This is a genomic window from Paenibacillus taichungensis (assembly GCF_050994985.1).
GTDB lineage: Bacteria > Bacillota > Bacilli > Paenibacillales > Paenibacillaceae > Paenibacillus > Paenibacillus taichungensis.
Genome location: NZ_CP194720.1, coordinates 5766611 through 5997296, shown reverse-complemented (window position 1 = coordinate 5997296; position 230686 = coordinate 5766611). Strand labels below are relative to the sequence as shown.

Sequence of the window (230686 nt, the reverse complement as noted above, 5' to 3'; positions counted from 1 at the left end):
TGATTCGAAATTAAAAATATTTACTTGCAATTCTAACCCCAAGCTTGCCCATCAAATTGCTGATTATATCGGAATTCCTATGGGTGAATCTCACACAACCAGCTTCAGTGATGGTGAGATCCAAGTGAAACTCTCTGAGAGTGTTCGGGGCTGCCACGTTTATATTGTGCAGTCTACTTGCTTGCCGGTTAATGACAACCTGATGGAAATGCTCGTTATGATTGATGCACTTAAACGGGCATCTGCCAAGACGATTAACGTCGTTATTCCGTACTATGGCTATGCTAGACAGGACCGTAAGGCCCGTTCGCGTGACCCGATTACAGCCAAACTGGTTGCCAATCTGATCGAAAAAGCGGGTGCAACCCGTGTAATTGCGATGGACTTGCATGCAATGCAGATTCAAGGATTCTTCGATATTCCGGTCGATCATCTACTCGGCGTGCCGATTTTGGCTCAATATTTCCGCTCGAAACAGATCGAAAATCCGGTTGTTGTATCGCCTGACCACGGCGGCGTAGTGCGCGCTCGGAAACTGGCGGACTTCCTGAATGCACCTCTCGCAATTATCGACAAACGTCGTCCAGAGCCGAACGTCAGCGAAGTGATGAACATTATCGGTAACATCGAAGGTAAAACAGCAATTCTGATCGATGACATCATTGATACAGCGGGAACGATTGTACTGGGAGCGAATGCTCTGATGGAAGGTGGCGTGAAGGAAGTATACGCTTGCTGTACTCATCCAGTATTGTCCGGACCTGCGATGGAACGCTTGGAGAATGCACCACTGAAGGAAGTCATCGTAACGGATACCATTCCGATTACGCATGCTAACCCGACAAGCAAACTTAAAGTGTTGTCTGTAGCACCTTTGCTCGGAGAAGCCATTATCCGGGTTCATGAGGAATTGTCAATCAGCAAGCTGTTTGAAATTGAATAAGGATGTCTGCATAAAGTAGTAGAGGGGTTACGTTTTCCGGATCAATGGAAAATGTAACCCCTGTCGGCGTGCCGTTATATTGGAAGTGAAACAGTGCCTGCCGAATTTCTAGTATCCGGGGCGGGAGATAAAACGGAACCGGCGCCGATGAAAAAGAGTGTCGGCAATTTCGACAAATTGATTATCGAAACGAGTGATTAGTCCGATCTCAATATGGGTGTCGCGGTCATATACCTGTACAGGTACGTGATATTCCAGATGATAGATAAAATCGCTATGTTGAGTCAGTTGTCCGTTGTCTTCGCGCAAAACCCGCTCACCTTCCTGGGTTGATGAAATAATAAATGTAAACACTATATAAGATCAACTAAACATTTACACGATAACGGAGAGGACAGAAAAAACTTGAAAGAAGCGAAGCGTGCGCCTGAAAGCTTTCTGCAAGAAAGCTACATCGGAAGCATAAGCTATCCCCGGATTTTCACCTTTTCATAAAGAAATCAAAAAAATCTGGGGATAACAGCGATCGGAAAGTTGTTCTGTCATCGGAGTGCCAGTGTAAATACTCTTTAGTTCAAATTATATAACCAATTCGAATCTCACTTTGTTGATATTATATGAAATATAACATTCGAAGTCTATGCTTCACCTTAGGCTGATCCGAAGGAGGGAACAAGATGAAGTGGATTGTCGGCCTCGGAAATCCAGGCCCGAACTACGCTAAAACCCGTCATAATATCGGTTTTATGGCACTTGATCGACTTGCAGAGCGGCATAATATCTCCATAACGCAGAGCAAATGCAAGGCGCTGATTGGAGAAGGTGTAATTGGTGGCGTCAAAACGGTGCTGATTAAACCAATGACGTTTATGAACCTGTCCGGTGAGTCGGTAAGGGCTTATATGGATTTTTATAAAGTTAGTCTGGAAGACCTGATTGTCGTCTATGACGACATGGACACGGAAACAGGCAAAGTCAGATTGCGTTACCAGGGCAGTGCAGGTGGTCACAATGGAATCAAATCCATTATCCAGCATACCGGTACACAGCAGTTTAACCGGGTGCGGATGGGAATATCCCGACCAGAACCGGGACATGCCATTGTAGACTACGTACTGTCCAAGTTTATGAAGAACGAAAAGGAAGCCCTCGATCAAACGATCGAACAGACCTGTGATGCATTGGAGTATAGTCTGGATCATACGTTTGAGCAGACAATGGCCAAGTTCAACGGGTGAACCGCTGCAACTGACACTGGAAAAATGATCAAGATTCGGGTTCGATTCAGTCTTAATGGGCATACTGGACGTATAAACCATGTTCAGGAGGCATAAACATGTCAGTGAATTATGTGTGTAGGCATTGCCGTACTTTTATTGGACGAATCGATTCTGCCCGGATAACGGAAGCGCAATTGGGCTTTCATTTCTTGACCCCCGACGAGCGGAGGGATATAATAGCGTATAATTCCGGTGGCGATATAACCGTTCGGATTACATGTGATTATTGCAAAGAAGCTCTGGAATTCAATCCTGAGCTGAGCCTGCTTGCGAGTCCGCTTCAGTAATTAACTCGCCCGCAGCTAGAACTTATGACAGATGATGGTGGCTGAGGAATACCGCTCCACCTTTATAGCCTTGGCAGCCTGCTGAGGCTTCTTTTCAGTTGGGATGAAACCAGACTATATGTGAAATTACCCTTCAGCTACATCAAACGGATGTGGCAAAGAAGCGACTTATCCTTTATGATGAAACAGGACAAAAAGGAATTTGTATCCAATTTCTAATGTGGTGAACCTGCGCGTAGGCGTGAGATACTCAAGTAAGTTATAAGAGAGGTGCCCCTTTTGTTACAAGCACTTATACAGGCTTTTTCCAAAGATCCGGACTTCGGATCCATTACGGCCGGGATTACATCCGGTATGAAGGAGCAATTGGTTTCGGGCTTATCCGGTTCGGCACGTCAGATTATGCTGGCTGCCTTACATCAGGAAATGAACAGACCCCTGCTCGTTGTGACACACAATATGTTTTCCGCTCAAAAAATCGCAGAAGATTTACAGGAAGCGCTTTCACCGGATCAGGTGCTGCTCTATCCTGCCAACGAACTTGTTGCCGCTGAAGCTGCTGTTTCCAGTCCGGAAACATTGGGTCAGCGTATTGACGTGTTGGTCCGTTGCGCCCAGGGATTCAGGGGCGTTGTTGTTATCCCGTTTTCCGGGGTACGGCGCTATGTTCCACTTCCAGAAGTGATGGCTAATGCTCAGATTACAATTAAACAAGGTAATACACTGGAGCTGGATTCATTCCTGCTGGAGATGGTGAAGCTCGGATATGAACGTGTAGAGCGTGTAGAATCACGTGGCGAGATGAGCGTGCGTGGTGGAATTATTGACTTCTACCCAGTCACATCGTCCATTGCGTATCGTGTGGAATTATTCGATGATGAGATCGATTCCATTCGTACATTTGATCCTGCAGACCAGCGTTCCATTGAACGAATTGATGAAGTGACGGTTCTGCCGTGCAAAGAGTTAATTGCAGATCGTGAACGTATGGAGAAGGCTGCCGATGCAGCCGTTATTTTGCTTGACCAACAGTTGGAGAAAATGACGGATCGGCAGGCTAAGCTGCGTCTGCGAGAAGAAATTCATCGCGAGATCGAACTTCTACGGGAGCATGTGTATTTCTCCGAAATGTATAAATATATTTCACCGCTCTATCCGGAAAACAAGACGATCTACGACTACATGCCAGAAGATACGTTACTTGTACTCGACGAGCCAGCAAGGCTCGCTGAGACGTCGAAACAGCTTGACCGGGATGAGTCGGAGTGGAATCTTCATTTGATGCAAAACGGGAAGACTCTTCCGGACCTGCATCTGTCGGCAGATGGGGATGATCTGATCTATGAACGTCCATTCCAGACGCTGTTTATGTCCATCTTTTTGCGTCAGGTTCCTCATACCCAACCGCAGAATATCCTTAACTTTATCAGCCGTGGAATGCAGGACTTCCATGGTCAGATGAATGTGCTCAAAGCAGAAATGGAGCGCTGGCAGAAAGCCGGAGTTCAAGTACTCATGCTGGCTAACGGTGAGGAAAGACTTGATCGGATGCGCCGGGTACTCATGGACTATGATATCCCTGAGCCGGAGATGCTTATTGGCAACTTGCAAACCGGATTTGAAATGCCTTCTATTCATCTGGCTGTCGTTACCGAAGGTGAGATGTTCTCACAGAAGCAGCGCAAAGTGCGCAAACCGATTCGCAATGTGGACAACGCTGAACGCATTAAATCCTATAGTGAGCTGAAAGTGGGCGATTATGTCGTTCACCAGAATCACGGGATTGGTAAGTATCTCGGGATCGGCACACTTGAGGTTGGCGGTATTCACAAGGATTACATGCATATTCTATATGCAGGTGGAGACAAACTGTCTGTACCGATTGAGCAGATTGATCTGATTCAGAAATATGTCGGTTCGGAAGAGAAAGAGCCGAAAATATATAAGCTGGGCGGTAATGAGTGGACACGGGTTAAGAACAAAGTCCGCACATCTGTACAGGATATTGCTGATGATCTAATCAAGCTTTATGCGGAACGCCAGACGTCAAAAGGCTTCGGCTTCGACAAAGACTCTGCGGAACAGCAGGAGTTCGAGGACATGTTCCCTTATGATGAGACACGTGATCAGGTGCGTGCAATTGAAGAAATCAAGAAGGATATGGAACAAAATCGTCCGATGGACCGTTTATTGTGTGGGGATGTCGGTTACGGCAAAACCGAGGTTGCGATCCGTGCTGCATTTAAGGCTGCCATTGAGGGGAAACAAGTTGCTGTATTGGTACCTACAACCATTTTGGCACAGCAGCATTATGAAACGTTCCGTGAGCGTTTCTCGGGTTATCCATTCAACATTCATGTACTTAGTCGATTCCGTTCACGTAAAGAACAGAATGAGACGGCCAAAGGCATCAAGGCAGGCACCGTCGATATCGTCATTGGTACTCATCGGTTATTGTCACAGGATCTAGTCTTCAAGGATCTTGGCCTGTTAATTGTAGATGAAGAGCAGCGCTTTGGTGTAACTCACAAGGAAAAACTGAAAAAGCTGAAAACAAACGTGGACGTGCTGACACTGACAGCGACGCCGATTCCGCGTACCCTTCACATGTCCATGCTGGGCGTTCGGGATCTGTCGGTTATCGAGACACCGCCGGAAAACCGTTTTCCGGTACAGACATATGTCGTTGAACACAGTCAGGCGCTTGTTCGTGAAGCGATTGAACGTGAGTTAGCTCGTGGTGGTCAGGTCTACTACTTGTATAACCGTGTGCAGGGAATTCAGGAGATGGCTGCCGAAATTTCCGAATTGGTCCCTGAAGCCAAGGTGGGTGTGGGGCATGGCCAGATGTCGGAAACGGAGCTGGAGAAAACTATTCTGGACTTCCTGGATGGTGAATATGACGTGCTCGTCAGCACAAGCATCATTGAGACCGGGGTGGATATTCCTAACGTAAATACGCTGATCGTGCATGACGCGGACAAAATGGGTCTCTCACAGCTTTACCAGCTGCGTGGACGGGTGGGACGTTCCAATCGGATTGCGTATGCCTATTTCACGTACCAACGGGACAAAGTGCTGACCGAAGTTGCTGAGAAACGTCTGCAATCGATCAAGGAATTCACCGAACTGGGTTCGGGATTCAAGATCGCGATGCGTGATTTGTCGATCCGCGGCGCGGGTAATCTGCTCGGAGCTGAACAGCACGGCTTTATTGCGTCTGTCGGATTCGATCTGTATTCTCAGATGCTGGCAGAGGAAATTAACAAACGCAAAGTTACGATGCTTGGCGAAGAGCCGGTGCCATCCGATCAGTGGAACACAACGCTGGATCTCAGTATCGATGCGTACTTGCCGTCGGATTATATTTATGACAGTATTCAGAAGATTGAAATTTATAAAAAAGTGGCGGTTATTGCCTCCTTCGACGATGCAATGGAACTGGAAGACGAATTGGTTGACCGATTCGGAGATCTGCCGGAAGCCGTGATCAATCTGCTGGCGGTGGCTAGAATGAAAGTCTATGGCAAGATCTACGGTATTGAATCCATCTCCCAACGCGGAGATGATCTTACAGTGAAGTTCTATGAAGGCCGAGAACATGCATTTGAGCTCTCAAAAATCGCACACATTGGAAATCAGTTCGAAAGACGTGTACAATTTGAACAAGGACCCCATATGCTTATTCATGTCAAGGGCAAAGGGCTTGGGGACAAGCAACTGATGGAGCTGGTAGAGAAATTTCTGGAGTCCATGAAAAGTGCTTTTAAATCAAAGGGGGAACTAAAGGATGTTAGCAAAGTATAAAAAAGTAGGGAAAGTACTGTCTGTGAGTATGGTAGCAGTACTGTCCCTATCACTGCTTGCTGCTTGTGGCAAGAAGGAAGAAGCGACAACGGAACCAAAGGATACAAGTGCAGTAGTCGCTACGTATGATGGCGGTACAATTACAGCCAATGAATTCGACATGGAGCAACGGGTCATGAAATTCCTCTATCCGGAATATGCACAAATGATGGATATGGATGATTTCAAGGAGTACCTGGTAAAACAGGAAGTTGCATATGAATATTTGAGTGGAAAAGCAAGTGATGCAGCCAAAACCGAAGGTGAAAAAACAGCGACAGAGCAATTCGACAAAATGAAAGCTTCTGTTCAAGCTGACCAATGGACTGAGATGCTGAAAGCTCAGAATCTGACAGACCAGAACATTAAGGATTACATGACTCGCATTATGACGGTAATTAAGGACAAAGAAACTGGCGTTACTGAAGATGCGATTAAAGCTGAATTTGAGAAAAATAAAGATCAGTTCACAACGGCGTCTGTTCGTCATGTACTGATTAACTTTACTGATCCAAAAACGCAAAAAGAGCGTAAAAAGGAAGATGCTCTGAAACTTGCAAAAGAAGTGAAAGCCAAATTGGACGGCGGAGCAGACTTTGCTGAAATTGCGAAGAAATACTCTGAAGACACAGGTTCTGCAGAAAAAGGCGGATTGTATGAAGATACACCTGTAGCTAGCTGGGTAGATGCGTTCAAGGAAGCAGCAAAAACGCTGCCATTGAACAAAATCAGTGATCCTGTAGAGACTGAATATGGTTATCACATCATGAAAGTAGAAAAACGTACAGAAGCGGACTACGCGAAATTGACTGCTGAACAAAAAGAAACACTCAAAAGCCAATTGGCCGCTGCTGAGATCGATACATTCATGACCAGCGAACTGGACAAAATCGTAAAAGAAGTAAAACTGCCGAAAACAGACAAGGCTGAAGAAGGTACGACTGAAGGTACTACCGAAGGCACAACCGGTACAGGAACTGGTACTGAGGGTGAAAAAACCGATGCGGGTACCGATACCAAAACGGATCAAGGAACAACTGGAACCGACAAGGATACAAAAACAGATGAAAGTACAGATACAAGCGGTAAGTAAGATAGCGAATGCGTACATCCAGCTAGTACGTTTGTCTGGGTGATACACTGAACGCTTCAAATATGGACAATCATACAGAAAAGCAAGAGGGGGACTTAAGGCCTCCCTCTTGCTTTTGCTTGTATCTATGGAGCAAAGTGGGTACATGGTCGCCTTCTGTGGAAGTTTACACAACTATATTCTCCAAAGTATGTATAAGGAAATGGGAACAGATGAATACTATGGTCAAGATATCACACTAAACGTTCTGGGACTTTCCTCTACCCATTAAGGAACAGTAGTTGAAAAATCTTCTCGAGAAAGTGGGGCAACATGTGAAATGAAAGCTACTGGTATTGTCCGCCGTATAGATGACCTCGGTCGAGTGGTCATTCCGAAAGAAATCCGCCGTACGTTACGTATCCGTGAAGGCGATCCACTTGAGATTTTTGTGGACCGCGATGGAGAAGTTATTCTTAAAAAATACTCGCCGATTGGCGAACTTGGTGATTTTGCCAAAGAATATGCAGAATCGCTGTATGAAAGTACAGGCCATGTAACGATGATCTCTGACCGCGATACGATTATTACGGTCGCAGGCGGTTCCAAGAAAGAGTATTTGGACAAGCAGGTAGGTCAACTGGTGGAGAGTTGTATGGAAAACCGGAAGACGATTTTGGAGACCAACAATGGTTCTTATGAGCTTAGCAAAGATCATGACGAGACGTTATCGTCTTTTGTTATCGCCCCAATCATTTCGGGTGGTGACCCCATCGGAACGGTTATCCTTTTCAACAAGGATGAGTCGGTGAAGATGTCTCAGATGGAAATCAAAATGTCTGAAACGGCTGCCGGGTTCCTTGGCAAACAGATGGAGCAATAAAAAAAGCAGATTAACTCCTGGTGCCCTGAGGGCAACCAGGAGTTTTTGCATTTTAGGGAAGCTGTAGACCGTGTGGATGATGTCCTGAAGGACAGGATACCTGGAAGGGTTAGTCTGTGCGCCTTTGGACAGGTATAATAACTAGGTATACTTTGGAGAAAGAACGCATGGACATACGCAGGAGGGACATATGAAACAGTTGTCTACAGGCTCAAGATTGCTTCAGGGCGCATTTGTACTTGGGCTTGCCGCCATTATATCCAAAATCATTGGTGCTTTTCAGAAGATTCCGCTACAGAATCTGGGGGGAGACGGTGTTTTTGGCATCTACAACACGGTGTACCCGTTCTATATGCTCATCATTACCATTGCTGCTGCAGGGCTGCCTGTGGCTGTATCCAAATTCGTAGCCGAGCAGAATGCACTTGGTCGACCGGAAGAAGGCAGGAGGGTTATACGCTTGTCCTCGATGCTGCTCGGTGGAATTGGACTGGCGCTGGCTTTGTTAATGTATATCGGTGCACCGCTTATTGGAGACCTGATTGGTAACGGAAGTGTCGTAGCGTCCATTCGGGCAGCTTCGATGGCATTGTTGTTTGTACCGGTGATGACAGGCTTGCGCGGATATTTCCAGGGGTTGCAGCAAATGGTGCCTACAGCGGTATCCCAGGTGGTAGAGCAGACTGTACGGGTCACGGTGATGATTGTTCTGTTGTTGTGGCTCATGGGACGGGACGCTTCATTGGAGACTATAGCAGCTGGAGCTATGATTGGCTCAGTGGCAGGAGGGCTTGCCGGGTTAGTTACGATGCTTGGATATGTGTACCATCATCGACGGAAAAATGGGGAAAGGCTCGCTGTTATGAAAAGTACTGAGGCAGCTGGGCAAATGGAGAAAAACAAAGAACACCGAAGCGTGGGGAGCAGCCTTCTGCCTGAGGAGCGGCGATCCAACGGTGAGTGGATGCGGACGCTACTGATCTATGCCATTCCGGTCTGTCTTGGATCATTGGCTGTGCCATTGATGAATCTGGTGGATACCTTTACGGTACCCCGCTTGTTAAGACGAGAAGGGCTGGATGAGCTTCAATCCATGGTGTCCTTCGGAATTTACAACCGGGGATTGCCGCTGGTTCAGTTAGTCACGATGCTTGCCACGTCACTGTCTGTGCTCTTTATTCCGGCGATGGCCGAAGCCCGACTGAAAGGCGGGCCAGAAGCCGTGAGGCAGCAAGCAGGCCTTGCGCTGCGCTGGTTCTGGTTAATTGGCCTGGCGGCATCCGCAGGTTTGGCGGTGCTGGCAGAGCCGATTAACCGCATGCTGTACGGGGATGCCGCAGGCACCGAAGCCCTGCGGTACATGGCGCTGACGGCTGCGGGCAGCACCGTCAGCATTATCGCGGCGGCGCTGCTGCAAGGCCTCGGCGCCGTGCGCGCTCCTGCGTTCAGCATGCTGGCCGCCGCAGGCGTCAAGGCGCTGCTGAACGTCATGCTTGTGCCGGCGCTGGGCATCAGCGGCGCGGCCCTGGCAGGCGCAGTCGCCTACATGCTGGCGGCTGGCCTGAATGTGGCGCTGCTGGCGCGACTTGTCGCCCTGCGCCCCGCTCCCGGCGCCGTCTTGGCGAAGCCGGCGCTGGTGATCGCCGCCATGAGCGTGGCGGCGGCAGGCACGGCCTGGGCCGCCGAAGCTCTGCTCGGCGGCATCGGTATCGCGGCCGACCGCAGGCTGGCCGCGATGGGCGTGAGCCTGCTTGGCATAGCTGCAGGCTCGGCCGTGTTCTTGCTGGCAGCGGCCCGAACGGGACTGCTGACCGCCGCAGAGCTGGCGGCCGTGCCCAAGCTGGGGCCGCTGCTAGCCAAGCTGCTGCGCAGACTGCGTGTGCTGCGCTAACCCTCACGTTGCGCTGCTACACTTAGCGCCACACCGTCCATTCACCCCGGCTCTCGCATTCTAAAGCGGAGCAGCGGATGTTGAATGAGTCACACCGTGTCATATGCAAATGCAATTATAGGATAACGTCTAATTCTGGTATAATACGTGTAATTATAGAGCCCTGTCCTGTACTATTATGACCCATCCTCGAGTTGGTTTTGATCAAGGATGGAAAGTCGGGACAGGATAGTTCGGATGGAGGCTTATAAAGATGAGTGCAGCTTTGACAGTAGTCGGTCTTGGATCTGGAGATGCAGATCAGCTGACGGTAGGAATCATCAAAAAAATGAAGCATGCAGCGATGCTGTATGTACGCACACTGGATCATCCCGTATTGAATGATCTCAAGCAGGAAGGATTGGAGATGACATCCTTTGATGCCATCTATGAGGCGAAGGATTCTTTTCCGGAAGTGTACGACGAAATTGCAGACCGGCTGATTGAGGCCGCACGTAAGGGCGAGCCGGGTACCGAGATCGTTTATGCCGTGCCAGGGCATCCCATGGTCGCTGAAGCGAGTGTACGCCTGTTGAAGGAGCGCTGCCCACAAATGGGCATTTCGCTGCGCGTTATGGGCGGGGAAAGCTTTCTGGATGAGGCGTTTATTCGTCTTGGATTCGATCCTATTGAAGGGTTTCAGCTTCTCGATGCCAGCAGTCTGAATACGGAACTGGTGCAGCCGCAGCTTCATACCTTGATTGGACAAGTATATGATGTGTTTACCGCTTCCGACGTTAAACTGTGCCTGATGGACGTTTATCCTGACGATTATCCGGTATTTGTCGGACATGCCTTGGGTGTACAGGGACAGGAAATCATACACAAGGTACCGCTGCATGATCTGGACCGGATTGAAGGGTACGGTAATCTCTCATTGATATATGTGCCCAAAAATACGGATGACGCGCTTCGTCGGCGCTCCTTCGCACGACTTCATGAAATCGTGAATATTCTTCGCAGTCCAGGCGGCTGTCCATGGGATCAGGAGCAGACCCACCAGTCGATCCGCAAAAACCTGATTGAGGAAACCTATGAAGTTATTGAAACGATTGATGAAGATGATCCTGATCACATGAAGGAAGAGCTAGGTGATCTCCTGTTGCAGATTTTGCTGCACTCCCAGATGGAAGAAGAGGTTGGCACGTTTAACGTGTACGATGTTATTGAAGGATTGAACGACAAGCTAATTTTCCGTCATCCGCACGTATTCGGTGAACAACAGGCAGGGAATGCGAATGAAGCGTTGCAAAACTGGGAACAGATGAAGGCAGAGGAGAAAAAGCGCAAGGGACAGGATCTACAGCAGACTTCTGTGCTGGAAGGCATTCCCCGTGACTTGCCCGCCTTGATGAAAGGGTACAAATTACAGAAAAAAGCGGCCAAAGTTGGCTTCGATTGGGATGACGTGGAAGGTGTCTTTGCCAAGATCGAGGAAGAACTGGCAGAGCTAAAAGAAGCGGTACAGCATAACCAATCTGCGGAAGAGCGGAAGTTGGAACTGGGCGATTTATTGTTTGCAGCGGCCAATGTTGCGAGATTTATTGATACAGATCCGGAGGAGGCGCTTGCCGCCACCAATCGGAAATTCATTCAGCGTTTCCAGTATATCGAGGAGCGTCTACGTGAACAGGGAAGAACTCCTTCAGACAGCAATGTCGATGAAATGGAGAAATACTGGCAGGCAGCGAAAAAGGCTGGATTGTAAAGGGTTCTGGCATTTTGGGCGCTGATCCGATATCATTAGTTGCATCATGCGTATCGTTGTCGAAGCATCTCGAGCGAATTGCACAAGAAAGCGTGTGATTAACGGAGAGGTGTTTCGGGTACTGGACTTAGACTGTTCTTGGGCAGGACCGACAAAAAGTGAAAAAAAGTCGAAGACCGAGGCAGGATTTCAGATGCCAAGCCAGAATACATGTGTAGTAACCTTGCGCGGAGCCAGCAGCAGCAGATCTGTTGTCACGGATTCGCAGATACTTTTTTTTCAATTTGGGAGGCTTTTAAAAATGAACAAAACAGATCTGATTAACAACATTTCCACCAAAAGCGGTTTGACTAAAAAAGACGTTGAGTCCGTATTGAACGGCTTTTTGGGAGAAATTACAGATGCACTTGCCAGCGGAGACAAAGTACAACTGATCGGCTTTGGCACTTTTGAGACCCGCAAACGTTCCGGTCGTACCGGACGTAACCCACAAACAGGGAATGAAATCGTGATTCCTGAGTCCACCGTTCCTGCGTTCAAAGCAGGCAACAAACTTAAAGAAGCCGTAAAATAATGCGTCTTGATAAATTCCTGAAGGTCTCTCGGCTGATCAAACGCCGCACCGTAGCCAAGGACGTTTCCGAACAGGGACGTGTGCTGGTGAACGGACGTGAAGCGAAGCCAAGCGCCGCTGTCAAAGTGGGCGATGAGCTTACGGTTCAGTTCGGTCAAAAGCTGGTCACCGTGAAGGTGGAGCGTCTTGCAGAGAGTACCAAGAAGGATGAGGCGAGCAGCCTCTACACCTTGGTTAAGGAAGAGCCGATCGCCAAGGATAACGGTCTGAACTGGTAACAGGGATGCCTGATATACTTTTCTACAACATTCATTGCAAAATGAAGAGAAACGCCTTTCCCGTGCAGGGAAGGGCGTTTTTGTGTTCCACTGTTATCCGGACAATTGCTTTCATCCAACCTTGGTTCTATTCTGCACTTCTGATCCATAAGCTAGGGTTAAGAAGGAGGGGTACATGCCATGGTTGAGCAAAGTAAGACGAAACAGCATCATCTGAGCATGCAGAATCGGAAACTGCTGGATCTGACGGGTGTCTCCAATGTGGAGAGCTTCGACAGTGAGGAATTTTTGCTGCAAACTGAACTTGGGCATCTGACCATCCGGGGGCACAATTTACATATCAAAAACCTGAGCCTGGAGGACGGTTTGTTATCCATCGAGGGCACTGTCAGTTCTCTTCAATATCTGGACCCCGGTTCTCAGTCCAAAAACGGTAAAGGCCTGTTCGGCAAGATGTTCCGATGAGTCCGGATACTCAATGGATCACATTGATGTGGATGCTGATGTCGGGAGCCGTGATGGGGATGGCCTACGACAGTTACCGGGTACTGTCCGGTCAGCTGCGGTTCCCGAGATGGAGCGTCCACACGCTAGATCTGTTGTATTGGGTCGCTTCCGCGCTGTTCGTCTTCCGGATGCTGTACGCCGGGAACCACGGACAGCTGCGGTTTTATGTCTTTTTGGGGCTGATTATAGGGGTTTGCTTCTATTTTTGGCTTTTAAGTGTTACAACCCAGCGTTTTGTGGTAATGTTAATTAAACTCGCAAGAACGCTGATTCATTGGTGTGGACATATCCTTAACATCCTGATCGTTATGCCCGCTAAAGGACTATACAAGCTAGTGCGCGTATTATTTGGTTTCGTACTCGCCATACTGTTATTCCTGGGTAAGCTGGTGCTGCAATGTTTGGTACCTTTCGGCAAGTTGTTCCGCTGGATGTTTAGGCCAATCCTGAAACATTGGGTTACGCCACGCTTCCTGATCCGTGCGGGTTCAAGTATCGCAGCGATGTGGAAACGCTGGTTTTAAGGAGGTCCGATAATGGGTAAAACACCTATGAACAAATCAAAAGCTCCAGCAGGCCAAGGAAAATCTGCAGGTGCCAAAAGGCGTCTCATGCTATGGATGACCTTTATGGTTGTGTTTATCATTTGGGCAGGATATACGTTCCTTGTGCAGACTGCGCAAATTTCGGACAAGAGTTCTCATCTGGCTGCCCAGCAATCTTCAAAGGAAGAGACGTTGAAGAAGCTGGCTCAATTGAAGTACGAAGTCAGTCGGTTGAAGGATCCCGAATACATAGGACAGCTGGCTCGGAAAAAAGGATACTATCTGCCTGAGGAAACACCAATTCAGGTTGAAGAGTCAGGGAACTGATGTAATTTGGCTCATTATTGAGCAAGGATTGTTATCTATATGTCTGAAGCCGTTATACCGGAAAAAATAGGCTACCTTAAGGGGTAGTGCTCAGTTGACCTTGGTTTGCGGCATAAGGTATAATTAAATTAGCACAGCATTGATTTTGGCATTCAAAAAATCGGGTTGTATATTTTTAAGGGAGGATCATTTTATTCTATGGCAATTGAAGTGGGCACCAAGTTAGAGGGCAAGGTGACAGGCATCACGCATTTTGGAGCATTTGTGGATCTGTCAGGAGGTGTCACGGGTCTCGTTCACATCTCGGAAATCGCCGACAATTATGTCAAAGATGTCAACGACCACCTGAAGCTTAATGACCTCGTTACCGTTAAGGTCATCAACGTTGACAAGGATGGCAAGATTGGGCTTTCCATTAAGCAAGCTGTTGACAAACCGGTTGAGCAACAAACACAGTCCAGACCCCCGAGAGCTCCTAGACCGGAACGCAGTGGAGGAGATCGCGAACGATTCAGCGGCGGAGGCCCAAGTGGTGGCCAAGGTCGTGGTGGCGGCGGTGGATTTAACCGTGGTGACCGCGGAGGCCGTTCTTTCAAGCCCGCAGCAGGCAAACCTTCATTTGAGGATAAAATGTCACGCTTCCTGAAAGATAGTGAAGAGCGGATCTCTTCGCTGAAAAAGAACACAGAAGGCAAACGTGGTGGCCGTGGAGCCAAACGCGTGTAATCTGGTTCAACCTGATTTAAAATATAAGAAGAACCGTTAGCCTTGGGGCTGACGGTTTTTTTGCGTTTGTTTTTAATGTTGGGGTTTAACTGTTCAGATATAGACATTTAACCGGATTCATAGCCGTTTTTGTAAAGTGAAGCTCCATATCCCCAGTTTTTCTGCGCAGGAAAAAAAGTACATAAGAACATTTGTCGTCTACCATTTTTTACCGACAGGTTTCCGTGGCATTCCACAGGTATCCTGCTCAAATCGTGGCGATGACGAACCGCGTCCGGTTCAAAATCAGACAAGTGCCTTGTCGGCAAGGGTCTGGGCAAATGGATGAAACCACAATAAGGCCGGGGGTTTCGCACCACCGCGCCGCGTCTGTTTCTTTTGTCGTAAAGTTTTTGGACCCTACCCACCAATTGTGACAAACTACGTCTTCTATTCTATCTATAATCAGAACCATCGAGAACGAAACACGAAAATTAAATTAATCGAATGGGGTGCCTTGAGGATGATGGAAAAGTGGAATGTCATTCAATTTCCGGGAATGAAAGCTGGTAAAGGAGGTACAGAAGCTCGGGAGGAGCTTTCGGTACGCCTAAAACAGTGGATTAGCTCCCGCAAGGCCGTCCAGATCGTTGCTGCACGTAAATGGGTGCTGCTTCTTACCTTTATGGGATTTTTGCTGGGCAAGGCCATGATTCTGAATGAATTATCGCCCTTTGCGATTGCTTACTTTGCGGTTATCGCCTTCATGCGTAGGGATTACATTATTCCGGTAGGGGCTGCGTTGCTGGCAGGAAGTCTCTTCGCTCCGTTTCCGGTACCTCTGATTGTTGCTTCGGAGCTCGCCATCTTCTATCTGTTGTTCAGAGGACTGGAGTCTTATGACCGCGCTGAATTATCTTATGCGCCAACGATGGTGTTTACGACTACTTTTATGGTCAAGTTATTCGCCGTCGTTATTGGGCCGTCTTTCAGCTGGTACGCCATGTTAATGCTCACGATGGATTCCGTACTCAGCTTTGTGCTTACCCTGGTTTTCATACAGGCCATACCGATCTTCACGTATCGCAAAAAAAAATTCAACCTAAAGAACGAGGAGATCCTCTGTCTGATCATCTTGCTGGCTTCCGTGATGACAGGGGCGGTGGGCTGGACGATCCAGTCCCTGTCTGTAGAGCATATGCTCTCCCGGTATCTCATTCTGATCTTCGCGCTGGTGGGCGGAGCCCCCCTCGGAGCCTCGGTTGGGGTTATTACTGGCCTCATTCTGAGTTTGGCCGATATGTCGGCGGTATATCAGATGAGTCTGCTTGCTTTTGCTGGCATGCTGGCAGGTATGCTCCGGGAAGGAAAACGTGCGGCTGTTGCTCTGGGCATGCTACTGGGTTCCTCTATTCTATCCATATATCTGGGTGGACCGGGAGATGTCATGAATTCTTTATGGGAGACATGTGCAGCTATTGTTCTGTTTATGTTAACGCCAAAAAGTATGCTGACGGCCATATCCAAATATGTTCCTGGCACGCAGGATCATACGAAGTCGCAGCATGAATATGCGAAGAGAATACGGGATGTCACCGCAGAACGGGTTACCCGCTTCTCGCAGGTATTCCGTCAGTTGTCACGCAGCTTCGATCAGATGTCTGGCGCGGGGGAGCCGGTACAGAACGAAGGCGGGATGGAGCACTTCATGAATGCCGTAGCCGAAGGCACATGTTCGGGTTGCTTTAAGAAGGCCCAATGCTGGGATGCGAAGTTTATTCAGACCTATAAATATATGACAGATGTGATGAGTTCCATTGAAGCCAACCCGGAGATGTCAGGCAAGCAAATTCCGGTGGAATGGAACAGGGTATGTGCGAAACCGGAGGAGGTACTTGAAGTGATGCGCGCCCAGTATGGTCTGCATCAACATAACATGCAATGGAAACGTCAGATTATAGATAGTCGACAGCTGGTTGCAGAGCAATTATCAGGGGTATCCCAGGTAATGGAGGACCTGGCGAAAGAAATTCAACGGGAAAGTGAGGAGATGGTACAACAAGAGGAGCAGATTCGAGATGCGCTTGAGTCGTTAGGTCTGTCCATACATTCTATTGAAATCATTAATCTGGAAGCGGGGAATGTGGAAATTGAGATTGTTCATGCCTATACACGCGGATTTGACGAGTGCCGGAAAATGATCGCTCCGCTGATCTCAGATGTACTGGACGAGCATATTGCCGTCTTGAATGAGACGATGCTTGACCCTCGCCAAGGGCTGGCGACAGTTACCTTTGGCTCTGCCAAAACTTTTGAGATAACAACGGGTGTTGCCGCCGCCGCCAAAGGGGGAGATGTGATGTCCGGGGACAGTTTCAGTACAGTTGAACTGGGTAACGGGACCTTTGCAGTTGCGCTTAGCGATGGCATGGGCAATGGGGAACGGGCACGCATGGAGAGCAGTGCAGCACTAAATATACTGGAGCAGTTGTTACAGTCGGGTATGGATGAGAAGTTGGCGATCAAATCGGTGAATTCCGTTCTGATGCTGCGTTCTCCTGAAGAAATGTATGCAACGGTGGATATGGCTCTGATCGATGAATATACGGCAGAGACCACGTTTATGAAAATCGGATCGACTCCAAGTTTTATTAAACGAGGGCAGGAGGTTATTCAGGTTTCGGCAAGCAATCTGCCGATTGGTATTATCAAAGATATTGAGGTGGATCTGGTAACCGTACAGCTTCAGCCAGGGGACGTTTTAATTATGATGACAGATGGTATCTATGATGCACCGGGGTATGCCGTCAACAAAGAACTATGGATGAAGCGGCTCATTCAGGAAATTGATAGTGACGATCCTCAGGAATTAGCAGATTGTCTGCTTGAAAGTGTTATTCGTTATCAGCAACATGAGATCTATGATGACATGACTGTAATTGTAGGCAAAATAGAACATTATCGCCCGGAGTGGGCGACATTAAGAGTCCCCGGAATAAGCCGGATGGAACGTCCACGTACCGTTAGTTAATTGCATATTCCTCTGTTTGAAGTCTCTTCATTCTGGCAATGCTAGTCATAGAGTTGGAGAGTAACCCAAAACGGAGGGATATCGGATGAAACAAATCTTGTTGATCACCGACGGTTGTTCCAATGTAGGTGCAAGCCCGGTGCTGGCTGCGGCGGAAGCACGGGAAGAGGGAATTACGGTCAACGTGGTCGGTGTTATTGATTATGGAACCATTGGTGAGTTAGGTAGTCGAGAGATCGAGGATATTGCCAAAGCCGGGGGTGGAATCAGTCAGATCGTAGGTACTAGGCAGCTTGCCCATACGATGCAAATGATGACAAGAAAAACAGTGGTTCAGACCATTCAACAGGCGGTTAATAGAGAGTTAACACAAATTTTGGGAGAGCAAGAGCCCAAAACGGTAACAGACCTTGAACCGGCTAAACGTGCACAGGTGGTTGAAGTGATGGAGGATATGGCGGAGACAACACCGCTTCAAGTCGTTCTTCTCATTGATGTAAGTGCCAGTATGAAGCCGAAGCTTGCTGCTGTGGAGGAAGGGATTCGGGATTTAATGCTTAGCTTGCAGGCACGTATGGGTCAGAGCCATCTTTCCGTCTTTCATTTTCCTGGACGACATAGCGGAGAAGAAGCTGTGATGGACATCGATTGGACAGTTGACCCGAGCCGTGTTCGTTCGCTGTTTGGACGTTTGCAAATGAAGGGAGCGACGCCGACAGGTCCTGCGATTCAAAGGGTGATTGATTTTTACCGTTATGGTACACTGGAGGGACAGCAGGAAATAGAAGGGAACTATCGCATTGAAAGAGAAGGGATGCTCGGTGACAACGTTGTCTGACGCCTCTTTCCCGCCAGGAACAGTCATCACAGGGAAATGGAATCGCAGCCGCTATACGATTCGGAAGCTGCTGGGCAAAGGAGCCAACGGCATCGTTTTTCTTGTCCAGCGGGGTGAGAATGGCAAACATTATGCGCTTAAAATGGGATTTGACCCTGTAGATCTGCAATCGGAAATTAATGTGCTCAAATCTTTTCAATTACAGCGTAATCATGAGGCCCTTCGGCAGAGTGGCATTCCTTCATATCTGAAAGATGTGGATGACTACGCCATTCGTGGTCGTGATATTCCCTTTTATGTGATGCGTTACGTTCGGGGGGAGTCTCTGCACCACTTCATTCGGCGACAGGGAACGGACTGGACACTTCTGGTTGGACTCAGACTATTGCAGAAGCTGGCTCAATTGCATCAGGCTGGATGGGTGTTTGGCGATCTCAAACCCCAAAATGTACTGGTATCGGATTATGGGCAGGTAGAACTTATCGACTATGGCGGAGTGACTTCTATCGGCCGGAGCGTCAAGCAGTTTACTGAATGGTATGATCGCGGATTCTGGAATGCGGGTAGCCGAACAGCAGATGGTACCTATGATGTGTTTGCTTTTGCGCTATTATTGATTCATGTACTTGAAGCTGATGCACTCAAAGCGCTGGCTGCAGAAGGATTACCCCAACTGCGAAGTGTAAACCAGCTTACAGCCCTTGTGGAGCGCAGCGAACGTCTTCGCCCCTTTCGAAACTGGACTATTCAGGCATTACGAGGTCAGTTTCAGGATGCCGGACACGCGGCTAAGGTCTGGAAAGAGATGATGGCACGCCCCTCTCCCCTTCGTCGTCGTTCCAAAAGTACAACACCGCGTTGGCTCAAAAATGCATTTGCTGTATCCGTTATATTACTTATTGGGGTACTCATCTATGCACTGCGATTCTGACCTGTGAGAGTGCATATACATAACGTAAGGAATGAGGAACAGGTATGGAGGCTTTACGCTGGAACGAGCTGGTGAATAATGTGCTGGATGCAGCGGAAGAGCATCAGTTATGGGTTCCCGGGGATCGGATTGTCGTCGCAGTATCGGGCGGACCGGACTCGGTAGCTTTTTTGCATATCATGCATGAGATCAGTACCAGGCATGTCCCGCTGGAGTTGATCTGTGCCCATGTACATCATGGTTTTCGGATTGAATCCGATCATGAAGCCGAGATGATGAAAGAACTTGCGTACCGGCTTGGCATAGCATTTGAATGGGTAAAGGCCGATGTACCTTCTTATATGAAGCTTACCGGTCAAGGTCCTCAGGAGGCGGCGCGCAACAAACGATATGAATTTCTGCATGAAGTGGCTGCCAAATACGATGCGGCGAGCATTGCACTGGCCCATCATGCCGACGATCAAGCAGAGACGGTTATGCTCCATTTGTTGCGTGGGAGTGGTCTTTCCGGACTCGCAGGAATGAAGTTTAAAAGACGAGAAAAAAATGTGGAACTTATTCGTCCATGCCTTCGTATAAACAAGACAGACCTTGTAGAAGCTTGTAATACCCAGGGTTTTCTGTATTTTAATGATGAAAGCAATTCCCTGCGTAAATATCGGCGTAATGCCATTCGCTTGGATGTGCTCCCATTTTTGGGGCAATATAATGGACAGTTGACGCCGTCTTTGAATCGACTTGCCGAAATCGTGGGCGATGAAGACGATTTCATGGAACAAGGTGCATATGACGCATACAGGTGTCTAGTGCAGGCGAACGGCGGAAGGCAAACCTTTGAGGTGCCTTCCTTTTTGAAGTTACATGTCGCTTTACAACGAAGGTTGATTAAACTAATATTGAATTATCTGCCTTTGGACAGTGATTTTGTCGACTTTACCCGTATTGAGACCATTCGCCGCAAGGTTATTCAGCCTGAAGCGACGACCTGGAGCCTGGATATAGGACAGACACTCGCCTGCACCCGGGAGTATGATCTGATCTCTTTCGGCGTACGGACTGACGTACAGGGTCAATCTTACGAATATCGTCTTGCTCAATCGAGCGGAACCTATGAGCTTTCTCTCACGGAAATTGACCGGCATGTTCAGATCGTTCCGATGAGTCCCGAGGACTATCATGTACCAGAATCGGCGGATCATGCCGCATTTGATGCAGATCAACTGCTTATGCCGCTGGTTGTGCGTTCACGGTTACCTGGAGATACCATGAAAGTGATGGGATTAAACGGAAGCAAAAAGGTGAAAAATATTTTCATCGATGAGAAAATTCCCCCTTCTGTCCGTTCACGGGTTCCCGTGGTATGTGATGGAGCAGGCAATATCATCTGGTTACCGGGTGTTCGCCGGTCTAGTGTAGCTCCTGTCAGGGAGGATACTTCCGCAATCCTGTACATGACTGTAGGCGATTCAGCGATTCAGGGGTAGTGGTTATGGTTCAGGTAAGGCTTTCATATGTATAACTTAGGAGGTTCGCACAGTTGCAGAACGACATTCAGGAAGTATTGATCAGTGAAGAAGAGATTCAGAGTAAAATCAAGGAATTAGGCGCAACAATAAGTGCCGAATATGCAAATCGCAATCCTTTGGTCATTTGTGTGCTTAAGGGTGCGTTTATATTTATGGCTGATTTGGTTAAGAACATTACGGTACCTGTTGAGATGGATTTCATGGCAGTATCGAGTTATGGCGCTTCCACCAAATCATCCGGCGTGGTTAAAATCATTAAGGATCTGGATGAATCCGTTGAGGGACGCGAGGTTCTGATTGTAGAGGACATTATTGATAGTGGACTCACGCTCAGTTATCTGATCGAACTCTTGCAGAACCGCGGTGCTGAATCCGTCCGCGTGGTTACGCTATTTGACAAGCCTTCAGGTCGCAAAGTCGAACTTGAAGCCCATTACACTGGCTTTGACATTCCGGACGCATTCATCGTTGGCTATGGCCTGGATTATGCCGAGAAGTACCGGAACCTCCCTTACATCGGGATTCTGAAACCGGAAGTTTACAGCAACTAATGCTTAAGCTAGTTCCAAGCCCATATCTGTTGGTGGCTTCTGTTGAGAAGCCATGTTGGGCTATGTTAAAATAATTAAAGTGTCTCGAGAGGAGGTAGGGGATGAATCGGTTCATCCGGAATTCTGCTTTTTATTTGATTCTTTTTTTAGTTGTGGTGGGGATAGTCCAGTTCGTCAGCAATGGCGGCGAAGCCACCGATAATCCTAGATATGATCAGTTGCGCGCGGCGATCAAGACCAATAATGTCTCTGAATTGACGGTTCAATTCAACGGTCAGACGTACCTCGTGACCGGTCAATACAGGAAGACGCCTGACGGAGCCAAATCAGAAAATTTCTCAACGTATATTCCTCCTACGGATGAGGCAATTAGTGAGCTTGTAGCTGCAAGCGAAACGAACAATTTCGAATATCATCAGGAACCTATGAAAGGTGACAGCATCTGGTTGACGTTGCTGACTTCCTTTATTCCTTTGATCATTATGTTCCTGCTGTTCTTCTTCCTGTTTAATCAGGCTCAAGGCGGCGGCGGTAAAGTAATGAACTTTGGTAAAAGCCGTGCTCGTCTCTACAACGAAGAGAAGAAACGGGTTACGTTTGAAGATGTTGCGGGTGCTGACGAAGAGAAACAGGAGCTTGTTGAAGTCGTGGACTTCCTCAAAGACCCTCGTAAATTCGCAGCAGTAGGTGCACGGATTCCTAAAGGCGTACTGCTTGTAGGTCCTCCGGGTACAGGTAAAACCTTGCTCGCTCGTGCTGTTGCCGGTGAAGCGGGTGTGCCATTCTTCAGTATTTCCGGTTCTGACTTCGTTGAAATGTTCGTCGGTGTCGGTGCATCTCGTGTACGTGACTTGTTTGAAAATGCGAAGAAAAACGCCCCATGTATCATCTTTATCGATGAGATTGATGCTGTAGGACGTCAGCGTGGTGCTGGTCTTGGTGGTGGTCACGACGAACGTGAACAAACACTCAACCAGTTGCTCGTTGAAATGGACGGATTCGGAGCCAATGAAGGTATTATCATCGTTGCTGCAACGAACCGTGCTGATATTCTGGACCCTGCCTTGCTGCGTCCAGGACGTTTTGACCGTCAAATCACGGTTGATCGCCCTGACGTGAGAGGTCGTGAAGCGGTTCTGAAAGTACACTCACGCAACAAACCACTCACCAAAGATGTGAAGCTGGACATTATTGCGAAGCGTACTACCGGATTCTCTGGTGCAGATTTGGAAAATCTCTTGAATGAAGCGGCATTGCTTGCGGCACGTCGTAATCGCAGAGATATCTCCATGCGTGAAGTAGACGAAGCGATTGACCGTGTCATTGTTGGTACGGAGAAGAAAAGCCGTGTTATCAGTGACCGTGAAAAACGTATTGTTGCTTATCACGAAGCAGGTCATACCATTGTAGGCTACTTCCTGGAACATGCCGATATGGTACATAAAGTTACCATTATTCCGCGCGGACGTGCGGGTGGATATGTAATCATGTTGCCAAAAGAAGATCGTATGCTTGTTACCAAGCAAGAATTGCTGGACAAAATTACTGGACTCCTTGGTGGCCGCGTTTCCGAAGAACTGTTTATCGGTGAAATCGGTACGGGTGCATACAGTGACTTCCAACAAGCGACGGGTATCGTCCGTAGCATGGTTATGGAGTACGGTATGAGCGAGAAGCTGGGACCTATGCAGTTCGGTAGTTCGCAGGGACAGGTATTCCTGGGTCGTGATATCGGTCACGAACAGAATTACTCAGATTCCATTGCTTACGAGATCGATCAGGAGATGCAACGCTTCATCAACGAATGCTATGAGAAGTGTAAAGACTTACTCGTTAAACATTCTAAAGAAGTGCATCTGATTGCGAACACGTTGCTGGAAGTGGAGACATTGGAAATGGATCAGATCAAGCAATTGATCGAGACAGGTGCCCTGACTCCAAAAGATGAGAACAGCAACGATGGAGAAGGTACGCCTAGCGAAGGCGGAGAAGCGATCATCGACAACATCGGTGATGTACGCGTCCGTATCCAAGGCAAAGATGAAACGCCTGAACCACCAGCCGGAGATATTCCTAACGAAGCTCCGAATCTGGACAAAGGAAACAGCAATGACCCGGATGATGGTGGAACGAAGCCAACGTCTTAATTTATAACACCATCTGTCTTATAGTGGCAGATGACAAGGAGAGCCTTCGGGCTCTCTTTTTTTATGTATTCCTTCAAATTGTATAGATAATGATAACCGGGAGCTATAGGGCGAACTACGTAGGAAATGGGTGGTTATGCCCTTGTTCTGGGGCGATTTCATTTATTGACAGAGTCGTGAACGTTGTGTACATTAGGTGTTAAACCGCTTGTGATTCGTTTCTCAAGCGAAAATAACGACTTGGATTTGCCATATGAAACAGCGTATAAGGCTGTCCCGATAAGGAGAGGATCACAGGTGGAAGCTCTGGCTTTAGAGCGCAAGGCTGAGATGAACCGGGAGCTGCGCGAGCGGCTGATGGAGTTGAAGAAGGAACGGAATGCCATTATTCTTGCCCATTATTATCAACGTGACGAGGTACAGGAAGTCGCTGATTTCCGGGGAGATTCGTTTTTGCTGGCTCAGAAGGCGGCACAAACCGATGCGGATGTTATCGTTTTCTGCGGAGTTCATTTTATGGGTGAAAGCGCTAAAATTCTTGCCCCTAACAAAACGGTTATCATCCCCGACGAGCGTGCAGGCTGCCCAATGGCGGACATGGTGAACGTTGAAGGCTTACGTAAATTGAAAGCACAGCACCCGAATGCCAAAGTTGTAACGTACATCAATTCCTCAGCTGAGATCAAGGCAGAGACCGACATCTGTTGTACATCGGCCAATGCTGTCAGAGTCATTCAATCTGTTGATTCCGATGAAATCATCTGGGTACCGGATAAAAATCTGGGACATTATGTGCAACAACATACAGACAAGAAAATGATTATCTGGGAAGGTTACTGCAATACCCATGATATGCTGACTGTCAAAGACGTGGTAGAGATGAGAGCGAAGCATCCAAATGCCGAGTTCGTTGTTCACCCGGAATGTCGTCCTGAGGTTGTAGAGATGGGTGATTTCGTAGGTAGCACAACCGCCATTCTGGAATATTGTAAGAATTCGTCCGCTAAAGAATTTATCGTAGGTACCGAGGACGGTACAGGATACCAACTGCGTCTCGATAGCCCGGACAAACAATTCCACTTTGCTACCAAGTTCCTCGTATGTCCGAACATGAAAGTCAATAACTTGAAAAAGCTGGTTAAATGCTTGGAAACGATGAAGCCGCAAATTTACGTGCCTCCAGCCGTTGCCGACAAAGCCAGAGAATCACTAGAGCGCATGTTACTGGTGAAGTAGCATGCGTTACTCTTGCTCCAAGACAGGTGAAATAACATGATACCGCAATATTTAGTGGATTTTGATCTGTCCGCGCTGCCGATGGTGGAGACGGATGTGCTGGTTATTGGTTCGGGCATTGCTGGTTTGTTTACTGCGATCAAGGCGAGTGAACAACGCAGTGTGTTGATGATCACGAAGAAGTCGTTACTGGAAAGTAACACCCGGTATGCGCAGGGGGGAATCGCTGCGGTTATCGCTGAGGATGATTCACCTGCCTACCATTTGCAGGATACACTTGTTGCAGGAGCGGGATTATGCCGCTCCGAAGCAGTAGAAGCATTGGTGAACGAGGGCCCGGATGGAGTAAAAGAACTGATTCGACTGGGTACTTTGTTTGATCTGGAGAACGGCGAGTTGGCGTTGACGCAGGAAGGTGCGCACAGCCACCGCCGTATTTTGCATGCCAATGGGGATGCAACGGGATATGAGATTGTGCGTGCACTGGCTGTACAGGCGAATGAACATCCGGGGATTAAAGTGTGGGATGAGCATTTTGTCATTGACCTGATTACAGAGCAGGGAGAATGTGTAGGTGCGCTAGTACAGAAGGCTGACGGTTCGCAAGTATTTGTGAAGGCAGAGGCAACCGTTCTCTGCTCTGGTGGGGCTGGACAGTTGTATCGATATACGACCAATCCGGAAGTGGCTACAGCAGATGGCGTGGCGATGGCCTATCGTGCCGGAGCAGTTGTCCGGGACATGGAGTTTATCCAATTCCACCCGACCTCCCTTTGTTATCCGGGAGCACCACGTTTCCTGGTGTCCGAGGCTGTACGTGGCGAAGGAGCTTATTTGCGCAATGTGAAAGGCGAGCGCTTCATGGAACGGTATCATGCACAACTTGAACTGGCACCACGGGATATCGTTGCGCGGGCCATTGTCAGTGAGATGGAATCGACAAACAGTACCTTTGTATATTTGGATATCACTCATGAACCAGCAGAGATGATTAAACATCGGTTTCCTACCATTTATGAGACCTGTATGCGATACGGACTGGATATGACCACAGACTGGATTCCAGTTGCTCCTGCTGCACATTACATGATGGGCGGAGTGAAGACGGATCTCAGTGGGGAGAGCAGCATTAGCCGGTTATTTGCCTGTGGTGAGGTATCTTCTACTGGAGTACACGGAGCCAATCGTCTGGCGAGCAACTCTCTGTCTGAAGCAATCGTATTTGGCCGGAGAATCGTGGATCGAATTCAATCCCTTCCTCCGCTTGCTTCACTCCAGACAAAGGTTTCCACATTAACAAGTATTCGCAGGATCATAAAGGAAGAGCAGAAGCCGGTGTCCGAAAGACGTTTGCGTCTGCAAAAAATGATGGTGCGTCAAGTGGGGCTGCGCCGGAATGGCGCTAACCTGCAAGCAGCAATAGAGAAACTGCAACATGAACTGCAATTTTTTGATCAGAAGTTTACTCACAAAGAAGAGATGGAATATGCCAACCTTTTGACCTGTGCCTGGTTGGTTACCACTGGAGCATTACACCGCGAGGAAAGTCGGGGAGCACACTACCGTGAGGATTTCCCGCAGCGTGACGATGCCGTATGGCAGAAGCATAGTCTGCAGCAGCGAGAACAAGCGATTGTGGAGGAATTGATGTCATGATACTGAACGGATATAATGAAGGACTCATCGAATCAATTAAAAACTGGCTTCGTGAGGATGTTGGTGCAGGGGATGTCACAACAACTGTGACGATTCCCGCCGGCAGTCAGTCCAAGGCCGTGATACATGCCAAAGACAATGGAATCATTGCAGGAATTACGGTAGCAGAACTCGTGTTTCAGGTAGTGGATCCTGGCCTTGCGTTCACACCGATGGTAAAAGACGGTGATGCAGTTACGCATGGTACGATTCTGGCTGAGGTAGAAGGAAGCACACATAGCTTGCTGACAGGAGAGCGTCTGGCCCTTAACCTGCTTCAGCGCATGTCTGGTATCGCTACCCGCACACGTACTTATGTTGATGCGTTGGAAGGCCTTTCTACACGTCTGGTCGATACTCGTAAAACAACACCGGGACACCGCTTGCTTGAAAAATATGCAGTGCGGGTTGGTGGCGGAGCAAATCATCGGTTCGGCCTCTATGATGCCGTCATGATTAAGGATAACCACATCAAGGGCGCAGGCGGGATTACTGAAGCTGTACAGCGTGCGCGATCTGTCATTCCGCATACAATGACCATTGAAGTAGAGACCGAAAACATGGAACAGGTCAGAGAAGCCTTGCAGGCTGGGGCAGATATCATTATGCTGGATAACATGCACCCAGACCGGATGCGTGAGGCCGTTGCTCTTATTCGTGAGCAGGCTCCGCATGTGAAGGTTGAGGCATCGGGCAACGTCTCGCTAAATACCATTCGTGGTATTGCAGAGAGCGGAGTGGATGTAATTTCAGTTGGCAGGTTAACCTACTCTTTTGAGAGCCTGGATATCAGCCTGGATTTAAACGAAAAGAAAGAGGGGTGAACCTCTTTGATTCTTGTGGTAGACGTGGGCAACAGTAATATCGTACTCGGCGTGTATCAAGGCCGGGAGTTGCTCCACCATTTTCGCCTGAGTACATCCCGGCAGTCGACAGTGGATGAATACGGCGTATTGATTTATAATTTATTTCATATGTCGGGTATTTCAACACGCGACATTGAAGGTGTGATCATCTCATCCGTGGTTCCACCGCTGGTGAATGTGATTGAAGCCATGTGTGAGAAATACGTAGGCAAAAAACCGTTACTTGTTGGGCCTGGTATCCGAACCGGCCTGAACCTGCGGTATGAGAATCCTCGTGAAGTTGGCGCGGATCGCATTGTTAATGCAGTAGCAGCCGTTGAGAAGTATGGCGGCCCTCTCGTTGTGGTCGATTTCGGTACAGCGACTACATTTGACTGTATTGACGAGAAAGGAAATTATCTGGGCGGGGCTATCGTACCCGGCATCCATATTGCAACCGAAGCACTCTATGAACGAGCGTCCAAGCTACCTCGTATTGAATTGGAGAAGCCCAAGAAAGTCATTGGTCGCAACACCATTCATGCGATGCAGGCCGGCATTATTTATGGTTATGCAGGACAGGTGGACGGTATCGTGGAGCGTATTCGCGAGGAAATGGGAGCCAAGCCTAGAGTTATTGCAACCGGAGGTCTTGCCAAGCTGATTGCAGAAGAAACACGCAGCATCGATGAAGTGGATCCGCTGCTTACGCTTGAAGGGCTGCGTATCGTTTATGAGCGGAACCGGGAAAGGTAAGAACAGAGACGGCAAACAGCGGGCTGAGATTACAGTCTTATATGTTATGCCGTTTTTTCTATAACTGGCGATTACGCCAAAGGAGGCTGAATGACTTGGAAAACAACAACAAACAAGACCGGTTAATTCGCGGTACAGCAATGAACGGACGGGTTAGGGCCTTTGCTGTTCAAACGACAGAACTGGTTGAGGAACTGCGCAGAAGACATGATACGTTTCCCACGGCTACAGCAGCTATGGGGCGTACGGTTACAGCAGCATCCATTATGGGTGCTATGCTTAAAGGAGAAGAGAAGCTCACAATTCAAGTCAAAGGTGACGGTCCCATTGGACAGATTGTTGCCGATGCTAATGCGAAGGGTGAAGTTCGTGGTTATGTAAGCAATCCGCATGTACATCTGCCGAGCAACAGTATGGGTAAACTGGACGTTGCTGGCGCAGTTGGAACCGAAGGATTCGTGAACGTAACGAAGGATTTGGGGCTGAAAGAGCCTTACCGCGGCAGTGTGCCAATTATTTCGGGAGAACTTGGTGAAGACTTTACGTACTATTTTGCCAAATCGGAGCAGACGCCTTCTGCTGTAGGCGTTGGTGTACTGGTGGATACCGACAATTCGGTTATTGTAGCCGGTGGATTCATTGTACAGTTGCTTCCAGGTTTGACGGATGATGAAATTACTGTGATTGAAAATGCCATTGGTACAATGCCGCCAGTGACATCACTGCTGGCTGAGGGGCTTGAACTAGAAGCGCTGCTTCGTCGTGTACTGCCTGATGTACAGGTCATGGACGAAATGGATATTCATTTCCACTGTGAGTGTTCACGTGAGCGGGTAGAGAAAACGTTGATCAGTCTGGGTCAATCCGAAATGGAACAATTGATTGAGGAAGAAGGCCAGGCTGAAGTGGTCTGCCAATTTTGCAATGAGGCTTACGATTTCAACAAGGAACAACTTGAGACCATCCTAGAGCAAGCCAAGAACTGATTTTATGCGGGGACGGGACGCGGAATGACAAGACAGGAAAAAGGGTTATGGACGGCTGTAATTGTCTTGACGCTTGGAATGCTGGTGATGGGTTCAGTTATGGTTGTGCAAGGCTTACGAAATGGACGTGAAGGAACAGATTCGCCTCAGGATACCAATCAGGAAGAGGGAAATGCCGTAGCAACGATCAATGGGGAGGTCATCACCAACAAGGAATGGACCGAGGCATTGAAACGGCGCTATGGCAGTGAATTGCTGCTCCAGATGCTCAATCGCAAAGCCGTATATGCGGAAGCACTCGATCGTAATCTGACGGTGACTCCCAAAGAAATTGCGAAGGAACTTGCCGCGGCCATGGATGGATATGATTCGGAGAAGGCTTATTTTGACGAAATGCAGTCTCAACTGGGTTTATCCAGGCAGGACCTTGAGTTGGAGGCGGGATACCGACTTCTGCTTGAGAAAATCGCAACGAGCGGTATACAGATCAAGGATGCAGATATCGAGCATTATTGGAACGAACACCATGAAGACTATGTATCCCCAGAGAAATATGATCTGTCTATTATTGTATTGAAGGAAGAGGACCAGGCAAAATCAGTTCTGGATGCGCTCGACAAGGGAGCAGACTTTGAAGAAACCGCACGTAATGAATCGACGGACAGTTACTCCCGTGATTCGGGCGGTCGTCTGGGATGGATTGAGCAGAACGATCCGTTTCAGTCCGAAGCAATTCTCAAACTTGCAGCTCAACTGGACGTTGGTGATATTGCGGGGCCAGTGAAGATGGAAGAAGGTTACGCCATCATTAAAATGAATGACAAACAAGAGCGTAAAGTGCAATCGGCAGAAGAGGTTCGTGAAGAAATTCGGATGCAGCTTGCTCTCAGCCAGGCTGATCCCCTGCCCCAGGTGGAGGAAAGGTTACGCAACAAGTATGAAGCTGTCATCATCGCTGAAATTCCGGCATCCTGATTATCCTGCAAACGAATGTCCTACTGCATCTTGATAAAAATACTCTGTCTACGGCCTTAGGGCCCAAGGCGGAGTATTTTTTTGAGTACTCATATTGACAATAGGGTGTAACGTTGATAAGATAAAAATAATCAAAAACCTACTCATTTACTCGGAATAAAACCATTTATATGAACAAAGAAATCTTCGGAAACCCAGTTTCTGTCCGGTTTATTGCAGACGGAATGAACTCAGACGGATTTCCGTAGTTCTTCTATAACATCTAGAGGCTGCTCGGCCACACATGTATATGGCAACAGGACTTAAGTAGTATTCATCCCACTAAGGAGGGCATTCATATGGCTAAAGTAGTTAATAACGTAACAGAACTTATCGGAGGTACTCCGCTTGTTCGTCTGAACCGTATCGTACCTGAAGGCAGTGCTGAAGTATTCGTGAAACTGGAATACCAGAATCCAGGTTCAAGCGTCAAAGACCGTATCGCGATTAGCATCGTGGAAGAAGCGGAAAAAGAAGGCAAGCTGAAACCGGGTGATACCATCATCGAAGCAACAAGTGGTAACACAGGAATTGGACTGGCTATGGTGGCTGCAGCCAAAGGCTATAAGTCTGTTATTGTTATGCCGGAAACGATGAGTATGGAGCGTCGTAACCTGCTTCGCGCCTACGGAGCTGAGCTTGTGCTCACACCGGGAGCCGAAGGTATGAATGGTGCAGTTAAAAAAGCTGAGGAATTGCTTAAGGAAAATCCATCTTATTTCATGGCTGAGCAATTTAAAAATAAAGCCAACGTGAAGATCCACCGTGAAACGACTGGCCCTGAGATTGTTGAAGCTATTCAATCTGTAGGCGGTACGTTGGATGCTTTCGTTGCAGGAATCGGTACAGGCGGAACGATTACAGGTACAGGCGAAGTGTTGAAGGAATCCTACCCTGGGATTAAAATCGTTGCCGTTGAACCAGCAGCTTCGCCAATCTTGGCAGGTGGCAAACCGGGTCCTCACAAAATTCAGGGGATCGGTGCTAACTTTATTCCTGAGATTCTTGATCAGGAAATCTATGACGAGATCATTCACATCGAGAACGATGATGCGTTCGAGACGGCTCGTCAGGTAGCGAAGGAAGAGGGCATTTTGTCCGGTATTTCTTCTGGTGCAGCCATCCGTGCAGGTCTGCAAGTGGCTAAACAGTTGGGTGCAGGCAAACGCGTTGTCGTGATCGTACCAAGTAACGGCGAACGTTACCTCAGTACGCCACTTTACAACTTCGAAGCTTAAGCCTAACAAGTGATGAAACAAATCCTCCTTGCCCGTATGCCGGGTGTGGAGGATTTTTTGCTGAATGCTTTTAAAAGCAGCGGCGCTTTAGTATACTATCAGACAATAGAACTAGCGACAGATGGAGGGCGGCAAACCGCAATGACACACCTGATGACAACATACGCCGACTGGACAGAGTGGGCCGGAGAAGGTTGGACCATGATGCCGTATATGATCAAGTCGGATAAGGGACCGTATCATGGCGGTTTACCGTTAACGTGGGAAGCAGCCTGGCAGCAGGCGTCACCCTATGCAATGGTGTTGGAGAATGGTAAAGGCGGAAGGTATACCTTTCTGGGATTAAACCCAGTATCCGTTATCTCCGGCAAGGGCAATGAAGCTGTTATTCATGATCTTATTCAAGGCAGTACCCGGACAGACTGTGGTAAACCGCTTGAAGTATTAAAAAGATGGGCTGCGCCGTACAGCGCACCAAAGGTGAGCGGGGCTCCAGACTTTGGTGGTGGATGTGCAGGTTATCTAAGCTATGACGTAGCCAGATCTTTGGAAAAGCTGCCAACCTTGGCAGAAGACAACCCGGCTCTCCCGGATTATTGGTGGATGCGGTTTGAAGAAATATGGGCGTATGACCATGAGCAGCAGGCACTGTTCTGCATGGTTCATCTGGCTGTACGGCCGAATCAGGATGAAGCTCAGCTCCGTATGCTGTACGCAGAAGCAGAAGAGCGGGCAGCAGCCATGCAGCAGCGATGGTTGCATATTCTGGGATTTGCCCAGGCGGAAGAGCAGCAGCAGGCATTGGAGCATCGCCATAGCCACATTCATCTCACTGCGCAATCAGCGGATGCGGAGCGGGAAACGGAAGGGTGGCATACCTCCTTTCCTCAAGAGGACTTTGAGCAGGCGGTACGCACAGTGCAGGAATATATCCGGCAAGGGGATGTGTTTCAAGTGAACCTATCCCTACGGCAAGAAAAACGTCTGAAGTCCAGTGCAGAGCACATCTACGAATGGCTTCGTCTCGTGAATCCCTCTCCTTACATGGGGATGCTGCGTAGTCCTGATTTCCAACTGGTGAGCGGATCACCTGAATTGCTCGTCAAAGTGGATCATGGCAAGGTGAGCGCTCGTCCGATCGCAGGAACACGGAGAAGAGGACGGGATGAAGCAGAAGATGAGTTGATGGCCGCTGAGCTGCTGAACAGTGAGAAGGAACGGGCAGAGCATATAATGCTGGTCGATCTGGAGCGGAATGATATCGGGCGAATTGCAGCTTATGGATCAGTGCATGTGCCTGAACTGATGACGATCGAGAAGTATTCGCATGTCATGCATCTGGTGTCTCAAGTCGAGGGGACGCTGGCAGACGGACTATCCGCATTTGATGTGATTGCAGCGACGTTCCCAGGTGGAACGATTACAGGTGCACCCAAAGTTCGCACCATGGAAATCATTGAAGAACTGGAGCCTGTGCGTCGTGGACCGTATACAGGTTCGATTGGGTGGATGGACTACAGTGGCAATATGGAGTTGAACATCGTCATTCGTACACTTTCCATTAAAGATGGAGTGGGATATGTGCAGGCAGGAGCGGGCATCGTAATCGACTCCGATCCATATCGGGAATACAAGGAGTGCCGCAACAAGGCAAGAGCCATGATGAGGGCTGTCAATTACAGTGAGGAAGCAGAAACCGTTAAATTAAAATAATTAAGCAGCCGTCCCTGTGTGGACGGAAGAATAGGAGGAACAGAGACATGATACTGGTTATCGACAATTATGATTCCTTCACATACAACCTGGTTCAATATCTGGGTGAACTGGGGGAGACGGTGGAAGTTCGCCGTAATGATGAAATTGATCTGGCAGGCATTGAGGCGTTGGCACCTGATCATATTTTGATCTCACCGGGTCCTTGTACTCCAAATGAGGCAGGTATTAGTCTGGCGGTCATTGATCACTTCAAGGGCAGTATTCCGATCTTCGGCGTTTGTCTGGGACATCAGGCGATTGGACAGGCTTTTGGAGGCAATGTTATTCGCGCGGACCGTATGATGCATGGCAAAACATCGGAGATGCATCATAACGGAACGTCCGTATTTACCGGATTGCCATCTCCCTTTACGGCAACGCGATATCACTCTTTGATCGTGGAGCGCAGCAGTCTGCCAGATTGTCTGGAGATTACGGCCGAGACGGCGGAAGGCGAGATTATGGGCTTGCGTCACAAGGAATATGCGATTGAAGGTGTTCAGTTCCATCCCGAATCCATCATTACGGATCACGGTCATCAAATGCTGCGTAACTTCCTGTCTCAGCAGGTAAAGGTATAGAGATGAAATATGCCGCGATAAACGGAGAATTGGTCAATATGGCGGCAGCCGTGGTTCCGGTGAGGGATCACGGCTTTTTGTACGGACTTGGATTGTTCGAGACGTTTCGGACGTATCAAGGAGTTCCTTTTCTGTTGGAGCGTCATTTGGAGCGGATGGCTTCAGGGTGTCGTGAACTAGGCATTCCTTTCACAGCAACAGCAGCGGAGGTAACGGGCTGGATCAAAAACCTGTTGCTTGCTAACGAACTTCAGGATGCCTATGTACGCTATACGGTATCCGCGGGCGAGGCTCCCCTCGGGCTACCTTCAGGAGATTATGTGAAACCCAATCATATCGTATTGGCAAAAGCACTACCTGAATCCTCTCCCTCACTATACGAAAATGGAAAAATGCTTCAACGACTGTCGACGCCCCGTAACACGCCTGAAGGAGAAGTGCGGTTCAAATCGCTGCATTACATGAACAGCATTCTGGCGAAACGTGAACTGAACGGATACGGGCAGCATGTACAAGGAGCGGAAGGTCTGCAACTCACCCGAGAGGGCTACATAGCTGAGGGAATTGTCAGCAATGTGTTCTGGGTGAGACAAGGCGTAGTCTATACGCCAGCACTTGCGACTGGCATCTTACCGGGAATCACCAGAGCCGTTGTACTGGAGCTTGCAGCTCACCGAGGAATACCTTGCGAGGAAGGATTCTTCCCTTGGGAGGAGCTGTTACAGGCAGATGAGATCTTTTTGACAGGCTCTGTTGCTGAACTTGCTCCAGTTACTACGTTGAGGGATCAGGATGGAACAGAAACAGTAATCAGCAGCGGACATATCGGCCCGGTTACAGAAGCGCTTCTGGGTATGTACCGGCAGAAAGCGGGGTATACTTCATGACACTTACACCAGTCATTTATGAACGGAATTATGCGTGGGGGCCAGCAGAGCTAAAACTTGGCACACGTACACTTATTATGGGCATTCTGAATGTCACACCGGACTCCTTCTCGGACGGGGGACGTTATACCAGTGTGGAGCGAGCGGTGGCTCACGCCATTCAGATGATGGAAGACGGCGCGGATCTCATTGATATTGGCGGGGAATCCACACGTCCGGGTTCAGATATCGTTGGCGCTGATGAAGAACTCAGCCGAATCATTCCGGTCATTGAAGCACTGCGGCAGCAGGCTCCGCATATTCCGATATCGGTAGATACCTATAAAGCGGATGTTGCTCGACAGGCCATTCAGGCTGGAGCGCACATCATCAATGATGTGTGGGGTGCCAAGGCTGACCCGGAAATGGCACGTACTGCGGCAGAACTGGGATGTCCTCTGATTCTAATGCACAACCGGCAAGAACGAGACTACACCAACTATTTGGTTGATGTAGTCAGTGATCTTCAAGAGAGTATACAGATTGCGTTAGAGGCTGGAGTACATCCCGATCAAATTATTCTGGACCCGGGCATTGGCTTTGTGAAGGATCTGAATGAAAATCTGGCGCTCATGTCATCGCTTGGGTTGCTCAATGAGATGGGGTATCCCGTTCTGCTTGCCACCTCGCGTAAAAGGTTTATTCAGAACACCTTACAGGTACAGGCGGATGATGCGCTGGAGGGTACAGCCGCTACGGTTGCTTTCGGCATAGCCCAAGGATGCCAGATGGTCCGGGTCCATGATGTGAAGCCGATTCGGCGCACAGTGGATATGTGTGATGCCATGTTCTATGCATCTTCAGGCTTGCGGAGGAAATGATACTTGCGGGTCCGGTGACCCGTTCAGTGGAAGCGTAGCGTTTGGCAATAGGAACAAACATCGAACCGTGAATTCATTATATATAGAGGGCAGGCGGAACTTATGGATAGAATGGTAATGCATCGAATGGAGTATTACGGATATCACGGCGTATTTGCCGAGGAGCGGAAGCTAGGGGCGCGTTATTATATTGATCTGGAGATCGATATGGATCTGGGTGAAGCTGGGCGTAACGATGATTTGACCAAAACTATCAATTATGCGGAGATCCATGAGCTGGTAAAACAGATCGTTGAAAATAAATCATTCCAGTTAATTGAAGCTTTGGGCGAACATATTGCATCTTCTTTACTAGACACTTATACTATTATCAATGCATTGACAGTCAAGGTGACGAAGCCACATCCGCCTTTCGATATTCATTTTGGGGGCGTAACTGTAGAGCTTCGCCGCACAAGAAAGTGAGAACCGATCATGATTGCACATTCGACCTCTGAATCTTCAGAGGCTTATATTGCTTTAGGGGCTAATTTGGGTGACCGGGAACAGACCCTGCTTGAAGCGTTAACGTTACTGGATGCACATCCTCATATATCCGTCCTGCGCTGTTCTGCGCTGTATGAGACGGAGCCGGTAGGTTATGTGGACCAGCCAGCGTTTCTGAATATGGCTACTGCGGTACAGACTACACTTTTGCCGGAGCAGCTGCTCACGGAACTGCTGGATATTGAAACACGGCTTGGGCGGGTTCGTGATATCCGTTGGGGCCCTCGTACAGTCGATTTGGATCTGCTTTGGATGGATGGAGAGACGAGTGATACCGAACGGCTGCAACTGCCGCATCCACGGATGGGTGAACGGGCGTTTGTATTGGTGCCACTGGCTGACATCGTAACCGAAGATGAGCATTCAGGTTTGTATACCTTTGTACAATCATCGTTGTCTGTACTGGATGGAAAGGATGGAATACAGCTTTGGAAAACGTGCAATTGGCCAATCGAATCCGGGCTTTCCGGAAGCTGAAAGGTTTAACACAACAGGAACTCGCTGCTGAGACGGGCATATCGCTGGCCATTCTGGGTATGATTGAACGAGGCAACCGCAAAGTCGCTGAACGGGAGCTGAATCTAATTGCCGGGGTACTTTCGATCAGCATTGAGGAGTTACAGGGGAACTAAGGTCGCTTTTTACTAACAAGAAGATATCGTCATTATTCGTTTATTTTATACAAACTAGAACACATCCAGGATTCATGCAAGAGTCGGATTTAAAAAGGAGTGGAACGACTACCATGCTTAAAATTGGTGACATTGAAATGAAAAACCAGGTTGTACTTGCGCCGATGGCTGGCGTGTGTAATCCGGCTTTTCGTCTGATCGCAAAAGAATTCGGAACAGGCCTCGTATGTGCGGAGATGGTGAGTGGCAAAGCCATCGTGCATGGTAATAAGCGCACACGTGAAATGTTGTTTGTAGATGAGCGTGAGAAACCGCTGAGCCTGCAAATTTGGGGGGGAGACCGTCAAGCCCTCGTAGAAGCAGCCAAAATTGTGGACAAAGAAACCAATGCTGACATCATCGACATCAACATGGGATGCCCTGTGCCAAAAGTAACGAGCTGTGATGCAGGTGCACGCTGGTTGCTTGATCCGAACAAAATTTATGAAATGGTATCCGCTGTTGTGGATGCGGTAGATAAGCCAGTTACAGTCAAGATGCGGATCGGTTGGGATAACGAGCATATCTACGTGGTTGAGAATGCACTTGCGGTTGAACGCGCTGGCGGACAGGCGGTAAGTGTACACGGTCGTACACGTGAGCAGCTCTACACAGGTACAGCGGACTGGTCACACATCAAAAATGTAAAAGAGGCTGTCTCCATCCCAGTTATCGGGAACGGAGATGTATCTTCACCAGAAGATGCCCGTCGCATGTTGGATGAAACGGGTTGTGACGGAGTTATGATTGGTCGTGCCGCCCTGGGTAACCCATGGATGTTGTATCGGACCATTCAATACTTGAGTTCTGGCGAACTGCTTCCTGACCCGAATGGGGAAGAGAAGATTCGGGTTGCCATTTTGCATATGGACCGTCTGATTGCACTGAAGGGTGAAGCTGTTGCTGTTCGCGAGATGCGTAAACACCTGGCTTGGTATCTGAAAGGTCTCAAAGGATCTGCCCGCATCAAGGACGTTATTATGGAAGAAACCAAACGTGATGAGATGGTGCACATTCTGGAGAACTTTGTAGGCCAGCTGCATATTGAAGGCAATCTGGAGTCAGAACCGGCAGTAGCCGAAAATGCATCCTGATCTGCTGCTGTAAAACGTTTACAGCTATAGGGGGCGTAACATTGACTTTTCGAGACCGTTACCCTATAATTTCACAGTATAAATTCGCCATGTGCGTCATAAGGCTAGTGCATCAGGAGGAACGTTCTGTTTCTCTGGAGAACTTCATATAGTTTTGAAGATGTATGCGGGCGGAGCTCTGTAAACAGCACTGGTTCCGTTGCCGTGCAATCAAATTATTCCCATGACAGGAGAATCGGTTGAGATGAGCGATAAGGAAGTTATCCTTACACCAGAGGGACTTAAGAAGCTTGAAGAAGAACTGGAAATGCTGAAATCAGTGAAGCGCCGCGAAGTGGCTGAACGGATTAAGGTAGCCATCGGGTATGGAGATATTAGTGAAAACTCCGAATACGAAGACGCGAAGAACGAACAGGCTTTCATTGAAGGCCGCGTTATTACCTTGGAGAAATTGCTTCGGAACGCACGGATTATCAACAGCGACGAGATCGATACCGAAGCTGTAAGTGTGGGTGCAACAGTCACTGTAGAAGATCTGGAATTCGGTGATATCACGGAATATACGATTGTAGGTACTGCGGAGTCCAATCCGCTGCAAAACAAAATATCGAACGAAAGCCCTGTTGGTAAAGCCATCCTGGGTAAGAAAAAAGGTACGGTTGTTGATGTAAGTGTGCCTGCTGGCGTAATTCAATATAAAATTGTAGACATCAAAAAGTAATTAAGCAATGAAGCAGTCGGGTACGGAGACAAAAGCTTCCTTAGGGAAGCTTTTTTCAACATTTGAGGCAGAACACCTCTGAAGATGCCTGCAATGTAAATAAGGAGATGAATATAGATCATGACGGATGAAGTCTTGAATCAGGAAACCGAAACCGAACTAAGTGAGCTTTTACAAATTCGCCGCGACAAATTGGACGAGCTCCGCAAATTGGGGATCGACCCTTTTGGCCAAAAATACGTACGTACGGAAGAAGCCGGCTCCATTCTGAAGAAGTATGAAGAACTGACCAAGGAAGAGCTGGAAGAGAAGCACATCGAAGTCAGTATTGCCGGACGGATTATGGCGAAGCGGGGAATGGGTAAAGCGAGCTTTGCACATATTCAGGACCTGAGCGGCAGAATCCAGATCTATGTTCGTCAGGATACTGTACCGGAAGACAAATATGCCGCGTTCAGCCTGCTCGATCTCGGCGATATTGTAGGTGTATCTGGAGTAATCTTCAAAACCAAGACAGGCGAAACTTCGGTTAAGGTTCAGAATCTCGAAGTATTGTCCAAGTCACTTTACCCACTTCCAGATAAATATCATGGACTCGCGGATGTAGAGCTGCGTTACCGCCAGCGCTATGTTGACCTGATTATGAATCGTGAAGTGCAACAGACCTTCATTACTCGTTCCAAAATCATTCAATCCATGCGTCGTTACCTGGATTCATTGGGTTATCTGGAAGTGGAAACACCGACGCTGCACACCATCGCTGGTGGAGCTGCTGCGCGTCCATTCATCACGCATCATAATGCGCTTGATATGGAATTGTACATGCGGATTGCGATCGAGCTTCACTTGAAACGTCTAATTGTAGGCGGTCTGGAGAAGGTATATGAGATCGGCCGTGTATACCGTAATGAAGGGATGTCGACACGTCATAACCCTGAGTTCACGATGATTGAACTTTATGAGGCATATGCCGATTATCAGGATATTATGCGTTTGACTGAGAATCTTGTTGCTCACATCGCACAGGAAGTGCTTGGTACGCAAGTTATCCAATATGCAGACTATCAAGTGGATCTTACACCACAATGGCGCCGTGTAACGATGGTAGACGCGGTTAAGGAAGTTGTAGGCGTGGACTTCTCCGTGCATATGACGGACGAGGAAGCTCATCGTTTGGCGAAAGAACATAAGGTTCCGGTTGAAAAGCATATGACATTTGGTCATATTCTGAATGCATTCTTCGAACATTTTGTAGAAGAGACGTTGATTCAACCAACCTTTATCATGGGGCATCCGGTTGAGATTTCTCCGTTAGCGAAGAAGAGCGATGTAGATCCACGTTTCACGGACCGCTTCGAGCTGTTTATCGTTGGACGTGAGCATGCAAATGCATTTACGGAGCTGAATGATCCAATTGATCAACGTCAGCGTTTTGAGGCACAATTGCTGGAGAAAGAACACGGGAACGACGAAGCGCACGAAATGGATGATGATTTCATCCGTGCGCTCGAATATGGTATGCCACCAACAGGTGGACTGGGGATCGGTATCGACCGTCTGATCATGTTGTTGACCAACTCGCCGTCCATTCGTGACGTACTTCTCTTCCCGCATATGCGTCCTCGTACACAGGATTAAATAAGGAACGTTTAACTCGTTCATAATAGAAGAGGAACCTGCCGTTCAGTATGATGCTGGTGGCAAGTTCCTCTTTAGGTTTACATAGGCATCGAAGTGACAAATTACTCGAAACAACATGCCTGCCATGAATATATGACAGATCTTCTTCGCCTACCTGTATGTATTATGTTAAAAGAGGTGCCCTTCATGAAGTTTAGGCTTCACATTGCTAAATTCCTATCACCCCCACTGATTCTGGTTGGTGGTTTTATGCTTATTATCACGATCGGTACGATTCTGCTCATGCTACCTATCTCCAATCAAAGCGGTGAACATTTGGCGTTCATTGATGCGCTATTTACGTCTACCTCTGCCGCATGTGTGACCGGGCTGGTTGTTGTGGATGTAGGGACGACCTTCAACCTGTTTGGTCAAATCGTGATTATGGTGCTTATGCAGCTAGGTGGACTTGGCTTCATGACCATCGCAACGTTGTTTGCGTTAGTATTGGGTAAGAGAATCTCGCTTAAGGACAGGCTGCTGCTGAAAGAGGCTATCAACGCTGACAGTATGGAAGGCATTGTTCGCATTATCCGCAAGGTGCTAATTTTTTCGTTTACCATTGAAGGAGTGGCTGCTGTTATATTGGCACTACGCTGGGCAACGGAGATGCCTTTTTGGCAGGCGGTATACTATGGTGCTTTTCACTCGGTTTCATTATTTAACAATGGTGGTTTCGATCTGTTCGGCAACAGTTTTCAGTATTATACAGGGGACTGGTTGTTTAACCTGACAGCTTCCGTGCTGGTTGTATCGGGTGGACTCGGCTTTGTGGTGCTGAATGATTTATTTGAGTTCCGCAAGCGCCGTCGCTTGTCGTTGCAGTCCAAACTGGTGTTGTCCGTATCGGGTGCACTGATTGGTATCGGTGCAATTGTACTGTTTGTATTTGAGTTCACCAATGGGCACACACTGGCGTCTCTCAGTTGGAGCGAAAAGATCTACGCCTCGTTCTTCCAATCGGTCTCTACACGTTCGTCGGGTACGAGCACCATTGATATCACCCAGATGAGGCAGGCTACCCAGTTCTTCTTCATTCTGTTGATGTTCATTGGGGCATCTCCGGGATCAACTGGGGGTGGGATCAAGACGACAACGTTCCTGATCATGATTGGAGCGGTGTATGCCATGATTCGTGGCAATAAAGATATTGTATTTTTCCGTCAGCGTGTTCCGAAAGATTTGCTGATGAGAGCATTGACGATTATTATGGTTTCCTTGATCATATTCATGGTTGTGGTAATGCTATTACTTACAACAGAGGATGCGCCGTTCCTTTCACTTATGTTTGAAGCGGCCTCGGCGATTGGGACAGTAGGTCTGTCGGTGGGAGTAACGCATGAATTAACGGTATGGGGAAAAGTGATTATCGCCTTCACGATGTTTATCGGACGTATTGGACCACTCACCATTGCATATGCGCTTCGTCCTCGTAAAGAGAAGAAGCTGTATCGCCATCCGGAGGGCCGGATTATTATTGGATAAAAAGAAAAACCGTCACGTATCTAGGATTAACCCTATTATGGAATAGGTTAGTCCCAATTGATGCATGACGGTTTTTTTGTTTCATAGAAGCAATTACTCGTCTCCTTCTGGTACGAAGGATAGAGCTGTATTTAATTTTGTGACCGAATGTTATTCTGCATCCCGGCATAACGTTGCAAGATGCGTGGTAAGGATATTCTCCATAATCTTGGTGTTCATCTGGTCAGGACGAAGAATCGCATGAATTCCCAAACCGTCGACCAGTGCGTATAGGCGTTCAATTTCCAACTCCTTATCGAGGTCTGTACGGGAGAGATTGAGCTCCATCAGATAGGTGATAACTGTAGCCATCGCGTGTCTGAGTTCATCATAGACTTTGTCGGCATGCACTTTGAGAACGGGCTCATTCTTGGACTTGGCTGTAAAAGCGTACCACACCTCCATTTCGGCCCTTTTTTCATCCGTACTTGGCAAGAGTTCTAACAACAGAAGCTTCATATTCTCCAAAGGGGACGCATCAAACGACATCTGTGTGATTCGATTCGATACCCGTTCGGACACCAGATTCATTGCGTATAGGAGTAGTTCTGATTGGGTTGAAAAGTAGTGGCGCATAGACCCGGCCGATATTCCTGCTTCTAACGCAATATTTCGAACGGAGGCCTGCTCCATGCCATCTCTTCGGATGACACGCCAAGCCGCTTCGGCTACGAGCAGACGTTGTTTATCATGATCAACTATTTTAGGCATAAAAGGATTATATCATTGTTGATTATTATAATACAAACGTGTTAAATTGAATTTAATACATTTGTGTTATAAAAGGAGTGGATCATTTGATTGCCTATTTTATTATTGGATGTGAGATTGCCTTTTGGGTATTTGTCGCTGCAGGTCTGAGTGTGCGTTATCTGCTTGGCATGAAACGGACAGGGATCGCGCTGTTAATGGCAACGCCCATTGTGGATGTTCTTCTTATGGTAGCGACGGTGATGGATCTTCAACGGGGTGCTACGGCAAGTATGGTTCATGGCATTGCAGCTATATATATAGGTGTAAGTATTGCCTATGGTCATCAGATGATCGCTTGGGCTGATCGTTATTTTCTGTATTGGTTTAAGGGTGGCGATAATCCTCGGAGCAGCAAGGTTTACGGCAGTGAGCATGCAAGTCGTGAAAGAGTGGGATGGCTTAGACATCTATTGGCTTGGGGCATAGGTAGCTTGTTCTTGCTCGCGATGATCTGGTGGATTGGGGATGCGGAGCGTACTGCGGCATTTTCTAATCTCATAAGAGTATGGGGAATCATACTGGGGATCGATTTTATAATCAGCTTCAGTTATAGCTTATGGCCGCGAAAGATGCCTGTGGAGAAAGTGAAGTAACATATAGTGGATAGGGCGGGAGGATCATGCGGATTATCTATGGAGGACAGGTGATCCGCATGTTCTGGGAAGAGAGTGGATAATAATTGATGCAACCTTAAATAAGCCAGGCTTTAGGTGAATAGCTATACGAGAGACAAAATATATATTATTGAAAATAAAGCTTGCAATCGAAATCTGTACATGGTATATTCTAATTCCGGCCAAGAAAACACGAGAAACACGGTGCGGCAAGCGAAACAAATAAGCTTCGAAAGAAACTTAAAAAAAGAGCTTGCAAAGTTGGTTCGGATGTGATAAGATATAAAAGTTGCTGAGGTGAACAACACGCGGCAATGAAACAAGTTTGATCTTTGAAAACTGAACAACGAGTGAGTAAACATTCTGCTTGCAGAATGAACGTGAAAGTTAGAGACAAGTCTTGGCTTGGATCGACTGGAGCAACAATGAGATTTTTAATCTCGTCAGTTTCAAAATGAGCTTATCGCTCTTTTCAATACTTTATTGGAGAGTTTGATCCTGGCTCAGGACGAACGCTGGCGGCATGCCTAATACATGCAAGTCGAGCGGACTTGAAGAGAAGCTTGCTTCTCTGATGGTTAGCGGCGGACGGGTGAGTAACACGTAGGCAACCTGCCCTCAAGCTTGGGACAACTACCGGAAACGGTAGCTAATACCGAATAGTTGTTTTCTTCTCCTGAAGAGAACTGGAAAGACGGAGCAATCTGTCACTTGGGGATGGGCCTGCGGCGCATTAGCTAGTTGGTGGGGTAACGGCTCACCAAGGCGACGATGCGTAGCCGACCTGAGAGGGTGATCGGCCACACTGGGACTGAGACACGGCCCAGACTCCTACGGGAGGCAGCAGTAGGGAATCTTCCGCAATGGGCGAAAGCCTGACGGAGCAATGCCGCGTGAGTGATGAAGGTTTTCGGATCGTAAAGCTCTGTTGCCAGGGAAGAACGCTTGGGAGAGTAACTGCTCTCAAGGTGACGGTACCTGAGAAGAAAGCCCCGGCTAACTACGTGCCAGCAGCCGCGGTAATACGTAGGGGGCAAGCGTTGTCCGGAATTATTGGGCGTAAAGCGCGCGCAGGCGGTCATTTAAGTCTGGTGTTTAATCCCGGGGCTCAACCCCGGATCGCACTGGAAACTGGGTGACTTGAGTGCAGAAGAGGAGAGTGGAATTCCACGTGTAGCGGTGAAATGCGTAGATATGTGGAGGAACACCAGTGGCGAAGGCGACTCTCTGGGCTGTAACTGACGCTGAGGCGCGAAAGCGTGGGGAGCAAACAGGATTAGATACCCTGGTAGTCCGCGCCGTAAACGATGAGTGCTAGGTGTTAGGGGTTTCGATACCCTTGGTGCCGAAGTTAACACATTAAGCACTCCGCCTGGGGAGTACGGTCGCAAGACTGAAACTCAAAGGAATTGACGGGGACCCGCACAAGCAGTGGAGTATGTGGTTTAATTCGAAGCAACGCGAAGAACCTTACCAGGTCTTGACATCCCTCTGATCGGTACAGAGATGTATCTTTCCTTCGGGACAGAGGAGACAGGTGGTGCATGGTTGTCGTCAGCTCGTGTCGTGAGATGTTGGGTTAAGTCCCGCAACGAGCGCAACCCTTGATCTTAGTTGCCAGCATTTCGGATGGGCACTCTAAGGTGACTGCCGGTGACAAACCGGAGGAAGGTGGGGATGACGTCAAATCATCATGCCCCTTATGACCTGGGCTACACACGTACTACAATGGCCGGTACAACGGGCTGTGAAGCCGCGAGGTGGAACGAATCCTAAAAAGCCGGTCTCAGTTCGGATTGCAGGCTGCAACTCGCCTGCATGAAGTCGGAATTGCTAGTAATCGCGGATCAGCATGCCGCGGTGAATACGTTCCCGGGTCTTGTACACACCGCCCGTCACACCACGAGAGTTTATAACACCCGAAGTCGGTGGGGTAACCGCAAGGAGCCAGCCGCCGAAGGTGGGATAGATGATTGGGGTGAAGTCGTAACAAGGTAGCCGTATCGGAAGGTGCGGCTGGATCACCTCCTTTCTATGGAGAATCGTTTCCCGAGTGGAAACATTCAAATACGCAGCTTAGCTGCAAAAACTACTCACTCGTTGCTCAGTTTTGAGAGCTCAAACTCTCAAAACAGCTTGCTTTTGCATGGAGCTTGTTCTTTGAAAACTAGATATCGAAACGAAAATTGCGAATTAGAACATTCCTTTTTAAGCTGAACTTGTGTAAACAAGTTTCAATAAAACGGTAGATTGCATTTGCTCCTTGGAGCAATTGGTTAAGCTACTAAGAGCACACGGAGGATGCCTAGGCGCTAGGAGCCGATGAAGGACGTGGCGAACAACGAAACTGCCTCGGGGAGCTGTAAGCAAGCTTTGATCCGGGGGTGTCCGAATGGGGAAACCCAGCTGGGGTAATTTCCAGTTACTCATAACTGAATACATAGGTTATGTAGAGGCATACCAGGGGAACTGAAACATCTAAGTACCTTGAGGAAGAGAAAACAATAGTGATTCCGTCAGTAGCGGCGAGCGAACGCGGAGAAGCCCAAACCAGAGAGCTTGCTCTTTGGGGTTGTGGGACATCTCACATGGAGTTACAAAGGAGCCGGTTAAACGAAGAGGTCTGGAAAGGCCCGCCAAAGAAGGTAAAAGCCCTGTACTTGAAAGTCTGCTCTCTCCGAGATGTATCCCGAGTAGTGCGGGGCACGTGAAACCCCGTATGAATCCGGCAGGACCATCTGCCAAGGCTAAATACTTCCTAGCGACCGATAGTGAAGCAGTACCGTGAGGGAAAGGTGAAAAGCACCCCGGAAGGGGAGTGAAATAGAACCTGAAACCGTGTGCTTACAAAAAGTCAGAGCCCGTTTTAGGGGTGATGGCGTGCCTTTTGTAGAATGAACCGGCGAGTTACGTTCCCGTGCAAGGTTAAGGTGAAGAGCCGGAGCCGCAGCGAAAGCGAGTCTGAATAGGGCGAATTAGTACGTGGACGTAGACCCGAAACCGGGTGATCTACCCCTGTCCAGGGTGAAGGTGCGGTAACACGCACTGGAGGCCCGAACCCACGCACGTTGAAAAGTGCGGGGATGAGGTGGGGGTAGCGGAGAAATTCCAATCGAACTCGGAGATAGCTGGTTCTCCCCGAAATAGCTTTAGGGCTAGCCTCGGAAAACAGAGTCGTGGAGGTAGAGCACTGATTGGGTGCGGGGCCCGCAAGGGTTACCAAGCTCAGTCAAACTCCGAATGCCATAGACTTACTTCCGGGAGTCAGACAGTGAGTGCTAAGATCCATTGTCAAAAGGGAAACAGCCCAGACCATCAGCTAAGGTCCCCAAGTGTGTGTTAAGTGGGAAAGGATGTGGAGTTGCACAGACAACCAGGATGTTGGCTTAGAAGCAGCCACCATTGAAAGAGTGCGTAATAGCTCACTGGTCGAGTGACTCTGCGCCGAAAATGTAACGGGGCTAAACACACCACCGAAGCTATGGCTTGATGCTTTGCATCAGGGGTAGGGGAGCGTTGTATAAGGGTTGAAGGTGTACCGTAAGGAGCGCTGGACATTATACAAGTGAGAATGCCGGTATGAGTAACGAAAAGATCAGTGAGAATCTGATCCGCCGAAAGCCTAAGGGTTCCTGAGGAAGGCTCGTCCGCTCAGGGTAAGTCGGGACCTAAGGCGAGGCCGAAAGGCGTAGTCGAAGGACAACAGGTCGAAATTCCTGTACCACCGTAAGCCGTTATGAGCAATGGGGGGACGCAGCAGGGTAGTGACGCGGACTGATGGATGTCCGTCTAAGCAGTGAGGCTGATGTGTAGGCAAATCCGCACATCGTAAGGCTGGACTGTGATGGGGAGCGAAAATTATAGTAGCGAAGGTCATGATCTCACACTGCCAAGAAAAGCCTCTAGCCAGGTGATGGTGCCCGTACCGCAAACCGACACAGGTAGGCGAGAAGAGAATTCTAAGGCGCGCGGAAGAACTCTCGTTAAGGAACTCGGCAAAATGACCCCGTAACTTCGGGAGAAGGGGTGCCCCGGTAGTGTGAATAGCACGAGGGGGCCGCAGTGAAAAGGCCCAAGCGACTGTTTAGCAAAAACACAGGTCTGTGCGAAGCCGTAAGGCGAAGTATACGGGCTGACGCCTGCCCGGTGCTGGAAGGTTAAGGGGAGCGGTTAGGAGCAATCCGAAGCTGTGAACCGAAGCCCCAGTAAACGGCGGCCGTAACTATAACGGTCCTAAGGTAGCGAAATTCCTTGTCAGGTAAATTCTGACCCGCACGAATGGCGTAACGACTTGGGCGCTGTCTCAACGAGAGATCCGGTGAAATTTTAATACCTGTGAAGATGCAGGTTACCCGCGACAAGACGGAAAGACCCCATGGAGCTTTACTGCAGCTTGATATTGAATTTGGGTACGATCTGTACAGGATAGGTGGGAGCCTTTGAAGCATGAGCGCCAGCTTGTGTGGAGGCACCGTTGGGATACCACCCTGATCGTATCTAGGTTCTAACCTGGTACCGTAATCCGGTGCGGGGACAGTGTCAGGTGGGCAGTTTGACTGGGGCGGTCGCCTCCTAAAGAGTAACGGAGGCGCCCAAAGGTTCCCTCAGAATGGTTGGAAATCATTCGAAGAGTGCAAAGGCATAAGGGAGCTTGACTGCGAGACCTACAAGTCGAGCAGGGACGAAAGTCGGGCTTAGTGATCCGGTGGTACCGCATGGAAGGGCCATCGCTCAACGGATAAAAGCTACCCTGGGGATAACAGGCTTATCTCCCCCAAGAGTCCACATCGACGGGGAGGTTTGGCACCTCGATGTCGGCTCATCGCATCCTGGGGCTGAAGTAGGTCCCAAGGGTTGGGCTGTTCGCCCATTAAAGCGGTACGCGAGCTGGGTTCAGAACGTCGTGAGACAGTTCGGTCCCTATCTGTCGTGGGCGTAGGAAATTTGAGAGGAGCTGTCCTTAGTACGAGAGGACCGGGATGGACGTACCGCTGGTGTACCAGTTGTTCCGCCAGGAGCACCGCTGGGTAGCTATGTACGGAAGGGATAAGCGCTGAAAGCATCTAAGCGTGAAGCCCCCCTCAAGATGAGATTTCCCAGTATGTAAGACCCCTTGAAGACGACGAGGTAGATAGGCTGGGGGTGGAAGTGCAGCAATGCATGGAGCTGACCAGTACTAATCGGTCGAGGGCTTATCCAATATGCACGTTGTAAATCGCACATTTCGTTTCGGATCTAGTTTTCAGAGAATAAACTCTGAATGTAAGCTAAGCTATGCGTTTGGTGGCGATGGCGGAGGGGTTCCACACGTACCCATCCCGAACACGACCGTTAAGCCCTCTAGCGCCGATGGTACTTGGACCGCAGGGTCCTGGGAGAGTAGGACGCCGCCAAGCAAAGAACCACTGCCGATGTTATTCGGTGGTGGTTTTTATTTGTTTATAAGCAAAAATGCAGGATTAGCTATTAGTTTAGAGACATTGCACTAAATGATTTAACATAGATAAGCGCCACTTGATATGAGTGGCGTTTTATATAAATAAAATGAACCTGTCCGTATGACAAATACAGTTGTATGCATCAGGCAATACACCTAATATAACCAGGGAGTTTCCCTTGACAGTCTAAATAACGCTTTGCTAAGATGGCAATAATAAATTTTTCAGAAAACGTATTTTCGGCATTAAATACAGCCTGAGATCTTCGGGTTTTGGACCGTAAAGCTGAGCAAACATAAGGAGGAACGCCCGCGTGTGGGAAGATAAATTTGGTAAGGAAGGTTTCACCTTCGACGATGTACTGCTGGTGCCACGGAAATCCGAGACACTGCCTAAAGAAGTGGACGTATCTGTTCGTTTGAGTGACAGCGTAAAACTGAATATTCCTTTGATTAGTGCTGGTATGGATACTGTTACTGAAGCGACATTGGCTATTGCCATTGCCCGTGAAGGTGGTATTGGTATCATCCATAAAAATATGTCTGTTGAGCAGCAAGCGGAGGAAGTGGATCGGGTTAAGCGCTCGGAGAGTGGTGTTATTACCAACCCGTTCTCACTGACAGCGGAACATCTGGTTTCTGATGCAGAGTCGGTTATGGCGAAATATCGCATTTCCGGTGTACCGATTGTTGAAGGAGATCAAAAGCTTGTTGGTATTCTGACAAACCGTGACTTGCGTTTCATCCACGACTTCTCCATTAAAATTAGCGAAGTTATGACTCGTGAGAATTTGGTTACTGCGCCTGTAGGTACTACGCTGCAAGAAGCAGAAGGCATTCTCCAGAAGCATAAAATTGAGAAACTTCCATTAGTAGATGAGTCCAACACACTGAAAGGTCTCATTACTATTAAAGATATCGAAAAAGCAATCCAATTCCCTAACGCAGCTAAAGATGCACAAGGACGTTTGCTGGTTGGAGCAGCGATTGGGATTTCCAAAGACACCTTTGAACGTGCTGATGCATTGGTTCAAGCTGGTGTGGATCTGATTACGGTAGACTCGGCACACGGACATCACATTAACATCATTGATGCGGTTCGTCAGCTGCGCGAACGTTTCCCGAATCTGACCATTGTTGCAGGTAACGTTGCTACTGGCGATGCGACCCGTGAATTGATCGAAGCTGGGGCGTCCGTTGTCAAAGTGGGAATTGGTCCAGGTTCCATCTGTACAACTCGTGTAATTGCTGGTATTGGTGTTCCTCAAGTTACAGCAGTATACGATTGTGCAAATGTAGCACGTGAATATGGCGTACCAATCATTGCTGACGGTGGTATCAAGTACTCTGGTGAGATTACTAAGGCTCTTGCTGCAGGTGCTCATGCAGTCATGCTGGGAAGCTTGTTTGCAGGTACGGCAGAAAGCCCGGGAGAAACGGAAATCTTCCAAGGACGTAGCTACAAAGTTTACCGCGGTATGGGTTCAATGGCTGCGATGAAACAAGGAAGTAAAGATCGTTACTTCCAGGATGATGACAAGAAACTGGTTCCGGAAGGAATTGAGGGACGTGTTGCTTACAAAGGTCCTTTGTCTGATACGATTCATCAGTTGATTGGTGGTCTACGCTCAGGTATGGGATACTGTGGTACAAGCAGTTTGGAGCAGCTTCGTAACAACACTCAGTTTATTCGTATTACAGGCGCGGGGCTTCGTGAAAGCCATCCGCATGATGTACAGATTACGAAAGAAGCTCCTAACTACTCGTTGTAATCTGAATTGTGTTAATTATTTCCAGGGCAGGCTTGGCGATTTTCGCCGGGCCTGTCTTTTTTTGCGGATACCCCTGTGATAGAATAGAACAAGCGGTGATGATCCTTTAATGGATTAGGGCGTTGCGGCGGTTTTTTGACGTGAGTCTATGAAACTGTTTCCGACAATGAATTTTAAGTGATAAAAAAGGTTGAAGGTTGCCCAGCGAAAAAGAAGCGCGGACGTCCTTTTACATAAGCATTTCATTTAATGCTAACTAAGTGACAATCGATTCGAACTTTAGGAGCAATGACATTGCTCTTTCGATACAGCGCATATACGACACACCTCACACATCATCTCCACTTGTTAGGGACTAAGAAAATATTGCAGCTCAAGCTGTACTGAAGCACACAATAGAAAGCTTCGGACCGAAGGGAGTATTCATAATTGAAAGCCAAACAAATGAATAAGAAAAAACGTCAAATGCTCAAAAAAAGCGTAGCCTCGGTTATGCTGATTAATATGCTCTGCATGTCTGCGGTAATGCCTGTTATGGCTGCTGCAAACGATTCAGGGCAGGTGTTGACCGCGGCAGCTACAACAACGAAGACAGAAAAAGCTGTGGACATTCCTTCGGCAGACTCACTGGGACTCGATGTTAAATCAGCCATACTGATGGAGGCTTCAACGGGTCAGATTCTACTCAATGTTAATGCAGATAAAGCTATGCCGCCTGCTAGTATGACTAAAATGATGACCGAGTACATTGTGGCTGAGCAGGTTAAACAAGGGAATTTTAGCTGGGATGATGTCGTTACAGTCAAAAAGAACGCAGCGCAAAGTGTTGGCTCTCGCATTTTCCTTGCAGAGGGTGATCAGCATACTATTAAGGAACTATACATCGCCATGGCTGTAGGATCAGCCAATGATGCTACAGTGGCTTTGGCTGAACACATCGCTGGTTCCGAGCAAGCTTTTGTGAAAATGATGAATGATGAAGCGAAGCGTATGGGAATGAAAGATAGCTATTTCATCAACTCCACAGGACTTGATCGTGCAGATATGCCTAAGGATTTCCGCCCAACCAAGGATGAAGAAATCGTTATGTCGGCGCGAGATGCGGCCATTTTGTGCAGATATATCATCATGGATCACCCGGACTACACAGATTTTACAACCATTCAGTCCTATAAATTCCGTCCCAATGACAAAGCTCCTATTGTTAACTATAACTGGATGCTGGAAGCGAATAAAAATATAACCAACTTCAAAAGCTATGCCTATGAGGGTCTGGACGGTATGAAAACGGGCCATACCACGAACGCAGGCAATAATTTTACAGGCACTGCTGAACGCAATGGCATGCGTCTGATCAGTGTAGTTATGGGTACCGATTCGGAGCCAGCGCGTTTCAGAGAAACGAAGAAAGTATTGGACTTCGGATTCAACAATTTTGAAGTGAAACAGGCGGTTGCTGCCAAAACTAAAGTCACAGGCTGGGAAGCTGTACCTTTAAAAAAAGGGAAGGAAACAACTGTACCTGTTGTGACAGATAATGCAGTAAGTTTCGTTGTACCTAAAGGTACTCAAAACCTGGACGTGACATTTAAAGCGAATGTAACTGAAGCTGATAAGCTGGTTGCTCCAATTAAGGCCGGAACCAAGGTTGGTACGGTTACTTATACGTACAAAGCAGAGGGAATTGAACCTCAAGAGAAGACAGTTAACCTCATCACCGCAGAAGAAGCGGAAAAAGGCGGTTGGTTCCGTCTCTTCTTCCGTGCAGTGAAAGATTTCTTCGTTGATCTGTTTGATGGCATCAAAAACCTGTTCTAATAGACATGGTGAAGGAAGACGGGATAATATGACATTTTCAATATAGTGTCGTTAGACCATTGACAAAATACAATTAATTCCGACTGGATGGATTGTATATTTACAATTTTTCCGGTAAAATATCAAGTTAGAATTCTACGTATAATTCAGTTGAAAAGTCTATTGTTCTTCTAACTGACATTGCATATTCCACATCCTTTTCATGGACAAGAACGATACATCCATAATGGTAGGGTTGGGGTATGGAAACGGGAATAGCACGCGTTAAAAGAGGGGCCAAAGTGCGGATCGGACATTGTGACGCCAAGGACTTGGGTGAAGCGTTGCGCCGGATTGGCGAAGGTGCTTCTATGATCGGTACCAATTCCAAACTTGCACCTTCCGAGCCCATGCAGGATAGCGGCTGGTAAGAGAAAGGTGGGTTTTAAATGAAGATCGGCGTTTTAGCACTTCAAGGGGCAGTCACCGAGCATATTCGTAGTGTTGAACGGGCCGGAGCAGAAGGATTGGCAATTAAACAGGTTCAGCAACTCGAGGAGCTGGATGGGTTGATTCTTCCTGGCGGTGAGAGTACCACGATTGGCAAACTGATGCGCAAATATGGTTTCATGGAGGCCATTCGGGCATTCGCTGCTGAGGGTAAACCGGTGTTCGGCACCTGTGCTGGTTTGATTGTTATGGCCAAACATATTGAAGGACAAGAGGAAGCTCATCTGGAGCTAATGGATATGACCGTTTCGAGAAATGCATTTGGACGGCAGAGGGAAAGCTTCGAAACGGATCTCCCGGTAAAAGGCATTGAGGAGACGGTAAGAGCTGTGTTTATACGGGCACCTCTAATTGAGAGTGTGGGGGAAGAGGTAGAAGTTCTCTCCACTTACAAGGATGAGATTGTTACTGCCCGCCAGGGGCATCTGCTGGCTTGCTCCTATCACCCTGAGCTGACAGATGATTATCGACTGCATGCTTACTTTGTGGACATGGCTAGGTCGTATAAACAGCCTGTACAGAACCAATAGTGATTGATATACAACCTATGACTGCCGGTGAACCGGATCAGTCCTCCAGAGGCTCACAAGGCTTGCTGGCAAGGTGCTGTCTGGTCAGATGCCTGATGTTGCCCGTATCTGCTTTCAAAGCGGGAATCGCAGCGTAGGGCAGCACCGGAGGCCATAGGTTGTTTTTACCATTAAGAAATGATGAAGTTATAAGGCTGCAAAGTTTTTACAGGAGTTAATATGGAAGATTTCTACTTTGTGGTGTTATTTAGGAGGGGTATTTAGTGCTTGATGTGAAAATATTGCGGAATGAGTACGCACGTGTTGAAGAAGCATTGACGAAACGTGGCAAATCACTGGATCTAATCGCCGGGTTTACGGACATGGATGCCAAGCGTCGTGAGTTGCTGCAAGAGAGTGAAAACCTGAAAAGTCGCCGGAATACAGTATCCGGAGAAGTGGCCAAGCTTAAAAAGAGTGGCGAAAATGCGGATGAGTTGATCCTTGAGATGCGCGAAGTCTCCGATCGAATCAAAGCAATGGATGAAGAAGTGCGTGAGTTGGAAGTGAAAATCAACGATCTGACTATGGCGATTCCAAACATCCCTAACGAGAGTGTACCTGTTGGTGCGTCCGAAGATGATAATGTGGAGATTCGTCGTTGGGAAGAGCCTAAGTCCTTTTCATTTACACCAAAAGCACACTGGGAAATTGCTCAGGATCTCGACATTCTTGATTTTGAAGCTGCTGCCAAAGTAACAGGCTCCCGTTTTACCTTTTATAAAGGATTGGGTGCACGTTTGGAACGTGCTTTGATCAACTTCATGATGGATCTGCACAGCGATCAGCATGGGTATGAAGAGATTCTGCCTCCATACATCGTTAACCGTGACAGCTTGTTTGGAACTGGCCAACTGCCGAAATTCGAGGAAGACCTGTTTAAGCTGAAAGATACCGAGTATTATTTGATCCCTACTGCTGAAGTTCCGGTAACGAACTATCATCGCGAAGAGATTTTGAATGCTGACCAGTTGCCTAAACACTTTGTAGCATACAGTTCGTGTTTCCGATCTGAAGCAGGTTCTGCTGGACGGGATACACGTGGCTTGATTCGTCAGCATCAGTTCAATAAAGTTGAGTTGTTGAAACTGTCTTCTCCTGAGACCTCTTATGAGGAATTGGAGAATATGACTCTAAATGCGGAACGTGTGCTTCAATTATTGGGGCTGCCTTACCGTGTTCTGACGTTGTGTACAGCAGATATGGGCTTTACGTCCGCCAAAACATATGACATTGAGGTTTGGTTACCGGAAAGCAATACGTATCGTGAAATCTCGTCTTGCTCCAACTGTGAAGACTTCCAAGCACGTCGAGCCAATATCCGTTTCCGCAGAGAGCCAAAAGCGAAACCGGAATTTGTCCATACTTTAAATGGTTCAGGACTGGCAGTGGGGCGTACTGTAGCTGCTATTCTGGAGAACTACCAACAAGAAGATGGAACAGTAGTTATTCCTGAAGCACTGCGTTCTTATATGGGCGGAGTCAGCGTAATTGCTCGTCGTTCCTAGGATGTTCAACTAAATGAATGAAATAAAAAACCGTCTCCTGACAAATGGAAGTTTAGAATGTTCCATTTTCACAGGGCGACGGTTTTTTGTAGTTTATTGTTTAAGAAGACGATACGTTAGCTATGATTATCACCTAAGCGAAAGCGTAATATTAGTTCACATACTCAATGGAGCGCAGGGTGCGCACCAAGATCATAAGAGCTTCATCTGTGGTTGCTGCTTTTTTCGGCTCGAAGGATGTCCCGAATGTATCTTGAAGCAAATTGAGTGATGTCAGGGCCTGGACTTGGGCTGTGGCCCAAGGAGAGATAGAGTCTTGGTCCGGATAGGATATCGCGGCAGGTGTATCAGTGCTGGAATCTCCTCCTGCATACTGAATTGCCCGATAGATCATGCTAGCCAGCTCTTCCCGGGTGATATGAGAATTAGCACGAAATGTTCCATCGGCATAGCCTTTAACAAGTCCAAGGTGTGCAGCAGTGGCCACATACGATTGTTCATCGGTTACATCCCGGAAAGGGGTATCCTTAGCTGAGATTCCATTTGCCCCTAAGGCAGAAACTAAAAATTGGGCGATCTCTCCCCGTGTGATGGGTTCACCGATCTCGAATTGATTCGAAGCAAGCAATTGTTTGTTCTGCAAGTATTCGATGTTGTTTATCGATGAATCATTGTCTGAAGTATCTCTCTGTTCATTCAAAGCGATCACATAAGTGCTGTGCTGCATGTCTCTTATTTTTGCCTCCCATTGCCCGTTATTTTGGACGAAATAGGCTGGCACGTAGGAATATGTCCGCGTTTCTTCATTAAAGCCGAGAACGGTTGCTGTTTGTGGGTCAAAATCGATAGTACCAAGGTGGATGACACGAGTCACATTTTTTAATTCTTCTTGATCCAACTTGAGCGTTTGGTCGCCAGCCACCCATAGTACATTGAAACGTAAAGGCTGTACCAACCATTTTAGGCCGGAGGGTAGTGATTCTTTTAAGTCAGACAATTCATCGTTGGACAGGACATCAATATTGATCTGGAGATCCAGCAGATCGGTTGGCACATGCATTAGAGAAGATGCGCGTTGAATATTTAATTTGTTCAAAGCTAACGCCATTTTGGACTGATTGCTGTACAAAGTGAATGAAGAAACTTTTTCCTGTGAGCGCAGGAAAGAAAGAACTTCCTTCGGTAGTGTCAAATGAATGTGTGAAGCTCTTGGCAATATAGTTACAGACAAGTCATCCAGATGATCAAGAGTAGATAATTTACGCACGACACTCGAATCCACGGATACGGAAACAGTGTCATTCTCCAATTTCCCATGTACCCATTGGTTTAGGCTATTGGCCGCAGAGCCCGTAGATGCGGAAGAATCAATAATCGAGTTGCTAACCGTGGTGGAATTGCTAGTTTGCGATGACGAGCTGCTTCTCTCAGGTGCGCTTCCTCCAGTCTGTGGCTCACTGCCGCCAGACTCAGGCTCACTGCCGCCAGACTCAGGGTCACCCCCGCCAGACTCAGGCTCACTGCCGCCAGACTCAGGGTCACCCCCGCCAGACTCGGGCTCGCCGCCGCCAGATTCAGGCTCGCTACTCCCCTCATCATCTCCATCAGGATCGGCTGATGCTTTTTCCATTCCGAAAAAATGCTGAAAATAGCTGATCGAATCTCCTTTGTATACGTCGTCAGTTTTATAATCAATGGAGTTACCCGCCAATACATGTGTCATTAGCCCGGCAGCCAATACGGTTGTCTTAACGGCACGTTTTCTAGCGTTTCCGGCTTTAAGCATTTGCTGATGAACATTCTTTCTTTTCTTTTTCATCTTCTTCACTCCTTATTAAATGTAAAACTAACGCAAAGAAAGAGTAAAAGGAATCATATGTTGTGCGACTTCAAACTCTCTATGCGTAGACCCGATTTTGTTCATATTAATTTCGAAAATCCAAATCTTATCCGACGAATCAATGCCTACATCAATGCCCAACTCGCAGATCCGCTCCTTCACATGGTCAGCTATATGATTGGCAGTCATTATCGCCATCTGTTCCAGTCTCTTCAGCATGACTTCTTCCTTTTGGGGAAACTCATACCGAGACAGCCAGTCCCATGTCGTGAATGCACGGAGCGAACCAGCGTTAACTACCTTATGCTCGCTTTGGGTAGAGAGAAAAGGAAATGCGGAAATGAAAGACCATTTCCCACTTCCGTTCCGGACCAAATGTAGTCTAATATGATAGGGAAGTCCGTTCCGAGTTTCGCTTCGGATAAACTTTTGAATAATAAACCCCTTTTTGGCCACAAGCATGGAGATCAATTGCCCGAATTCCTCATCTTTCATTATGTGAACATGCTCATCAGACTTTACGATGAAGCCTTCCTGTTCACGCTGAACAACGATGATTCCGATGCCGAACGAGCCTATAGAGGGCTTGATGATGGAAGTTCCGTAAGTATCGATGAAGGCTAAAATCTCTTGAACGCTCTCAACGGCAGCATACGGGATTAAATGGGAGGCAAGCTTTGCATTGTCCTTAAGCATTTCATAACTTTTTTTCTTGCTAAAGGAACCTCCGTTTCGTTCATCGCTGAAAGGCACATGTCTTAAAGCCTCGTACACATAACTGTAATTCGCATTACCACGTGCTTTCAATCGGTCATAGACCACATCGGGGAATGGACAATACCGTGCCTCCCACTGCCCGTCCTCCAGGACATATCCTTTGATATAGCGCAATTCCGCATGAACATCGTGTGGAGCAAAATAATAAAACGCTGCATCATTCCATTTTGCTGAGTAAGCACAGGCTGATGCGAGTTGTTTATCACTGGGGTCGTTGGTCAGCATGGCAATAACGGGATGGGGCACTATTTGCCCGGCTTTGGCTACATATTGTGCATATTCAATCGCACGTGCTGCCCGGGCCTGCTCATGAAACCGCGTTTGGGGGCTTATGTTGGCCTCCAGGAACAGGATTTGGCCTGACGGAGTCACAATAAAGTCCATGCCAAGCTCATCAATAAGAAAGGAATACGAACGGTTAATTGCCTCTGCCATACGAATAGCCAGCTGCTCCATTTCACTTCTGAGCTGGTCGGCCTGAGTCGGAAATAGACGATAGAGCATTTCAGCCGCATCCTCAATGTGACCACCTTTACTTATATTGCTGATGATGGAATCCGTAATCCCAGTGCGGGCATACATTTTGGTCAGGGCCCATCGTCCCGTTCCGTCGCGCTGAATATGTATTCGGAAATCAACAACTTCTCCCATCTCAGTAAGGCATGGAAGGTAGGGCTGAATAATATAGGAGCCTTGTGCGAGCTTTTCCTGCAAAACTTCCTGTAAACTAGAATAATCAAGCCAGATCGCTTCACTCTGCTGCCGCCATATATAGCGATCGTGTATCTTTGATACTGTGAAAATGGAATTGCCTCGGCGCCCTTGATCAGGTTTAACTAAAACTTCTTCATGAACATCCAAATAAGCAAGAAATTGATCCAAATCCTGCAAGCGTACCGTCGGAATGAGGTGATCTTTGAAGAGGGGGGCCAGCTTCTTCTGAATGTCGTATTTTCCGTGAATCAGAAATGTCGTAAAGGGAACCCTGCGGCGCAGCCAATTCTCACATTCCGGCCTGTTACTTACAGGCTCAGGCGCTTCATTAATTACCACGTCAGGGAGAGGTACTTTCCGTTGCACCCATACGTTATTCTCCTGGAAGATACCATGGATTAATTCCTGTTCCATATCGATGCTACTGGCATCAAAAAAGAATACATTCGCGCCTTTTTTCATTCCCTCCGAAATCAATTCGCTGATTCGTTCCTCAGGCAACGTGTTCAAAGGGTCATTTTTACGATACACACCTATAAACAATCAACCACCCCATAATGAAAAAGTCTAAATTCGATTATACAGAGCAGGGCTGAACCGATTCTGAACAATCATATCAATCGTTAGGTAGCGCTGGTTACGGTTACTTAGTAGGTGGAATTTCCCTTTTTGATGCATCGAATAATAAATCTTATAAAAAGGTTGCTTTCTGCTATACGATTATGGTATGATCTATTTCGTGGCAAGTTTATAAAAGTTAATGTCCTGGAGAGGTACCGAAGCGGTCATAACGGGGCGGTCTTGAAAACCGTTAGGGGGCAACTCCACGTGGGTTCGAATCCCACCCTCTCCGCCATACTACAATTATGATAAGGATTTGAGCGATAAGCTCAGGTCCTTTTTTTGCATTTATTTATACATTTAGCGCAGCCGCATACATGCTGTTTTTATAAAGAATTTTTACGACAAGAAATCAGTTTGTTTCAATATCTGTGTGATGCATAAAAACATCCGAATCGCCGCACTTTATATAAGAGTGGAGGTGGTTAGATGAACCGCGAATTAAACATAGATCAGACTGAGCTTGTAGGTGCTTGGCAGGAAAGATTGCCTGAGGTCCTAAATGTCGGAGATCGCGCTCAGGTTATGGCTGACGAGGCTGATCAACAGGCTATTCGAATTCACATCGCAACAGCGGGACACCAGATGTACTCTTTTGATTTCAAGTGTGCCTATGTGGATTCTCGTGAAGTCAGTGTGCAGCTAATTGATGTGGAGCGCGATGGAAGGACGACGGATGAGCGTACAGAACCCATTCAGGAATTGGCTCAGGATTACACGCGTCATATTCATGAATGTGCCCAGTCGTTGCAACCCAAAACCAGACATTAGGCAGACGTCAAAGGAGTGGTAATACGTGAGCAAAGCCAAAGCTGGAACAGATAAAAACCTGCAAAATGTAGTCGCAGATCTGGATCAGACACCTGTGAATAGTCACCATGCCCAACAAATTCAACAGGACTCGAATGACCGTCGGCATCAGGATTCCATGAATCATGACAAAACGGAAGATATGGACCCATCCCATTCCTAATCCAATGAAGAGGGGGGAACAACATGAGTAAACCCAAAACAACACCTGTGCCCGAAGCTCAGGCTAATGTGCAGCACCGAAAACCTGAAAAGCATTCTTCCATGCAGGAACCGTTGTCAGGCTCCAAAAAAGTGAAAAACCAGAATCATGTAGATCATCACAATCCCCAAGGCTAAGGTAAAGGAACATTCATTCCTTTCTATAGCACATATCAATGCATAACTATAACCTATAACTCCGGTTAACAAACCGGGGTTTTTGCGCGTTCATACATGATTTAGAGGAGGACATCATTGATATCTAAAGCTTACATAGGTCTTTGTAGCCAATTTAGAGAGTAAAGCTCACAAATTTCCCAAATCGTGTTTCCGTTTCAGAATAAATGGTATATCATTGATATTGAATTATTTTTTTTGGGGTTATCACGAGAGGAGAGAAACAAATGACTAAACGTATGGGGGCGCTTCTTCTTACGTTGCTGTTAACCGTATCCATGGCACTGACAGCATGTAGTAGCAAGCAAGAGCCAAAAGAGGCATTGAAGACGGCGGCAGCCAATGCTTCCAAATTGACTTCGTATGAGATGAGTTCTAACTTCACTATTAATGAATTGAGCTATAAAGCTGCAGACGAGTCACAACAGGATCCAACGATGTCTCAGTTTATGAGTATGCTGAAGGATGCTCAGTTGAATGTAACTGGCGTATACCAAAGCGAGCCAATGCAGACCGAAATGACGGTAGGTATTGAGCTTAAAGGCGATATGGGTATGACATTTACCATTCCAATGGTTATGACCGCTGAGAAGTTATATGTTAAGGTACCAAGTATTCCGTTCTTCCCGATTCCGGAAACGGTTGTTGGTAAATTCCTGGAGCTGGATCTGAAAGAACTGGCTGAGCAAGAAGGAACGGAATGGAATCCAAATGCTATGGATGCAGCGAAAACACAAAAGCTGAGCAATGAAGTTATGGATGCGGTCCTGAGCGAGTACGATCAGGATAAATTCTTTAAAAACCTGGACGTGAAGGATGCGCAGCTTCCAGAAGGTTTGGATGCCAAGCAAGTCGTTCAATTTTCAGTCAACAATGACAATGTGAAGGAAGCTGTTACTGTTCTGGTCACCAAAGCATTGCCAAAAGTATTGGATATCATTTCTAAAGAAGAGTATCGTGACATGTTGCAAATGAGTCAGGAAGATATCAACAAAGCTAAAGAGGATCTGAAAATTACTGAAGCAGATCAAGCTGAAATGGCTAAAGATCTGGATCAGTTGAAAGATACACTGACCATTAACCAGTTCCACATTGATTTTGCTTTGGACAAAAAAGATTTCCCGGTATATCAAAAATTGGTTGCTGATCTGTTGATTAAACAACCTGATACCAAGGATGAAGTTAAACTTGCTTTCACGGGTTCGAACACGTACACCAAAATTAACGAGAAGCCAGCATTCAAAATCAATATTCCTACTGGCGAAGACGTCATTACAATGGATCAGTTTGAAGAACTAATGAACGCATCTTACGGATACTAAGTTCTTAGATCCATTAGTTAAAGCAAAGAGCCGCTCGACCTTAGGGTCGAGCGGCTCTTTGTATGTTGTTCCATGTTTGTTCAATTACTGTAAAGATTCACCCAAGTCCTCGGCCAGCACAGCATAGATCTGATGATCCTGATACTCTCCGTTAATTTTGAGATATTTACGAGCAATGCCCTCAGCTTGAAAGCCATTCTTCTCCAAAACACGTTTTGAACCCGTATTGGATAATAGAATGGCCGCTTGAACACGATTTAACTTCAGAGCACGGAAAGCATAGGATACAGCGAGTTTCACGGCTGCGGTCATTCGTCCTCCGCCTTGGTAATCTGGATGGATGAAGTATCCCATGTCTGCATAATTGGCAACGCCCTGAACGACATTGTTCAAGCTAACCTGACCGATCAGAATACCATCGTCGATTGTAAAAATTCCGAATTGATAACCTGTTCCTTCCTCAGCCGCCTGCATTCTGTCCTGAATGCGTCTGGTTTGTGCATGCAGCGTATAGAACTCATCATCCCGGATAGGCTCTACAGCTTGGTAGGGTAGACGTGTGATTTGAATAAGAGCAAGATACGCCTCTGTATCTTGTGGAGTAAGTAAACGGAGACTTATTCCCTTTGGTGTGTCGTATAGTGTAAGCGGCATGGAATGCACTTCCTTTCCAGATGGATGTAAGATTCTATTTTTTGCGTAAACGCCGGAAAAATTGAGTCAGCATGGTGGAACACTCTGGTTGCAAGATGTCAGCTACTACTTCAGTTCGATGATTAAAACGAGGTTCCTGCAGCAGATTCATCAGCGTTCCTGCGCATCCGGCCTTGGGGTCTGCGGTACCATATATCACTCGAGGCACCCTGGATTGCACAATGGCACCTGCACACATGGGGCATGGCTCCAGTGTGACGTACAGACTGCAATCCAGCAGTCGCCATGCACCGATGGCTTCACTGGCCTGCCGGATGGCTACCATCTCCGCATGTGCTGTGGAATCAAGTGTCGTCTCACGCAAGTTATATCCACGACCGATAATGCGATTATGTTGAACAATTACAGCTCCGATCGGTACTTCCCCGAGTGCTTCTGCTTTGTACGCTTCAGCGATGGCTTCACGCATCCAGTGCTCATGCTGAGCCTCCTCCGAGAGATGTGTAAGATCAGATTGGAGAACGTCATCCTTCATTAAAATGTAAAACTCCTTCCAAAGAGCATTTTGTGCGGCGAACAAACATTCGTTTGTTAACATGTTGTGTATAAGTCTGTGGATAACCAACGAGTTGCTCACATAGTTATGAACATACTATCCACATGCCTGTGGATTTGTGTATAATTTTTAGAGGTTATTCCCATTGTAGGCATGGAAATGACAAAATACAATTGATTTCGCGTTTTTCAGCCAAGCGGTAACTTTTGGACAAGGGTCAATTATCCTTTTCAAATAGACATACAACAGTTATGATGGATATAGGTTTTGCCATATATCGCCAGAGGGTACAAGCCGAGAGGTGAACGAAAAAGTTGTCTATTAAAACGAAATTATCCATGATTATGTCGTGCTCAGTGCTCGTCATTTTAGTTTTAAATATAGCACTGAGTTATTATACTACAGAAGAGAATCTAAGGCAGGACAGCGAAACCAAGATGGTGCTTACTGCCAAACAGATTGCAATCGCTGTCGAACAGAGTCAGTCCAGTTCAGAATATGTAAAACGACAAATTGGGAACAATCTATGGCTGGCCTCAGTAATGGCAGCGGAAGAACTAGACCCGAATATTAATAATATCACAAATGAAGACCTGGTTCGCATGAGCGAAAAAGTTGGTGTTTCCCACATTTCATTGATGGAGCAAACGGCTGATGATATTGTGGTTACCCGATCTTCCGATCCCAAGGAGATTGGATTATCTACCAAATCCATGACGTACTGGTATCAGGCATTTAAACAGCTATTCGAAAACCATCAGGTTACGATTTCACAAGGACAGAAATTAGACCATTTTTGGTCGGATGGATTCGAATATTCTACATCCAATCCGTCAGATGTTGATATCTGGGGTTACTATCATGATGGGAAGAGGAATTACATAATCAATCCCTTCTATAATAATGCCGCTGTTGACGACTATGTGAAGATCTCTGGTCCAGACGAGATTTTGAATAAGATTCGTGAAGTGAATCCTTCAATTCTGGAGATTACAGGCATCAATCCATTGACCTTCGGTAGCTCGAGCATGAGCAATGACGGAAGGGATACGAACCACAACAAGTTGAATAACAGGCCAATTCGTTTCGGTACCTATCAATATGGTGCCGCAGAAGAGGATCACAAGGCAGTCGTACGGGCCATTCGTACTGGGCAGAATGTATCCTTTGTCAGTGAAACTCATGAACAGAAGGTGCTCAAAAGTTTCATTCCGATATTCACCCCCAATGAATCATCTTATGTGATTAGTATTGTCATGGACTATAAGCAAATATCCTCCATGGTATCGGAACAACTGGTTAGCCATGCCTCCATTTCACTTGTGTTGCTGGAGATTGTGATCTTTGGCAGCTATTTGCTCGCAGGTTACATTACACGTCCAATTCAATCTATTCTGGGCAAAGTGAATGATGTGGCAGATGGCCATTTTGATTTCCGTCTAAAAGTGAGAAGGAAAGACGAACTGGGCCAATTAGCGAATCGCATTAATGCCATGATTCGTAATTTGGGCCATTATACGAATCGTCTGAAACAGATGTATGAAGAAAATCGTGCGGTAAAAGAGCATTTGGAATCGATCATTAACCAAACCGCAGATGCGATTCATATTACGGATCTGGATGGAAATGTTCTGCGGGTAAACCGTGCCTTTGAGCAGTTGTACGGCTGGCGCAGTCGTGAAGTAGAAGGCCGTAAGTTGAAAATTATCCCTCCTGGTACTGAAGAGGAGATGGAAGAGCAGCATGCCCAGTTGATTGAGGGTATGTCAATTACGTCCAATGAAACGACATGGATGAAGAAGGATGGTAGCCGTGTCGAAGTCAGCGTGAGTACAGCACCAGTCCGGGATGAAGCAGGCGAGATCACAGCACTAATCAGCGTATCAAGAGATATTACCAGCCGTAACCGTATGGAGGAACTGCTCAGACGTTCCGAGAAACTGACGACGGTTGGTCAACTGGCAGCAGGGGTTGCGCATGAGATACGTAATCCGCTTACGACCCTACGTGGGTTTCTTCAGCTCCAACAAGAGACGAACAAGCTTAACCACCGGCACTTGGACTTGATGCTGTCCGAGTTGGATAGAATTAATCTTATTGTGGGTGAGTTTCTGATACTGGCCAAACCACAGGCGGTTCATTTTCAAGAACGGGATATTCGCTTCATTCTGGGAGATGTTATATCATTACTGGACAGTCAGGCGCATCTGCATGGTGTTGAATTTGTATTGAATGCTTCATCCGATTCAGCTATGGTACACTGTGAAGAGAACCAGTTGAAGCAGGTCTTCATTAACTTGCTGAAGAACGGCATGGAGGCCATGCCAGACGGAGGTAATATTCGAATTAAACTCAATCATGACGAAGAGAATAGTCGGGTTCGGATTGAAATTAAGGATGAAGGCACTGGAATTCCAGAAGAATTGATGCCTAAGCTGGGGGAACCATTCTTTACAAGCAAGGAATCGGGAACAGGGCTTGGCCTGATGGTCAGCCAGCGCATTATTCAATCACATAAGGGCATGATGGATATCAAAAGTGTCATGAACAAGGGAACGACCGTCATTATCGAGCTACCTGCTTCCCAACAGCAACCGGAGAGTATGGAGGAAGAGCATAAGACGGACAATGAACCTACAGACGAAGAGAACTAGATGAGGTGAGATTACCTTTTGCGTATTAATAAATTTATCAGTGAAACGGGTTTTTGTTCCCGTCGAGAAGCCGACAGATTGGTGGAAAGCGGGAAAGTAACGATTAATGGAGTCAAGGCCGAGCTGGGCAGTCAAGCAGAAGATGGCGATGATGTAAGAATTAATGGTCAACCTATTAAGGAAAAACGGAAACACGTATATATTGCACTCAATAAACCTGTCGGAATAACGAGTACAACCGAACAGCACATTCAAGGGAATATCGTTGATTTTGTAGGGCACAAAGAGCGTATTTTCCCCATTGGACGCCTGGATAAGGATTCGGAAGGTTTGATTCTGATGACCAATGACGGTGATATCGTCAATCGAATTTTGAGGGCAGAAGGACGTCATGAGAAAGAATATATTGTCACCGTGGATCGTGCGGTAACGCCGAGTTTCTTAAGAGGCATGAGCACAGGAGTCAAGATCCTTGGCGAAATGACGCTGCCTTGTACGGTGACTCGTATATCAGAGCGGGTGTTCCGCATTATTCTGACAGAGGGAAAAAACCGTCAAATTCGCCGGATGTGCAGCGCATTTGGCTATGAGGTTCGGAAGTTGAAGCGGATTCGTATTATGAACATTCATCTCGGTGAACAGGCCACAGGGACCTGGAGAGAACTAACGCCCGCTGAAAAGTCGGAACTAAGCAGTTTGCTAGATTATAATATGGAATAAATGATGATATCCAAAGCGCTGCTTTCCCTCAAGGGAAGCAGCGCTTTTTCATATCAGTGGATAGAAAAAAGTCACTCCCCTGTAATGAAGGAGAGTGACTTAAGCATTACTTTGCTACAACGAACAACTCTTTAGTTATCTTTTCCGACTGCTTTCACGGCCGTGTTGTTACTCTGATATTTCCGGATAATCGAAACTTCTACCCGACGGTTTTGAGCTCGTCCAGCATCTGTTTGGTTGCTAGCGACTGGGTGATACTCTCCATAACCGCTAGGTGTGAACTTCGAAGGGTCCAGCGCCTCATTCAATAACAGAATTTTGAGGAAATTCAGTGCTCGATCGGCACTCAAATCCCAGTTATCCTTATATTGGCTGTTCGAAATGGGAACATTATCAGTATGGCCAGACACTACGACTTCATATTCCGGAAACTCCTGCAGCATGCTTGAGATGGCTTTGGCCAGCGAGCGTGACTCTGGTTTAACATCAGCCCGGCCTGAGGAGAACAGGGCGTTATCACTGATCGTGATTTTGAGTTCAGACTGATTCAGCTTCGTATTCAGCTGATCGGAGAGACCGTTTTTCTGAATATATTGATCAAGCCGTTTCTTGAGTTTCTCCAGATCTTCCTGTTCTTTCTGAGCCATCTGCGCATCTGTAATCTGAGCGGCTGTCTTCTTGATATCTTCAGGCTGCTGTTTGTTCTTACCCAAATCTATAGTAGATTCTGTAGGGTTCATGGAGGTATGATCCAGTACACCCGAACCACCATTCAATGCGCTGCTCAGTGCGGAAGCCATCTGTTCAAACTTCGTTGCATCTATAGAGCTCATAGAGAATAATGTGATAAACAGAGCGAGCAGCAACGTCATCAAGTCAGAGTAGGGAAGCAACCAACTCTCGTCTATATGTTCTTCATGCGGTTCGTGTTTTTTAGCCTTTTTCACCTGATGAGCCCTCCTTCTCTTCCAACTGTCTACGTTCGGAAGGTGTCAGGAATACAGATAATTTTTGATTAATGGCAATGGTGGATACACCAGATTGTATGGATAACAAGCCTTCAACCATCATCAGCTTGATTTCCATCTCTTTTTTGGACATCCGCTTCAGTTTATTGGACATTGGATGCCACAACACGTAACCACTAAAGATACCGAGAAGTGTCGCGATAAACGCCGCTGCAATCGCATGCGAGAGCTTTTCCATATCACTGAGATCGGCAAGCGCTGCAATGAGACCTACAACGGCCCCGAGTACCCCGAGCGTTGGTGCATACATCCCCGCTTGGGCGAAGATCAAGGCACCGCCACGATGGCGCTCTTCTGTAGCATGAATATCTTCCATGAGTACATCACTTACAAATTCCTGATCATTTCCGTCAATAATCATACGCATACCGCCGCGCAGGAACTGATCATCAATATCTTCGACTTTCGATTCAAGTGCAAGCAAACCTTCACGACGGGTGGTGGAAGCCCAGTCCATAAATGTGCCGATTAGAGAAACACGGTCGATCAGTTGTTGCTTTTTGAACAGTACCCCAAATAGCTTGGGGATTTTTTTAACTTCAGACATGGGAAATGCCATGAAAATAGTTGCTGCCGTACCAACAAAAATAATAACGTAGGCTGCCGGGTTGTTAACCAGGTTGATAAGGGGCGCACCCTTCAGGAACATACCCACTACAAGTGAAACCAGCCCTAAAACTAGTCCGATAATCGTTGAAATTTCCATCATACACCTCATCCATGAGATAAAATTGAATCCTTTCAAGCGGCTTTATTCGGGCTTCCGGACGAACGTTACACCGCAATCCGTTTAATGTTAGGCATCCTTTAGGGTTGCAGAAACAGTTAAAACGGTCATGTATAGTATTTATCGACCAGATGGCCTTTTTTTTTAAGGGTTATTTTCAGGTATAATAAGATCAAATCTGCTCCTTAGGGGCTAAATAGGAGTGAAAAGCCAATGGGCGTAAAGCATGGACGAGATTATGAAGGAATATTGACAGATTTGACAGAGGCTATAGGACGAATACCGGACCGCTATGTTTTCTTTGAGATGGATGAGGAAGAATGGTCACGCCTTGGTGTAACAGAGCAACTTGAAGTAGATGAGGCGCTCGCTGAAGATCTGTTCTATGCACTGGGTGAGGAGTCGGTCATTCCGGTAGGAAGTGGAGTGGTCATTCATGACAAGGATCAGCACCGAATTCATATCTTAATTGGGGAAGAAGAGCTGACTTTTGTACCGCTCATTTAGTATGTACCCATAAGATATTTGGCATGGAAACCTGAGTTGGAGAATCTCCCTAAAGCCTTATGGTTAGTGGATCTAGCGCCATTTGTACTATTGGAATTTGAGGCTTGTCCGTGGTAAGATGATAGTCATGAAACGGGCGAACCGCAGGGCGGTGGACCTATGCGTTTGGGTTGCTATAGGTAGCACCAAAGGTTTCGGTGGCAGTATGGACAGTTGTCTATGATGAGCCATCATATGGGGAGGAAGATAACGTATGGTTTTTACGCAAGAGGAAGTCGAAGCTCATCTGGGAAGGCTGGAAGGCTGGGAACTGGAAGAGGGACGATGGATTGTCCGCAAGTTCGTATTTTCCAACTACATGAAAGGGATTGCATTTGTGGATGAGGTCGCAGCGATTTCGGAAGCATTCAATCATCATCCTTTCATTACAATTGACTATACAACGGTCACACTGCGTCTCACGTCATGGGATGAAGGTGGCATCACATCTGTAGATATTAAAGAAGCGCAACAATATAATGAGGCTTTTGAGAAAATGAGGTCGGAATAACCTGGGTCGGTTATTATCGCACTACCGGAAATGAGTGAAACATACATGTCAGACGATAATCAGAACAAACCTCTTATTGCTGTCGTAGGCAGCCTTAATATGGATCTGGTGGTAAAGACGGACATCATTCCTGAGGAAGGCGAGACGGTGAGCGGGGAGGAACTGCACTATTTGGCCGGGGGCAAAGGCGCCAATCAGGCGGTTGCTGCTGCACGACTGGGCGGACAGACAACGATGATTGGTGCGGTAGGTTCGGATGGTTTTGGTGAACGCCTGCTGCACAGTCTAATGGAAAGCGGGGCGGATGCCTCGCAAGTTCGCATTCTGGATGATACCGTTACAGGTACGGCCTCCATCTGGCTCTCCAAAGGAGATAACCGGATTATTGTCATTCCTGGAGCAAATGGGCAGGTTGTGCCTGCGATGCTGGAAGAGGCGGATACGTTAAAAAGCCTGACTGCAGCCGCAGCGGTGCTGCTGCAGCTAGAGATCCCGCTGCCCGCGGTCACCCGCGCCGCCCAACTGGCGGCTGAAGGCAGCGCATTGGTGGTGCTCAACCCGGCGCCTGCGGTGCCGGGTCTGCCCCAGGAGCTGCTGCGGTGCGTCGACGTTGTCACGCCGAACCGCAGCGAGCTCGCCGTGCTCACCGGCCGGGATGATCTCCGGCCGGAAGACGTGGATGCGGCGGTCGCAGAGCTCGCCGCATCCCTCGGGGCCGCTGTCGTCACGACGCTCGGCCCCGAGGGGGCTGTGTACGCGGCAGCGCCTGGCGGCCGCGTACAGGCAGGGCGTGCCGGCGCGTGCCGTGCGCTCGGCTACGCCGTAAGCGCCGTCGACACGACCGGCGCTGGCGATTGCTTCAACGGCGCGCTGGCAGTAGCCCTCGCGCGCGGAGAGACGCTGGACGCGGCGGTAAGCTTCGCCATGGGCGCAGCCGCGTTGTCCGTGACGAAGCTCGGCGCCCAGTCCGGGATGCCGTCCGCACGTGAAGTGCAGGCTTTCCTTGCCGAGCAGAAGGCAAAGAGCCAGTAATCGATGCTTGCTTTAGCTGAATCAGAGGCCGGAGGGCAGGCAGGATACGCTAATGTATCTAGATAGTCACAGCATGGTGGATATTATCATCGGAGCATCCCTGAAATGAGCAAGAGGCTCTTACTTCCCTGTACGGGAGAGTAAGAGCCTCTTCTCTGTATAACCATTGATAAATCCAGCAACCCTGCAATACGAATACGGGTTGCCTACGTTGTGCGTCTAGCGTCAGCATGGTTTAGAGCATGCATAAAGAGCAAGAGGTGACTAAGGCCACCCACACTCAATATACATGAACCGCCACAAACTAATCGCCTTGAAAGACTTCTTCGATTACTTCTTCTCCGCCAGCCACATCGCAATATTCGCGATTTCTTCATCCTTCAGCTTGTCTTTGAACGAAGGCATACCGCCACTTTTACCTTTGACAATCGTGGTATAAATCTTCTCCACATCGTCCTGGCTACCAATCTTCTGCAGACTAGGGCCCATACCCCCTTGAAGCTGATCACCGTGGCAGGTAATACAGTTTGCTTTGACCAGTGCCTCAGCCTGTCCTGCATCCATTGTAACTTGCGGCATCGTCGGTTTCGCTTCTTCTGCAACTTCCTCTTTCCCTGGAAGCGTAAACATTAGTACAATAGCTAAAGCGCACGCTGCAAAAAATACCCCGCTCATGATCCATTTGTGCATCCCTTATGTCCCCTCCAGAATGAAAGATCATCTAACTTGAAACTATCCATATCATTATAACGGAACCTGTAGTGACATCATAGCATTTTGTGGTAATTTTTTGAACTAATCACATAACCGGGGACTTTCTAGGGTGATTTTAAGCTCTTTTTATCCGCGTGGACCTTCATAGACCATACAGTAGAAGGGCTTCAAACCGCTTGGTGTCTGTCGTTCGTATGTATCCTGCGTAACAAATCCGGCTTTGAGATAGACGCGAATGGCCCGGTCATTCCAGGTCAGAACTTCCAGATCGATTTCGTTTGCAGGGTTCCGGCGAATGGCTTCCTGCACAATGGCGGAGACAAAAGCCGTTCCTTGACCATGACCACATCGTTCCGGATGCATGCCAAGCCCAATGCGGGTGACACCTTCAAGTGGGAAGTATTGAGCGAAGCCGCAAATTTGTTGATTCTCTCCCAGCACCACCACATATTGTTCCTTCCGTAGCTGGGGATCGCCGAATTCTACTTCGAGTGCTTTCATCTGCTCCCAGGGTAGCCAGCTATAAATATTATAAGGCGGGTCATACTGCCAATCGCAGATGAGCTCCGCATGTTCTTCTTGCATGGGCACAACGTGAAACGTCACAGGGGCTTCATCCATACAACTGCACGCTCCTCTCATTGTGAACAAGCTATAATGATTCTGATTTGTCCATATACATATGTCATTCCATATCTAAGCTTGTTTCCACTCTACAAAAGAGGCGTTCATTTGGCAAGTCCTCGTTTTTGAAAAAAAAGTGAAACAAAAGTTCCGGTAATTTCGTTTATATTATAGTGGGATGGGTAAAAACATTATAAGAGCACGGACAAAGCAACGAAAATTAGCTTTTTAAAAAAAAGTTAAAGTTAGGTTTGATAGCTGTCCCGAATACGTTAAAGGAAACGAAGCACAAAAAAACCGCCGGATACATTCCTGCGGAGAATGTACCAGACGGTTCTATTATGCTTCGTTACAGTAGTTTTATTGTTACAGCATGACGTTGCTCAGCTTGTCCCTAGTCGATGGCCAATGTCTCATATGCGTCCGTGCTCATAATGCGTTTAGCGCCAACATAGCGGTTAGCCCAGTAGCTTTCGCTTAATGCACTGATTGTAACTCCTTTGGAAGAAGAGGAGTGTGCAAACTTTCCATCCCCTACAAAGATCCCTACGTGTGAGACCCCTTTGCCCGTTGTATTGAAGAATACCAGATCACCTGGTCTCATTTCCATACGGGATACTGAATCACCCATGTCGAATTGCGAGCTCGATTGGCGAGCCAGATCAATACCCAGCTTGTCGAATACATAACTTGTGAACCCAGAGCAGTCAAAGCCGTTAAGCGTTGTTCCTCCGCTTTTGTATGTAGTTCCCATTGCTGAATCAATGACTTGGTCCATTTTTGAATCTGCGAATGCGCTGCCTGCTCCAAGCGATAATGCGAATGTGATGCTGAGTACAGCTGCGGTTAATTTCTTCTTAAACAAGAGATATACCCCTTCCAATGCCTGCGAGGTTAGCTTAAGGATTCGGTTGAAGGTCCCCTATGATCCCTCTGTTGCAAGATCAATTCACCCATAACTGGTTCCCCCGCTTCCCAGGTGCTAGGAATTTGGCTATGCTAGTTATGCACCTGCGAAATCAAGAAATGACGATTAAATTTTAAGTAGTTACAAATATGAAGGTAAAGATTACAAAGTTGTTACTAAAAACTCACTGCGATTATTGTAACAGAGGTATATCACTTTGGCAACGTTTAACAGCAAAATTAGCAAAAAAAACCTCGACCTTTGACGGGGAAAGGTCGAGGTTTGCTTGTTTAAAGGTGTTTGATGAAAACAACTTTACATATAGATGGTAACCATTTTTAACTGTGCACGTTAATCCTTGACCGAGTTGGACTGCCATAACCGGAAATGGGCGCATATCTTCCATAAGCTCAGCAAGCACCGGGCAAGTGGATACGTCTGTTGTAGTATAAGACCAGTTAAGCCCGTTAGTAACCATGAAGCTGAAGTGAAGGCGCCAAAGACCAGGAGATGAAGGCCACCCAGCAGTACGGCAATGCCAATTAGAGTGATGACCTGGCGTAGTGCAATCCATAGAGCTTGAAACGTACCACGTGCTCCGCCTTCCCCATCAGGAGCCGAGATACCAAACTGCATGTACAGCAGGACATGATGGATAACCCACCCGTATACAATCCAACCAGCAACATAGGGAATACCAGGCAGGAGCAGATGGAGGGAATGAAAACCTTCCATAAGGATGGAATAAAGTTTTGGTGCGATCCAATAAGCCGGTAGCAGCAGCAATAGGGTGCGAATAGTGTGGAGCAGAAGCATTGGTTTCCACAAATTTTTGATGCCGCGAATGAATGGAATGCGCTCTTCCGAATGATTATAATGCTGGAGCGAGTAGAGCAGCCCTGCCTGAATGAGAGGGCTAATTAGCATCCGTAGCAGCAGCATAGCCCCTAAAATCCATAAATAGCGATGGACCTCTGGATTAATTGTCAGGCCGAGTTGGCTCTCCATTTTGAATAAAATTGTACTGAGTTCCCCTGCATCAGGGTCGGGATAACGCAGGAGTAGCGGAACCACAGCTGATTGAACCATTCGATAAAGAAAGTATCCCCATACTAATTGATAGAGAAATAAGAGTGCTGCAATGAACATATGCTGACGGACGAGAAACCAGCCTTCACGTATTTTCGCTTTCACTGTATCCACCTCACCATGACAGACTTCCGAATATGGCTTCTATAAGTTTGGTTGCACTCATGCTCCAGCGGGATTTGGTTGGCTCATCCAGTCCGGCTTTCAGAAAATTGTTCATATGATGGTTCTCCAGCACAATCGTGTACAGCGGATCAGTCATGGCCCAGGAAACAGGGGAAGTATAGGTCAGTTTGTAGGTAATGCGCTCCTCGCTGCCATCCCATTCTTTCATCATGGTTTTCCCATCTTCGAACATAATTCGAACAGGCACCTTCTTATATTCACTGCCTTTTTTCTGGACTGTAATGGATGACTCGTACAACGTTTGACCGTCTTTCAGGATAGGATTGATTGTGATCTTCTCCACTGCAAAGTCAGCCATGCCGTCACCGTATACATATTGATTAAAATAATCGGTCCAGGAGGAACGGGTTACTTGCTCCACGACCTTTTGAAAATCAGACGAAGTAGGGTGTTTGAAACGGTATTTCTTTACATAGGTCGAGAGAATACGCTCCATCGTTTTGGCACCAACTTGTTGTTCTATCCCGAGTAATACAAGCTTGCCTCGTGTGTATACGTTGGCGGCATATTGATTCTGGGAATCGAACTTCCAGGAGTCCTGTGTCAGAGAAGCCGGAGAAGTAATGAGACCTGATTGTACAGGCAGATTCGGGATAAGTCCGTATTCCTGTTCCATCACTTTGTCTTCTGCATAGGAGGTGAACCCTTCGTCCAGCCAAGCCTCCTCAAATTCATTACTGGCGACCATGCCGTAAAAATACTGATGCCCAATCTCGTGCACAACCGTGCGTTCCAGATCGTAACCAGGTGTAGAATCATCCGCACCGAAAGCGGTGACCAAGGTAGGGTATTCCATTCCCCCTGCGCCATTCCCCGATTTGGGCGGGACAACGATGGACAGTGTGGAATACGGATAAGGGCCAAACCACTTGCTATAATTGGATAGCGCTGCTTTGGCGGCGTAGAAATAACGTTCCTTCAGGTCCTCATGAGCAGGGTCGAGATACAGCTTGATTCGGACGCCTGGCACATTGGGAGCAGAGAAGGGTTCTTCCGCATAAACAAAATCAGGAGAGGCTGACCAGGCAAAATCATGCACATCATCGGCATAGAACTGATATACTTTTTCGCCGTTCTTCACAACAGCTTGTTGGGTTGGGAATCCAGTAGCAGCTACTTTGTATGTTTCCGGTACCCGAATACGCACACTATAGATACCGAAATCGGCATAAAACTCTGAATTGCCGTGATACTGATGCAGATTCCAGCCTTCGGTCGTCCGACCTCGTGTGCCTACTGGCTCATATACGCTAAGTTTAGGGAACCATTGACCTGCCATAACAAAATGATCTGCCGTTCCCATGCGGGCAAAAATCTTCGGTAGCTTGACCTCAAATTGGGTGTGAAGCGTTATGCTTTCACCGCCTTTAACGGGTTTGGGCAGCCGTACCTTAATGAGGGTAGTATCTTTCATGTTTCCGTCATCCGGTTGCACATATTGCATCCGATGCAAGAGAGAAAGCCCGTCCTCTGTTTTCATTTCTGTAATATGCATAGAACCATAACCGTTCGTGGGCATGACATCACCGCGAAGTTTCCCCCCGGATTCTTTCATAAAAGTGGTGTCAGCAGAAGAGAAGGCATTGGGATACATGTGAAAATAAAGCTCGCTGACGGTTTTCTTACCTGGATGTGTCCAGGTTATCGTCTGAGTCCCTTGCAATACATTCCCGTCTACCAGCTTCACATCCATGTGATATTCCACTACGCGGTTGCTGAACACTTCAGCTGTAGGTGTCTGTATACTTTCCGGAGATGTTTGGGTTTTGACGGGTGCCGTAGGCTTGCCCGATTCCGGGGCGAGCGCAGGCAAGTCAGAATGAATGGAACGTGTGGAGCCCAGACCAAGCCATATCCCCCCGGCAACTACACACAGGGCTATAATTGCGGTGAGCCAGCTCTTGGCGCGTCGTGGAATCATCGTTAAATACCTCCCGTTGACAAGCATCTACAGCATGTATATGTTTGCATTGGAGCGATTATTAGTTAAAATATTTGTATCAACCCTTGGAGGCTATAAACATGGACCAAAACGAGCAAAACGGCAAAAAACAGATTGCCTTGAATATCGTTAGTGCAAAGAGCAAACACAAAGGCTTCGGTGCAGGTTCCATAGATCTGAACAACCTTTCTCCAGTTATTATTGATAACGGAGAAGCCAAGATCGATATTGGTGCGATGCATGCAAAGAGCAAAGTGGAGCGCAACATCAAGTTCTCAACCAACCGTGAGGACGTACCCAATGGACGCCAGGTATGGCTGGTATGGGTAGCTGTGGACCGTAATGAACAGGGGCAGTTCTATGGTGGAGCAACAGCGTGTGAGATGTGGATTGATACAGAAGCGCGTCGTGGATGGAAACTGCTGGCCGAACATGTGAACCGCATGGATTATGCCATGAAGCGCCGGTTCATGCTGGATGACCTTGGTCCTGAGGATCGCGCGGCACTCAAGACGTTATTGACTACGCATAACGAAGAATGGTGGAACGCTTCTCCGGATGAATTGAAAGAAGCGCTCGCCTAATTAATGAATGTTCAAAGTTGTTCAAAAAAAAGAAGCAAAAGCCCCGGAACCGAGATGATCGGTTCGGGGTTTTTGCTTCTATGCTAAAATTAAATTTTATAGAAGCTGACGCAATTACGTCATTACGCATTTGCGTCACTTTGGTTACTCCACCCACCAGCGTTTGAAATCCTTCCACCAAGAATGTTTCTCTTCCTGTATTCCCTGCTGGTTTTGCACTTCGCGACTATCTTTATCATTCTCTGAACCCGAGTCGTCTGAAGCGCTGCGACAGACCTCGGTCGGTTCCGTGCCATCAATAAAAACTTCCAGCCGTTTCTCGGCGCAGCCATTGCCAGCCAGTTTGCCGGATTCGGGATCGATATATACACTGACGACATTATCCGGTACGGTGAAAATCTTCGGTGGAACACTGGCGAGGGCCTGTTCCGTAAACTGGGCGAACATGGGTGCCGCCCGACGCCCGTCAGATGTGGAAATGGCTTTGCCTTGATCGTAACCGACCCAGACAGCCGTTGAGAGCTCTGGAGTAAAACCGACTAGCCAAGCATCCGTATTGGTTGTCCCCGTTTTGCCGGCGACAGGTCGCTTAATGGTTGCTGATACTCGATTACCCGTTCCACCATTTTCGAACACACTTTCCATCAACCGTGTTAATACATAAGCGGCAGCCGGTTCAACAACCCTCTCGGCCTTGGTCTGAGGTGCTTCATAGATGACTCGTCCTGCGGCATCCGTCACTTGCAGAATGGCTACAGGAGGTGTTCTTTGCCCACCTGCGGCGATAGCGGAGAATGCTGAAGCCATCTCCAGTGGACTAACGGGTGAGGTGCCAAGTGCAAGGGAAGGTACCGGGCTCATGTTGCTCGTAATCCCTAGGTTTTTGGCCATTTTCACCACTTGTTCAGGTCCAATCTGCATAATCGTATTTACCGCGTAGATGTTGTCCGAAGCGGCGATAGCCTGTCTCAGATCAATCTCACCTAAATACTTGTCTCCGAAGTTACCAGGCTTATAGGTCTTGCGATCATTGTCATAATGAAACAGGGTCGGCTCGCTTTTAAACATGGACGCACTGGTGAGCTGTTTCGATTCCAGGGCAGCCAGATACATAATTGGTTTAAAAGCAGATCCCGGCTGGCGTGTAGTCGCCAGTACATGGTTAATCTGATTGGTGCGGTAGTTTTTGCCGCCCACCATCGCTTTGATATAACCGGTTCGGGGATCGATTGATACCAGCGCGGTTTCGAGCTCGCTTTTGGCGTCCATACCTTTGGCTACGGCGTCTTCCGCCGCTTTTTGCACACGCAAATCCAGCGTGGTGTATATATTCAATCCTCCATGATCCAGCATCGCTTCGCTGATTCCCAACTCCTTGATGGCCAGATTACGGATATAATCGCGGAAATAAGGTGCACTTTCCACAGTTTTGCGTTCACTTTCCGGTTTAAACGAAAGCATTTCCTCATAAGCCTTGTCTGCTTCCGCTTGCGTAATTTTGCCGACGTCAGCCATGGCATTCAATACAACCTTCTGTCGGTCTTTGGCGTTCTTCATATGATTATATGGAGAATAGTAGGTCGGCCCCTTTGGAATCCCTGCAAGCATGGCACTTTCGGCAAGCGTCAACTGTTTGGCGGATTTGCCAAAATACATCCGTGAGGCTGCTTCGATCCCGTAGGCGCCGTGACCGTAATAAATTTCGTTCAGGTACATCTGCAGAATTTCATCCTTGCTGTATTTCATCTCCAATTGTGCCGTGTACATGGCTTCCTTGGCTTTGCGGGTCCATGTCTTTTCATGAGATAAATACAAGTTGCGTGCGAGCTGTTGGGTCAGTGTGCTTGCTCCTTGGGACATCTGCATATGTTCCAGGTTGACGAGTACAGCCCGTCCCATCCCTCGGATGTCGAAGCCGATATGATCATAGAACTTGCGGTCCTCTACAGCAAGTGTAGCGTTAACCAAATCAGGTGAAATATCTCCCAACTGTACGGGTACCGAGTCTTTGCCGCCTGCCGAGAAAGTGGCAATGACTTCCCCCTGGCTGTCCAGCAGCCTGGAATTGCGGTCGGAGTCGGCCAGTGGCAGGCTGGTGGCGTATAGATAGACCAATGCTGCTGCCGTGGCGATTAGGCCGAGAATAGCGAGCAAAGCTAGGCTTTTGATGACTTTCCATGTGCGGAACCCGCGTTTGCGGGTCTTTTGGCTTGATTGGGTCATGGAACGGGCTCCTTTCTTTTCTTTCCAGTATGGGAATTCAGTGACACGGATATTCAATTCGCCCGTTCAACGGTTTAAAATATAGCTTTTTTGCAGAAAAAAACCGTTTTGCAGTATAAACGTCAATCGCGTATAATGCAAAAGGGTAATGAAAAGTAACAGTTCGGCACAACATACAATAGGCAAGGAAGGTCGAACAGTACCCATTGTCAGCGCTTGGATTCTTTGATTAGTCAGACGCTATGTACGCTCTGGTCAATATAATCTATATAAACTTTACGGAAAGAAGGTAGAGATTATGGAATTGTGGTTTACGGAGAAACAGACCCCCGCATTCGGAATCACCGCGAAGATTAAACAGACCTATGTAAGCGAAAAGACGGATTTTCAAGATCTGGCTATGGTAGAGACCGAAGAATTCGGCAATATGTTGCTGCTTGACGGCATGGTGATGACGACGGTGAAAGACGAGTTTGTTTATCACGAAATGGCGGCTCACCCTGCGCTGAATACACATCCGAACCCGAAAAAGGTGCTGGTTGTCGGTGGCGGTGACGGCGGAGTTATCCGTGAAGTCATTAAGCATGCTGCTGTAGAAAAAGCAGTTCTCGTCGAAATCGATGGGAAAGTGATTGAATATTCCAAAAAGTATCTGCCTGAAATCGCCGGTAAGTTGGACGAGCCTAACGTTGAAGTGCTGGTGAACGACGGCTACATGCATATTATAGAGCATAAAAATGAATACGATGTAATCATCGTTGACTCCACAGAGCCTGTAGGTCCGGCTGCTCCGCTGTTTGAACGCGGTTTCTACCAAGGTATCTATGAAGCGCTGAGAGAAGACGGGATCTTCGTTGCTCAAACGGACAACCCGTGGTTTAAAGCGGATCTGATCCAAAAGGTAAACAAAGACGTTAAAGAAATCTTCCCGATCGTACATGTGTACGGCTGTAATATCCCTACGTATCCAAGTGGTCTGTGGACTTTTACAATGGGTAGCAAAAAACATAATCCGCTCGAGGTGGACGAGACGCAGATTCCAGAGATGGATACGAAATATTACTCTCCACGTCTGCACAAAGCGGCGTTCGTTCTTCCTAAATTCGTGGAAGACCTTACGAAATAAGGAGGAATAATTAGATGAAATTGGATCAAGCTTATTCAGGTAACGTGTTTATTTGCAGTTCAGAGGATTATGAGAACTCCAAAGCGGTCATTTATGGTATGCCGATGGATTACACCGTCAGCTTCCGTCCAGGGTCCCGTTTTGGTCCTTCTCATATCCGTCAGGCGTCGGTTGGACTTGAAGAGTACAGCCCTTACCTGGATAAAAGCATTGTGGATATGACTTACTTTGACGCTGGGGATCTGCTTTTGCCTTTCGGTAACGCAGGACGCAGTCTCGAAGTCATTGGAGAATACATCGGTGGCCTGCTGGCTGACGATAAATTCCCGATTGGTCTCGGCGGGGAACACCTCGTCACTTGGCCTGTCATTCAGCAAATGTACAAAAAATATCCCGACCTTATCCTGATCCATATTGATGCACATGCCGACCTTCGTGAAAACTATGAAGGCGAGCCATTGTCTCACTCAACGCCAGTGCGTAAAGCAGCTGAACTGATGGGTGGCAAAAATATTTATCAGTTCGGGATTCGTTCCGGCTCCCGTGAAGAGTTCCAATTCGGACGGGAGAACATCAACTTCTATCCGTTTGAAGTGGCAGCTCCGATGAAGGAAGCTCTTCCGAAAATGGGTAACCGTCCGGTGTACGTTACAATCGATATCGATGTACTTGATCCATCTGCGGCTCCGGGTACAGGAACGGCAGAAGCGGGCGGTATTACGTCCAAGGAACTGCTTGAAGCGATTCACATGATCGCAGGATCAGATGTAAATGTGGTTGGTTGTGACCTGGTTGAAGTAGCGCCGATTTACGATCCTACAGAACAGACACAAATTGTGGCTGCGAAGATGATCCGTGAAATGCTGCTTGGATTCGTGAAGTAATCGCAAAATAACAGCGTCCTCTGTCTGCGTCAGGTTGAAGCCTGCGTAGGAGAGGGCGTTTTTTTGTGATTGCCTCCTGATCTCATTCGTGAAGTATAGGGTGATTGGGTTCGACCATATACTAAAAAAGAGCCTTCACCGCGCCAACGGTAAAGACTCTTAGGACCGCGAAAGACTGTGGATTGCCCCGGCGTGCAAGAATTAAATATGGATATTCAAGCGAAACCCACGTCAGGCTTCTGACCCTATGAGGTGGGTTTTCGCTTGCAATTCAAAGTCCATAATATTAATTATAGCACGTACGTTCCCGTCTCTCTACCATTTGTGTTTATATGATTCCGTCCGGGTGTTAAGCGAAAACACGTATTTGGGATGACTCTATCTTAATATTTATGTATAATATGGAAATAGAGGAAAGGGGTTTTTGTTATGCATGCAATCCGGGCTCAATTGAGCATGTATCCCAAATGGTTCATAGCGGTACTTATGATATTTACCATCAATCTTATAATAACAATGACTTTGTTCATCAATTTAACGTTCATACTGGCTAATCTCACCATGTTATATGCTGCCTTTAGTATCAAGACACTTAAATACAATAAACTGCATTTTGTCCTGTGTCTTATTTTAAGTATCACTTTTGTGATCATTGCTTTTAAGGCATATCCCATTTAATTCAGCTCTTATCAGAGATTAATGATGAACCACTCATGCCCATGAGATAAAAAATGTGGGCATGAGTGGTTTTTTTTATTGCAATAATGTCATGCGCGATAAACAAATTGTTACGTTAAATCCTGCGAAATGGGGTAAAAACATAGAAGGAGGTGTCACAATGACAACAAAGAGCAGAACGACATGGAAACGGATTGGCGCACTCGCACTATCGGTAACATTGGCTTGGGGACTGGGACCGGTACATACTCTACCCGGCGCTAATGCTGCATCCTCCCCAACATGTGGAAGTGGAGATTACGGATTAACAGCTACGTTGAAAAAAGGCAGTGGTGTGGAAGACCAACGACTGCAATTTACGGATATCGATTTTCTAAACAGTACAACCGGACGGGCCGCTGGTGAGGGATTCCTCATTGGTACATCGAATTCAGGTTGTACTTGGCAGTCCATCTATACAGGCCAATGGCAGTTCACACAACTTGATTTCCCGAATAATGTGAATGGATTTGCTTTGGCACAGGTAAAGGATACTCCAACGACATATCTCATCCGCTCAACGGATGGTGGCGCGCACTGGACACGGATGGATACTAAAGGGGTACAATTTAAACGTATTGATTTTCGCAATAAAAACGAAGGCTTTGGATACACCTATAACGGAGCTTATTTGACGAAGGATGGCGGTGAAACATGGAATCGAATCTCCACACCAGCCAATACACGCGGAGCTGTGTTCACGACAGAGAAGCAAGGTTATGCCATTATAGTGGCTCCTGGTGCGGGTTACCGTATCATGCAGACAAGTAACGGCGGTAAGAACTGGACGCAATCGCTGAAGGTAGCCTCAACAACTTGGAGCGGTGGAGATTTATACGCAAGTGGTAACCAGGTATGGGCTCTTCTGTATGGCGACGCAGGGATGTCCCAGCAGTCGTATTCCCTCTACGCGAGCGGAAATGAGGGCAAGAATTGGAGACAGGTCTTTGCTCAATCGACAGCAGGTGGTGGCCCGGCTCCAGGTGCAAGCAGCACAGGGAATGGAAAAGGCCCCGCAGACCCAGGGGGTCACCCAGGGAACATGTCGTTGATCGGTAATCAGACGGCCTATCTCTCTGCAGGATCACCTGCAGCAGGCAAAGTGGGGATTGGGCGTTCTTATGATGCAGGTTCCACGTGGAAAAATATTGACCTGAAAGATCCAGGTTATAGCTCTCGCATTTCGTTTCCTTCTGCCAAAATAGGTTGGCTCGTCGTAACAAGCGACAATTCACCTGCGATTTATGAGACGACAGATGGTGGAACAACATGGAAGCAAAAAATGTTGTTGCCCGCTGAAAACGAGTAAATGGCGTCATGCCATGGAATAATTTTAAGGCGATTTCAATCTAAAAGAGTATAAATCTTAACTAATTTGGCCTGATGAGGCCAGAGCATACAAACAAGCCTTTTCCGGACGAATGAAGCTGGAATGGGCTTGTTTTTGTTTAAATAAAAACGGTTGAATCCTGTTCGGAAACACGTTATTGTAAGCGGTAACAATACTTTTGAGGAGGTTGAAATAATGGTTGATGTTATTCTAAAGGCGAATTCAGAACAAGGATTAATAAATCGCAATATATACGGTCATTTCTCAGAGCATCTGGGACGCTGTATCTATGAAGGCATTTGGGTGGGAGAGGACTCTCCTATCCCCAATACGGAAGGTATCCGAAATGATGTGCTTACTGCACTGCAAAAACTCCATATTCCCGTACTTCGTTGGCCTGGAGGTTGTTTTGCCGACGAATATCACTGGAAAGATGGTGTAGGTCCAAAAAGTGAGCGCGCCCGGATGATCAATACGCACTGGGGCGGGGTAGAAGAGAACAATCATTTTGGTACCCATGAATTCTTGAGACTATGTGAGCTACTTGATACGCAGCCATATATAAGTGGCAATCTGGGGAGCGGTACAGTGCAGGAGATGCAGGAATGGGTGGAGTACATCACGTTTGATGGGGAATCACCGATGGCGAACTGGCGGAAGAGCAACGGCCGAGAAGAGCCATGGAAGCTGAAATACTTTGGTGTGGGGAACGAGAACTGGGGTTGCGGCGGTAATATGCGTCCGGAATACTACGCAGATGAATATCGTCGTTATGCTACATATGTACGCAATTATTCTGGAAATGAAATTTATAAAATCGCCTGCGGGCCCAATGACAACAACTATCACTGGATGGAGGTGTTAATGCGGGAAGCCGGTCGTTTTATGGATGGAATCAGCCTGCATTATTATACCATTCCAACAGGTGAGTGGGCAGATAAAGGCCAGGCTACAGGTTTCGGAGAAGCTGAATGGTTCACCACCTTGAAAAAGACGCTATATATGGAAGAGTTACTTGTGAAGCACTCCGAGATTATGGACAAATATGATCCTGAGGGCAGAGTTGGTATTATCGTGGATGAGTGGGGAACGTGGTATAACGTTGAGCCAGGTACGAATCCAGGGTTCCTGTATCAACAAAATACGATGCGTGATGCCGTACTTGCCGGGATCAATCTGAATATTTTTAACCAACATAATAAAAGAGTGCATATGGCCAATCTTGCGCAGATCGTCAATGTTCTCCAGGCGTTGGTTTTGACAGAAGGAGAGAAGATGCTGCTTACGCCTACATATCATGTGTTTGATATGTATCAGGTGCACATGGACGCGCAGAGGTTGGAACTGAATTACGAGAGCCCTGGATACACTTTCGGAGAAGAGACCATTCCTCAACTGAGTTTGTCGGCTTCTCGCAGCAATGAAGGCGTTATTCATGTGACGGCGTGTAACCTTAGTCATACGGATGAGCTTGAAGTGGTTTGTCAGATTGAATCAACGGACGCTTCTGCTGTATCGGGAAGAATTCTGCATCAATCAGATTATAGTGCATTCAACACATTTGAACAGCCGGATCAGGTTCAACCTGCGGAATGGAAGGGTATTACACTCGAAAATAACAAAATGCGTTTTGTACTGCCTCCGGCCTCGGTTGGTGTGGTCGCTATAAAGGGATAATCAGATGGATTCATCTGTGCAGAGTAGAAGTGCTGGGAAACGGGAACCATGCAAGGGATGTAATGATCAATATGATGTGAAGATTAGTGAAGCCAAGATGGACCGGCTCGTGGAGCTGGCCTCACGCTCACGTCCGGCCGTTGATGATGCTGAATATGATCGTCGGTTATCCACCTGCTCTAATTGTCCAGGGTTACAATACGGTACAACCTGCCGTTATTGTGGTTGTCTCGTACAGGTGCGCGCCAAGCTGGTAGAGTCGACCTGTCCGTTTCCATATGAGCCGCGATGGACCTGATCCAGAATGTATTTCTTTATTAATGAAGCAAGGCAGAGCTGCACTTTACAGGTGTAGCTCTGCTTTTTTTGGTGCCGATGGGCAAAAACTCTGAATTTGGATTTGAATTGAGCGGGTGAACTGGATATAGTTATACAGTAGAGTGTAGGATAGCGAGCTATCCGGGAATATGAGCGCGTATAGCGGCACAACAATACAGGAAGGGCTGTTCTCACCGGCCGTGCCTGATTTTGCGTCGCCTCGAATATAATGGAGGTTAACATTCATGTCGAACATGCGACCGGTTCAGATCCGGCTGCACAGCCGTTATGAAGGTGAAGATGTACTGCAGGAAATGCAGGGTGAAGCCGTATTGAAGGGATCTGTGCTCTATGTTCGTTATGAAGAGCCACAGGCTGGCCCCGAGGGCGGAATTACCCGAACAACATTGAAGCTAGGCGGACAATCCATCAAGATTATACGTCACGGTGAGGTGGAATCGGAGCAAACATTTGAGTTAAACCGCAAGCTCCCTGGTTTTTACCGCTCGCCGTATATGTCGTTTGCCTTGTCTACGCATACACAGGAGCTGGAACTTTCCATTCAGGGATTGAGCGCACGCGCAGCGTGGAGCTACGACTTTTACCGCTTTGACGAAGAATCCGGACATTTCGCGATTAGTTTGCATATACAGGAGGAACCAATTTCATGACACGTAATCCATTAGATACGATTAACGAACGGGTAAGTACAGCCATCGGCAATGCCATTGTGACTGCTGGCATTGTTGCGCAGGAGGATCTACCAACCATCACCCTTGAAGTACCACGCGAGAAAACACACGGCGATTTGGCGACCAATGCCGCTATGCAACTGACCAAGATTGCCAAGCGCAATCCACGCCAGATTGCAGAAGAGATTATTGCCAATCTCAACCTGGCTGAAGCTGGAATCGAGAAAGCGGAAATTGCTGGACCGGGATTCATTAACTTTAAGTTGGACAAGAGTTATCTCTATCCTGTGCTAGGGCTTGTGCATGAGCAGGGTGAAAATTATGGAAGAATCAATGTTGGTGAAGGGCGCAAGGTCGAGATGGAGTTTGTCAGTGCCAACCCGACAGGCAGTCTGCATCTGGGCCATGCGCGTGGAGCGGCTGTGGGTGATGCGCTTTGCAACATCCTCGACTATGCCGGATATGATGTAACACGTGAATACTACATTAATGACGCGGGTAATCAGGTATTTAATCTGTCTCGTTCCATTGAAGCTCGCTATTTGCAAGAACTGGGCCAAGACGCAGAGATGCCGGAAGACGGTTATCACGGGGAGGATATCAAAGGGTTTGCCAAGGAGCTAGTGGCTGAGAAAGGCGATTCTTTGCTGTCCATGCATCCAGGTGACCGTGCAGCTTACTTCCGCGACTTCGGTTTGGAGAAAGAACTGGACAAGATCAAACGTGACTTGAATCGCTTCCGTGTCAATTTCGACATCTGGTTCAGCGAAACTTCACTGTATGATAACGGAGAAGTGTTGCGTGTACTTGACGAATTGCGTGATCGTAATGAAATCTATGAGCAAGACGGAGCAACTTGGTTGAAAACGATGCAGTATGGTGACGATAAAGAGCGTGTATTGATTAAGAACGATGGAACGTACACGTACCTGACGCCGGATATTGCTTATCACCGTGATAAATATGCGCGTGGATACGACACGATGATTAACATCTGGGGAGCAGACCACCATGGTTACATTCCACGGATGAAAGCGGCCATGCAAGCACTGGGCAACGATCCTGAGAAATTGGTCGTGCTGATTGCACAGATGGTGAGCTTGTTCCAGAACGGCGAGAAAGTGAAAATGTCCAAGCGTACCGGCAAGGCGGTAACGATGGAGGATCTGATGGACGAAGTAGGCATTGACGCCATTCGTTACTTCTTTACCATGCGCAGCATGGATTCTCATCTGGACTTCGACATGGACCTTGCGATTTCGACGTCCAATGAAAACCCTGTATTCTATGTACAATACGCTCACGCTCGGGTATGTAGCGTATACCGTCAGGCAGAAGAACAAGGCATTGAACTGTTGCCATTGTCACAGATCGACTTTTCGAAGCTGACCACGGAACATGAATATGACCTTCTTCGCAAAATGGGTGAACTGCCTGAAGAAATCGCGACTGCCGCTACGGGATATGCGCCGCATCGTATTGTTCGTTATGTATATGAACTGGCATCCCTGTTCCACAGTTACTATCGTGCAGAGCGCGTCATTACGGAAGACGCGGGACAAACCCAGGCGCGTCTGGCGCTGATCGGTGCTGTACGCACCGTCATCGCAACAGCGCTTCGTCTGGTGGGCGTATCCGCACCGGACAAAATGTAATTCAAGCCCTGGCGGTGTGCAACCGCCCTGTGGCTTTGACAAAAAGTCTCCATGCACCACGCTTGCAATGCAGCGTGGACATGGAGACTTTTTTGCTGTGCCCGCGGCCGAGTTCATACGGCCCCGAGGCACCTAGAGACAGCGCCGCCTGCCGCCGTGGGCAACCACCGTGAAGCATCACACCGCGCAGCAGTGCTGCGCTTAGCGATGCTTCACGGAACGGCTCCCCCGGCAGGTGGCGCACTTTACCCTCCGCCCTCCTGCATTAGCTTGAGGGCGTCAATCTCGCCACCGCGTATTTTGCTCTTCGCGGTGGTGGTCTTGCGTGCGCGCAGCGGAACGGTTGCGCGCTTCACGAGCGTTTTGATCTCGGCTGGCGACAGGCCGGGATGCTTTGCAAGCAAGAGCGCTATGGCGCCACTGACGTGCGATGTCGCCATGGAGGTGCCGCTCATCTCATGGTGCTTGCCGTGCACCCAGGATGAAACAATTTTGTCCCCTGGCGCATATACATCGACGTATGCACCTCGGTTACTGAACGAGGCAATACGCCGGTTTTTGTCAGTTGCCCCAACCGATATCGTTTGCGGATAACGTGCCGGATAATCAATGCTGCGGCGTTTGCCGTCATTTCCTGACGATGCAACTATGACAATCCCGGCCTGATAGGCACGGTTCACGACATCAAGCAATGCTTTGCTACGCGTTTTCATGCCAAAGCTCATATTGATAATATCGACCCGATTGCGAACACACCAATCGATGCCAAGCACAATGTCTGACACGAAAGCCGAACCATTATGGTCGAATGCCTTCACCGGATAGATCAGGGAGCGAGGAGCTACGCCAATCATACCTGCCGTACTATTGGCAGCGGCAATGGTTCCGGCAATATGAGTGCCATGACCGTTATCATCATGAGGAAGCAGACTGCGGTTTAACAGATTGATTCCGCGTGCCAGCGAATAGCGAAGATCGGGGTGTTGATAATCGGCACCTGTGTCGATCACGCCGATTTTGATTCGATGTCCTGTGGATACGGACCATACTTTGGGAGCATGAATCTGTTTAACGCCCCAAGGTATGCCTTGAGCACTGCTCGGTTTACTGTGAAGCGCGGTGGCATGCAGTGAGATGGATACATCTTCTTCTACCGTAATCTCATCGCTGTAGCGAGATAATTCTTCTGGGTCATGCACCGGGGCGATAATGGAGCGCGCCAGCCGGGAGGAGCGTACCATACCAAGATCCGTAAATTCATTCCTCATCCGCGACAGTTCCACGAGGCAGGCTTCATATTGCTTCGGTTTGGCGAACCGGATCAAGTACCGCCGCCCCTGTTCTGGTTCGGGACGTTGCATTCCTTCAACCAATTGATGTAGAAAACCAGTATAGTCCATAATGGGCAGCCCCCTTCGGGATGAACATGCTGAGGTATTCTATGAATGCATTGATCCCGCCGCATGGGGAACCTGCCCTTTTTTTACAAAAACACATTCTCTTCGTGTCAAAACGGGCGCAGGGACATATGATGGATGGAGGGCTAGAGGGCTCTTGCGGGGACCCTGGTGAGGAGCGATCCTTCAAGGGTATACAGTCAGAAGGCGGAGGGGACTCCGTCTTTTTTATATGATGATGCTTTTTTTGCACAAAGGACGATATGCCCGCGAGTTAGATGTCTCTTACGGATCTGTACATTGCTCGTTTGGAGTTGCTTCTTGGAATTATGAGACATCCATACATAAAAACTTGCTTTTTGAGGCTAAATAGGTTTTACTTAGGTTTGTTAATGGATATGTTATACGTAACGTTCCAGTTCGTAGGGATATAAAGTGAATTTTGTGTGAGAGGAAGTGTCTGTCAGTGAGTACCTCGCTCAATTTGAAAATTGATAAAGAAAAGGTCAGAGAGATTCCTTTGGTGGACCTCGCCTTTATGGTGCTGAAAGCGGCCAATACGCCGTATTACTACCGTGATTTGATGAATGAGGTAGCTAAACAGCGCGGAATGACTGATGAAGAAATCAACGAGTTTATCGCCCAGCTATATACCGAGATTAATATCGATGGCCGTTTTGCTTGCGTCGGTACAAGTCTGTGGGGCTTGAAGCGCTGGTATCCGGTAGCTGGATCGGAAGATACCATGACGGGTGCGAAGCGTCCGCGCATCATCAACGATGAAGACGATGATCTGGAAGATGAGGACTTCGGGGAAGAGGAAGACAGCTATAACAGCGACGAAGACTTTGATAATTCTGACGATGATCAGGACGAAGATGATGATGACGATGATGATGACGAAGACGACATCTTTGACGAAGAAGATGGCGATGAAGAAGTTCTAGTTGAAGATGACGATTTGGAAGAGGAAGACCTCGATGAAGACGATGAAGAAGAGTCCGAAGACGAGGGTGAATTTGACGACGATTCCGATAAGTAGCAGTCATTTTTGATGTCGATAGTTTACCCGTTTTCCCCGCATAGTCAGCCTTGACAGCAGACGGGGTAACGGGTAAACTATTGCATGGGCTTATGAATGAGCGACAAAATATTTATGTTTTTTATAAAAAGTGCCCCGTCCTGCGGGAGTACTTTTTTTGTATTTTTAGAGGCAGAATTTTGCAAAATGATTTGAATTCCGCATGCTCCCGGCCAACAATCCGTGGTCTATTTTTGTATATCCAAAACACCAAATGGATCGATGCAATGATATCTATTTAGGGACAGGCACGGTAGTTGGCTTCCGGAAGGTTTGCACCATTCTACGCTGTAGAACAACGTTGTTTACACACGGTCTTCGCATGAAAGAGCAGTTCGCAGATGCAGGGAATTTCTGCCATTGCTCTTTTTAACGATGATTACCTGGGAAACGGGTTACGATAATACCATATATCGCCTGAATTTCTGTACTTATATTAGGAGGGTAATAATAGTGACAAAGTATATTTTCGTGACGGGCGGAGTTGTGTCCTCCCTGGGCAAAGGGATAACGGCTGCCTCGCTGGGCAGATTGCTGAAAAACAGAGGGTTGAAGGTAACCATTCAAAAATTTGATCCATACATCAATATCGACCCGGGAACAATGAGTCCTTATCAGCATGGTGAGGTTTTTGTAACGGATGATGGCGCGGAAACGGATCTTGACCTTGGCCACTACGAACGTTTTATTGACATCAACCTCTCCAAAAACAGCAACGTCACGACTGGTAAAGTATACTCCTCCGTCATCAGCAAAGAGCGGCGCGGGGAATATCTGGGCGGAACGGTACAAGTCATTCCACACATTACGAACGAGATCAAAGAGCGCGTATTCCGCGCAGGACGTGAAGCGGGTTCGGATGTTGTTATTACGGAGATCGGCGGTACGGTGGGTGACATCGAGAGCTTGCCGTTCCTGGAAGCTATTCGTCAAATCAAGAGTGATGTAGGTCGTGACAACGTCATGTACATCCATGTAACACTTATTCCTTACATTAAGGCTGCCGGCGAAGTGAAAACTAAACCAACGCAGCACAGTGTGAAGGAATTGCGCAGTATCGGAATTCAACCGAACGTCATTGTATGTCGTACAGAGTATGAGTTGTCCAAAGACATGAAAGCTAAAATCGCTCTCTTCTGTGACATTGATGAAAATGCCGTGGTGGAATGCCGTGATGCAGACACATTGTATCAAGTGCCTTTGAACCTGCGTGAAGAAGGTTTGGATGAGATCGTGGTAAACCACCTCAAGCTGACTACTCCTGCACCGGATATGAGCGAGTGGGAAGGGCTGGTTGACCGTATCAACAAGCTGAAGCATACAGTGGAGATTGCCATTGTAGGTAAATATGTAGCTTTGCATGATGCTTATTTGAGTGTTGTTGAATCCTTGTCTCATGCAGGATTTGCATCCAATGCTGATGTGAAGATCCGCTGGATTCATTCCGAAGATATCACGGATGAGAATGTGGGCGATCTGCTGAACGGCGTAGGCGGAATCCTCGTACCAGGCGGATTTGGTGATCGGGGTATTGAAGGTAAAGTATCGGCGATTCGTTATGCCCGTGAGAAACAAATTCCGTTCTTCGGTATTTGCTTGGGTATGCAGGTTTCCGTTATTGAGTATGCACGTTCCATCGTTGGTTTGACTGGAGCGAACAGCTCCGAGATTAATCCAGCTACAGAGTTCCCGGTAATCGACCTGTTGCCTGAACAAAAAGATATTGAAAACCTGGGTGGTACAATGCGTCTGGGTCTGTATCCTTGTAAGCTTCAGGAAGGTTCCCTGGCAATGTCTTGTTATGATGATGAACTGGTCTATGAGAGACACCGTCACCGGTACGAGTTCAACAATGAATACCGTGAAGCAATTGAAAAAGCCGGTTTGGTTATCTCGGGTACATCCCCGGATGGACGTCTGGTTGAGATCGTGGAGCTTCCAGGACACCCATGGTTCTTGGCAGTACAATTCCACCCGGAATTCACTTCCCGTCCGAACCGTCCGCAGCCGTTGTTCCGTGAGTTTGTAAAAGCTTCTCTGGAGAGCGCTGGAAAATAAGTATTATCATTAAGTTATAAATAAATGGATGTTCTTGGCAGCCGATAAGGGTGCCGGGGGCATCCTTTTTTAGTGGGTAAAGTTAAGCGAAAATGGTTTTTGGCATTTTGGGATGTAAGCAGGATTTCAATGGGTAAGGTAGAATACTTATCATGACGACTATGGGATTGTTATCCAGATTCAGACGTACATGCTTTCCTAATTCTAGGAGGTTACTCAGTGGAAAATAAAAAAGTGTTGATTGTTGATGATCAAAACGGTATTCGAATCCTGTTAATGGAAGTGTTCAGCAGCGAAGGATATAATACGTTCCAAGCGCCTAATGGGAAGATCGCCCTGGAGATAGTAAATAATGACAAACCTGATCTTGTGCTGCTTGATATGAAGATTCCTGGCATGGATGGCCTGGAAATTCTGAAACATATTAAGGAAATTGATCCGGATATCAAAGTCATCATGATGACGGCCTATGGTGAACTGGACATGATCAAAGAAGCTACGGATCTTGGAGCGCTCATGCACTTTACGAAACCGTTTGATATCGATGAAATGCGTGTGGCAGTCAATATGCAGCTTCGAAATGATACCGCGAATAAGTGCAGCTGAATCCTGTAGATACAGGATTTTTTTGCGTGTGAAGCTGTGAGAGTTAACGGGTGGGTATGCAGGGTATTTCGGTCAAGCATCCGGGGAATATTGGAAATGGGGACGTCGTCATGCTGTGTCTATGAAAACTGTGCTGCAAAGCACAGCATTTTTGCAAATGCTTGTTTAGTATTTGACATGGGATGTGGTATAATAAGCCCGTATGTGATTTCGGCTAAAAACCATAGACACAACCCAACACCCCTAGGAGGATTGAAACCATGCCATTAGTATCTATGACAGACATGTTGAACAAAGCACTCGAAGGAAAATATGCAGTTGGTCAATACAACATCAATAACCTTGAGTGGACTCAAGCGATTCTTGCTGCTGCTGAAGAAGAGAAATCCCCAGTAATCTTGGGCGTATCCGAAGGCGCAGCGCGTCACATGAGCGGTTTCTACACAGTAGTTAAAATGGTAGAAGGACTCATTCACGACATGAAAATCACTGTTCCAGTTGCTATTCACCTGGATCACGGTTCCAGCTTTGATAAGTGTAAAGAAGCGATCGATGCTGGATTTACATCCGTAATGATCGACGGTTCCCACCACTCCATCGATGAAAACATCGAAATGACTAAAAAAGTTGTTGAATATGCACACGCTAAAGGCGTTTCTGTAGAAGCCGAAGTAGGTACTGTTGGTGGACAAGAAGACGACGTTATCGGTGGTATCATGTACGCTGACCTGAACGAGTGTGTACGTATCGTTAAAGAAACAGGTATCGACACATTGGCTCCAGCTCTTGGTTCCGTACATGGTCCTTACCATGGCGAGCCTAACTTGGGCTTCAAAGAAATGGAAGAAGTTCGCGATGCAGTTAACGTTCCATTGGTATTGCATGGTGGTACAGGTATCCCTAAACATGATATCGACAAAGCGATTTCTCTGGGAACTTCCAAAATCAACGTGAACACTGAGAACCAAATTTCGTTCTCCAAAGTGGTTCGCGAAGTGCTTGCAGCTAAACCAGATGCTTACGATCCACGTACATTCATCGTACCAGGCCGTGATGCAATCAAAGAAACCGTTAAAGGTAAAATTCGCGAGTTTGGTTCCAACAACAAAGCGTAATTTTTCTTTACCAGTTCCATACAGTGTAAGTGGAAAGAACACCGCCTAGCCGGTGTCTTTCCATTTTCACGCCTTATTTCTACATCGAAAGCCAACAGCACGTATTGCCGTTAACCGGCTGCAAAACACGTAGGGGGACATTAAGCTTTATGGAAAAATTGATGATTAGTGGCGGACGTCCGTTACAGGGAACTGTAACTATAAGCGGCGCCAAGAACAGCGCCATCGCGCTTATTCCTGCAGCATTGCTTGCCGAGTCAGAAGTCGTGCTGGACAACCTGCCGCTTTTGAGTGACGTGGCGGTTTATGCAGAAATTTTGGAGGAACTCGGAGCTCGTGTACACTGGGAAGGCAGTCAGATGAAGATCGATCCTTCCGATATTAAATCCATTCCCATGCCGAATGGTCCCGTGAAGAAGCTTCGGGCTTCGTATTATATGATGGGGGCACTGCTTGGGCGTTTTAAAGAAGCAACCATTGGTTTACCCGGGGGCTGCAACTTTGAGCCTCGTCCGATTGATCAACATATCAAAGGGTTTGAAGCGCTTGGCGCAACCGTAACGAACGAACATGGCTCCATTCATTTGCATGCCAAAGAGCTGCGCGGAGCAAAGATTTATCTTGATGTAAGCAGTGTAGGTGCAACCATTAACATCATGCTGGCGGCTACTCGTGCCAAAGGCTCTACAATTATCGAAAACGCGGCTAAAGAGCCTGAGATTATAGATGTAGCAACACTTTTGAACTCAATGGGTGCCAGCATTAAAGGTGCCGGTACCGAAACGATCCGTATTGAAGGTGTGTCGGAGCTTAAGGGTTGCCGTCATTCCATCATTCCTGACCGTATACAAGCAGGTACGTATATGATCGCTGCGGCGGCGACGCGTGGCGACGTTCTGATTGACAATGTCATTCCCAAACATCTGGAGGCTTTGACGGCAAAGTTACTGGAGATGGGCGTGGGCATTGAAGAACTGGATGAAAGTATTCGTGTCATTGGCAAACCAAGCTACAATCATGTAGACGTTAAGGCACTCGTATATCCCGGTTTTCCGACGGATTTGCAGTCCCCGATGACCAGTGTGTTGACACAGGCAACGGGTGTGAGTGTCCTGAGCGACTTTGTATATAGCAATCGATTCAAGCACGTTCCTGAGTTGGTACGCATGGGCGCAAAAATCCGTGTGGAAGGGCGTTCAGCTATTATTGAAGGCAGTGCATTGAATGCGGCCAAGGTAAAAGCATCCGATCTTCGCGCAGGTGCAGCCCTGGTGATCGCAGGTCTCACCGTCAGTGAAGGTGTGACCGAAGTGACAGGCGTGGAGTTTATCGATCGTGGGTACGATCATCTAGTAACCAATCTGCGTCTGCTAGGTGCAGATGTGTGGCGTGAAACCGATTAATTCTGTATTGTATGACCAGTTTTACGGTATTCAAGTGATTATTTTTACAGAATTGCATATCCTTTCAGTAATTGGGTAAACCTGTTTTAATAGAGTTCTCAGTCTCTCCGGGATAAGACGAAATGTTCCTGTTTCCTTTACCGGAGGGTCTTTTTTTGAGTCAGACTTCATATGGCTTTAAGAACATCATTTCCTTTTCCCCGAACCCCGGTTTTGTTTGAACTGCGCTCCATAGCCGGTCTGCCCGGATCGAACGCCTCACGTATTCGTGTTCACTCACTAGCGGATCTTGCCGAAAGTTGGCTATCCCGCCCGGAAACTTACACTCAAAGACAAGTATTTGCATTATAACGGTTACATTCCGTACAATGGACAGAAGAGAAATGCAGAACGATGCTGCTCTTATAGCCGGAACATCAAGCGAAACTATCCATTTCACGGACTTATTAATTGAATAGGTGGTTATTATATGGATCTACAAATTTCCGATTTGGAAGAAATGAAACTAACGGACCTTTACAAACTGGCCAAAAAATATCAAATTCCCTACTACGGCACTTTAAAAAAGAAAGAATTGATCTTCGCTATATTACGTGCACAAGCTGAACAGAGTGGATTGATGTTCATGCAGGGTGTGCTCGAAATTCTACCTGAAGGTTACGGATTCCTTCGTCCGATCAATTACCTGCCAAGTACGGAAGACATCTACATCTCAGCCTCACAGATTCGCAAGTTTGACCTAAGAACAGGTGACCTCGTATCAGGTAAGTGTAGAACACCTAAAGAAAACGAGCGATACTTCGGTTTGCTGCAAGTCAACGCTGTAAATGGTGAGAATCCATCGGCAGCTGCGGAAAGACTTCACTTCCCGGCATTAACCCCATTGTACCCGCAGAAGAAACTGGTTCTCGAAACATCCCCCAACCATTTGTCCACACGCATTATGGATGTGCTCGCCCCGGTAGGACTGGGACAGCGCGGATTGATCGTAGCACCTCCCAAAGCGGGTAAAACACTTCTCCTCAAAGAAATTGCCAACAGCATCTCAACCAACAACCCAGAAATTGAACTATTTGTCCTGTTGATTGATGAACGTCCGGAAGAAGTTACGGATATGTCGCGTTCGGTTAAAGGGGAAGTTGTGGCTTCTACGTTCGATGAGCTGCCAGAAAACCATATCAAAGTTGCGGAATTGGTGCTGGAACGTGCGCTCCGTCTGGTTGAGGCGAAAAAAGATGTTGTTATTTTGCTGGATAGCATTACGCGTCTTGCTCGTGCATACAACCTGGTCATCCCACCGTCCGGACGGACACTTAGTGGTGGTATTGACCCTGCAGCATTCCATCGTCCGAAACGTTTCTTCGGTTCTGCACGGAATGTAGAAGAGGGTGGAAGCCTGACGATCCTGGCTACAGCATTGATTGATACGGGATCACGTATGGATGATATCATTTATGAAGAGTTTAAAGGTACGGGCAATATGGAGCTTCATCTGGATCGTAAGCTGGCAGAGCGTCGTATTTTCCCAGCTATCGACATTCGTCGTTCCGGTACACGTCGCGAAGAAGTGTTGCTGAGCAAGGAAGAACTTGATACAATCTGGGCGATTCGTAAAAACATGAACGATTCCCACGACTTTGTCGAAGGTTTCTTGAAGAAGCTGCGTAATAGCAAAACGAATGCTGAGTTCCTAGCGGCGTTTGATACAGCTGGCAGCAGTCCGACCAGCAACTCCGGATCGACTACGACTCGGCGCTCGCCAAGACAGACTGCGGCGTCCGGTACAACCACCTAGATTTACGTCTTTGATTTAACTCAAATTTTGCAGCGTTGCTGCTGGATTAACAATATACTCGTCGTTTGGCTTTAACCCATTAGATGTGAGGAGAACATCATGTATTTAGTATACGCAGATGAAAAAGGTAATGTATTTGATCACCCATCCCTGTACGGGCTTGCCCGCAGTGGAGATATGATTGTTGAAATTATGGAGGATGAGCTGATTCCTTTACCGGAAGGTGCAACGCTGGTTGGACTGCCGAGTACACGTCCGATTGGTATGGACCCGGAGACTGGCGAAATGCTGCCAATGCCTAGTGATACACAGGCGGTTGGGGCTTTGCTTCCACAAGGATTCACTCGGTTGTGTCTGCCGGGGTATGTAAAAACCGATAAAGAGTACAAACTGCCTTTGTTCGGTTACTCGGCTGTTGTGTGGAAAGATGGTCAGTTTTACGTCACTGCCCGGATGTCGGATCATCCAGATCAATGGAATCCGCTGAACTGTGATCGGGATGACGTACGTGCGGGTGTTAAACGTTTAACGAAGCAATATCCCGAAAATCGTCTCTATACCCATTTGTCCAATTGTGCGCTCGGATATGAATGTCTGACTTCATCCAACACCTTCCTGAATCGTTGGGAAGGCGGAGTTCCAGTATCCTATTCCTGCAACGCAGGCTGTTTCGGATGTATTTCCGAGCAACCAGATGATAGTGGCTTCGTTTCCCCGCAGACCCGGATGAATTTCCGTCCACGTGTGGACGAAATCGTTGAAGTAATGCTGGAGCACTTGAAAACGCCGGAATCGATTATCAGCTTTGGCCAAGGTTGTGAAGGGGAGCCTTCCACACAGGCCAAATTGATTATTGAAGCTATCCGTGAAGTGCGTTCTATTACCGACATGGGATATATCAATATTAATACCAATGCCGGTTTGAATGATCACATGAGAGGTATTGTTGATGCAGGGCTTGATCTAATGCGTGTAAGTACAATCAGCGCACTGGATGACCACTATAATGCATACTACAAACCTCGCGGATATACACTGGCCAATGTAGAAAAATCGATGAAATACGCTGCTTCCCAGGGTGTGTATACATCAATTAACTATTTGATCTTCCCGGGAGTAACGGATCGTGAGGAAGAGATTGAAGCGATGATTGAGTTTGCTCGCAGAACCGATTTGCGTCTTATTCAAATGCGTAACCTTAATATAGACCCGGAGAGCTATCTGGAATTGATTCCTCCAGCTCAAGGTGATATTTTGGGTATGAAACAAATGATTGAGATCTTTGAGGAAGAGCTGCCAGATGTCGTTATAGGCTCCTATACGCACGTTCCCCCAGCTGGAATGGCACGTCCCAAACGTCTGATCACCTCATGACAATAATGGATTGCAACCGGCATTAGGCCGTGTTATAATCTTCGATGTTGTGCCATTTACTCTGGGTCCGCTTGAGGCTCAGGGCGGAAAGAGGTGAAAGGTAATGAAAGCAGCAATTCATCCTAAATACACGATTGGTCAAGTATCTTGCGCTTGCGGGAATACTTTTGAAACTGGTTCGGTTAAAGACGGACTTCGTGTAGAGATTTGCTCCGCGTGCCACCCGTTCTTCACAGGTAAACAGAAGTTTATCGATGCTGGCGGCCGTGTTGATCGTTTCAAGAAAAAATACGGAATCTAATTCAGCAATTCCTTGGGGATTGTCTGACTATTACATCCAAATCACCTCTGCCGTTCCGGCAGGGGTTTTTATATGTTTTTATATGATTATATTGCTGCTCATTTCGCTCTGGTTGCAATTTAGACAACCTTAAGTTATACTATTTCTTACCGTGCTAGATGGGGAGGTAGCGGTGCCCTGTAACTCGCAATCCGCTACAGCGAGGTTGAATTCCTGCTAGAGGTTTTGTCGATGTGAGGTTTGGTCCCTTAACGTGGTGTTGACGGTTGGGTCCTCCGCAATGAGTACTCATGAACCTGGTCAGGTCCGGAAGGAAGCAGCCATAAGTGAGATCACTCTTGTGCCGGAGGGTCGCCTAGCCCGAGCTGTTGTTAAGGGGTGCCGCTTGGATCGCAAATATCGATAGCAGGTGCACGGCTTACCATTTAAATGTAGAGACCTTTGCAGTTGTATGTATGCAGAGGTCTTTTTGATATGTCTAAAAAAACCACGTATGATGAGTCAGATAAAGTTTGGATTCACCCCGGAATATAGTATAATGGGGGAACGACAAAGGACTCGAATGCGAAGTGGAAGGAAGGTAACGCATCATGGAGCATATCGCGTTATACCGGGCTTGGCGTCCCCAGTCGTTTCAAGATATGGTGGGACAACAGCATATTATTCAGACCTTGCAGAACGCGATTCGTGAACAGCGGACTTCCCATGCCTACTTGTTTAGCGGGCCCAGAGGAACAGGGAAGACGAGTGCCGCCAAGATTTTGGCCAAAGCTGTAAACTGCGAGCGTGGGCCTGCGCCTGAGCCTTGTAACGAATGTGAAGCTTGCCGCAGGATTACGACTGGCGCTGTGATGGATGTGCAGGAAATTGATGCCGCATCCAACCGTGGCGTTGAAGAAATCCGCGATCTTCGGGAAAAGGTGAAATACGCCCCGACTGAAGTCCGGCAGAAAGTGTATATTATTGACGAAGTGCACATGCTGACGACAGAGGCATTTAATGCGCTGCTCAAAACATTGGAAGAGCCTCCGCCACATGTGATGTTTATTTTGGCAACAACAGAACCCCATCGTCTTCCGGCAACGATTATTTCTCGCTGTCAGCGATTTGATTTTCGCCGGGTGTCCCTGGAAGAACAGACAGCACGACTTACGCTGATTTGTGAACAGGAAGGCATGGAAGCCGATCAGGATGCGCTCCAGTATATCGCCCGCTTGTCTGACGGAGGGATGAGGGACGCACTTAGTGTCCTGGATCAGATCTCTTCCTTTACAGATGGAAAGGTAACCTATCAGAAGGTTATGGATATGACCGGAGGCATTCCTTCCGAACAGTTTGCAAAGTTGGCTGCTTCTCTGCTCAAAGGCGATGTAGGTCATATTTTGCAAATGATCGAAGGGTTCATGCATGAAGGTAAGAGTGCGGACAAGTGCATGGAAAATTTACTTTATTATTTCCGTGATTTGCTTATGATTAAGATGGTGCCGGATGCAGATAAACTGACGGATCGGGTGCTTAATCCCGAGTCTTTCCGTGATATGGCAGAATCATTCACCAAGGAACAGCTATTCCAGATGATTGATACTCTTAATCGGTACCAGAGTGAGATGAAATATGCGGTACAGCCGCAGACGCTATTTGAAGTAGCACTTCTTAAACTGTGCAGTATTCCTGCTCAAGGGGCGTCATCAGGTCAGATGGCGGGTTCGGTCGGTGCGGCTCCTGCTGTAACCACACCAGCGGATGGTGGGGAGATCAACCGACTGAAGCAACAGCTTGCTGAACTGGAGAAAAAGCTGGATCGCGCGCTTAAGGGCGGTTTGTCTGGTGGGGAGGCTGCATCAAGTGCTCCTTCACGCCCGGCAACACGAGCTCCGGTGTCGAGAGGCAATTCGCCAGCGAAGCTGCCTGCACAGCTTGATCAGTACGTTGCACGTAAGGGATCGCCTGAGTTTGCGGAGGTTAGCAAGAAGTGGGGGCAGATCCTGCAGCGCGTCAAAGAAGAGAAAGTAACTGTTCACGCCTGGTTTATGGATGGTGAACCGGTATCGCTGCTGGAAGACAATGTTCTGGTGGCGTTTAAGAACAACATCCACCGTGAAACTACGGAGAAGCAGGCTAATCGCGAAGTAATTGAACGGGTGCTGTCTGAACAGCTTGGACGTTCAGCACGTCTTGTGACGATGATGCTCAAAGATTGGACTGGAGCGATGGAAGGAGCTACTGAAACGCCAAAGGAGGACTTTAAGCTTGAACCTGAGCATGAAGACGGCAGTTCAGGCAACAAGCAGCCTTGGATTGATGAAGCCATCCAGCTCTTTGGTGAGGACCTTGTAGTGATCAAAGAATAGATATACATGCGCTTGGCGCGATAACTATACCAAAGGAGATGAATAATCATGAACAACATGAACCAAATGATGAAACAAGTGAAGAAAATGCAGGAGCAAATGCTGAAGGCACAGGAGGAACTGGCGGACAAAACAGTCCAAGGTACTTCCGGTGGCGGTGTTGTAACTGCTGAAGTTAACGGACATAAGAAATTGCTGGCTATCACTATCAAGCCAGAAGCGGTTGATCCAGAAGATGTAGAAATGCTGCAGGATCTGGTTATGACAGCAGTCAATGACGCAATGACCAAAGCTGATGAAATTGCGAACCAAGATATGGGTAAATTCACAGGCGGCATGAAAATTCCGGGATTATTTTAATTAAAATTGATCCTATCAAAGGAGACGCAATCGATTGTATTATCCCGAACCGATAGCGAAGCTGATTGACGCCTTCACCCGTTTGCCGGGTGTTGGCCCCAAGACTGCAGCGCGACTAGCTTTTCATGTGCTTAACATGAAGGAAGATGACGTTATTGATTTTGCCAAAGCACTTGTCAGTGTGAAGCGGAATCTTCATTACTGTTCGGTGTGTTGTAATATTACGGATACTGACCCGTGTCGGATCTGTCAGGATAAATCCAGGGATGTTTCGGTAATCTGTGTAGTTCAGGATTCCAAAGATTTGGTGGCTATGGAGCGTACCAAGGAATTTGATGGATACTATCATGTGCTGCAGGGTGCAATCTCTCCTATGGAGGGGATAGGTCCGGATGATATCCGTCTGAAGGAACTTTTGACCCGTTTGAGCGATGAGCGCGTTAAAGAACTGATTCTGGCTACAAATCCGAATATCGAAGGTGAGGCCACGGCAATGTATATTTCCCGTCTGGTCCGTCCGTTTGAGATCTCGGTGACTCGGATTGCCCATGGATTGCCTGTTGGAGGCGACCTAGAGTATGCGGATGAAGTGACTCTTTCCAAGGCGCTGGAAGGGCGCAGGGAGATGAGATAGCAATGCGTGTTTCTTAATAAGAACATGCGTTTATAATGATTGTTATCCTAAAAAGAAAAGAATAGATGAGTTTGGATTACTTAGAGAGCCTACTAGGCTCTCTTTTTTTTGTTTTAATTCCCTTTCTAACGTTGCTTAATGTGAAGTCTCTCGTTTCTACTGATGTATGGTAATAAATTCATAGAATGTCGTTGAGATTAAAATAACGATTCAATAAATTATTTAGCTCAGTTCTAAGTTTGTCCTTTCCCTGATATGTATGAGAATATGCTGTGCTGATCAGGAAGGGGATGGCTTATGTTTACATGGCGAAATGTAGGAAGATCGGTGGAGAGACGTGAAAGAATGCTCAAGGAGATGGAAGAGGACCAGATTTATTCAGATATACAGAAAGCCAAGGCAGAGTGGGAACGGGCTGTTAGACAGTTTGAAGAGGCACAGGGGCAGGATGAGATCGATTATGCGATCTATGTACTGGAGGCCGCGGAGCGTAAATATCAGATTCATTTGAAGCGCGCTAAACGTGTAGGGATTAATAAGGCAGTTATAGGTGATCGGGGAGTGAGTATGTAGGTGGGGGTGTGACATTCAATTATGGAGGTGTTGAGAGTATGAAGAGTCTTATATTAGGCAGTGTGCTTGTTGTGTCGTTACTAGGACTGATAATCATCTTATTTAGAAAAAGAATTGGGCTATCTTTTTTTACATCATTCGGGATTCATCTCGTACTGGCTGCAGTGGGGATATATGTTGTTAATTATTCAGGTTGGATCACCGGAACTTACATTCCGCTGAACCCTGCTACAATAGGTACTGTAAGCATTCTGGGATTGCCGGGTGTTGGTTTATTATTGGGTTTGAAAATTTCTTTGTTTGGGTAGTTGACTCCTTCAATGTTTATATGGTACATTATATCTCGTTGCTTTGCTTGCTTGGTTAAATGCTTTTGACGAAATGATTGAGTTCGATAAGAACTCGAAAAAAGAATTTCAAAAAAAGCTTGACTGAAACAAACGAAGTATGGTATATTATAAAAGTCGCCGCTGAGAGAAAATGGTGACGAAAAAGCAAGAAAATTATCAAGTTTGATCTTTGAAAACTGAACAACGAGTGAGTAAACATTCTGCTTGCAGAATGAACGCGAAAGTTTGAGACAAGCCTTGGCTTGGATCGACTGGAGCACAAATGAGATTTTTAATCTCGTCAGTTTCAAAATGAGCTTATCGCTCTTTTCAATACTTTATTGGAGAGTTTGATCCTGGCTCAGGACGAACGCTGGCGGCATGCCTAATACATGCAAGTCGAGCGGACTTGATGAGAAGCTTGCTTCTCTGATAGTTAGCGGCGGACGGGTGAGTAACACGTAGGCAACCTGCCCTCAAGCTTGGGACAACTACCGGAAACGGTAGCTAATACCGAATAGTTGTTTTCTTCTCCTGAAGAGAACTGGAAAGACGGAGCAATCTGTCACTTGGGGATGGGCCTGCGGCGCATTAGCTAGTTGGTGGGGTAACGGCTCACCAAGGCGACGATGCGTAGCCGACCTGAGAGGGTGATCGGCCACACTGGGACTGAGACACGGCCCAGACTCCTACGGGAGGCAGCAGTAGGGAATCTTCCGCAATGGGCGAAAGCCTGACGGAGCAATGCCGCGTGAGTGATGAAGGTTTTCGGATCGTAAAGCTCTGTTGCCAGGGAAGAACGCTTGGGAGAGTAACTGCTCTCAAGGTGACGGTACCTGAGAAGAAAGCCCCGGCTAACTACGTGCCAGCAGCCGCGGTAATACGTAGGGGGCAAGCGTTGTCCGGAATTATTGGGCGTAAAGCGCGCGCAGGCGGTCATTTAAGTCTGGTGTTTAATCCCGGGGCTCAACCCCGGATCGCACTGGAAACTGGGTGACTTGAGTGCAGAAGAGGAGAGTGGAATTCCACGTGTAGCGGTGAAATGCGTAGATATGTGGAGGAACACCAGTGGCGAAGGCGACTCTCTGGGCTGTAACTGACGCTGAGGCGCGAAAGCGTGGGGAGCAAACAGGATTAGATACCCTGGTAGTCCACGCCGTAAACGATGAGTGCTAGGTGTTAGGGGTTTCGATACCCTTGGTGCCGAAGTTAACACATTAAGCACTCCGCCTGGGGAGTACGGTCGCAAGACTGAAACTCAAAGGAATTGACGGGGACCCGCACAAGCAGTGGAGTATGTGGTTTAATTCGAAGCAACGCGAAGAACCTTACCAGGTCTTGACATCCCTCTGATCGGTACAGAGATGTATCTTTCCTTCGGGACAGAGGAGACAGGTGGTGCATGGTTGTCGTCAGCTCGTGTCGTGAGATGTTGGGTTAAGTCCCGCAACGAGCGCAACCCTTGATCTTAGTTGCCAGCATTTCGGATGGGCACTCTAAGGTGACTGCCGGTGACAAACCGGAGGAAGGTGGGGATGACGTCAAATCATCATGCCCCTTATGACCTGGGCTACACACGTACTACAATGGCCGGTACAACGGGCTGTGAAGCCGCGAGGTGGAACGAATCCTAAAAAGCCGGTCTCAGTTCGGATTGCAGGCTGCAACTCGCCTGCATGAAGTCGGAATTGCTAGTAATCGCGGATCAGCATGCCGCGGTGAATACGTTCCCGGGTCTTGTACACACCGCCCGTCACACCACGAGAGTTTATAACACCCGAAGTCGGTGGGGTAACCGCAAGGAGCCAGCCGCCGAAGGTGGGATAGATGATTGGGGTGAAGTCGTAACAAGGTAGCCGTATCGGAAGGTGCGGCTGGATCACCTCCTTTCTATGGAGAATCGTTTCCCGAGTGGAAACATTCAAATACAAAATCTAGCCAGGTCGGCTAGTTACTCACTCGTTGCTCAGTTTTGAGAGCTCAAACTCTCAAACAGCTTGCTTTTGCATGGAGCTTGTTCTTTGAAAACTAGATATCGAAACGAAAATTGCGAATTAGAACATTCCTTTTTAAGCTGAACTTGTGTAAACAAGTTTCAATAAAAACGGTAGATTGCATTTGCTCATCTGAGCAATTGGTTAAGCTACTAAGAGCACACGGAGGATGCCTAGGCGCTAGGAGCCGATGAAGGACGTGGCGAACAACGAAACTGCCTCGGGGAGCTGTAAGCAAGCTTTGATCCGGGGGTGTCCGAATGGGGAAACCCAGCTGGGGTAATTTCCAGTTACTCATAACTGAATACATAGGTTATGTAGAGGCATACCAGGGGAACTGAAACATCTAAGTACCTTGAGGAAGAGAAAACAATAGTGATTCCGTCAGTAGCGGCGAGCGAACGCGGAGAAGCCCAAACCAGAGAGCTTGCTCTTTGGGGTTGTGGGACATCTCACATGGAGTTACAAAGGAGCCGGTTAAACGAAGAGGTCTGGAAAGGCCCGCCAAAGAAGGTAAAAGCCCTGTACTTGAAAGTCTGGCTCTCTCCGAGATGTATCCCGAGTAGTGCGGGGCACGTGAAACCCCGTATGAATCCGGCAGGACCATCTGCCAAGGCTAAATACTTCCTAGCGACCGATAGTGAAGCAGTACCGTGAGGGAAAGGTGAAAAGCACCCCGGAAGGGGAGTGAAATAGAACCTGAAACCGTGTGCTTACAAAAAGTCAGAGCCCGTTTTAGGGGTGATGGCGTGCCTTTTGTAGAATGAACCGGCGAGTTACGTTCCCGTGCAAGGTTAAGGTGAAGAGCCGGAGCCGCAGCGAAAGCGAGTCTGAATAGGGCGATGTAGTACGTGGACGTAGACCCGAAACCGGGTGATCTACCCCTGTCCAGGGTGAAGGTGCGGTAACACGCACTGGAGGCCCGAACCCACGCACGTTGAAAAGTGCGGGGATGAGGTGGGGGTAGCGGAGAAATTCCAATCGAACTCGGAGATAGCTGGTTCTCCCCGAAATAGCTTTAGGGCTAGCCTCGGAAAACAGAGTCGTGGAGGTAGAGCACTGATTGGGTGCGGGGCCCGCAAGGGTTACCAAGCTCAGTCAAACTCCGAATGCCATAGACTTACTTCCGGGAGTCAGACAGTGAGTGCTAAGATCCATTGTCAAAAGGGAAACAGCCCAGACCATCAGCTAAGGTCCCCAAGTGTGTGTTAAGTGGGAAAGGATGTGGAGTTGCACAGACAACCAGGATGTTGGCTTAGAAGCAGCCACCATTGAAAGAGTGCGTAATAGCTCACTGGTCGAGTGACTCTGCGCCGAAAATGTAACGGGGCTAAACACACCACCGAAGCTATGGCTTGATGCTTTGCATCAGGGGTAGGGGAGCGTTGTATAAGGGTTGAAGGTGTACCGTAAGGAGCGCTGGACATTATACAAGTGAGAATGCCGGTATGAGTAACGAAAAGATCAGTGAGAATCTGATCCGCCGAAAGCCTAAGGGTTCCTGAGGAAGGCTCGTCCGCTCAGGGTAAGTCGGGACCTAAGGCGAGGCCGAAAGGCGTAGTCGAAGGACAACAGGTCGAAATTCCTGTACCACCGTAAGCCGTTATGAGCAATGGGGGGACGCAGCAGGGTAGTGACGCGGACTGATGGATGTCCGTCTAAGCAGTGAGGCTGATGTGTAGGCAAATCCGCACATCGTAAGGCTGGGCTGTGATGGGGAGCGAAAATTATAGTAGCGAAGGTCATGATCTCACACTGCCAAGAAAAGCCTCTAGCCAGGTGATGGTGCCCGTACCGCAAACCGACACAGGTAGGCGAGAAGAGAATTCTAAGGCGCGCGGAAGAACTCTCGTTAAGGAACTCGGCAAAATGACCCCGTAACTTCGGGAGAAGGGGTGCCCCGGTAGTGTGAATAGCACGAGGGGGCCGCAGTGAAAAGGCCCAAGCGACTGTTTAGCAAAAACACAGGTCTGTGCGAAGCCGTAAGGCGAAGTATACGGGCTGACGCCTGCCCGGTGCTGGAAGGTTAAGGGGAGCGGTTAGGAGCAATCCGAAGCTGTGAACCGAAGCCCCAGTAAACGGCGGCCGTAACTATAACGGTCCTAAGGTAGCGAAATTCCTTGTCAGGTAAATTCTGACCCGCACGAATGGCGTAACGACTTGGGCGCTGTCTCAACGAGAGATCCGGTGAAATTTTAATACCTGTGAAGATGCAGGTTACCCGCGACAAGACGGAAAGACCCCATGGAGCTTTACTGCAGCTTGATATTGAATTTGGGTACGATCTGTACAGGATAGGTGGGAGCCTTTGAAGCATGAGCGCCAGCTTGTGTGGAGGCACCGTTGGGATACCACCCTGATCGTATCTAGGTTCTAACCTGGTACCGTAATCCGGTGCGGGGACAGTGTCAGGTGGGCAGTTTGACTGGGGCGGTCGCCTCCTAAAGAGTAACGGAGGCGCCCAAAGGTTCCCTCAGAATGGTTGGAAATCATTCGAAGAGTGCAAAGGCATAAGGGAGCTTGACTGCGAGACCTACAAGTCGAGCAGGGACGAAAGTCGGGCTTAGTGATCCGGTGGTACCGCATGGAAGGGCCATCGCTCAACGGATAAAAGCTACCCTGGGGATAACAGGCTTATCTCCCCCAAGAGTCCACATCGACGGGGAGGTTTGGCACCTCGATGTCGGCTCATCGCATCCTGGGGCTGAAGTAGGTCCCAAGGGTTGGGCTGTTCGCCCATTAAAGCGGTACGCGAGCTGGGTTCAGAACGTCGTGAGACAGTTCGGTCCCTATCTGTCGTGGGCGTAGGAAATTTGAGAGGAGCTGTCCTTAGTACGAGAGGACCGGGATGGACGTACCGCTGGTGTACCAGTTGTTCCGCCAGGAGCACCGCTGGGTAGCTATGTACGGACGGGATAAGCGCTGAAAGCATCTAAGCGTGAAGCCCCCCTCAAGATGAGATTTCCCAGTATGTAAGACCCCTTGAAGACGACGAGGTAGATAGGCTGGGGGTGGAAGTGCAGCAATGCATGGAGCTGACCAGTACTAATCGGTCGAGGGCTTATCCAATATGCAAGTTGTAAATCGCACATTTCGTTTCGGATCTAGTTTTCAGGGAGCAATCCTTGTAAGCATTGTTCATGATTGTCTATTTGGAGAGATACCCAAGTGGCTATAAGGGGACCCTCTGCTAAGGGGTTAGACTGCGTAAGCGGTGCGAGGGTTCGAATCCCTCTCTCTCCGCCATCTTTACCTTAAGATGGACAAGCAATCAAGATCAATATTATTAATATGGCGGTGTAGCTCAGCTGGCTAGAGCGTACGGTTCATACCCGTGAGGTCGGGGGTTCGATCCCCTCCGCCGCTACCATATTACCCAGGAGGCTTAGCTCAGCTGGGAGAGCATCTGCCTTACAAGCAGAGGGTCGGGGGTTCGATCCCCTCAGCCTCCACCATATACGCCGGTGTAGCTCAACTGGTAGAGCAACTGACTTGTAATCAGTAGGTTGGGGGTTCAAGTCCTCTCGCCGGCACCATTAATGCCTGGAACCGTGGTGTAGTTGGCCTAACATGCCTGCCTGTCACGCAGGAGATCGCGGGTTCGAATCCCGTCGGTTCCGCCATTAATCTAAAAATTTAATAAGGCTCGGTAGCTCAGTCGGTAGAGCAGAGGACTGAAAATCCTCGTGTCGGCGGTTCGATTCCGTCCCGAGCCACCATGTAATCCTGGAGGATTAGCGAAGTGGCCAAACGCATCAGACTGTAAATCTGCTCCCGTACGGGTTCGGTGGTTCGAATCCATCATCCTCCACCAGTTTTTCGAGTCATTAGCTCAGTTGGTAGAGCACCTGACTTTTAATCAGGGTGTCGAAGGTTCGAGCCCTTCATGACTCATCTTTTAAAAAAGAGTGATTGATCATTAATTTGATTAATCACTCTTTTTTGTTGTAGATAAATAAATTAATAATGTGGAAACTCTAATAAAGACTGAAAAAGGCGATGCTGCGCAAGATATGATAAAATAATAGAAAAAAGCAGAGTGGTGGCGTTCATTATATGAAGCTCATACCTGATCTAAAACAACAAATCGAAGCAATTATAGGTACTACATTGGACGAATCCGTGATAACTATAGAAGAATGGAATCAATATGGATTAAGCTCAGCTTATCGTAGAACTGTTCCAGTGGCTCATAATACTCTTACAAAAGAGGCCGAAGGTTTCATAGGTGATGATAAGAAGATGGTTGGTTTGGCTAAGGATGTAAGCAGTTGGCGTACACAAGACCTTATATATTTTAAAGTCGGGATGAACGAGGAAGAAGGTACTCTTTTATATTGGGCATGTTCTGTTGATGCCGTTACGCTGGAAGTTCAGCGTTTAATTGAACTTCTCATTAGTAGTCATAAGGAATCTTTAGATGAAGAACAGCCTGTGATATATGAAAATGATAGAGAACAACAGCTTGCTGAATTGGGACAATGGCTTCGCAAACAGATTGAGCAAACAGTCCAGCAGGAGCCTATTCCAGATCGTTTTTCACTGGATGGAGAATTGAATACAGAGAAAATCCCATTTCTACTTCAATGTGAGACACCTGATGCCCATCGCATACGTTCGAAGGAATTGAATAAGTTGCTCGAAAGTTATTTCGGTGAAGAGATTATACTGATTCCTGTGGGAGCGCAGGAGTGGGTGTTTCTAGGTGATGAACAGATTGTCACTGGCGAAGCTGAAGAGGATACGACGGAAGCCAGAAAGGATTTACTGAATGCCTTTTGTCAGGGGCTCTATGAATTGGTGGCCAGTGAATGGGCGGGCGTATTTCATTTGTCTGCATCCTTACCATGTACCCCTGCAAAGCAGCTATCTCCTGTCACGGCACTTCTTCAAGAGAGTGTACACTTGGGCAGGGCTTTCCATGTCGCACAACACATCCATCTCCCTTGGGATCTGCAACTCGAACGTTTGGTAGATAGCATTCCTGTGCAACAACGTCTTCGTTTTATACAGGAAACGGGCAAAGGTACTGTGTTATTTAGTGATAGTGAGACACTGGCTACGCTGGAGACCTTCTTCAATCTCGATTGTAATGTGAGTGAGACGGCAAAGCGACTCTTTATTCATCGTAATACTTTGGTATATCGTTTGGATAAGATCAAACAGGAGATCGGATATGATGTCAGAAACTTCGAAAGTGCTGTTCTGGTAAGGCTTTTACTGCTTATGTACAAAGTGACGAAAAAGCTTTGATATTTTTGTGCAGTTTGCGAATAGTCAAACATCATGCAAATGGGTTAATATAAAACTACAAAATGTATTCGATTACAAAATGATCTCTGAGGAGGCAACAATCATGGCTGGTGTACGTTTAGAGCATATTTTCAAAAAATACCCGGGTTCTGATAAAGCAACAGTAGTTGATATTAACCTGGACATTAAAGATAAAGAGTTTCTGGTACTGGTAGGTCCGTCCGGTTGTGGTAAATCAACAACACTGCGTATGATCGCAGGCCTTGAGGAAATTTCTGAAGGTAAACTCTATATCGGTGACCGTGTCGTTAATGACGTTGCTCCTAAAGACCGCGATATCGCGATGGTATTCCAATCCTATGCCTTGTATCCGCATATGAGCGTATACCAAAACATGGCGTTTGGTCTGAAATTGCGTAAAGTGAAAAAAGATGAGATCGACAAACGTGTACGTGAAGCAGCTAAAATCCTGGATATCGAGCATTTGCTTGAGCGTAAACCTAAGGCATTGTCCGGTGGTCAACGTCAGCGTGTCGCTTTGGGACGTGCGATCGTCCGTGATCCACAAGTGTTCTTGATGGATGAGCCTCTCTCCAACTTGGATGCTAAACTTCGTGGTCAAATGCGTGCTGAGATCACTAAACTTGCGAAACGTTTGGAAACAACCGTTATCTACGTAACGCATGACCAAATCGAAGCAATGACAATGGGTGATCGGATCGTTGTTATGAAGGATGGTATCATCCAACAAGCAGCTTCTCCAGAAGAGCTTTACAACCACCCTGCTAACCTGTTCGTAGCTGGTTTCATCGGTTCCCCGACAATGAACTTTATCTCGGGTAAATTGGCTGAGCAAGGTGCTAGCCTGCATTTCGTAGCTCCTGGTGTGGACGTTGAAATCCCACAAGGTAAAGCACAAGTGCTGAAATCTAGAGGATACATTGGTAAAGAAGTCATTCTGGGTGTTCGTCCAGAAGACATTCACGAAGAGCCAGTATTCCTGGAAGCATCCCCGAACTCTGTATTCTCTACACACGTAGACGTAACAGAGAACTTGGGTCACGAAATGCTCCTCTACTTGAGCGGTGTAGGTAACGACACTACAATCGCACGTGTAGATGGACGTTCCAACACTCGTGATGGTTCCACAGTTAAAATGGCAATTGACATGAACAAAGTTCATATCTTTGACAAAGAGACTGAAGCAAACGTTCTTCTTCAAGACTAATAGTACTGAGATTCATCGGTAACGATGGAATCTATCAGTTAACGCAATTATACATTGTAATCTGAGCCCCTTCCGTTATTGCTGGAAGGGGCTTTTTTGATTAATGGGCGGCCATGGTTCACGATTGCATTCAACACTGAATTCATTTAAGATTATTTGAAGGCTGGTTTTGTTTTGTAAAATCTGTAACCTGAAACAAACAAAATGAATGCGCTAATAATGGAATGGAATTGACGCAAAAATGCTGATGTACATAGAGAGGCAGCGAATGCTGAAAGGAAGAGACAAATGGCGAAAAAAGTGAAAGTATCTGAATTGGTACAGCAGTTCCAGCTTGAGGTCGTTTCCGGATCTCAAGGTTTGAAGAGAGTCATTACTGTAGACGACTTAAACCGTCCTGGCCTCGAAATGGCCGGTTATTTTGAATACCATCCACAAGAACGGGTACAGCTGCTTGGGAGAACAGAGCTGGCCTTTTTTTCCATGTTGCCTGAGGCCGAGCGTCGTGATCGGATGCAGCGCCTATGCACGGAAGAAACACCTTGTATCTTGGTGACTCGTGGACTGGAAGTACCACAGGAACTGATCGAAATCAGTGAGGAGCAGAATCTGGCCGTGCTTCGCAGCAACATGGCTACAACCATTTTATCGAGCCGTATTACCGGATTCCTGGAGCGTAAGCTTGCGCCAACGGCAACGATTCATGGCGTACTGTGTGATGTGAATGGAGTCGGTATGCTAATTACGGGCAGTAGTGGTATTGGTAAGAGTGAAACGGCACTTGAATTGGTGAAGCGTGGACACCGTTTGATTGCGGATGATGCAGTTGAAATCCGGCAAACATCAGACTTCCAGCTGCACGGAACAGCACCAGAGCTCATCCGTCACCTACTTGAGATTCGGGGAGTCGGGATTATCAATGTGATGACATTATTTGGTGCAGGGGCTGTGCGTAATAATAAACGGATCACCCTGGTAGTGCGTCTAGAGGCTTGGCAGCAGGATAAGCAGTATGATCGCCTCGGTCTGGATGAGGAGACAACACGTATCATCGATACAGATGTACCTCTGGTAACCATTCCTGTTCGTCCGGGACGGAACTTGGCTGTAATTATTGAAGTTGCGGCGATGAACTATCGTCTTAAGCAAATGGGACTTAACGCTGCGCTGCAATTTACGAACAAGCTGACAGCAACGATCTCTGAAGATATGGAAGACATGGACTAAGAAGAGAAGGCTCTATTATATCATTAAAGGCCAATTGTTGATGTGTTCTACTCCTGTATAGCGTGTTGGAGACATGCAGCAGTTGGTCCTGCTTGTGAATGAGTCAATTTATAGGAGTGTGAATGAATGGATACATTATTACTGTTGAACCCCATTGCGTTCTCCATCGGAGCGTTAAAGGTTCACTGGTACGGGCTTATTCTCGGTACAGCGGCACTTGTAGGTTTGCTGCTCGTCATCCGGGAAGGCAAACGGTATAACATTCCGCAGGAAGTGTTTATGGACATGGTCCTGCTTGGTGTGCCTTCTGCCATTATCGGTGCCCGCATATACTACGTGGCATTTCGATGGGACGATTATAAGGATAATTTCTGGGATGTCTTTAAAATATGGAATGGTGGAATCGCGATATATGGCGCACTGATTGGTGCGATCATATGTGCAGTCATTTTCTTCCGTCGTAAAGGGTATAACTTCTGGCGTATGGCCGACATCTGTGCGCCTGGACTGATCGTTGGACAAATGATCGGACGCTGGGGTAACTTTGTAAACCAAGAGGCTTATGGTGGTCCAGTAGAAGAATCATTTTTGAGAGACAAGCTTCATTTGCCAGACTTTATCGTTAATCAGATGAATGTGGAAGGTGTATTCCATCATCCTGCATTTTTGTATGAATCGATGTGGAGTCTTGTTGGTCTGGTCATCTTGCTGGTGCTTCGTCGTCAGAAGTTCCTGCGTGCTGGTGAGCTGTTTATGTCCTATTTTATCTGGTACTCGATCGGTCGTTTCTTTATCGAAGCGCTTCGTACCGACAGTCTGGGATTCCAGGCTCCGCAATGGGTTGCCTCCATGGTTAATGGGTTATGGTCACCGATGACAGCTATGGGATTCGAGCAAGGATATCTTGATCCTGCCTACGGTAACGTAAGAATTTCGCAGTTGCTGGCTATTGGGATCATTATTGTTGCGGTAGTCTTCATCGTTGTGAGAAGAATGACAGGCAAGGCAGATGTAAGGTATAGCGATCCAATTGTATCTTCCAAAGTTCCTTCAGAATCATCGGATGATATGGTGCACACAGACCCGGTTGCAGGCAAAGAGGACACGGTAACTCCAGTCTCGACCAAAGAGGATCTGAAGCAAGCTGAAGAGAAAAAGGAGTAATGCAACATGATTGACACGGTTTTGTTTGATCTGGATGGAACGATTATTGATACGAATGAACTAATTATCAACTCTTTCCTTCATGTGATGAAGGATTTGCAGTTATCTACCCCTTGGACACGCGAACAGATCATTCCTCATATGGGGGGGACACTGGAGAATCAGATGCGTACGTTCTCTGGGAAAGAGGATGTTGCGGAGTATGTCAAAGGATATCGGGCGTATAACGACGTTCATCATGAGGCGATGGTTCAGCCGTTTCCTCACGTGATTGAGGTCGTTGAAGCTCTTCATGAGGCAGGAATCGTGATGGGTGTTGTCACAACGAAGATTCGTCCATCTACTCTTAAGGTGCTGGAGCGTTTCGACCTGTTGAAGTATATGAAATCGATTGTGACAGTTACGGATGTAACCAATCCCAAACCGCATGCTGAACCAGTCCTGAAGGCGATCGAAGAGTTGGGTGCAGATCCTTCCAAAACATTGATGGTGGGTGACAGCCCGGTCGATATTCAATCGGCACAGAACGCGGGTGCGCTTTCGGCAGGCGTAGCCTGGTCCCTTAAGGGAGAGGCCGTATTGAGCGGCTATAACCCGGATTACATTTTGCACGACATGAAGGACTTGCTTAAGCTGATTGAAACGGAACGTTCATGAGAAAAGTAACCCGCTATCCCGTAGAAGGCCATAACGCACTTTGGCATATCTATAAGACTGTGAGTCCGTGGAAAGGCGTGCGCAATTTTATCTGGATTCAGTTGTCACGGTACTGCCCGATTTTATCGGTCAAGAACTGGATCTATCGTCGCATGCTCGGCATGAAGGTGGGTAAACATACGGCTTTTGGATTGATGGTGATGGTTGATGTTTTCTTTCCGGAGAAAATTACGGTAGGCGAAAATTCCGTGATTGGCTACAATACCACGATCCTGGCTCACGAGTATCTTATTAAAGAGTACAGACTCGGTGAGGTGATTATCGGGGAAAATGTACTGATCGGTGCAAATTCAACCATCCTGCCAGGTGTGACCATCGGAGACGGTGCGGTTGTAGCTGCAGGAGCAGTTGTTCATAAGGATGTAGCTCCGGGAGCTTTTGTTGGAGGGAATCCACTTCGTGATCTGTCTCGCTCGAATGCATCAGCGGAGGAGATTGTCATAAAGGCTGATGAGTAATGATTTTGGTTGACGGCCGAGACGGCCCACGGATATATCTGCAAAAGATCATCACAAAGAATACACGGACGAAAATTAACCTGAATGGGTTCAGTCAAGGGAAGTGCAATAAGTCGAATTGACTGGAGTAAGGAAGCTGCTGATGGCAGCTTTTTTCGTATACAAATAGTTAGACTCATGTTCAGCAATGGGATCAAAATGGAGGATATAGTACAAGCACCCCAAAGGGGCTGTATTGTTGACGATGGATAGTCATTCATGTTATCATATCCCATATCCTTTAGTTTGTTAGCACTTTACCATGTTAAAGAAAGAAGATTGAAGTAAGTATAATTAAGAATATATGAACACGTACTAAACGTTTTCTGAAGGCTGCCTGGCAGCAACAATAAAAATTAGGTTACAAGATAGAATGGGGATTTACACTACATAAATCCTGTTGAAATAGAACGTCTACCAATCTTAAATTACTGACTCGGGGTGAATAATACCAATGTCCAAACCAAAAGGCTTTGAAAAACCGACAGGTTTTCGTGACTATACACCACATGTGGTGACCAAGCTGCGAACCATTGAGCGGAATGTATTGGAATGCATGGAACGCTGGGGTTACCGTCAAATCATTACGCCAACGATTGAATACTACGATACCGTAGGTGTAGCGAGTTCCACATCGGATCGCAAGTTGTTTAAATTATTGAACAGCCGCGGGACTACGCTCGTACTAAGATCAGATCTGACAGCTCCGATTGCACGGGTGGTCTCTTCTCTATTAAAGGATGAGGAGCTTCCTCTGCGTTTGTCCTATCATGCGAATGTGTTTCGTTCCATTGAAGAGGAAGCGGGGCGTGAGGCGGAATTTTTCCAAACAGGTGTAGAGCTTGTCGGTGATGATTCGCCAGAGGCAGATGCAGAAGTTGTAGCACTTGCGATCGCTTCTTTGCAGGCAGCGGGTGTGTCTTCCTTTAAAATTGCGATGGGTCATATGGGATTTCTGAACGGGTTACTGGAAGAAGTCATTCCGGGCCAAACGGTACAACAGGAGCAGTTGAAAGAAGGATTGCTGGGACGTGATTATGTCGGTTATCGCCAATCCATTGAAGCATTGAATCTGGAACCGAAACTGAAGGAGCAGCTTGAAGCCATTTTGCGTCTGCGTGGCGGTAAAGAAGTATGTACACACGCAGCAGAGCTGAGTTCAAGTACTGAAGCAGCACAGTCCATTGCACATCTCTGTGCAGTATTCGAAGTGTTGGAAGCGTACGGTGTTTCTGAGCATGTGCTGATTGATCTGACGATGATTGGTGATTTCTCCTATTATACAGGCATGACGTTTGAAGGGTATGCGGCAGAGCTCGGATCCCCGGTATGCAGTGGCGGACGATATGATAATCTGTTACAGCAGTTTGGCCGTTCCTTACCGGCTACAGGATTTGCACTCAAAACAAACCGTATTATCGATGGTGTTCATGGAATTACGATGGAAGAGAAGAAGCCTGTACTTATTCAATATACTTCGGAACACCGGGCTGAGGCTCTAACAGAGGCGGCGAGACTGCGCAGCATTGGTCAGAATGTAGTAACATGCCTCCTTCCTAAAGATGGAGCAGAAGCTCTAACAGGAAACAAATCAATTCAGGCTGAGCAGGTTATCACGTACGGATCTGAAAATGGAGGGGAACGCTAAGATGTCGGATATTTTGAAGGTAGCTATGCCGAAGGGCCGAATCTATAAGAAGGCCTCCAAACTGTTCCGTGAAGCAGGGCTTGATATTCCGGTAGACGTGGACGATACGCGCAAGCTGGTCATCGAAGTGCCGGAAGCGGGGATGGAGTTCATCATGGCGAAGCCCGTAGACGTGCCAACGTATGTGGAGTATGGGGTAGCGGATATAGGGATTGTGGGTAAAGACGTTCTGCTTGAGGAAAATCGGGACGTGTACGAATTGTTGAACCTGGGTATCGCACAGTGCCGCATGTCTGTTATTGGACTACCGGACTGGACACCTGGCATTCAGCAGCGAGTGGCAACAAAGTACCCGAGAATCGCTTCCCAATATTTCCGCGAGCAAGGACAGCAGGTGGAAGTTATCAAACTGAACGGTTCCATCGAGCTGGCGCCGCTGATCGGTTTGGCTGATCGAATCGTCGATCTGGTAGAGACGGGTCAGACGTTGCGTGAGAACGGACTCGTGGAGATGACGGGCATTCTGGATATCACAAGCCGCCTTATTGCCAATCGGGTCAGCTATCGGATGAAGAACGCACGAATTCAGGCATTATGCGATGCTCTCCAACAGGTCATTCCAGCCTCGAATGAGGTGTCGGCGGGGATTTTTCGAGGATAAATCAAGCATGTAAGATGGAACAGAAGTAACTAATCGATGATTGATTATATAGCATAAACGGGTATTGGACGCATCACAGGCACTACAGGGATAGGGAGGATGTACGCATGAAAATTGTACCTGCACGGGAATTTGATCTGAAGCGGGAAGTGGAATACGGTACACCGGAGCAAAATGAAACGGTACGGCGCATTGTCAGCGACATTCGCCGGGAAGGGGATGCTGCACTGCTGCGTTACACAGAGCAGCTGGATCGCACGAAGCTGACGGCTGCGGAGCTGCGCGTGCCGCAGGAAGAGCTGCAGGCAGCTTATGCAGCTGTGGAGCCTTCCTTCGTGACGGCGATCCGTCAGGCCGCCGCGAACATTCGTGCTTTTCATGAGAAGCAGAAGCGCAACTCATGGATGGATTGGCAGCCGGACGGCAGTCTGCTGGGCCAGGTGATCCGACCGCTGAAGCGGGTCGGCGTGTATGTACCTGGCGGCAAAGCAGCGTACCCTTCGTCGGTGCTGATGAATGTGATTCCGGCACAGGTGGCTGGCGTGCCAGAGATTGTGTTGGTGACGCCGCCGTCAACGAACGGCGGCGAAGGCATTAACCCGTACATTCTCGTGGCCGCTGCGGAAGCAGGCGTGAGCGAGATGTATCGGGTTGGCGGCGCTCAGGCGATCGCCGCCCTCGCTTACGGCACGGAGAGCATTGCCCCGGTCGACAAGATCTGTGGACCGGGCAATATATACGTGGCGCTCGCGAAGCGCGAAGTGTACGGCGCAGTCGATATCGATAGTATCGCCGGGCCGAGTGAGATTGTGGTGCTCGCCGATGATACGGCGAATCCGGTATATGTCGCCGCCGACCTGTTGTCGCAGGCGGAGCATGACGAGATGGCATCGGCCATTCTCGTCACAACCTCGGCTGTGCTGGCGGAAGCCGTGCAGGCCGAAGTGCGGCAGCAGCTAGAAGTGCTGCCGCGGCGTGATATCGCTGCTGCTTCCGTGGAGCAGTATGGCGCAATTATTGTGGTCGATTCCATCGATGAGGGAATCGATGTGGTGAACCGGCTCGCACCGGAGCATCTGGAGATCATGGTGCAGGAGCCTATGGCTTACGCTGGCCGAATCGAGAATGCCGGAGCGATCTTCCTCGGCCCGTATAGCTCGGAGCCGGTAGGGGATTATTTTGCGGGACCGAATCACATTATTCCGACAAATGGAACAGCCCGATTCAGTTCACCTGTGGACGTGGATGATTTTATCAAAAAATCGAGTTTGATCTATTACAGCAAGGAAGCATTACTCCAAAATGGAGCGGCTATTATAGAGCTGGCCCGGCATGAAGGGCTCGAAGGACACGCCCGTGCGATCTCTGTACGGTTAGAACAGGAAGGAAAGGCGGAATCGGATAATGGATAAGCAGAATAATGGTTTGGACCTTCAGAACAAGGGTGCTGTACGTCAGGCAGAGGTAGACCGCAAAACAAATGAAACGAACATTCAGCTTTCTTTTGCCGTAGATGGAACCGGGCAATCCGAGATTGAAACGGACGTACCTTTCCTGAATCATATGCTCGATCTGTTCACAAAGCATGGACAATTCGATCTGAACGTACAGGCGCGTGGCGATGTTGATATTGATGACCACCACACGGTGGAGGATATCGGGATCTGTCTGGGACAGACCCTTCGTGAAGCATTGGGTGACAAGCGGGGCATCAAACGTTATGCGAGTGTATTTGTACCGATGGATGAGGCCCTTGCTCAGGTAGTCATCGATGTCAGCAACCGCCCTCACTTTGAGTACCGCGCACAATACCCGTCTCAGCAAGTGGGCAGCTTCTCAACCGAGCTGGTACATGAGTTCCTGTGGAAACTGGCGCTGGAAGCGCGCATTACATTGCACGTTATCGTGCACTACGGACAAAATACGCACCACATGATCGAAGCGATCTTCAAAGCACTGGGCCGTGCACTGGATGAGGCGACAACGATTGATCCACGTGTAACGGGTGTGCCTTCCACGAAGGGAGTGCTGTAGACGATGGCGATTGCAATTGTCGATTACGGTATGGGGAACCTGCACAGCGTCGGCAAAGCGGTCGAACGTCTTGGCTACGAAGCGCTGGTGACAGGTGATCGGGATGCGATTCTAGGTGCAGATGGTGTGATTTTGCCAGGTGTAGGTGCGTTTGGCGATGCCATGGTTCACTTGAGAGAGAGTGGCTTGGACGCAGTGGTGAAGGAAGGGTCAGCTGGACCAACACCGCTACTCGGCATCTGTCTGGGCATGCAGCTGTTGTTCAGCTCAAGCGAGGAGCATGGCGAGCATGAAGGATTGAATATTTTGCCGGGTAATGTTGTGCGATTCGCACCGGGAGAATTAAAGGTTCCGCATATGGGCTGGAATCGATTGCAGTTCCTGCACCCGGAAAATCCGCTATTCGCGGGGCTTGAGGCAAGTCATGTCTATTTTGTCCATTCATATCATGCACGTACGGACGTAGAGAGCGATCTATTGGCAGTAACGGATTACGGACATCCGGTTACGGCGATTGTTGGCAGAGGCTCCAATTTCGGCATGCAGTTCCACCCTGAGAAGAGCGGAGAGCTGGGTATGAAGCTGCTTGGAAACTTCCTGGCGTTGACTGGACGACCTAATGCGTAACCATAATTCGCGATCCTATGATTTTTTTTTTAATTTCATCCTTATAAAATAATACGTAGCTAAACTTATATAAAATCTAATCTATATAAATTGAACTAATCATTTACACGATAACGGAGAGGACAGAAATAATCTGAAGAAGCGAGGCGTTCGCCTTTATCCCCGGATTTTCCCCTTTAAATAAGGGATTCAAAAAAAATCTGGGGATAACAGCGATCGGGAGGTTGTTCTGTCATCGGAGTGGCAAGTGTAAATATTCTCTAGTTTCAATTTATATAGAGCACAAATATGAATATATTCAGGAGGCCTTGTATGTCATCTTTTATCATATATCCGGCAATTGATATCCGGGACGGCAAATGTGTAAGACTGGTGCAGGGAGATTACAATCAGGAAACGGTATATAACGATGACCCGGTTCAAGTTGCTCTTTCCTGGGAGAAGCAAGGTGGTACATACGTTCATCTGGTAGATCTGGACGGTGCAAAAGCAGGTCATCCCGTGAATGATGAGCTGATCGGGCGTATCGCTTCGGCCGTAAACGTGCCTGTTCAGGTCGGTGGAGGCCTTCGTACAGTGGCTGATGTAGAACGCCTGCTGGGTCTCGGCGTGAGTCGCCTTATTATCGGAACAGCTGCGATTGAGGATCGTGCTTTTACAGAAGAAGTACTGGGACGATATGGAGACAAAGTAGCTATTGGTATCGATGCACGCAATGGCTATGTGGCGACACGTGGATGGCTGGAGACATCGGAGGTCCAGGCTGAGGCACTGGCAAAGGAGTTGGCGGCATTCGGTGCCGAAACCTTCATCTTCACAGACATCTCTCGTGATGGTATGATGCAGGGCCCTAACGTGGAGGCGATCGTATCTCTTGCGAAGGCAAGTGGCCGTACGGTGATTGCTTCCGGTGGAGTTAGTGTTATGGATGATCTGCTTCGTTTAAGCAAACATGCGGAAGATGGTGTCGGAGGAGCAATCGTAGGAAAAGCGCTGTATACTGGCAGTATTGATCTGTCTGAAGCGGTACGTGCGGTAAATAAATAATAGCGATACTATATAGGCTCAAATAACATTTGCACGATAACGATCATCAGGAGAGAGGAAGAGGAGCATGCTGGCAAAAAGAATCATTCCTTGTCTGGACGTGAAGGACGGCCGGGTTGTCAAAGGCGTTAACTTCGTCAATCTCCGCGATGCGGGTGATCCGGTGGAGCTGGCGGCGCTATATGACCGCGAGGGTGCGGACGAACTGGTGTTTCTCGATATCTCCGCTTCGGTGGAAGGCCGCGAAACGATGGAAGAAGTGGTGCGGCAAACCGCAGGCGAGATCGCCATTCCTTTTACCGTAGGCGGAGGGATCTCCAAGGTGGAAGACATGAAGCGCATTCTGCGTGCAGGAGCGGACAAGATTGCGATAAATACGGCAGCTGTGCTTAATCCTCAGCTGATTGCAGACGGAGCACGCCGCTTTGGTTCCCAGTGTATCGTCGTTGCAATAGACGCCAAGTATAATGAGGCTTGGGGCGAATGGGAAGTGTACACGCATGGTGGACGTAAACCTTCAGGAATTAAGGCGCTGGACTGGGTTAAACACGCGGAGACCTTAGGCGCTGGCGAAATTCTGCTGACAAGCATGGACGCGGACGGAACGAAGGACGGATTCGATCTGAAGCTGACTGCAGCGGTATCCGAATCGGTACGTATTCCGGTCATCGCTTCAGGCGGTGCAGGCAAGGAATCCCATTTCTATGATGTGTTTACGACAGGCAAAGCGGATGCAGGTCTAGCAGCAACGATATTCCATTACAAAGAAATCGCCGTTCCGGCGTTAAAACAACAATTGAGAGAGCAAGGGGTGGAGATCCGTGACTAATGTAAGCAATGAGATTAAGGAGCAGTTATCCTTGGAGCAGGTTGTGGAACACATTCGTTGGAGCGATGGTTTGGTACCTGCCATTGTGCAGGATGCAGAGACACGCCAAGTTCTGATGATGGCTTATATGAATCGTGAATCCCTAAAATTGTCGCTTGAATCCGGTGAAACGTGGTTCTGGTCACGCTCGCGTCAAGAGCTGTGGCACAAGGGCGCAACTTCAGGCAACGTACAGACGATTACTTCATTGAAATACGATTGTGATGGTGACACCTTGCTAGTTGAAGTAAAACCGAATGGACCTGCTTGCCACACCGGAGCGGTGACGTGTTTCCATAATGAAATCGTGGGCTTGCCAGAGCAATCAGCAGATCAGGCTTCAGGCGATTTTAGTGCAACTACTGCAAGTGCTAGCTCCGAAAGTCGTTTTGAAGTACTGGCTGAACTGGAGTCGGTCATTGCAGAGCGTGAACGTGAGCGTCCGGAAGGTGCATATACGACGTACCTGTTCGATAAAGGCGTTGATAAAATTCTGAAAAAAATCGGTGAAGAAGCGTCCGAGACGATCATTGCCGCCAAAAATAAAGACAATGACGAGCTTCGTCTTGAGGTCAGTGACCTGATGTACCACTTGCTCGTTCTGTTGCAAGAGCGCAAGCTGCCGCTGGATGACATCATGTCTGAGCTGAGCCGTCGCCACGAGCGGCCACGCCGCGATTAGGAGGCGAGCCTGTGCGTATAGACTATCATACACACCATGAGCGGTGTGGTCATGCGGTTGGCAAGCTAGAGGCTTATGTACAGCGTGGGGTGGAGATTGGGCTGTCGCAGATCGGGCTGTCGGATCACATGCCTTTGCTGCATGTAGACCCCGCTCACTATTATCCTGAGATGGCAATGCCCATGGATGAGCTGCCGCGTTACGTGGAAGAGTGTTTTTCTCTGAAAGAGCGGTACCGTGGTCAGATCGATGTGCGTGTCGGCCTCGAAGGCGACTATATTGAAGGCTGGGAGACCGAAATCCGGGCCATTATTGAACGCTACCCATGGGACTATGTGATTGGATCGGTTCATTTTCTCGGGGAATGGGACATTACGGATTTTCGCCAGACCCATCATTGGGAAGGCAAAGACGTACTAGGAGTCTATCGTCAGTACTATGATGCTGTGAGCAAAGCGGCAGCGACGGGAATGTACGATATTATGGGTCATACAGATGTGATCAAGCGCTTTGGCTTCACTCCGGCACCAGAGCAGACTGAAGAGCGTATAGCCCTTGAAAACGCAGCACTACAAGCTATCGCAAAAAGTGGCTGTGCTATGGAGCTCAATGCATCAGGATTATCGAAGCCCTGCGCAGAGATGTTCCCTGGTCGCCGGATGTTAACGGAGGCCATTCGATTGGGAATTCCGCTGACCCTTGGCTCCGATGCACATGATCCGCTGAAGCTAGGGGATTATCTACCTGAGGCCGAGGCGCTCTTGCATGAGCTGGGCTGTACGGAGGTAGCCGTTTTTGAAGGCCGACAGCGCTCGTTCCTTTCTTTAAATGTATAAGGCAGTGGAGTATAATGAGGGTAGGAAATAACCTTTTTAGAGGTAGTTCAAAAATGTCCGCTTTTGATTACGAAGGATGCCTAATGGCATCATCAGCATCGAAGCTGGAATTCAGCCGAAATAAGTGGGAGGCTTACGAAGAATGTTTCCTTCGGAAACATTGTGGTTGCTCACGTAGTTTTGCCTACGCTCCGCTACTCCATTTCTAGCTTTATCCCATCTTCTCGGTACTGAAAACCGGCCTTTTTGAACATTCACTTTTAGACTGATAAAGGATTATATTGGGACTTCAACCCTCGGGAGGGCATTATGCAGCATTCGTTACGTATTTTTTCCGGTTCATCGAACCCTAAGCTGGCAGAACAGGTATGCGACAAGCTGGGTGTACAACTAGGCAAGATCAAACTGTCCCGGTTCAAGAGCGGAGAAATATACGTTCACTACGAAGAGACGATCCGCAACTGTGATGTGTTTCTAGTTCAATCATTATCTCATCCGATCAATGAGCTGTTCGTAGAACTGCTCGTCATGATTGATGCAGCCAAAAGGGCTTCTGCCCGTACGGTAAATATTATTGTTCCTTATTACGGATATGCCCGTCAGGAACGCAAGTCTGCTCCGCGTGAGCCGATCTCTGCCAAGATGGTTGCGGATGTGTTAACTACTGCTGGGGCAAACCGGGTAGTTACCATTGATCTGCATGCAGCGGCAATTCAAGGATTTTTCAATATTCCTGTGGATCACATGACATCATTGGATCTCATCAGTGATTATTTGCTGAGTAAAGGGATTGAAAATCCGGTGGTTGTTTCCCCTGATGCGGGACGAGCCTCGATGGCAGAGAAACTGGCGAATCGTCTGGATTCACCTTTTGCCATTATGATTAAGAAGCGGCCAAGCCACAATGAATCGATTATTACGCACGTTATTGGGGATGTTGAAGGTCGAACTCCAATTATTATTGAGGATCTGATCGATACCGGAACGACAATTCTCAATGTTGTTGAAGGGTTGAAGGAGCGAGGCTCCAAAAACGTATATGTATGCGCAACACATGGTCTGTTCTCGGACGGAGCACTAAGTAAGCTCAATCACCCGTCTATAGCCGAGGTGGTAGTCACAGACTCCATCGCACTGCCGGATGACCATCCCGAATGCTTCAAAGTGTTGCCCGTAGCTCCAATGCTTGCGCGTGCTGTTCGCATTATTGTGGATGGTGGCTCCATGGCGACATTGTTTAAAGATTCAGGGATTTAATCATGAGCACAGATTTGTGCGAATTCAGGTGTATTGTACCGTGTTTGAGTAGTTTGCTGCTCAGCACGGTTTTTATTTTTTTATGATGGATTAGGATAGAGATGCGGATGAGTTAAGGAGAAAGAGGGAATCGATTACTCATTTGCTGCCTGGGGGCTTGTGCTATAATAACTTAAAATTGATTTTATGGCTGCGTATATAGGGAATTCAATCCCAGAGATGTAACTGATGTGATGAACAGTAGAACCACGGCTATTATACAACGGTGTCGTGGAGTGAGGAGTGGGGTTTATTGTCCCGGACTTGGTATTATCGTTTACTGTTTTCTTATTTTCCTATTTTCTTTCTTACCATGACCGTACTCATTTTTATCGCTTTTGTTTTCATTAATGACATCTCCAGGGAAGAAACAAGGAAAGCAGACCGTATCTCCTCCAGCTATTTGGTGGACAGTCTGGATCGGACGATCCGGGATATTGAGTTGTCGGTTATGGAAGCGGTGCAGAGTGAACAGGCCTATAAGTACTATTTTAATAGCCAGAACCAGGTGGGCGAAGAGACCGTGTATAGCATTGCGCAAAGCTTGCGTGAGCTGACGAGTTCCAACCCTTGGATCCAATCCATTTATTTGTATGACAAGAAAAATGAAAGCGTTTTAACCTCAAGCGGCTCTAAGGATGTAGACAGCTTTTCAGACAAGGCGTGGATCGACCGGATCGACTCTGGTTCTCTTACTTCAGGCTGGCAGCCTGTCAGGGAATTCGATGCAGGAGTTAATCAGCGTACGCCTATTCGGGTGTTGACGGTGGATAAGGATATGCCCTTGCCATTTGGCTCCGATGGGGCGCTTGTCATTAATATCAAGATGAGCAGCATCGAGCAGAGCATTGATAGTATGGTTAATGGGCAGCTTTCATTCATGAGCATTCTTGACCGTGACGGTCAGATTGTTTACGATGCGCATTCAGATCGTGAAGGTGCTGTAGAAGGCCAAGAGCTGAACACCCTTTCGCTGGAAAGATTGGGTTGGACGATCTCCAGTGGGATCAAGGAGGGGAACTTATATGGTTGGGTCTCGGTGGTTTCCTATGTATGGGTGATTATTGCGGTTGTTACCGTCATTTGTGCGATTGTCTATATTATCTATATCACTCGTCGCAACTATAAACCCATCCAGATTATTATGAATCGGATTGAGGCGCATCAGATTCGGGTGCTAGAGCAATCGGGCTCACGGACCGATGAGATGAAATTGATTGATGGCGTGTTGGAAAACCTAATAAACCATATGATGGATTCGGACAAAAAGAGCAGGGAAAACGTGCTGCTGCAGCGCAGCAAACTATTTAACGATCTGCTGAATGGGGAGAATCTGGATCATGCGGTAGAGCGATTAAAGGATCTTTCCCCGTTAACTGGCGTGGATACTTCGTCATGCTTCGCTGTTGTGGTTGGCGAAATCAACCGATATGAGAAGGGATTCCAGGAACGGTTTACGAGAGGTGAGCAGAATACACTCAAATTTGCGTTAATGAATGTGCTGCAGGAGCTCTCACGCAATGCGGGTATGCAATGCTGGACAGAATGGGTCAGCTCGGATCAGATTGCGATTCTTTTCCTGTCCACAGACGGTAACCTGGATATGACGGAGCAAATTCGCTTAGTTGCGGAGGAATGCCGATCCTGGGTTGAGCAGAATCTGCGTATATCATTGAGTTTCGGTATCGGACCGATCGCGGAGGGCATCAAGGCTATTCGAGAATCATACGTGGCGGCTGAGACTGTGATGCACCGCAGATTGCTGAGAGACGGTGATGTTGCTCTGGCTGGATATGGAGAAACCCAGCAGCAGCTGCTTGATACCTATACCTATTTGCAGATGATTGCTGATTTTGTTAAACGGTTTCGGATGTCGAGTAGTCAGTGGCGTGATCAACTGGAGGAGATCTTTGCGGCTTTTGAACGTGATAAGCTGCCAGATGATGAGATTCACTCCTTGATTGAGGCGATGCTACAGATGCTCAGCCGGGAAGTAGCGGTCATGTCCGAACAGCTGCAGGAAAAATTATCGGAGGAAAACATAAACAAGTGGTTGATGCTGATGAAAGAAGCGGAGACACTTGAAGGTGTGAAAGACATTCTGTTTGATGATCTGACGGACTTGTTCAGAACTTATGTGTCGGTAACCGAAACCAAGAGCTACAAAGCGATGGTCAATGAAATGAAAAACTATATCGAGGAACAGTTTGCGAATCCTGATCTTTCTCTGAAACATCTGAGCGATCGATTCCAGATTACCGGCAAACATGCAAGTTATTTGTTCAAGACAGAGTTCAATATGAAGTTTGTAGACTTCCTTACAGAATTGCGGATGAAGGAAACGGAGCGTCTTCTGCGGAGTACGGATCTTTCCCTACAGGACGTTGCCTTGAAGGTGGGGTATGCCAATGGAATAACCTTGGGACGTGTATTCAAACGGGTTGAGGGTATTACACCCGGAGACTATCGCCGTATGAAACGTGGACAACACGATCCCGAATCGTAATTCAAAGGCTCATGCTACGCATTATACCGTGCTAAGCACAGGGTGGAATTCATGCAGGTTTTTCTCAGGAGAAGCCATGTAGGAGTCCGCCTTTTTTTGCTGCTAGTGTATGCCTGTATTCCGTCTTAGAAGCTTGCGCTTATGCAAGAAACCCTTGATTTACGCCAGTTTTCGGGTCCTTTACGAATATAGTCAGTCTGCGAAAATCGTCGCTCGGGATAAACCATTATCCTTATGTAAGCGTTTCCGAAACGAGTTTATTGCCAGAGCACGGAAAGATGTGGAATACTCTGGGCAAGCTTTAAACATTCACGCAATGCTAAGGAGATGACAAAATGACAGGAAAAGCAACCAAAGGGAGTCTAAAGAAATGGATGGGATTGGCGCTTACTATGGTAATGGGAGTTTCCTTGCTAGCCGGCTGTTCATCTGCATCGAATCAGGAATCAGAAGGCAGTGCATCAGGTAGCGGCGAGCGTGTCACTTTAAAAGTGGAGGTGTTTGACCGCGGGAATAGTCCTTCGCCTTATACCATTACGAATAACTATTTGTCCAAGCTGATCCAGGAACGGTTCGGCGACCCGAATAACATTGATATACAATTCGTACCGATTCAGCGCTCGGAGGAAGTAACCAAGCTGAATGTCCTAATGGCGAGTAATACGGATGTTCCGGATATTGTATTTGTTTATGACTCAAGTGTATTTTATCGTTACGCCGAACAAGGTGGTCTGACTGATGTGGGAGAGTTGATTGATCAATACGGACCGAACCTGAAAAAATTCCTTGGCGAGGACACCCTTAAGTTTGGTCAATTAGAGGGCCAGCAGTTCGCAGTTCCTGGCAAACGTGCCATCACAGGCAGATATAGCTCTTATATTCGTCAGGATTGGCTCGATAAACTGGGATTGCCAGTACCGAAGACGACGGATGAATTGTATACCACTTTGAAAGCATTTAAAGAGAAGGACCCTGGTGGACTTGGCAGCAAAAACATTCCAATGGGAATGGCACTGGCGCCAGCTCAGTTCGAAACATTAATTTACTCATTCATCAAGCCGATCAGCGGGGATCTGACTTATGCCCAACGTTATGAATTGCCTCTCCATGAAGGCTTCAAGGATGCGATGAAGTTCATGAACAAGCTATACAATGAAGGTTTGATCAGCAAGGACTTCAGTTTGGATGAAGATAAGGCTCAACTGGTGAAGGATGTACAGAACGGTAACATTGGCTATTGGTCTGAGGATGTCGACGCCATTTTCTATGCGGATGGCACTCTGGATAACTTGCTTAAAAATACGCAGGGCAGTAAAGTGCTTCCAGTCGATGCGTACACCAACGCAAACGTAGACAACAAACATATCAAATCCCGTTACGGTTCAAACGGCATGTACATCATGATTCCGAAGAGCAGCAAACGTTCGGTGGAAGCAATCAAATATTTGGATTGGATGGCATCAGAAAATAACCTGATTGATATATACAGCGGCGTGGAAGGAGAGAACTACGATCTGGTAGACGGAATTCCGGTTGTCAAAGAGGATGCTTCACAGGAAGCGAAAGATCGTCTGTTCAACGCAGGGGATACAGCTATTATTTCAAACGGTAAAAATATCGGTGATCAGGCTACCAACGAAAAAGCGTGGGTCATGGGCTTCCCGCAAAACAATCAGGAAATGCTCAAACAGTCGATTGATATTGCTAACACCGACACGGTAGGACCCATCATTTTTGACAAACCGATTCAGGCAGAGATGAAGTACAGTACAGCGCTCAAAGATAAGCTTAATGTCATTATCGTAAAAACAGCAATGGCTAAACCCGAAGAATTCGACGCAGTGTATGAACGGGAAATGAATGATTTCATGTCCCTGGGCGGCACAGAACTGAAAAAGGAACTGGATCAAGCGGTTCAGGAGCTTGCTGCGAAATAATAGTTGGAGATATGAATCTATGAACGTACGAATCCAAAGAACACAAGCTTGAAATTGCATCATTCATGAAGGGACTTGTGCCGTCGGATGAGGTTAAGGCGGCACAGTGTTTCTTCGTTGTTAGGAGGAGACCGACTTGACCGCATACTTGAAGAGGTATTGGCAATTATACGCGTTGATTTCACTGCCCCTCATCTATTTCGTGGTGTTTCGCTACGGACCGATGTATGGCGTTCAGATCGCATTTAAGGATTTTAATCTGTTTCAAGGTATTAACGGCAGTGAGTGGATCGGTTTTGATGCCTTTCGTGAGGTATTCGGGATGCGAGATTTCTACACCACGTTGCGCAACACCTTTATGCTGAATTTTCTTGATCTGATTGTTTCGTTTCCTGCTCCCATTATATTAGCCATCATGCTCTATGAAATCCGGTTTAAATGGTTTCAAAAAATATCGCAGACGATTCTGTATATCCCTCACTTTATTTCGTGGGTCATTATTGGGGGCATTGTGTACCAGTTATTCGGTAACCAATCCGGTATGGTAAACGGTGTACTTGAAAGTATCGGCTTAAATCCGATTCCATTTTTGACGGAGAAAAATCCATGGCTCGTGACTTACCTGTTCACAGGTGTCTGGCAAAGTGCAGGTTGGGGAACCATTCTGTATCTGGCTGCGCTGACGGGTGTTAATAAGGAATTGTTCGAAGCGGCAGAGATTGATGGAGCGACACGGCTGAAGAAAATCTGGCATATAACCCTGCCAAGCATCAAGCCTACCATCGTAACCCTACTCATTCTTAATTTGGGTCATATGGTCAGCATCGGCTTTGATCGTCCTTATATTATCGGGAACACGGCAGTACGTGAATACTCCGATGTGCTCAGTACCTTTGTATACCGGGTCGGGCTGGAATCGGGACAATATACGCTGGCAACCGTCGTTGGGCTGTTCCAGGCAGTCGTTGGACTTATATTTGTACTCGGCTCGAACTATATATCGAAAAAGACAACAGGTGAAGGAATTCTTTAAAAGAACAGAAGGTACGCTAAGCTGCTTTATATGTATACCATCAGTAAAGGAGTTGTGCGCATATGAGTGAACGCACCTCAAACCGGATTTTTGATACCGTTATCATCCTGTTTATTAGCTTGTTCGTCGTGTTCTGTCTCGCTCCGTTTCTGCACACGATTGCCATATCATTAAGCTCCAATCGTGCCATTACATCGGGTGAAGTCACCATTTTTCCTAAGGAGTTCAATTGGGATGCGTATGTTAAGGTGTTCTCCGATCATTCGATGCTGTATTCCTTGGGATATACGACCCTGTTAACGATTGTGACAACGGTGCTATGCATGGTATTCACAATCGCAGCTGCATACCCCTTGACCAAGAAAAAAATGAAGGGCCGCAAGCTTTTCATGTACGTGATCATCATTACGATGTTCTTTAGCGGGGGGATCATTCCCGAGTACTTGCTCATTCGTGACCTGCACTTGCTTAATTCGCCGTGGGCGCTAATTCTGCCAGGTCTGGTCAGTCCGTTTAACCTGATTATCCTGATCTCATTTTTCAATGGTATACCAGAAAGTCTAGAGGAGTCCGCTGAAATTGACGGCAGTTCACATCTGCATACACTGTTGAAAATCATATTACCGCTGTCAATGCCGGTCATGGCAACTTTGGCGTTGTTCTATGCTGTTGGCCGCTGGAATGGCTTTCAGGATTCCCTGATGTACATTAATGATCCTAAGCTGTATCCACTTCAGCTCAAACTGTTCCAAATGGTGCAAAACAACATGGTGAGTGAGCTCACACAGATGGAAGGGGCCAATCGCGCTCCATTAACCCCGGAAAGTCTCAAGGCGGCCACCGTTATTTTTGCAACCGTACCGATTCTGCTCGTCTATCCATGGCTGCAAAAATATTTTGTTAGCGGTGCCATGCTTGGAGCAGTTAAGGGCTGATCATAGGTTTTCTTAAGCCAATCGTGATTAACCGGATGACAAGAATTATTGCGCCGAATATTCCGTTCATCGGCATTTGTTTGGAGGGACTGGAAATGTACAGACAACTGGTGGAAAGCAATGACAGAGCAGTGCAAAAAGGGATATCGCGGCAAGTGCCTGATCCGGACAGCCGCTATTATGGAGGAACGATTGACCCCTCTACAGGTATCGCCTGGGTCAACCATACGACCGGAACACCTACGGACATGTGTTACTGGGGAGCTGCACTCGCAAATCCGGATTCGATCTATTATCGGGATGAAGATCTGTTAAATCGTCTTCAGCTTGCATCGGAGTACGTACTCCGGAATCAGCATGCAGACGGCTCCATCTCTCCTGGTTGGACCAATTCCCATTCTCCACCGGATACCGCATTTCTTGTCGTGGGATATGCCCAGTTATATCAACTTCTTCAGCAGCAGGACTGGGAGCCATTGCAACCTGTACTGGACAATATGCGCCTGTTTCTGGAACGAACTGTTCCAGTCTTGCTGACTGGAGGCTGTCATACGCCGAATCATCGCTGGGTGCTATGCGCGGCGCTCGGTTTCCTGCATCAATTGTTTGACCTGGAGGAAGCTGTGCAGCGTGCAGAGCAGTGGCTGGCTGAAGGTATGGATATTACGCCTGATGGGGAGTGGACTGAACGAAGCAACGGAATCTACAGCGCGGTTAGCGACATCATGCTGATTCATGCGGCACGCCTGTTGAACCGCCCTGAATTGCTGGACCCGGTGAGACTCAATCTTCGCATGATGGTGTATTTAGTACATCCAACAGGTGAGGTTGTTACGGATTACTCAGGTCGCCAGGATCTGGGGAGCGTGCATGATTTATCACCGTATTACTTGCCGTATGCCATTATGGCCCGGTTGGACGGTGATCCGATCTTTGCCGGCATGGCGGATTGGGCTGGAGAAATGTTAACAGATCCCGGCGTCTGCTCGGTCAATGCGCTCGTCCGGCTGCTGCTGGAGCCTGAGCTTCAGCAGCAGGCAGGTAAGACACGCGAACAGCTGCCTGAGCTGTACGAGATCATACTGAACGAACGATTTGTGCGAGAGGACTATTTACAGCGAATGGATTCGGCAGGTCATCATGGACACATCTCACACAGCCGGTTGCATACGGACTTCGGCGCACCTGTAGCACGTATTCGTTCCGGTAATACAAGTGCGACTGTAATGACGGAGGTGCCTTCATTCTTTGCCCTTCGTCATGGTGCCGTACGTCTACTGGCCGTTCAGTTGGCCTCCTATTTTAATCCAGGATATGTGCCGATGCAGCACATGTCTCGATTGCCAGCAGGTTACCTTCTAACGGGCGAACAGAAGAAAGGCTATTACGGTCCGATCCCGGTTAGTCAACTGCCTGAGACGGCGGGAACAGCTATCAGTCCGTGGTATTTGTTGCCCCATCAGAGTCGAGATCTCACCCATGAACAGACGTTCCTTGTACAGACGGAAGTGTTACGAACGGAAAATGGCTGGACCCTGAAACTGGCGGGAGAGCAGCCGGAGCAGCTTATGGTGCAGCTTTCTTTCGTGTTCGGAAGCGAGGGCGAGCTTTCCCATGGGGAATTGCTTGAGACAGGTGAAGGCCATTATCTGTGGAAGAGCGGCACGTTGCGTTATTCCTGTGGAGATGACTGGATTGAGCTGATCGGAGGCGAGGTAGGGCATTTGGCAGCAACCGTACGTGAGGCAAAGCTGCCTAACAAGTGTAAGGTTGTACTGGTTAACTTTATGACTCCTTTCCACAAGACAGTTCATATCTCTCTTTCGCCATCCATGGCTTTAAAGCTGTAATTCTGATGAATCTCTCCTTAAGGAAGAGTACATGAAGCAAAAAGATGACATTTCATTCGAAAGGGATGAGAAGTGTCATCTTTTTTGCGCATTTTTGGCATAAACGACATGAAACTACATATTGAGAAGTGGGCCTTAAGATGTGGTATACTGGAGAGTATGAATGAAAGCAAAGAGGAGGTGCCTTGGAAGATGAAGGGCAAGCTACTGCGGGCTGAGGGACACCTTGCCAATGTAATACCGATTCACTTGGATGCTTCTTTCTTTTTTGAGAGAGCTGTCCGCTCGCTGGACCGTAATCACGTCGACAAGGCATTAAAATATTTTCGTAAAGCTGTTGAATATGAGCCGGAAAATCCGGTGAATCATTGTAATATGGCGGGTATATTATCAGAGAAGGGGGATTACGAGGCTTCCAATGCCGTTCTTGCGCATGTGCTCGACGTGGTAGATCCGTCCATGACGGAATGTTATTTCTACATGGCGAACAATTATGCGAATATGGATCGGTTTGAAGAAGCTGAGCAAGCGCTTGTTACGTATTTGGAGGAGGATACCCAAGGTCAGTTTATGACGGAAGCCGAAGAGATGATGGAGCTTCTGTACTACGAGCTGGATCGACCAGCCAAACTGAACCGGATCAAATCACGTAAGGGTGTCGTTGAACACGATCAGGCGAGGGAATTGTTGGAACAAGGGAAGTTTGCACAGGCGGCTGAACTGCTGGAAGGCATGTCACCCGATTATCCTGATTATTTGGCTGCACGCAACAACTTGGCGCTTGCCTATTATTATATGGGGCTGTTTCCCAAGGCGAAAGAGACGATTGCCGAGGTACTTGAGCAGGAGCCTGGTAATTTGCATGCACTGTGTAATCTGGCGATCTTTCATCAGAACGAGAATCGAGCCGACCAAGTGCTGCTTCTGATCAAAAAATTGCGTGTCATCGTGCCTTTCCAGCACGAACAGGTCTACAAGCTGGCTACCACGATGGGTATCCTAGGTCAACATGATACGGCTTATGTACATTTCCGTCGGCTGTTGAAGGATGAAGAAACCGCTGCGGATCCGGCTCTCGCACATTATGCAGCAGTCGCAGCTTATAATACCGAACGTTACGATTCCGCTGAACGTCTGTGGCGTCATGTGGGCAAGCTGGATCCGGGTTCGGAAGTATCCCGGTACTATCTGTCGGGTCTTGAGGCAGTGAAACAGGGAGAAAAAGATCCGGAGAAACTAAGTTATCACTATCATCTGCCATTTGACGAGCAATTCAGACAATGGGAGAACTATGGCAATGGCATACCTGAAGAGATGAAAAATGATCCATTGATCCGTTCCTCTTTCTTCTGGGCGTTGCGACATGGGGATCGGGCTACCAAGCTCCAGGTCATTCATGCTCTTGGCATGATTGGTGATTATGAGGTGCAGCAGGCACTGCAATCCTTTATCGAGGAACCTGGTGAAGATCAGGAATTGGTGGAAGCCGCTCGTTCCGTGTTAAACGGTCTTGGTTCAGAAGGAGCTGAGCAGGATGATTCTCCTGTTCTGCGACCGTTAACTGCATTGAGCCAACGAACCATTCCGAAGATGGAATCGTTGACGGAACAAACGGAGGCGAAAGCTTCTTCGCATTGGCAGGCGGTCGTGGACCGTGCATTACAGATGTCTGAAGCCAAAGCCGAATTGCAGCAAGAAATGGAGCGGCTGTGGAAAGACTATGTATCTCGCGTGCACCCGGAAGTACCTGGCACGAAGCAAATTGAAGGTTTGGCTGCGGGATTGGAATATCTGGCTGCTAAGATTCATAGTCGTCCAGTGACCTACCAAAGCATAGCCGACCGGTATGGCATATCAGCTGCCACCGTCAGTAAATATGCACGGCAAATCAATAAAGTGTGCAATTCCAATCCACCGGTCCAGTAAATGTTCCTTGAAAATCTCGCTTTGGGATAGACTTCATTGCGTGAAGGATACATAAGCCTGGAAAACGGGTAAACTTAACGAATAGGTCTCGACATGCCTGTAGGATATCATCATAGCAAGTTAATCGCCACTCAACACACTCTCAACCTTATTAAGGAGGCTGTATCTATATGTCTAAATACAGAACGATTGTGATCGGAACCGGACCTGCGGGTCTGACAGCAGCGATATATCTGGCTCGTGCTAATCTAAACCCACTGGTTATCGAAGGTCTCCAGCCGGGTGGTCAGTTGACGACGACAACGGAAGTTGAGAATTTCCCTGGTTTTCCGCAAGGCATTATGGGTCCGGAACTGATGGACAATATGCGCAAGCAAGCGGAGCGTTTTGGAGCTGAGTTCAAAAATGGTTGGGTGGAAGAAGTGGATTTCAGCAAACCGCCCTTCAAGGTTAAAGTTGGAGGCATCGGTGAACTGGAAGCCGAATCGATCATTATCTCTACCGGCGCTTCGGCCCGTTATCTCGGCATTCCCGGAGAGCAGGAGAATGTGGGACGTGGGGTAAGTACATGTGCCACCTGTGACGGATTCTTTTTCCGTGGTAAAAAGATCGTCGTTGTTGGCGGTGGAGACTCCGCAATGGAGGAAGCCAGCTTCCTGACCCGTTTTGCAACAGACGTTACCTTGGTTCACCGCAGGGACGAATTACGTGCCTCGAAAATTATGCAGGATCGGGCTCGCAGCAATGAGAAGGTGAAATGGGCTTTGAACCGTACACCGCTCGAAGTTGTGCCTGAGGCTCTTGGTGTTAAAGGGCTTAAGGTACGCAATAACGAGACTGGACAGGAAGAATTGCTTGAAGCGGATGGCGTATTCATTGCCATTGGACATACACCAAATACGGGGTTCCTGAGCAACCAAATTACTTTGGATGAACACGGCTATGTTGTCGTTAAACCGGGTACAACCGAGACCAACATTCCGGGTGTGTTCGCCTGCGGTGATGTTCAGGATACGAAGTATCGTCAAGCCATTACAGCAGCAGGTTCAGGATGTATGGCTGCAATGGACTGCGAGAAATTCCTCGAAGGAAGCATTGTACATGACTGGAGCGAAACACTGGATAAGTAAGCATGAAAAGGGCATGGTTTGGCATAAATTAAGTAGAAGAGACAACGGGAAGTCTCATGATGTGAGAAGCCGGAAGGCTTCTCTTTTTTTGAAACCAAAGTGGGCATGAGATCGTATACATAATGGGCATATTAGCTGTGAGGTGAAGACTTTGGGGGAAATGATAAAAGATTGGTTACAAAATGCAACAGTGCGGCGTTTTCTCATTCTGCTGTTGTTTTGTTTGGTTCTATTCAGCATGGGGAGTATGCTGCACATGATTTTGCTGTTATTCCTGGTGACTTATGTCATGAACAGGTTGCAGCATTTTATCACAGAGAAGTTGAATCGTTTATTTCCGGTTAACTATAAAGTTGTAGTCATCCTGCTCTATCTTATCGTTATTGCAGCCATTGTACTGGGCATCTCCAGGTATTCACCACGGATTGTGGATCAGGTCGTTCAGTTGACGAATGAGATCATGAAGTTTCTTGATACTGCTGACGGAGATAATTTTGCTTCCAAAATTGCAGGTTATCTTCAATCGTTCGATATCAAAAACTATACCAACGATGCTTTAAAGTATATTTTTGCGTTAAGCAAATGGTTGGAGTTCATTCTGCTGGTCATCATTCTGAGTCTGTTCTTCTTGTTGCAGAAGCGGGAGATTTCCAAGTTCACCGCCAAGTTCAAAACAAGCAAGATCGGATGGTTCTATAATGAAGTGGCTTATCTTGGAGATAAGTTTGTATCTTCTTTTGGTAAAGTGATCGAGGCACAATTGTTGATTGCGGTCTTTAATACAGCTTTGACGATTCTGGGATTATGGATACTCGGTTTCCCATATTTGTTCGCTCTGACCATTCTGGTATTCATGCTGAGTCTGGTACCCGTTGCGGGGGTTATCATCTCACTGATTCCGCTGTGTCTAATCGGTTATCAACTGGGTGGGTTACAGCTCAGTGTGATCGTGATCATTATGATCGTCATCATTCATGCGTTGGAGACGTACTTCCTGAATCCGAAGCTGATGGCGCACAAAACCAAATTGCCGATGTTCTACACGTTTATCGTACTGATTCTGTCTCAACATTTTCTGGGGATCTGGGGGCTTATCATCGGTATTCCGATCTTTGTCTTCCTGCTCGATATTCTGGACGTCAACAAGATGGAAAAAACGGAAGAGCCTGTACGTGTGGAAACGAAGTTGTGACCAGTAGCTGAATAGCTGCTGAAGGATAGGTTTAGGTACAGGTAACGTTCATAAAAGTAGAGAAAAACGCCTCCCGTTCCCGGAAGGCGTTTTTTGCGCCGTTAGGGCTAAGGGTTGCAACAACTGAACCACGGGTGAGCTCATCTTGAATCACGTCCTTGTTCTGTTCTATAAGATATTTCCATCTTACCGAACTGCCTTAGACGTGATTAGTAAGGAATGTCATGAGATTCAGATGACAATTGTCATCTTTTACGCATGGAACGAGTGGATATGCAATATCATGAGTTGAGGCCTCCTTCTCTATGGAGGAAGGAATAAAGCCTGCGTTTTTAATAGAGACAAATGAGGTTGTATACGTATTCAAAGATAGCCTGTGATGTTGTTCACAATAGCGAGGAAGCTAATCAGAGCAAAGGTCTTATCGTCTTGACCCAGGCGTATCCTTCAATTATAGTTGGTACGTAGGATTAAACTATTATAGATAGATAAAGGTGGCTTGTAGCATGTCTGAGAAAATCTACGTTGGGGTCGATCTCGGCGGAACAGCAATCAAGGTCGGTATATGTGATGAACACGGTCAGCTTATGCATACGTATGAAGGACCGACTGAAGTGGATAAGGGCGTTGACACGGTCATTGCCAACATCGAAAAGTATGTCCGTCATATCGTTGCCGAATCGCCTTACAGCTGGGAACAGCTTGAAGGTGTAGGAGCAGGAGTGGCTGGGTTCACCAATGTACGCGAGGGAATTATCGTTCTTGCCCCTAACATTGGATTTCGGAATGTAGCCATTCGTTCGATTTTGGAAGAACGTCTGGGCAAGCCAGTCAAAATAGATAACGATGCAAACGTGGCTGCACTGGGTGAAGCTTGGGCAGGTGCTGGCAAGGGCGTGGACAACTGTGTATGCTATACGCTTGGTACAGGCGTTGGTGGTGGACTGATCTTGAACGGCAAGATCTATCAAGGTTTCTCCGGTATGGCTGGTGAGCTTGGTCATGTCAGTGTTGTTCCTGATCTGGAAGCAATTCAATGCGGATGCGGCAAAATGGGATGCGTGGAAACTGTATCTTCAGCAACCGGAATTATTCGTATGGCCAAAGACGCTGTAGAGCGTGGAGACCATACATCACTGGCACTCGTGGATAAGATTGCAGCTAAAGAAGTATTTGATGCTGCTAAAGCGGGCGATGAAGTTGCTCTTCGTATCGTCAATCGTGCAGCATTCTATCTGGGCAAATCGATGGCGGCTGTAGCGGCTGTGATTAACCCTGAGATGTTCATTATCGGTGGCGGTGTATCCAAAGCGGGTAATATTTTGTTTGATGAAGTACGGACTATGTTTGCGAAACTGACACCTGAACCGCTGCAAGAAGGGGTTAAAATTCTTGAAGCAACGCTTGGCAACAATGCAGGTATTGTTGGCGCGGCTGGTCTTCTCTTGCGTTCCTAGTAACCTCGTAACAGTATATTCCGACAGCAATATGATAAGGAGGGGACATTTATGCTTGAAGGTGAAGTTTCACCGGGCACAGGCGCCACGCTCATTATCATTACGGGCATGTCCGGAGCAGGCAAGACGATTGCAGTACAAAGCCTGGAGGATCTTGGTTTCTTCTGTGTGGATAATCTTCCGCCGGTATTGATTCCGAAATTCGCGGAGTTGATTGAGCAATCGAACGGCAAAATTGGCAAGGTCGCACTGGTTATCGACCTTCGCGGTCGTGAGTTCTTTACGGCTTTGTCCGAGTCACTGAACTATATTAAAGATCATTTTACCATTCATTGTGAAATACTATTCCTGGACGCGACAGACTCTGTATTGGTCCAGCGCTATAAGGAGAGCAGGCGCAGACATCCACTGGCTCCTGAGGGCATGCCGCTTGATGGCATCCGGCTGGAACGTAAGATGCTGGAGGAACTCAAAAATTCCGCCACTCAGGTACTGAATACCAGTACGATGAAGCCTGCCCAACTGAAAGAGCGCATCATATCCCGCTTTTCTCATCTGGAAAGCCATATGCTGTCGGTAAATATTACATCGTTTGGGTTCAAATACGGTATTCCGATCGATGCGGATCTGGTGTTTGACGTTCGTTTCTTGCCAAATCCGCATTATATTGAACATTTACGTCCGAATACGGGACAGAATAGTGATGTATACGAATATGTTATGAAATGGCCGGAGACGCAGGCGTTTCTGACCAAGCTGCTGGATATGCTGCATTTTCTGATTCCGCAATACCGGAAGGAAGGCAAAAGCCAGGTTATTATTGGAATCGGCTGTACCGGAGGCAAGCATCGTTCGGTAGCAATATCGGAATATTTGGGCAAAATGTTGGGAAGCAGCGAAACTGAGGCTGTTACCGTGAGCCATCGCGACGCCGACCGGGACCGTCATTGAAGAGGGTGAAGGGATGAAAGAAGCCGGACCACGAAGAGAACGTCCGAGAATTGTAGTCATGGGCGGCGGAACCGGATTATCCGTGATGCTGCGCGGTTTGAAGGAAAAGCCGCTGGACATCACGGCCATCGTGACGGTGGCGGATGACGGAGGAAGTTCGGGCATCCTGCGTAATGAGTTGCAAATGCCGCCTCCGGGCGACATTCGTAACGTACTTACAGCGCTGGCTGATGTAGAACCATTGTTGTCGGATATGCTGAATTATCGCTTCAATACAGGCGCGGGGCTTGCAGGCCACAGCCTGGGTAACTTGATTTTGGCTGCAATGACGGATATATCGGGCGACTTCGTGACCGCTGTGCGGGAACTTAGCCGCGTGTTTGCCGTTCGGGGTGAGGTATTGCCGGCAGCCGGGCAGGCCGTTATACTGCATGCAGAGATGGAGGATGGCTCAATTGTTACGGGCGAGTCCAAAATCCCTGAAGCTGGCTTACGGATCAAACGCGTTTTCCTTGAACCGGATCACGTGGAGCCGTTGCCAGAGGCTGTTGAGGCTATTCGTCAGGCAGACGCCATTCTGATTGGGCCAGGTAGTCTCTACACGAGCATTCTGCCCAATCTGCTTGTACCTAAGCTGGCTGAAGCTGTCGTTGAGGCTGACGCAGTAAAAATGTTTATTTGTAATGTGATGACACAGCCGGGAGAAACGGATAATTACACGGTGAGTGACCACCTCAAGGCGGTACATGAACATGTAGGACACCAAATTTTCGACTATGTCATTGTAAATAATGGTGATATTCCGCTGCAGGTGCAGAATAAGTATGCGGAAAAAGGAGCTAAACCGGTTGTGCTGGATATGAATGTGCTGAAGAGTGCCGGCTATCAAGTCGTTGCGGATACGTTGGTCCTATTCCGAACTTATCTGCGCCATGATGCCGACAAGCTGAGCCATCACATCTATCAACTTGTACAAAATTGGATGTTACGGAAGAGGTGAAGTCCCATGTCGTTTGCAGCACAGACCAAAAAAGAACTAACGATGATCGAAAGCGAACCGTGCTGCGAAAAGGCGGAACTTTCAGCCCTCATCCGTATGCTTGGTGCGGTGCAGTTATCGAATAAAAAAGTCATCTTGGATATTTCGACGGAGAATGCCGCCATTGCAAGACGGGCATACTCTCTGCTTAAAAAGCATTTTCAAGTGCATACGGAATTGCTTGTCCGCAAAAAAATGCGGCTGAAAAAGAACAATGTATATATTGTTCGGATTCCAACCATGGTACAGGAGATTCTAAAAGATCTGTACATTGTTTCCGAAGGATTTCTGTTTACTCCCGGGATCAGTGGAGAACTGTTCAATAATAACTGCTGTAAACGTGCTTATCTTCGAGGCGCATTTATGGCAGGAGGCTCAGTCAACAATCCCGAAGGTTCATCCTACCACCTGGAGATTGCGTCCATGTATGAGGAGCACTGTCAGGCCCTTGTGGACCTGGCGAATGAATTTCATCTCAATGCCCGGTGTATAGAACGCAAAAAAGGATTCATCCTATACATTAAGGAAGGCGAGAAAATCATTGAGCTGCTCAGTATCATTGGTGCACATCAGGCCCTTTTCAAGTTCGAGGATGTGCGTATTATGCGAGATATGCGTAATTCCGTCAACCGAATCGTCAATTGTGAGACAGCGAACTTGAACAAAACGATTGGAGCAGCCGTCAGACAGATCGATAACATCAGACTGTTGCAAAAGGAAGTTGGTCTGGAGTCGTTGCCCGAAAAGCTTCGTGAAGTGGCTGAAGTCAGACTCGCCCATCCGGATATCAACTTGAAGGAAGTAGGCGAACTGCTTAAAGGTACAGTCAGCAAGTCTGGAGTGAATCATCGGCTCCGCAAAATTGATGAGCTGGCAGAAAAGGTTCGTACCGAGCGTTACGGTTAAATTAAGAGTAGGGTAGTCTGGGAATTGATTGTTTTGGTTTTCGCCAAAAGGTCAGTATAAAGTCAGCCCATAAGGATCAGGAGAGCTGCTCAGGTGTAATGAGGTGATGTAAAAAGGCTAAAATGGGTCATAATAATGACATCCCAATCACCCTGAGTTTTTTCTTCTAGTGTCCTGCTCTGGTTATATGGTATAATGTTATAAATATAATTGTGTATTTAATGTCCAGATTTCATAATAGGGGGTAAGTTTCCATGACAAAGCACCCGGTAGTTGTCCGTTTGAAAACGGGTCTCCATGCCAGACCTGCGGCACTGTTCGTTCAAGAAGCGAATAAGTACTCATCTGAAGTGTTCGTCGAGAAGGACGACAAAAAAGTAAATGCAAAAAGTATCATGGGGATCATGAGCCTTGCAATCAGTACTGGTACGGAAATCCAGATTAGTGCAGAAGGCGCGGACGCCGAACAGGCTGTAAACGCTTTAGTTAGTCTGGTAAGCAAGGAAGAGCTTGAGAACCAATAAGATATGATTTGAACCCAATGAAGAAGTCCCGAAAGGGGCTTTTTTGCGTTTTAAGGCTGTCAAGTGCAACATTATGGAATTAAGCCCGTCTGTTAGGTATCAAATCGATTTGAGTTTGAGATGTTAAAACTTAAGGAGGCTAACGTAATGGGTAAATTATGGTTGAAACCGCTGGGCGCGGTGATGGTTGCAGGTACATTGCTTGTAGGAGGTACTGCGTGGGTAGCACCTAGTAATTATGCGTATGCTGCTGAGGTACAGGGGGTACAGCAAAACGTGATCAACGTTGTGGGTACAGGTGAGATTCAAGTGAAGCCGGACATCGCTTATCTTTCCATTGGAGTGAACAGTACAGCAGATACTGCAGCCTCCGCTCAAAAAGCGAATGCAGCGAAAATTCAAAAAGTTAGCAATCTGCTGAAAAGTACGTGGAAAATCAGTGCGGATGATATTCAAACCAGCCAGTTCTACGTACAGCCTAACTACACGTATAGTGAAAAAGACGGACAGAAGATCAAAGGGTACACAGCTCATCATACATTGACTGTAACGTACCGGGAGATGGACAAGATTGGTGAACTCCTGGATGCTGCATCCCAAGCTGGTGCCAATAATATTGAGAATGTGCGTTTTACGGTAGAAAAACCGGAGAGCTTTGAAGCTCAAGTGATTGAAAAAGCTGTTGCCAATGCTGATGTGAAAGCTGGAGCTATTGCAAAAGCAGTTAAACGTCAACTGGGTGCTGTTCTCTCCGTGAGCCAAGGTGACGCTAATGTACCTGTGTTCTATGCAAGTGAGGCTCTGATGTCCAAAGCAACAGCTGATTCTGCTGGTAGCACAGAAATTGAAACAGGACAGGTTAAAGTAAGCACAACGCTGAATATTACGTATGAAATGAAATAAGTAAAGTAAATGAAGGCTGGATGTCCGTTAAAGTTATGCTTGAGCGGGCGAAAGGCAATAATGACAAAGACGTTGTCCATCGGACAGCGTCTTTTTTGTTATAAAGGCGGACTTTGATGAAGTTTGGAAAGAAGAGGTGAAATATGACGAAATGAATTGCTGGTTTTTGGTATCTTTTTTGTCCATTTGTTCGTAACAAAACCTTCATTATAGGCATCTGGATCGAACAACATTGTAACTGGAGCTGTAAACCTTTCCGGAATTGGGTTAATTATAATAAAGAGGTGAGCGTATGAGGCATACGATCAAATCAGGATACATACGCAATGACACTCAATTTGAATTCGAGAGAGGAGTTTTATATATGACATCATGGAAAAAATGGACAAGTGCACTACTGGCGGCAGGAATTATTGTGGGGAGCGGGACTGTATGGCAGGATAGTTCTGTACAGGCAGCTTCAGTATCGACGAAAGTGACAACACCTACTGAGGTAACTCTGAAATCGGGAGGAAAAACGCTTACTCAAAAAGGACTGCTTCAAGGTGGCTCCACTTGGGTTTCGCTTACCGCAGTGAAAGATGTTGCAGGTGGAAGTTTGAAATATGATGCTAAGACTAAAGAATACTCCTTAACGGCAGCTAATAATACGATGACCATCAGCCTGATTGATGGGGCACCGAGTGTTAGAATTAATAACTACTATCCACAAGTGGAAGCGAAGCTGATTAATGGCCGATTGTATATTCCGTTTTCTGCAATGAGAGATTATTTGGGTGTTCAGGGCAGCTGGGATGGAAAATCCAAGACACTGACGCTGAGTAAAGTGAAGCAAAATAGCGTGACAGTCAAAGCGGCAACAGTGAAGGTCAGCATCAAGAACGCTGAAGTCGATATTCAATATCCTCAGGTGAGCGGACTGGCTAACGATAAAGCAGAAGCAGCTATCAACAAGGTGCTGAAAGATGAAGTCGATGCTTTTGTAGCGGATTTCAAAAAACAAACCAAGGAATTTGGTGACGCAGCAGCGAACCGTCCATATGCATTTGAGAGTTCTTATGTTGTGACGTATAACGAAAATGGTGTGCTTGGGCTCATTACGCAAAGTTATCAAGATTATGCGGGCGCACATGGCATGACGTTCCGTACAGGTCACACCTTTGCTCTGGATTCCGGTAAAGAATTGAGTCTGGATGATGTGATCCAAAATAACAAAACCGTACGTGAGACAGTAAGTAAAAAAGTGGGAGATCAGCTTAAAGCAAGTGGTGGTTACCTTGAAGGCTATAAAGGTCTGAATAAAGATCAGGATTTCTATGTAACACCAACAGGTGTAGTTGTATTCTTCCAGTTGTATGAATACACAGCTTATGCGGAAGGCTTCCCGGAATTCCCGTTCACATACAAAGAGCTGCTTCCTAAAGGCACAGAGCCGTTCAGTGGCTTAACAGCAGACAAGTAAAGTATTAGATTTTCTATGAAAGTTAAGTGAATCGATTGAATTTGTATCATGGACTCTTAAATTATCATCAAAAAAAGGACGCCCTCGTCATATTGACGAGAGCGTCCTTTCTTCATATAGCCAACTCAACTGAGCGTTGCCGCTTGAGTTGAGTTGGCTATATGGCATATTCGTTTAATTGGCAATTCGCCTTGGCTTAGATGCCTTGGGAACCAACGTTTTCGATAACTTTATCGATGATACCGTAATCAGCAGCTTCAGCAGCACTCATAAAGTAGTCACGATCTGTATCTTTCTCGATACGCTCCAGCGGTTGGCCTGAGCGCTCAGCGATGATGCGGTTCAACGTATCACGCATTTTCAGGATGCGGCGGGCACGAATTTCGATGTCCGAAGCTTGACCTTGCGCACCACCAAGTGGTTGGTGAATCATGATTTCGCTGTTAGGCAATGCAAAACGTTTACCTTTGGCACCTGCGTTCAACAGGAATGCACCCATCGAAGCCGCCATACCTACACAGATGGTAGATACATCCGGTTTGATGAATTGCATTGTATCGTAAATTGCCATACCGGCTGTAATGGATCCGCCTGGGCTATTGATGTATAAGTGAATGTCTTTCTCCGGATCTTCCGCAGCTAGGAACAACATCTGTGCCATGATGGCATTCGCCACAACGTCATTTACATCACTGCCAAGGAAGATGATACGATCCTTCAGCAATCTGGAATAGATGTCATAGGCGCGCTCACCGCGGTTGCTCTGTTCAACGACCATTGGAATATAACTCACGTGAAAAACCTCCTCGGAAATGTAAATGTTAAATTGGTGTTTATATATAAACTGTTACCGTATTACCCACATCATAAACAATTTCAAACAAAAAGTCAAAGAAAGTCAAACTAAGTTTTAAAAAAAAGAAACCTATTCGGTTTCATTGGTTAAGAGTGTTATGAGCTACTAATTAAGAATGGCGCGCCCGCCAAGAATCGAACTTGGATCTCAGGCTTCGGAGGCCTACGTCATATCCATTGGACCACGGGCGCACATTGAATATTGCTGCGAGCATAGTTGCTTAAAAGCAGTTTTGAAATAAAAGTTTCAAATATGTGACAGCAATAATGATTATAGCTCATGAACAATTGAATTGCAAGCAGATGTTCGCTATTTTGGTTTGGAATACCCTGAAAATGATCATGATGAAGATAAGTGGATAAAGAGCGCAAATAGGTAAATGCTAAAAGAGGTTTTGGACATGCCATATGAAAGACAATAGCAAGCAATATGTAGATGAGAATTTTACTTTGCTTCTATATATGGTATCGAACAGGTTGTTCTCGATCATGGGAGATTGACATTGTGAAAATAGGCGCGTACAAACGCTTGAAACGTGTCGAAATAACGCTTCGAAACACTTGCATGTCGCGTCAGTTTTAGGTAGAATAGACGTGGGACTTAAAAAGTTAACCCGGGACGTTTTAGGGCCATGAAAGAGAGCTTGGAACGAGAAGCTTGCGGGAGTGGAAAGCATGCGAACGATTTTAGAAGTGCAAAAGCAGCTTCTGCCTGATCTCATGGATGTCTTGAAAAAGAGGTATACGATTCTGCGCCAGATCATGTTATCGGATGTGATCGGACGAAGAACGTTAGCTAATTCCATGCAGATGACCGAGCGGGTTCTGAGGGCTGAGACCGATTTGTTAAAGGCTCAGGGACTTATTGAAATTGACAGTGCAGGGATGAAGATCAGTGAGGCAGGGCATGAATTGCTGCAGCAGTTGGAACCCGTCGCCAAAGAGCTGTTCGGATTATCCGAACTGGAAGAACGCATCAAGCAAGCCTACGGTCTGCAAAAGGTAGTTGTGGTTCCCGGCGATTCGGACATTTCTCCATTTGCCAAACGGGAGCTGGGCAGAGCCGGAGCGAAGGCTCTGGGTAATATTATGAGTGATAACGATGTTGTCGCCGTTACAGGCGGTTCAACAACGGCTGAAGTCGCTGAGCAATTGACTCCGCCAACATCGCTGAAAGGTGTCTGGTTTGTACCGGCACGCGGTGGGCTGGGAGAAAGCCTCGAAATTCAGGCCAACACGATAGCATCCACGATGGCAAAACGGGTAGGAGCCCAATACAAACTCCTGCATGTACCGGATTTGCTTAGTGATCATGCCTACGAATCACTAATCCAGGACCCGAGTGTTCAGGAGATTCTGCAGCTGATCCGAAAATCGCGGATTGTCATTCATGGAATCGGTGATGCCGTAGAGATGGCACGGCGCCGCAAACTTGCGACAGAGATCATAGATGAACTCCAGGAGCAAGGGGCCGTATCGGAATCCTTCGGTTATTACTTTAATGATCAGGGTGAGGTGGTACATACCATGCTTACGCTGGGCATGCGACTCCAGGATATTGAACGAACCGATGTCGTGATTGGGATTGCAGGTGGCAAGAGCAAGGCTGCTGCCATACATTCTGTTCTTCGATTTGGTCAGGAAGATATTCTGATTATTGATGAGGCTGCTGCTGAAGTCATCGTCGCTGAAATGGAATAAGGTTTTATTTGCACCACAACCATTGTTGTCTTGACGGACTTCACCGTCTGTCTTGAATATATAAGCTTCATAAAAAATTAATCAAAACTTGGGAGGAACTTACTCATGATTAAAGTAGGTATTAACGGTTTTGGACGTATTGGTCGTTTGGCATTCCGCCGTATTCAAAATGTAGAGGGCATTGAAGTTGTAGCAATCAACGACTTGACTGATGCTAAAATGCTGGCTCATTTGCTTAAATATGATACAACTCAAGGTCGCTTCGATGGCGATGTTGAAGTACACGATGGCTTCTTCAAAGTGAACGGCAAAGAAGTTAAAGTATTGGCTAACCGTAACCCAGAAGAACTTCCTTGGGGCGACCTGGGCGTAGATATCGTTCTGGAATGTACTGGTTTCTTCACAACTAAAGAAGCAGCTGAGAAACACTTGAAAGGTGGAGCTAAGAAAGTTGTTATCTCCGCACCAGCTACTGGCGACATGAAAACCATCGTTTACAACGTAAACCATGAAATCCTCGACGGTACTGAAACTGTAATCTCCGGCGCATCTTGCACAACTAACTGCCTGGCACCTATGGCAAAAACACTGCAAGACAAATTCGGAATCGTTCAAGGTTTGATGACTACAATTCACGCTTACACTGGCGACCAAAACACATTGGATGCTCCACACCCTAAAGGTGACTTCCGTCGTGCTCGCGCAGCAGCTGAAAACATCATCCCTAACACAACTGGTGCTGCTAAAGCAATCGGTTTGGTTATTCCAGAACTGCAAGGCAAACTCGACGGTGCAGCTCAACGTGTACCAGTAGCTACTGGTTCCCTGACTGAGCTCGTGACTGTATTGGGTAAAAAAGTTACTGCTGAAGAAGTTAACGCAGTAATGAAAGAAGCTTCCGATCCACAAACTTTCGGATACACAGAAGACGAAATCGTATCTTCCGATATCCAAGGTATCACTTTCGGTTCCCTGTTTGATGCAACTCAAACTAAAGTTCTGACTGTTGGCGACCAACAATTGGTTAAAACTGTAGCTTGGTATGACAATGAAATGTCCTACACTGCTCAACTGGTTCGCACTTTGGAGCACTTTGCAAAAATGATCAAGTAATATCTGCAATAACATAGAGCGGAAACAGATGCTATTGTTTCCGCTCTTTATATATCAACATTTTGCAAATTTCTCAAAAACACCAAGATTGACAAGGGATTTGGGCCCTTGATTGATCCACCAAATACATGGGTGCGGAGGAAATACAGATGAACAAAAAAAGTGTACGTGATATCGAATTGACAGGAAAACGGGCTTTTGTCCGTGTAGATTTTAATGTGCCGCTCGAAGATGGTAAAATTACAGATGACAAACGTATTCGTGCCACGCTTCCTACGATTAACTACTTGATCGAAAAAGGCGCTAAAGTTATTTTGGCAAGCCACATGGGTCGTCCAAAAGGCGAAGTGGTTGAATCCATGCGTTTGACTCCAGCTGCTGAGCGTTTGTCCGAATTGCTCGGTAAAAAAGTCGTTAAAGCGGATGATTCCGTTGGCGAAACAGTAAAAGCTCAAATCGCTGAACTGAACAACGGCGACGTTTTGTTGCTTGAGAACGTTCGTTTCCACGCAGGCGAAGAGAAAAACGATCCGGAACTCGCTAAACAATTTGCAGAACTGGCTGACGTATTCGTTAACGATGCATTCGGCGCAGCTCACAGAGCACACGCTTCGACAGAAGGTATCGCTCACCTGTTGCCAGCAGTATCCGGTCTGTTGATGGAGAAAGAACTTGAAGTGTTGGGCAAAGCAATCTCCAACCCTGAGCGTCCTTTCACAGCAATTATCGGTGGTTCCAAAGTTAAAGACAAAATCGATGTGATCGACAACCTGTTGAACATTGCAGACAACGTAATCATCGGTGGCGGTCTTTCCTACACATTCATGAAGGCTCAAGGTTATGAAGTAGGTCAATCCCTGCTGGATGAGTCCAAACTGGATGTAGCTCTGGGCTTTATCGAAAAAGCGAAAAAACTGGGTAAAAACTTCTATCTGCCAGTTGATATCGTTATCTCCGACGACTTCAGTGCGAACGCAAACACGAAGATTGTTGAAGTTGGCGACATTCCTGCAGATTGGGAAGGTATCGACATCGGTCCTAAAACACGTGAGATCTATGCTGACGTTGTTAAAAACTCCAAACTCGTTGTATGGAACGGACCAATGGGCGTATTCGAAATCGAGCCTTTCTCCCACGGTACTCGTGCAGTAGCGGAAGCTTGTGCTGAGACATCGGCATACACCATCATTGGTGGCGGTGACTCTGCAGCAGCAGCTGAGAAGTTTAAATTGGCTGACAAAATGGACCACATCTCTACAGGTGGCGGTGCATCGCTCGAGTTCATGGAAGGCAAAGTGCTTCCTGGCGTAGTTGCATTGAACGACAAGTAAGCTTTAAGCTATAGCATGAAGGAGTTGAAAACCATGAGAACACCGATTATCGCAGGTAACTGGAAAATGTTCAAAACGGTTTCCGAATCCAATGACTTCATTCAGGAAGTTAAAGGAAAAGCGGAAGTTGAAGGCGTAGAGACTGTTATCTGCGCACCGTTTACGAATCTGCCATCTCTGGTAGAAGCCGTTAAAGGCACAAACATCAAAATTGGTGCACAAAATCTTCATTTTGAAGACAACGGTGCATTCACAGGTGAAATCAGCGGCGTTATGCTGAAAGACCTGGGTGTGGATTATGTCATTATTGGTCACTCGGAGCGCCGTCAATATTTTGCGGAAACCGATGAGACTGTCAATAAAAAGTTGCATGCAGCATTCCGTCACGGATTGACTCCAATCTTCTGTCTTGGTGAGACGCTTGAAGAGCGCGAAGCGAACCAAACAAAAGACGTATGCAAAGTGCAAACAGAAGCTGCTTTGGCAGGTCTGTCTGCAGAGCAAGCGGCACAAGTGGTTATCGCTTATGAGCCAATCTGGGCGATTGGTACAGGCAAATCCTCCACTTCCCAAGATGCGAATGAAGTTATTGCTTACATCCGTACACTGGTGAAGGATCTGTACAACGAGACGGTTGCGAGTGCAGTTCGTATTCAATACGGCGGCAGTGTTAAACCTGAGAACGTAACAGAATACCTCGGACAAAGCGACATCGACGGCGCGCTTGTTGGCGGTGCCAGCTTGCAGCCGGCTTCGTTCATCGCGCTTGTTGAGGGGGCGAAGTAATGACAGCTCCAAAACCTGTAGCACTGATCATTATGGACGGCTTTGGTCTTCGTAACACGGAGGAAGGCAACGCGGTAGCGCAAGCCAAGAAACCGAACTATGACCGTTTTATGAGCCAATTCCCACATACAACTCTCACTGCTTGCGGTGAAGCTGTAGGTTTGCCGGAAGGGCAAATGGGGAACTCCGAGGTAGGTCACCTGAACATTGGTGCCGGCCGGATCGTATACCAGGATTTGACTCGTATCTCCAAATCGATTCGTGACGGTGAATTTTACGATAATGAGACACTCGTTAAAGCTGTTCGCGAAGCGAAACAAAACGGTAAAAAGCTTCACTTGTATGGTTTGTTGTCCGATGGCGGCGTACATAGTCACATCGACCACTTGTTCGCTATGCTGGATCTCGCCAAGAAAGAAGAAATGAATGACGTATACATTCATGCCTTTATGGATGGCCGTGATGTTATGCCAGATAGCGGTAAAGAGTTCATGCAGAAGCTGATTGCCAAAATCGAGGAAGTCGGTGTAGGACAAATCGCAACGGTTCAAGGTCGCTACTATGCGATGGACCGTGACAAACGTTGGGAACGTGTTGAGAAATCATATCGTGCCATCGTTTATGGTGATGGACCGAAATACACTGATCCACTCAAAGCGGTTGAAGAATCGTATGAAAAATCCGTATTTGACGAATTCGTTGAACCAACGGTTATCGTTAAAGCAGATGGCCAGCCGGTAGGTTTGGTGGAGAGCGGCGATTCCGTCATTTTCCTCAACTTCCGTCCTGACCGTGCGATCCAACTGTCGCAAGTATTCACGAACCAGGATTTCCGTGGTTTCGACCGTGGTCCGAAGTTCCCTGTGGGCTTGCACTTCGTGTGCCTGACCTTGTTCAGTGAGACCGTTGAAGGCTATGTGGCGTACTCGCCTAAAAACCTCGACAACACGCTGGGTGAAGTTCTGGTACAGAATAACAAGAAACAATTGCGTATTGCAGAAACCGAGAAATACCCGCACGTAACCTTCTTCTTCAGCGGCGGCCGTGATGTTGAGCTTCCGGGCGAAACACGCGTGCTGATCAACTCACCAAAAGTTGCAACGTACGACTTGCAACCGGAGATGAGCGCGTATGAAGTAGCTGACGCATGTGTTCGCGAGATTGAAGCAGACAAACATGATGCCATCATTCTGAACTTTGCTAACCCTGATATGGTTGGACACTCCGGCATGCTGGAGCCTACGATTAAGGCAGTAGAAGTAACAGATGAATGTATGGGCCGTGTTGTAGATGCAGTACTCGCTAAAGGCGGCGTTGTGTTGATTACTGCGGATCATGGTAACGCGGATATGGTGTTCGATGAGCAAGGACGTCCGTTCACGGCTCACACAACGAACCCAGTTCCATTCATCGTTACAGATGCTAACGTTACCCTGCGTGAAGGCGGAATCCTCGCAGATATCGCTCCAACGATTCTTGACTTGATGCAATTGCCTAAACCGGAAGAAATGACAGGTACATCCGTCATCGCTACCCGTAAATAATATAATTTTAATAGGTTATTGAATAAGACCTAAGTTGTACCTTAACGAAGCGGGCAGAACCGATCTGTAGAAGCGAAGCGTTCGCCTTTATCACATGATTTCAACTTATAAAAATAAGTTCAAAGAAATCAGGGGATAACAGCGATCGGAAGACGGTACTGCATGCGGAGTGGCCTGGTGCAACTCAACTATTCTGAACGTATTAAAATAAAATTCCACATTTAAAGGAGATTATCACTCATGACTATTATTTCTGACGTGTACGCTCGCGAAGTCCTCGACTCCCGCGGTAACCCTACAGTTGAAGTTGAAGTATACCTGGAGTCCGGCGCAATCGGACGCGCTATCGTTCCATCCGGTGCATCTACTGGTGCCCACGAAGCTGTTGAGCTTCGCGATGGCGACAAATCCCGTTACCTGGGTAAAGGCGTTCTGCAAGCTGTTAAAAACGTAAACGAAACAATCGCTCCAGAAGTAATCGGTATGGATGCATTGGATCAACTGGGTATCGACAAATTGATGATCACTTTGGATGGTACGCCAAACAAAGGTAAACTGGGTGCTAACGCAATCTTGGCTGTATCCATGGCAGTAGCTCGCGCAGCTGCTGACGCTCTGGACCTGCCATTGTACGTTTACCTGGGCGGATTCAACGCTAAAGCACTGCCAGTACCAATGATGAACATCATCAACGGTGGTGAGCATGCTGACAACAACATCGACGTTCAAGAGTTCATGGTTCTTCCAGTTGGAGCTCCAAGCTTCAAAGAAGCTCTTCGCGTAGGCGCGGAAATCTTCCACAACCTGAAATCCGTACTGAGCTCCAAAGGTTTGAACACAGCTGTAGGTGACGAAGGTGGTTTCGCACCGAACCTTGGTTCTAACGAAGAAGCAATCACTACAATCATCGAAGCTATTGAAAAAGCTGGTTACAAACCAGGCGTTGACGTATTCCTGGGTATGGACGTTGCTTCCACTGAGTTCTACAAAGATGGTAAGTACACACTTGCTGGCGAAGGTAAATCTTACACTTCTGCTGAGTATGTTGACCTTCTGGCTTCATGGGTTGAGAAATACCCAATCATCACAATCGAAGACGGTATGTCCGAAGATGACTGGGATGGTTGGAAATTGCTCACTGAGAAATTGGGAGACAAAGTACAACTCGTTGGTGATGACCTGTTCGTAACGAACACAGAGCGTCTGGGTAGAGGTATCGAAGAAGGTATTGGTAACTCCATCCTGATCAAAGTTAACCAAATCGGTACATTGACTGAAACATTCGATGCAATCGAAATGGCTAAACGTGCAGGATACACTGCTGTAATCTCCCACCGTTCCGGTGAGTCCGAAGACAGCACAATCGCTGACATCGCTGTTGCAACTAACGCAGGTCAAATCAAAACGGGTGCTCCTTCCCGTACAGACCGTATCGCTAAGTACAATCAATTGCTCCGCATCGAGGATCAACTGGGCGAACTGGCTCAATACAATGGTCTCAAAGGTTTCTACAACCTCAAAAAATAAGTTGTCTTACGACAACTCACGGGCAAGCCGGGTAACCGGCTTGTCTTTTTTATTAAGTTGATTTTATTTACTTAAGAAGATTAAAAGGTTGAGAAGGGTGGCGATATCTCAGTAATTGAGGAAATGCCACTACTTGTATCACGTTAATAGCTGTGTTACAATTAAAGTAACTGTTTTTATGGTGAGATGTTATGCCCACATGGGTAGGAGGTGGAAAGAATGGATATTGCTTTGAAATTGCTGCTCGTGGTGTTTTCGATCGGTCTAATCACTGTAGTATTGCTGCAGCACGGGAAAAGCGCTGGTTTGGCGGGTGCCATCTCCGGTGGTGCGGAACATCTTTTCGGTAAAACGAAAGCGCGCGGACTGGATCTTTTCCTGCAACGTGCAACAGTTGTACTGGGTGCAGGATTCTTCATTTTGTCTATCATCGTTACGGTTGTCTCCAAGTAAGAGCTGGAGTGCCTGATGTAACGCGATAGTTTCGAGCAGGAACGCTTGAATGATTAACCTTCGTTTCGAGAAGAAACGGAGGTTTTTTAATAAATTCATCCATGACCAGTCTTTTCCAATGAACCACATGATTCTGATCTTCGATATCTTCTCACTTCCGTTCGGTTACCTTCCTACATATTCGCCCTGTTCTGGGCCGATTCTTTTCTGTCTTTTCGAGAGCAAAACACATGTAGCATAAATGCTGTTATGATGCATGAAAGCGCGGTTATGCAAGGGGCCATGAATGCTTGGTTTATTTTGCAGGGTACGGATGCGCCGGATTGAATTCGTGTATACTAGGGTATGAGATAGTGAGGCCTGTGTTAAATGGCTTTTCTATTTGTAAGGTTTCCGATACATAGAGAGATGAGACAAGATTACACTTTTATGTTTCCCGAGGTGAATATTAATGATAACAGAACAACAATTGCTCGACTTTATGCGGGAAACCGCTTATAAACCGATGACTTATCAGGAACTGGAACAGCACTTCGAGATTGAAGATGCGGCTGATTTCAAAGCCTTTTTAATTATGCTTAATACGCTGGAGGAATCCGGCAAAGTTTTGTTGACCCGCAATAACCGCTACGGTATGCCAGAACGTATGGATTTGGTGCGCGGACGTTTGCAGGCTCATGCAAAGGGGTTTGCTTTCCTCATCCCTGAGGATCGGGAACATCCGGATGTGTACATCCACGCCAATGACATGAAAAGCGCGATGAACGGAGATACGGTGTTTGTTAAGGTTACTTCTCAAGGGCCTTCTGGTGGGCGTTTGGAGGGTGAGATTGTCCGTATTGTTACCCGTGCGGTCACGCAAGTGGTCGGTGTATTCCAAAGCCACGAGGTTTATGGTTTCGTCATTCCGGACGATAAGCGGATTAACCGAGATATCTTCATCCCACGTACGAACTTTAATGGAGCTGTAGATGGGCAAAAAGTTGTTGCAAAAATTATCAGCTATCCAGAGGGCCGGGCAGCAGCAGAAGGTGAAGTAATCGAGATCCTCGGTCATAAGGATGAACCGGGTATTGATATTTTGTCCGTAATCCGTAAACATCAGCTGCCTGAAGCCTTCCCCGATGAAGTGGTGGAAGAAGCGGAAAAAGCACCGGATGCCATTACGGAAGAAGAAATTATCCAGCAAGGTCGCCGTGATCTGCGTGGACTTAATATCGTTACGATTGATGGCGAAGACGCGAAGGATCTGGATGACGCTGTCAACGTGGAGAAACTGCCTAACGGTAACTACCGTCTGGGTGTTCATATTGCCGATGTAGGCTATTACGTGCAGGAAAACTCCAAGTTGGACCAGGAAGCTTACAACCGTGGATGCAGCGTGTATCTGGTGGACCGTGTTATTCCGATGCTTCCGCAACGGTTGTCCAACGGGATCTGTAGTTTGAACCCACAAGTAGATCGCTTGACCCTTTCTTGTGAGATGGAATTCAACGACCAGATGAAGGTTGTGAAACACGACATTTTCACAAGTGTGATCAAGACCAAAGAGCGTATGACGTATTCCAATGTTCGTAAAATTCTTGAAGGTGAAGAGCCTGAATTGTTGGAGCGTTACAAGGACCTGGTGGATGATTTCCACTTGATGAAAGAGATTGCCTTGAAGCTTCGTGCGATGCGTATGCGCCGCGGTGCGGTTGACTTTGATTTTGAAGAATCCAAAATCATCGTGGATGAAGAATGCAAACCAGTGGATATCGTGAAACGGGAGCGTTCGATTGCGGAGCAAATCATTGAGGAATTCATGCTGGCAGCCAATGAAACAGTAGCGGAGCATTTCCACTGGTTGAAGGTTCCGTTCATCTATCGTGTGCATGAAGATCCAGATCAGGAAAAACTGCAAAATTTTCTCGCCTTTGCGGCGAATTTCGGACACCACGTCAAGGGACGTGGCAACGCGATTCATCCACGGGCGCTTCAATCCCTTCTTGAGGATATCAAAGAAACGAAAGAACAGACGGTTATCAGTACAATGATGCTTCGTTCCATGAAACAGGCCAAGTATGATTCTGAGATGTCCGGTCACTTTGGCTTGGCGGCAGAGTTCTACAGTCACTTCACATCACCAATCCGTCGTTATCCCGACCTCGTCATTCACCGTGTTATACGGGAAGTGATTGAGAACAATGGGGCATTGCCTGAGAACCGTCAAGAGTATCTGGCTGCACGTATGGCCGATATTGCACAGCAATCTTCGGAACGTGAGCGTGTGGCGGTTGAAGCTGAACGGGATACAGAGAAAATGAAGAAAGCCGAGTACATGCTCGATAAAGTCGGCGAAGAGTTCGAAGGCATGATCAGCAGTGTTACCAGCTTCGGTATGTTCATTGAACTGGAGAATACGGTAGAAGGTCTGATTCGCCTGAGTGCGCTCACAGACGACTATTACCATTTTGACGATCAACATATGGCTCTGATTGGCGAACGAACCTCCAAGGTCTTCCGCATCGGTGATGAGGTGAAGATTCGTGTGGCGCGTGTGAGCATGGAAGAGTACACGATTGACTTTGAAATGGTCGACATGAAACCTCGCGGCGAACGTCCTGGTGGCTTCACTGGTGGACGTGGAGGTAAAGGTGGACGTCCTGCTGGTGGCGGAGGACGCGGTGGCGCGAAGAGTGGTTCCGGTGGATTCAGTGGCTCACGTGGTGGTAAAAATGCCCCAACTGGTACTGGAGGCAGCCGTGGTGGCAGATCTGCCGATGAAAGCAGCAAAGGCGGCCGTGGCGGTCGTAGCGGAGCTTCGAACACAGCCGGAAGCGCGGGTGGCAAAGGTGGCGGCAAACCGAGAGGAGAGCGTCGTGCTGGAGATACTGGCGGATCAGCTGGCCGGAGCAAGGGAGCGGTAAGCTTTGGTTTCGGCTCGGGCAAAGGTGGTTATAGCTCTACCGCAGGTGGCCAGGAAGGCACTTCAGCTGGTGGACAAGGGAATGTTCTGAACGGCGGCAGCAGTCGCGGTGAAGGTAGCTTCAAATCCGGTAAAGGCGGAGGTAAAGGTGGCAAAGGCGGTAGTGGACGCAAAAACACCTCACCTAGCGGTGTGTTTATCGGAGAAGGAGCTACACCAGGCGGTGTTCAGGAAGGCGGAGCGCCACGTCGTAAACGCAAAAAGAATAAAGGTGCATCTGCCAACGGAACGGCGGCTTTTGTACGGAAGAAGAAAAAGTAATTGCGTTTCGCTGTGTATGAAATGAGTGTAATAAGAAGGGGCGGCGCAGACCGCCTCTTTCTTGATTTTAACAGCGGTCCTTGCTACAATTAAGGTCTGGCATGTCGCACCTGAGGAAATTTGTGGTGCGCTGCTGTAGAGCATAGGTACCGGCTTATTTTACGGAGAAGGAGTGAGGACATGGGCAAGAATGATGGACAGAGTAAAGTGCTTGCACAGAATAAAAAGGCTTCCCATGACTACTTCATTGAAGATACGTATGAAGCGGGCATGGTGCTTACCGGAACGGAGATTAAATCGCTTCGTAACGGCCGTGCGAATATTGGCGATGCATTTGCCACGATTCGAAACGGTGAGATTCATATTCACAATATGCATATAAGTCCTTTTGAACAAGGGAACCGTCATAATCCAATTGATCCAACCCGTACGCGCAAGTTGTTGATGCATAAAGTGCAGATTCACAAGCTGCTTGGGCTGTCGAAGCAGGACGGATACAGTATTGTACCGCTGAAAATCTATATTCGTAACGGGTATGCGAAACTGTTGCTCGGACTGGGTAAAGGTAAGAAGCAGTACGATAAACGGGAAACTGCAGCCAAGCGGGATGCACAACGTGATATTCAACGGGTACTGCGCGAAAAGCAGAAGGTTGCTCGTTAATTGGGATTTGCGGGTTGCTATGTGTTGAATGGCATGTGTTTACTTAATTAGTTAGTGATAAGTGCATTATGTTAGAAATAAGGAATCTCAGGTTTTACCCGTAGTTGGGTAGAACTTGGGATTTTTTTGATCTGATTAGAGGTTCCATGTTAAGGGGAAGCGGGGTAATGAGTTTAACGCATCGTACTGGCCTGAAGTGCGGTCAAGCCTGTCAGATTATTGTGCCGGTTATGATATGAGATGAGATGAGATACACCAGTTTGCCAAGTATCCAGTCTATTAAGATGGCTGAGCGGTACCGGGTATGCTTTTTTTATGATGCTGGAAAGAATCGTTGCAGTATGTTTGCTGATGGCTGCGTAGTTTGTTGGGATAGTGGGTAAAATAGTTAAGAAAAGTTTGTTCATGCACATGAATTGTCTGAGCTTCCGTACTCAACTTTACTTCCCTTGAGGGACGCGGTATAATATGTAGACGCTTGAGCATTATATGTGTGTTGGTTAAACTTGCACAGTTGCTCAGCCTGCTGGAACGTCTTCCAGCAATCTGTACTATATCGGTGATTTGTCCTGTGTTATGATGTTCTTGTAGCAAGCAGGAATGCGAGTTTGAAAGAAGCATCTTTTTACCTTGGAGGAAAAAGATGTGCAGCACCTTTGCTCCGTATTCACGGATTAATCCTGGAGCCCTTCTTATATGAGGGGGCGTTTATGGATTCGACGGGGATAGTTCGAGCATGGGTAGCGGGTAGTGGGGACGCGTCCACTTCATCAACGCTAAAGCCTATTAAACGGCAAACAACAAACAAACTACGCTTTCGCAGCCTAAGAAACTGTGTGCGTGCTTCTAACCTGCATCGCCCATGTGACAGGATTAGGGGCTAACAAGTAGTGGGATACGCTGTCACATCTCCGCCTGGGGTGTGCTGAAGAAGACAATCAGGCTGACCCAACGTATAGCCGGTTACGGGGCGATACTCGGGTGACATCAAAACTGTGACTACACCCGTAGAAGCTTATGTGTCGTTATCTTCGGACAGGGGTTCGACTCCCCTCGCCTCCATTAGTAGTATCAGTGACAGCCACCATTTGGTGGCTGTTTTTGCTTGCCCGTATTCGAAGGGGTGGGGTAAACCGCTCTGGCTCTAAGGCTTCGGGCTTCTCTGAGGTCGAATACGACATATCTCTGATGATGTACATGGCGGTACCTCTGTACGTATCAGTTTTGATTGTCACCCGAGTATCGCCCCATAATCGGCTTTACATTGGATCAACCAGTTTGTCTTCTTCCGCTCGACGCAGGCGGAGATGTGACAGCGTGTATCCACGTTATAGATCTCTTCGATCTCTTCTTTCTGTAGTTCGACGCACACAGTGTATTTAGAAAATCAAACTCACAAAGAAAAATTAGTGTAAAACGCAAAAAAACCAACTCTGCTAACGAAGCGGAGAAGGTTCTTTTTTTGAGTATAGTCAGCTCTAGCTAACGAAGCGGAGAAGACTATACTCATCCGTATTATTTCTATATAATCATGATATTATGTATAAGAATGAAAGTCAAGTCTTACATTATCATTTTGGCTAATTAGGATGTGTACAATGATCTATAATATATATTTCGATGAAGCGAATAAAATTGATCAGCCCGGAAAAGAAAATTCATATTACGGTGCTTATGGCGGCAGTGAACAGACAATGACGGACATAACGCAGACGATACAAGGTATGTATGAAGAATTGGGTACTAAGAGCGAACTACATTTTAGGGAATACAATCATGACCAATATCTGAAGAAATACTTCAAGGTTCTTCACTACATCATCAATCAGGATGTGAATATCAATATTTTAATTGTCGATAATACAAAAGCTCACAGCATTGCTCAAGAACTAAATCTTACGATGATGGAGCTGCGAAATCTGTTTTACATCAAAATTCCCGAGAGATTGTTCTACGGGGTGACACGGCACTTGAGCGGTCAGGTAGATGTGAATATTAAAATTGACCGGAACGATGAGTACGATTCATTACGACTTCATTCCAAAATTAAAGAGCAGATGAATGCTCATTCCGTATATCGGAGCAAAAGGTATAAGATTGCATCCGTTGAGTCGGAAGAGTCTCATGAATCTATTCCTCTTCAAATTATTGATACGTTTATGGGGATTGTAGTATTTCTGATGGAACAAAGTTACATAGGAAATTCAAATACAACGCTGATTAAGAGTGATCTGGTATATCGCTTCTTGTCTGAAGGTAGTAACGTAGATCGGTTCATAAAACAGATCAAATTGTATTCATGGAACGGCAATGAAAATCTGTCAGAATTGTCTGTAGGCGATTACGTATCTCAATTTATGGTATACAAGGCTCGTTACGATGTTTCAGAAATAGCCAAGCTTCAAGCAATCATGTTGAGAAACCCAGATCTACCAGCAAAGGAGTATCGTAAGTTAATGGAGTATCCCAATACGTTGGTTCGCATGTTACTGGGGTACAAGGATGAAGTCGAAGGAAAAGGGCGGAATTATTCACTAATGAATTGAGGGATGTTAGATTTGAAGTTAAGTTGGTAGTAGGTTCGTATTTTTCCACTCATTTTATCCGTGTACCCGGTTGAGGAGTCCATAATGGTGATCTAACACGCTTTTATAGTATTGTGTGGCTGTGGATAATAACTAGTGGGTGAGGCTTCTAATCTATATATTATTAAATCTGCGATTTTGTAACGTAGCTATAGAGAAATAATGAATTTGAATACCAAACCTTGCGGCGAAGATGTTCTAAACATCGAATAGCGGATAGGAATACCTACATCCCATCCGCTATTTCATCAACATCAACGAACTTGAACTAATCTACATCGCACTGGATTAAACGATGTACCTACAAAAATACTGTTAAAAGCCATAATTGCAACTTGTTAACCCACATTGAACATTAAGTGATTCATTCTTTCTAAATACATTCTATATATTGTCTCAAGTCTGATTTTGTAACTTGATACATAAAAAATATATTCAATGTTCCTGTTCTTTGAGCAATTGATAGATTTCCGTATGTCCTAATTCCTCAGCAATCTGAAGTATACTCTTCTCTCCTTCGATAAATCTGTTACTGTCAGCTCCGTGTTTTAGCAATAGCTGCACCATGTTAATTGAGCCTAATTCTACTGCAATTTGGAGCGGTGAGGATAAAGGCATATGATGCGACTACAGAATCTGAAATAATAACTCTTCATGACAAGGATAGATTAAAGTTGCTAGGAATGAAGCTAAGCACTCCCCTATTTGCTGCCAAAATAAGCGAAGAAGAAGCGATAATAATTGCTTCAGCTAAAAGTCTAAAGTTTGGGTTTTTGCTAAACAACCTGTATACATTGTCACATTTTTTGATATAAAAGGTACGGGGCACGCAATGAAAGGGAAGGAAGCTCCGACGTATAGCCAGTTTAATGTAGTCATTGACGCTAATTCTGGTAAATCACTATTGTCATTCACTTATAGGTAATGAAAACCCCACTATATTCCTGGTGGGATTTTCTACGTTGAAGTTTAATCAAAAGCATATCTTATCTTTAGAATCTAATGAATTTATCTTTTGGGCTAGCCTCAACTGAAACTGAAGCCAAAAGCTATTGACTGAGCTTAAATACAACCAGCAGCGGAATCTTGTCCAGAAACAAAATGTCTTTTGGGGAATTCCTAGAGCACCGGCTGGCTTCCCCTCCAGCGATCGAATCCACCACTCCTTTAGCTCGTATAAAACATTTGTCTGGTCTTTATTCATAGCTTTGAGGTTACTCTGCTATATAAATTGAACGGTAAGCGTCAAAATCTACATATGCCTTATTATTGAATCTAAACTTGGCCGTGATACAAAATACAAATAAGTTGAATCGGTTGTTTGTATATAAGCCGCACCGTTCCATTTTTCATCTATAGGAAAAAGGATAGATTTGAATTTTATGCTTTCGGATTTGCCATCTCCGTTATTGATCTGTATCGAGATCGGTTTATTATAGAAATATTCTACTGCAGATTTTCTCATCTCATTGACTTCTTCTTCTGATAATGGAGCATTTCCTCCTGACATCATATCTCCTTTTTCAAATACAATTAAACGAAGGACTTGATCGAAGAATTGCGGATCCTCTACTTTTGTAACCTGGCTTTGTTCTTCATTATAGTAAAGATTAATTTTGTCTGGAGTCCACTTCTCCTGTTCACTATTTGGCATTAAATACCATCCAAGAATGAAACCTACAGCAATTGCAATGAGCAGCATAATGGATATTTTTATATTCATTTTCATACATTAATTCACCTCTCTCCCACTTAGATTAACGAACCGGTCACGATAAATGTTTCAAGCCAAAAGCCGGGAATAATATCCCCGGCCCTTTTAGTATATTCGACAATGAAAACAAAAGAACAGAATATTATGGTTTTGCTGTGTAAGAAAGAGAGAAATCTTTGGAGATTGGGGTGGTTGTGTATGTCTCGGCGTTCCATACATCAAATTTCAATTGTAGATTGCCGGTTGTACTTTTTGAGGATCCATTTCCCTCATAATTAAGCACGACATGATAAGTAAAGTAATGACCGTTATCAGTTTGCCCGCTATGATCGGTACACTCCTCTAACTTATATTTACTAGTGAGCTTTTCGCCTGCCGCGGAAACAGGACTACCTGATAAGTTCACACCTGTACTACCAAGTCTCACATCTCCTACCACAGACGTTGCGGTGTTAATATATCCAATGACATCATTAATTGTGCTTCCATAAGGAACTTTGCTTATTGTTTTCTTGATAAGGTTAGCAGAGATATTATCGCCGGTTTTTTTCAAGCCGCTTGTAGTATCATAAACTCTTCCTTGTTGGAACGTCCTGATCATGGTTGAATAATCGCCTGATCCAAACGCAATTTTTACATTCTTATATTCAAAAACGTTATTGCCGTAATAGGTGTAGTTGCCGACTTTTGTATGCTCAGCAATTTTAAATTGAGCAATCCATGTCGAGTCTGATGAGCTTACATTTACGTGTTTGTAGCTAAGATAAGGCAACGAGTAGCATTGTGTATAATCGGATCCTACGTAAAATGAAGTGTAATAAGTGGTAGGGTTAGTCCAGGTAGAAAACTCGTTTAACGCCGTTGGGGAGATACTGGTATTGGTATTACCTGAAACCTCAGCAATCGACGTTTCGCTTGTAGGTATCTCCTTAACAGATAAAGGCTCTGCCAATCCACTAAACCAGAACATTTCCTTTTTGTTATCTTCAACTTCAGCAAAAGACTTCGCTTCCAATGTGTTCAATGTTTCAGGTACATCCATCTCGAAAATAAGGATATTATTATTGCTGTCGAGCAAATACAGCTTCAAATGCGGCTTTCCATTCAGGTCGTGATTAATCAAAAGATTATCATTTTGGGTATCATTGAAGATTTCGAACAGCAATACTTTAAAATTGCCCGTTGCATCCGTTAAATCTCCTACGATACTGTTCATGTCATTTTGAATTTTATAACTCGCATGCAACGGTCCGGACAACGAAATAGCGGTTTCACCAACATTCGCATTAAATGAAACACTTTCATCCTTTAACGTGAAATCCCCGAGCTTCAAATCAAGTTTAGGTAAAGATTTTTGGCTCATAAGCGATTTTCTATTTTCTTTTCTACCCACCAACGTTTCATTAAAACCTTCAACCGTCAGTGAAATCCCTTGGTCCTCAATAACTGTGTTTAAAATTTTGGGCGTGTTATCAGCAGCAAACACGCTCGCTTGAAACAGTGATCCAGCGAGAACGGCGACAGCTAGCAATGAAATTTTGAATCTTTTCATATTTTTTTACCCACCTCATCCGTTGAATTAGTTATTGTGTGAATATTGCTACAATATTCACAAAGTGCTTAAACAAAAGAAATACATTCATGATCTTACGACAAGATTCTAAAGATTTAGTTTGGTTAAACAGGAAACTGAAGCGCGATAACATCAACTCCTTTCATTTTATATTAAATTTATCAATGAAGGGTAATTTTGTAAATAGTAACAAATACTCATTCATACATGATGTGTTGTGTCGAATTTTGAGGTTAATTTGGACCGTGTATTAAAGTGTTTTTTCTTTCTCAAAAAGCTTGCTTTATTAAACCAAAATTCATTAGGGAGGTTGATCAATTTGAAATTGCTTTCTCACATACGATACCATTTCAAAAAACTTACAAAAAGTGATGATCGTTGGCTTTGTTGGTATTATCCCCTCACGGTAGACAGTGAAAAAAGAGTACATGTTACAATGAACTCAATCACTGCCGGAGGGGATTTTTGTTATGCCAGCGAAGAAGGGTCAAACATTTAATCGATATAGTGAAGAAACGAAGAAAGAAGCGGTTCGTTTGCGAATGGAGGAAGGCTGGCCGTACAGCCGAATTATGGAGAAGTTCGGAATCAAGAGTGAAAGTCAAATCATCACATGGGTCCGTAAAAACCAAAACGGAGATGGTTTTGAGGATTACCGGGGACGGTGGACAAAGGAGCATTTTAGTAGTGCTGAAGAAGAAAATGCATTATCTGAAAGCGCAGGTAGAATATCTAAAAAAGCTCAATCCAAACTTACACGGGGAGGGAAGCTGGATTTCGAAGCCCGGTGCCAGTTCATTAAAGAAATAAGCAAATGGGCCCCCACCGCTTCCAAAACAAACTTGGCGACCTTTCCCCAATTGAATTCCGGGAAAAAAGTCGCCGCTTAAATGGAAGTTCTCTTTTTTTATTATCTACTTGACGGGGCTATGAACAGATCAATCTTTTTTATTTAATTGTTAAGTACCATATGGGGGGCGATGCCCCTCGCCTCCATTAGAGTATGTGGAAACCATCAACCGGTTGTTCTGGTTGGTGGTTTTTCTGTTTATGATATAATGAACATAAATTTAGATTGGGGGACTCAAGGTGTTTAATAATCGAGAACAGCTCCAAGAAATTTTAAAAAAAGCAAATCAACATGCACGGAAGCAAGCCAAAGAATCGGGTGCTTCTATTTATTATATAAAAAATAACAAACGCGTTCGTGAAGATGCTGAAGGTAATAAATTTGAAATTATTTTTGATGCTGCTGGAAAGCGGCAGGAATTTGAGTACCATGAGTAAAAGCAAACCAGTCATGACCGTGTTTGCTGGGACCAATGGGGCAGGCAAGAGTACACTCAGCATGCAAATGAGAGAGTTGCTGGGTGAACTGGTTGATCCTGATCAGATTGCGAGGCGGTTAAAGCCAGAGGATCCGCGTAGTGCTGACCTTTCTGCTGGTAGGGAAGCTGTGAAAAGAATCCGATCACTCATTAAAAGTGGTGAAAACTTTGCTATTGAAACAACATTATCTGGATCCATTTGTTTTGAAACATATGCAAATTGCTAAAGAAAATCGTTATGAAATTGTTGTATATTATATCGGCCTTCAAGATGTCCAAATGCATATAGACCGTGTAGCTTCTCGTGTCGAGCAGGGGGGACACTGGATTGCTGAAGAAGATATTCGCTTTCGATATGGTCAGTCACTGCAGAACCTTACACCTGCTCTGGCCATTGCAGACCAGGTTATCATCATTGATAATACATACGAGCCTCTAATTGTTGCGGAAATCACGCAGGATAAATTGATCTATTGCATCGACTCGATACCTGCTTGGTGTAAACCTACTCTTGTTAGGTACTGATGAAAGTGTGACATCAAAATTGTGATCACACTCAAATCGTTTGGACTCATCTTGACGTCATACATTTCTCAAGAGCGATTCTCACAGCAACTGTGAGAATCGCTTTCTTCATTTATCCAATTTAGCGAGAGTTTGCGGTTGGGTTTGAGCAAGTGATAAAAGTGGGTTGACCAGACTGGACCTAAGGCTCTCGACATGGAATAATAAGGATATCGTAGCCGAGCTGTAATGGAGAGGAGTTTGTTGCTACATGGTCAATATATCGTTAATAGAGCAGGTTTCTGTCCGGGAGAAGGCTGTGGCCTTCACGTTTGATGATGGCCCGCATCCGGTATACACGCATCAATTACTCGAAACTTTCCGTAATGTGGGTGGAAGGGCGACCTTTTTCATGATAGGCAGGGAGATGGAGGTGTATCCTGAGATTGCGAATACGGTGCACCACGAAGGGCATGAGATTGCCAACCATACATACACACATCCGGATCTAACCAAGCTGACGCTGGAGCAAGCCGGAGAGGAACTGCAACGTGCGGAAATCCTCATCCGGGAGGTGACGGGGAAAACTGTGAAGTGTTTCAGACCACCGTATTTTGGCGTGAATGATGACATTCTATCTCTGGCTGCAGAGCGGGGATATCAATCAATTGGTGCGGTCAATGGCGGTGCGAAAGATTGGGACAACCCCGGTGTCGATCACATTTTGGAACATACCCGGTCTACCGTGAAGCCAGGCAGCGTTTTCCTGTTCCATGACGGGTACGGGGATCGTTCCCAGACCGTGGAGGCGGTTCGTGTGCTGGTCGAGGAAATGGCCGCAGCGGGGTACCGTTTCGTAACGGTAAGCGAAATGTTGGCAAACTCTAGTGATGTTTGACGAAACGAATCTGAACGTACTGGCCCTTCATTCTTTAGAATGATAGGGCCCTTTTTCTTTTTTGGTAGAGTAAAGGACGTACTTTCGAGCGGAAGTACCTTCTGAATTTTACGGATTTGAATTTATCGGGAGGGCTACGTCACTACACGATTCAAGCGGCAAGGTCATCGGTGGTGTTTTTTTAAATGAACGGGGCTTAGGATAAAAAATTGTGAAGAGTAGCTCATTTGATTTTCTTAGCCAGAGCCCTGCATAATGGATAACCATCATCCTCCCTTGCATACCAATTAAGGCCAGACGATTTTACGAATCGCAATAACGCATCAGGTGGGGGGAACGGGGAAAACGAGATATAATTTATATGCTAGATCAAGCAGAGTGAAAGCAGCCAAACTTCAAAATATTCATGAGCAAAATAAACGAGCAAGGCAAGAGTTAGAAAAGAGACCGTTAAGGTCTCTTTTTTGGTATCTATGAGTTCAATAAAGGATAAACCCGGAGTTCAGCCCTCGTACAGTGAATGAGGCGGACAAGCACGTCATTGCAATATCGCAAAGAACACATCACCAGTGGCAGTGAATCTTTTAATTCATATTAATTATTGAACAGAGGCTCCGTGCGAAGCAAATAGTTACCCCGTACTTCCGCTGTCCAATTGGCAAAGACCTCTCTCCATTGAACACTGTTAAAGAAATCGTCTACGGATTGATTGTCGGAATCCCAGTCTACAAATATGTTAAGAGGTGTGATTCCTCCGGCCCAGATGCCATTGCTGACGTCCGTTCCCTTTTCTCTCACCAATAAGATTGGAATGCCGAATTGAAAAGCCATAGCAGGCTCAATTTGAGAAAAGGTCGATCCTTCCCAGAACGGAGTGGTCGTTGGAGGCTCCCCTACATTGGATTTAAGAATTTGAACAAAAAATCGTTGGAAGTTGATTGCGAGCAAACCATAGCTTGAAAAAACCAGGCGTCGTATATTCGTCAGGATGTTTTCCGGGTATTGTTCACTAACGGGCAAAGTGCGGGGAAAGAGCAATGCACCCTCAATTTCCGCAATGAGACGGTTCAAAAATTGCTCTTGCAGGTCATTTACCGTGTTGGTTGTACTCAAAAATATAGGAATACGAAAAGCTCGGTCCACGCAGGCATCGATAGCCGATGATGTGCCCTTTTCATTATGGATGGCTTATTCGCATTTGAGGCGGAAGTTTTCAAATGGACACGGACGGGTGGAAGCTCGGTTACCATGCTTACGGGAGAAAGCTTTTTCATGGTAATTTGCTGAGTCTTCGTCTATGCACATTAGCCCATTTGTGTGAAGTGATACTCATGAAGGGGGGCATGTATCCTTTACTCATTAACCGATAGCTGTATTATTTTGAAATTTTACTTCGTACTAGAATGTAATTTATAATAATAAGTTAATATAAACCGCGTCAGGAGGATACAATGGACTTTATCAAAAATCAACTAGATGGAACTGGCATGAGTGAACAAACCATTGGATATCTTTCGAATTTGATCATGGTGGTATTTATAGCTGTGGTCTCCATACTGGCCAATTTTATAGCCAAAAAAATCGTGCTGAAGATTATTATCCAGATCATCAACAACAATCGGTACACGTGGGATAAAATTATTGTGGAGAAAAAAGTGTTCCACAACCTCTCGCATCTGGTACCGGCGATTATCATTTATTATTCTGCGTATGTCTTCCCGTCTTATCAGGCTTTGATTGAAAAAGCAGCTTTAACGTATATGATCATCATAACCATCACGGTATTAAATGCGTTACTTAATGCCTTTGATACCATCTATCGTTCCTATGAAGTCTCCAAGATTAGACCGATTAAGGGATACATTCAGGTAGCCAAAATCGTTCTTTTCATCATTGGAGGCATTATCGTCATCTCGAGCCTGATTGGTCAGAATCCGTTGATTATTCTCAGTGGACTTGGCGCTTTATCAGCTGTTCTGATGCTCGTCTTCAAGGATTCCATATTGGGACTGGTGGCAGGTGTGCAATTATCATCGAATGACATGGTGCGTGTGGGTGACTGGATTGAAATGCCTAAATATAATGCCGACGGCGACGTCATCGATATTACATTAAACACGGTAAAGGTCATGAATTTCGATAAAACGATTACGATGATTCCGAGCTACGCGCTCATCTCGGACTCGTTTAAAAACTGGAGAGGTATGCAGGTATCCGGTGGCAGAAGGATCAAGCGAAGCGTCTATATCGATACAAGCAGCATAAGCTTCTGCACGAAGGAAATGATTGGGGAATTTCAGAAGATCCACTATTTGACGAATTATCTCGAGACCAAATTAAATGAAATTAACGAATACAACATGGAACATCACATTAATACGGAAAGTATTGTAAATGGTAGACAGCTTACGAATGTGGGTGTATTCAGAGAATATATTCATCAATATCTGAGGAATCATCCAAAAATTCATAAGGATATGACGTTGATCGTGAGACAGTTAGCGCCGGGAGATAACGGACTACCACTTGAAATTTATGCATTCAGCAATGATATCACCTGGGGTGTATATGAATCGGTTCAAGCGGATATTTTTGACCACATCTTCGCCGTTGCGCCGACCTTTGGCCTTCGTGCCTTCCAGAATCCAACGGGTCATGATATCGTGCAATTAAAAGAAAGTCCCCAATATTCGAGAGGATATTGAGACATGTTATTTACCTAATCCAATATGAATATGAACAGAGGAAGCACCGAAGCACCGTAAAGGTGCTTTTTTTATTGTTCAAAAAGTGACATATACACTATTTACAAAAATGGAAATAATTAATAGTATATTTATATGGGCACAATTTCCAGTTTCTATTTTACACCTATTATCTTGAGGCTAGAAATAAAATGTCCCGTTTGAAGATTGGAAAATTTAATGGAGGTGTATTTCGTGGCACGTGTATTAGTTGTAATGATGCCTGCAGAAGGGCATATCAATCCGACGCTCGGAATAATCAGGGAACTGGTAGAGAACGGCGATGAGGTCGTCTACTGTTGTACGGAAAAATACCGGACGAAGATTGAAGCGTTAGGCGCACAATTTAAAGCATACTCCTTCAACGAGGCTACTCTGCTTAACAACCCGGATATGAAGCCTTTTGAAATCAAGCACCCTTACCAATTTTTATATATGGTTTTGAAAAAAGTGATTCAACGGTTTATTCCGGATGTTCTGAATCTGATCGAAAATGAAACCTATGATTATTTAATTTTTGACTCCTTAATAGGCTGGGGAGGACAAATTTTAGGCGAAAAGCTGGGTATCCCAGCAATATGCTCAACCACCACTTTTGTTTTTGTAGAACCTCTTGGAACAGGTAATCAAAATCAACTGAAGGATGACGATGAGGAGGTCAAGGAGCTATATAACGCTATCATCGAGATATCCCGGCAATTAGCTTCACAGTTCAATGTGGCTGTGCCTTCTCTGGCGGATCTTTCAGGGCATCCCGGACAACTAAAGCTGGTCTATACAAGCCGTTATTTTCAGCCCATGGGGGACAAGCTGGACGAGAGCTATGTGTTCACCGGCCCATCTATTACACCTCGCAAGGATGCACCATCCTTTGCAAAGGAATCTCTGCATGCCGTTTATAAACAGGCTGTATATATTTCGATGGGAACCATTTTAAATAAGGATCTTGATTTTTATAAGCTGTGCTTTACGGCTTTCGGTGATTTGCCTGTGCAGTTTATACTGTCTTCAGGGAAGGATACTGATTTGGAGCCGATTGCTGATCTCATTCCTGACAATTTCATCATCAGACCCTATCTCCCACAATTGGAAGTGCTGCAGGGTGTAGATGCTTTTCTGACACATGCGGGCATGAACAGTACAAGCGAAGCTTTGTATTATAATGTACCCTTGGTCATGCTCCCGTTAACCTCGGATCAGCCGCGTGTAGCAGGCCGGGTACAGGAGCTCGGAGCAGGGGTTATCGTGGATAAAAATAACCTTACACCCGACGTGCTTAGAACCGCGGTATTAGAGGTGCTCGGCAATGCCTCCTATAAGGAACATGCTGAGGTTATTGGGAAAACGCTACGCGATGCTGGCGGGTACAAGCAGGCTGCTATGGCCATTCAGAACTTTATGGGTAATCGGTCGTTATCGGCTACGCCGATCTCTTCGCATGAATAAAGAGGCAACTTGCCTCTATTAAAATTAGAAGAGAAAGCCACCACCCCATATAACGGGGTGGTGGCTTATATTTGATTCATCCGCGTATGGAGGGGTAGAATAAACGGAGAGGGCATATCACCTTTTCCATATCGTTTTAGTATATCTTTCGCAAAGGAGAGTTTACCAGATGAATCATACAATTCCGGAATATACGTTGAATGATGGCTTAAAAGTACCTGCCATTGGCTTCGGTACCTATAGCTTAAAAGGCGAAAAAGGCGTTAAATCCATAGCTTCGGCGATGGATGCAGGTTATCGACTGATTGACACAGCGTATAACTATGAGAACGAGGCGACTGTCGGGAAGGCTATTAAGCAGAGCTCCGTTTCCAGAGAAGACCTGCTCATTTCATCTAAACTGCCAGGGCGTTACCATGCTTTTGAAAAGGCGATTGTAGCCGTCCAAGAATCTCTATACAGAGCAGATCTGGATTATTATGATCTATATCTGATTCACTGGCCGAATCCCAAGCAGGATATGTATGTGGAAGCGTGGCAGGCACTCATTGAGGCGAAAAAACGCGGATATATCCGTTCCATCGGAGTTAGCAATTTCCTTCCGGAACACAATGAACGCCTGATTAAGGAGACGGGAATAGCGCCAAGTCTGAATCAGATTGAGCTGCATCCATTCTTTGACCAAGCGGATCAGCGGGAGAAGGATTCGAAGCATGGCATTATTAACGAATCGTGGAGTCCGATTGGTCGTGGTAATGATGCTGTACAAGATATCGTAAAAGATGAGCAGATCCTTCGTATTGCCGAAGCTCATGGCAAAACGGGTACGCAGGTTATTTTGCGCTGGCATACCCAGCTTGGGTCAATTCCTATTCCTAAAGCTGGCTCGCTTCAACACCAGCAAGAAAATATCGATATTTTCGATTTCGAGCTGAGCGAGAAAGAGATGGAAGTCATTTCTTCATATAATCGTAAAGATGGACGACTGTGGAATCAGGACCCGAGTGAATACGAAGAATTTTAAATTGCTGAATTTGAAAACGTGCCATACACCGTAAGGTGGGGAAAATGAGTATAAAGGAAACATAGCCTCCTATTCTACAAAGATGTAGATAGGAGGCTTTTTGTTGTTTTAAAAAAAAGTGAATGCAATTGGAGCAGGAGTAATATGGGCGAAGTTAGTGATACAGCTAACTACTCAACCAATTCCTTAGATCTCTGCGCCATATCCTGTAAAACGCGAGCCACCCGACTTTTTCTGCCTTTTGCTTTTCTCTGTATTCTTGCGAGAGATTTTTTGTACGCTTCCACATCTGTTTGAAGCGCGAAGTGTTTGGCAGCAATCCGTAATGTTTTCTTTAATAGTCGTGCGGAAGAGCGTGTTGTTCTGGACCGGAAGCCTCTGCGCAGGATTCGCAGCGTTTTTTTGTAGGTTTGAAGGTCAGCTGATGGTGGTACTACGCAGAATAAATTGAGTGCCGAATCATTGAATCCATAGGTTTCGAGCATGATTTTCAGATTTTCTGTATTGAGCACTTCCCCTCGGAAATGGGTAGGATGTTCTTGATGATAACCTACGACCTCCTTCATACAGTAGAAGGGCACTTTCAAACGATGCAGTCTGTAGCCCAGATCCCAGTCTTCAAGCCCATACAGTACAAACCGTTCATTGAAACCTCCAACTCGATTCAGAAGGCTTCGGCGGATGGATACACACCGCGTGACGAGCAGCATCCATGGAGCCACATCGGTGCTGGCAAATTGTTTGATGACACTAGGCGGTATTTTGGTTGGGAAAATCACTTTGGACAATGTATCTGTCTGATGAATGATATCATCCGGTGTGACCAGTGGGACGATTTCATTCGCTGCATCAAATTCAGGACGCCATAAGTTTGAAGGGGTAAGGATTGAACGGCAATGATCTTTTTCCGAGGGCGAGAAGTCTGGATAGTAGTGGGTATAAGCATCGGCAAAGGAATGTGGAAAACCCGAAACGACGGCTCTGGGATTTTTACGATGATATTGACGCACGGTTCGAATAAATTCGGGTAATGCCAGAAAGTCAGCATCACAGAAGATAACATATAGCCCTTTGGCATGCTGAAGTCCCAAATTCCGGATCGCTGATCTGCCACGTTGCTCCGTCTGCGATACGTAGGTCAAAGGATATGAAGACTGGAATGCCTGGATCTGTTCTTTCGTTCCATCAGTGGAACCGTCATCAGCTACGATGACTTCGAAAAGGTGCTTCGGGTAGGTTTGTGTCTCTAAGGCTGCCAGAGTAAGCGATAACTGATGGGCCCGATTATAGGTTGGGATAATGATGCTGTAGCGGATCGCCATTCCTGTTTCCTCCTTCACGTTGTTGGACGCTCCTTATGAAAAAACGAACACGCTCAATTAAGAAGTGATATTAGTTTATTCCATATATGTGGCAGCGACTGGTCAAACACCTTATGATTTTGGAAACGGGCTTGATCGATCTCCTTCTTGTGCTCACGCTCACCGTTCAATCTGGAAATATGATATTGATCTCTTGCATTCGTGTGCAAATCCTGCGCTGCGCAAGGAAATATCAAATTTTGGATATGTCGGCAAGAATGGACGATAGCCAATATAGCGGGCAAACGGTAACTTTATGGAGAGCGATGACAGAGCTGCTTATCCACGATACACATTCAATGGGGGGACGTGAAGTGATGAAAAGGTCATGGAGAAAACGACTGACAATTGGTATCTGCCTAATGATGAGTATTGCTGCTCTTGGGGGCTGTTCAGGGGGGAATGGAAGTACAGGTGAAGCAGGAGGAGATGGACCTACCCCCATTTCAATCTGGATGTCGATGAATACCAATGCTTCCATCACACTCAAGAGCATGAATGAAATTACGGCGATTAAGGAATGGGAGAAGAAAACCAATACCAAAATCGAATTCCAGCATCCCGCTGTGGGTGCCGAGACCGAACAGTTCAATGTCATGATAGCCTCAAATCAGCTGCCTGATGCCATGTTTGTCAATGGAGATTACGCCAAGCTATTCAATGATGGTATCATCATTCGACTTAACGAACTCATTGATGAATACGCTCCCAATTTGAAAAAGATCCTGGAAGAGAATCCTGAGGTTGCCAAACAGTTAAAAGCCGACAACGGAGATATCTATGCAATACCGCATCTGCGTCTAGGGGAATACAAAACCTTCGGCGGTACGTTCATCCGTCAGGATTGGTTGGATGAGCTAAAGCTGGAGAAACCGGAAACGCTGGAGGAGTGGGAGACGGTACTCAAGGCCTTCAAGGAGAAAAAAGGCGTAGCAGCGCCGCTATTGTTTGGCGCACCACCCAAAATGAGCACGATGGGACCAGCCGCACCGACATATCTGGAGGCTTACGGCATCACTAATAGTACGTTCATGAAAGATGGCAAGGTGGTCTATGGGCCAATCGAGCCGGAATATAAGGAATTCCTCACGATGTTCCATCGCTGGTATCAGGAGGGATTGGTTGATCCCGATTTTGCTACTAATGACCAGAAAACATACGACGCCAAAATTTTGAGCAGTCAAGCTGGTGCATTTTTCACCTTTATTGGTGGAGGTGTAGGCCGCTACCTGCCCGCTCTGCAGGAAACGGATCCGAACGCCAACCTGACTGCCACACAATATCCGGTGCTGAATAAGGGCGATGAACCACTGTTTACCGGACGTTCCTGGGAGTGGAGCAGTAGCGGTGTTGTGCTCACCAATAGCAACAAACATCCGGAGGAAACGGTCAAAGCACTCGATTATTTCTTCAGTGAAGAAGGACATATGCTGAAAAATTTCGGTGTGGAGGGCCTCACCTACACGATGAAGGACGGTTACCCGACCTATACTGATGAGATTTTGAAAAATCCGGACGGCCTGTCGGTTGCTCAAGCCATGGCCAAACATTTTATTGCGAACTATCCCTTCGTTGGGGAGGATGACGATCGGTACAACGAGCAATATTACCAGCTCCAACAGCAGAAGGATGCGGCAGTTCTGTTCTCCAAATACAGCGAGAATACATTGAAGGTGGGCCTTCCTCCGACAAGTCTGACAACAGAAGAATCTACGGAGTACAGCAAGATTATGAGTGATATTGGAACCTACCGGGACGAGATGTTCGTCAAGTTTGTCATTGGGGTTGAGCCGATTGAGAACTTTGACAAGTTTGTAGATCAGATCAACAAGTTTAACGTGAAACGGGCTATTGAAATTCAGCAAGCTGCCCTGGATCGGTATAACGCCAGATAAGGAAGAGATGTCTAAGGGTAATGAAGCCTTTTTACGGCTTTGCTGCCCTGGACGCCCTCTTTGGAATGAAAAAGGAAGGGGATGAAGGAGTTGTCGCACAAGTTTTCCTTGTTATGGCTCAATTACAAAAAGAATAAAGCCATCTATTGGATGGCTCTCCCCGTCGTTTTATATTTTCTCGTCTTCAAATACCTGCCGATGTACGGAGCCATCATTGCGTTCAAAGACTACTCGGTGGGCAAAGGCATATGGGGCAGTGATTGGGTCGGATTGCAGCATTTTCGTGATTTCTTTCAGAGCTATTATTTCTGGCGAATTCTGAAGAATACTCTTTTGCTAAGCTTTTATCAGCTGTTGTTCGGTTTTCCGGCTCCCATTCTTCTTGCTCTTCTGCTTAATGAGCTCAGACATGAAATCTTCAAACGTACGGTGCAGACGATCTCTTACATTCCTCACTTTATTTCCATTGTTGTCATCTGCGGCATGATTGTGGACTTTTCTTCCCGAGATGGACTGTTTAACACTATCATTGGTTATTTTGGCGGTCAGAGCAGTGCGCTTCTCAGTGATCCGGCCAATTTTCGTACCATATATACTGCCTCATCGATCTGGCAGGAGCTTGGTTTCTCCAGCATCATTTATTTGGCTGCGCTTAGCGGCATTAACCCCGAGCTCTACGATGCTGCCAACGTGGACGGAGCGAGTCGGCTTCGCCAGGTGTGGCATATCACGCTTCCCGGCATCATTCCGATGATTATGATTCTCCTCATACTCCGCATTGGAGGATTGATGGAGATTGGGTTCGAGAAAATTATTCTGCTCTATAATCCGAATGTGTATGATACAGCAGATGTAATCTCGACGTTTGTCTACCGCAAAGGGATTAGTGAAAGTGCTGAATTCAGCTATACAACCGCGGTGGGTCTCTTCCAGTCGGTCATTAACTTTGCGCTGCTAATCGGTGCCAACCGTCTGTCCAAGGTGATATCCAATACGAAACTGTTCTAGCCAAGAACGAGGTGAAAGGAGGGATTTCTTTTGCGAATGAAAAGGTCCATTGGAGAGCGGTTGTTTGGCGGTGCGAACGCGATTCTGATGACAGGGCTGATTATCGTAACCTTGTATCCGCTGCTGCATGTGCTGAATGCATCGCTTAGCGATTCAGGTCAACTCATGGCCCATAGAGGCCTGCTGCTTTTCCCCAAAGGAATTACAATGGAGAGCTACAAGCTGGTGCTAAGCAACCCCAATATTCTGTCCGGATACCGGAATACTATATTCATTGTGGTGGTGGGCACGGCGCTTAATCTGCTGTTCACCATTCTGGGGGCGTACACGTTATCCCGCAAAAGCTTTATGCTCCGCAATCCGATTATGCTGGCGATTGTGTTTACGATGTTTTTCAACGGCGGAATCATACCATCTTATCTGTTGATCAATAACACGCTCCATATGGGGAACAGCCTCTGGGCTCTGATAGTACCCGGTCTGATCAGCAGCTATAATCTGATTATTATGCGAACTTCCTTTGCGGAAATCTCGGAAAGTCTACTGGAGTCGGCCCGTATAGACGGGGCAGGAGAGATGCTCATTCTGTGGCGGATCGTCGTACCATTGTCCATGCCCGTCATTGCGGTGATGATTCTCTTTTATGGCGTCGGTCACTGGAATTCATGGTTCAGTGCGATCCTGTATATTCGGGACCGGAACCTGTTTCCACTTCAACTGGTGCTGCGAGAGATTCTGATTCAGAACAGTACAGACTCGATGACCACAGGAGCGACCGCTATGGACAAAGAGGCCATCGGGGAAAGTGTAAAATACGCAACCGTCATGGTAGCGACCCTGCCTATATTGTTCATCTATCCGTTTCTGCAGAAATACTTTGTTAAAGGTGTTATGATCGGAGCAATCAAAGAATAGAGTTGCCTTATCAAGCCATACCAAATAACAAACGGTGAGGAGGAGACGCATGAAGAGAAAAAGCATCCTGTTATCATGGGGCATTTCTTACATGGTCATTCTGCTCATACCGATTGTGATCGGTGCTGCTGTTTTTGCCGAGTCTCGCATGTTGCTTGAGGAAGAAGTTAATCGTTCCAACATGGTGCTGTTATCTCAGGTACAGGAAACCATTGATAACCAGATTGGTGATATTGGCAGCATTAGCAATCAATTAATGGCTGACTCTCAACTCATGAGCTTCATTAATCATGCATCTGAACAGGATGCCCGCTGGAGAGTCATGGGGATTGATCTGATCAAAAACCTGAAATCTACACGCGTCGGAAACGGCTTGATTAGTGAACTATACATTTATATCAAACAACCCGATATCGCGTTGTCCTCGTCTTCACTTATTCAAAAAAATTATCTATACGACATGTTCTATCAGGGCACCAATGTAACCGAGGAAGCATGGACCCGGCTTATGCATGATTCCGGTAAGAGCATGTACCGAAAGATGGAGGTTCGGAGTGAAGATCGACGGATTGAAGACACGCTGGTCTATATTCAGCCGTTTCCTATTCAGAATGGCGCTGACAGCCCTGCGACCTTCGTTGTTAACCTGGACCCCAACCGATTCCAGCAAGCCATTGATAACGTACGTTTGGAAAAAGAGAGCACCGTGTTCATTCTGGATCACGACGGTCAAACGTTATTTTCTACCGGATCACTTGAAACCCCTTACATGAATGGGGAGGACCTTAATCTTTTCGATGATGCTGGGAAAAGAACGGAAACGATCGATTGGAACGGAGAATCCGTGACCATATCGCAGATTTCTTCCAAGATCCAGGACTGGAAGTATGTATCCATCATACCTACCCGAATCTATGCCAAGAAGCTGACGGTAATCCGCGATATTACGCTTGGAGGCGTTGCCGCAGGACTTATCCTTGGCGGGGTGGCAGCCTGGTGGTTCACCAGACGGAATTACCGTCCGCTGGGACGGATCATGAACATTATCTCGGATAAGGTCAAATGGAAACTGGAGCAGCCAGACGATGAATATGGCATTTTGCAATCTGTTCTGATCCAAGCCTGGGAAGAGCAGGATCAATTTGCGAACAGGCTTAAGGATCAGCAAAGCGTTATACGGAGCAGTCTGCTCTCCAAATTGATGAAGGGAAGGGTACAGGTGGGTGAGGAGTTTGCATCGACCTTAGAACGTTCAGGTATTCGATTTGAGTCGGAGTCGTTTGCTGTATTGCTCCTGCATATTGAGGATGTTGAAGGGTTGTTCCGTTCCAGAGTACGTGAGCAGGACCAGGAGGAGAAGCACCAATTTGTGCACCTGATTCTGACCAATGTACTGGAGGAGATGATCGGCTCAATCGGTCATGTGTATTCTGCGGATATTGATGGAAGAATTGCATTCCTGATCAATATTCGGGAATGTGAGGAGGATACCAGTCATCGGTTAATTCGTGCAGTCGAAGAAGCTCAGCGTTTCATCGGCTCCCGATTCTGCGTGTATTTCTCTGTTGGCGTTAGCCATGTTCATCACCGTATTGCGGAGATCGCAGATTGTTTCCGGGAATCGGAAGAAGCGCTGGAATACAGGCTGATTCTGGGGATCGGTCAAATTATTGACCCGAACCGAATTCGTCGGCCCAAGGAGGAGCTGTATTACCCTCTTGATCTGGAGAGACAGCTCATCAATTATATCGCTACAGGCAATTATGCCCGTTCCACGGAAGTGATGAACGAAATTCTCATGACTAATTTTGCGGGAGAGCCCTTGTCTGTTGAACTGGCTCGCTGTCTAATGTTTGAGTTGATTGGTACCTTTCTGAAAGCTACCGAACAGATCAAGACGGATGACCAGAACGAGATGACACAGCGCAACGATCTGATTCGGCAATTGTTTGCATGTGAGACCTTTGAGGAGATCGAGTCCGAATTGCTGCGGATACTGGAGACGGTATGCCAGACGGTGCATGAGCGCAAGCGTTCCCGCAGTGAGGAATTGAGGGATCAACTGGTGGAATTCATTCATGAGAGTTATGCAGATGTCAATTTGGGCTTGACCCATTTATCCGAGCGGTTTCGTTTTCATCCAACCTATGTCTCCAAGTACTTCAAGGAACAGACAGGCGTCAACGTAATCGATTACATCAACCAATATCGAATTGAGCAATCCAAGAAAATTCTACAGGCAGAGGAACTGACGATCCAGGACGTATCCGAGCGGGTGGGTTTCTTGAACAGCAATTCGTTCATTCGTGTCTTTAAGAAATATGAGGGAATTACACCCGGCCAATATAAGCAAAATAGCAGACTTGTCCAGCAAGAGGGTTGAAGAATATGACTTGCCTAGAGGAGGAACTGTTCCATGTGGAAAAAAGCTATTGAAGATGCACTTCATGTCACCCGACGTAATATAGATCGATTTGATGGGCGCTTTCCCCATGTTAGTAATGGGGATGAGCATTATGTGCTTAACGATAATACGGAGTGGACGGCAGGGTTCTGGTCAGGCATCCTGTGGTTATGCACGGAGTATACTCAGGACCAGAGGTTTCGTGAGGCTGCCGTGGATAGCGTCGATAACTTCCGTCGGCGAATGGAGCAGAAAATCATTTTCGATCATCATGATATTGGCTTCCTTTATTCGTTGTCTTCTAAGGCACAATGGATTGTGGAGCATGACGCCGCTGCAAGGAAACTTACGCTGGAAGCAGCTGATATGCTGATGAAACGCTGGCGGGAGGATGCTGGACTGATTCAGGCTTGGGGGCGGAAAGGTGATGTGAATAACGGAGGGCGAATTATTATCGATTGCCTGCTCAATCTTCCGCTGCTGTTCTGGGCGTATGAGCAGACCAATAACGAGGAGTATCGCCGCGTCGCCGAGCTGCATGCGCTGAAAAGCCGCCGTTTCCTCGTTCGTGGAGACGACTCTAGTTATCATACCTTTTATTTTGATCAGGCTACCGGAGAGGCCATTCGAGGGGGGACGCATCAAGGCTACAATGATGGTTCTACCTGGACTCGCGGACAGGCATGGGGGATATATGGTTTTGCACTGTGCAGCCGCTATCTGCAAAGTGCAGAGATGCTGGAGACAGCCAAACGTCTTGCCCGTTATTTCATTGCTCATCTTCCGGAGGATGAAGTAGCGTATTGGGATTTTGATGCCCCGCAAACGTCAGATACGAAACGGGACAGTTCTGCATCGGCTATTGTTGCCTGTGGTCTGCTGGAAATTGCCGGGCGGCTTGATGAAGCCGATCCTGAGCGGGAGGTTTTTCAGAACGCAGCGGAATCGTCCATGAAATCCTTAATTAATCACTACTCCACGCAGGGCTCGGATACAGCCGAGGGTCTGCTGAAGCATGGTTCATACTCCGTAAGAGGTGGAGATTCACCTGATGATTACACGATCTGGGGCGATTATTTTTATCTTGAAGCGTTGATGCGTCTGGAAAGAGGTATTCCTGGCTATTGGTACGATCGTCCATAAAGTGATTATGAACAAGTTCCTTGCCGATGAATCAAAATATTCTGGCCCAAAAGAAAAAGCAGCGATTCTTCCGTGACGACAGAATCGCTGCTTTTTAATCTTTATATGTGAATACGTGCTGTTAAATTTGTGCTTTGGGCGCAAGCTCAATGGCGGAACGGATGGCGGCCAACATGCTTTTGTCATCGGCAATGTTTTTGCCTGCGATGTCAAAGGCTGTTCCATGGTCTACAGAAGTACGGATAATGCCGCCTTTGAGACCTACCGTAATGTTCACACCTTCTTCAATGCCCATGACCTTAATTGGTGCATGTCCCTGATCGTGATAACAAGCCACAACGATATCAAAATCACCACGGCCAGCGCGGAAGAATAACGTGTCCGCTGGAAGTGGACCAACGACGTTAATGCCTTCCTGTTGCGCACGTTCGATGCCGGGCTGCAGTTTTTCTTCCTCTTCACCATTACCGAACAGTCCGTTCTCACCTGCATGCGGGTTGATACCACAAACAGCTACACGCGGATTTTCGAAGCCGGCTTTTTTCAACGTATCATGAGCAAGTTTAACCACAGTGTATGTTCTTTCCGGGTTGATGCTCGCAATGGCATCAATCAGGCCCATATGTGTCGTAAGGTGAATTACTCGCAGATTGGGTGTAGTCAGCATCATGGAGAAATCTTCTGTATCGGTCAGATCGGCCAAAATCTCGGTGTGACCTGGATACAAGTGCCCACCTAGGTGCAGGGCTTCCTTGTTCAGAGGCGCCGTGCAGATGGAGTGAATGTGCTGTTTTTTGGCTAGATCAATGGCTTTCGCCAGATACTGAAATGCTGCATCTCCCGCAACGGCAGATACTTTTCCATACTCCAGATCGGCAGGAATGAGATCCAAATCAATAACGTCCACAGTACCGAATTCATACTTGGCTTCGGATGGCTCATGAATAGCATGTACCTTCAGGCTCGATCCGATGACAGGCAGGACACGCTCCAATATTTTTGCATCGCCAATGACGAGTGGATTGCAATTGTTGTAGACCTCCTGATGGCCCAATGCTTTCATAATGATCTCGGGCCCAATACCTGCTGCATCGCCCATTGTAATTCCTACGGTTGGTTTCATACGGTAACTCCTCCTTTTAATTTCTCAATCGCATGGATGAAGACGTCGGGCTTGCCGAACCCGCCCGCTTTGGTGATCACGTGCAGATCCTCAATTCCAATAAATTTCGATATCGGTACACCAATTTCAAGCTCATCAAGCAGCTCAAAACCGCTGATATTCCACTTCATACAGATTTGCTTAGCTGTATCTCCGCCCGTCATGGATACACCTTTGAAGTACCCATTCTCCAGCAGCTTGGCACAGATTTCACCTATGGCCCGTACAATTTCATTGCTGACCTCGGTGTGATTAAGTCCTCTGACTTCACCCGTAGCACGTGCTAGTTCAATATCTACCTGTTCGGCGGTTGAATAGAGGACAACGTCATTACCTTCCACGGCTTTGGCCATCACTTCCTCATACACACGATCGATTTCTTGCTCACGATCTGCCGATCCCGATACGGCTTTGAACGAGTGGAACGGGATGGATGATACGTTGGTTTTCTGTAGCAACTGCTTGAGCTGCTCACGAGAGTTTTTGTTCACACTCCCTACAACAGTGAGGATCGGACCTGGATTTGCCGGAATGTTTAATTCCGCTGACTTGGCTCCCAAACCGTAATGAGTGGGAAGGTAGTTCGCGATCCCTGCTGAGCCTGCCCAGGCAAATGAATAATCCAGCTCACTGGTGATACTCAGAACCTGCTCCAAATGCTGCTCATCCGTCGAGTCGACGAGGATATAGGGAATGCCGTTTGCCTTAAAGGTTTCCAATTGCGTCTTCATATGATCTGTACCCGATTCAAGATCACTCACCGTAATCTCGCCCACTTCATACTTGGTCTGGAGCTTGAGCAAATCCGGAAGATATGAAAGAGTCACAGGTGTCTTCGGATCATTCGCAATCTCGGTATCGGCCAGTGGAACCCCGTTCAGATAATGTGTGCCATTAAGAATGGTGCGGTTGTTCTTGGGATAGCCCGGGGCAATCATCATGAAGTCCGGTTTGACCACATCGTACAAAGCGTCGATCTCGATCCCGATGTTTCCGCGCATGGTTGAATCCATTTTTTTGAAAATGGTGCCAAAGCCGTTCCTTAACAGCAGTTCGGCTGCTCGACTAACCCGCTGATACGCATCCTCCGGTGTGATGGAACGGCTATCGGTATCAAACACGACCGCATCGTAATTACGAATGTTATCTTCGTCCATGTTGAATAGTACGCTTGTCTTTAATCCATGACGGGCAAGCTGCACCCCGCTGTCATTGGCGCCGGTCAAATCATCTGCAATAATGGCTAATTTCATGCAGTCATCCCTCCTTGAAAATCCAAATTAAATATAAGTCCGGTCAGCTAAATTCAATGCATTTATGTGGATGGTCTTTGATTGTATTTCTCGACACCGCCTGATTTCTCCAGCCTTTTGGAAAGGAATCCGATGAAGATCGGCAGTAGAATGGCAGTCGTCACAACACTTGCAGCAATTTGTACTGTAGCAATCTCGGCAATAGGGGCAAAAGAAGCATTTGCCGCCACGATGGCAGCAGGTGTACCTACAGCGTTACCGGCTGTGGAACCTTCCGAAGCTCCGACAATGGGATTCCAGCCAATGGCTTTGAAGAGCAGGTAACCGACGCCGCCAGTAATCAATACAGTAATTACACCCAGCATAATGCCGCTAAGTCCGCCTTGAATGATGGACGAGAAGTTGATTCCCATACCCAGTGAAAAGGCGAAGAATGGAACGAGCTTGTCGCTGCCTTTGTGCAGCCATTCAGCAAGGTTGCGATCCAGGTTACCGATAACAACACCGACGATCAGTGGAAGCAGTACGGCTACAAAAGCCATCGGGGAGAACATGCCGTTGGCGAAGCCCATCGCACCGAAAATAGAGAGTGCAACCATGGTGAGGAAAGGTCCATCGCTGAGTGCGAGGAATGGATAAGCAGCCTTGTCATCCTCTTTGCCGTATTGTCCGGCCAGCGCGATGTACAATCCACCATTGGAATTCGTCATTGCAGCGATAATAGCAAGCGGTGCCAAACCAAGGAATAAACCATTGGAATCCGCAAAATAGATGGCGATCAAACCTAATATTGCACCAACTGCCCACTTGAACACAAGCAATGTAACGCCTTTACCAACCGAAGAACCGGCTGTCTTGAACGTAATTTGTGTACCAGCAATCAACAGGAACAGGGCGATCAATGTACTTGAGCTATTCACGAACAGGGCTTCCGTGAAACCCCCGATTCGCAAAGCATTCGGAAAGAATGTGTTAATGGTTGCACCGAGCAACAGGGGAACAACCATCATACCGCCAGGAATACGATCTAATGTTGCTTTAATGTTCATAGTAGTGGCTCCTTATGAAGTAATCGTTTTTATAAAGCGTTTGCAGGGACTATGTTATCCCATATTGTTTATTTTAGCAACACTTAATTATTGTAAATTTTAAGCAATAGTTATAAGTGTTTAAATATGCAACACATATAATCGTAAAAAAAGCGTAAACCTAAAGTTACTCTTTAAGTTTACGCCATAACGTGGCACGGTTAATCCCTAAGCGTTCGGCCGCCTTGGATTGATTATTGTTTTCCTCATGTAGAACGAGTTGAATAATCTCTTTTTCGATTTCTTTCAGCGTACCACTGAGTTTCATCGTATTGGATGAGGGTTGTTCACCGAGCAGATGTGATAAGGTCTCAGCTGAGATCACGTAGTCCTGTTCGTTCAGTGCAGCCTGTTTGATAAGATGCCTCAACTGGTTCACTGTCATATACGGAACTTGATTTCTAATTAGCTGCAACGCATCCTCTTTCATCTTCACCGCAACCGTTCCATACTTCTGGTAGTAATCACTGAGGAAATGCTGGATTAGTGGCGCAAGATCCTCCTGCCTGTCTACAAGGCTCGGCATAATGATCGTATTCAGCTCGACATCCAGCGTTCTGTTTGGATTCAATCCCTTCTCCCCCAGGATGAATACCCCGATCTGCCTCTGTAGACAGGTCTGAATGAATGAGATCAATTCCTCATCCTTCGAGCCATCTTCCAAATGATTAATTTCCACGTTGCGAACTTTGGAGAGGGGGATTTTGTGCAAATGGCCTGGAGGAACCTGAGCAAGCTCGATTTGGAGCATCAGCCCACCGCTGGAGTACATCTGATGAATATGTTTTACCAGAAAAGACTTGCCCGAATCCGCTTCACCTAGTAGATAAATGGGTTCATGGTTCTCGTAAACCGCCCGGATATTTTTCAATACGGCCTGCATGGCAGGGGATTCGGCAACGATCGGCTCCATGGATATATCGGTATATGCCGTTATGCCGAATTGTGCAAAAGCATAGGGCTGTCCTTTTTCAAGGGAGTATACTTTATAGGTTTTGTTATTTAACGTTGTTTCATAGGCCGTTACCGTAAGTTGGTAATCATCCACGATGAACACATTTTGAACTTGGGATTGATGGAAATCCAGGTTGGTATTGGTGAGATAAATGTGATTATCGGTGAGTGGATTCTGCTCAAAATCGGTCAAATTCTCAAATACAACCTCGCTCTGCTCGTTTAAAACAAGAAGATTAGGATGCTCTTGGGTAACCAGATTGTTCAGTATGACGGATATCGCGTGATTTTTACTTAAGTACCGATATACTAACTGTGCATCTTCAAGCGCTCTGAGGATGGATTCCTTGCCAGACTGGATCAGCAATCCTTCCATTCCATAGGTTTTGGCTGTATTCACGGTGATAACATCGCCAACAATCTGACGGTACCCTGACGCTTTCAGCTCCAGTAACAGCCGTGCCACATCTTCGGAACTGCGTATAGTATACACCTTTAAAGGCAGTTCCATTAGATCGATAATCGACTGTGCCCCTGAAGTAATGTTGGCAAAGCCAACGATAGCGGTTTGGCCGTTGAACTGGCTTGCGAGCGTTAGCGAACGAATCATGTCATATCCAGACAGCTGCACATCAATGACGGGAATGGTTACGGCTTCCTTGATTAGTTGGGCAGTACCGCCGCGGCTAATCATAATCTCCGCTCCGTTTCGTTCAGCCTGTGCCGCCAATTCGGCGCCTTTCATCAGGTCGCCCACCTCATATTGAATGGCCAACTGGGGGAATAGCGGAATACATTCTTCTATAATAGTAGTCATGGATTCGTAAGGGGCGATAATATGAACTCGTGTACGCATAATTTTCCTGCCTTTTATAAAAATCATTCATAGTTCCTGCTGGTACATCAGACCATAGGGCTTTCCTTATTATAGCCAACTTGCAGAGGAATGGCATCCCTGGCTCCTGACGGATTCAGTTATGCTGACAAGCAAACAGATTATCTGGATGTATTCTCCTCTTTGGAAGTGTGATAAAGATCACGGAATACCACATTCGAATTTTTCAAAATTAATGATTATGTGCACCTGATAATTATGAAGGAAAGGGGCGACATGTATTGGCAGGAAGTCGCGAAGCAGTAGAATCGGATTATATCATTCAGCGTGTTGTCAGTGAATTCTCATGCAGAGTTTTGTGGAGTGAAGGGCGTCCATGTTTAGAGTTTCAACAGGAGGCACAACTGGTGCAGATTGCTGCATACGTTCATGCTAATTTTGACGTCGATCTGCTGGATGTCTTCTTCACTGCGGTGGAGAGCCTTCCTGTGGAATCCTAGTAAAGTATACGTCTATGAACACATGCTATAATAATTGGAAATGGGACAGAATGTTGGTGGAATGTAATGAAAATTGTACTCAAACGAATGAGTTATGGTTCATTGGCTTTATTGGGTATCCTGCTTTTGTTCATAGCGATTAGTTTCACGAATCATACAATTAAATTAAAGAAAGAATCGGCCATACTATCACCCCCAGGTGTATTGGTTGATGTTAATAATCACCCAATGCATGTCTACACAGAAGGTTCCGGAAAACATACACTGGTCTTTATGGCAGGTGGGGGCACATCTTCTCCTGTATTGGATTTCAAGGCGCTCTATTCCAGATTGTCGGATCAATACAAGATTGCTGTTGTAGAGAAGGCAGGCTACGGCTTCAGTGCAACGGCAAAGGTCCCTCGTGATATCGATACTATGTTGGAAGAAACCAGAATAGCTCTGACGTTAGCGGGAGAAACACCGCCCTATGTATTATTTCCGCATTCTATGTCGGGCATAGAAGCACTATATTGGGCACAAATGTATCCAAATGAAATTGAGGCTATCATTGGTCTTGATCCTGCTATTCCACAAGTTTATGAAGAGTATCCTCTACCTTCATTTGGAATGAGGAGTCTTACTGGCCTAGGAGCTCGTGTCGGAATAACCCGTTTTTTTCCGGACATTGTTAACTCGTCCGCCGCAATTGAAGAGAAGAGGTTGTCCTCCCAAGAGGAGGAGATCTATAGGGCATTATTTTATAAGAAAACGCAGACAATGAACATGAATGAAGAAGTTAAAATGATTAGGAATAATGCAGCGCAAGTTTTAGAACGAGGTATTCCGGATGTGCCCATGTATTTTTTTATATCTAATGGAGAGGAATTACCTGTCGAGAACTGGAAAAATTACTTAGTAAACTACGTTGAGTCTGTGAAAATTGGGCGCTATCTGTTATTACATAATGGTCATTACGTTCATGATGCTGATCCCGGTCTAATTGCAGAGGAAAGTATCAAATTTATAGAAGAACTGTGAATAAGGAAAAGGAAAACAATGATTTCGGAAAAGTTTTAGAATAATGAGACGACACCATAGGTGCTCGTCTTTTCTTTTATAACGTAAGGGGATTATGTCACGCTTGGATTACTTCAGATTTATTGTTGCAGTGGCAGTAAATGAAACCTTCAACCTCATATTCATGTATTATAGTACATATGAACTGATCGAAGGAGGAACGAATGATGGGAATCTTATCGAGGTTTAGGGACGTGATGAAAGCGAATGTGAACCATATGCTGGCTCGGACGCAAGATCCGGAGAAGACGGTGAATGAATATATGCGGAGCTTGAGCAGTGATCTGGGTCAGGTGAAGGCAGAGACGGCTGCGGTTCTCTCGGATGAGAGCCGGGCGAAGAGGGCTTTGGACGAATGCAGTGCAGAGATTAAGAAATTACAGCGATATGCAGAGAAATCTGCGGAGTCCGGTGATGAAGACAAGGCACGTAGTTTTCTGGAAAAGAAGGCAGAGCAGGCTGAGAAACGGAATGAATTACAAGCTGCCTATGATCGGGCTTCTGCCAAAGCCAAAATGATGAAGCATATGCACGAGAAGCTGGTTGCGGATATGGGGCAATTGGAAGCTCGGCATACGGAGCTGAAGGGCAGAATGGCGGCTGCCAATGCGCAACAACAGGCCAATGAACGGAACGCTTCGGCTGCCAATGCGAGTGCTGCTCTAAAGGCGATGGAAGACAAGGCGAATCAGGCACTTAACGAAGCTGAGGCTTTGGCTGAACTTCGTGCTGGGGCACAGGAAGATGATTTGGATGTACTAATTGCGCAGTTGGAGCAGCAAATGAATGCCGAAGCGGGTAATAATGCACAGGTGACGCCGACTCCAGAGGAAGAGCTTGCAGCAATTCAGAAGAAATTGGAAGATAAATAAAGATATATTAAGGTAATACATTTCGTTTAACATTGAGGTGAGCAAATGCCGGTAATCGAGTACAAGTGTCCCAACTGCGGCAGTGGAATGCTTTTTGATAGTGCAACTGGAGCGTTGTCCTGCCCCAGCTGCGGACGCCAGGATAACATCGAACAGATCCCCGATCCGCTGAAGAAACAGGTGTTCACGGAGAATGAGGTCAAGGAGTATCACTGTAACAGCTGCGGCGCGGATATTGTGACTGAGCCGGAGACAAGTGCAACGACATGCAGCTTCTGTGGAGCCGCCGTTGTTCTGAGTGATCGACTGACGGGAGATCTGGCACCGGCCATGGTCTTACCCTTTTCGATCAGTAAGGATGAGGCCAAGCAGGCGTTCAAAAAATGGTGCAGAAACGGCTTGCTGACACCTAGCGGATTCATGACAGCTGACCGGGTCAAGAGCATTACCGGGATATACGTGCCCTTCTGGTTATATGAGTTACATAACAAAATCGAGGTTCATGGCCGTGGCACAAAAATCAGAACCTACACGCAGGGTGATTATCATTACACGGAAACGCAGCATTTTGATATTTACCGGAGAATCCGGCTGAACTATGTGAATCTGCCCATTGATGCTTCGGAGAAAATGAAAGATGAACTGATGGATAAGCTGGAGCCATTTCCGTATAACCAGTTAAAGCTTTTCAAAACCCCGTATCTCGCCGGGTATATTGCGGAAAAATATAGTTATACCGATGATGAACTATACCCGCGCGCCAAGGAAAAAACGAGCTCTTATATTGATTCTTATATTGCATCAACGGTTTCAGGTTATAACAGTGTCAGTTACACAGATAAACAGATTGATACTACGTTAAAAAATGCAGACTATGTGCTGCTCCCGGTATGGATGGTTTACTATGACTACAATCGTTCGCAGTATACCTTTGCCATGAATGGTCAGACAGGTAAAGTGGTGGGTAAACCGCCTATTAGCAAAGCTAAAGTTGCCGGATGGTTTGCAGGGATTTCAGCCGTTTCTTTGTTGTCATTGAAACTGGTCTCCTGGATGATGGGAGGTGGATTCCTGTGAGAAAAGGAAAACATTTGGCATGGATGGCAACACTCATTTTATTTGTGATTACCCTCGCTTCTCCATTGATTCCAATGTCAGTAGCATCGGCAGCAGATAGCAAAAATCTGATTTACGATGAAGCTAATCTGCTGAACGAGCAGGAGAAAAGTGAACTGAACGCATTGGCGAATGAGTATGGGGCGGAGAGGCAGACGGATTTTGTTATTCTGACAACGAATAATACACAGAATCAGGATGTACAGCTGCTGACCGAGGATTTCTATGATGAGCACGCTTTTGGGTATGACAAAGCGAATGGAAATGCGGTCATTCTGACGATGGACATGAATAATCGGGAAGTGTATTTGGCTGGATTCTATAAAGCTGAAGATTATCTGGACAACGGTCGGCTGCAATCAATCCGAAGCAGGATTACCTCTGAATTATCTAGTGGGGATTACAAACTCGCCTTTGAGAAATATATTAAGCTTTCCTACAAATATATGGGGTATGAACCTGGTGTGAACCCGAACAATATTTTATTTAACGGTTGGTTCCAATTAGGAGTATCTGTATTAATCGGAGGCGTTGTTGTTGGTATTATGACTTACCGTTCTGGCGGACGTGTGACGGTCAACCGGGCGACCTACGAGGATTCGAATACTTCCAGTGTAATCGATCGTCAGGATCGGTATATCCGTACTACCGTAACCAAACGCAAAATTGAGAAGAACAACAATAATGGTGGCGGAGGTGGCGGCGGGGGCGGAGGTACCAGCCGAGGCGGTCATTCGCACAGTGGTAGTAGAGGATCTTTCTAGCAGGAAAAACAACAATTCAACTTATGTCATGATGATGCAATATGCTTACTATAGAAGGGATGGGAACGAGTATGGGATTTTTCAAAAATCAATTTTCAAATGTGGTGGAATGGGAAGAGTTCAGAGATGATATGATTTTCTGGAAGTGGAGTAACCGTGAGATCAAGAAGGGAAGTAAATTGATTATCCGTTCGGGGCAAGATGCGATCTTCCTGAATAACGGCAAGGTGGAAGGGATTTTTGAGGACGAAGGGTCGTTTAATATCGATTCCGAGATCATTCCGTTTCTGTCTACCTTAAAAGGATTCAAGTTCGGATTCAACAGCGGCATGCGGGTCGAAGTGCTATTTGTGAATACGAAGGAGTTTACGGTTCGGTGGGGTACGCAAAGTCCGGTATTGATTCCAACTCCTCAACTTCCAGGTGGAATGCCGGTTCGTGCGAATGGTACGTTTAATTTTAAAGTGAGTGACTATGTTACATTGATCGATAAAATTGCGGGTATCAAGCAGAGCTATCTGGTCGAGGATGTTAAGATCCGGATCACGTCTGTGCTGGATCAGTTGCTAATGAAATGGATTAGCCGTGAGGGTAAGGACATGTTCAACCTGCAGGCGAATGCTTCGGATATTGCCAAAGGAATTCAGGAAGATCTGGATATGCAAATGATGGACATCGGGATCGGAATTACTGGCTTCCAGGTGATGAGCTTCAATTACCCGCAGGAGATCCAGGATATGATTACGAAGACCGCTTCACATGAAATGATCGGCAATTTGCAAAAATATCAGCAGGTCAGCATGACTGATGGCATCTCATCCGGTAAAGTTAAAGGCGGCGGCGCTGCTTCGGATATGGCGGGCATGATGATGGGAATGAACATGGCGAATGAAATGATGAAGAACATGAATCAGAACCAGAACAACCAGAATCAGAATTCGGATCAAAAACCTGCGGCTAATCAAAACAGCGATGCAGGTGCATCTTCTTCGTCTGGAGACAATAAAAAGCCGAACTTCTGTCCAAACTGTGGCGCCAAGAATGAAGGTGCAAACTTCTGTCCAAACTGTGGTCAGAAGTTGGGTTAACCTATATCTAAATATAAGAAGGGCTTACTCTAAGATCATACTTTGGAGTAGGCCCTTTTTTTCATTCTATTTTAAATGGTAGAAAACGGTTGACAACGGAGCATAAATCATTTACCTTTAAATTAAGATATTTAATTTGGATATAAATTACACACAAAAAACAAATATCTTAATTCCGATTACGAGGAGAGATCAAGATGATGATTCCAACATTGACCAGAATAAATGAACTTTCAAGAAAAGCTAACGCGGCAGGGTTGACGGAGATGGAGAAAGCAGAACAAATTCGTCTGCGCCAGGAATATCTGCAAACCTTTCGCGGTTCGATCAACGATATTCTGCTGAATGTAACCATCTATGATCCGAACGGCGATGACGTCACTCCGGATAAACTGAAACAGGAACAGGCCCAACAAAATAATAACTGAATCAGTTCGGTATATTATCTTAATATTAAGATAATATACGTCTATAAATATAAATAAAACACCTATAAGACGATCTACAAATAACCCTTCCCATACAAAAATGATCTATAAACCTAGGAGGAAATGATGATGACCATTCAAACTGCAGGTATTCACCATATTACAGCTTTTGCGGGAGATCCGCAGGCTAATGTCGACTTTTATGCTGGTGTCTTGGGACTTCGGCTTGTGAAAAAAACAATCAACTTCGATGCACCAGACGTTTACCATCTGTACTTTGGGGATGAGAACGGAAGTCCAGGTACCATTATCACATTCTTCCCATCAGCCGGATCACCGCGAGGCAAAATTGGTGGCGGTCAAGTTGGCATCACCTCATATGTGATTCCACCTGGGACTATTGGCTTCTGGCAGGATCGGCTGGAGCAGTATAACATTGAGGTAACCAAAACAAGTCGTTTTAACGAAGAGCTGCTGCAATTCGAAGACAGCGAGGGCTTGCGTCTGGAACTGGTTGAACGTGAAGAGGGCCCAGCCAGCACCTGGGTGCATGAAGGCATTCCAGTGGATAAAGCCATCAAAGGATTTGGAGGTGCCGTGCTGTTCAGCGTCAATCCGCAGAGAACGATGGATGCGCTGAACAAAATACTCGGATTCACCAAAGTAGACGAAAATGAGGAGTATGTACGATTCCGTTCCGTCGGAGATATCGGTAATGTCGTGGATGTACCTGTCACCCGGATGGCTTTGGGGGCAGGCGGAGCAGGGACGGTCCACCATATTGCGTGGCGTGCCAAAGATTTTACAGAGCACGAGCAGTGGAGAGAAGCTGTACAACAGTACGGCTATCAACCAACCCCAGTTCGGGACCGTCAATATTTTAACGCAATCTACTTCAGAGAAGCGGGCGGAATCCTGTTCGAAATTGCTACCGATCCTCCTGGATTCGCGAAAGATGAGCCTGCGGAGTCGCTTGGACAGAAACTCATGCTGCCTGAGTGGTTTGAGCCATATCGCGCCCAAATTGAAGGCAATTTGCAGCCCATCCAGGTAAGAACGGTAGAGCCTTCGCATTCTATGATGGCACGTTAAACAAGAGGCAAAAACAAGCAATCTTTTTGATAAGAGTTTAACCAAAAGGAGCATTGAAGGATGATGGAGAAAAAGGTTACCTGGCTGGAGCTGTTCTATGATTTGCTTTTTGTAGCAGCGGTCTCCAAAGCGGGACATGTCCTGCTGCATGCCGAACACGGCGTGATTTCGTTTGAATATCTGATGAAATTTGTTTTAATTTTTATTCCTGTCTGGTGGGCATGGGTCGGTCAGACCCTATTTATTAACCGTTATGGTCAGGATATCTTCATTCATCGAGTATTCCTCATCCTTCAACTCCTGTCTGTTCTAGTGATGACGGCGAGTCTCTCGGTTGATTTTGATCAATACTATCTTCCCTTCTTTGCGGGTTATATCGGTTCGAGGGCATTGACAGCCATTCAATATTTTATGATTCACAATTCCAAAAGCGAACATCAACAAAAAGCCGCCCGTTATCTGGGTGTATGCTTCATCATCGGCATCTTGATCTCAACAGGTTCCCTGTTCTTTGATTCGTGGCTGCGATATGCGATTTTGTACGTGGGAATTGCCGTGGATATCATTCTCCCGCTCATTGGGCGCAAAAATCTGGTGAAGGTGCCGATACATACCCATCATTTATTGGAACGTTTCGCTCTGTTTACGCTTATCCTGCTCGGTGAGTCGGTTGTCAGTATCATTGCCGTGCTGCAAATGGATCACTGGGATGTACGATCTGTTCTGTTCGCGGCATTTACATCCATATTTGTGATTGCGATATGGTGGCAGTATTTTGATAATGTTGAGAAAAAGGTCAGCAAAGAGATCCAGACCGCCGGGCAAGCAATCATCTACGGCCATTTGTTCATCTATATATCCATGAGCATGATTGCCGCCTCCATTCAGTTGTTATACCTGGATGAACTTAATTATGGTTTCATGTTAGCCTTTGTATTTGGTTCAGTTCTGCTGTATTTTCTGTCCACCTCGCTGGTGTTCCACCGATACAGGCATGCTCATCTGCGGCTGCGTCCACGTCACTTGGTGTTTATGCTGGGGATAATGGCTGCGTTTATCGTTGTGGATCTGATCTATCGGGTGCCTAATTATGCAATCGTGGGAGAGAACATGGTGTTCTTCCTTGTCTACGCCAAATTAACGACCTAATGCATAGGTCACACAAGATTAAAAGTCACGGACGAATAACGTTCGTGGCTTTTTTAGTTGGATAATTACAAAATCATGTCCACTGTGAGAAAAAACGTTTAACCTGATTTATTTTCTACTATAGAATCTGTTAATATGAGACTAGATACAAGTGAATCTACCAGATTAACGAATATACATAGTGATTCGTGGAGATGGAGATGACAATCAGGAGGGAAATCATTGAGCACACATCAAATCGGAGTTCCATTGGAAGGGTTTGCAGAGTTTAGCCGCACGGTTGCCGCTGAAGGCGCAGTGCTTTTGAAGAATGAAGGACAGGCTCTTCCAATCCAAAAAGACGAAAACGTTTCAGTGTTTGGACGGATTCAAGTCAACTATTATCGCAGTGGTACAGGCTCAGGCGGCAGCGTTCATGTGGCGTATACAACCAATTTGCTGGATGGTCTGCGTAGCAAAAAAGGACTTACAGTTAATGAAGAATTGGCAGCTGTCTATGAAAAATGGATTGAAGAAAACCCGTTTGATGACGGTGGAAAAGTATGGGCGGCAGAGCCTTGGAATCAGAAGGAAATGCCTTTAACGGACGAAGTGGTATCCCAAGCCAGAAGTAAATCCAGCAAAGCAATTGTGGTGATTGGACGAACAGCAGGCGAAGATCAGGATAATGTGGATGCACCAGGCAGCTACCGGTTGACGGAAGATGAGAAAGCGATGCTGAAGCAGGTCACGAATCATTTTGAACAAACGATCGTCGTGCTGAATGTTTCGAACATCATGGACATGAGCTGGTTGAATGATGAAAGCTACGTTCATCCGATCCAAAGTGTCATTTACTCGTGGCATGGCGGTATGGAGGGTGGTAATGCGATCGCCGATGTACTGGCCGGAGACGTTACACCAAGTGGTAAATTGACTGATACGATTGCATATTCCATTGAAGATTATCCTTCCACAAGCAATTACGGGAATGAGTTTAAGAACCTTTATCAAGAAGATATCTACGTAGGCTATCGTTATTTCGAAACGTTTCGACCTGAAAAAGTACAATTTGAATTTGGATACGGCTTGTCCTATACCACATTCACAACCAAGGCTGAAGACGCAAAATTGATCTCTCAAGACGGAGAAAATAGCATTAAGGTGAATGTAACCGTAACCAATACGGGCATGACCTATGCCGGTAAAGAAGTAGTGCAGATCTATTATGAAGCCCCACAAGGTCAATTGGGGAAACCTGCAAAAGCTTTGGTGGCATTCGGCAAAACGAATCTGCTTCAGCCGGGTGAGTCTCAGCGTCTGACTGTGAGCTTCCCTGTAGATTCCATGGCTTCCTATGATGATGCTGGCGTAACAGGACATGCATCGGCGTATGTACTTGAGGCAGGAACATATCGTTTGTACGTGGGAACCAGTGTCAAAAATGTGGAGCATGTCAGCATTGATGGCCAAGATGGCTACGTCGTAGAAACGATTCAACTCGTGGAACAGCTCCAGGAGGCAATGGCACCGACTGAAGGCTTTACGAGAATGAAGCCGGGAGCGCGCAAAGATGATGGTTCTTACGAGTTGATCTTTGCAGATGTACCTACACGTCAAGTATCCATGGCTGAACGAATTGAACAAAGCTTGCCACAAACGCTGGAGCAAACCGGCAATCAGGGCTACAAGCTGAGAGATGTAAAGGATGGCAAGGTTAGCCTGGAAGCGTTTATCGCCCAATTAAGTGATCAGGATCTGGCAGCGATCGTAAGAGGCGAAGGTATGAGCAGCCCACTAGTTACATCGGGTACAGCTTCCGCATTTGGCGGCGTGAGTGACAGTCTGTTCAATTACGGAATCCCTGTTGCATGTACTGCGGATGGCCCATCCGGTATTCGTATGGATAGCGGGGAGAAGGCTACACAAGTTTCCATTGGAACTTTGCTGGCCGCAACATGGAATGCAGAACTCGTTGAAGAGCTGTATGTGATGGAAGGCCAGGAATTGCTGAGAAATCAGGTGGATGCACTGCTCGGGCCTGGATTGAATATTCGTCGTAGTCCGATGAACGGACGTAACTTTGAGTATTTCTCAGAAGATCCGCTGATTTCCGGTGTATTTGCTGCTGCTTGCACAAGAGGAATCATGAAGGGTGGCTCTAATGCTACGCTGAAGCATTTCGCCTGCAATAATCAGGAGAAACATCGCAGTAAAGTGGATGCCGTTGTATCTGAACGTGCATTGCGTGAGATCTATCTGAAAGGGTTCGAGATTGCCGTGAAAGAAGGCGGTGCGAACTCGATCATGACTTCCTACAATCCGATTAATGGACATTGGGCGGCTTCGAACTATGATCTGAACACGACCATTCTTCGTGGGGAGTGGGGCTTCCAAGGTATCGTGATGACCGACTGGTGGGCTATTATGAACGATGGCGTTGAAGGTGGACCAGCAGATCGGAAAAACACCAACTGGATGGTTCGCGCTCAAAACGATTTGTACATGGTTGTACCTAACTATGGCGCAGAAATCAACGGCTGGGATGATAACACGATCGAATCTCTGGAAAATGGGACGTTGACACGTGGCGAGCTTCAGCGCTCGGCTATGAATATTTGTGAGTTTATCATGAATGCACCTGTCTTCTCCAGAAAACATGAGATTGTAGAGAATGTCGCTTCATTCCAAGCGAATGCTTCACTTTCCTCAGAGCAGGCACAAGCGCTGGCTGATAATACACAGGTCAAACCTGTTGTGGGCGAACCTGTTTACATGAAAGTGGATGAAGCAGGTCAATACCGGATTATTGTACAGATCATGTCTCCTGAGCCGGAACTGGCTCAAAGTGCATGTAATGTCATTCTCAATGATCAATTGATGACGACCATTCAAACCAATGGTACTGAAGGTAAATGGATCAGACAAAAACTTGTTAAAGTGGATTTGGAAGCAGGCTTGTACGAATTGAAGCTGGACTTCACCAAACCAGGTCTGCAGATCGACTGGATCGAATTCAAACAAGTGTAACGCAGGATCGTCTGATCTGTTGTAACTGAACATGACGACTGTTATGATTGTGTTATGAGATCCGGAATTTCTGAACAATCTGGTCAGGAGTGTTGCGAAGGATGAGAAGGTATAATTTTTGGAGCCCTATTCTGCTGATTGCGGTTGCGCTGATTGTCAGAGGCCTGGTTACGAATCTGGGCGTTCTGTTCGGCATGTCGCATGATGCAGCAAGTAATATCGCAATTGTTGCCATGTTGATTGCTGCACTGATCATGTTTAATCGAATGACAAAGGCAAAGCGAAAGTGAACTTATAATATTCGATATCGATCAAGAGAGAGGCACCCTTAGGGGTGTCTTTTTTGTGTATTGACGTTTCATTCATAACGTCTTAGACTGTTTATGAATAAAAACAATAACATTTTTATGATAACGAAAATAACAAATGTGATTACTTCAATGGCTAACCCATCATTTTCCGAAAGGAGACCCATTCATGAAGGTTATGGCGGCATGGTTTGTAGGCAAGCATGAAAAGGCAATGGATGTGTTGAGCAGGATGTGGGGAAAGCAGGAGGGTTCGTGGATCGTTCCGCTGAGATTGGTGAAGTCTTCGTGGAACAGGGATCGAATTGCAATCAGAAAGCTGACTTTCAACGACAGATGAACATAATTAAGGACCGCTGGAGATGCTGTGCTCTGTCGGTCCTTTATGGCATTTGACGGAAAGCGGACAGAGAACCAGCATGAGAGGAGAGGAATCCAGTAAATACAACCGATTGGGTGAAGGCAGCAGCACAGGTCGTGCCATCAGAACGTCAGCTGAAATGGCAGGAGATGGGGTTCTATGCATTTATTCATTTTACCATGAATACGTTTACAGATCAGGAGTGGGGAACCGGGAATGAAGATCCCGATATCTTTAACCCTTCTCATCTGAGTGCCCGGCAATGGGTTCAGGCGTGCAAATCTGCCGGTATGACCGGATTAATCCTCACATGCAAGCATCATGACGGGTTTTGTTTATGGCCAAGCCAGTACACGAATCATTCGGTAGCCGTCAGCCCTTGGCGAGATGGTGCGGGTGATCTGGTGAAAGAGGTTGCCGATGCCTGCCGTGAAGGCGGGTTGAAGTTCGGTATCTATCTATCTCCTTGGGACCGTCATGAAGCATCCTACGGAGATTCAGAGCGATACAACGAATTTTTCAATAATCAGTTGCGTGAGCTGTTAACCCAATATGGTGAACTTTTCTGCGTATGGTTCGACGGAGCATGCGGAGAGGGGCCAAATGGGAAAAGGCAGATCTACGATTGGGATTCCTATTATGCACTGATCCGTGAGTTGCAGCCAGAGGCTGTAATCTCGGTATGTGGACCGGATGTTCGCTGGTGCGGCAATGAGGCAGGTCATACCCGGACTTCGGAATGGAGCGTCGTACCTGCCTACTTGCAAGATAATGAGAAGATCCAGGAGCAATCGCAGCGGGTGGATGATGGTGAGTTTGCCAGCAGAATTAATACACAGGATGCCGATTTGGGGAGTCGGGAAGTGATCCGGCAGCACGAGGGCAAGCTCATCTGGTATCCCGCAGAAGTGAACACATCCATCCGTCCGGGTTGGTTCTATCATGCGAGCGAGGACGATCAAGTCAAATCGCTGGAGGAACTGCTTAGCATCTATGATGGAGCGGTTGGGGGCAACGCTAATTTTCTACTAAACCTTCCACCAGATCGAAGCGGCCTTATTCACGAACAGGATGTTGAGCGGCTGCAGCAACTCGGAGACTTTTTGCGCAGTACTTATCGGCAAAGTTTGGCTGTTGGGGCGAGCATTCGCGCATCGGATACCATGGGTCAAGAACATGCCGCTACCCAGGTATTGCGTGAGGAATCGGATACTTTTTGGTGCCCATCTGAAGGAACTGAACTGGCTTGGCTGGAGGTAGAACTGCCGGAGGAAACGCGGTTCGACCGAGTCGTTCTCATGGAGCATATCCGTTTAGGTCAGCGAATTGAACGCTTTACGCTGGAGGCAAAGGAAGAGAGGGGTGATTGGCAGGAGCTGTATCGCGGTACGATTGTTGGTCACAAACGAATCTGTAGTTTCGAACCTTTTACCGCCAGAACCATTCGTCTGACCATTCATGAATCCAGATGGTATCCAACGTTGTCCTGGCTGGGTGTATATCTGAGCAAACAAGAGGTGCATGAAGCTGGCAATTGAGCCGTAACATTTGTAGATAAGCCGATTTTGGTTCATCCCATGGAAAATAGAGTAGCAAACGATTATTGGTAATTGTATGATCTTATGGAAAAAGGTATATGTAAGGTAGAGCCACACACCAGCAGGAGAGGATGAGAGGATATGAAAGTAGGACTCAGCACATACAGTCTGCAACAGGCACTGGATGCCAAGGAACTGACTGTACCCGACGCCATCCGTTACATCGCCGAGCAGGGCGGAGAACATGTGGAGATTGTTCCGATCGGGTACAGCCTGATCGACCAGCCGGAATTAATTGACCAGATTCGAGAGGCTGCGCAAGACGTGGGAATTGATATTTCCAATTACGCAATAGGTGCTAACTTCGTTACAGGAGAAGGCCCGGATGCACTTGAAAATGAGATTGCTACTGTTATGAAGCATGTAGATGTCGCTGCGGCACTTGGCGTTACGAGAATGCGCCATGATGTTGCGTTTCGTCCTGCACAGGAAGGTACTGTCGCCCAGTTTGAGGCCGATCTGCCTGTTCTGGTGAAGGCCTGTCAGCGAATTGCTGATTACGCTGCGAGTCACGGCATTACCACAAGTGTGGAGAATCATGGTTACTATGTGCAGTCCAGTGAGCGTGTCCGGCGGTTGGTGCATGAGACGGCACGTGAAAACTTCAGGACAACGCTGGATATCGGCAATTTCCTGTGTGTGGATGAAGACCCGGTTAGCGCTGTGAAAAACAACATTCCTTATGCATCCATGGTGCACGCCAAAGATTTCTATCGGAGACCTTCCTATCGCAATCCCGGAGAGGGCTGGTTCCAGACCGCACACGGCAATTACCTGCGCGGAGCGATTGTGGGCCATGGGGATATCGACATGCCGGAAGTATTCCGTGTGTTGAAGCAGTCCGGTTACGACGGATATATCTCTGTAGAGTTTGAAGGTATGGAAAATTGCAAAACAGCATCCCGAATCGCGATGGATAACGTCCGCCGCTTCTGGGAGGAAGCATAAGCAGCTACTTACTACTATATAAGTGGAATCAATTTTTATATGTAAGGCTGAAGTAACAGAGGTGAAGTTTGGAACTGTAGGAGCGGTAGCGTCCGCCTTTGTCTGCGGATTTCAACTGCTGAGAGCAGTTGATACAAGAAATCTGTAGACAACAGCGGCCGAAAGTCCAAACATTCACCGTAGTTACGTTAAGCCGATTATCATATGTTCTGACTCAACTGATATGACCATCATTCAACAGATTATGGAGGGAAAATCCATGTCCAAACTTAAAATTGCCGTTATCGGTGCAGGATCAATTTCCGATTTTCATTTACAAGCGTATGACAGTAATCCTGAAGTTGAAATATACGCCATATGCGACCTGAACGAGGCACGTGCCCAGGAAGCGGCGAAAAAATATAACGCTACTCATGTATTCACGGATTATAAGGAGCTCCTGGCACTACCTGAAATCCATTCGGTCAGCATCTGTACCTGGAATGATACACATGCCGAGATCAGCATTGCAGCTCTGGATGCGGGGAAAAACGTACTTTGCGAGAAGCCGCTCTGTCAGACGGTAGAAGATGCGTTAGAGGTAGAGAAGGCTGTTCACCGCAGTGGAAAGCTGCTTCAGGTTGGCTTTGTACGCCGCTATAGCGACAATGCGCAGATTCTGAAGAAGTTCATTGATGAAGGCGAGCTTGGAGAGATCTATTATGCCAAGGCATCCTGTCTGCGGCGTTTGGGCAATCCGGGCGGATGGTTTGCAGATGTGGAACGTTCTGGCGGCGGTCCGTTGATCGATATTGGCGTTCATATTATTGATATCTCCTGGTATCTGATGGGCAAACCGAAAGTGAAAACCGTGTCTGCGAATGTCTCCAATCGATTGGGTAACCGTGCCAATATCCGTAATCTATCGTTCTACCAGGCTGCGGATTATGATGCGAACAAAAACACCGTGGAGGATATGGCCAACGCACTGATTCGTTTCGAGAACGGGGCAAGCCTGCTGGTGGATGTAAGCTTCACACTGCACGCGAAGCAGGATGAAACTTCGGTCAGACTCTATGGCGATAAAGGTGGCGCTGAACTGGAACCGGAAATTTCACTGATCGGTGAGAAATTCGATACCATTTTGAACATGACGCCACAGGTGGATTTCAAATCCCTTGATTTCGCAGGTTCTTTCCGTAATGAAGTCAATCATTTTATCGACAGTGCCCAAGGGCGCAAAGAGACGCTAAGCCCCGTTGAGGATGGCGTTGAAATCATGAAAATCCTCTGTGCCATCTACGAGTCCGCACGAGAAGGACGCGAGATTTCACTGTAGATATGCTGTTGCGATCCGAAAATGGCAACACCGCTCGAAGTAGTGAGGTCTAACAAGTCTATACTTGTTGAACCAAACATTTCGCCAAAACGGACTTAGAACCATTCTGAAGAATGCACTGCTATCGAAATGACTGGGCTTAATATGTCTTTCTTAGTTGAACGAAACATTTACACAATAACGGAGAGGGCAGAACGAATCTGAAGAAGCGAAGCGCTCGCCTTTATCCCCGGATTTTCCCCTTAGGAAAGGAATCAAAAAAATCTGGGGATAACAGCGATCGGAAGATTGTTTTGACCGCGCAGTGACCTGTGTAAAGCTACCTTTTCAACGTATGACATCCAATCCGAAGGAGATGAACGGGATGAGCGAAACCAAAGATACGGTGCTGGAACAGGAAGAGCAGGTGGTCGAAGCCGGGGTGCACAACTTTAGCAAAGAAGAGGAATGGGTGAAGCCTGAAGATCCATTGCTGAATGAACGCCTGGAGTGGTTCAAGGATCAGAAGCTGGGGCTGATGATGCATTGGGGTCCCTATTCTCAGCTTGGACTCGTGGAGTCCTGGGCGTTAAGTGACGAGGATGGCGATTGGTCACGCGATGATATCGACTGGACTGACGACATGGAGCATTTCAAGCAAGAATACTTTGATCTCAACAAAACCTTCAATCCGATTCGCTTTCAGCCTGAAGAGTGGGCACAGATGGCCGCTGATAATGGGTTCAAATATTTCCTGTTCACCACCAAACATCATGATGGTTTCTGCATGTGGGATACACATACCACCGATTATCGCATCACGGGCAAGGATACTCCTTTTCATACCCATAAGTATGCGGATATTTGTCGGGCACTTTTTGACGCTTTTCGTGCCAAGGGGCTCGGCATCTCGGCTTACTTCTCCAAAGCGGACTGGCATACGCCATATTACTGGACACCTGGCATGGAGCGGGGAAGCCATATGTGGCGTGGACCATCCTATGATCCGAAAGCGTATCCATGGCTGTGGGAGAAATTCGTGGAGTTTACGCACGAGCAAATTATGGAGCTGCTGACCAACTATGGACGAATCGAATGTCTATGGCTGGATGCAGGCTGGGTACGTGAAGGCCGTCACGGTCAGGATATCCGATTGGGCGAAGTGGTGGAGCGGGCACGTCAGACAACTCAGCCGTGGCTCCTTGCAGCAGATCGCACAGTAGGCGGACCGTATGAGAATATCGTAACTCCGGAACAGACCATCCCTGAGCATCCAATGAATATTCCTTGGGAGAGCTGTATCACGGTGGGCAATTCCTTTGCGTTTGGATATGATGATCAGTACAAGTCAGCAAGACAGCTGGCACATATACTGCTTGAGGTAGTATCCAAGGGTGGTAACCTAGCGCTGAATGTGGGACCACAACCGGACGGGCGTCTTCCAAAAGGGGCGGTACGAAGTATTAAAGCCCTCGGAGAATGGATCGGTACTCACGGTGAGGGCATCTATGGCACGCGAATTTGCGGACCATACTTCACAGGAGATTGGGCCTTTACACGTAAGGAAGATCTCAACGTATCGTATGCCTTCCGTTTGTATAGAAACGAGAACGAAGCAGTACAATCACAGGTAGTCATTCCATATGTGGAAAAGGTGGAGCGAGTTGAACTCGTCGGCACAGACGATGTGCTGTCATTCCAACGGACGGAAGATGGACTTGTTGTAGAGTTGCCACAAGCGGCAGTTACGGAAGTAGCACCTATCACGCTGACGTTCAGATTGTTCACAAACCAATAAACCTACACTTCAAATCCCGAGGGGCTTTTACAGCCCTTCGGGATTTTTTGAGTTGATGATTTTTGCGATATACCTGTGCTAAAGGATGATTTCCCCTTGCCCAGCAAGGGTTTTGGGAATAAGGAGAGGTGGGAGAAAATTGCAAATTGATAAAAGAACACTGCTCAAGGTACTATCGATTTAAGAAAGCGTTACCTGACATTATTACTCACACAGATGACGCTAATACAGAAAAATGAGTCAAAGAAAAGGATGTTTAAGGGATGTAAATGTAATGTATTATTACACTTAAGGTGTAGAAGGAGTGACGCGAATGAGTCGAGCTACGGAAAGCATACCTGCACCGGTGGAGCTCCAGCAAGGAAGGAATTACGCAGAACCCAAGCGACAGCATCCATTTATCAGAAGCCTCAAGAAGCATTGGGAGCTGTATCTACTGGTGCTTCCTCCCGTATTGTATCTGTTGATCTTCAAGTACATTCCAATGGTTGGTGTACAGATTGCCTTCAAAGACTTCAGTGTCGTCAAAGGAATCTGGGGCAGCCCTTGGGTTGGATTGAAACACTTTGAAGCCTTTTTCGAATCCCCGAACTTCTGGCTGCTGATCAAAAATACGATTGGGATCAGTTTCTACTCGTTACTCGCCGGATTTCCCATTCCGATCCTGCTGGCGCTTGCGCTGAATGAGATCCGAACAGGATACTTTAAAAAGACCGTCCAGATGGTCACGTACGCTCCGCATTTTATCTCCACAGTCGTCATGGTATCCATTATCATTCTGATGCTGTCACCGCATGTGGGTGTTGTAGACAAGCTATTTACCTTCCTGGGTTTCCCGATGACCAACTTTATGGGCATTCCCGAATACTTCAAATCCATCTATGTGTGGTCGGGTGTATGGCAGGGCATGGGCTATTCATCGATCATTTATATCGCGGCTCTCGCTGGCGTTGATCCATCCCTCTATGAGGCAGCGAAGATGGACGGCGCTTCAAGGCTTCGTAAAATCTGGCATATCGACCTTCCAACGCTCGTACCAGTCACCGTCATCATGCTGATTCTTAGCTTGGGCAGCATTATGGGCGTGGGCTTTGAAAAAATATATCTAATGCAGAATCCGCTTAACACGAGCGCTTCAGAAGTCATCTCGACGTATGTGTACAAGGTCGGTCTGATTGGGGCCAACTTCAGCTTCTCCTCGGCGGTAGGATTGTTCAACTCCGTGATCAACCTGATCCTGCTGGTTATTGTCAACGGCATTTCCCGCAAAGTATCCCAGAACAGCTTGTGGTAAAGGAGGAGCTCATCCATGTTCAACCTGATGAATCGTAACCGGATCAAGGACCCGCTCGGTGACCGTATCTTCATGACATTCAACTATATCTTTCTGTTCGCTATACTTCTAACGGTGTTTTACCCGCTCTTGTATATCATCAGTTCTTCGTTCAGTTCCTCACGTGCCGTTACATCCGGTCAGGTGTGGCTGTTCCCGGTAGACTTTAACATTAAGGCCTACATCTCTATTTTCAAAAGCCAACAGCTCATGCTCGGTTTCTACAACACGATCATCTATACCGTTGTAGGCACATTTATCAATGTGGCGCTAACGGTCATGCTCGCCTATCCGCTATCGCGCAAGTCGTTTTACGGACGAGGTGCCATTATTATTTTCATGATGATCACGATGTTCTTTGATGGCGGTCTGATTCCAACGTATCTCTTGATGAAAGACCTTCATCTGCTGGATACACGCTGGGCGATGTGGCTGCCAGGGGCGCTCGCAGTGTTCCAGGTTATCGTAGCGAGAACCTTCTTCCAGTCTTCCATCCCGGAAGAGCTGGGGGAGGCGGCGGAAATGGACGGATGCCGGGACATCCGGTATTTGATCAGCGTAGTTCTTCCGTTATCAAAACCGATTCTGGCGGTCATGACCCTGATGTATGCGGTGGGCCACTGGAATGCGTACTTTGATGCCCTGATTTATCTTCGTTCCGAGAAGTTGTTCCCGCTCCAATATGTGCTGCGCAATCTGCTAATTCTAAACGCGGCAGACCCAGCAATGTTGGCCAATACGAGCCAGCAGCTAAGAGATCAGGGGTTCGAACAGGTCCTGAAATACGCACTGATCGTAGTTGCCAGCATTCCTATTCTCATCATGTACCCGTTTGTGCAGAAGCATTTTGTTAAAGGGGTTATGGTTGGCTCGCTCAAAGGATGATCTTTGTCATCTGCTTCCGTTACGCCACTTGAAAGGAGGTGGGGGAACACTCCGGCTTCCGGGATAAGGTTTAACACGAGTACGTAATCAGAATGTTATGCCGTTTTCAACAAAAAGGAGGAGTCAGATTGAAAAAATCTTGGATTTCGATGTTGTTTCTGGTCTTTGCTTCGATGGCTTTGTTGTCCGCATGTGGTTCATCCGAGGATGCGGGTACAGGGAGCGACGGTAGCGGGGAGAGCGGTGGCCCGGTAACGATGACCTTCTTTGCCCCACAAGGTAAAGCGTCCATGGAAGAAAATGAGTTCACCAAATTTATCGAAGACAAGTTCGATGTTACCCTGAAATGGGATCTGGCCCCGACGGACGCTCTGCAAGACCGCAGACAGTTGCTGCTGGCGAGTGGGGATTATCCTGAAGTGTTCCTCCATGGCAAGTTCACGACCTCAGACCTTCAAACGTACGGAAAACAGGGCGTGTTCCTCCCGCTGCAGGATCTGATCAAGCAGTACGGTCCGAATCTGACCAAGATGATGGAGGAGAAGCCGTACTTCAAAGAAGCGGTAACTGCGCCGGATGGCAACATCTACGCTCTGCCGATTTTCAATGAATGTTACCACTGTACGTATGCTCAGAAATACTGGATTAACACCGAGTGGCTGGACAATCTGGGTCTCAAAATGCCTACCACGACCGATGAACTTTACACGGTTCTGAAGACATTCAAGGAACAAGACCCGAATGGCAACGGCAAAGCCGATGAGATTCCACTCACCGGTGCACCCAACAAGTACGTATGGAATGGCAACATCGATGCCTATTTGATGAACAGCTTTATCTATAATGACAACGATAAATATCTGATTGTGAATGATGGAAAGGTTGACTTTGCAGCGAACAAGGAAGAGTGGAAAAAAGGGCTGGAGTACATGCATAAGCTGTATTCAGAAGGCCTGATTGATCCGGCTTCCTTCACACAGAACGATCAGGCAATCGGGCAGTTGGGTAACAAGGAAGGGGATGAGGTGGTCGGCTCTATAACGACAGCGCTGGTCAGCTACCTCGTGAACACGTATGACAAAGATATCACCCGCCACCAGCACTGGGACATCGTGCCTCCACTGAAAGGGCCGGATGGTGTGCAGACGACAGGCGCTACGCAAAGCGTAGGTGAGTTCGAGTTCGCCATCACCAATAAAGCGACCGAAGCACAACAGATCGCAGCGATCAAAATTGTAGATTACATGTTCAGTGAAGAAGGTGCCCTGTATGCAGAGTACGGTCCGACAGAAGGAAAGGGCTGGAAGAAGGCGGATGCCGATGAGAAAAACATCAATGGTGAGCCTGCCAAATACAGCTACTATAACCTGCCTGAGCGTGACCCAAATGTTGTAGTCAACGAGAGTTGGTCACAGATCGGAGCACATGACTTGTCCAATACGTTCCGCAATCTGTTTGCAGAAGGTCAGAATCCACTGGAAGCGGAGGGTTACGGTACACGTCTGGCGCAAGCAACCAATGTATATGAACCTTATGCGCCAAAAGAAGTCTATCCTGCGAACGTATTTATCCGTCCTGAAGATACAGAAACCGCTGCGCAGCTCACGACGGCCGTTAAGGATTACGTGATGACCAATATGGCTCAATTCATTATCGGCAGCAAGAGCATCGATAAGGAATGGGACGCGTACGTAAAAGGTTTTGATGGTCTGGGACTCAGCAATTACCTTGAGATTTACCAGCGTGCGATTGAGAAGAATCAATAAAGATTAATGGTTTCATGAATGAGGCTGTCCCGATGTCAACACAGAAATCGGGATGGTCTTCTCCTTTTGACAACCCCACTTCATCCGATATAATTTACTGAATATTTATGGAAAATTAGCGACCAGATTGGCGCGGTTGTCATTCCAGCTTATGCAAAATGCTTATACGTATAAACAGTGGTGGGGGGCCTCGGAGATGAACAACAGTTGGTTTAGACGTTTGCTGCTATCGTATTTGCCTGTTTTTTTTATCGTGACCACAATCCTGTTTATCATTTTCTTTCAGGTATTCAATGAACAGAACCGGAGAGAAGCACTCAAGGCCAATGAATTTCTGGCTTCACAGGTAACGCAATATTTGGACAATTCACTACGTTCCATCGACTTCAAGGTGCTGCGTGATATTTTGACCAATCCCAACCTGAAAAATTATTATTCGGTAACCGGAAGCGAGGATGTGTATGCCGGAATTCAAGCAGTCCAGGTTATTGATGAATTAAAAATAGAGTATCCGCTGATTGATTCCATATATCTGGTGAGATACAACGACGATACGGTATTCAGCAACGGCAAGGCGGTGCCGATTGAGGAATTCCCGGATGCAGCGTTTATTAAAGACAGTCGTGCTGCGGCAACGCAAAAGTGGGTGGGGGCGAGATCCTTTAAGGCATTTCCAACCGAGGAAGGAAAACAGGTCATTACACTCATTCGCGGTGTCGGAAACGGCACGGGCCTTGTCGTTGTTAACGTCGATCTGCCGACCTTGCAGAAATCCATCATGCAGATGTATGACCCTGAGTTCACCTTCGTGAATATCTTCAATCGCTCGGGTGGCAATCTGTGGGACGGAGCAATGCAGGGTGGAATTACAGCAGTTTCTCCCAAAACAGACTCAGGTGAAGTGTTCTCCGAGTTTACATCCAGCTACAGTGGCTGGAAGGTACAGACGGGGCTGAACAATGGCAAGATCGTCAAATTTGCCCTGAAGTTTTATAATATCTGGTTTGTTTTTGCTGTTGCCGTTGTCCTGATTGGTGTGGTGTGGGTGATCTATGTGACACGTAGAAATTACAAGCCCATCCAGCAGATTGTCACGTTGATTGAGACGGTGGCTTCGCAGAAACAGCCAGGGGCGGGTTATACGAAGGATAACGAGTTTCGTTTTATCCAGACTACGCTGGAGCGAATGATTGATCAAACCAAGCAATATCAGGAGGAGCATGAAGAGAACCTGATTTTGCAGAAGAAATACTTCTTTCAGGAGCTGCTGGAGGGTACGCGGGACTTTACCGGCAATGAACTGACAGCGGAGATGAGCAGGTTCAAGCTCCCGCAGTTAGAGGATCGATGGGCTGTAATGGTGGTGGAGATCGATCAGTATTCCCGATTCATGGAGGAGTACCACAATCAGGATCAATCCCTTCTGAAATTCGTGTTATCCAGCATTCTACAGGAGAGTGCAAGGCACGAGGGCACCGAAGTGTGGGCTGAGTGGATATCGGATCAGCGTCTGTATGCCATACTCTGGATTCCCGAAATGGAGAAAGGTGAGGAGACCGAGCAGAGACTGCTCTCCGGTTATCTTGACAGGGTTGGGCAGTATTTGAACTTCACCGTAACCATCGGTATTGGAAGAGTCGCAGTAGATGTCCGTGGTCTGAGAGCTTCGCTGAAGGAGGCGGTGCATGCCTTGGAATACAAGGCTGTGCTCGGCATGAATCGTATCATTCCATGTGGGGAGGTACCGAACTCAACGAATGATGTGTATGAATTCCTGAAGACGATCTCTTTGCTGGTACAGGCGATGCGACTCTCGGAAGATGTGTGGGAGAAGCATTTTGACCGCTTATTCGAACAGATCCATGAATCCGTGCTCTCCCGCCAGGAGATTATGAATACGGTCCAATTGCTGTTCCAGCACTATAACCGGGAGTTCGCAGAACTTCCACGAGAGTATCAGGAGCGATGGGCATCTGTATTTACACCACTTCTTCCTAGGTTGGAAGGTTGGGAGACGTTGGATGATTTACGCGCGCTGTGCTGGGAAGGCTTCCGTGAGCTGGCTGATGAGATGCAGACGCTTCATTGCTCCAGAAAACATCGATCTCATATTCTTGAAATTCGCAAGTATATTGAACAGAACTACAACAACCCCGACCTGTCACTAAATTATCTAAGTGATCTATTTGATATCAATCCGAAATATTTAAGCAAGCTATTTAAGGACGAGATTGGTGAGAAGTTCGTGGATCTTCTGATTAGTCACCGTATTGAGAAGGCGAAACAGCTCATGCTGGAGACGGATAAGGCCATTCAGGAGATCAGTGAGGAAGTTGGGTATACGAATTACAATTCCTTCAATCGGGCGTTCAAGAATGTGGTGGGTGTTGCGCCTAGCGACTACCGAAAAGCCATGTGAGCCCATGCACCAGACTAAGCCGAACTCATAAGGAGAATATGCATATGGACTATAAAGATGCTTCGCTTTCCGTTCAGGAGCGGACCCAAGATCTGCTCGGGCGGATGACCACGGAGGAGAAGATAGGGCAGCTGATCCAGCCGATGGGGTGGAAGACTTATGTTAAGGAAGCAGATGGTACGGTTCAGGTTACGGATGAGTTTAAAAAGGACATCGTAGAGGGCGGGATTGGGTCTTTATATGGAACACTTCGTGCTGATCCCTGGACGGAAGTGACGCTGGAGACTGGCCTGACGCCTAGGCAGGGAGCTGTTGCCATCAATGAAATTCAGCGGTATGCCATGGAGAACTCTCGGCTGGGCATTCCCATTTTGTTCGGGGAAGAGTGTTCTCACGGGCATATGGCCATTGGGGCAACTGTATTCCCGGTGCCGTTAGCAGTAGGAAGTGCTTGGAACACGGAATTGTACCGCAAGATGTGTGAAGCGATTGCTGTGGAGACTCGGAGCCAGGGAGGAGCGGCAACATATTCGCCTGTGCTTGATGTAGTACGGGACCCGAGATGGGGACGGACGGAAGAATGTTTTGCCGAAGATCCATACCTGATCGGTGAATTGGCGGTTGAAGCGATAAAAGGTTTACAGGGTGACCGGCTCGATTCTAATCGGACGATTGTGGCGACACTCAAACATTTTGCAGCCTATGGCAGCTCGGAGGGTGGGCGCAATGCTGCTCCGGTGCATATGGGACTGCGAGAGCTGCACGAGGTGGATCTGCTGCCGTTCAAGAAAGCAGTGAGAGCCGGAGCGTGTTCTGTCATGACAGCGTATAACGAGATCGATGGTGTGCCTTGTACGTCGAGTTCGTATCTGCTGAATGATCTCCTGCGCGAGCAATGGGGGTTTAACGGATTTGTCATTACTGACTTTGGTGCAATTCAGATGCTTGTCAATGGACACAACACCGCGGAGAACGGGGAGCAGGCCGTCGCTCAGTCGCTTAAGGCAGGGGTGGACATGGAAATGTCCGGGTACATGTACCGCAAGCATCTCGGGCAGGCCCTGTCGCAAGGATTGATTGAACAGAAGGATCTGGATACGGCGGTAATGCGGGTGCTGGATATGAAGTTCAGACTGGGCTTATTCGAACAACCTTTCGTTGATCCTGACTTTGCTGAGCGGGTGATCGGATGTGAAGAACATATTCAGCTGGCGAGAAAAGTCGCGCAGGAGGGAATCATTTTACTCAAAAATGAAGACAACACCCTTCCGCTCGGTAAAACAGGTACAAAACTGGCGGTCATTGGACCGAATGCGAACCACGTCTACAACCAGCTTGGCGACTACACCTCGCCGCAGCCGAGAGGACAGATCGTTACGGTGCTGGATGGAATTACGAGCAAGCTTGGTGCTGACACCGGAAAGGTGCTGTACGCACCGGGCTGCCGGATCAAAGGGGATTCCAGAGAGGGCTTTGCGCAAGCGCTCGCCTGTGCTGAAGAAGCAGATACTATCATTATGGTGATGGGAGGGTCAAGTAGCCGGGATTTTGGCGAGGGGACCATTGATCTGCGGACGGGTGCATCCGTTGTTACGGATGATCCATGGAACGATATGGAATGCGGTGAGGGGATAGACCGATCGTCTCTGAACCTGATGGGTGTTCAACTGGAACTGGTGCAAGAAGTACATAAGCTGGGGAAACCGGTTATTGTCGTATATATTAACGGACGGCCCATTGCCGAACCATGGATTGATGAGCATGCCCATGCCATTGTGGAAGCGTGGTACCCTGGGCAGGAGGGGGGCAACGCCATTGCAGATATTCTGTTCGGTGATGTGAATCCATCTGGTCGTCTTACCATCTCCATTCCCAAGCATGTAGGTCAGCTTCCGGTCAACTACAATGGCAAACGTACCCGCGGCAAGCGATATTTGGAGACCGATTTGGTACCACAATATCCATTCGGTTTTGGGCTTAGTTATACAGAATTCAAGTACGAGAATGTAAGAGTTGTACCCGAAGTGATTGGGCCAGACGATGAAGCAGAGGTGCAGGTGGAGGTCACAAATAAGGGAGCGGTTGCGGGAAATGAGGTTGTACAGCTGTATATTACGGACGTATCGGCTTCGGTCACCCGTTCCGAAATTTCACTGAAGGGATTTCGTAAAATCCATCTAGAGCCGGGACAGACCCAGACGGTGACGTTCCCTGTGCAAAAAGAACATCTAGAGCTGATCGATTCCCGTCTTCAGCCTGTTGTGGAGCCGGGTGAATTCAGACTAATGGTTGGCAGCAGTTCCAGAGACTGTACTGCTTGTAGTTTACACATCCAGAAGGTGGGGGTGGAGGTATGATTCGAATTCAGAGATTCATTCAGGATCTGACTCAGCAGCAATGGAGGGATACTATTGAACTTCCAGAGTGGCAGATGCAGAAAGCCAAGTATGTCCGGCCAGGGGAATATGAGTATGAACAGAAGAATGCGGCTGTTCAAAGCTTGAATCCACTCCATAGTAACCATGGAACGACTTATTTTCTGAGCAAAACCGTAGAGATTCCGGCCAATTGGGAGGAAGATGTGGTCGGATTGATCTTCGAGGCCAGGGGTGAGGGGCTGCTGAAGGTGAATGGCGTGCCTTATCACGGACTGGACCGCAATCATGGGTATGTACCGTTACCGAAGAGCCGTGTGGGAACTACGCCATTGCTGGAGATTGAGCTATTTGATCCCATACCAGAACCACATGACCCCTTGAATCGACAGGCGGTCATCCAGCCGCCAATTCAGGGCATTCGAGCCGCTTTGGTTCGTGTTAATTCGCCTTTACAGAGTCTAATGTATAGCATTACGGTACTTTTAGAATCACTCCGAGCATTACCGGAGAAAGACTTAAAGCGCACCCGTCTTATCCGGGATATTCATCAGGTGATGGATAAGATGTACAACGAGCCGGAGCGCTGGAGTGAAGCGGCGTGGGTGCAGCATTGGGAAGAATGGCTCGCACAGTCGGTGCAGGAGGAAGACCCGGAAGAGTATCGAGACGGATTCATGCATTTGGTTGGGCAATCCCATATCGACATTGCCTGGCTGTGGCCTGTGCGTGAGACTGTGCGCAAGTCCAGCCGCACCTTCTCCACGATGTGTACTTTGATGGATGAGTATCCGGAGTTCGTGTATTCGCAGAGTCAACCACAGCTGTATGCATTCGTGAGAGAGCACTATCCTGAGCTGTACGAACGAATCAAAACCCGAATTGCCGAAGGCCGCTGGGAACTGGTTGGTGGCATGTGGGTCGAGCCGGATCTGAATATTCCGAGTGGCGAGTCGCTTGTGCGTCAGATCCTGTACGGGCAGAACTTTTATCAGGAGGAATTCGGCAAGCGTTCAAACATCGAGTGGCTTCCTGACACGTTTGGCTACTGTGCTTCGCTGCCTCAACTGCTCAAGCTGGCTGACATTCCTTATTTTATGACCACCAAGCTCAATTGGAATGATACCAACGTTTTCCCGTATGATCTGTTCCATTGGGTAGGCATTGACGGCACCTCGGTGCTTGCGTATCTCAATCACGGAGTGAATGAGCATACCCGGCCCAAAGATGTCGATGAGCACTGGCAATCCTACAAGCAGAAGGATGTACACCCCGAGCAAATGCTGCTATATGGGCATGGCGATGGTGGAGGCGGGGTAACGAACGAGATGGTTGTGTTCGCAGAACGATCTCATTTCATGGTTGGGCAGCCCATTAGCAATTTCAGTACAGCAGGCGCGTTTTTCGAAGAGATTTCGAACAACAATCCTAAGCTGCCCAAATGGCATGGCGACTTATATCTGGAACTGCATCGTGGAACCTTTACAACTCATGCGCGCAACAAACGGAGCAATCGCAAAGCAGAGGTGTTGTATCGGGAAGCGGAAATTTGGGGGCAGTTTGCCGGAGTTGAAGCAGCACAGGCGAAAAGTGATCTGGATGAAGGCTGGAAGCTGATCATGCTGAATCAATTCCATGATATTATCCCGGGCACGTCCATTCCCGAAGTATACGTAACATCAATGGAAGAGTATAAGAAAGTATTCGCTCTGGGGACATCGGCTATGAATGGTACCCTTAGTAGTATTGAGGACCGCATTGCGACAGATGGCTTCGACGGTCTGCCCTATGTTGTATTTAATAGCCTAGGCTGGGAGAGGGGAGAAGTTGTTACGATTACAGGCGACGAGAAACTGAGCGGTATAGCAGCGTTTGACCATCGGGGTAATCGTCTGCCGAGTGACATGGAGGCAAATGGAGACGTGCTGACCTTGTCAGTCTATGTCCCATCCATTCCGGCCTTTGGATATGCCACGATATGGCTACGCCAGGCACCGGATGCCAATCTTCCTGCATTGAAACAGGATGAATCTTTTCCTTCTGTCTGGGAAACGGACTTTTACACGCTTGAATTTAACGATGTAGGAGAGATCATCAGATGGTATGACAAAACCAACCAACGGGAGTGGCTGAAACCGAGCGATAAAGCGAATGAGTTACAGTTTTTCCATGACAGGCCAACGTATTGGGATGCTTGGGATATGGATCCGCGGTTTGAATCGCAGCGTGCAGGAGTGGCAGAGCTGATTTCCAGAGAAGTAGTACAGCATGGAGTAACGCAGGATATCCTTCGGTTTCACTGGAAGTTAAACGAGTCGGAGATTCACCAGGATATTATCCTGTATCGTCATCAGCGACGTGTTGATTTCAAGACAAAGGTGAAATGGGCGGAGAGCCATAAGCTGCTTAAAGTGGCTTTTCCCGTTGATTTGGTATCAGCGAAAGTTGCCTATGAAATCCCGTTTGGTGCGCTGGAGCGCCCTACTCATAACAACACCAGTTGGGAGCAAGCCCAGTTTGAAGTGTGTGGTCACCGCTGGGCGGATATCTCCGAGGGTAACAGTGGTGTAAGCCTGCTGAACGATTGTAAATACGGATATGACATCAAGGATCAGATGATCCGTCTTTCCCTGCTCCGTGCTCCTAAATGGCCGGATGAACATGCTGACCAGGGTGAGCATGAATTCACGTATTCCCTGCTGCCGCATCAGGGAGATTGGCGGGAAGCGGGTGTGGTACGACGTGCGATGGAACTGAACCACCCGGTTCGGGTTGTTGCAAGTGAACGACACTCTGGCACATTGCCAGCAGAGCACAGCTGGGTTCAATTCCATAGTGAACATGTCATTCTGGATACAATCAAGGCTTCCGAGGATGGCACGGGAACGGTACTTCGTTTCTATGAATCATCTGGTGGAAGAGAAACAGTTCAGGTTCAATGGGCTGACGCGCGTATACAGACGTCTGTAGTCAATCTGTTGGAGGATGAAATCATGCCACTAGCTTGTCATGAAGGGAAGTTTGAGCTGACGTTCAAACCATATGAAATTCAAACGGTGAAGCTGGTTTCAAATGATTAGTCTCAGGAAACCGGATAAGAAATGATCGGAGAAAAAGGAGTGACCGGGTAGGGGTCGAAAATTGTATAGAGCATTCCGTTCATCATGAAGGCTCACCAGGAATGAAAAATCAAATACCGATTTAACGGGAGGGTATGGCATGAAATTAACAAACAAGATTGGCGTTATCGTGGATAGCTTCGGTGTAGGTGTACGTGAAGGATTAAGCAAAGCGAAGGATGTAGGTGCAGAAGGCGTACAGATCTATGCAGTCCATGGAGAGATGGACCCCGAAAACCTTTCTCCGACAGCTCGCAAGGAGTTAAGAAGTTATATCGATTCTCTTGGTCTTGAAATTTCTGCCCTGGTTGGCGATTTGGGCGGTCACGGGTTCCAGGTCAAGGAAGATAATCCGTGGAAAGTAGAGAAGTCCAAGCGCATCGTGGATCTTGCTCTGGATCTAGGTACAAATATCGTCACAACACATATCGGTATTGTTCCGCACGATCCCTCCTCCGAAGTGTATGCCACACTGCATGCCGCATGTGAGGAACTGGGCCAATATGCCAAAAGCGCAGGAGCCTACTTCGCGATTGAGACGGGACCGGAAACGGCAGCAGACCTGAAAGGGTTTCTGGATACCCTGTCGACTAACGGGGTTTCGGTGAATTTTGACCCGGCAAACATGGTGATGGTTACCGGAGATGACCCTGCACGAGGTGTTCATCTGCTCAAGGATTATATTGTGCATACCCATGTGAAAGATGGTCTGCGCCTGAAGGAAGTAGACCCGAGGGACGTATACGGTGCAGTGGGATATGCCCCTATGGATCATGAGAAAATTGCCGAAATGGTCTCTTCCGGAACGTTCTTCCGTGAGGTACCGCTGGGCGAGGGCAGTGTGGATTTTGACGCATACTTTGCAGCCCTCCGGGATATTGGCTATAAAGGTTATCTGACGATTGAACGCGAGGTAGGCGACCAGCCAGAACAGGACATTCGCAAAGCGGTTAAATTTATCCAACAATACCGATAGGGAGCTGAGCAGATGAAAGTGGGCCTGAGTACGTATAGCTTGTTGAACGATCTGAATTCGGGTGAAATGACGGTTCTGGATATCATCGACTGGATTGCTGCAAATGGTGGAGAGCATATGGAGATGGTTCCGTATGGCTACACCGTGGAGGATAATCCTGATCTCGCCGACGCCATTCGGGAGCGAGCTGCTTCTGCGGGTATTGAGCTGTCCAACTATTCGATGCCTGCGAATTTCGTGCAGGAGACGGAAGAAGCTTTTGAAGAAGAGATAGCTCGGGTCAAAAGACATGTCGATGTTGTACACCGGATGGGTGTAAAGCATATGCGTCATGACGTAACGGCGTTTACTTTGCCTAAAGAGAAAATGACCATTGCCTGGTTTGAGGAACATTTGCCGCTGATGGTGAAGGGAAGCCAGATCATTGCTGATTATGCTGCACAGTTTGGCATTACAACAACCATTGAGAATCACGGCTTCAGTGTGCAGGCCAGTGACCGTGTGCAGCGTGTGCTTCATGCCGTAGATCGTCCCAACTTCAAAACGACACTCGATATCGGCAACTTCATGTGCGTGGATGAGAATCCGATTATCGGGGTCATGAAAAATCTGCCGTACGCTTCTCTGGTTCACTTCAAGGACTTTTATTTCCGCCCTTATGATGAGCATCCGGGTGAAGGGGAATGGTTCACAACCGCTTACGGCAACTTCCTGCGCGGTGCCATTGTGGGGCAAGGGGATATTCCAATCCGCAAAATTGTTAGGCTGATTAAAGACTCCGGTTATGATGGTAACATTACGATTGAGTTTGAGGGCATGGAGGAATGTAAATCTGCATCCAAAATCGCCATGAGCAACCTGCGCCGCTTCTGGGAAGAGGCTTAAGACAATCATTTAGTTTTACATCGTGGGGCCACTTTAAGGAAGTGGCTCTTTTTGCACTTCTTATGTTGGGAAATATACTCGTCTTGTATTAAATAAGTCATTATTTAGGGGTGCTGAGTCCCGTGATTATGATAAAGTATAATAAAGAGAAGCGCTTTCATATTTTCGGATCAAGAAATTTTTAAATAATATCAATAGAAATGGAGCATGTAGATGACGAACTTATCGCTCGAAATTCAAAATGTGGACGGTGTGGTGCTCGAAACGCGGACGGACAGTGAACAAGTAAATCTTGTGTACAGACAGGCCTATGAATCAGGGGACAGCATCATTCTAAGAAGCTCTGATGTAAACGTATATCTGATCCTCCAGCTGGAGGATTCCATGAATCCGGCTTTCGTTTATTTAACAGGTGAGGAGTATCGTTATGCCATTCCTTTTGAAGAGAAACGAGTGTCTTATTCACCAAAGTCATTTACGGGTGACAGGCATGTTCTAAGTGCTCGGTTGGCTAAACGGGAAGAGATTGAGGCATATAAAAATGTAGCGCTGAATCCGTATGATCAGCATGGAAACGAAAGCTGTTTTCCCCATGCTTCCGCCAACGTGGAGACCCGTGGAGAGTCTGTATTTGCAGCACGTAACGCCATCAATGGCAACAGCGCCAATGATTCACATGGCGAGTGGCCATACGAATCTTGGGGGATCAACCAGCGGGCTGATGCTGCCATTACAGTCAACTTTGGACGTACGGTGTCTATCGACAAAGTAGTCCTGACCTTGCGTGCAGATTTTCCCCACGATAATTTCTGGGAGCGGGTTACTCTTACCTTTTCCGATGGCAGCTCCGAGCAGGCCAGTTTGATCCAAACTCATAAACCACAAACGATCGAAATTCAGTCGAAGGACGTGGAATGGGTAACGTTAAGCGAACTGATCAAGTCGTCAGATCCCTCTCCATTCCCAGCATTAAGTCAGTTCGAGGTGTTTGGTCGTGAAGCCTAATTTACTAACATTAATTGGTTCTCCATAAGGATTAAGTTACGATCATCACAAGTATGATATAATGGATCTATTCAGCCTGGAAAATGACTGGCTATGGATAGGGGAGATCACTGATCTATGCAGGTATTTGAGGACTGGAACCAGAAAGTGAAAAAAACGTTTAATGCTACGAATCCCGAGGTTGTATTGACGGTATCTGAAGCAGGGAGTTTGCTCGGTCTGACCAAAGATCAGATGAAACTTTATGTAGACAAGAATAAACTAACTAAGGTCCCGATCATGAGAAGTGTTCACCGATACCTCTTGTTGAAAAGTGAAATAGATAGCATCGTAAAAACGCGCTAACCTCATAGGATCGACCGCAGCCATTTTACCGACAGGATTCGGGAGAGTGGTTTTTTTTTGCGAAGACACCGAGGATAAAATAAGGATTACAGGACAATCCTACCAATGGATGAACTTTGGGAACCCGTACCACTGGGAGTTAAATGAAGAGTGGTCAGAGCCTCTTTGGAGAGGGGAGCTTGTTCTTAGAGGAGCTTGTGGAAATACCTTCTTGTCAATGGACAACCTATTCGTATATACTCATGTCGCAAGTGACAGGAATGGTTCAATTACATGATATCAAGGAGATGAAGCACGAATGGCGATTAGCTTGAATGTGTATCTTGTAACGGATGGTAACGGACGTGAAGCAGTGGAATTTTATAAAAAGGCATTTGGAGCGGAAGTGCTGGCTCTCCAGACATTTGGCGATGGTCCTTCCAACCCTGACCACCCCGTACCACCCGAAGCGAAAGACCGTATCATGCATGCTTCCTTGCAGATTGGAAGTTCTGTATTGATGTTATCCGATACATTCCCTGGTATGCCTTATATTGTGGGTAATCATGTGAATGTCACGGTGAACACAGATACTGCCGATGAAGCCAAAGCGATTTTCAATCAGCTGCAAGACGGTGGCGAAGTGAAAATGCCGATCCAGGAAACATTTTGGAGTCCAGCCTACGGTATGGTTATCGATAAATTTGGCGTTCAGTTCCAGATCAGCTGTGTCGCAGCTAACCATCAGTAAATTGAGAGTAGTGTCTCTGCCATATAGGTAAAGCAAAAAAACCTCCAAGACATGAGCAACGTGTCTGGAGGTTTTTTGTGACTCCTGCAAGGAGTATATACTTGCTAATCTGAAAATTAGACCTCTTTCTGAATTTTGGATGGGTTATTGATCTTGTAAGGAACAGGATTTCTGGTCAGTTTCTTCTTGATAATCTTTGCTTCAAAAGTAAGCACATCACCAACCTCAAGCTCCTGCTTCTTGATCGTGGCACTGTGACTGGACCAGGCTTCGCCAACGTCGATAACTTCGGGCTCGGTGATCGTAACGGCTTCATAGATAATGACTTCATCATCATTGTCGGAGAAGTGGTTCGGCACGGTCGTAAATTCCTTTACAACAGCGGACATTTTCACTTTACCCTCCGGCAGATCAATCTTGATCGATTTGGCTTTACCTGCGGTTTTTGCCTTTGGTTTAGCAGCGCTGCTTGTGGCCCCGTTTGCGGGTCCAACATACTCTTCCACCAGACCATCAGGGTCGCCTTTTAGTTCGGAGGAGGTATCATCGTCATCCGTGTCCACATCCAGTTCGGAATCAAAGTCACTCATACCGGATGGAATCTTATCCGAATAGGCAGCAACAGGATCTTGTGCAGCATCAGAGCTAGGGATCTCTTCTAAGTTGGTTGTAACGACTGGTTCATTAGATTTGTCTTTTGCCGTGCCTGCTCCAACCGAACTTTTTACATTATAGCTGGACGCCTGCATTTCTTTCAGATAAGAAGGATGAATACAGTGTTTCTGATCATTGTCCAATTGAATGACTGCTGCCATATGATCGACAAAGCCAATGATGGTGCAAGGCATATTCAGCCCATTCCCTTTATAATAGAACGTTTTGACCTTCGTTGCTTTTTCCGAAAGTAAGCCCCATTCCTGGCACTTCTCAATCAACTCGTCTTCGTTCTCCAAAGCGGTATAATACTGCGGTTCGATCATAAAAGCATATGCCATAACGAATTTCCGCCTTTCCCATCAGTTCTTCATGTTCATCGTTGCCAAATTACACTCAGTGTATCACAAAAGTGGACCCTTCGATGAGGAATATAAAAGCGCCTGAATAGGCGCCTATGGTATAATTTTCGGTAGACAACGGGTGGGCATTACCACAATGAAGTCATAAACAAAAACCCACCGTTAAACCAGGTTGAACGCCTGTGGTGGGATTTGCTCTGCATCTGAACAGACGCGCGCCGTGAGAGGATTTTACCTCTCCATATTGTCTATTCTTATGTTACCATAGGCATTTTATACAGGCAAATGAGTGACTGTTCCTACATTAAAAGTTAATATTTTTTTATAAATATCTTCAAGGAGGATGATCTCCATGGGCACAAAAGTGAATCCTCAAACTCTATGGCTTGGGGTAGGTATTGCCATTGGAACGAGTATTGGTGTGGCAACAAACCAGATCGCCCTGGGGGTTGCCTTTGGTGTGGCATTGGGCGTCGTGGTTGGATCTGTCGTTAGCAAACGTGCAGGCTCGGGGCTGGATGATATGCTGAGTGAACATGTCAAGGAATTGTATAAGCAGGAGGAATGGGAAGAGGTACTTGAGCGGTCCCAGGATCATCCGGTGCTACTTCTGAAACACAGTACGACTTGTCCAGTCAGTGCGAGAGCATACAGGGAGTTTATGGCCTTTGTGGGCTCGAATGCATCAGATCCCGCACAAAAGATGGAGTACCGGATCGTCAAAGTCATCGAAAGCCGCTCGCTTTCCCGCCGCATTGCGGAAGATACCGAGGTTCACCATGAATCGCCTCAAGTCCTGCTGCTGGACGGTGGCCAAGTTATTCAACATACGTCACACGGGAAAATTACCCGGAAGAGACTGCTGCAATGGGCCCAGAATCCGTTTGGATAAAGGGCACCCAACATACATAGACCCGTTTCCTTCAGCTGATCGCTGAGGGGAACGGGTCTTTTTTACGCTTTTTTTACACCCTGGCGTGGATTTCTTTACCCCCTTTTTACAGCGTTTCGTATTACGATTTCATATGTAGAAGGTTGCAAGAACGGTAGAGAGAGGGAGGGGAGCACATGGTGAATGATGCCACGATAATTGGGCTGGTTGTGCTGTTGTTTGTGGTGTTCTGGGGATTTGTGAAATTTTGTGAGAAAGCATGAATGTATAGGGCGTGAAAGGGGAGAAGCCGTATGATCGTCATCGGCATGATTGTGCTCGCACTGGTAGTCTATCTTGGTTACGTGCTAGTGAGGCCGGAGAAATTCTGATGGTTGCTTGGGGCACGAAACCAGAAGCACTCGGATCGTCGATTTTAGGGAGGAAATGCGGATATGAGTAGCGGTTTATTACAAGTGGCGGTGACGCTGCTGATCATCATACTACTGGTGAAGCCAGTGGGGAGTTATCTGGTGAAGGTGTTTGACGGCAAACGAACAGGACTGGATCGGATATTTGGTGGGCCTGAGCGATTGCTGTATCGATTGATGGGGGTGAAGGAGAACGAGTCGATGGGTTGGAAAAAGTACCTGTCAGCCGTACTCATCTCAAACTTCGTCATGCTGTTATTGATGTTTCTGGTGCTGCGGCTGCAAAAGTATTTGCCGCTCAACCCGGATGGCATTGGCAATATGCCTGCGGCACAGGCCTTTAATACAGCTGCATCGTTCATGACCAACACGAACTGGCAGTCTTACACGGGCGAGAACGCACTGTCGTATCTATCACAGATGCTGGCCGTGACGTTTCCGATGTTCACCTCAGCGGCTACAGGCTTCGCGGTCGCTATTGCCTTCATTCGCGGCCTGGTAGGCCGCCGGGATGAACTGGGGAACTTCTACGTCGACGTGGTACGGTCGATTACGAGAATCTTTTTGCCGCTGAGCTTCATTGTGGCGTTGTTCCTCGTATTCCAGGGTGTGCCGCAGACACTGGCGGGAGCGGTGAATGCAACCACACTGGACGGGGCACAGCAGACGATTAGCCGCGGGTTGGTCGCTTCGCTGGAGTCGATCAAACACTTGGGTACCAATGGTGGAGGCTGGTTCGGAACCAATGCCGCGCATCCATTTGAGAACCCCACAGCGTTGTCAAACCTGGTGCATATCGTCTGCATGATGCTGCTTCCTACTGCGCTGGTTTACGCCTTCGGCATCATGGTGAACAACCGGAAGCAGGGCTGGACGCTGTTTGCGGCCATGAGTTTACTTTTCCTCGTAATGCTGACCACGGTATTTGTTTCGGAATATCGCGGTGTGCCGGCGCTGGATGTGGTGGGAATCCAAGGTAATATGGAAGGCAAGGAAGTCAGGTTTGGAGTATCCGAATCGGCGCTTTTCACAGCGGTGACTACAGCAGCTACAACCGGGTCAGTGAACAATATGCATGAGTCGCTCACCCCGCTTGGTGGCATGGTTGCACTGGCTGAGATGATGCTCAACAACGTATTCGGCGGTAAAGGAGTAGGTTTGCTCAACGGATTGCTCTATGTGATTCTGGCTGTGTTTATCTGTGGATTGATGGTTGGGCGAACTCCTGAATTTCTTGGTAAAAAAATTGAGGCTAAGGAAGTGAAGCTCGCATCTATCGCGCTGCTCGTTCATCCTTTGATTATTCTGGCTCCGACCGCGCTGGCGCTTATGCGCCCTGAATCTGTCGCTTCAATTTCGAATTCAGGCATGCATGGTCTGACCGAGGTGTTATATGCCTTTGCATCCGGGGCTGCCAATAATGGATCGGCGTTTGCCGGGCTGAATGCTAACACGGACTTTTACAACATCGCCATTGGTGTGGTAATGCTGCTTGGAAGATACATTTCCATGATCGCGATGCTCGCCATTGCCGGATCACTGGCCACCAAACGGGTTGCTCCCGTAACAACGGGTACACTGCGTACACACACGCCTCTTTTTGCAGGCATTCTGGTGATGATGATTGTGGTAGTTGGAGCGTTGACGTTCTTCCCATCACTGGCGCTTGGACCGATTGCAGAACATTTGGCGATGATCCGATGATGGACGGTACGGTGATCGGATATGGGAATAGGAGCAAGGACGTAAAGTACGGAGGTGGATTATCACAATGAATGTTGTAGAACGAAAGAAGGAGCAGACAGTGGAAGGATTAGACAGAGGCATCATCAGAACCCAGGTTAAAGGAACGAGAGGTTCGGGGACGGATCCCGGTACGCCCAAAAGAACCAAAACATTAAGTCGGGACATTCTGCTCCAGGCATCTCTGGATGCCTTCAAGAAGCTGAACCCGGTCGTCATGATCAAAAATCCGGTGATGTTTATCGTCGAAGTCGGCACACTCATCACATTGCTGTTATGTATCAATCCGGATTTCTTTGTTGCATCCGAAGCAGGGCGAGGGTACAACATCGCGGTATTTCTCATCCTGTTGTTCACGTTGCTGTTTGCTAACTTTGCTGAAGCACTGGCAGAGGGACGGGGTAAAGCTCAGGCAGATACGCTGCGCAAGACGAAATCGGACACCACTGCGAAGCTGGTACAGAAAGACGGAACCATCAAGCAAGTGTCTTCGACCCAGTTGAAAAAAGGAGATATCGTCCGTATAGAAGCAGGCGAACTGATTCCCACGGACGGTGAGATTATTGAAGGGCTGGCCTCTATCGACGAGTCCGCCATTACCGGGGAATCGGCTCCCGTAATCAAAGAGGCGGGCGGTGACTTTTCCTCCGTTACAGGAGGCACGCGGGTTACTTCCGACTATATCGTGATGCGTGTGCAGACTGATCCGGGGGAGTCATTCCTCGACCGGATGATCTCACTCGTTGAAGGTGCACAGCGCCAGAAAACGCCGAATGAAATTGCGCTGACCACACTGCTCGCCGTGTTGACGCTGATATTCCTGATCGTCATCATGACCATGGTGCCAATGGCGAATTATTTGGGCATCCGGCTTGATCTGGCTACCCTTATCGCGTTGCTTGTCTGTCTGATTCCGACGACGATCGGCGGGTTGTTATCCGCGATTGGTATTGCCGGGATGGACCGTGTCACGCAGTTCAACGTACTCGCCATGTCGGGTAAAGCGGTGGAAGCGGCAGGGGATATTGATACGCTGATTCTGGACAAAACCGGAACAATTACGTACGGCAACCGCATGGCCTCGGAGTTTATTCCCGTTCAGGGCGTATCTGCACAAGAGATGACCCGGGCTGCGCTGCAAGCTTCCGTAGTGGATGAGACACCAGAGGGACGCTCGGTCGTCGAATTGGCTGTTAAGCAGGGGGAGAACTGGGCGGAGACAGAATATGCAGATGCAGAACATGTGAACTTCACCGCAGAGACCCGCATGTCGGGTCTGAATCTAAGCGGTGGGAAGCAGATTCGCAAAGGTGCGGTGGATGCAATCAAACGCCATATTTCCTCCCGTGGAGGACGGATACCCGGCGATTTGGACGATATAGCTAACCGAATTGCAAAGGCTGGGGGTACACCGCTTGCTGTTGCGATTGATGACCAGATTTATGGTGTGATCTATCTGAAAGATACAGTGAAACCAGGGCTGAAAGAGAAGTTTGCGGAGATGCGAGCCATGGGTATCAAGACGATCATGTGTACAGGGGATAATCCCCTGACGGCGGCGACCATTGCGCTGGAAGCGGGCGTAGATGATTTTATTGCCGAGGCCAAGCCGGAAGACAAGATTACCGCGATCAAAAAAGAGCAGCAGGAGGGTAAGCTCGTCGCCATGACCGGCGACGGCACCAACGATGCTCCTGCTCTGGCGCAGGCCGATGTCGGCCTGGCGATGAATTCGGGCACCATGGCGGCCAAGGAAGCGGCCAACATGATCGATCTGGATTCTGACCCGACCAAGCTGTTGTCGGTGGTCTCCATTGGCAAGCAATTGCTCATTACCCGCGGTGCACTGACGACATTTTCGATATCCAATGATATTGCCAAGTATTTCGCCATCATTCCGGCCATGTTTATTCTGGCCATGCCGCAGCTTCAGGCACTCAATATTATGAATCTCGCTTCACCGCAGTCCGCGATTCTGTCAGCGCTGATCTTCAACGCCATCATTATTCCACTGCTAATCCCAATCGCCATGCGGGGTGTAAAGTATCGGGCCATGTCCGCGGAGCGGCTGCTTGGACGGAATGTGTTCATCTATGGCGTGGGCGGTGTAATCGTACCGTTTATCGGAATTAAGCTGATTGATCTAGTACTGTCGGGGCTTCATCTGGTATGAGGTTTTAACTCTAGTTTTGAATAATATTTACACGAAAACGTAGAGGGCAGAACAAAACTGGAGAAGCGTAGCGTTCGCCTTTATCCCCGGATTTTATCCCTTGGGAAAGGGAATCAAAAAAAATCTGGGGATAACAGCGATCGTAGGATGGTGCTGCAATCGGAGTGAACCAGTGTAACACGTATAGGTTGAGTTTTTACAATAACAAATCAGGATGTGATTCATATGAAACAGGTACTGCCCGCCATTCGGTTGTCTATCGTGCTTATGCTGATTTGCGGTATTATCTACCCGCTGGCTACAACTGGAGTGGCACAGCTGCTCTTCTCAAATCAGGCGAACGGCAGTCTGATCACACAAGGCGGGAAAACCATCGGTTCGTCGCTGCTGGCGCAGGAAGTAAAATCGCCGGGGCTGTTCCAGCCCCGGGCATCGAATGCCAATTATGATGGAACTGCTTCGGCAGGTTCCAATCGCGCTGTGGCCTCGGAGGCGTATATAGTTGAAATGAAGGAAAAGGTTGCTCAGCTCAAGCAAGAGAATCCGGGCTTGCAGCAAATTCCTGCAGATCTCGTGACAGGTTCCGGTTCCGGTCTTGACCCCGATCTGTCACCGGAAGCGGCAAAAGCACAGATTCCCCGGATTAGCCAGGCAACGGGCCTTGGTGAGCAAGAGCTTGCCAAGATCGTCGAGGAACATACACAAGGACGACAGCTGGGCATATTCGGCGAGCTGCGTGTGAATGTGACCGCTCTGAATCAAGCGTTGACGGCTGAGCTAAAATAACAGGCATTTTATTAGCTAATTCCACGGGGAATGTAGCTTTCCTTGGTTGTTCGTATCAGGCCTTCTTCCGAGCTTCGGAAGGGGCTTTCTCCATTTTAAGTAAAGGTTATGTTGGGGGAGTGAACAGGATGGAAGACAGCTTCAAGCGGAAGTCCCCGGAAGACATCTTGAAGATGATCACGAAGCTGCAGCAGGGCACCTTGAAGATATATATCGGTCCGGTCAGCGGTTCGGGCAAAACGTATCATATGCTTAGGGAAGGAAACACATTACGCCATCAGGGGATCGATGTGGTTATCTGCGCTGTGTCGACCATGCAAAGACCGGAGACCGTGGAGCAGCTGGGCGAGTTGGAGCGGATTCCAAGCATTCACTGGTCTCGCTGGAAGGATGGCATGGAAATGAAGGATTTGAATCTGGATGCCTTGCTGGCACGTAATCCGGAGGTTGTGCTCGTTGATGGGCTTGCTCATAGAAACCGAAAAGGGGCGCGTCATGCAACCCGACTGGAAGACATTCAGTATTTGCTGCGACACAACATCAGTGTCATTACAACGGTGAATGTGTATGAGCTGGAGGGATATACGGAGCTTGCACGCCAGCTAACGGGAATTGCAGCAGAGCATACCGTGCCTGCCGATACCCTTGAACTGGCCGATGAAGTGAAGCTGATCGATGTAACTCCTGAAACCGTATTAAGCCGCCTTGCCGAGGGACATCTTCGGGGACATGAAGGTGAAGCGGTGTTCCGACATGGCAATTTAGGCATTTTGCGTGAACTGGCTCTCCGACTTGTCGCGGAAGGGGTCAACGAATCACTGCGTGAGCACCGGGAAGAGATGGGAATTACGGTTACGACAGGCATCATGGAACGCATTTTGGTATCCACCCAATATCACTGGAACGGGTCCATCTATATTCGGCGGGGACAGCAGATTGCGAAGAGATTAAACGGAGATCTGCATGCCGTGACCTTTCGCAATATGAAGCAGCCACTAACCAAGGAAGCCACTGTTTTTCGTCGCAACATGATCAAACTGGTGGAGAAATTCGGAGGGCAGTTTGAGGAATTGCCTGTGTTACACCGCCGTAACATCCCATCTACACTTGCACGCTACGCAGTCCAGCATCAGATTACCCGCATTGTTATGGGACACTCACGACACAGTCGCTGGCAGGAGCTGTGGCGGGGATCATTTGTTAACTCCTTACTGCGCAGGATGCGGGGTGTCGATCTGTTTCTGCTCGCGGATCGGGCACAGCATGAGGGCGAGCGGGTACTTCCGACCCGATTGCCAGATACAGAGACGCCAACATATCGCAGGTTGAGTGAGCAGGAGATGAAGGCACAGATTGGTCAGATTCGGCGTGGCAAGTTCAAGGTATACATCGGTGCTGCGCCAGGTGTGGGAAAAACGTATATGATGCTCCGGGAAGGCAATGATCTGCTCCGTAAAGGCATCGATGTACGGATTGGTCTGCTGGAGACGCATAATCGGGTGGAGACGGTGGAACAGATCGGCCAATTATCCATCATTCCACGAGAGCAGCGGATGTACCAAGGGGTGCAGCTCGAGGAAATGGACACTGATGCCATTCTTCGTCTATGTCCTGAAGTGGTATTGGTGGATGAGCTCGCGCATACGAATGTCCCGGGAAGCACGCGGCAAAAGCGTTACGAAGATGTGCAGATCCTGTTGGATGCGGGCATCTCTGTCATCACTACCGTGAATGTACAGCATCTGGAAAGTCTGAACGATGCGGTGGAACATATTACGGGAATTAGAGTCCGAGAGACCGTGCCGGATCAGATTTTGCAAACGGCAGATGAGGTCCAGCTTATCGATGTGGCCCCCCAAGCCTTGCGGCAACGCATGCGGGAGGGTAAAATCTATGCAGCAGCCAAGGTGGAACAAGCGCTTGGTCATTTTTTTCGCATTGGTAATCTGATTGCCTTACGGGAACTTGCCCTGCGGGAATTGGCCGATGATGTGGATGAACGCCTTGAATCACAGGAGCGCAAAAGTGCACTTCGCGGTCCCTGGCGCAGACAGGAGGCGGTCTTTGTCTGCGTAAGCAGTGATGAGCATGCGGAGCGGCTGATTCGCCGCGGATTTCGTACAGCCTACCGGTTAAAGGCGGTCTGGCATGTGCACCATGTTCATGTAGGTCAAGTTATGAATAACGAAGTGAAATGCCAGTTGGAGGAGCTGGAGCAGCTGACCGTTCGACTGGGCGGCAAATTTCATATTCATCATAGCCAGAGGCTGCGAGATGTACCTGGTATTTTGGCGGGTAAAGCTTCTGAGGAAAAAGCAACGCAGTTGGTGGTTGGTCAAGCGAAACGGGTCTGGTGGCTGAACGGCTATCGTGGAAAGGGAACGGTGGTCAGCAGGCTGGTGCGGTTATCCAGACATATGGACGTATTGATCGTTGCGGACTACGATTATGATCTGAGCGGGATGTGAGATGTGCTGTGTCTGAACGAAATAAAGGGGAAGACGTCTGGCTGAAGCTGAACCGTGTTCCCAAATATATATGGGTAACCATTGGAATCACATTGCTAACCATTCTGCTACATGCGATAGGGATTAGCGATGACCTGGTTAACGTGGGGTTAATTTATCTTTTTCCGGTATTGGTCAGCGCTGTGTACTGGGGAATGGGGCCGGCTATATATGCAGCAAGTCTTAGCGTCGTTGCCTTTGACTTCTTTTTTGTTCCTCCGTATCTCAGTTTTACGGTTGAAGATTTGCGATATATTTTTTCCTTTATTGTGTATTTGGCAGTGGCGGTATTAACGGCGAGTCTGGCGGGACGCCTGCGGCAGCAGCTGGAGGTGGTAAAACAACGCGAGATTACGACGAATTCGCTATATGCTTTAAGTCGTCAGATGACGGCTGTTACGGATTTGCACACTCTACTCGGCAACATTGCGAGACAAGTGTCACTGACACTTGGAACTCCGGCGGCAATATATCTTCCCAATGTTCAAGGCGAACTTCAGGTTACATCCTCTTCGGAGGATTCGGATTCAATAGCCTGGGGTGAAGGAGAAGCTGAAGTCGCTATTGCCAAATGGGTGTATAAACATGGCGAAATCGCTGGACGAGGCTCCTCCAGCCTGCGGGAATCGTCTGGTCTGTATGTGCCGTTGCGTACAGAAGACCAGATCCATGGGGTGCTCGCTGTGAATCTGGAATCCAGCGATCTTCAGGAGCAGCGGGAAGAGCTGCGTTTGCTGGAGGCGTGTGGCGGGCTGGCAGCAAGTGCCATTGCTCGTGTCAAGCTGGCCGAAGAAGCGAGACTCGCGCAGGTGACGGCTGAATCGGAGCGAATTCGCACCGCTTTGCTAGACTCGGTGTCCCATGAGCTGCGTACACCCCTTACGGCCATCATTGGTTCAGCGACAGGTTTGCTGGAGAATGATTCTCTTTTTACCCGGGAGGATCGAAAAGAGCTGACAGGCAATATCCGAGATGGAGCACTGCGTATGAACAGACTGGTAACCAATTTGCTAGGCATGGTGAAGCTGGAGAGTGGCATGTTGCAGCTGCGTAGAAAATGGTGCGATGTGGGCGACATGATCGGCATTGTGCTAACTCAGGTTCAGCAATTTATCCAGCACCGTCGCATTCGGGTGGAATTGCCGGATCAGCCGCCGTTTGTATCCGGGGATGAGGTTTTGCTGGAGCAGGTTCTGGTTAACGTGATCAGCAATGCCATCAAATATTCACCAGAAGACAGTGAAATCGTCATTACGGTGAAGGTGGATGAGCGGAATGGACGAATGACCATTGTGGTGGCTGATTCGGGTGTCGGGATTCCGGAAGCAGAGCGAGAGCGGGTGTTTGAGAAATTTTATCGATCTGAATCGTCACGGCATGTGACAGGTACGGGACTTGGGCTTGCCATCTGTAGAGGAATCGTCGAAGTTCACGGAGGTACGATTACCGCAGAATCGAATCCGGGAGGCGGCACGCGGGTATGCATTGGTTTGCCCATTGAGGAACCTGAAGCATCATTCCCGTATATGGGACAAGGAGAGGAAGAATGACATGACGGGATCGCAAGGCGCGCGCATATTAATTGTGGATGATGAACCACAAATCCGTAAACTGCTGAAGGTTACGCTTCAGGCACACCAATTTGAGATTCACGAATGCGCCGACGGCGAAGAAGCGGTCATTCAGGCGAGCATTGTGCATCCTGATCTGATTGTGCTTGATCTGGGCTTGCCCGGTATGTCCGGAATGGATGTACTTCAGCGGATTCGGGAATGGTCGCAGGTACCAGTCATCGTGCTGACTGCAAAGGATCGCGAAGAGGATAAAATTGCTGCACTTGATGGCGGGGCGGATGATTATGTCACCAAACCGTTTGGCATGGGAGAGTTGGTTGCACGTATTCGGGTTGCCCTTCGCCACGTGGCCAAAACTAAGGATGAGCCGGTATTGCGTTTTGGCCCACTCACCATTGATTTGGCCCAGAGACTGGTCGATTTGGATGGGTCATCAGTAAAGTTAACACCAACCGAGTATGAAATGCTGAAAGTGCTCGCAACCCATGCAGGCAAAATTATTACCCAACGCCAGCTGCTGCAACAAGTGTGGGGAGGACATCATCATGAGTCGGACAGTCATTACTTGCGGGTATATGTCGGACATCTGCGCAAAAAATTGCAGGAAGATCCCACGCGTCCACGTTTTATTCAGACCGAGCCAGGAATCGGCTATCGTTTTCTGCTTCAAGATTAGGCTGGGAAACAAGATGAAAGCTCAAAAAAGCACCAGCCTCTCCCTGTTGAGGAGGAGACTAGTGCTTTTAGAATTGCAAACGATGGACTTCTTATGACGTGTACTTCGGCAACCAGTCGCCATGAGCTTCGATCAGTTCATCACACATGGAGACGATATCATCAATGGACAGCTCGGCAGCTGTATGCGGGTCAAGCATCGCGGCATGATAGATGTGTTCTCTTTTGCCTGTAATCGCCGCTTCAATGGTCAACAGTTGGGTGTTAATATTCGTACGGTTCAATGCTGCAAGTTGCGGAGGCAGATCCCCGATATACGTCGGGCTGATGCCTGATCCATCAACAAGACAAGGCACCTCAACACAGGCTTCACGAGGCAGGTTGGTGATCAGTCCGTTATTCATGACATTACCGCCGATTTTGTAAGGGCGATCCGTCTCCATGGCCTCCATAATATGTGAAGCGTATTCCCGGCTGCGCGTATGTTCGATATTTTCGCTGGATAACAGCTTCTCACGCATTTCTTTCCAGCCTTCAATCTGGTTCACGCAGCGGCGCGGATACTCATCCAGCGGAATATTGAAGCGTTCGATCAACTCCGGATAGTTTCGTTTGATAAAATAAGGATGGTACTCGGCATTATGCTCGGAGGACTCGGTTACATAGTATCCAAAGCGCTGCATCAGCTCATAACGCACCATGTCATCATGCTGCTCTTTCTGCTTTTCTTTCGCCAGACGTTTAATCTCTGGATACAGATCCTGGCCATCCCGAGTTACTTCAAGCAGCCAGGCCATATGGTTGATACCTGCAACTTTCGCCACCACACCCGTCTGATCAATCCCCAGTGCATCAAACAGATGCGGCACACACACCTGTACACTGTGACACAGACCTACGGTTTTAATTCCGCCATGCACGTTCATGACATTTGTCAGTACTGCCATCGGGTTGGTGTAGTTCAGGAACCACGCATCAGGACACACTTCCTGCATATCCCGTGCAAAATCGAGCATCACCGGAATTGTCCGCAAATTACGGAATATCCCGCCAATCCCGAGCGTATCGGCAATCGTCTGACGCAATCCATATTTCTTCGGAATCTCAAAATCCGTAATGGTACATGGATCATATCCGCCCACCTGAATGGCATTGATCACATATTTGGCCCCGCGTAGTGCTTCCTTGCGGTCAGTATAAGCTTTAATGGCACATTGGCTTCCGAG

At 47.2% G+C, this 230686-nt stretch carries 191 protein-coding genes, 10 tRNA genes, 5 rRNA genes, 2 other RNA genes and 1 riboswitch (2 of these 209 cut by a window edge); of the genes, 180 read left to right on the top strand and 28 right to left on the bottom strand.

Annotation, left to right across the window (positions count from 1 at the left end):
- Positions 1-943, top strand: partial view of a ribose-phosphate diphosphokinase gene (locus ACR1R9_RS27120; protein WP_017691370.1) — the 3' portion only. It extends 11 nt beyond the left edge of the window; only the last 943 of its 954 coding nucleotides appear in the window; its start codon lies beyond the left edge, outside the window; it ends in the stop codon at positions 941-943.
- A 108-nt stretch (positions 944-1051) separates the two neighbouring features.
- Here ACR1R9_RS27120 and ACR1R9_RS27115 read toward each other — a convergent pair whose 3' ends face one another.
- Complete coding sequence (locus tag ACR1R9_RS27115) at positions 1052-1252, bottom strand: hypothetical protein (protein ID WP_024633712.1); 201 nt, start codon at positions 1250-1252, stop codon at positions 1052-1054.
- Positions 1253-1620: 368 nt separating this feature from the next.
- Here ACR1R9_RS27115 and pth point away from each other — a divergent pair, with 368 nt between their 5' ends.
- From pth to ACR1R9_RS26930, 37 genes are all read left to right on the top strand, one after another.
- Positions 1621-2181 carry an aminoacyl-tRNA hydrolase gene (gene pth, locus ACR1R9_RS27110; RefSeq protein ID WP_063567548.1) on the top strand — a complete coding sequence of 187 codons (561 nt, stop codon included), beginning with the start codon at positions 1621-1623 and terminating at the stop codon, positions 2179-2181.
- A gap of 98 nt (positions 2182-2279) precedes the next feature.
- The gene (locus ACR1R9_RS27105; protein ID WP_024633714.1) at positions 2280-2510 is read left to right on the top strand and encodes an anti-sigma-F factor Fin family protein; all 231 of its coding nucleotides are present in this window, start codon (positions 2280-2282) and stop codon (positions 2508-2510) included.
- A gap of 279 nt (positions 2511-2789) precedes the next feature.
- Positions 2790-6317, top strand: coding sequence for a transcription-repair coupling factor (gene mfd / locus ACR1R9_RS27100; RefSeq protein WP_076292118.1), 3528 nt, complete (start codon positions 2790-2792; stop codon positions 6315-6317).
- Positions 6301-7449: a peptidylprolyl isomerase gene (locus ACR1R9_RS27095; protein WP_076292119.1), complete on the top strand. Its 1149-nt coding sequence runs from the start codon at positions 6301-6303 to the stop codon at positions 7447-7449. Before mfd ends, ACR1R9_RS27095 begins: the two co-directional genes overlap by 17 nt.
- A 319-nt stretch (positions 7450-7768) precedes the next feature.
- Entirely contained in the window at positions 7769-8311 is a 543-nt protein-coding gene (gene spoVT / locus ACR1R9_RS27090) for a stage V sporulation protein T (RefSeq protein WP_076292120.1), read from the top strand.
- Positions 8312-8501: 190 nt separating this feature from the next.
- Positions 8502-10202 carry a putative polysaccharide biosynthesis protein gene (locus ACR1R9_RS27085; protein WP_433922280.1) on the top strand — a complete coding sequence of 567 codons (1701 nt, stop codon included), beginning with the start codon at positions 8502-8504 and terminating at the stop codon, positions 10200-10202.
- A gap of 253 nt (positions 10203-10455) precedes the next feature.
- Positions 10456-11949, top strand: coding sequence for a nucleoside triphosphate pyrophosphohydrolase (gene mazG / locus ACR1R9_RS27080; protein WP_433922281.1), 1494 nt, complete (start codon positions 10456-10458; stop codon positions 11947-11949).
- Between the two features lie 301 nt (positions 11950-12250).
- Positions 12251-12523, top strand: coding sequence for an HU family DNA-binding protein (locus ACR1R9_RS27075; protein WP_017691362.1), 273 nt, complete (start codon positions 12251-12253; stop codon positions 12521-12523).
- The gene (locus ACR1R9_RS27070) at positions 12523-12801 is read left to right on the top strand and encodes an RNA-binding S4 domain-containing protein (protein WP_024633720.1); all 279 of its coding nucleotides are present in this window, start codon (positions 12523-12525) and stop codon (positions 12799-12801) included. The genes ACR1R9_RS27075 and ACR1R9_RS27070 overlap by 1 nt, the downstream gene beginning before the upstream one ends.
- Before the next feature lie 180 nt (positions 12802-12981).
- The gene (yabP, locus tag ACR1R9_RS27065) at positions 12982-13266 is read left to right on the top strand and encodes a sporulation protein YabP (RefSeq protein ID WP_053778920.1); all 285 of its coding nucleotides are present in this window, start codon (positions 12982-12984) and stop codon (positions 13264-13266) included.
- The gene (yabQ, locus tag ACR1R9_RS27060) at positions 13263-13832 is read left to right on the top strand and encodes a spore cortex biosynthesis protein YabQ (protein WP_024633722.1); all 570 of its coding nucleotides are present in this window, start codon (positions 13263-13265) and stop codon (positions 13830-13832) included. Before yabP ends, yabQ begins: the two co-directional genes overlap by 4 nt.
- A 12-nt stretch (positions 13833-13844) precedes the next feature.
- Positions 13845-14180, top strand: a complete 336-nt coding sequence (locus ACR1R9_RS27055; protein WP_076292123.1) for an FtsB family cell division protein — start codon at positions 13845-13847, stop codon at positions 14178-14180.
- A 198-nt stretch (positions 14181-14378) separates the two neighbouring features.
- Positions 14379-14906 carry a S1 domain-containing RNA-binding protein gene (locus tag ACR1R9_RS27050; protein WP_076292124.1) on the top strand — a complete coding sequence of 176 codons (528 nt, stop codon included), beginning with the start codon at positions 14379-14381 and terminating at the stop codon, positions 14904-14906.
- A 502-nt stretch (positions 14907-15408) separates the two neighbouring features.
- Entirely contained in the window at positions 15409-17916 is a 2508-nt protein-coding gene (gene spoIIE / locus ACR1R9_RS27045) for a stage II sporulation protein E (RefSeq protein ID WP_175382519.1), read from the top strand.
- Positions 17917-18001: 85 nt separating this feature from the next.
- A complete protein-coding gene (locus tag ACR1R9_RS27040) occupies positions 18002-18754 on the top strand; it encodes a VWA domain-containing protein (RefSeq protein ID WP_113055723.1) in 753 nt (250 codons plus the stop codon).
- Positions 18738-19685, top strand: a complete 948-nt coding sequence (locus ACR1R9_RS27035) for a serine/threonine protein kinase (RefSeq protein ID WP_024633727.1) — start codon at positions 18738-18740, stop codon at positions 19683-19685. The genes ACR1R9_RS27040 and ACR1R9_RS27035 overlap by 17 nt, the downstream gene beginning before the upstream one ends.
- Positions 19686-19729: 44 nt before the next feature.
- Positions 19730-21169 carry a tRNA lysidine(34) synthetase TilS gene (gene tilS / locus ACR1R9_RS27030; protein ID WP_433922282.1) on the top strand — a complete coding sequence of 480 codons (1440 nt, stop codon included), beginning with the start codon at positions 19730-19732 and terminating at the stop codon, positions 21167-21169.
- Between the two features lie 53 nt (positions 21170-21222).
- Positions 21223-21762, top strand: a complete 540-nt coding sequence (hpt, locus tag ACR1R9_RS27025) for a hypoxanthine phosphoribosyltransferase (RefSeq protein ID WP_024633729.1) — start codon at positions 21223-21225, stop codon at positions 21760-21762.
- 101 nt (positions 21763-21863) lie between these two features.
- Entirely contained in the window at positions 21864-23909 is a 2046-nt protein-coding gene (ftsH, locus tag ACR1R9_RS27020; protein WP_076292128.1) for an ATP-dependent zinc metalloprotease FtsH, read from the top strand.
- A gap of 297 nt (positions 23910-24206) precedes the next feature.
- Entirely contained in the window at positions 24207-25145 is a 939-nt protein-coding gene (nadA, locus tag ACR1R9_RS27015) for a quinolinate synthase NadA (RefSeq protein ID WP_024633731.1), read from the top strand.
- 36 nt (positions 25146-25181) lie between these two features.
- Positions 25182-26801 (top strand): L-aspartate oxidase, encoded by a 1620-nt coding sequence (gene nadB / locus ACR1R9_RS27010; protein WP_433922283.1) that lies wholly within the window; start codon positions 25182-25184, stop codon positions 26799-26801.
- Positions 26798-27664, top strand: a complete 867-nt coding sequence (gene nadC, locus ACR1R9_RS27005) for a carboxylating nicotinate-nucleotide diphosphorylase (protein WP_099859202.1) — start codon at positions 26798-26800, stop codon at positions 27662-27664. Before nadB ends, nadC begins: the two co-directional genes overlap by 4 nt.
- A 6-nt stretch (positions 27665-27670) precedes the next feature.
- Positions 27671-28441, top strand: coding sequence for a type III pantothenate kinase (locus ACR1R9_RS27000; RefSeq protein WP_024633734.1), 771 nt, complete (start codon positions 27671-27673; stop codon positions 28439-28441).
- Between the two features lie 95 nt (positions 28442-28536).
- On the top strand, positions 28537-29427 hold the full coding sequence (gene hslO, locus ACR1R9_RS26995; protein WP_076292131.1) for an Hsp33 family molecular chaperone HslO: 891 nt from the start codon (positions 28537-28539) through the stop codon (positions 29425-29427).
- A gap of 24 nt (positions 29428-29451) precedes the next feature.
- Complete coding sequence (locus ACR1R9_RS26990; protein WP_433922284.1) at positions 29452-30402, top strand: peptidyl-prolyl cis-trans isomerase; 951 nt, start codon at positions 29452-29454, stop codon at positions 30400-30402.
- 338 nt (positions 30403-30740) lie between these two features.
- Entirely contained in the window at positions 30741-31679 is a 939-nt protein-coding gene (gene cysK, locus ACR1R9_RS26985) for a cysteine synthase A (protein WP_063567563.1), read from the top strand.
- 153 nt (positions 31680-31832) lie between these two features.
- The gene (locus tag ACR1R9_RS26980; RefSeq protein WP_433922285.1) at positions 31833-33392 is read left to right on the top strand and encodes an anthranilate synthase component I family protein; all 1560 of its coding nucleotides are present in this window, start codon (positions 31833-31835) and stop codon (positions 33390-33392) included.
- Between the two features lie 47 nt (positions 33393-33439).
- On the top strand, positions 33440-34015 hold the full coding sequence (gene pabA, locus ACR1R9_RS26975; protein WP_079347471.1) for an aminodeoxychorismate/anthranilate synthase component II: 576 nt from the start codon (positions 33440-33442) through the stop codon (positions 34013-34015).
- Positions 34016-34017: 2 nt separating this feature from the next.
- Positions 34018-34902, top strand: a complete 885-nt coding sequence (locus ACR1R9_RS26970; protein ID WP_433922286.1) for an aminotransferase class IV — start codon at positions 34018-34020, stop codon at positions 34900-34902.
- Positions 34899-35762, top strand: a complete 864-nt coding sequence (gene folP, locus ACR1R9_RS26965; RefSeq protein ID WP_076292135.1) for a dihydropteroate synthase — start codon at positions 34899-34901, stop codon at positions 35760-35762. The genes ACR1R9_RS26970 and folP overlap by 4 nt, the downstream gene beginning before the upstream one ends.
- A 102-nt stretch (positions 35763-35864) precedes the next feature.
- A complete protein-coding gene (folB, locus tag ACR1R9_RS26960) occupies positions 35865-36227 on the top strand; it encodes a dihydroneopterin aldolase (protein ID WP_053778905.1) in 363 nt (120 codons plus the stop codon).
- Positions 36228-36236: 9 nt separating this feature from the next.
- Positions 36237-36785 (top strand): 2-amino-4-hydroxy-6-hydroxymethyldihydropteridine diphosphokinase, encoded by a 549-nt coding sequence (folK, locus tag ACR1R9_RS26955; RefSeq protein WP_024633743.1) that lies wholly within the window; start codon positions 36237-36239, stop codon positions 36783-36785.
- Positions 36737-36940, top strand: a complete 204-nt coding sequence (locus ACR1R9_RS26950) for a helix-turn-helix domain-containing protein (RefSeq protein WP_053778903.1) — start codon at positions 36737-36739, stop codon at positions 36938-36940. Before folK ends, ACR1R9_RS26950 begins: the two co-directional genes overlap by 49 nt.
- A gap of 113 nt (positions 36941-37053) precedes the next feature.
- Positions 37054-38073: a tRNA dihydrouridine synthase DusB gene (gene dusB / locus ACR1R9_RS26945; RefSeq protein WP_076292136.1), complete on the top strand. Its 1020-nt coding sequence runs from the start codon at positions 37054-37056 to the stop codon at positions 38071-38073.
- A gap of 244 nt (positions 38074-38317) precedes the next feature.
- The gene (gene greA / locus ACR1R9_RS26940) at positions 38318-38794 is read left to right on the top strand and encodes a transcription elongation factor GreA (RefSeq protein WP_076292137.1); all 477 of its coding nucleotides are present in this window, start codon (positions 38318-38320) and stop codon (positions 38792-38794) included.
- A gap of 120 nt (positions 38795-38914) precedes the next feature.
- Positions 38915-40432, top strand: coding sequence for a lysine--tRNA ligase (lysS, locus tag ACR1R9_RS26935; protein WP_062329341.1), 1518 nt, complete (start codon positions 38915-38917; stop codon positions 40430-40432).
- A 189-nt stretch (positions 40433-40621) separates the two neighbouring features.
- Complete coding sequence (locus tag ACR1R9_RS26930; RefSeq protein ID WP_076292139.1) at positions 40622-41959, top strand: TrkH family potassium uptake protein; 1338 nt, start codon at positions 40622-40624, stop codon at positions 41957-41959.
- Positions 41960-42109: 150 nt separating this feature from the next.
- On the opposite strand, the gene ACR1R9_RS26925 is transcribed toward ACR1R9_RS26930, so the two are convergent.
- Positions 42110-42709, bottom strand: coding sequence for a TetR/AcrR family transcriptional regulator (locus ACR1R9_RS26925; RefSeq protein WP_099859206.1), 600 nt, complete (start codon positions 42707-42709; stop codon positions 42110-42112).
- Between the two features lie 77 nt (positions 42710-42786).
- On the opposite strand from ACR1R9_RS26925, the gene ACR1R9_RS26920 reads away from it, so the two are divergent.
- The 10 genes from ACR1R9_RS26920 (at position 42787) to serS (ending at position 54958) form a co-directional block, all read left to right on the top strand.
- On the top strand, positions 42787-43344 hold the full coding sequence (locus ACR1R9_RS26920) for a hypothetical protein (RefSeq protein ID WP_306555443.1): 558 nt from the start codon (positions 42787-42789) through the stop codon (positions 43342-43344).
- A gap of 501 nt (positions 43345-43845) precedes the next feature.
- Positions 43846-45397 (top strand): 16S ribosomal RNA (locus ACR1R9_RS26915).
- Positions 45398-45639: 242 nt separating this feature from the next.
- Positions 45640-48565: ribosomal RNA gene (locus tag ACR1R9_RS26910) — 23S ribosomal RNA — on the top strand.
- Positions 48566-48644: 79 nt separating this feature from the next.
- Positions 48645-48761, top strand: a 5S ribosomal RNA gene (gene rrf, locus ACR1R9_RS26905).
- The 16S, 23S and 5S rRNA genes sit together here, the layout of an rRNA operon.
- Positions 48762-49116: 355 nt before the next feature.
- Entirely contained in the window at positions 49117-50574 is a 1458-nt protein-coding gene (gene guaB / locus ACR1R9_RS26900; protein WP_024628817.1) for an IMP dehydrogenase, read from the top strand.
- Between the two features lie 429 nt (positions 50575-51003).
- Positions 51004-52392: a D-alanyl-D-alanine carboxypeptidase family protein gene (locus tag ACR1R9_RS26895; RefSeq protein WP_433922289.1), complete on the top strand. Its 1389-nt coding sequence runs from the start codon at positions 51004-51006 to the stop codon at positions 52390-52392.
- Positions 52393-52634: 242 nt separating this feature from the next.
- Positions 52635-52802, top strand: a complete 168-nt coding sequence (locus tag ACR1R9_RS26890; RefSeq protein ID WP_375165373.1) for a hypothetical protein — start codon at positions 52635-52637, stop codon at positions 52800-52802.
- An 18-nt stretch (positions 52803-52820) separates the two neighbouring features.
- A complete protein-coding gene (pdxT, locus tag ACR1R9_RS26885; RefSeq protein WP_099859271.1) occupies positions 52821-53411 on the top strand; it encodes a pyridoxal 5'-phosphate synthase glutaminase subunit PdxT in 591 nt (196 codons plus the stop codon).
- Positions 53411-53548, top strand: coding sequence for a hypothetical protein (locus ACR1R9_RS26880; RefSeq protein WP_175382029.1), 138 nt, complete (start codon positions 53411-53413; stop codon positions 53546-53548). The genes pdxT and ACR1R9_RS26880 overlap by 1 nt, the downstream gene beginning before the upstream one ends.
- A gap of 126 nt (positions 53549-53674) precedes the next feature.
- Positions 53675-54958: a serine--tRNA ligase gene (serS, locus tag ACR1R9_RS26875; RefSeq protein ID WP_076292209.1), complete on the top strand. Its 1284-nt coding sequence runs from the start codon at positions 53675-53677 to the stop codon at positions 54956-54958.
- A gap of 151 nt (positions 54959-55109) precedes the next feature.
- Here the strand turns inward: serS and ACR1R9_RS26870 are convergent, their stop codons facing one another.
- Entirely contained in the window at positions 55110-56777 is a 1668-nt protein-coding gene (locus ACR1R9_RS26870) for an S-layer homology domain-containing protein (RefSeq protein ID WP_433922290.1), read from the bottom strand.
- A gap of 27 nt (positions 56778-56804) precedes the next feature.
- On the bottom strand, positions 56805-58820 hold the full coding sequence (locus ACR1R9_RS26865; protein WP_433956402.1) for a YheC/YheD family protein: 2016 nt from the start codon (positions 58818-58820) through the stop codon (positions 56805-56807).
- Positions 58821-59056: 236 nt separating this feature from the next.
- On the opposite strand from ACR1R9_RS26865, the gene ACR1R9_RS26860 reads away from it, so the two are divergent.
- The 5 genes from ACR1R9_RS26860 (at position 59057) to ACR1R9_RS26840 (ending at position 61420) form a co-directional block, all read left to right on the top strand.
- Positions 59057-59145 (top strand) — tRNA-Ser (locus tag ACR1R9_RS26860).
- Between the two features lie 194 nt (positions 59146-59339).
- A complete protein-coding gene (locus tag ACR1R9_RS26855; RefSeq protein ID WP_064641367.1) occupies positions 59340-59681 on the top strand; it encodes a hypothetical protein in 342 nt (113 codons plus the stop codon).
- A 25-nt stretch (positions 59682-59706) separates the two neighbouring features.
- Positions 59707-59883, top strand: coding sequence for a hypothetical protein (locus tag ACR1R9_RS26850; RefSeq protein ID WP_175382032.1), 177 nt, complete (start codon positions 59707-59709; stop codon positions 59881-59883).
- Positions 59884-59906: 23 nt separating this feature from the next.
- The gene (locus ACR1R9_RS26845) at positions 59907-60059 is read left to right on the top strand and encodes a small acid-soluble spore protein P (RefSeq protein WP_063567623.1); all 153 of its coding nucleotides are present in this window, start codon (positions 59907-59909) and stop codon (positions 60057-60059) included.
- Between the two features lie 266 nt (positions 60060-60325).
- Complete coding sequence (locus ACR1R9_RS26840) at positions 60326-61420, top strand: hypothetical protein (protein ID WP_099859273.1); 1095 nt, start codon at positions 60326-60328, stop codon at positions 61418-61420.
- 84 nt (positions 61421-61504) lie between these two features.
- On the opposite strand, the gene ACR1R9_RS26835 is transcribed toward ACR1R9_RS26840, so the two are convergent.
- The gene (locus tag ACR1R9_RS26835) at positions 61505-62074 is read right to left on the bottom strand and encodes a GNAT family N-acetyltransferase (protein WP_076292206.1); all 570 of its coding nucleotides are present in this window, start codon (positions 62072-62074) and stop codon (positions 61505-61507) included.
- A 34-nt stretch (positions 62075-62108) separates the two neighbouring features.
- Positions 62109-62609 (bottom strand): tRNA adenosine(34) deaminase TadA, encoded by a 501-nt coding sequence (tadA, locus tag ACR1R9_RS26830; RefSeq protein WP_076292205.1) that lies wholly within the window; start codon positions 62607-62609, stop codon positions 62109-62111.
- Positions 62610-62944: 335 nt separating this feature from the next.
- On the opposite strand from tadA, the gene ACR1R9_RS26825 reads away from it, so the two are divergent.
- Positions 62945-65284 (top strand): PAS domain S-box protein, encoded by a 2340-nt coding sequence (locus tag ACR1R9_RS26825; RefSeq protein WP_076292204.1) that lies wholly within the window; start codon positions 62945-62947, stop codon positions 65282-65284.
- A gap of 18 nt (positions 65285-65302) precedes the next feature.
- Positions 65303-66004, top strand: a complete 702-nt coding sequence (rluF, locus tag ACR1R9_RS26820) for a 23S rRNA pseudouridine(2604) synthase RluF (RefSeq protein ID WP_099859274.1) — start codon at positions 65303-65305, stop codon at positions 66002-66004.
- 131 nt (positions 66005-66135) lie between these two features.
- Here the strand turns inward: rluF and motB are convergent, their stop codons facing one another.
- Both motB and motA read right to left on the bottom strand, forming a co-directional pair.
- Entirely contained in the window at positions 66136-66951 is an 816-nt protein-coding gene (motB, locus tag ACR1R9_RS26815; RefSeq protein WP_076292202.1) for a flagellar motor protein MotB, read from the bottom strand.
- Complete coding sequence (gene motA, locus ACR1R9_RS26810; RefSeq protein WP_024628803.1) at positions 66938-67738, bottom strand: flagellar motor stator protein MotA; 801 nt, start codon at positions 67736-67738, stop codon at positions 66938-66940. The genes motB and motA overlap by 14 nt, the downstream gene beginning before the upstream one ends.
- Positions 67739-67972: 234 nt before the next feature.
- On the opposite strand from motA, the gene ACR1R9_RS26805 reads away from it, so the two are divergent.
- The 3 genes from ACR1R9_RS26805 (at position 67973) to rbsK (ending at position 69848) form a co-directional block, all read left to right on the top strand.
- On the top strand, positions 67973-68266 hold the full coding sequence (locus tag ACR1R9_RS26805) for a hypothetical protein (RefSeq protein WP_063567630.1): 294 nt from the start codon (positions 67973-67975) through the stop codon (positions 68264-68266).
- Positions 68267-68519: 253 nt separating this feature from the next.
- The gene (locus ACR1R9_RS26800; RefSeq protein ID WP_064641360.1) at positions 68520-68816 is read left to right on the top strand and encodes a 4a-hydroxytetrahydrobiopterin dehydratase; all 297 of its coding nucleotides are present in this window, start codon (positions 68520-68522) and stop codon (positions 68814-68816) included.
- 45 nt (positions 68817-68861) lie between these two features.
- Positions 68862-69848 (top strand): ribokinase, encoded by a 987-nt coding sequence (rbsK, locus tag ACR1R9_RS26795; protein ID WP_433922292.1) that lies wholly within the window; start codon positions 68862-68864, stop codon positions 69846-69848.
- Between the two features lie 330 nt (positions 69849-70178).
- On the opposite strand, the gene ACR1R9_RS26790 is transcribed toward rbsK, so the two are convergent.
- The 5 genes from ACR1R9_RS26790 to ACR1R9_RS26770 form a co-directional block, all read right to left on the bottom strand.
- The gene (locus tag ACR1R9_RS26790) at positions 70179-70538 is read right to left on the bottom strand and encodes a c-type cytochrome (RefSeq protein ID WP_063567633.1); all 360 of its coding nucleotides are present in this window, start codon (positions 70536-70538) and stop codon (positions 70179-70181) included.
- A 150-nt stretch (positions 70539-70688) separates the two neighbouring features.
- Positions 70689-71183, bottom strand: coding sequence for a GNAT family N-acetyltransferase (locus tag ACR1R9_RS26785; protein ID WP_433922293.1), 495 nt, complete (start codon positions 71181-71183; stop codon positions 70689-70691).
- 397 nt (positions 71184-71580) lie between these two features.
- Complete coding sequence (locus ACR1R9_RS26780; protein WP_076292199.1) at positions 71581-72051, bottom strand: C40 family peptidase; 471 nt, start codon at positions 72049-72051, stop codon at positions 71581-71583.
- A gap of 3 nt (positions 72052-72054) precedes the next feature.
- Positions 72055-72192, bottom strand: a riboswitch (cyclic di-AMP (ydaO/yuaA leader).
- Between the two features lie 252 nt (positions 72193-72444).
- Positions 72445-73287 carry a hypothetical protein gene (locus ACR1R9_RS26775; protein WP_433922294.1) on the bottom strand — a complete coding sequence of 281 codons (843 nt, stop codon included), beginning with the start codon at positions 73285-73287 and terminating at the stop codon, positions 72445-72447.
- A gap of 10 nt (positions 73288-73297) precedes the next feature.
- Positions 73298-75289: a M1 family metallopeptidase gene (locus tag ACR1R9_RS26770; RefSeq protein ID WP_433922295.1), complete on the bottom strand. Its 1992-nt coding sequence runs from the start codon at positions 75287-75289 to the stop codon at positions 73298-73300.
- A 101-nt stretch (positions 75290-75390) separates the two neighbouring features.
- On the opposite strand from ACR1R9_RS26770, the gene ACR1R9_RS26765 reads away from it, so the two are divergent.
- The gene (locus ACR1R9_RS26765; protein ID WP_076292196.1) at positions 75391-75894 is read left to right on the top strand and encodes a YwhD family protein; all 504 of its coding nucleotides are present in this window, start codon (positions 75391-75393) and stop codon (positions 75892-75894) included.
- A gap of 144 nt (positions 75895-76038) precedes the next feature.
- On the opposite strand, the gene ACR1R9_RS26760 is transcribed toward ACR1R9_RS26765, so the two are convergent.
- A complete protein-coding gene (locus ACR1R9_RS26760; protein WP_076292195.1) occupies positions 76039-78117 on the bottom strand; it encodes a transglycosylase domain-containing protein in 2079 nt (692 codons plus the stop codon).
- 298 nt (positions 78118-78415) lie between these two features.
- Here ACR1R9_RS26760 and speE point away from each other — a divergent pair, with 298 nt between their 5' ends.
- The 7 genes from speE (at position 78416) to argS (ending at position 86516) form a co-directional block, all read left to right on the top strand.
- Complete coding sequence (gene speE / locus ACR1R9_RS26755) at positions 78416-79243, top strand: polyamine aminopropyltransferase (protein ID WP_064641349.1); 828 nt, start codon at positions 78416-78418, stop codon at positions 79241-79243.
- Positions 79244-79257: 14 nt separating this feature from the next.
- Positions 79258-80127 (top strand): agmatinase, encoded by an 870-nt coding sequence (gene speB / locus ACR1R9_RS26750; RefSeq protein WP_024628791.1) that lies wholly within the window; start codon positions 79258-79260, stop codon positions 80125-80127.
- Between the two features lie 838 nt (positions 80128-80965).
- Positions 80966-82153 (top strand): WD40/YVTN/BNR-like repeat-containing protein, encoded by a 1188-nt coding sequence (locus ACR1R9_RS26745; protein ID WP_433948858.1) that lies wholly within the window; start codon positions 80966-80968, stop codon positions 82151-82153.
- A 216-nt stretch (positions 82154-82369) separates the two neighbouring features.
- A complete protein-coding gene (locus ACR1R9_RS26740; RefSeq protein WP_433922298.1) occupies positions 82370-83851 on the top strand; it encodes an alpha-N-arabinofuranosidase in 1482 nt (493 codons plus the stop codon).
- Between the two features lie 16 nt (positions 83852-83867).
- The gene (locus ACR1R9_RS26735) at positions 83868-84149 is read left to right on the top strand and encodes a DUF6171 family protein (protein ID WP_433948859.1); all 282 of its coding nucleotides are present in this window, start codon (positions 83868-83870) and stop codon (positions 84147-84149) included.
- A gap of 265 nt (positions 84150-84414) precedes the next feature.
- Positions 84415-84840 carry a DUF1934 domain-containing protein gene (locus ACR1R9_RS26730; RefSeq protein WP_063567645.1) on the top strand — a complete coding sequence of 142 codons (426 nt, stop codon included), beginning with the start codon at positions 84415-84417 and terminating at the stop codon, positions 84838-84840.
- Positions 84837-86516, top strand: coding sequence for an arginine--tRNA ligase (argS, locus tag ACR1R9_RS26725; RefSeq protein ID WP_076292190.1), 1680 nt, complete (start codon positions 84837-84839; stop codon positions 86514-86516). Before ACR1R9_RS26730 ends, argS begins: the two co-directional genes overlap by 4 nt.
- Before the next feature lie 245 nt (positions 86517-86761).
- On the opposite strand, the gene ACR1R9_RS26720 is transcribed toward argS, so the two are convergent.
- Positions 86762-87916: a S8 family peptidase gene (locus tag ACR1R9_RS26720; RefSeq protein WP_076292189.1), complete on the bottom strand. Its 1155-nt coding sequence runs from the start codon at positions 87914-87916 to the stop codon at positions 86762-86764.
- A gap of 463 nt (positions 87917-88379) precedes the next feature.
- Between ACR1R9_RS26720 and rpoE the strand changes: the two genes are divergently transcribed.
- From rpoE to ACR1R9_RS26445, 55 genes are all read left to right on the top strand, one after another.
- The gene (gene rpoE, locus ACR1R9_RS26715; protein WP_076292187.1) at positions 88380-88955 is read left to right on the top strand and encodes a DNA-directed RNA polymerase subunit delta; all 576 of its coding nucleotides are present in this window, start codon (positions 88380-88382) and stop codon (positions 88953-88955) included.
- Between the two features lie 492 nt (positions 88956-89447).
- Positions 89448-91052: a CTP synthase gene (locus tag ACR1R9_RS26710; protein WP_076292186.1), complete on the top strand. Its 1605-nt coding sequence runs from the start codon at positions 89448-89450 to the stop codon at positions 91050-91052.
- Positions 91053-91271: 219 nt separating this feature from the next.
- Positions 91272-91658 carry a response regulator gene (locus tag ACR1R9_RS26705; protein WP_024628781.1) on the top strand — a complete coding sequence of 129 codons (387 nt, stop codon included), beginning with the start codon at positions 91272-91274 and terminating at the stop codon, positions 91656-91658.
- 260 nt (positions 91659-91918) lie between these two features.
- The gene (fba, locus tag ACR1R9_RS26700; RefSeq protein ID WP_024628780.1) at positions 91919-92773 is read left to right on the top strand and encodes a class II fructose-1,6-bisphosphate aldolase; all 855 of its coding nucleotides are present in this window, start codon (positions 91919-91921) and stop codon (positions 92771-92773) included.
- A gap of 149 nt (positions 92774-92922) precedes the next feature.
- Complete coding sequence (locus ACR1R9_RS26695) at positions 92923-94176, top strand: UDP-N-acetylglucosamine 1-carboxyvinyltransferase (RefSeq protein ID WP_063567653.1); 1254 nt, start codon at positions 92923-92925, stop codon at positions 94174-94176.
- 469 nt (positions 94177-94645) lie between these two features.
- Positions 94646-95971, top strand: a complete 1326-nt coding sequence (gene rho, locus ACR1R9_RS26690) for a transcription termination factor Rho (RefSeq protein ID WP_076292185.1) — start codon at positions 94646-94648, stop codon at positions 95969-95971.
- A gap of 99 nt (positions 95972-96070) precedes the next feature.
- On the top strand, positions 96071-97345 hold the full coding sequence (locus ACR1R9_RS26685) for a radical SAM protein (protein ID WP_113055806.1): 1275 nt from the start codon (positions 96071-96073) through the stop codon (positions 97343-97345).
- Between the two features lie 103 nt (positions 97346-97448).
- Positions 97449-97646 (top strand): 50S ribosomal protein L31, encoded by a 198-nt coding sequence (gene rpmE / locus ACR1R9_RS26680; protein WP_024628775.1) that lies wholly within the window; start codon positions 97449-97451, stop codon positions 97644-97646.
- Positions 97647-97795: 149 nt separating this feature from the next.
- Positions 97796-98063, top strand: an RNA gene (gene ffs / locus ACR1R9_RS26675) — signal recognition particle sRNA large type.
- 173 nt (positions 98064-98236) lie between these two features.
- A complete protein-coding gene (gene dnaX, locus ACR1R9_RS26670; protein ID WP_433922299.1) occupies positions 98237-99997 on the top strand; it encodes a DNA polymerase III subunit gamma/tau in 1761 nt (586 codons plus the stop codon).
- Positions 99998-100045: 48 nt separating this feature from the next.
- On the top strand, positions 100046-100357 hold the full coding sequence (locus ACR1R9_RS26665) for a YbaB/EbfC family nucleoid-associated protein (RefSeq protein ID WP_024628773.1): 312 nt from the start codon (positions 100046-100048) through the stop codon (positions 100355-100357).
- A gap of 34 nt (positions 100358-100391) precedes the next feature.
- Positions 100392-100991 (top strand): recombination mediator RecR, encoded by a 600-nt coding sequence (recR, locus tag ACR1R9_RS26660; RefSeq protein WP_062329683.1) that lies wholly within the window; start codon positions 100392-100394, stop codon positions 100989-100991.
- A 297-nt stretch (positions 100992-101288) separates the two neighbouring features.
- The gene (locus tag ACR1R9_RS26655) at positions 101289-101564 is read left to right on the top strand and encodes a DUF2508 family protein (RefSeq protein WP_076292182.1); all 276 of its coding nucleotides are present in this window, start codon (positions 101289-101291) and stop codon (positions 101562-101564) included.
- Between the two features lie 38 nt (positions 101565-101602).
- Positions 101603-101872 carry a pro-sigmaK processing inhibitor BofA family protein gene (locus tag ACR1R9_RS26650; RefSeq protein ID WP_063567659.1) on the top strand — a complete coding sequence of 90 codons (270 nt, stop codon included), beginning with the start codon at positions 101603-101605 and terminating at the stop codon, positions 101870-101872.
- A gap of 359 nt (positions 101873-102231) precedes the next feature.
- Positions 102232-103783: ribosomal RNA gene (locus ACR1R9_RS26645) — 16S ribosomal RNA — on the top strand.
- Between the two features lie 246 nt (positions 103784-104029).
- Positions 104030-106956 (top strand): 23S ribosomal RNA (locus ACR1R9_RS26640).
- Between the two features lie 85 nt (positions 106957-107041).
- A tRNA-Ser gene (locus tag ACR1R9_RS26635) sits at positions 107042-107133 on the top strand.
- Positions 107134-107180: 47 nt separating this feature from the next.
- A tRNA-Met gene (locus tag ACR1R9_RS26630) sits at positions 107181-107257 on the top strand.
- Between the two features lie 9 nt (positions 107258-107266).
- A tRNA-Val gene (locus ACR1R9_RS26625) sits at positions 107267-107342 on the top strand.
- Positions 107343-107347: 5 nt separating this feature from the next.
- Positions 107348-107423, top strand: a tRNA-Thr gene (locus ACR1R9_RS26620).
- Between the two features lie 9 nt (positions 107424-107432).
- Positions 107433-107510 (top strand) — tRNA-Asp (locus ACR1R9_RS26615).
- A 20-nt stretch (positions 107511-107530) separates the two neighbouring features.
- Positions 107531-107606: transfer RNA gene (locus ACR1R9_RS26610), tRNA-Phe, on the top strand.
- A 9-nt stretch (positions 107607-107615) separates the two neighbouring features.
- Positions 107616-107701, top strand: a tRNA-Tyr gene (locus ACR1R9_RS26605).
- 7 nt (positions 107702-107708) lie between these two features.
- Positions 107709-107781: transfer RNA gene (locus ACR1R9_RS26600), tRNA-Lys, on the top strand.
- A gap of 162 nt (positions 107782-107943) precedes the next feature.
- Positions 107944-109140: a PucR family transcriptional regulator gene (locus ACR1R9_RS26595; protein ID WP_433922300.1), complete on the top strand. Its 1197-nt coding sequence runs from the start codon at positions 107944-107946 to the stop codon at positions 109138-109140.
- A gap of 103 nt (positions 109141-109243) precedes the next feature.
- Positions 109244-110368, top strand: a complete 1125-nt coding sequence (locus tag ACR1R9_RS26590; protein WP_076292011.1) for an ABC transporter ATP-binding protein — start codon at positions 109244-109246, stop codon at positions 110366-110368.
- Between the two features lie 288 nt (positions 110369-110656).
- On the top strand, positions 110657-111595 hold the full coding sequence (hprK, locus tag ACR1R9_RS26585; RefSeq protein ID WP_113054202.1) for an HPr(Ser) kinase/phosphatase: 939 nt from the start codon (positions 110657-110659) through the stop codon (positions 111593-111595).
- Positions 111596-111721: 126 nt separating this feature from the next.
- Positions 111722-112759, top strand: coding sequence for a prolipoprotein diacylglyceryl transferase (gene lgt / locus ACR1R9_RS26580; protein ID WP_433922301.1), 1038 nt, complete (start codon positions 111722-111724; stop codon positions 112757-112759).
- A gap of 6 nt (positions 112760-112765) precedes the next feature.
- Entirely contained in the window at positions 112766-113416 is a 651-nt protein-coding gene (ppaX, locus tag ACR1R9_RS26575) for a pyrophosphatase PpaX (RefSeq protein WP_099859253.1), read from the top strand.
- Positions 113413-113934: an acyltransferase gene (locus tag ACR1R9_RS26570; protein ID WP_076292007.1), complete on the top strand. Its 522-nt coding sequence runs from the start codon at positions 113413-113415 to the stop codon at positions 113932-113934. The genes ppaX and ACR1R9_RS26570 overlap by 4 nt, the downstream gene beginning before the upstream one ends.
- A 493-nt stretch (positions 113935-114427) precedes the next feature.
- Complete coding sequence (locus ACR1R9_RS26565) at positions 114428-115621, top strand: ATP phosphoribosyltransferase regulatory subunit (RefSeq protein ID WP_326066972.1); 1194 nt, start codon at positions 114428-114430, stop codon at positions 115619-115621.
- A 1-nt stretch (position 115622) separates the two neighbouring features.
- The gene (gene hisG / locus ACR1R9_RS26560; RefSeq protein ID WP_064641175.1) at positions 115623-116282 is read left to right on the top strand and encodes an ATP phosphoribosyltransferase; all 660 of its coding nucleotides are present in this window, start codon (positions 115623-115625) and stop codon (positions 116280-116282) included.
- 107 nt (positions 116283-116389) lie between these two features.
- Complete coding sequence (hisD, locus tag ACR1R9_RS26555) at positions 116390-117694, top strand: histidinol dehydrogenase (RefSeq protein WP_099859255.1); 1305 nt, start codon at positions 116390-116392, stop codon at positions 117692-117694.
- Positions 117687-118316, top strand: a complete 630-nt coding sequence (gene hisB, locus ACR1R9_RS26550; RefSeq protein WP_063566514.1) for an imidazoleglycerol-phosphate dehydratase HisB — start codon at positions 117687-117689, stop codon at positions 118314-118316. Before hisD ends, hisB begins: the two co-directional genes overlap by 8 nt.
- A gap of 3 nt (positions 118317-118319) precedes the next feature.
- Positions 118320-118943: an imidazole glycerol phosphate synthase subunit HisH gene (gene hisH, locus ACR1R9_RS26545; RefSeq protein WP_433922302.1), complete on the top strand. Its 624-nt coding sequence runs from the start codon at positions 118320-118322 to the stop codon at positions 118941-118943.
- Between the two features lie 312 nt (positions 118944-119255).
- Positions 119256-119990 carry a 1-(5-phosphoribosyl)-5-[(5-phosphoribosylamino)methylideneamino]imidazole-4-carboxamide isomerase gene (gene hisA, locus ACR1R9_RS26540; RefSeq protein ID WP_433922303.1) on the top strand — a complete coding sequence of 245 codons (735 nt, stop codon included), beginning with the start codon at positions 119256-119258 and terminating at the stop codon, positions 119988-119990.
- A gap of 67 nt (positions 119991-120057) precedes the next feature.
- Positions 120058-120819, top strand: coding sequence for an imidazole glycerol phosphate synthase subunit HisF (gene hisF, locus ACR1R9_RS26535; protein WP_433948860.1), 762 nt, complete (start codon positions 120058-120060; stop codon positions 120817-120819).
- Complete coding sequence (gene hisIE, locus ACR1R9_RS26530) at positions 120812-121540, top strand: bifunctional phosphoribosyl-AMP cyclohydrolase/phosphoribosyl-ATP diphosphatase HisIE (RefSeq protein WP_433922305.1); 729 nt, start codon at positions 120812-120814, stop codon at positions 121538-121540. The genes hisF and hisIE overlap by 8 nt, the downstream gene beginning before the upstream one ends.
- Before the next feature lie 11 nt (positions 121541-121551).
- On the top strand, positions 121552-122376 hold the full coding sequence (gene hisJ, locus ACR1R9_RS26525; protein ID WP_076292001.1) for a histidinol-phosphatase HisJ: 825 nt from the start codon (positions 121552-121554) through the stop codon (positions 122374-122376).
- Positions 122377-122685: 309 nt separating this feature from the next.
- A complete protein-coding gene (locus ACR1R9_RS26520) occupies positions 122686-123633 on the top strand; it encodes a ribose-phosphate diphosphokinase (RefSeq protein ID WP_076292000.1) in 948 nt (315 codons plus the stop codon).
- A 292-nt stretch (positions 123634-123925) separates the two neighbouring features.
- Positions 123926-126178 (top strand): helix-turn-helix domain-containing protein, encoded by a 2253-nt coding sequence (locus ACR1R9_RS26515; protein WP_433948861.1) that lies wholly within the window; start codon positions 123926-123928, stop codon positions 126176-126178.
- Between the two features lie 335 nt (positions 126179-126513).
- On the top strand, positions 126514-128115 hold the full coding sequence (locus tag ACR1R9_RS26510) for an extracellular solute-binding protein (protein ID WP_099859259.1): 1602 nt from the start codon (positions 126514-126516) through the stop codon (positions 128113-128115).
- A 136-nt stretch (positions 128116-128251) separates the two neighbouring features.
- A complete protein-coding gene (locus tag ACR1R9_RS26505) occupies positions 128252-129148 on the top strand; it encodes an ABC transporter permease (RefSeq protein ID WP_076291997.1) in 897 nt (298 codons plus the stop codon).
- Positions 129149-129210: 62 nt separating this feature from the next.
- A complete protein-coding gene (locus ACR1R9_RS26500) occupies positions 129211-130083 on the top strand; it encodes a carbohydrate ABC transporter permease (protein ID WP_063566505.1) in 873 nt (290 codons plus the stop codon).
- A gap of 95 nt (positions 130084-130178) precedes the next feature.
- Positions 130179-131933, top strand: coding sequence for a hypothetical protein (locus ACR1R9_RS26495; protein WP_433923646.1), 1755 nt, complete (start codon positions 130179-130181; stop codon positions 131931-131933).
- 192 nt (positions 131934-132125) lie between these two features.
- Complete coding sequence (locus tag ACR1R9_RS26490; RefSeq protein WP_099859263.1) at positions 132126-133859, top strand: tetratricopeptide repeat protein; 1734 nt, start codon at positions 132126-132128, stop codon at positions 133857-133859.
- 170 nt (positions 133860-134029) lie between these two features.
- A complete protein-coding gene (gene trxB / locus ACR1R9_RS26485) occupies positions 134030-134989 on the top strand; it encodes a thioredoxin-disulfide reductase (RefSeq protein WP_063566502.1) in 960 nt (319 codons plus the stop codon).
- Positions 134990-135149: 160 nt separating this feature from the next.
- A complete protein-coding gene (locus tag ACR1R9_RS26480; RefSeq protein ID WP_076292022.1) occupies positions 135150-136181 on the top strand; it encodes an AI-2E family transporter in 1032 nt (343 codons plus the stop codon).
- A 506-nt stretch (positions 136182-136687) separates the two neighbouring features.
- Positions 136688-137638 carry an ROK family glucokinase gene (locus ACR1R9_RS26475; protein ID WP_433922307.1) on the top strand — a complete coding sequence of 317 codons (951 nt, stop codon included), beginning with the start codon at positions 136688-136690 and terminating at the stop codon, positions 137636-137638.
- Between the two features lie 51 nt (positions 137639-137689).
- Positions 137690-138589 carry an RNase adapter RapZ gene (gene rapZ / locus ACR1R9_RS26470; protein WP_053782949.1) on the top strand — a complete coding sequence of 300 codons (900 nt, stop codon included), beginning with the start codon at positions 137690-137692 and terminating at the stop codon, positions 138587-138589.
- 13 nt (positions 138590-138602) lie between these two features.
- The gene (locus ACR1R9_RS26465; protein WP_053782950.1) at positions 138603-139589 is read left to right on the top strand and encodes a gluconeogenesis factor YvcK family protein; all 987 of its coding nucleotides are present in this window, start codon (positions 138603-138605) and stop codon (positions 139587-139589) included.
- A 6-nt stretch (positions 139590-139595) separates the two neighbouring features.
- On the top strand, positions 139596-140534 hold the full coding sequence (gene whiA, locus ACR1R9_RS26460; RefSeq protein WP_076291990.1) for a DNA-binding protein WhiA: 939 nt from the start codon (positions 139596-139598) through the stop codon (positions 140532-140534).
- A 254-nt stretch (positions 140535-140788) separates the two neighbouring features.
- A complete protein-coding gene (locus ACR1R9_RS26455) occupies positions 140789-141058 on the top strand; it encodes an HPr family phosphocarrier protein (RefSeq protein WP_017691248.1) in 270 nt (89 codons plus the stop codon).
- A 147-nt stretch (positions 141059-141205) separates the two neighbouring features.
- Positions 141206-141961, top strand: coding sequence for an SIMPL domain-containing protein (locus tag ACR1R9_RS26450; RefSeq protein WP_076291989.1), 756 nt, complete (start codon positions 141206-141208; stop codon positions 141959-141961).
- Between the two features lie 364 nt (positions 141962-142325).
- Positions 142326-143423 carry a PdaC/SigV domain-containing protein gene (locus ACR1R9_RS26445; protein ID WP_433922308.1) on the top strand — a complete coding sequence of 366 codons (1098 nt, stop codon included), beginning with the start codon at positions 142326-142328 and terminating at the stop codon, positions 143421-143423.
- 196 nt (positions 143424-143619) lie between these two features.
- On the opposite strand, the gene clpP is transcribed toward ACR1R9_RS26445, so the two are convergent.
- Both clpP and ACR1R9_RS26435 read right to left on the bottom strand, forming a co-directional pair.
- The gene (gene clpP / locus ACR1R9_RS26440; protein ID WP_072735760.1) at positions 143620-144216 is read right to left on the bottom strand and encodes an ATP-dependent Clp endopeptidase proteolytic subunit ClpP; all 597 of its coding nucleotides are present in this window, start codon (positions 144214-144216) and stop codon (positions 143620-143622) included.
- Positions 144217-144395: 179 nt separating this feature from the next.
- Positions 144396-144470, bottom strand: a tRNA-Arg gene (locus ACR1R9_RS26435).
- Positions 144471-144953: 483 nt separating this feature from the next.
- Between ACR1R9_RS26435 and ACR1R9_RS26430 the strand changes: the two genes are divergently transcribed.
- From ACR1R9_RS26430 to ACR1R9_RS26380, 11 genes are all read left to right on the top strand, one after another.
- Positions 144954-145979 carry a sugar-binding transcriptional regulator gene (locus ACR1R9_RS26430; RefSeq protein ID WP_076291987.1) on the top strand — a complete coding sequence of 342 codons (1026 nt, stop codon included), beginning with the start codon at positions 144954-144956 and terminating at the stop codon, positions 145977-145979.
- Positions 145980-146084: 105 nt separating this feature from the next.
- Positions 146085-147092 carry a type I glyceraldehyde-3-phosphate dehydrogenase gene (gap, locus tag ACR1R9_RS26425; protein WP_056695277.1) on the top strand — a complete coding sequence of 336 codons (1008 nt, stop codon included), beginning with the start codon at positions 146085-146087 and terminating at the stop codon, positions 147090-147092.
- A gap of 149 nt (positions 147093-147241) precedes the next feature.
- Positions 147242-148423, top strand: coding sequence for a phosphoglycerate kinase (locus tag ACR1R9_RS26420; RefSeq protein ID WP_076291986.1), 1182 nt, complete (start codon positions 147242-147244; stop codon positions 148421-148423).
- 33 nt (positions 148424-148456) lie between these two features.
- Positions 148457-149209 (top strand): triose-phosphate isomerase, encoded by a 753-nt coding sequence (gene tpiA, locus ACR1R9_RS26415; protein ID WP_017691241.1) that lies wholly within the window; start codon positions 148457-148459, stop codon positions 149207-149209.
- Positions 149209-150753 (top strand): 2,3-bisphosphoglycerate-independent phosphoglycerate mutase, encoded by a 1545-nt coding sequence (gpmI, locus tag ACR1R9_RS26410; RefSeq protein WP_076291984.1) that lies wholly within the window; start codon positions 149209-149211, stop codon positions 150751-150753. Before tpiA ends, gpmI begins: the two co-directional genes overlap by 1 nt.
- 240 nt (positions 150754-150993) lie before the next feature.
- Positions 150994-152280: a phosphopyruvate hydratase gene (gene eno / locus ACR1R9_RS26405; RefSeq protein ID WP_076291983.1), complete on the top strand. Its 1287-nt coding sequence runs from the start codon at positions 150994-150996 to the stop codon at positions 152278-152280.
- 219 nt (positions 152281-152499) lie between these two features.
- Complete coding sequence (gene secG, locus ACR1R9_RS26400; RefSeq protein WP_024629498.1) at positions 152500-152733, top strand: preprotein translocase subunit SecG; 234 nt, start codon at positions 152500-152502, stop codon at positions 152731-152733.
- Between the two features lie 451 nt (positions 152734-153184).
- Positions 153185-155962: a ribonuclease R gene (gene rnr / locus ACR1R9_RS26395; protein ID WP_433922309.1), complete on the top strand. Its 2778-nt coding sequence runs from the start codon at positions 153185-153187 to the stop codon at positions 155960-155962.
- Between the two features lie 180 nt (positions 155963-156142).
- Positions 156143-156625: an SsrA-binding protein SmpB gene (smpB, locus tag ACR1R9_RS26390; protein ID WP_247900242.1), complete on the top strand. Its 483-nt coding sequence runs from the start codon at positions 156143-156145 to the stop codon at positions 156623-156625.
- A 700-nt stretch (positions 156626-157325) separates the two neighbouring features.
- Positions 157326-157690, top strand: a transfer-messenger RNA (tmRNA) gene (ssrA, locus tag ACR1R9_RS26385).
- Positions 157691-158223: 533 nt separating this feature from the next.
- Positions 158224-159171, top strand: a complete 948-nt coding sequence (locus ACR1R9_RS26380) for a DUF3800 domain-containing protein (RefSeq protein WP_433922310.1) — start codon at positions 158224-158226, stop codon at positions 159169-159171.
- Positions 159172-159645: 474 nt separating this feature from the next.
- Here the strand turns inward: ACR1R9_RS26380 and ACR1R9_RS26375 are convergent, their stop codons facing one another.
- From ACR1R9_RS26375 to ACR1R9_RS26365, 3 genes are all read right to left on the bottom strand, one after another.
- The gene (locus ACR1R9_RS26375; protein WP_433922311.1) at positions 159646-159828 is read right to left on the bottom strand and encodes an ankyrin repeat domain-containing protein; all 183 of its coding nucleotides are present in this window, start codon (positions 159826-159828) and stop codon (positions 159646-159648) included.
- 634 nt (positions 159829-160462) lie between these two features.
- On the bottom strand, positions 160463-160939 hold the full coding sequence (locus ACR1R9_RS26370; RefSeq protein ID WP_433922312.1) for a hypothetical protein: 477 nt from the start codon (positions 160937-160939) through the stop codon (positions 160463-160465).
- 127 nt (positions 160940-161066) lie between these two features.
- The gene (locus tag ACR1R9_RS26365) at positions 161067-162476 is read right to left on the bottom strand and encodes a hypothetical protein (RefSeq protein ID WP_433922313.1); all 1410 of its coding nucleotides are present in this window, start codon (positions 162474-162476) and stop codon (positions 161067-161069) included.
- A 491-nt stretch (positions 162477-162967) separates the two neighbouring features.
- On the opposite strand from ACR1R9_RS26365, the gene ACR1R9_RS26360 reads away from it, so the two are divergent.
- The 5 genes from ACR1R9_RS26360 (at position 162968) to ACR1R9_RS26340 (ending at position 165227) form a co-directional block, all read left to right on the top strand.
- Complete coding sequence (locus ACR1R9_RS26360; protein WP_433922314.1) at positions 162968-163387, top strand: transposase; 420 nt, start codon at positions 162968-162970, stop codon at positions 163385-163387.
- Positions 163388-163586: 199 nt separating this feature from the next.
- On the top strand, positions 163587-163784 hold the full coding sequence (locus ACR1R9_RS26355; protein ID WP_247900243.1) for a hypothetical protein: 198 nt from the start codon (positions 163587-163589) through the stop codon (positions 163782-163784).
- Positions 163777-164052: an AAA family ATPase gene (locus tag ACR1R9_RS26350; protein ID WP_433922315.1), complete on the top strand. Its 276-nt coding sequence runs from the start codon at positions 163777-163779 to the stop codon at positions 164050-164052. The genes ACR1R9_RS26355 and ACR1R9_RS26350 overlap by 8 nt, the downstream gene beginning before the upstream one ends.
- Positions 164053-164104: 52 nt before the next feature.
- The gene (locus ACR1R9_RS26345) at positions 164105-164350 is read left to right on the top strand and encodes a hypothetical protein (protein ID WP_433922316.1); all 246 of its coding nucleotides are present in this window, start codon (positions 164105-164107) and stop codon (positions 164348-164350) included.
- Between the two features lie 250 nt (positions 164351-164600).
- Entirely contained in the window at positions 164601-165227 is a 627-nt protein-coding gene (locus ACR1R9_RS26340) for a polysaccharide deacetylase family protein (RefSeq protein ID WP_433922317.1), read from the top strand.
- Positions 165228-165821: 594 nt separating this feature from the next.
- Here ACR1R9_RS26340 and ACR1R9_RS26335 read toward each other — a convergent pair.
- The gene (locus ACR1R9_RS26335; protein ID WP_433922318.1) at positions 165822-166340 is read right to left on the bottom strand and encodes a hypothetical protein; all 519 of its coding nucleotides are present in this window, start codon (positions 166338-166340) and stop codon (positions 165822-165824) included.
- 338 nt (positions 166341-166678) lie between these two features.
- On the opposite strand from ACR1R9_RS26335, the gene ACR1R9_RS26330 reads away from it, so the two are divergent.
- From ACR1R9_RS26330 to ACR1R9_RS26320, 3 genes are all read left to right on the top strand, one after another.
- A complete protein-coding gene (locus tag ACR1R9_RS26330; protein WP_433922319.1) occupies positions 166679-167932 on the top strand; it encodes a mechanosensitive ion channel family protein in 1254 nt (417 codons plus the stop codon).
- 234 nt (positions 167933-168166) lie between these two features.
- Positions 168167-169417, top strand: a complete 1251-nt coding sequence (locus ACR1R9_RS26325) for a macrolide family glycosyltransferase (RefSeq protein ID WP_433922320.1) — start codon at positions 168167-168169, stop codon at positions 169415-169417.
- 169 nt (positions 169418-169586) lie between these two features.
- Positions 169587-170441, top strand: coding sequence for an aldo/keto reductase (locus ACR1R9_RS26320; RefSeq protein WP_099859172.1), 855 nt, complete (start codon positions 169587-169589; stop codon positions 170439-170441).
- A gap of 170 nt (positions 170442-170611) precedes the next feature.
- On the opposite strand, the gene ACR1R9_RS26315 is transcribed toward ACR1R9_RS26320, so the two are convergent.
- Positions 170612-171763 carry a glycosyltransferase family 2 protein gene (locus ACR1R9_RS26315; protein WP_433923647.1) on the bottom strand — a complete coding sequence of 384 codons (1152 nt, stop codon included), beginning with the start codon at positions 171761-171763 and terminating at the stop codon, positions 170612-170614.
- Between the two features lie 245 nt (positions 171764-172008).
- Between ACR1R9_RS26315 and ACR1R9_RS26310 the strand changes: the two genes are divergently transcribed.
- The 5 genes from ACR1R9_RS26310 to ACR1R9_RS26290 all read left to right on the top strand — a co-directional run bounded on the left by ACR1R9_RS26310 (position 172009) and on the right by ACR1R9_RS26290 (position 179167).
- Positions 172009-173697: an extracellular solute-binding protein gene (locus tag ACR1R9_RS26310; protein WP_246317895.1), complete on the top strand. Its 1689-nt coding sequence runs from the start codon at positions 172009-172011 to the stop codon at positions 173695-173697.
- 81 nt (positions 173698-173778) lie between these two features.
- The gene (locus ACR1R9_RS26305) at positions 173779-174705 is read left to right on the top strand and encodes an ABC transporter permease (RefSeq protein ID WP_076291973.1); all 927 of its coding nucleotides are present in this window, start codon (positions 173779-173781) and stop codon (positions 174703-174705) included.
- A gap of 30 nt (positions 174706-174735) precedes the next feature.
- Positions 174736-175620 (top strand): carbohydrate ABC transporter permease, encoded by an 885-nt coding sequence (locus ACR1R9_RS26300; protein ID WP_072735774.1) that lies wholly within the window; start codon positions 174736-174738, stop codon positions 175618-175620.
- 49 nt (positions 175621-175669) lie between these two features.
- The gene (locus tag ACR1R9_RS26295; protein WP_175380888.1) at positions 175670-178003 is read left to right on the top strand and encodes a helix-turn-helix domain-containing protein; all 2334 of its coding nucleotides are present in this window, start codon (positions 175670-175672) and stop codon (positions 178001-178003) included.
- A 33-nt stretch (positions 178004-178036) separates the two neighbouring features.
- A complete protein-coding gene (locus ACR1R9_RS26290) occupies positions 178037-179167 on the top strand; it encodes a glycoside hydrolase family 88 protein (RefSeq protein ID WP_099859170.1) in 1131 nt (376 codons plus the stop codon).
- A gap of 121 nt (positions 179168-179288) precedes the next feature.
- On the opposite strand, the gene pdxA is transcribed toward ACR1R9_RS26290, so the two are convergent.
- The 4 genes from pdxA to ACR1R9_RS26270 all read right to left on the bottom strand — a co-directional run bounded on the left by pdxA (position 179289) and on the right by ACR1R9_RS26270 (position 184507).
- Positions 179289-180290: a 4-hydroxythreonine-4-phosphate dehydrogenase PdxA gene (gene pdxA, locus ACR1R9_RS26285; protein ID WP_376041754.1), complete on the bottom strand. Its 1002-nt coding sequence runs from the start codon at positions 180288-180290 to the stop codon at positions 179289-179291.
- Complete coding sequence (locus ACR1R9_RS26280) at positions 180287-181582, bottom strand: four-carbon acid sugar kinase family protein (protein WP_076291969.1); 1296 nt, start codon at positions 181580-181582, stop codon at positions 180287-180289. Before ACR1R9_RS26280 ends, pdxA begins: the two co-directional genes overlap by 4 nt.
- 62 nt (positions 181583-181644) lie before the next feature.
- Positions 181645-182631, bottom strand: a complete 987-nt coding sequence (locus ACR1R9_RS26275) for a 2-keto-3-deoxygluconate permease (RefSeq protein ID WP_064641229.1) — start codon at positions 182629-182631, stop codon at positions 181645-181647.
- Positions 182632-182797: 166 nt separating this feature from the next.
- The gene (locus ACR1R9_RS26270; protein ID WP_246317896.1) at positions 182798-184507 is read right to left on the bottom strand and encodes a sigma-54-dependent transcriptional regulator; all 1710 of its coding nucleotides are present in this window, start codon (positions 184505-184507) and stop codon (positions 182798-182800) included.
- A 233-nt stretch (positions 184508-184740) separates the two neighbouring features.
- Here ACR1R9_RS26270 and ACR1R9_RS26265 point away from each other — a divergent pair, with 233 nt between their 5' ends.
- The 27 genes from ACR1R9_RS26265 to ACR1R9_RS26135 all read left to right on the top strand — a co-directional run bounded on the left by ACR1R9_RS26265 (position 184741) and on the right by ACR1R9_RS26135 (position 217684).
- Positions 184741-184959 (top strand): hypothetical protein, encoded by a 219-nt coding sequence (locus ACR1R9_RS26265; protein WP_433922324.1) that lies wholly within the window; start codon positions 184741-184743, stop codon positions 184957-184959.
- Between the two features lie 66 nt (positions 184960-185025).
- The gene (locus ACR1R9_RS26260; RefSeq protein ID WP_433922325.1) at positions 185026-185979 is read left to right on the top strand and encodes an alpha/beta fold hydrolase; all 954 of its coding nucleotides are present in this window, start codon (positions 185026-185028) and stop codon (positions 185977-185979) included.
- A gap of 206 nt (positions 185980-186185) precedes the next feature.
- Positions 186186-186890, top strand: a complete 705-nt coding sequence (locus tag ACR1R9_RS26255) for a PspA/IM30 family protein (protein WP_433923648.1) — start codon at positions 186186-186188, stop codon at positions 186888-186890.
- A gap of 45 nt (positions 186891-186935) precedes the next feature.
- Positions 186936-187967 (top strand): TFIIB-type zinc ribbon-containing protein, encoded by a 1032-nt coding sequence (locus tag ACR1R9_RS26250; protein ID WP_099859164.1) that lies wholly within the window; start codon positions 186936-186938, stop codon positions 187965-187967.
- Between the two features lie 23 nt (positions 187968-187990).
- Positions 187991-188770, top strand: coding sequence for a TPM domain-containing protein (locus ACR1R9_RS26245; protein WP_433923649.1), 780 nt, complete (start codon positions 187991-187993; stop codon positions 188768-188770).
- Between the two features lie 71 nt (positions 188771-188841).
- The gene (locus ACR1R9_RS26240; protein WP_063566468.1) at positions 188842-189858 is read left to right on the top strand and encodes an SPFH domain-containing protein; all 1017 of its coding nucleotides are present in this window, start codon (positions 188842-188844) and stop codon (positions 189856-189858) included.
- 200 nt (positions 189859-190058) lie between these two features.
- A complete protein-coding gene (locus ACR1R9_RS26235) occupies positions 190059-190286 on the top strand; it encodes a DUF896 domain-containing protein (RefSeq protein WP_063566529.1) in 228 nt (75 codons plus the stop codon).
- Between the two features lie 129 nt (positions 190287-190415).
- Positions 190416-191378: a ring-cleaving dioxygenase gene (locus ACR1R9_RS26230; RefSeq protein ID WP_175380895.1), complete on the top strand. Its 963-nt coding sequence runs from the start codon at positions 190416-190418 to the stop codon at positions 191376-191378.
- Positions 191379-191438: 60 nt separating this feature from the next.
- On the top strand, positions 191439-192527 hold the full coding sequence (locus tag ACR1R9_RS26225; RefSeq protein WP_175380896.1) for a low temperature requirement protein A: 1089 nt from the start codon (positions 191439-191441) through the stop codon (positions 192525-192527).
- A 222-nt stretch (positions 192528-192749) separates the two neighbouring features.
- Positions 192750-195536, top strand: coding sequence for a glycoside hydrolase family 3 C-terminal domain-containing protein (locus ACR1R9_RS26220; RefSeq protein ID WP_433922326.1), 2787 nt, complete (start codon positions 192750-192752; stop codon positions 195534-195536).
- 101 nt (positions 195537-195637) lie between these two features.
- Positions 195638-195826 (top strand): hypothetical protein, encoded by a 189-nt coding sequence (locus ACR1R9_RS26215; protein WP_024629467.1) that lies wholly within the window; start codon positions 195638-195640, stop codon positions 195824-195826.
- 187 nt (positions 195827-196013) lie between these two features.
- Complete coding sequence (locus tag ACR1R9_RS26210; RefSeq protein ID WP_175380898.1) at positions 196014-196184, top strand: hypothetical protein; 171 nt, start codon at positions 196014-196016, stop codon at positions 196182-196184.
- Positions 196185-196354: 170 nt separating this feature from the next.
- Positions 196355-197743: an alpha-L-fucosidase gene (locus ACR1R9_RS26205; protein ID WP_433923650.1), complete on the top strand. Its 1389-nt coding sequence runs from the start codon at positions 196355-196357 to the stop codon at positions 197741-197743.
- A gap of 141 nt (positions 197744-197884) precedes the next feature.
- Positions 197885-198751: a sugar phosphate isomerase/epimerase family protein gene (locus ACR1R9_RS26200; RefSeq protein WP_163758322.1), complete on the top strand. Its 867-nt coding sequence runs from the start codon at positions 197885-197887 to the stop codon at positions 198749-198751.
- A gap of 259 nt (positions 198752-199010) precedes the next feature.
- Positions 199011-200069 (top strand): Gfo/Idh/MocA family protein, encoded by a 1059-nt coding sequence (locus ACR1R9_RS26195; protein ID WP_090955360.1) that lies wholly within the window; start codon positions 199011-199013, stop codon positions 200067-200069.
- A 364-nt stretch (positions 200070-200433) separates the two neighbouring features.
- A complete protein-coding gene (locus tag ACR1R9_RS26190; RefSeq protein ID WP_433922327.1) occupies positions 200434-201846 on the top strand; it encodes an alpha-L-fucosidase in 1413 nt (470 codons plus the stop codon).
- A gap of 313 nt (positions 201847-202159) precedes the next feature.
- Positions 202160-203140, top strand: a complete 981-nt coding sequence (locus ACR1R9_RS26185; RefSeq protein ID WP_024629462.1) for an ABC transporter permease — start codon at positions 202160-202162, stop codon at positions 203138-203140.
- A gap of 15 nt (positions 203141-203155) precedes the next feature.
- Positions 203156-204064, top strand: a complete 909-nt coding sequence (locus ACR1R9_RS26180; RefSeq protein ID WP_231952803.1) for a carbohydrate ABC transporter permease — start codon at positions 203156-203158, stop codon at positions 204062-204064.
- A 128-nt stretch (positions 204065-204192) separates the two neighbouring features.
- Positions 204193-205830, top strand: coding sequence for an ABC transporter substrate-binding protein (locus ACR1R9_RS26175; protein WP_433922328.1), 1638 nt, complete (start codon positions 204193-204195; stop codon positions 205828-205830).
- A gap of 196 nt (positions 205831-206026) precedes the next feature.
- A complete protein-coding gene (locus ACR1R9_RS26170) occupies positions 206027-208249 on the top strand; it encodes a helix-turn-helix domain-containing protein (protein ID WP_433948862.1) in 2223 nt (740 codons plus the stop codon).
- A gap of 44 nt (positions 208250-208293) precedes the next feature.
- Positions 208294-210606: a glycoside hydrolase family 3 N-terminal domain-containing protein gene (locus ACR1R9_RS26165; protein WP_433948863.1), complete on the top strand. Its 2313-nt coding sequence runs from the start codon at positions 208294-208296 to the stop codon at positions 210604-210606.
- Positions 210603-213704, top strand: a complete 3102-nt coding sequence (locus ACR1R9_RS26160) for an alpha-mannosidase (RefSeq protein ID WP_433922331.1) — start codon at positions 210603-210605, stop codon at positions 213702-213704. Before ACR1R9_RS26165 ends, ACR1R9_RS26160 begins: the two co-directional genes overlap by 4 nt.
- A gap of 139 nt (positions 213705-213843) precedes the next feature.
- Positions 213844-214719, top strand: coding sequence for a sugar phosphate isomerase/epimerase family protein (locus tag ACR1R9_RS26155; protein ID WP_433922332.1), 876 nt, complete (start codon positions 213844-213846; stop codon positions 214717-214719).
- Positions 214720-214731: 12 nt separating this feature from the next.
- Positions 214732-215604: a sugar phosphate isomerase/epimerase family protein gene (locus ACR1R9_RS26150; protein ID WP_090905072.1), complete on the top strand. Its 873-nt coding sequence runs from the start codon at positions 214732-214734 to the stop codon at positions 215602-215604.
- Positions 215605-215817: 213 nt separating this feature from the next.
- Positions 215818-216609 (top strand): carbohydrate-binding protein, encoded by a 792-nt coding sequence (locus ACR1R9_RS26145; RefSeq protein WP_433922333.1) that lies wholly within the window; start codon positions 215818-215820, stop codon positions 216607-216609.
- Between the two features lie 117 nt (positions 216610-216726).
- Positions 216727-216954 carry a hypothetical protein gene (locus tag ACR1R9_RS26140; protein ID WP_053782996.1) on the top strand — a complete coding sequence of 76 codons (228 nt, stop codon included), beginning with the start codon at positions 216727-216729 and terminating at the stop codon, positions 216952-216954.
- A 298-nt stretch (positions 216955-217252) separates the two neighbouring features.
- Complete coding sequence (locus ACR1R9_RS26135) at positions 217253-217684, top strand: VOC family protein (RefSeq protein ID WP_076291950.1); 432 nt, start codon at positions 217253-217255, stop codon at positions 217682-217684.
- 116 nt (positions 217685-217800) lie between these two features.
- Here the strand turns inward: ACR1R9_RS26135 and ACR1R9_RS26130 are convergent, their stop codons facing one another.
- A complete protein-coding gene (locus tag ACR1R9_RS26130) occupies positions 217801-218679 on the bottom strand; it encodes a hypothetical protein (protein WP_076291949.1) in 879 nt (292 codons plus the stop codon).
- Between the two features lie 373 nt (positions 218680-219052).
- Between ACR1R9_RS26130 and ytxJ the strand changes: the two genes are divergently transcribed.
- From ytxJ to ACR1R9_RS26090, 8 genes are all read left to right on the top strand, one after another.
- Entirely contained in the window at positions 219053-219592 is a 540-nt protein-coding gene (gene ytxJ, locus ACR1R9_RS26125; protein WP_175380905.1) for a bacillithiol system redox-active protein YtxJ, read from the top strand.
- 293 nt (positions 219593-219885) lie between these two features.
- Positions 219886-219963 (top strand): potassium-transporting ATPase subunit F, encoded by a 78-nt coding sequence (locus ACR1R9_RS26120; protein WP_072735816.1) that lies wholly within the window; start codon positions 219886-219888, stop codon positions 219961-219963.
- A 63-nt stretch (positions 219964-220026) separates the two neighbouring features.
- Positions 220027-221706 carry a potassium-transporting ATPase subunit KdpA gene (gene kdpA, locus ACR1R9_RS26115; RefSeq protein WP_433922334.1) on the top strand — a complete coding sequence of 560 codons (1680 nt, stop codon included), beginning with the start codon at positions 220027-220029 and terminating at the stop codon, positions 221704-221706.
- 67 nt (positions 221707-221773) lie between these two features.
- Entirely contained in the window at positions 221774-223918 is a 2145-nt protein-coding gene (gene kdpB / locus ACR1R9_RS26110; RefSeq protein WP_433922335.1) for a potassium-transporting ATPase subunit KdpB, read from the top strand.
- A gap of 225 nt (positions 223919-224143) precedes the next feature.
- A complete protein-coding gene (gene kdpC / locus ACR1R9_RS26105; RefSeq protein ID WP_433922336.1) occupies positions 224144-224704 on the top strand; it encodes a potassium-transporting ATPase subunit KdpC in 561 nt (186 codons plus the stop codon).
- 128 nt (positions 224705-224832) lie between these two features.
- Complete coding sequence (locus tag ACR1R9_RS26100; RefSeq protein ID WP_076291946.1) at positions 224833-227172, top strand: histidine kinase; 2340 nt, start codon at positions 224833-224835, stop codon at positions 227170-227172.
- A gap of 8 nt (positions 227173-227180) precedes the next feature.
- Positions 227181-228761: an ATP-binding protein gene (locus ACR1R9_RS26095; RefSeq protein WP_433922337.1), complete on the top strand. Its 1581-nt coding sequence runs from the start codon at positions 227181-227183 to the stop codon at positions 228759-228761.
- A gap of 1 nt (position 228762) precedes the next feature.
- Positions 228763-229461 (top strand): response regulator, encoded by a 699-nt coding sequence (locus tag ACR1R9_RS26090; protein WP_433922338.1) that lies wholly within the window; start codon positions 228763-228765, stop codon positions 229459-229461.
- A 91-nt stretch (positions 229462-229552) separates the two neighbouring features.
- Here the strand turns inward: ACR1R9_RS26090 and ACR1R9_RS26085 are convergent, their stop codons facing one another.
- Positions 229553-230686 carry the 3' portion of an alpha-glucosidase/alpha-galactosidase gene (locus tag ACR1R9_RS26085; protein WP_076291944.1) on the bottom strand. It continues 168 nt past the right edge of the window, so only the last 1134 of its 1302 coding nucleotides appear in the window; the start codon falls outside the window, past its right edge — the gene reads right to left on this strand; it ends in the stop codon at positions 229553-229555.

Coding starts and splice junctions, on each gene's coding strand:
- pth (WP_063567548.1), top strand. CDS start 1,621: ATGAAGTGGATTGTCGGCCTCGGAAATCCAGGCCCGAACTACGCTAAA.
- ACR1R9_RS27105 (WP_024633714.1), top strand. CDS start 2,280: ATGTCAGTGAATTATGTGTGTAGGCATTGCCGTACTTTTATTGGACGA.
- ACR1R9_RS27095 (WP_076292119.1), top strand. CDS start 6,301: ATGTTAGCAAAGTATAAAAAAGTAGGGAAAGTACTGTCTGTGAGTATG.
- spoVT (WP_076292120.1), top strand. CDS start 7,769: ATGAAAGCTACTGGTATTGTCCGCCGTATAGATGACCTCGGTCGAGTG.
- ACR1R9_RS27085 (WP_433922280.1), top strand. CDS start 8,502: ATGAAACAGTTGTCTACAGGCTCAAGATTGCTTCAGGGCGCATTTGTA.
- mazG (WP_433922281.1), top strand. CDS start 10,456: ATGAGTGCAGCTTTGACAGTAGTCGGTCTTGGATCTGGAGATGCAGAT.
- ACR1R9_RS27075 (WP_017691362.1), top strand. CDS start 12,251: ATGAACAAAACAGATCTGATTAACAACATTTCCACCAAAAGCGGTTTG.
- ACR1R9_RS27070 (WP_024633720.1), top strand. CDS start 12,523: ATGCGTCTTGATAAATTCCTGAAGGTCTCTCGGCTGATCAAACGCCGC.
- yabP (WP_053778920.1), top strand. CDS start 12,982: ATGGTTGAGCAAAGTAAGACGAAACAGCATCATCTGAGCATGCAGAAT.
- yabQ (WP_024633722.1), top strand. CDS start 13,263: ATGAGTCCGGATACTCAATGGATCACATTGATGTGGATGCTGATGTCG.
- ACR1R9_RS27055 (WP_076292123.1), top strand. CDS start 13,845: ATGGGTAAAACACCTATGAACAAATCAAAAGCTCCAGCAGGCCAAGGA.
- ACR1R9_RS27050 (WP_076292124.1), top strand. CDS start 14,379: ATGGCAATTGAAGTGGGCACCAAGTTAGAGGGCAAGGTGACAGGCATC.
- spoIIE (WP_175382519.1), top strand. CDS start 15,409: ATGATGGAAAAGTGGAATGTCATTCAATTTCCGGGAATGAAAGCTGGT.
- ACR1R9_RS27040 (WP_113055723.1), top strand. CDS start 18,002: ATGAAACAAATCTTGTTGATCACCGACGGTTGTTCCAATGTAGGTGCA.
- tilS (WP_433922282.1), top strand. CDS start 19,730: ATGGAGGCTTTACGCTGGAACGAGCTGGTGAATAATGTGCTGGATGCA.
- ftsH (WP_076292128.1), top strand. CDS start 21,864: ATGAATCGGTTCATCCGGAATTCTGCTTTTTATTTGATTCTTTTTTTA.
- nadB (WP_433922283.1), top strand. CDS start 25,182: ATGATACCGCAATATTTAGTGGATTTTGATCTGTCCGCGCTGCCGATG.
- nadC (WP_099859202.1), top strand. CDS start 26,798: ATGATACTGAACGGATATAATGAAGGACTCATCGAATCAATTAAAAAC.
- ACR1R9_RS26990 (WP_433922284.1), top strand. CDS start 29,452: ATGACAAGACAGGAAAAAGGGTTATGGACGGCTGTAATTGTCTTGACG.
- cysK (WP_063567563.1), top strand. CDS start 30,741: ATGGCTAAAGTAGTTAATAACGTAACAGAACTTATCGGAGGTACTCCG.
- ACR1R9_RS26980 (WP_433922285.1), top strand. CDS start 31,833: ATGACAACATACGCCGACTGGACAGAGTGGGCCGGAGAAGGTTGGACC.
- pabA (WP_079347471.1), top strand. CDS start 33,440: ATGATACTGGTTATCGACAATTATGATTCCTTCACATACAACCTGGTT.
- ACR1R9_RS26970 (WP_433922286.1), top strand. CDS start 34,018: ATGAAATATGCCGCGATAAACGGAGAATTGGTCAATATGGCGGCAGCC.
- folP (WP_076292135.1), top strand. CDS start 34,899: ATGACACTTACACCAGTCATTTATGAACGGAATTATGCGTGGGGGCCA.
- folB (WP_053778905.1), top strand. CDS start 35,865: ATGGATAGAATGGTAATGCATCGAATGGAGTATTACGGATATCACGGC.
- folK (WP_024633743.1), top strand. CDS start 36,237: ATGATTGCACATTCGACCTCTGAATCTTCAGAGGCTTATATTGCTTTA.
- dusB (WP_076292136.1), top strand. CDS start 37,054: ATGCTTAAAATTGGTGACATTGAAATGAAAAACCAGGTTGTACTTGCG.
- greA (WP_076292137.1), top strand. CDS start 38,318: ATGAGCGATAAGGAAGTTATCCTTACACCAGAGGGACTTAAGAAGCTT.
- lysS (WP_062329341.1), top strand. CDS start 38,915: ATGACGGATGAAGTCTTGAATCAGGAAACCGAAACCGAACTAAGTGAG.
- ACR1R9_RS26930 (WP_076292139.1), top strand. CDS start 40,622: ATGAAGTTTAGGCTTCACATTGCTAAATTCCTATCACCCCCACTGATT.
- ACR1R9_RS26925 (WP_099859206.1), bottom strand. CDS start 42,709: ATGCCTAAAATAGTTGATCATGATAAACAACGTCTGCTCGTAGCCGAA.
- ACR1R9_RS26890 (WP_375165373.1), top strand. CDS start 52,635: ATGGAAACGGGAATAGCACGCGTTAAAAGAGGGGCCAAAGTGCGGATC.
- pdxT (WP_099859271.1), top strand. CDS start 52,821: ATGAAGATCGGCGTTTTAGCACTTCAAGGGGCAGTCACCGAGCATATT.
- ACR1R9_RS26870 (WP_433922290.1), bottom strand. CDS start 56,777: ATGAAAAAGAAAAGAAAGAATGTTCATCAGCAAATGCTTAAAGCCGGA.
- ACR1R9_RS26855 (WP_064641367.1), top strand. CDS start 59,340: ATGAACCGCGAATTAAACATAGATCAGACTGAGCTTGTAGGTGCTTGG.
- ACR1R9_RS26845 (WP_063567623.1), top strand. CDS start 59,907: ATGAGTAAACCCAAAACAACACCTGTGCCCGAAGCTCAGGCTAATGTG.
- ACR1R9_RS26840 (WP_099859273.1), top strand. CDS start 60,326: ATGACTAAACGTATGGGGGCGCTTCTTCTTACGTTGCTGTTAACCGTA.
- ACR1R9_RS26835 (WP_076292206.1), bottom strand. CDS start 62,074: ATGCCGCTTACACTATACGACACACCAAAGGGAATAAGTCTCCGTTTA.
- tadA (WP_076292205.1), bottom strand. CDS start 62,609: ATGAAGGATGACGTTCTCCAATCTGATCTTACACATCTCTCGGAGGAG.
- motA (WP_024628803.1), bottom strand. CDS start 67,738: ATGGAAATTTCAACGATTATCGGACTAGTTTTAGGGCTGGTTTCACTT.
- ACR1R9_RS26805 (WP_063567630.1), top strand. CDS start 67,973: ATGGGCGTAAAGCATGGACGAGATTATGAAGGAATATTGACAGATTTG.
- ACR1R9_RS26800 (WP_064641360.1), top strand. CDS start 68,520: ATGGTTTTTACGCAAGAGGAAGTCGAAGCTCATCTGGGAAGGCTGGAA.
- rbsK (WP_433922292.1), top strand. CDS start 68,862: ATGTCAGACGATAATCAGAACAAACCTCTTATTGCTGTCGTAGGCAGC.
- ACR1R9_RS26790 (WP_063567633.1), bottom strand. CDS start 70,538: ATGCACAAATGGATCATGAGCGGGGTATTTTTTGCAGCGTGCGCTTTA.
- ACR1R9_RS26785 (WP_433922293.1), bottom strand. CDS start 71,183: ATGGATGAAGCCCCTGTGACGTTTCACGTTGTGCCCATGCAAGAAGAA.
- ACR1R9_RS26770 (WP_433922295.1), bottom strand. CDS start 75,289: ATGATTCCACGACGCGCCAAGAGCTGGCTCACCGCAATTATAGCCCTG.
- ACR1R9_RS26765 (WP_076292196.1), top strand. CDS start 75,391: ATGGACCAAAACGAGCAAAACGGCAAAAAACAGATTGCCTTGAATATC.
- ACR1R9_RS26760 (WP_076292195.1), bottom strand. CDS start 78,117: ATGACCCAATCAAGCCAAAAGACCCGCAAACGCGGGTTCCGCACATGG.
- speE (WP_064641349.1), top strand. CDS start 78,416: ATGGAATTGTGGTTTACGGAGAAACAGACCCCCGCATTCGGAATCACC.
- speB (WP_024628791.1), top strand. CDS start 79,258: ATGAAATTGGATCAAGCTTATTCAGGTAACGTGTTTATTTGCAGTTCA.
- ACR1R9_RS26745 (WP_433948858.1), top strand. CDS start 80,966: ATGACAACAAAGAGCAGAACGACATGGAAACGGATTGGCGCACTCGCA.
- ACR1R9_RS26740 (WP_433922298.1), top strand. CDS start 82,370: ATGGTTGATGTTATTCTAAAGGCGAATTCAGAACAAGGATTAATAAAT.
- ACR1R9_RS26730 (WP_063567645.1), top strand. CDS start 84,415: ATGTCGAACATGCGACCGGTTCAGATCCGGCTGCACAGCCGTTATGAA.
- argS (WP_076292190.1), top strand. CDS start 84,837: ATGACACGTAATCCATTAGATACGATTAACGAACGGGTAAGTACAGCC.
- ACR1R9_RS26720 (WP_076292189.1), bottom strand. CDS start 87,916: ATGGACTATACTGGTTTTCTACATCAATTGGTTGAAGGAATGCAACGT.
- fba (WP_024628780.1), top strand. CDS start 91,919: ATGCCATTAGTATCTATGACAGACATGTTGAACAAAGCACTCGAAGGA.
- ACR1R9_RS26695 (WP_063567653.1), top strand. CDS start 92,923: ATGGAAAAATTGATGATTAGTGGCGGACGTCCGTTACAGGGAACTGTA.
- rho (WP_076292185.1), top strand. CDS start 94,646: ATGGATCTACAAATTTCCGATTTGGAAGAAATGAAACTAACGGACCTT.
- ACR1R9_RS26685 (WP_113055806.1), top strand. CDS start 96,071: ATGTATTTAGTATACGCAGATGAAAAAGGTAATGTATTTGATCACCCA.
- rpmE (WP_024628775.1), top strand. CDS start 97,449: ATGAAAGCAGCAATTCATCCTAAATACACGATTGGTCAAGTATCTTGC.
- dnaX (WP_433922299.1), top strand. CDS start 98,237: ATGGAGCATATCGCGTTATACCGGGCTTGGCGTCCCCAGTCGTTTCAA.
- ACR1R9_RS26665 (WP_024628773.1), top strand. CDS start 100,046: ATGAACAACATGAACCAAATGATGAAACAAGTGAAGAAAATGCAGGAG.
- ACR1R9_RS26655 (WP_076292182.1), top strand. CDS start 101,289: ATGTTTACATGGCGAAATGTAGGAAGATCGGTGGAGAGACGTGAAAGA.
- ACR1R9_RS26650 (WP_063567659.1), top strand. CDS start 101,603: ATGAAGAGTCTTATATTAGGCAGTGTGCTTGTTGTGTCGTTACTAGGA.
- ACR1R9_RS26595 (WP_433922300.1), top strand. CDS start 107,944: ATGAAGCTCATACCTGATCTAAAACAACAAATCGAAGCAATTATAGGT.
- ACR1R9_RS26590 (WP_076292011.1), top strand. CDS start 109,244: ATGGCTGGTGTACGTTTAGAGCATATTTTCAAAAAATACCCGGGTTCT.
- hprK (WP_113054202.1), top strand. CDS start 110,657: ATGGCGAAAAAAGTGAAAGTATCTGAATTGGTACAGCAGTTCCAGCTT.
- lgt (WP_433922301.1), top strand. CDS start 111,722: ATGGATACATTATTACTGTTGAACCCCATTGCGTTCTCCATCGGAGCG.
- ppaX (WP_099859253.1), top strand. CDS start 112,766: ATGATTGACACGGTTTTGTTTGATCTGGATGGAACGATTATTGATACG.
- ACR1R9_RS26570 (WP_076292007.1), top strand. CDS start 113,413: ATGAGAAAAGTAACCCGCTATCCCGTAGAAGGCCATAACGCACTTTGG.
- ACR1R9_RS26565 (WP_326066972.1), top strand. CDS start 114,428: ATGTCCAAACCAAAAGGCTTTGAAAAACCGACAGGTTTTCGTGACTAT.
- hisG (WP_064641175.1), top strand. CDS start 115,623: ATGTCGGATATTTTGAAGGTAGCTATGCCGAAGGGCCGAATCTATAAG.
- hisD (WP_099859255.1), top strand. CDS start 116,390: ATGAAAATTGTACCTGCACGGGAATTTGATCTGAAGCGGGAAGTGGAA.
- hisB (WP_063566514.1), top strand. CDS start 117,687: ATGGATAAGCAGAATAATGGTTTGGACCTTCAGAACAAGGGTGCTGTA.
- hisH (WP_433922302.1), top strand. CDS start 118,320: ATGGCGATTGCAATTGTCGATTACGGTATGGGGAACCTGCACAGCGTC.
- hisA (WP_433922303.1), top strand. CDS start 119,256: ATGTCATCTTTTATCATATATCCGGCAATTGATATCCGGGACGGCAAA.
- hisF (WP_433948860.1), top strand. CDS start 120,058: ATGCTGGCAAAAAGAATCATTCCTTGTCTGGACGTGAAGGACGGCCGG.
- ACR1R9_RS26520 (WP_076292000.1), top strand. CDS start 122,686: ATGCAGCATTCGTTACGTATTTTTTCCGGTTCATCGAACCCTAAGCTG.
- ACR1R9_RS26510 (WP_099859259.1), top strand. CDS start 126,514: ATGACAGGAAAAGCAACCAAAGGGAGTCTAAAGAAATGGATGGGATTG.
- ACR1R9_RS26500 (WP_063566505.1), top strand. CDS start 129,211: ATGAGTGAACGCACCTCAAACCGGATTTTTGATACCGTTATCATCCTG.
- ACR1R9_RS26495 (WP_433923646.1), top strand. CDS start 130,179: ATGTACAGACAACTGGTGGAAAGCAATGACAGAGCAGTGCAAAAAGGG.
- ACR1R9_RS26490 (WP_099859263.1), top strand. CDS start 132,126: ATGAAGGGCAAGCTACTGCGGGCTGAGGGACACCTTGCCAATGTAATA.
- trxB (WP_063566502.1), top strand. CDS start 134,030: ATGTCTAAATACAGAACGATTGTGATCGGAACCGGACCTGCGGGTCTG.
- ACR1R9_RS26480 (WP_076292022.1), top strand. CDS start 135,150: ATGATAAAAGATTGGTTACAAAATGCAACAGTGCGGCGTTTTCTCATT.
- ACR1R9_RS26475 (WP_433922307.1), top strand. CDS start 136,688: ATGTCTGAGAAAATCTACGTTGGGGTCGATCTCGGCGGAACAGCAATC.
- rapZ (WP_053782949.1), top strand. CDS start 137,690: ATGCTTGAAGGTGAAGTTTCACCGGGCACAGGCGCCACGCTCATTATC.
- ACR1R9_RS26465 (WP_053782950.1), top strand. CDS start 138,603: ATGAAAGAAGCCGGACCACGAAGAGAACGTCCGAGAATTGTAGTCATG.
- whiA (WP_076291990.1), top strand. CDS start 139,596: ATGTCGTTTGCAGCACAGACCAAAAAAGAACTAACGATGATCGAAAGC.
- ACR1R9_RS26455 (WP_017691248.1), top strand. CDS start 140,789: ATGACAAAGCACCCGGTAGTTGTCCGTTTGAAAACGGGTCTCCATGCC.
- ACR1R9_RS26450 (WP_076291989.1), top strand. CDS start 141,206: ATGGGTAAATTATGGTTGAAACCGCTGGGCGCGGTGATGGTTGCAGGT.
- ACR1R9_RS26445 (WP_433922308.1), top strand. CDS start 142,326: ATGACATCATGGAAAAAATGGACAAGTGCACTACTGGCGGCAGGAATT.
- ACR1R9_RS26430 (WP_076291987.1), top strand. CDS start 144,954: ATGCGAACGATTTTAGAAGTGCAAAAGCAGCTTCTGCCTGATCTCATG.
- gap (WP_056695277.1), top strand. CDS start 146,085: ATGATTAAAGTAGGTATTAACGGTTTTGGACGTATTGGTCGTTTGGCA.
- ACR1R9_RS26420 (WP_076291986.1), top strand. CDS start 147,242: ATGAACAAAAAAAGTGTACGTGATATCGAATTGACAGGAAAACGGGCT.
- tpiA (WP_017691241.1), top strand. CDS start 148,457: ATGAGAACACCGATTATCGCAGGTAACTGGAAAATGTTCAAAACGGTT.
- gpmI (WP_076291984.1), top strand. CDS start 149,209: ATGACAGCTCCAAAACCTGTAGCACTGATCATTATGGACGGCTTTGGT.
- eno (WP_076291983.1), top strand. CDS start 150,994: ATGACTATTATTTCTGACGTGTACGCTCGCGAAGTCCTCGACTCCCGC.
- secG (WP_024629498.1), top strand. CDS start 152,500: ATGGATATTGCTTTGAAATTGCTGCTCGTGGTGTTTTCGATCGGTCTA.
- rnr (WP_433922309.1), top strand. CDS start 153,185: ATGATAACAGAACAACAATTGCTCGACTTTATGCGGGAAACCGCTTAT.
- smpB (WP_247900242.1), top strand. CDS start 156,143: ATGGGCAAGAATGATGGACAGAGTAAAGTGCTTGCACAGAATAAAAAG.
- ACR1R9_RS26380 (WP_433922310.1), top strand. CDS start 158,224: ATGATCTATAATATATATTTCGATGAAGCGAATAAAATTGATCAGCCC.
- ACR1R9_RS26375 (WP_433922311.1), bottom strand. CDS start 159,828: ATGCCTTTATCCTCACCGCTCCAAATTGCAGTAGAATTAGGCTCAATT.
- ACR1R9_RS26370 (WP_433922312.1), bottom strand. CDS start 160,939: ATGAAAATGAATATAAAAATATCCATTATGCTGCTCATTGCAATTGCT.
- ACR1R9_RS26365 (WP_433922313.1), bottom strand. CDS start 162,476: ATGAAAAGATTCAAAATTTCATTGCTAGCTGTCGCCGTTCTCGCTGGA.
- ACR1R9_RS26360 (WP_433922314.1), top strand. CDS start 162,968: ATGCCAGCGAAGAAGGGTCAAACATTTAATCGATATAGTGAAGAAACG.
- ACR1R9_RS26350 (WP_433922315.1), top strand. CDS start 163,777: ATGAGTAAAAGCAAACCAGTCATGACCGTGTTTGCTGGGACCAATGGG.
- ACR1R9_RS26345 (WP_433922316.1), top strand. CDS start 164,105: ATGCATATAGACCGTGTAGCTTCTCGTGTCGAGCAGGGGGGACACTGG.
- ACR1R9_RS26340 (WP_433922317.1), top strand. CDS start 164,601: ATGGTCAATATATCGTTAATAGAGCAGGTTTCTGTCCGGGAGAAGGCT.
- ACR1R9_RS26330 (WP_433922319.1), top strand. CDS start 166,679: ATGGACTTTATCAAAAATCAACTAGATGGAACTGGCATGAGTGAACAA.
- ACR1R9_RS26320 (WP_099859172.1), top strand. CDS start 169,587: ATGAATCATACAATTCCGGAATATACGTTGAATGATGGCTTAAAAGTA.
- ACR1R9_RS26315 (WP_433923647.1), bottom strand. CDS start 171,763: ATGGCGATCCGCTACAGCATCATTATCCCAACCTATAATCGGGCCCAT.
- ACR1R9_RS26310 (WP_246317895.1), top strand. CDS start 172,009: ATGTCGGCAAGAATGGACGATAGCCAATATAGCGGGCAAACGGTAACT.
- ACR1R9_RS26305 (WP_076291973.1), top strand. CDS start 173,779: ATGAAGGAGTTGTCGCACAAGTTTTCCTTGTTATGGCTCAATTACAAA.
- ACR1R9_RS26295 (WP_175380888.1), top strand. CDS start 175,670: ATGAAGAGAAAAAGCATCCTGTTATCATGGGGCATTTCTTACATGGTC.
- ACR1R9_RS26290 (WP_099859170.1), top strand. CDS start 178,037: ATGTGGAAAAAAGCTATTGAAGATGCACTTCATGTCACCCGACGTAAT.
- pdxA (WP_376041754.1), bottom strand. CDS start 180,290: ATGAAACCAACCGTAGGAATTACAATGGGCGATGCAGCAGGTATTGGG.
- ACR1R9_RS26280 (WP_076291969.1), bottom strand. CDS start 181,582: ATGAAATTAGCCATTATTGCAGATGATTTGACCGGCGCCAATGACAGC.
- ACR1R9_RS26275 (WP_064641229.1), bottom strand. CDS start 182,631: ATGAACATTAAAGCAACATTAGATCGTATTCCTGGCGGTATGATGGTT.
- ACR1R9_RS26270 (WP_246317896.1), bottom strand. CDS start 184,507: ATGATTTTTATAAAAGGCAGGAAAATTATGCGTACACGAGTTCATATT.
- ACR1R9_RS26260 (WP_433922325.1), top strand. CDS start 185,026: ATGAAAATTGTACTCAAACGAATGAGTTATGGTTCATTGGCTTTATTG.
- ACR1R9_RS26255 (WP_433923648.1), top strand. CDS start 186,186: ATGGGAATCTTATCGAGGTTTAGGGACGTGATGAAAGCGAATGTGAAC.
- ACR1R9_RS26250 (WP_099859164.1), top strand. CDS start 186,936: ATGCCGGTAATCGAGTACAAGTGTCCCAACTGCGGCAGTGGAATGCTT.
- ACR1R9_RS26245 (WP_433923649.1), top strand. CDS start 187,991: ATGGCAACACTCATTTTATTTGTGATTACCCTCGCTTCTCCATTGATT.
- ACR1R9_RS26240 (WP_063566468.1), top strand. CDS start 188,842: ATGGGATTTTTCAAAAATCAATTTTCAAATGTGGTGGAATGGGAAGAG.
- ACR1R9_RS26235 (WP_063566529.1), top strand. CDS start 190,059: ATGATTCCAACATTGACCAGAATAAATGAACTTTCAAGAAAAGCTAAC.
- ACR1R9_RS26230 (WP_175380895.1), top strand. CDS start 190,416: ATGACCATTCAAACTGCAGGTATTCACCATATTACAGCTTTTGCGGGA.
- ACR1R9_RS26225 (WP_175380896.1), top strand. CDS start 191,439: ATGATGGAGAAAAAGGTTACCTGGCTGGAGCTGTTCTATGATTTGCTT.
- ACR1R9_RS26215 (WP_024629467.1), top strand. CDS start 195,638: ATGAGAAGGTATAATTTTTGGAGCCCTATTCTGCTGATTGCGGTTGCG.
- ACR1R9_RS26210 (WP_175380898.1), top strand. CDS start 196,014: ATGAAGGTTATGGCGGCATGGTTTGTAGGCAAGCATGAAAAGGCAATG.
- ACR1R9_RS26205 (WP_433923650.1), top strand. CDS start 196,355: ATGGGGTTCTATGCATTTATTCATTTTACCATGAATACGTTTACAGAT.
- ACR1R9_RS26200 (WP_163758322.1), top strand. CDS start 197,885: ATGAAAGTAGGACTCAGCACATACAGTCTGCAACAGGCACTGGATGCC.
- ACR1R9_RS26195 (WP_090955360.1), top strand. CDS start 199,011: ATGTCCAAACTTAAAATTGCCGTTATCGGTGCAGGATCAATTTCCGAT.
- ACR1R9_RS26190 (WP_433922327.1), top strand. CDS start 200,434: ATGAGCGAAACCAAAGATACGGTGCTGGAACAGGAAGAGCAGGTGGTC.
- ACR1R9_RS26185 (WP_024629462.1), top strand. CDS start 202,160: ATGAGTCGAGCTACGGAAAGCATACCTGCACCGGTGGAGCTCCAGCAA.
- ACR1R9_RS26180 (WP_231952803.1), top strand. CDS start 203,156: ATGTTCAACCTGATGAATCGTAACCGGATCAAGGACCCGCTCGGTGAC.
- ACR1R9_RS26170 (WP_433948862.1), top strand. CDS start 206,027: ATGAACAACAGTTGGTTTAGACGTTTGCTGCTATCGTATTTGCCTGTT.
- ACR1R9_RS26165 (WP_433948863.1), top strand. CDS start 208,294: ATGGACTATAAAGATGCTTCGCTTTCCGTTCAGGAGCGGACCCAAGAT.
- ACR1R9_RS26160 (WP_433922331.1), top strand. CDS start 210,603: ATGATTCGAATTCAGAGATTCATTCAGGATCTGACTCAGCAGCAATGG.
- ACR1R9_RS26155 (WP_433922332.1), top strand. CDS start 213,844: ATGAAATTAACAAACAAGATTGGCGTTATCGTGGATAGCTTCGGTGTA.
- ACR1R9_RS26150 (WP_090905072.1), top strand. CDS start 214,732: ATGAAAGTGGGCCTGAGTACGTATAGCTTGTTGAACGATCTGAATTCG.
- ACR1R9_RS26145 (WP_433922333.1), top strand. CDS start 215,818: ATGACGAACTTATCGCTCGAAATTCAAAATGTGGACGGTGTGGTGCTC.
- ACR1R9_RS26140 (WP_053782996.1), top strand. CDS start 216,727: ATGCAGGTATTTGAGGACTGGAACCAGAAAGTGAAAAAAACGTTTAAT.
- ACR1R9_RS26135 (WP_076291950.1), top strand. CDS start 217,253: ATGGCGATTAGCTTGAATGTGTATCTTGTAACGGATGGTAACGGACGT.
- ACR1R9_RS26130 (WP_076291949.1), bottom strand. CDS start 218,679: ATGGCATATGCTTTTATGATCGAACCGCAGTATTATACCGCTTTGGAG.
- ytxJ (WP_175380905.1), top strand. CDS start 219,053: ATGGGCACAAAAGTGAATCCTCAAACTCTATGGCTTGGGGTAGGTATT.
- ACR1R9_RS26120 (WP_072735816.1), top strand. CDS start 219,886: ATGATCGTCATCGGCATGATTGTGCTCGCACTGGTAGTCTATCTTGGT.
- kdpA (WP_433922334.1), top strand. CDS start 220,027: ATGAGTAGCGGTTTATTACAAGTGGCGGTGACGCTGCTGATCATCATA.
- kdpB (WP_433922335.1), top strand. CDS start 221,774: ATGAATGTTGTAGAACGAAAGAAGGAGCAGACAGTGGAAGGATTAGAC.
- kdpC (WP_433922336.1), top strand. CDS start 224,144: ATGAAACAGGTACTGCCCGCCATTCGGTTGTCTATCGTGCTTATGCTG.
- ACR1R9_RS26100 (WP_076291946.1), top strand. CDS start 224,833: ATGGAAGACAGCTTCAAGCGGAAGTCCCCGGAAGACATCTTGAAGATG.
- ACR1R9_RS26090 (WP_433922338.1), top strand. CDS start 228,763: ATGACGGGATCGCAAGGCGCGCGCATATTAATTGTGGATGATGAACCA.